This is a genomic window from Achromobacter denitrificans NBRC 15125 (genome assembly GCF_001571365.1).
Classification (GTDB): Bacteria; Pseudomonadota; Gammaproteobacteria; order Burkholderiales; family Burkholderiaceae_B; genus Achromobacter; species Achromobacter denitrificans.
The window spans coordinates 1-227,921 of the sequence record NZ_BCTQ01000002.1 but is presented as its reverse complement, the minus strand read 5'-3'; the positions used below and the strand labels follow the sequence as shown (position 1 = coordinate 227,921).

General features: G+C 68.1%; 189 protein-coding genes, 2 tRNA genes and 2 riboswitches. Of the genes, 100 read left to right on the top strand and 91 right to left on the bottom strand.

Going from position 1 to position 227,921, the window contains the following annotated elements; all coding sequences use genetic code 11:
* Positions 1-18: 18 nt before the first annotated feature.
* The 5 genes from lysM to trmB form a co-directional block, all read right to left on the bottom strand.
* A complete protein-coding gene (gene lysM, locus ADE01S_RS03385) occupies positions 19-465 on the bottom strand; it encodes a peptidoglycan-binding protein LysM (protein ID WP_062680046.1) in 447 nt (148 codons plus the stop codon).
* A gap of 43 nt (positions 466-508) precedes the next feature.
* Positions 509-826, bottom strand: a complete 318-nt coding sequence (locus ADE01S_RS03380) for a hypothetical protein (protein WP_062680045.1) — start codon at positions 824-826, stop codon at positions 509-511.
* A 295-nt stretch (positions 827-1,121) separates the two neighbouring features.
* Positions 1,122-1,322: a sulfur carrier protein ThiS gene (thiS, locus tag ADE01S_RS03375; RefSeq protein ID WP_056559414.1), complete on the bottom strand. Its 201-nt coding sequence runs from the start codon at positions 1,320-1,322 to the stop codon at positions 1,122-1,124.
* 13 nt (positions 1,323-1,335) lie between these two features.
* The gene (gene pip / locus ADE01S_RS03370) at positions 1,336-2,274 is read right to left on the bottom strand and encodes a prolyl aminopeptidase (protein ID WP_062680044.1); all 939 of its coding nucleotides are present in this window, start codon (positions 2,272-2,274) and stop codon (positions 1,336-1,338) included.
* Positions 2,274-3,107, bottom strand: coding sequence for a tRNA (guanosine(46)-N7)-methyltransferase TrmB (gene trmB, locus ADE01S_RS03365; protein ID WP_062680043.1), 834 nt, complete (start codon positions 3,105-3,107; stop codon positions 2,274-2,276). The genes pip and trmB overlap by 1 nt, the downstream gene beginning before the upstream one ends.
* A gap of 171 nt (positions 3,108-3,278) precedes the next feature.
* Between trmB and ADE01S_RS03360 the strand changes: the two genes are divergently transcribed.
* Positions 3,279-3,352, top strand: a tRNA-Gly gene (locus ADE01S_RS03360).
* Positions 3,353-3,615: 263 nt separating this feature from the next.
* Here ADE01S_RS03360 and ADE01S_RS03350 read toward each other — a convergent pair.
* The 7 genes from ADE01S_RS03350 to ADE01S_RS03320 form a co-directional block, all read right to left on the bottom strand.
* A complete protein-coding gene (locus ADE01S_RS03350; RefSeq protein WP_062680041.1) occupies positions 3,616-4,395 on the bottom strand; it encodes a DeoR/GlpR family DNA-binding transcription regulator in 780 nt (259 codons plus the stop codon).
* 68 nt (positions 4,396-4,463) lie between these two features.
* Entirely contained in the window at positions 4,464-5,294 is an 831-nt protein-coding gene (locus tag ADE01S_RS03345) for an ABC transporter ATP-binding protein (protein ID WP_082775678.1), read from the bottom strand.
* Positions 5,284-6,150: an ABC transporter ATP-binding protein gene (locus tag ADE01S_RS03340; protein ID WP_082775677.1), complete on the bottom strand. Its 867-nt coding sequence runs from the start codon at positions 6,148-6,150 to the stop codon at positions 5,284-5,286. The genes ADE01S_RS03345 and ADE01S_RS03340 overlap by 11 nt, the downstream gene beginning before the upstream one ends.
* Positions 6,147-6,965: an ABC transporter permease gene (locus ADE01S_RS03335; protein WP_062680038.1), complete on the bottom strand. Its 819-nt coding sequence runs from the start codon at positions 6,963-6,965 to the stop codon at positions 6,147-6,149. Before ADE01S_RS03335 ends, ADE01S_RS03340 begins: the two co-directional genes overlap by 4 nt.
* Positions 6,962-7,903, bottom strand: a complete 942-nt coding sequence (locus tag ADE01S_RS03330; protein ID WP_062680037.1) for an ABC transporter permease — start codon at positions 7,901-7,903, stop codon at positions 6,962-6,964. Before ADE01S_RS03330 ends, ADE01S_RS03335 begins: the two co-directional genes overlap by 4 nt.
* 54 nt (positions 7,904-7,957) lie before the next feature.
* On the bottom strand, positions 7,958-9,532 hold the full coding sequence (locus ADE01S_RS03325) for an ABC transporter substrate-binding protein (RefSeq protein WP_062680036.1): 1,575 nt from the start codon (positions 9,530-9,532) through the stop codon (positions 7,958-7,960).
* 32 nt (positions 9,533-9,564) lie between these two features.
* The gene (locus ADE01S_RS03320) at positions 9,565-11,013 is read right to left on the bottom strand and encodes an amidase (protein ID WP_062680035.1); all 1,449 of its coding nucleotides are present in this window, start codon (positions 11,011-11,013) and stop codon (positions 9,565-9,567) included.
* Between the two features lie 169 nt (positions 11,014-11,182).
* Between ADE01S_RS03320 and ADE01S_RS32020 the strand changes: the two genes are divergently transcribed.
* The 6 genes from ADE01S_RS32020 to ADE01S_RS03290 all read left to right on the top strand — a co-directional run bounded on the left by ADE01S_RS32020 (position 11,183) and on the right by ADE01S_RS03290 (position 18,708).
* Complete coding sequence (locus ADE01S_RS32020) at positions 11,183-12,583, top strand: NAD(P)/FAD-dependent oxidoreductase (protein WP_062680034.1); 1,401 nt, start codon at positions 11,183-11,185, stop codon at positions 12,581-12,583.
* Positions 12,580-13,812: an NAD(P)/FAD-dependent oxidoreductase gene (locus ADE01S_RS03310; RefSeq protein ID WP_062680033.1), complete on the top strand. Its 1,233-nt coding sequence runs from the start codon at positions 12,580-12,582 to the stop codon at positions 13,810-13,812. Before ADE01S_RS32020 ends, ADE01S_RS03310 begins: the two co-directional genes overlap by 4 nt.
* A gap of 4 nt (positions 13,813-13,816) precedes the next feature.
* Positions 13,817-15,232: an FGGY family carbohydrate kinase gene (locus ADE01S_RS03305; protein WP_062680123.1), complete on the top strand. Its 1,416-nt coding sequence runs from the start codon at positions 13,817-13,819 to the stop codon at positions 15,230-15,232.
* A 245-nt stretch (positions 15,233-15,477) separates the two neighbouring features.
* Positions 15,478-16,497, top strand: a complete 1,020-nt coding sequence (locus ADE01S_RS03300) for a Bug family tripartite tricarboxylate transporter substrate binding protein (RefSeq protein ID WP_165695593.1) — start codon at positions 15,478-15,480, stop codon at positions 16,495-16,497.
* Entirely contained in the window at positions 16,497-17,378 is an 882-nt protein-coding gene (locus ADE01S_RS03295; protein WP_207554408.1) for an MBL fold metallo-hydrolase, read from the top strand. Before ADE01S_RS03300 ends, ADE01S_RS03295 begins: the two co-directional genes overlap by 1 nt.
* Before the next feature lie 274 nt (positions 17,379-17,652).
* Positions 17,653-18,708, top strand: coding sequence for a DUF72 domain-containing protein (locus ADE01S_RS03290; protein ID WP_062680031.1), 1,056 nt, complete (start codon positions 17,653-17,655; stop codon positions 18,706-18,708).
* 42 nt (positions 18,709-18,750) lie between these two features.
* On the opposite strand, the gene ADE01S_RS03285 is transcribed toward ADE01S_RS03290, so the two are convergent.
* From ADE01S_RS03285 to ADE01S_RS03270, 4 genes are all read right to left on the bottom strand, one after another.
* Positions 18,751-19,713, bottom strand: a complete 963-nt coding sequence (locus ADE01S_RS03285) for a bifunctional GNAT family N-acetyltransferase/nucleoside diphosphate kinase regulator (protein WP_062680030.1) — start codon at positions 19,711-19,713, stop codon at positions 18,751-18,753.
* Between the two features lie 147 nt (positions 19,714-19,860).
* Positions 19,861-20,778: an MBL fold metallo-hydrolase gene (locus ADE01S_RS03280; protein ID WP_062680029.1), complete on the bottom strand. Its 918-nt coding sequence runs from the start codon at positions 20,776-20,778 to the stop codon at positions 19,861-19,863.
* Positions 20,779-20,806: 28 nt separating this feature from the next.
* On the bottom strand, positions 20,807-21,640 hold the full coding sequence (locus ADE01S_RS03275) for an alpha/beta fold hydrolase (protein WP_062680028.1): 834 nt from the start codon (positions 21,638-21,640) through the stop codon (positions 20,807-20,809).
* A gap of 177 nt (positions 21,641-21,817) precedes the next feature.
* Positions 21,818-22,903, bottom strand: a complete 1,086-nt coding sequence (locus ADE01S_RS03270; RefSeq protein WP_062680027.1) for a calcium:cation antiporter — start codon at positions 22,901-22,903, stop codon at positions 21,818-21,820.
* A gap of 124 nt (positions 22,904-23,027) precedes the next feature.
* Between ADE01S_RS03270 and ADE01S_RS03265 the strand changes: the two genes are divergently transcribed.
* From ADE01S_RS03265 to ADE01S_RS03245, 5 genes are all read left to right on the top strand, one after another.
* Positions 23,028-24,107, top strand: a complete 1,080-nt coding sequence (locus ADE01S_RS03265) for a flavodoxin family protein (protein WP_062680026.1) — start codon at positions 23,028-23,030, stop codon at positions 24,105-24,107.
* 140 nt (positions 24,108-24,247) lie between these two features.
* Complete coding sequence (locus tag ADE01S_RS03260; RefSeq protein ID WP_062680025.1) at positions 24,248-24,763, top strand: sigma-70 family RNA polymerase sigma factor; 516 nt, start codon at positions 24,248-24,250, stop codon at positions 24,761-24,763.
* Positions 24,760-25,758, top strand: coding sequence for a FecR domain-containing protein (locus ADE01S_RS03255; protein WP_082775674.1), 999 nt, complete (start codon positions 24,760-24,762; stop codon positions 25,756-25,758). Before ADE01S_RS03260 ends, ADE01S_RS03255 begins: the two co-directional genes overlap by 4 nt.
* A gap of 123 nt (positions 25,759-25,881) precedes the next feature.
* Entirely contained in the window at positions 25,882-28,290 is a 2,409-nt protein-coding gene (locus tag ADE01S_RS03250) for a TonB-dependent siderophore receptor (RefSeq protein ID WP_087881314.1), read from the top strand.
* A gap of 37 nt (positions 28,291-28,327) precedes the next feature.
* Entirely contained in the window at positions 28,328-28,846 is a 519-nt protein-coding gene (locus ADE01S_RS03245; RefSeq protein ID WP_062680023.1) for a sigma-70 family RNA polymerase sigma factor, read from the top strand.
* On the opposite strand, the gene ADE01S_RS03240 is transcribed toward ADE01S_RS03245, so the two are convergent.
* Together ADE01S_RS03240 and ADE01S_RS03235 are read right to left on the bottom strand one after the other, a co-directional pair.
* A complete protein-coding gene (locus tag ADE01S_RS03240; RefSeq protein WP_062680022.1) occupies positions 28,847-30,997 on the bottom strand; it encodes a TonB-dependent siderophore receptor in 2,151 nt (716 codons plus the stop codon).
* 240 nt (positions 30,998-31,237) lie between these two features.
* Positions 31,238-32,176: a LysR family transcriptional regulator gene (locus tag ADE01S_RS03235; RefSeq protein ID WP_062680021.1), complete on the bottom strand. Its 939-nt coding sequence runs from the start codon at positions 32,174-32,176 to the stop codon at positions 31,238-31,240.
* 91 nt (positions 32,177-32,267) lie between these two features.
* On the opposite strand from ADE01S_RS03235, the gene ADE01S_RS03230 reads away from it, so the two are divergent.
* Genes ADE01S_RS03230 through ADE01S_RS03220 form a run of 3 tightly spaced genes read left to right on the top strand, consistent with a single transcriptional unit; the run spans position 32,268 to position 35,226 of the window.
* Complete coding sequence (locus ADE01S_RS03230) at positions 32,268-33,038, top strand: enoyl-CoA hydratase-related protein (RefSeq protein ID WP_062680020.1); 771 nt, start codon at positions 32,268-32,270, stop codon at positions 33,036-33,038.
* Positions 33,039-33,064: 26 nt separating this feature from the next.
* The gene (locus ADE01S_RS03225) at positions 33,065-34,042 is read left to right on the top strand and encodes a tripartite tricarboxylate transporter substrate binding protein (protein WP_062680019.1); all 978 of its coding nucleotides are present in this window, start codon (positions 33,065-33,067) and stop codon (positions 34,040-34,042) included.
* Between the two features lie 14 nt (positions 34,043-34,056).
* Positions 34,057-35,226: a CaiB/BaiF CoA transferase family protein gene (locus tag ADE01S_RS03220; RefSeq protein WP_062680018.1), complete on the top strand. Its 1,170-nt coding sequence runs from the start codon at positions 34,057-34,059 to the stop codon at positions 35,224-35,226.
* A 63-nt stretch (positions 35,227-35,289) separates the two neighbouring features.
* Here the strand turns inward: ADE01S_RS03220 and ADE01S_RS03215 are convergent, their stop codons facing one another.
* Entirely contained in the window at positions 35,290-36,072 is a 783-nt protein-coding gene (locus ADE01S_RS03215) for an IclR family transcriptional regulator (protein ID WP_062680120.1), read from the bottom strand.
* A gap of 108 nt (positions 36,073-36,180) precedes the next feature.
* Between ADE01S_RS03215 and ADE01S_RS03210 the strand changes: the two genes are divergently transcribed.
* From ADE01S_RS03210 to ADE01S_RS03195, 4 genes are read left to right on the top strand one after another with little or no spacing between them, the layout of a single operon-like run.
* On the top strand, positions 36,181-37,173 hold the full coding sequence (locus tag ADE01S_RS03210) for a Bug family tripartite tricarboxylate transporter substrate binding protein (RefSeq protein ID WP_062680017.1): 993 nt from the start codon (positions 36,181-36,183) through the stop codon (positions 37,171-37,173).
* A 20-nt stretch (positions 37,174-37,193) separates the two neighbouring features.
* Positions 37,194-38,387, top strand: coding sequence for a CaiB/BaiF CoA transferase family protein (locus tag ADE01S_RS03205; RefSeq protein WP_082775687.1), 1,194 nt, complete (start codon positions 37,194-37,196; stop codon positions 38,385-38,387).
* Between the two features lie 23 nt (positions 38,388-38,410).
* A complete protein-coding gene (locus ADE01S_RS03200; protein WP_062680016.1) occupies positions 38,411-39,163 on the top strand; it encodes an enoyl-CoA hydratase/isomerase family protein in 753 nt (250 codons plus the stop codon).
* A gap of 16 nt (positions 39,164-39,179) precedes the next feature.
* Entirely contained in the window at positions 39,180-40,157 is a 978-nt protein-coding gene (locus ADE01S_RS03195; RefSeq protein ID WP_062680015.1) for a Bug family tripartite tricarboxylate transporter substrate binding protein, read from the top strand.
* A 113-nt stretch (positions 40,158-40,270) separates the two neighbouring features.
* Here the strand turns inward: ADE01S_RS03195 and ADE01S_RS31065 are convergent, their stop codons facing one another.
* The 4 genes from ADE01S_RS31065 to ADE01S_RS03175 all read right to left on the bottom strand — a co-directional run bounded on the left by ADE01S_RS31065 (position 40,271) and on the right by ADE01S_RS03175 (position 44,683).
* Entirely contained in the window at positions 40,271-40,999 is a 729-nt protein-coding gene (locus tag ADE01S_RS31065) for a TetR/AcrR family transcriptional regulator (protein WP_062680014.1), read from the bottom strand.
* Between the two features lie 92 nt (positions 41,000-41,091).
* Positions 41,092-42,699: an acyl-CoA carboxylase subunit beta gene (locus ADE01S_RS03185; RefSeq protein WP_062680013.1), complete on the bottom strand. Its 1,608-nt coding sequence runs from the start codon at positions 42,697-42,699 to the stop codon at positions 41,092-41,094.
* Positions 42,696-43,199: an acyl-CoA carboxylase biotin carboxyl carrier protein subunit gene (locus tag ADE01S_RS03180; RefSeq protein WP_062680012.1), complete on the bottom strand. Its 504-nt coding sequence runs from the start codon at positions 43,197-43,199 to the stop codon at positions 42,696-42,698. The genes ADE01S_RS03185 and ADE01S_RS03180 overlap by 4 nt, the downstream gene beginning before the upstream one ends.
* Positions 43,199-44,683 (bottom strand): acetyl-CoA carboxylase biotin carboxylase subunit, encoded by a 1,485-nt coding sequence (locus tag ADE01S_RS03175; protein ID WP_062680011.1) that lies wholly within the window; start codon positions 44,681-44,683, stop codon positions 43,199-43,201. Before ADE01S_RS03175 ends, ADE01S_RS03180 begins: the two co-directional genes overlap by 1 nt.
* Before the next feature lie 169 nt (positions 44,684-44,852).
* On the opposite strand from ADE01S_RS03175, the gene ADE01S_RS03170 reads away from it, so the two are divergent.
* The 6 genes from ADE01S_RS03170 (at position 44,853) to ADE01S_RS03145 (ending at position 51,876) form a co-directional block, all read left to right on the top strand.
* A complete protein-coding gene (locus ADE01S_RS03170) occupies positions 44,853-46,064 on the top strand; it encodes an acyl-CoA dehydrogenase family protein (protein WP_062680010.1) in 1,212 nt (403 codons plus the stop codon).
* Positions 46,065-46,119: 55 nt separating this feature from the next.
* Positions 46,120-47,724 (top strand): AMP-binding protein, encoded by a 1,605-nt coding sequence (locus tag ADE01S_RS03165; protein ID WP_062680009.1) that lies wholly within the window; start codon positions 46,120-46,122, stop codon positions 47,722-47,724.
* Positions 47,725-47,800: 76 nt separating this feature from the next.
* Positions 47,801-48,691, top strand: a complete 891-nt coding sequence (gene gcvA / locus ADE01S_RS03160; protein ID WP_062680008.1) for a transcriptional regulator GcvA — start codon at positions 47,801-47,803, stop codon at positions 48,689-48,691.
* Between the two features lie 101 nt (positions 48,692-48,792).
* Positions 48,793-49,488 (top strand): RraA family protein, encoded by a 696-nt coding sequence (locus ADE01S_RS03155; protein WP_062680007.1) that lies wholly within the window; start codon positions 48,793-48,795, stop codon positions 49,486-49,488.
* Complete coding sequence (locus tag ADE01S_RS03150; RefSeq protein ID WP_062680006.1) at positions 49,485-50,879, top strand: MmgE/PrpD family protein; 1,395 nt, start codon at positions 49,485-49,487, stop codon at positions 50,877-50,879. The genes ADE01S_RS03155 and ADE01S_RS03150 overlap by 4 nt, the downstream gene beginning before the upstream one ends.
* Positions 50,880-50,895: 16 nt before the next feature.
* Positions 50,896-51,876, top strand: coding sequence for a Bug family tripartite tricarboxylate transporter substrate binding protein (locus ADE01S_RS03145; RefSeq protein WP_062680005.1), 981 nt, complete (start codon positions 50,896-50,898; stop codon positions 51,874-51,876).
* 49 nt (positions 51,877-51,925) lie between these two features.
* Here ADE01S_RS03145 and ADE01S_RS03140 read toward each other — a convergent pair whose 3' ends face one another.
* Positions 51,926-52,837: a LysR family transcriptional regulator gene (locus ADE01S_RS03140; RefSeq protein ID WP_062680004.1), complete on the bottom strand. Its 912-nt coding sequence runs from the start codon at positions 52,835-52,837 to the stop codon at positions 51,926-51,928.
* 151 nt (positions 52,838-52,988) lie between these two features.
* Between ADE01S_RS03140 and ADE01S_RS03135 the strand changes: the two genes are divergently transcribed.
* Together ADE01S_RS03135 and ADE01S_RS03130 are read left to right on the top strand one after the other, a co-directional pair.
* Positions 52,989-54,011, top strand: coding sequence for a Bug family tripartite tricarboxylate transporter substrate binding protein (locus ADE01S_RS03135; RefSeq protein ID WP_062680003.1), 1,023 nt, complete (start codon positions 52,989-52,991; stop codon positions 54,009-54,011).
* Positions 54,012-54,044: 33 nt separating this feature from the next.
* A complete protein-coding gene (locus tag ADE01S_RS03130; RefSeq protein WP_062680002.1) occupies positions 54,045-55,649 on the top strand; it encodes a gamma-glutamyltransferase family protein in 1,605 nt (534 codons plus the stop codon).
* 12 nt (positions 55,650-55,661) lie between these two features.
* Here the strand turns inward: ADE01S_RS03130 and ADE01S_RS03125 are convergent, their stop codons facing one another.
* The 6 genes from ADE01S_RS03125 to ADE01S_RS03100 are packed head-to-tail and all read right to left on the bottom strand — an operon-like array spanning position 55,662 to position 60,596.
* Positions 55,662-56,081 (bottom strand): Lrp/AsnC family transcriptional regulator, encoded by a 420-nt coding sequence (locus ADE01S_RS03125; protein ID WP_062680001.1) that lies wholly within the window; start codon positions 56,079-56,081, stop codon positions 55,662-55,664.
* A gap of 14 nt (positions 56,082-56,095) precedes the next feature.
* Positions 56,096-56,839, bottom strand: a complete 744-nt coding sequence (locus tag ADE01S_RS03120) for a maleate cis-trans isomerase family protein (protein ID WP_062680000.1) — start codon at positions 56,837-56,839, stop codon at positions 56,096-56,098.
* Positions 56,836-57,639 (bottom strand): ABC transporter ATP-binding protein, encoded by an 804-nt coding sequence (locus tag ADE01S_RS03115; protein ID WP_062679999.1) that lies wholly within the window; start codon positions 57,637-57,639, stop codon positions 56,836-56,838. The genes ADE01S_RS03120 and ADE01S_RS03115 overlap by 4 nt, the downstream gene beginning before the upstream one ends.
* A gap of 2 nt (positions 57,640-57,641) precedes the next feature.
* Positions 57,642-58,619 (bottom strand): ABC transporter substrate-binding protein, encoded by a 978-nt coding sequence (locus tag ADE01S_RS03110; protein ID WP_075873183.1) that lies wholly within the window; start codon positions 58,617-58,619, stop codon positions 57,642-57,644.
* 22 nt (positions 58,620-58,641) lie between these two features.
* Complete coding sequence (locus tag ADE01S_RS03105; protein WP_082775671.1) at positions 58,642-59,412, bottom strand: ABC transporter permease; 771 nt, start codon at positions 59,410-59,412, stop codon at positions 58,642-58,644.
* 44 nt (positions 59,413-59,456) lie between these two features.
* A complete protein-coding gene (locus tag ADE01S_RS03100) occupies positions 59,457-60,596 on the bottom strand; it encodes a M24 family metallopeptidase (RefSeq protein WP_062679997.1) in 1,140 nt (379 codons plus the stop codon).
* A gap of 131 nt (positions 60,597-60,727) precedes the next feature.
* Between ADE01S_RS03100 and ADE01S_RS03095 the strand changes: the two genes are divergently transcribed.
* A complete protein-coding gene (locus ADE01S_RS03095) occupies positions 60,728-61,609 on the top strand; it encodes a LysR family transcriptional regulator (RefSeq protein WP_165695594.1) in 882 nt (293 codons plus the stop codon).
* A gap of 37 nt (positions 61,610-61,646) precedes the next feature.
* Here the strand turns inward: ADE01S_RS03095 and ADE01S_RS03090 are convergent.
* Positions 61,647-61,720 (bottom strand) — tRNA-Cys (locus tag ADE01S_RS03090).
* Positions 61,721-61,816: 96 nt separating this feature from the next.
* On the opposite strand from ADE01S_RS03090, the gene ADE01S_RS03085 reads away from it, so the two are divergent.
* On the top strand, positions 61,817-64,081 hold the full coding sequence (locus ADE01S_RS03085; RefSeq protein WP_062679995.1) for an arginine/lysine/ornithine decarboxylase: 2,265 nt from the start codon (positions 61,817-61,819) through the stop codon (positions 64,079-64,081).
* A gap of 99 nt (positions 64,082-64,180) precedes the next feature.
* A complete protein-coding gene (gene ptsJ / locus ADE01S_RS03080; RefSeq protein ID WP_062679994.1) occupies positions 64,181-65,473 on the top strand; it encodes a MocR-like B6 salvage transcription factor PtsJ in 1,293 nt (430 codons plus the stop codon).
* Here ptsJ and asd read toward each other — a convergent pair.
* The gene (gene asd / locus ADE01S_RS03075; RefSeq protein WP_062679993.1) at positions 65,468-66,322 is read right to left on the bottom strand and encodes an archaetidylserine decarboxylase; all 855 of its coding nucleotides are present in this window, start codon (positions 66,320-66,322) and stop codon (positions 65,468-65,470) included. The two genes, ptsJ and asd, sit on opposite strands and share 6 nt — an antisense overlap.
* Before the next feature lie 160 nt (positions 66,323-66,482).
* On the opposite strand from asd, the gene hisC reads away from it, so the two are divergent.
* Entirely contained in the window at positions 66,483-67,592 is a 1,110-nt protein-coding gene (gene hisC, locus ADE01S_RS03070) for a histidinol-phosphate transaminase (protein WP_062679992.1), read from the top strand.
* A gap of 26 nt (positions 67,593-67,618) precedes the next feature.
* On the opposite strand, the gene ADE01S_RS03065 is transcribed toward hisC, so the two are convergent.
* Together ADE01S_RS03065 and ADE01S_RS03060 are read right to left on the bottom strand one after the other, a co-directional pair.
* On the bottom strand, positions 67,619-68,191 hold the full coding sequence (locus tag ADE01S_RS03065; protein WP_062679991.1) for a redoxin domain-containing protein: 573 nt from the start codon (positions 68,189-68,191) through the stop codon (positions 67,619-67,621).
* A gap of 72 nt (positions 68,192-68,263) precedes the next feature.
* Positions 68,264-68,809, bottom strand: a complete 546-nt coding sequence (locus ADE01S_RS03060) for a carboxymuconolactone decarboxylase family protein (RefSeq protein WP_062679990.1) — start codon at positions 68,807-68,809, stop codon at positions 68,264-68,266.
* 122 nt (positions 68,810-68,931) lie between these two features.
* Here ADE01S_RS03060 and ADE01S_RS03055 point away from each other — a divergent pair, with 122 nt between their 5' ends.
* The 4 genes from ADE01S_RS03055 (at position 68,932) to ADE01S_RS03040 (ending at position 71,773) form a co-directional block, all read left to right on the top strand.
* Positions 68,932-69,798 (top strand): AraC family transcriptional regulator, encoded by an 867-nt coding sequence (locus tag ADE01S_RS03055; protein ID WP_062679989.1) that lies wholly within the window; start codon positions 68,932-68,934, stop codon positions 69,796-69,798.
* Positions 69,799-69,920: 122 nt separating this feature from the next.
* Positions 69,921-70,748, top strand: a complete 828-nt coding sequence (locus tag ADE01S_RS03050) for a YggS family pyridoxal phosphate-dependent enzyme (protein WP_062679988.1) — start codon at positions 69,921-69,923, stop codon at positions 70,746-70,748.
* A 45-nt stretch (positions 70,749-70,793) separates the two neighbouring features.
* A complete protein-coding gene (locus ADE01S_RS03045) occupies positions 70,794-71,081 on the top strand; it encodes a hypothetical protein (RefSeq protein WP_062679987.1) in 288 nt (95 codons plus the stop codon).
* Entirely contained in the window at positions 71,078-71,773 is a 696-nt protein-coding gene (locus ADE01S_RS03040) for a glutamine amidotransferase (RefSeq protein WP_062679986.1), read from the top strand. Before ADE01S_RS03045 ends, ADE01S_RS03040 begins: the two co-directional genes overlap by 4 nt.
* A gap of 46 nt (positions 71,774-71,819) precedes the next feature.
* Here the strand turns inward: ADE01S_RS03040 and ADE01S_RS03035 are convergent, their stop codons facing one another.
* The 3 genes from ADE01S_RS03035 to ADE01S_RS03025 all read right to left on the bottom strand — a co-directional run bounded on the left by ADE01S_RS03035 (position 71,820) and on the right by ADE01S_RS03025 (position 74,091).
* A complete protein-coding gene (locus ADE01S_RS03035) occupies positions 71,820-72,563 on the bottom strand; it encodes a GntR family transcriptional regulator (protein WP_062679985.1) in 744 nt (247 codons plus the stop codon).
* A 38-nt stretch (positions 72,564-72,601) separates the two neighbouring features.
* The gene (locus ADE01S_RS03030) at positions 72,602-73,567 is read right to left on the bottom strand and encodes a Bug family tripartite tricarboxylate transporter substrate binding protein (protein WP_062679984.1); all 966 of its coding nucleotides are present in this window, start codon (positions 73,565-73,567) and stop codon (positions 72,602-72,604) included.
* Positions 73,568-73,644: 77 nt separating this feature from the next.
* Positions 73,645-74,091, bottom strand: coding sequence for a cupin domain-containing protein (locus tag ADE01S_RS03025; protein ID WP_062679983.1), 447 nt, complete (start codon positions 74,089-74,091; stop codon positions 73,645-73,647).
* A gap of 174 nt (positions 74,092-74,265) precedes the next feature.
* On the opposite strand from ADE01S_RS03025, the gene ADE01S_RS03020 reads away from it, so the two are divergent.
* Positions 74,266-75,147 carry a dihydrodipicolinate synthase family protein gene (locus ADE01S_RS03020; protein WP_062679982.1) on the top strand — a complete coding sequence of 294 codons (882 nt, stop codon included), beginning with the start codon at positions 74,266-74,268 and terminating at the stop codon, positions 75,145-75,147.
* The gene (locus ADE01S_RS03015; RefSeq protein ID WP_062679981.1) at positions 75,144-76,109 is read left to right on the top strand and encodes a tripartite tricarboxylate transporter substrate binding protein; all 966 of its coding nucleotides are present in this window, start codon (positions 75,144-75,146) and stop codon (positions 76,107-76,109) included. The genes ADE01S_RS03020 and ADE01S_RS03015 overlap by 4 nt, the downstream gene beginning before the upstream one ends.
* Positions 76,110-76,126: 17 nt before the next feature.
* Here ADE01S_RS03015 and ADE01S_RS03010 read toward each other — a convergent pair whose 3' ends face one another.
* Positions 76,127-77,032 (bottom strand): LysR family transcriptional regulator, encoded by a 906-nt coding sequence (locus ADE01S_RS03010; protein WP_062679980.1) that lies wholly within the window; start codon positions 77,030-77,032, stop codon positions 76,127-76,129.
* 51 nt (positions 77,033-77,083) lie between these two features.
* Positions 77,084-78,166, bottom strand: coding sequence for a 3-phosphoserine/phosphohydroxythreonine transaminase (gene serC / locus ADE01S_RS03005; protein WP_062680117.1), 1,083 nt, complete (start codon positions 78,164-78,166; stop codon positions 77,084-77,086).
* Between the two features lie 126 nt (positions 78,167-78,292).
* On the opposite strand from serC, the gene pdxR reads away from it, so the two are divergent.
* Complete coding sequence (gene pdxR / locus ADE01S_RS03000; RefSeq protein WP_062679979.1) at positions 78,293-79,825, top strand: MocR-like pyridoxine biosynthesis transcription factor PdxR; 1,533 nt, start codon at positions 78,293-78,295, stop codon at positions 79,823-79,825.
* On the opposite strand, the gene ADE01S_RS02995 is transcribed toward pdxR, so the two are convergent.
* From ADE01S_RS02995 to ADE01S_RS02985, 3 genes are all read right to left on the bottom strand, one after another.
* The gene (locus ADE01S_RS02995; RefSeq protein WP_062679978.1) at positions 79,819-81,117 is read right to left on the bottom strand and encodes a serine hydroxymethyltransferase; all 1,299 of its coding nucleotides are present in this window, start codon (positions 81,115-81,117) and stop codon (positions 79,819-79,821) included. The genes pdxR and ADE01S_RS02995 overlap by 7 nt on opposite strands.
* Before the next feature lie 37 nt (positions 81,118-81,154).
* The gene (locus ADE01S_RS02990) at positions 81,155-82,363 is read right to left on the bottom strand and encodes a benzoate/H(+) symporter BenE family transporter (RefSeq protein WP_062679977.1); all 1,209 of its coding nucleotides are present in this window, start codon (positions 82,361-82,363) and stop codon (positions 81,155-81,157) included.
* Between the two features lie 158 nt (positions 82,364-82,521).
* Positions 82,522-83,406 carry a LysR family transcriptional regulator gene (locus tag ADE01S_RS02985; RefSeq protein ID WP_062679976.1) on the bottom strand — a complete coding sequence of 295 codons (885 nt, stop codon included), beginning with the start codon at positions 83,404-83,406 and terminating at the stop codon, positions 82,522-82,524.
* A 104-nt stretch (positions 83,407-83,510) separates the two neighbouring features.
* Here ADE01S_RS02985 and ertD point away from each other — a divergent pair, with 104 nt between their 5' ends.
* From ertD to ADE01S_RS02940, 9 genes are all read left to right on the top strand, one after another.
* Positions 83,511-84,884: a hydantoin-5-propionate amidohydrolase gene (ertD, locus tag ADE01S_RS02980; RefSeq protein WP_062679975.1), complete on the top strand. Its 1,374-nt coding sequence runs from the start codon at positions 83,511-83,513 to the stop codon at positions 84,882-84,884.
* Entirely contained in the window at positions 84,881-86,143 is a 1,263-nt protein-coding gene (gene ertE, locus ADE01S_RS02975) for an N-carbamyl-l-glutamate amidohydrolase ErtE (protein ID WP_062679974.1), read from the top strand. The genes ertD and ertE overlap by 4 nt, the downstream gene beginning before the upstream one ends.
* A gap of 29 nt (positions 86,144-86,172) precedes the next feature.
* Positions 86,173-87,813, top strand: coding sequence for an S-methyl thiourocanate hydratase (locus ADE01S_RS02970; protein ID WP_062679973.1), 1,641 nt, complete (start codon positions 86,173-86,175; stop codon positions 87,811-87,813).
* Positions 87,810-88,889 (top strand): S-methyl thiohydantoin desulfurase, encoded by a 1,080-nt coding sequence (locus ADE01S_RS02965; protein WP_062679972.1) that lies wholly within the window; start codon positions 87,810-87,812, stop codon positions 88,887-88,889. The genes ADE01S_RS02970 and ADE01S_RS02965 overlap by 4 nt, the downstream gene beginning before the upstream one ends.
* An 11-nt stretch (positions 88,890-88,900) precedes the next feature.
* The gene (locus ADE01S_RS02960; protein ID WP_062679971.1) at positions 88,901-89,500 is read left to right on the top strand and encodes a glutathione S-transferase family protein; all 600 of its coding nucleotides are present in this window, start codon (positions 88,901-88,903) and stop codon (positions 89,498-89,500) included.
* Positions 89,501-89,541: 41 nt separating this feature from the next.
* Positions 89,542-90,522, top strand: coding sequence for a Bug family tripartite tricarboxylate transporter substrate binding protein (locus ADE01S_RS02955; RefSeq protein ID WP_062679970.1), 981 nt, complete (start codon positions 89,542-89,544; stop codon positions 90,520-90,522).
* 5 nt (positions 90,523-90,527) lie between these two features.
* On the top strand, positions 90,528-91,097 hold the full coding sequence (locus ADE01S_RS02950; protein ID WP_062679969.1) for a cysteine dioxygenase family protein: 570 nt from the start codon (positions 90,528-90,530) through the stop codon (positions 91,095-91,097).
* A gap of 25 nt (positions 91,098-91,122) precedes the next feature.
* Positions 91,123-92,793: an aromatic amino acid ammonia-lyase gene (locus ADE01S_RS02945; protein WP_062679968.1), complete on the top strand. Its 1,671-nt coding sequence runs from the start codon at positions 91,123-91,125 to the stop codon at positions 92,791-92,793.
* Between the two features lie 123 nt (positions 92,794-92,916).
* Positions 92,917-94,443 (top strand): argininosuccinate lyase, encoded by a 1,527-nt coding sequence (locus ADE01S_RS02940; protein ID WP_062679967.1) that lies wholly within the window; start codon positions 92,917-92,919, stop codon positions 94,441-94,443.
* Between the two features lie 39 nt (positions 94,444-94,482).
* Here ADE01S_RS02940 and ADE01S_RS02935 read toward each other — a convergent pair whose 3' ends face one another.
* The 3 genes from ADE01S_RS02935 to ADE01S_RS02930 form a co-directional block, all read right to left on the bottom strand.
* A complete protein-coding gene (locus tag ADE01S_RS02935; protein ID WP_062679966.1) occupies positions 94,483-96,957 on the bottom strand; it encodes a heavy metal translocating P-type ATPase in 2,475 nt (824 codons plus the stop codon).
* A gap of 205 nt (positions 96,958-97,162) precedes the next feature.
* Positions 97,163-97,285, bottom strand: coding sequence for a putative transporter small subunit (locus ADE01S_RS31940; RefSeq protein ID WP_087881315.1), 123 nt, complete (start codon positions 97,283-97,285; stop codon positions 97,163-97,165).
* Positions 97,286-97,314: 29 nt separating this feature from the next.
* The gene (locus ADE01S_RS02930; RefSeq protein WP_062679965.1) at positions 97,315-99,006 is read right to left on the bottom strand and encodes a sodium:solute symporter family protein; all 1,692 of its coding nucleotides are present in this window, start codon (positions 99,004-99,006) and stop codon (positions 97,315-97,317) included.
* Positions 99,007-99,631: 625 nt separating this feature from the next.
* On the opposite strand from ADE01S_RS02930, the gene ADE01S_RS02925 reads away from it, so the two are divergent.
* The gene (locus tag ADE01S_RS02925; protein ID WP_062679964.1) at positions 99,632-100,837 is read left to right on the top strand and encodes an amidohydrolase family protein; all 1,206 of its coding nucleotides are present in this window, start codon (positions 99,632-99,634) and stop codon (positions 100,835-100,837) included.
* Here ADE01S_RS02925 and ADE01S_RS02920 read toward each other — a convergent pair.
* A complete protein-coding gene (locus ADE01S_RS02920) occupies positions 100,821-101,693 on the bottom strand; it encodes a LysR family transcriptional regulator (RefSeq protein ID WP_062679963.1) in 873 nt (290 codons plus the stop codon). The genes ADE01S_RS02925 and ADE01S_RS02920 overlap by 17 nt on opposite strands.
* 116 nt (positions 101,694-101,809) lie before the next feature.
* Here ADE01S_RS02920 and ADE01S_RS02915 point away from each other — a divergent pair, with 116 nt between their 5' ends.
* Entirely contained in the window at positions 101,810-102,481 is a 672-nt protein-coding gene (locus ADE01S_RS02915) for an ankyrin repeat domain-containing protein (protein ID WP_062679962.1), read from the top strand.
* 73 nt (positions 102,482-102,554) lie between these two features.
* Here the strand turns inward: ADE01S_RS02915 and prpF are convergent, their stop codons facing one another.
* The 6 genes from prpF to ADE01S_RS02885 all read right to left on the bottom strand — a co-directional run bounded on the left by prpF (position 102,555) and on the right by ADE01S_RS02885 (position 112,273).
* On the bottom strand, positions 102,555-103,739 hold the full coding sequence (prpF, locus tag ADE01S_RS02910) for a 2-methylaconitate cis-trans isomerase PrpF (protein WP_062679961.1): 1,185 nt from the start codon (positions 103,737-103,739) through the stop codon (positions 102,555-102,557).
* 68 nt (positions 103,740-103,807) lie between these two features.
* Positions 103,808-106,426, bottom strand: coding sequence for a Fe/S-dependent 2-methylisocitrate dehydratase AcnD (gene acnD, locus ADE01S_RS02905; protein WP_062679960.1), 2,619 nt, complete (start codon positions 106,424-106,426; stop codon positions 103,808-103,810).
* Positions 106,423-107,133, bottom strand: a complete 711-nt coding sequence (locus ADE01S_RS02900; protein WP_062679959.1) for a GntR family transcriptional regulator — start codon at positions 107,131-107,133, stop codon at positions 106,423-106,425. The genes acnD and ADE01S_RS02900 overlap by 4 nt, the downstream gene beginning before the upstream one ends.
* 143 nt (positions 107,134-107,276) lie before the next feature.
* Positions 107,277-109,079, bottom strand: a complete 1,803-nt coding sequence (locus ADE01S_RS02895; protein WP_062679958.1) for an NAD(P)/FAD-dependent oxidoreductase — start codon at positions 109,077-109,079, stop codon at positions 107,277-107,279.
* A gap of 262 nt (positions 109,080-109,341) precedes the next feature.
* The gene (locus ADE01S_RS02890) at positions 109,342-111,228 is read right to left on the bottom strand and encodes a sigma-54-dependent Fis family transcriptional regulator (protein WP_062679957.1); all 1,887 of its coding nucleotides are present in this window, start codon (positions 111,226-111,228) and stop codon (positions 109,342-109,344) included.
* Positions 111,229-111,364: 136 nt separating this feature from the next.
* Entirely contained in the window at positions 111,365-112,273 is a 909-nt protein-coding gene (locus ADE01S_RS02885; RefSeq protein ID WP_062679956.1) for a LysR family transcriptional regulator, read from the bottom strand.
* A 101-nt stretch (positions 112,274-112,374) separates the two neighbouring features.
* Between ADE01S_RS02885 and ADE01S_RS02880 the strand changes: the two genes are divergently transcribed.
* From ADE01S_RS02880 to ADE01S_RS02865, 4 genes are all read left to right on the top strand, one after another.
* Positions 112,375-115,917: an indolepyruvate ferredoxin oxidoreductase family protein gene (locus tag ADE01S_RS02880; RefSeq protein ID WP_062679955.1), complete on the top strand. Its 3,543-nt coding sequence runs from the start codon at positions 112,375-112,377 to the stop codon at positions 115,915-115,917.
* 64 nt (positions 115,918-115,981) lie between these two features.
* Entirely contained in the window at positions 115,982-116,884 is a 903-nt protein-coding gene (locus tag ADE01S_RS02875) for a LysR substrate-binding domain-containing protein (protein WP_062679954.1), read from the top strand.
* A 132-nt stretch (positions 116,885-117,016) separates the two neighbouring features.
* On the top strand, positions 117,017-117,994 hold the full coding sequence (locus ADE01S_RS02870; RefSeq protein ID WP_062679953.1) for a Bug family tripartite tricarboxylate transporter substrate binding protein: 978 nt from the start codon (positions 117,017-117,019) through the stop codon (positions 117,992-117,994).
* A gap of 10 nt (positions 117,995-118,004) precedes the next feature.
* Positions 118,005-119,978, top strand: coding sequence for an aconitase family protein (locus ADE01S_RS02865; RefSeq protein WP_062679952.1), 1,974 nt, complete (start codon positions 118,005-118,007; stop codon positions 119,976-119,978).
* A gap of 1 nt (position 119,979) precedes the next feature.
* Here the strand turns inward: ADE01S_RS02865 and rraA are convergent, their stop codons facing one another.
* A complete protein-coding gene (gene rraA, locus ADE01S_RS02860) occupies positions 119,980-120,546 on the bottom strand; it encodes a ribonuclease E activity regulator RraA (protein WP_062679951.1) in 567 nt (188 codons plus the stop codon).
* A 160-nt stretch (positions 120,547-120,706) separates the two neighbouring features.
* The gene (locus ADE01S_RS02855; protein ID WP_062679950.1) at positions 120,707-121,744 is read right to left on the bottom strand and encodes a T6SS phospholipase effector Tle1-like catalytic domain-containing protein; all 1,038 of its coding nucleotides are present in this window, start codon (positions 121,742-121,744) and stop codon (positions 120,707-120,709) included.
* A gap of 408 nt (positions 121,745-122,152) precedes the next feature.
* Here ADE01S_RS02855 and ADE01S_RS02850 point away from each other — a divergent pair, with 408 nt between their 5' ends.
* Positions 122,153-122,893 (top strand): 5'-methylthioadenosine/adenosylhomocysteine nucleosidase, encoded by a 741-nt coding sequence (locus ADE01S_RS02850; protein WP_082775668.1) that lies wholly within the window; start codon positions 122,153-122,155, stop codon positions 122,891-122,893.
* Positions 122,894-122,904: 11 nt separating this feature from the next.
* On the opposite strand, the gene ADE01S_RS31725 is transcribed toward ADE01S_RS02850, so the two are convergent.
* On the bottom strand, positions 122,905-123,069 hold the full coding sequence (locus ADE01S_RS31725) for a hypothetical protein (RefSeq protein ID WP_087881316.1): 165 nt from the start codon (positions 123,067-123,069) through the stop codon (positions 122,905-122,907).
* Positions 123,070-123,246: 177 nt separating this feature from the next.
* Entirely contained in the window at positions 123,247-124,593 is a 1,347-nt protein-coding gene (locus ADE01S_RS02845; protein ID WP_242663350.1) for a hypothetical protein, read from the bottom strand.
* Between the two features lie 266 nt (positions 124,594-124,859).
* Between ADE01S_RS02845 and ADE01S_RS02840 the strand changes: the two genes are divergently transcribed.
* The 6 genes from ADE01S_RS02840 to ADE01S_RS02815 all read left to right on the top strand — a co-directional run bounded on the left by ADE01S_RS02840 (position 124,860) and on the right by ADE01S_RS02815 (position 130,911).
* Positions 124,860-125,558 carry a glutathione S-transferase N-terminal domain-containing protein gene (locus ADE01S_RS02840; RefSeq protein WP_062679948.1) on the top strand — a complete coding sequence of 233 codons (699 nt, stop codon included), beginning with the start codon at positions 124,860-124,862 and terminating at the stop codon, positions 125,556-125,558.
* A gap of 76 nt (positions 125,559-125,634) precedes the next feature.
* Positions 125,635-126,561, top strand: a complete 927-nt coding sequence (locus ADE01S_RS02835) for a LysR family transcriptional regulator (protein ID WP_062679947.1) — start codon at positions 125,635-125,637, stop codon at positions 126,559-126,561.
* Between the two features lie 77 nt (positions 126,562-126,638).
* Entirely contained in the window at positions 126,639-128,054 is a 1,416-nt protein-coding gene (tcuA, locus tag ADE01S_RS02830) for an FAD-dependent tricarballylate dehydrogenase TcuA (RefSeq protein ID WP_062679946.1), read from the top strand.
* On the top strand, positions 128,041-129,258 hold the full coding sequence (gene tcuB, locus ADE01S_RS02825; protein ID WP_062679945.1) for a tricarballylate utilization 4Fe-4S protein TcuB: 1,218 nt from the start codon (positions 128,041-128,043) through the stop codon (positions 129,256-129,258). Before tcuA ends, tcuB begins: the two co-directional genes overlap by 14 nt.
* Before the next feature lie 71 nt (positions 129,259-129,329).
* Positions 129,330-130,307, top strand: a complete 978-nt coding sequence (locus ADE01S_RS02820; RefSeq protein WP_062679944.1) for a Bug family tripartite tricarboxylate transporter substrate binding protein — start codon at positions 129,330-129,332, stop codon at positions 130,305-130,307.
* A gap of 37 nt (positions 130,308-130,344) precedes the next feature.
* Positions 130,345-130,911, top strand: a complete 567-nt coding sequence (locus ADE01S_RS02815) for a WG repeat-containing protein (RefSeq protein WP_062679943.1) — start codon at positions 130,345-130,347, stop codon at positions 130,909-130,911.
* A 14-nt stretch (positions 130,912-130,925) separates the two neighbouring features.
* Here the strand turns inward: ADE01S_RS02815 and ADE01S_RS02810 are convergent, their stop codons facing one another.
* From ADE01S_RS02810 to ADE01S_RS02795, 5 genes are all read right to left on the bottom strand, one after another.
* Complete coding sequence (locus ADE01S_RS02810) at positions 130,926-132,338, bottom strand: aminotransferase-like domain-containing protein (protein WP_062679942.1); 1,413 nt, start codon at positions 132,336-132,338, stop codon at positions 130,926-130,928.
* Between the two features lie 25 nt (positions 132,339-132,363).
* The gene (locus ADE01S_RS31060; RefSeq protein ID WP_075873184.1) at positions 132,364-132,507 is read right to left on the bottom strand and encodes a DUF2474 family protein; all 144 of its coding nucleotides are present in this window, start codon (positions 132,505-132,507) and stop codon (positions 132,364-132,366) included.
* Positions 132,507-133,514, bottom strand: a complete 1,008-nt coding sequence (gene cydB, locus ADE01S_RS02805) for a cytochrome d ubiquinol oxidase subunit II (RefSeq protein WP_062679941.1) — start codon at positions 133,512-133,514, stop codon at positions 132,507-132,509. Before cydB ends, ADE01S_RS31060 begins: the two co-directional genes overlap by 1 nt.
* A 4-nt stretch (positions 133,515-133,518) precedes the next feature.
* Positions 133,519-134,955: a cytochrome ubiquinol oxidase subunit I gene (locus tag ADE01S_RS02800; RefSeq protein ID WP_062679940.1), complete on the bottom strand. Its 1,437-nt coding sequence runs from the start codon at positions 134,953-134,955 to the stop codon at positions 133,519-133,521.
* Between the two features lie 228 nt (positions 134,956-135,183).
* The gene (locus ADE01S_RS02795; protein ID WP_062679939.1) at positions 135,184-136,071 is read right to left on the bottom strand and encodes an EamA family transporter; all 888 of its coding nucleotides are present in this window, start codon (positions 136,069-136,071) and stop codon (positions 135,184-135,186) included.
* Between the two features lie 79 nt (positions 136,072-136,150).
* On the opposite strand from ADE01S_RS02795, the gene ADE01S_RS02790 reads away from it, so the two are divergent.
* A complete protein-coding gene (locus ADE01S_RS02790; protein WP_062679938.1) occupies positions 136,151-137,047 on the top strand; it encodes a LysR family transcriptional regulator in 897 nt (298 codons plus the stop codon).
* 20 nt (positions 137,048-137,067) lie between these two features.
* Here ADE01S_RS02790 and ADE01S_RS02785 read toward each other — a convergent pair whose 3' ends face one another.
* From ADE01S_RS02785 to ADE01S_RS02765, 5 genes are read right to left on the bottom strand one after another with little or no spacing between them, the layout of a single operon-like run.
* Positions 137,068-137,538, bottom strand: a complete 471-nt coding sequence (locus ADE01S_RS02785; protein ID WP_062679937.1) for a hypothetical protein — start codon at positions 137,536-137,538, stop codon at positions 137,068-137,070.
* A gap of 43 nt (positions 137,539-137,581) precedes the next feature.
* Positions 137,582-138,706: an ABC transporter permease gene (locus ADE01S_RS02780; RefSeq protein WP_062679936.1), complete on the bottom strand. Its 1,125-nt coding sequence runs from the start codon at positions 138,704-138,706 to the stop codon at positions 137,582-137,584.
* 1 nt (position 138,707) lies between these two features.
* On the bottom strand, positions 138,708-141,452 hold the full coding sequence (gene rbbA, locus ADE01S_RS02775; protein ID WP_062679935.1) for a ribosome-associated ATPase/putative transporter RbbA: 2,745 nt from the start codon (positions 141,450-141,452) through the stop codon (positions 138,708-138,710).
* Entirely contained in the window at positions 141,452-142,519 is a 1,068-nt protein-coding gene (locus ADE01S_RS02770) for an HlyD family secretion protein (protein ID WP_062679934.1), read from the bottom strand. The genes rbbA and ADE01S_RS02770 overlap by 1 nt, the downstream gene beginning before the upstream one ends.
* A gap of 21 nt (positions 142,520-142,540) precedes the next feature.
* On the bottom strand, positions 142,541-144,019 hold the full coding sequence (locus ADE01S_RS02765; protein ID WP_062679933.1) for an efflux transporter outer membrane subunit: 1,479 nt from the start codon (positions 144,017-144,019) through the stop codon (positions 142,541-142,543).
* A gap of 195 nt (positions 144,020-144,214) precedes the next feature.
* On the opposite strand from ADE01S_RS02765, the gene ADE01S_RS02760 reads away from it, so the two are divergent.
* Entirely contained in the window at positions 144,215-144,868 is a 654-nt protein-coding gene (locus tag ADE01S_RS02760) for a TetR/AcrR family transcriptional regulator (RefSeq protein WP_082775685.1), read from the top strand.
* A 75-nt stretch (positions 144,869-144,943) separates the two neighbouring features.
* Complete coding sequence (locus ADE01S_RS02755) at positions 144,944-146,524, top strand: EAL domain-containing protein (RefSeq protein WP_242663351.1); 1,581 nt, start codon at positions 144,944-144,946, stop codon at positions 146,522-146,524.
* 5 nt (positions 146,525-146,529) lie between these two features.
* Here ADE01S_RS02755 and kch read toward each other — a convergent pair whose 3' ends face one another.
* Together kch and ADE01S_RS02745 are read right to left on the bottom strand one after the other, a co-directional pair.
* A complete protein-coding gene (kch, locus tag ADE01S_RS02750) occupies positions 146,530-147,735 on the bottom strand; it encodes a voltage-gated potassium channel protein (RefSeq protein ID WP_370511522.1) in 1,206 nt (401 codons plus the stop codon).
* Between the two features lie 432 nt (positions 147,736-148,167).
* The gene (locus ADE01S_RS02745; RefSeq protein WP_062679929.1) at positions 148,168-148,977 is read right to left on the bottom strand and encodes a response regulator transcription factor; all 810 of its coding nucleotides are present in this window, start codon (positions 148,975-148,977) and stop codon (positions 148,168-148,170) included.
* Between the two features lie 575 nt (positions 148,978-149,552).
* Here ADE01S_RS02745 and ADE01S_RS02740 point away from each other — a divergent pair.
* Entirely contained in the window at positions 149,553-149,948 is a 396-nt protein-coding gene (locus ADE01S_RS02740; protein ID WP_082775667.1) for a helix-turn-helix domain-containing protein, read from the top strand.
* Here the strand turns inward: ADE01S_RS02740 and ADE01S_RS02735 are convergent.
* A complete protein-coding gene (locus tag ADE01S_RS02735) occupies positions 149,929-151,080 on the bottom strand; it encodes an acyltransferase family protein (protein ID WP_332459834.1) in 1,152 nt (383 codons plus the stop codon). The two genes, ADE01S_RS02740 and ADE01S_RS02735, sit on opposite strands and share 20 nt — an antisense overlap.
* Positions 151,081-151,395: 315 nt before the next feature.
* On the opposite strand from ADE01S_RS02735, the gene ADE01S_RS02730 reads away from it, so the two are divergent.
* The 3 genes from ADE01S_RS02730 (at position 151,396) to ADE01S_RS02720 (ending at position 153,561) form a co-directional block, all read left to right on the top strand.
* Positions 151,396-151,926, top strand: a complete 531-nt coding sequence (locus ADE01S_RS02730) for an META domain-containing protein (protein WP_062679926.1) — start codon at positions 151,396-151,398, stop codon at positions 151,924-151,926.
* Between the two features lie 17 nt (positions 151,927-151,943).
* Positions 151,944-152,741, top strand: coding sequence for an META and DUF4377 domain-containing protein (locus tag ADE01S_RS02725; RefSeq protein WP_062679925.1), 798 nt, complete (start codon positions 151,944-151,946; stop codon positions 152,739-152,741).
* 82 nt (positions 152,742-152,823) lie between these two features.
* The gene (locus tag ADE01S_RS02720; protein ID WP_062679924.1) at positions 152,824-153,561 is read left to right on the top strand and encodes a sulfurtransferase; all 738 of its coding nucleotides are present in this window, start codon (positions 152,824-152,826) and stop codon (positions 153,559-153,561) included.
* An 85-nt stretch (positions 153,562-153,646) separates the two neighbouring features.
* Here ADE01S_RS02720 and metG read toward each other — a convergent pair whose 3' ends face one another.
* Both metG and ADE01S_RS02710 read right to left on the bottom strand, forming a co-directional pair.
* A complete protein-coding gene (gene metG / locus ADE01S_RS02715; RefSeq protein WP_062679923.1) occupies positions 153,647-155,713 on the bottom strand; it encodes a methionine--tRNA ligase in 2,067 nt (688 codons plus the stop codon).
* 236 nt (positions 155,714-155,949) lie between these two features.
* The gene (locus ADE01S_RS02710; RefSeq protein ID WP_062680115.1) at positions 155,950-156,225 is read right to left on the bottom strand and encodes a hypothetical protein; all 276 of its coding nucleotides are present in this window, start codon (positions 156,223-156,225) and stop codon (positions 155,950-155,952) included.
* A 101-nt stretch (positions 156,226-156,326) separates the two neighbouring features.
* Between ADE01S_RS02710 and apbC the strand changes: the two genes are divergently transcribed.
* The 4 genes from apbC to dcd all read left to right on the top strand — a co-directional run bounded on the left by apbC (position 156,327) and on the right by dcd (position 163,745).
* Positions 156,327-157,415: an iron-sulfur cluster carrier protein ApbC gene (gene apbC / locus ADE01S_RS02705; protein ID WP_062679922.1), complete on the top strand. Its 1,089-nt coding sequence runs from the start codon at positions 156,327-156,329 to the stop codon at positions 157,413-157,415.
* Positions 157,416-157,418: 3 nt separating this feature from the next.
* The gene (locus ADE01S_RS02700) at positions 157,419-159,311 is read left to right on the top strand and encodes an autotransporter assembly complex protein TamA (RefSeq protein WP_062679921.1); all 1,893 of its coding nucleotides are present in this window, start codon (positions 157,419-157,421) and stop codon (positions 159,309-159,311) included.
* Positions 159,308-163,084: a translocation/assembly module TamB domain-containing protein gene (locus tag ADE01S_RS02695; RefSeq protein WP_082775666.1), complete on the top strand. Its 3,777-nt coding sequence runs from the start codon at positions 159,308-159,310 to the stop codon at positions 163,082-163,084. The genes ADE01S_RS02700 and ADE01S_RS02695 overlap by 4 nt, the downstream gene beginning before the upstream one ends.
* Positions 163,085-163,181: 97 nt before the next feature.
* Positions 163,182-163,745 (top strand): dCTP deaminase, encoded by a 564-nt coding sequence (gene dcd / locus ADE01S_RS02690; RefSeq protein ID WP_041654363.1) that lies wholly within the window; start codon positions 163,182-163,184, stop codon positions 163,743-163,745.
* A gap of 4 nt (positions 163,746-163,749) precedes the next feature.
* On the opposite strand, the gene ADE01S_RS02685 is transcribed toward dcd, so the two are convergent.
* Positions 163,750-164,601: a GNAT family N-acetyltransferase gene (locus ADE01S_RS02685; RefSeq protein ID WP_062679920.1), complete on the bottom strand. Its 852-nt coding sequence runs from the start codon at positions 164,599-164,601 to the stop codon at positions 163,750-163,752.
* Between the two features lie 156 nt (positions 164,602-164,757).
* Here ADE01S_RS02685 and ADE01S_RS02680 point away from each other — a divergent pair, with 156 nt between their 5' ends.
* Complete coding sequence (locus ADE01S_RS02680) at positions 164,758-166,002, top strand: GGDEF domain-containing protein (protein WP_062679919.1); 1,245 nt, start codon at positions 164,758-164,760, stop codon at positions 166,000-166,002.
* A gap of 9 nt (positions 166,003-166,011) precedes the next feature.
* Here ADE01S_RS02680 and ADE01S_RS02675 read toward each other — a convergent pair whose 3' ends face one another.
* Positions 166,012-166,530, bottom strand: coding sequence for a GNAT family N-acetyltransferase (locus tag ADE01S_RS02675; protein ID WP_062679918.1), 519 nt, complete (start codon positions 166,528-166,530; stop codon positions 166,012-166,014).
* A 114-nt stretch (positions 166,531-166,644) separates the two neighbouring features.
* Between ADE01S_RS02675 and ADE01S_RS02670 the strand changes: the two genes are divergently transcribed.
* The 8 genes from ADE01S_RS02670 (at position 166,645) to gcvP (ending at position 177,448) form a co-directional block, all read left to right on the top strand.
* Positions 166,645-167,097 (top strand): hypothetical protein, encoded by a 453-nt coding sequence (locus tag ADE01S_RS02670; protein ID WP_062679917.1) that lies wholly within the window; start codon positions 166,645-166,647, stop codon positions 167,095-167,097.
* Between the two features lie 220 nt (positions 167,098-167,317).
* Positions 167,318-169,579: an arginine/lysine/ornithine decarboxylase gene (locus ADE01S_RS02665; RefSeq protein ID WP_062679916.1), complete on the top strand. Its 2,262-nt coding sequence runs from the start codon at positions 167,318-167,320 to the stop codon at positions 169,577-169,579.
* An 11-nt stretch (positions 169,580-169,590) separates the two neighbouring features.
* Positions 169,591-170,793, top strand: a complete 1,203-nt coding sequence (locus ADE01S_RS02660; RefSeq protein ID WP_062679915.1) for a BaiN/RdsA family NAD(P)/FAD-dependent oxidoreductase — start codon at positions 169,591-169,593, stop codon at positions 170,791-170,793.
* A 139-nt stretch (positions 170,794-170,932) separates the two neighbouring features.
* Positions 170,933-171,547, top strand: a complete 615-nt coding sequence (locus tag ADE01S_RS02655) for a superoxide dismutase (protein WP_062679914.1) — start codon at positions 170,933-170,935, stop codon at positions 171,545-171,547.
* 30 nt (positions 171,548-171,577) lie between these two features.
* Complete coding sequence (locus ADE01S_RS02650) at positions 171,578-172,471, top strand: ZIP family metal transporter (protein ID WP_062679913.1); 894 nt, start codon at positions 171,578-171,580, stop codon at positions 172,469-172,471.
* 84 nt (positions 172,472-172,555) lie between these two features.
* Positions 172,556-172,651, top strand: a riboswitch (glycine riboswitch).
* 34 nt (positions 172,652-172,685) lie between these two features.
* A riboswitch (glycine riboswitch) is annotated at positions 172,686-172,811 on the top strand.
* An 86-nt stretch (positions 172,812-172,897) separates the two neighbouring features.
* Positions 172,898-173,998, top strand: coding sequence for a glycine cleavage system aminomethyltransferase GcvT (gcvT, locus tag ADE01S_RS02645; RefSeq protein ID WP_062679912.1), 1,101 nt, complete (start codon positions 172,898-172,900; stop codon positions 173,996-173,998).
* A 101-nt stretch (positions 173,999-174,099) separates the two neighbouring features.
* Positions 174,100-174,477, top strand: coding sequence for a glycine cleavage system protein GcvH (gcvH, locus tag ADE01S_RS02640; RefSeq protein WP_042795177.1), 378 nt, complete (start codon positions 174,100-174,102; stop codon positions 174,475-174,477).
* Between the two features lie 97 nt (positions 174,478-174,574).
* Positions 174,575-177,448, top strand: coding sequence for an aminomethyl-transferring glycine dehydrogenase (gene gcvP, locus ADE01S_RS02635; protein WP_062679911.1), 2,874 nt, complete (start codon positions 174,575-174,577; stop codon positions 177,446-177,448).
* A 102-nt stretch (positions 177,449-177,550) separates the two neighbouring features.
* Here gcvP and ADE01S_RS02630 read toward each other — a convergent pair whose 3' ends face one another.
* The 10 genes from ADE01S_RS02630 to aptA all read right to left on the bottom strand — a co-directional run bounded on the left by ADE01S_RS02630 (position 177,551) and on the right by aptA (position 192,386).
* A complete protein-coding gene (locus ADE01S_RS02630; RefSeq protein ID WP_062679910.1) occupies positions 177,551-179,500 on the bottom strand; it encodes a DUF945 family protein in 1,950 nt (649 codons plus the stop codon).
* Between the two features lie 233 nt (positions 179,501-179,733).
* A complete protein-coding gene (locus ADE01S_RS02625; protein WP_062679909.1) occupies positions 179,734-181,209 on the bottom strand; it encodes a M81 family metallopeptidase in 1,476 nt (491 codons plus the stop codon).
* Positions 181,210-181,239: 30 nt separating this feature from the next.
* Positions 181,240-182,649, bottom strand: a complete 1,410-nt coding sequence (locus ADE01S_RS02620) for an amidase (protein WP_062679908.1) — start codon at positions 182,647-182,649, stop codon at positions 181,240-181,242.
* Between the two features lie 27 nt (positions 182,650-182,676).
* Entirely contained in the window at positions 182,677-184,368 is a 1,692-nt protein-coding gene (locus tag ADE01S_RS02615) for an ABC transporter ATP-binding protein (protein WP_062679907.1), read from the bottom strand.
* Positions 184,368-185,258, bottom strand: a complete 891-nt coding sequence (locus ADE01S_RS02610; protein WP_062679906.1) for an ABC transporter permease — start codon at positions 185,256-185,258, stop codon at positions 184,368-184,370. The genes ADE01S_RS02615 and ADE01S_RS02610 overlap by 1 nt, the downstream gene beginning before the upstream one ends.
* Before the next feature lie 9 nt (positions 185,259-185,267).
* Positions 185,268-186,209: an ABC transporter permease gene (locus ADE01S_RS02605; RefSeq protein ID WP_062679905.1), complete on the bottom strand. Its 942-nt coding sequence runs from the start codon at positions 186,207-186,209 to the stop codon at positions 185,268-185,270.
* 26 nt (positions 186,210-186,235) lie between these two features.
* Positions 186,236-187,801, bottom strand: a complete 1,566-nt coding sequence (locus ADE01S_RS02600) for an ABC transporter substrate-binding protein (RefSeq protein ID WP_062679904.1) — start codon at positions 187,799-187,801, stop codon at positions 186,236-186,238.
* An 80-nt stretch (positions 187,802-187,881) separates the two neighbouring features.
* Positions 187,882-189,390, bottom strand: a complete 1,509-nt coding sequence (locus ADE01S_RS02595; RefSeq protein ID WP_062679903.1) for a M81 family metallopeptidase — start codon at positions 189,388-189,390, stop codon at positions 187,882-187,884.
* Positions 189,391-189,570: 180 nt separating this feature from the next.
* Positions 189,571-191,064, bottom strand: coding sequence for a CoA-acylating methylmalonate-semialdehyde dehydrogenase (locus ADE01S_RS02590; protein ID WP_062679902.1), 1,494 nt, complete (start codon positions 191,062-191,064; stop codon positions 189,571-189,573).
* Positions 191,061-192,386, bottom strand: coding sequence for an omega-aminotransferase AptA (gene aptA, locus ADE01S_RS02585; RefSeq protein ID WP_062679901.1), 1,326 nt, complete (start codon positions 192,384-192,386; stop codon positions 191,061-191,063). Before aptA ends, ADE01S_RS02590 begins: the two co-directional genes overlap by 4 nt.
* A gap of 161 nt (positions 192,387-192,547) precedes the next feature.
* Between aptA and ADE01S_RS02580 the strand changes: the two genes are divergently transcribed.
* Positions 192,548-193,963, top strand: a complete 1,416-nt coding sequence (locus ADE01S_RS02580; protein ID WP_062679900.1) for an aminotransferase-like domain-containing protein — start codon at positions 192,548-192,550, stop codon at positions 193,961-193,963.
* Between the two features lie 176 nt (positions 193,964-194,139).
* Here the strand turns inward: ADE01S_RS02580 and ADE01S_RS02575 are convergent, their stop codons facing one another.
* The 4 genes from ADE01S_RS02575 to ADE01S_RS02560 all read right to left on the bottom strand — a co-directional run bounded on the left by ADE01S_RS02575 (position 194,140) and on the right by ADE01S_RS02560 (position 198,735).
* Positions 194,140-194,625 carry a dihydrofolate reductase gene (locus tag ADE01S_RS02575; RefSeq protein WP_062679899.1) on the bottom strand — a complete coding sequence of 162 codons (486 nt, stop codon included), beginning with the start codon at positions 194,623-194,625 and terminating at the stop codon, positions 194,140-194,142.
* A 76-nt stretch (positions 194,626-194,701) separates the two neighbouring features.
* On the bottom strand, positions 194,702-196,765 hold the full coding sequence (locus ADE01S_RS02570) for a putative bifunctional diguanylate cyclase/phosphodiesterase (protein ID WP_062679898.1): 2,064 nt from the start codon (positions 196,763-196,765) through the stop codon (positions 194,702-194,704).
* Positions 196,766-197,205: 440 nt separating this feature from the next.
* Positions 197,206-198,177 (bottom strand): thymidylate synthase, encoded by a 972-nt coding sequence (locus tag ADE01S_RS02565; protein WP_062679897.1) that lies wholly within the window; start codon positions 198,175-198,177, stop codon positions 197,206-197,208.
* A 114-nt stretch (positions 198,178-198,291) separates the two neighbouring features.
* A complete protein-coding gene (locus tag ADE01S_RS02560) occupies positions 198,292-198,735 on the bottom strand; it encodes an OsmC family protein (protein WP_062679896.1) in 444 nt (147 codons plus the stop codon).
* Positions 198,736-198,858: 123 nt separating this feature from the next.
* Between ADE01S_RS02560 and coq7 the strand changes: the two genes are divergently transcribed.
* The 10 genes from coq7 to ADE01S_RS02510 all read left to right on the top strand — a co-directional run bounded on the left by coq7 (position 198,859) and on the right by ADE01S_RS02510 (position 211,703).
* Positions 198,859-199,536 carry a 2-polyprenyl-3-methyl-6-methoxy-1,4-benzoquinone monooxygenase gene (coq7, locus tag ADE01S_RS02555; RefSeq protein WP_062679895.1) on the top strand — a complete coding sequence of 226 codons (678 nt, stop codon included), beginning with the start codon at positions 198,859-198,861 and terminating at the stop codon, positions 199,534-199,536.
* Between the two features lie 778 nt (positions 199,537-200,314).
* On the top strand, positions 200,315-201,421 hold the full coding sequence (locus ADE01S_RS02550) for an MraY family glycosyltransferase (RefSeq protein WP_056325286.1): 1,107 nt from the start codon (positions 200,315-200,317) through the stop codon (positions 201,419-201,421).
* A 95-nt stretch (positions 201,422-201,516) separates the two neighbouring features.
* Positions 201,517-202,794, top strand: a complete 1,278-nt coding sequence (gene tviB / locus ADE01S_RS02545) for a Vi polysaccharide biosynthesis UDP-N-acetylglucosamine C-6 dehydrogenase TviB (protein WP_062679894.1) — start codon at positions 201,517-201,519, stop codon at positions 202,792-202,794.
* 12 nt (positions 202,795-202,806) lie between these two features.
* Positions 202,807-203,832 carry an SDR family oxidoreductase gene (locus tag ADE01S_RS02540; RefSeq protein WP_062679893.1) on the top strand — a complete coding sequence of 342 codons (1,026 nt, stop codon included), beginning with the start codon at positions 202,807-202,809 and terminating at the stop codon, positions 203,830-203,832.
* A 1-nt stretch (position 203,833) separates the two neighbouring features.
* Complete coding sequence (gene murJ / locus ADE01S_RS02535) at positions 203,834-205,183, top strand: murein biosynthesis integral membrane protein MurJ (protein WP_062679892.1); 1,350 nt, start codon at positions 203,834-203,836, stop codon at positions 205,181-205,183.
* On the top strand, positions 205,184-206,326 hold the full coding sequence (locus ADE01S_RS02530) for a glycosyltransferase family 4 protein (protein WP_062679891.1): 1,143 nt from the start codon (positions 205,184-205,186) through the stop codon (positions 206,324-206,326). It abuts the gene before it with no gap.
* Positions 206,327-206,374: 48 nt separating this feature from the next.
* Complete coding sequence (asnB, locus tag ADE01S_RS02525) at positions 206,375-208,306, top strand: asparagine synthase (glutamine-hydrolyzing) (protein WP_062679890.1); 1,932 nt, start codon at positions 206,375-206,377, stop codon at positions 208,304-208,306.
* Positions 208,307-208,309: 3 nt separating this feature from the next.
* On the top strand, positions 208,310-209,422 hold the full coding sequence (locus ADE01S_RS02520) for a glycosyltransferase family 4 protein (RefSeq protein ID WP_062679889.1): 1,113 nt from the start codon (positions 208,310-208,312) through the stop codon (positions 209,420-209,422).
* Positions 209,419-210,576, top strand: a complete 1,158-nt coding sequence (locus ADE01S_RS02515; RefSeq protein WP_062679888.1) for a glycosyltransferase family 4 protein — start codon at positions 209,419-209,421, stop codon at positions 210,574-210,576. Before ADE01S_RS02520 ends, ADE01S_RS02515 begins: the two co-directional genes overlap by 4 nt.
* Positions 210,573-211,703 (top strand): glycosyltransferase family 4 protein, encoded by a 1,131-nt coding sequence (locus ADE01S_RS02510; protein ID WP_062679887.1) that lies wholly within the window; start codon positions 210,573-210,575, stop codon positions 211,701-211,703. The genes ADE01S_RS02515 and ADE01S_RS02510 overlap by 4 nt, the downstream gene beginning before the upstream one ends.
* 54 nt (positions 211,704-211,757) lie before the next feature.
* Here the strand turns inward: ADE01S_RS02510 and pgi are convergent, their stop codons facing one another.
* Positions 211,758-213,311 (bottom strand): glucose-6-phosphate isomerase, encoded by a 1,554-nt coding sequence (pgi, locus tag ADE01S_RS02505; protein WP_062679886.1) that lies wholly within the window; start codon positions 213,309-213,311, stop codon positions 211,758-211,760.
* 7 nt (positions 213,312-213,318) lie between these two features.
* The gene (locus tag ADE01S_RS02500) at positions 213,319-214,710 is read right to left on the bottom strand and encodes a phosphomannomutase/phosphoglucomutase (protein WP_062679885.1); all 1,392 of its coding nucleotides are present in this window, start codon (positions 214,708-214,710) and stop codon (positions 213,319-213,321) included.
* Positions 214,711-215,038: 328 nt separating this feature from the next.
* Between ADE01S_RS02500 and ADE01S_RS02495 the strand changes: the two genes are divergently transcribed.
* The 8 genes from ADE01S_RS02495 (at position 215,039) to yihG (ending at position 224,097) form a co-directional block, all read left to right on the top strand.
* Entirely contained in the window at positions 215,039-215,674 is a 636-nt protein-coding gene (locus tag ADE01S_RS02495; protein WP_062679884.1) for a BPTD_3102 family carboxylase-like protein, read from the top strand.
* Between the two features lie 123 nt (positions 215,675-215,797).
* Positions 215,798-217,213, top strand: a complete 1,416-nt coding sequence (locus ADE01S_RS02490; RefSeq protein WP_062679883.1) for an FAD-binding oxidoreductase — start codon at positions 215,798-215,800, stop codon at positions 217,211-217,213.
* Between the two features lie 25 nt (positions 217,214-217,238).
* Positions 217,239-217,955, top strand: coding sequence for a response regulator transcription factor (locus tag ADE01S_RS02485; protein ID WP_062679882.1), 717 nt, complete (start codon positions 217,239-217,241; stop codon positions 217,953-217,955).
* Complete coding sequence (locus ADE01S_RS02480) at positions 217,952-219,307, top strand: sensor histidine kinase (RefSeq protein WP_062679881.1); 1,356 nt, start codon at positions 217,952-217,954, stop codon at positions 219,305-219,307. Before ADE01S_RS02485 ends, ADE01S_RS02480 begins: the two co-directional genes overlap by 4 nt.
* Positions 219,308-219,370: 63 nt before the next feature.
* Complete coding sequence (locus ADE01S_RS02475; RefSeq protein ID WP_062679880.1) at positions 219,371-220,150, top strand: phosphatase PAP2 family protein; 780 nt, start codon at positions 219,371-219,373, stop codon at positions 220,148-220,150.
* An 88-nt stretch (positions 220,151-220,238) separates the two neighbouring features.
* Complete coding sequence (locus ADE01S_RS02470) at positions 220,239-220,967, top strand: FadR/GntR family transcriptional regulator (RefSeq protein ID WP_062679879.1); 729 nt, start codon at positions 220,239-220,241, stop codon at positions 220,965-220,967.
* A 147-nt stretch (positions 220,968-221,114) separates the two neighbouring features.
* A complete protein-coding gene (locus tag ADE01S_RS02465) occupies positions 221,115-223,010 on the top strand; it encodes an LTA synthase family protein (protein ID WP_062679878.1) in 1,896 nt (631 codons plus the stop codon).
* 184 nt (positions 223,011-223,194) lie between these two features.
* Complete coding sequence (yihG, locus tag ADE01S_RS02460; RefSeq protein WP_062680113.1) at positions 223,195-224,097, top strand: 1-acylglycerol-3-phosphate O-acyltransferase, YihG family; 903 nt, start codon at positions 223,195-223,197, stop codon at positions 224,095-224,097.
* A 25-nt stretch (positions 224,098-224,122) separates the two neighbouring features.
* On the opposite strand, the gene fahA is transcribed toward yihG, so the two are convergent.
* A complete protein-coding gene (fahA, locus tag ADE01S_RS02455) occupies positions 224,123-225,439 on the bottom strand; it encodes a fumarylacetoacetase (protein ID WP_062679877.1) in 1,317 nt (438 codons plus the stop codon).
* Positions 225,440-225,548: 109 nt separating this feature from the next.
* Positions 225,549-226,847, bottom strand: a complete 1,299-nt coding sequence (gene hmgA, locus ADE01S_RS02450; RefSeq protein ID WP_062679876.1) for a homogentisate 1,2-dioxygenase — start codon at positions 226,845-226,847, stop codon at positions 225,549-225,551.
* Positions 226,848-227,013: 166 nt separating this feature from the next.
* Between hmgA and ADE01S_RS02445 the strand changes: the two genes are divergently transcribed.
* The coding region (locus ADE01S_RS02445) for a LysR family transcriptional regulator (RefSeq protein ID WP_062679875.1) at positions 227,014-227,921 on the top strand (908 nt) is incomplete at its 3' end.

Here is a 227,921-nt window from a genome sequence, read left to right as displayed (position 1 = left end):
CTTGTTCCTTTTTGCGCGTCAGGCCACGGGCGGAATGCGCAGCACCTGGCCCGGATAGATCTTGTCGGGGCTGGTCAGCATCGGCTTGTTGGCTTCGAAGATCAGCGTGTTCTTGGCGCCCTGGCCCTTGCCGTATTGCGCCTCCGCGATCTTCCACAGGTTGTCGCCCTTTTGCACGGTGTACATCTTCGCTTCGGGCGTGGCCTGCTTCACCTTCAGTTGGTTGTCCACCTGCGCGACGCCGACGGTGTTGCCCAGCGCCAGGGTGATCTTCTCGGCGGCTTCCGTGCTCAGCGCCTCGCCGGCCACCGTGACCTTGTCGCCGTCGACCGAGATCTGCAAGCCGTCGGCGTTCAGGCCGTGCTTGTCGAGCTCTTTCTTCAATTCGTCCGCCGTCGCGGCCTTGGCCTCGCTGGCGCCGAAGAGTTTTTCCCCGACGTCCTTGATGAAATTGAGCAGACCCATAGTGTTTCCTTTATGTGTGTTGCGGTGAGAAAACAAAGTGCCATCAGGGCTTTTGGCCCATGAACATCTTGCGCACGGCGCCGGCGATCAAGGTCAGCACGGCCCCGCCTACGCCACCGCCGACCAGACTGCCGGCGATCGATGAAAGGTCCAGTCCCGCATTGCCCGCCGCAACCGCTCCGGCTCCCGCGGTGATCATGGGGGCCAGCCAGGAACCGCCCGCCAGGCCGCCGATGGCGCCGGCGATGGTATTGCCCAACGGCCCCAGATTGAACTGCTGAAGCATTTTCGCCAGGCCGTTGCCGCCGGCTGCGCCCGCGACAAGCTGGATGAGTAGGTTGACGATGACTGCAGTGTCCATGATGCCTCCTCTGCCCGCAGGGGCGATGTGCAACGTTAGAACAACAGCAAGACAATAGTGCGAAACCAGCAGGAACGATTATGACTCGCAGATTCCCGGCGCGACGAGGGGTTAACGTGTAACAGGTTGCTAGTCTCTTGGCAGACTACGCAAGAATGCTGGCCACTTTGCACGGAATGCATCCGCATGGACCTAAACCGCATCGGGCAGGCGGCTACATGCGACGAGGGCCGCTGTGTGGGCGGCCCTCGTCTTCGATGCGTGGATGCGCGGCTAGGCGCGCGCGGCGCGGGCTTTAGCCCCCGCCCACCGCCACCACGATTTCGATCTGGTCGCCGTCGGACAGCGCGGTCTGCGCGTGCTGGCTCTTGGGAACGATCTCGCCGTTGCGCTCCACGGCCACGCGCTTGCCGGCATAACCCAGCGTTTCGAGCAGTTCGTTCACGGTCGTGTCCAGGGGAAACTCCCGTGCGTCTCCGTTCAGGGTGATGTGCATGCAGGTCTCCTTGTTATCGCGCGTAGGTATCGGTGGCGGCGATCAGGCGCGCCAGCGTGCCGGGTTCATCAAAAGCGTGGCCCGCGTCGGGGACCAGGTGGAACTCCGCTTCCGGCCAGGCGCGGTGCAGGTCCCAGGCGGTGCGCGCGGGCGTGCAGACGTCGTAGCGGCCCTGGACGATGGTGCCCGTGATGCCGCGCAGCTTGTGCGCGTCGCGGATCAGCTGGCCTTCTTCCATGAAGCCGGCGTTCACGAAATAGTGGTTCTCGATGCGGGCGAAGGCCAGCGCCGCGCGGTCGGCGGCATGGCTCTGCTGGTGCCGCGGGCTGGGCAGCAGCGTGATGGTGCTGTCTTCCCACTTGCTCCAGGCCTTCGCGGCGCGCAGTTGTTCCGCCGGGTCGTCGCCCGTCAGGCGCTTGTGATACGCCGCCACCAGGTCGCCGCGCTCGTTCTCGGGGATGGGCGCCAGGTACTCTTCCCAGCGGTCGGGGAACAACCACGACGCGCCTTCCTGGTAGAACCACTGGATCTCCGCGCGGCGTAGCCCGAAGATCCCGCGCAGCACCAGCTCGCTCACGTGGGTGGCATGCGTCTCCGCGTAGGCCAGCGCCAGCGTCGAACCCCACGAGCCGCCGAACACCAGCCACTGCTCCGCGCCCATCACTTCGGTGCGCAGGCGCTCGATGTCGGACACCAGGTGCCAGGTCGTGTTGTTGTCGAGGCTGGCGTGCGGCAGGGAACGGCCGCAGCCGCGCTGATCGAACAGCAGCACGTTGTAGCGCTGCGGATCGAACAGCTGGCGATGCACGGGCGAGCATCCGCTGCCCGGGCCCCCGTGCAGGAACACCGCGGGCTTGCCCTTGGGGTTGCCGCAGAGTTCCCAGTAGATCTGGTGGCCGTCGCCGGTGTCCAGCGTGCCTTGGCGGTAGGGTTCGATCGGCGGATAGAGCATCAGGCGACTCGCTTGAAGATCAGGTCCCAGACGCCGTGGCCCAGGCGCAGGCCGCGTGTCTCGAATTTGGTCAGGGGGCGGTAATCGGGGCGCGGCGCATAGCCGTCCACGGTATTCGCGAGCAGGGGTTCGTTGCTCAGCACTTCCATCATCTGCACTGCGTAATCTTCCCAGTCCGTCGCGCAGTGGATATAGCCGCCGGGAGCGATGCGGCTGGCCAGCAGCGACACGAAGGGCGGCTGCAGCAGCCGGCGCTTGTGGTGGCGCTTCTTCGGCCACGGATCGGGGAAATAGACATGCACGCCCGCCAGCGAATCGGGCGCGATCATGTCGCGCACCACTTCCACGGCGTCGTGCTGGATGATGCGCAGGTTCGGGATGCCGGAGTCTTCAATGCGGCGCAGCAGCGAGCCCACGCCGGCATTGAACACTTCCACGCCCAGGAAATTGTCGCCGGGACGGGCCAGCGCGATCTTCTCGGTGGTTTCGCCCATGCCGAAGCCAATTTCCAGCACGGTCGGCGCCTGCCGGCCGAAGGCCGCGGCGGGATCCAGCCTGCGGGGAGCGTAGGGGATGGACCACTGGCCCATCAGGCGCTCCAGCGCCGCCAACTGGCCTTGCGTGATGTGGCCGCGGCGATGCACGAAGCTGCGGATATGGGTGGCGCCCGGGCTGTTGGGCGCGTGCGCGGCGCTCGCCAGGGCGGCCTGCGTCTGGGGGGAAACGGCGGCGGGCGCGCCGCGGCCCTCGGGTGTTTCGGGGGGCTGCGCCGAAGCCGGGGCCGCTGCGGGCGCGGGCGTCGCGGGAGGATTTTCGGGGGTGTTCGTATTCATAGCCCGAATTGTAGTGGCAGGCCCGGCGGGCCGGTGTCGCCCAAACGCACTAAATTAGGGACGCATTAAGTCGAGAGGCGGGCCGCCTGCCCGACGCCGCGCCCGGCAAGGAAAAACCCGCGCTATAATCGCCGCCTCTGCTTCGGCTTCGCGCCGGGGCACGACACCCGAGCGGGTGTAGTTCAATGGTAGAACGGCGGCTTCCCAAGCCTCAAGCGTGGGTTCGATTCCCATCACCCGCTCCAATTGCGCTCCATACTCGGTTCGTCACTTTGGGAAGTTGATCCAAGTGATCGACTTTCACTGACGTTCTCTCTTCCCAATGTGGTCGAGATCAGGGAAATCCAATAGGGCGGGCCGGCGTACCGCATGGTTGCTGTCCTCCGCCATCATGAAGCAGCGCCTGCCGGACTTGGCGATAGGCCCGCGCGTCTCCTGCCGGCGGAAACCGCTGCGCGGGCGAAGGGTGATCTGGAAGCCTTTGGCAAGATCGCCGAAGAGGCCGATCTCAGGCCGATGGAAGCGCCGGCGTCGCCACAATGACTTCCACCTTCGCAAGCGCCAGGGCCTCGGCCAGGGCGCCTTGCGGCGGGCGGCTGATGACCAGCCGCGAAATCTGTTCAAGTGCGCAGACTTTGAATAGGGCTTCACGGTCCATCTTGGCGCCGTCGGCCACGACCGTAACCGACTTCGCGCGCTGCACCATCACGCGCGCTACCTCGGCCTCCTCCAGCGAGAAGTCCAGGATACCTTCGGGCGTGATGGCACCCACGGTCAGTACGGCGTGGTGGGCGTTGAAACGGCCGATCTGCTCTATCGTCAGGGCGCCCAGGTTCTCGCTGGCATCGCTGTAGTATTCGCCGCCCAGGATGAATATCTTGTTCTGGCCCTTCCCGCGCGCCATTGCCTGAGCACCGAGGATGGAATTCGTGATGACCGTCAGTCCGGATTTGGCGGCCAAGGCTTCGAGAAAGAACAGGGTCGTGGTTCCGGTGTCGACGAAGAGGGCGTCGCCGCTGCCGAACAATTCGGCCGCCCGCGCGCCTACGCTGCGCTTTTCGGGCGCGGCTTCGTTCATGCGGATGTGGAATGCGCTTTCGCCGCGCAGCTCCGGTAACAGGGCACTGCCATGGACTTTGCGTATCCTGCCTTCCTCGGCCAGGATCGTGAGATCCCGGCGTATCGTTTCCTTGGATGTCCGCAGATGGTCCGCGAGGTCGTCCACGCTGACTTTGGTCAGGTTGCGCACCAGATCGACGATCTTTTCACGACGGTTGACTGGTTTCATTTTTCTATCGATCTTGCGTCATGGGGTTGAGTGCTGAATTTTACCTGTCCATCGCAGTCTGGCAGGCGCTAGAGCTTGAGACGCTGCCCTGGCACGGAATCCAGCAGGCGTTCGGTATAGGCGTGCTTGGGGCGGCTGTATATTTCCCGTGTGCTGCCGGTTTCGACGATGCTGCCCTTGTACATGACGGCGACTTCGTCGCTGATGTGCTGGACCACGGCCAGATCGTGCGAAATGAACAGATATGAGACCTTCATTTGCTCTTGAATCCTGGCCAGCACGTTCAGGATTTGCGCCTGGATGGAGACGTCCAGCGCCGAAACCGCCTCATCGCAGACGATGAGATCGGGGTCTGACGCCAGAGCCCGAGCGATGACGATGCGCTGGCGCTGGCCGCCCGAGAACTCGTGCGGATAACGCGTCAGGGCCGCGGCGCTCAGGCCCACCTGTTCCAACAGCTCCACCACCCGGGCGCGAGCAGCTTCGCCGCGCGCGATGTTGAAGTTGCGCAACGGTTCGCCGATGACCTCGGCCACACGCATGCGGGGATTGATGGACGAGAACGGATCCTGGAACACCAGCTGGATTTTCTGCCGCGCCAGCCGCAGCTCGCGGCGCGGCAGCGCCAGCCAATCCTCGCCGTCGAGCCTGATACTGCCTTGCGTCGGTTCCAGTAGGCGCATCACCATCCGCGCCACCGTCGATTTCCCGCTGCCCGATTCGCCCACGATGCTGAGCGTGCGGCCTTTCTCCAGGGTGAAGGAGACGTCGTCGACGGCGCGCAGGATGCCCCCGCGCCTCATGCCCTGGCGGCGGACCGGGTAGTCCTTGACCAGATGCTGGACCTGCAGCAGCGGCGCGGCTACCGCCACTGCGTCTTGCGGGAGATCACGATGCATGGGGAGATACCTCGATCAGGGGGCCGCGCTCCTTGAGGGCAAGGGCCTGCTCGCCGCGCACCAGTTTGGGGCGGGCGCCGATCAGGGCCCGCGTGTAGTCATGCTGGGGGGTGAGCAGGACGTCCTCGGCGGTTCCGGCCTCCACCGCCCGGCCGCGGTACATCACCATCACACGGTCGGCAACGTCGCCGACGACGCCGAGGTCATGCGAAATGAACACGATGGCGGTCTCGAACTCACGCTGGATATCGCGCAACAGGCCTAGCACCTCGGCCTGGATGGTAACGTCCAGCGCGGTGGTGGGCTCGTCGGCGATCAGCACCTTGGGGTCGCACATCATCGCCATGGCGATCATGACCCGCTGGCGCATTCCGCCGGAGAACTCGTGCGGATAGCTGCCGAGCTTATTGGCCGCGTCCGGAATCCGCACGCGCTCCAACAGCGCGACAGCTTTGTCGCGGGCCTGCGCCTTGCTGACGGGAGCATGGGCGCGCAGTGTTTCGATAAGCTGGCGGCCGATGGTCAGGACCGGATTCAGCGAAGTCATGGGTTCCTGGAAGACCATGGCGATGCGGCTGCCGCGCAGCGCGCGCATCCGGGCTTCGGGTAAGCCAGCGAGGTTGACGCCGTCCAGTAGGATCTCGCCCTTGGTTACGCTCAGCGGCGCCTGCAGCAATCCCATCAGGGCGAGCGAGGTAAGCGTCTTGCCGCTGCCGCTTTCCCCGACGATGCCCAGGGTTTCACCGCGGGCCAGTGCGAACGAAATATCATCGACCAGCACATTGAGCGCGCCCCTCTGGGAGACGGCGACCTCCAGGTGGTTTACGGCTACGACTGGAGTCTGATCCTTGCTCATTTCTTGGCCCTCGGGTCGTAGGCATCGCGGATGGCGTCGCCCAGGATGTTGACCGACAGGATGGTCAGCGCCAGGACGACGCCCGGGTAGAACAGGCTCCAGAAGGCAATCTGGACGGATACCCTGCCGCCGCTCATGATGTTGCCCCAGGTGGGGATTTCTTGCGGCAGGCCGACGCCGAGAAAGCTCAGGTAGGCTTCCAGCAGGATGGCCGAGGCGCATACGAAGGTTGCCTGCACGGCCAGCGGCCCCGCGGCATTGGGCAGCACATGCCGGAACAGCACGCGGCCCAGGGTGGAGCCGGACACCAGGGCGGCCTGGATGAATTCCTGTTCCTTGATCGATTTGACGCTGGAGCGGACCAGGCGGGCGACGCGGGGAATCTCCGGAATCGCGATCGCGATGACCACCGTGAGGATGTCCGCCTTGAACAGCGCCATCAAGGCCACGGCCAGGACCACGCCGGGAATGGACATGATGCCGTCCATGACCCGCATGAGAATCTTGTCCAGCAACGGGAGATAGCCGCTGACCAGGCCGATCAGGGTGCCGGCGACGGTCGCCAGCACGGTGACGCTGATGCCGACCAGCAGCGACACGCGTCCGCCGTAGAGCGTACGCACGAAAACGTCGCGCCCGTAGGAATCCGTGCCGAACCAGTGCGCCGCCGATGGCGGCTTCATGCGTTCGGTTGGCGACATCGAGAGCGGATCCACTGAAGTCAGGAGCGGAGCGAACGCGGCCGCAAGCACCAGCACGGCGAGGAAGGCCAGGCACAGGCAGGCGACGCCGTGGCGTGAGACGAACTGTTTCATGAGCGCACCCGCGGGTCGACCGCCACGTAGATCATGTCGACGACCATGTTCACGACGAAGTAGATAAGGGAGAACAACAGCAGCAGACCCTGGATCACGGGGTAGTCGCGGCGCAGGACCACGTCTATGGTCAGTCGGCCCAATCCGGGAATCGCGAACACGCTTTCCGTGACGACCACGCCGCCCAGCAGCATGGCGACACCCGCGCCTATCGTGGTGACGATGGGCGGCGCGGCATTTTTCAGCGCATGCAGGCCCAGGATGGTGGCGGCGCGCAGGCCCTTGGCGCGGGCCGTCCGCATGTAGTCCTGGCGCAGCACGTCCATCATGGAGGAACGGGTCATCCGGGCCACCAGCGCGGCGTAGACCAGACCGATGGTGATGGCGGGCAGCCACAGATGATGCAAGGCCTTGAGCGGATCCGTCCAGAACGACACATAGCCCTGGACGGGAACCCACCCCAGCTGGATGGCGAAGACCTTGATGAGCCCATAGCCGATCAGGAACACCGGCATGGAGAACCCCAGGACGACGAACACCATGACGCCGCGGTCGATCCAGGAGCCCTGGCGGGTGGCCGCCAGCACGCCCAGCGGCACCGCCAGCGTCACGGAGAACAGCGTGGCGAAGCCCGCCAGCATCAGCGTGGGCTCCAGGCGTTGCGCGATCAGCGCCGTCACGGGCATGTTGGCAAATAGCGAGGTGCCCAGATCGCCCCGCAGCACATTGCCCAGCCATGTGAGAAAACTGAGGAGCAGCGGCTGGTCCAGCCCCAGCTGTATGCGGATGCGTTCCACGTCCTGCGGCGACGCGTTGTCGCCGGCCATGATGAGCGCCGGGTCTCCGGGACTCAGGCGCAGCATCAGGAAAATCAGGAATGCGACGATCAGGACGACTGGTAGTGTGGCCAGCAGGCGCTCGATCAGTTTTCTCAGCATGTCAGCGCCTCCTATCCGTACGCGGGACGGCAGTCGTCCTAGGGGCGAGAGACGTCATTTGGAGATGTTCCAGAACACGGGGATGGAGGACTCGATCACGCCTTTGAGGTTCTTGCGGTAGGCGGCTGGCTGGCTGAATTGGCCCCAGATCACGGCAGGCGTCGTTTCGTAGGCCACCTTCTGCATATCGGCCGCCAGACGTTTCTGCTCGGCGGGGTCCGAGGTCTGGCGGAAGGCCGCCAGGTCCTTGGTGATGCGCGCATCGCAGTTCCAGCCGGCATAGTCCTGGCAGTTGTTCCCGATGTACAGATTGGTCAGCGGCGACATCATGTCGTAGCCCGAAACGTGGACGCCGAAAATATGCCAGGCGTCCTTGCTCGCGCGTTTGGAGATGACGCTGTTCCAGTCCATGCTTTGCAGTTCGACGTTGAAGCCGACTTCGCGCAGGGTCTGTGCCAGCACCTCCGAGGACACACGGGGCGCGTCGATGTCGGTGGCTTGCAGAATGACGATCTTTTCGCCGGCGTAGCGGGTTTTCTTCAGCGCTTCCCTGGCTGCCGCGACGGAGGGCTTGGCGTAGGGTTCGCTGCCGGCGTCAGTCGCCAGCACCGAGCCGCAGATGTAGTACGTCGCGCAGTGCGGCATCGAGAAACGTTCCGGCACGCCCAGCGCGGCAATGGTCTTGGACTGGTCCACCGCCATCGCGACCACGGCGCGGATGGCGGGGTCGTCCATAGGCTTGTTCACCGAGTTCAGGCGATAGAACCCCATGAACATGTTCGGGCCCTTCAGATCCACCAGTTGGACGTTTGAATCCGTCTCCAGGATGGGCAACATGTCGAACGAGGGGTACTGCACGTAATCGACTTCGCCCGCCTGCAATGCCGACAGAGCGGTGTTGCCGTCCGGGATGTACTTCCAGACCACGCGATCCAGTCTTGCGACCTTGCCGCCTGCCATCAGGTCAGCCGGCTCGTCGCGCGGAACATAGTCCTTGAAACGCTCGAACGAGATGGTGCTGCCGGGCTTCCATTCATTCTTCAGGAACACGAACGGCCCGGAGCCGATGATTTCCGGCACCTGCTGGCCCATGGGCGTCTTGGCCAGGCGCGCGGGCATGATGAACGGCACCATGGCGGCAGGCTTGCCCAGCGTCTGCAGGACCGGGCCGAAGGGCTCCTTGAGCTTGAGCGTGACGGTCTTGTCGTCGTCGGCGGTCAGGCTGGCGCTGGCGGCGAGCAGCTGCTTGCCCAAGGCGTCGCGCTGACCCCAGCGCTGCAGCGAGGCCACCACGTCTTCGGCCGTTACCGGTTGGCCGTCATGGAACTTCAATCCCGGGCGCAGGGTGAAGGTGTAGCGCATGCTGTCCGGCGACACGTCGTAGCGGTCCACCATCTGCGGCTTGATTTCGCCCTTGGCGTTCATGCCGAACAGCGTGTCATACACCATGTAGCCGAACGTGCGGGTGATGTAGATAGTGGTGAAGGACGGGTCCAGAATGCGGACGTCCGACTCCAGTACTGCGGTCAAGGTCTTGTCGGCGGGGGCGGCGTGCGCCGCCGGAGCCAGTGCGGCGGCCAGCAGGACGGCGCTGGCGGACAGGGCGAAACGTGCAAGGCTTTTGGTCATGGGAAGATCCGGAGCGGTTCGTTAAGGCGGGTTCAGGTGGCGCAGACGGGAGGACGGCGCTCACTCCAGCGCACCATCTGCTCGAGCGCGGCGGCGACCGCCAGCAGGATGTCTTCGCGGCCTTCTGCCGCCACCATCTGCACCCCGATCGGCAAGCCTGAAGCCGACATAGCGATCGGCACGGAGATGGCGGGCTGGCCCGTTACGTTGGAGGGGCGCACCATTGCGGAGATCTCCGCGCCCTTGCGGAAGGGATCCCAGGGGTCGTCGGTCGGGCGGAACGCGCCGTGGGGCGGAGGCAGGGAGCAGACGGTGGGGGTGATCAGCAGGTCGTAGTCGTTCCACCAGGATTCGACGTCGCGCGACCAGCGATGCAGGTTTTCCAACGCGCGCACGTACTGCACCGCGCTCAGGCCCTTGCCCAGCTTGTAGTACTCCCAATTGATGGGCTCGATGTCGCCTTCGACGATAGGACGGCCGATGCGCTCGCCCCAGGTATCCAGCGCGCTGGCGGTCCAGCTGCGGATGATGACGGCCACGTTGGTCATCATGACATCGCTGTCCAGCGCGGCGGGGTGAGCCTCCTCGATGTGGTAGCCCAGCGATTCGAGCAGACCTGCGCAGGCGATGGTGGCCTGCTTGACCTCGGGGTCTACGGCGAACTGGCCGCCGGGCGTGCTGAGCATCATGCCGACCTTCAGCTTTTGCGGAGTACGCAGAATGGCCTGTTCATAACCGCCGGCGGGGGCCGCCTGCAGCGGGCCGTAGGGATCGCCAGGCATGGCTTTCGCGATGATGTCCAGGACCGCCGCGCTGTCGCGCACGCTGCGTGTCATGACGCCGCGGGCGACGCAGCCCGCCCAGCCCTCGCCCTCGAAGGGGCCCAGCGACACGCGGCCGCGCGAGGGCTTCAGGCCGACGATGCCGCATTCGCTGGCCGGCACCCGCAGGGAGCCGCCGCCGTCGCCGCCGTGGGCAAGAGGCACCATGCGCGCAGCGACGCTCGCCGCCGATCCGCCGCTGGATCCCCCGGTTGAATGGCCCGTCTTATAGGGGTTGTGAGTCGGGCCCATGGCGAGCGGCTCGGTCGTCGTCATGGTGCCGAACTCCGGCGTATTGGTCTTGCCGATGAAAATGAAGCCGGCTTGCTTGAGCAGCGTGAACAACGTCGAGTCTTCGCTTTCCTTCCAGTTCAGCTCCTTCAGAAAGCGGGCGCCGCCGAAGTAGGGATCGCCTGCGGAGACTCCGTCCAGATCCTTGATCAGCATGGGGACGCCATGGAACCGCGCCGTCTGGTGGACACCCGCCTTGGCTTCGACCAGGGCCTTTTCAAAGCGAGGATGGATGACCGCGTTCAATTGACCGTTGACCTGTTCCACGCGAGTGATCGCGGCCTCGACCATCTCCACGGCGCTGACATCGCCGCGTTTGATCAATTCCGCGCAGGCGACTGCGTCCAGCTCTGCCAAATTCGTGCTCATGAAAACTCCGGATGGGTAGCGGGCGCGAACCCCATGGTTCGACCAGTGGGCGAAATGTAGATTTATTCGGGCAATGAATGAATTAGAGAATACCCGTATGGTCAAAATTTATGCCCGAATAGTCAATTTCATATAGAATTTCCGCATCGAACTTTTCTAGGGCACCTGCATGGCCCACTTAGAGGCGCTTTCTGGACACTACGATGTCGTCGTAATCGGCGGCGGAGTGGTCGGCTGCGCGGTAGCGCGCCGCTATGCGCTGGCCGGTCGGCGCACTTTGCTGATCGAAAAGGCTCCCGACATTCTTTCCGGCGCCAGCAAAGGCAACAGCGCGTTGCTGCATACGGGCTTCGATGCGCCCGCGGACAGCCTGGAGCTCTGGTGCATGCAGGCCGGATACCGCGAATTCATGGCAATCAAGGACCGTCTGAACCTGCCCATCCTGCGCACCGGAGCCATGGTCATCGCGTGGAACGGCGATGAGCGGGAACAGCTGGCGGCGATGGCGGACAAGGCGCGCGCCAATGGCGTGGCCGATGTCCGGATCCTGGATGCCGCGGGCGTGCGGGAGCGCGAGCCGGCGCTGGCGCCAGCCCAGGGAGCGCTGCTTGTGCCGGGCGAGCACGTCATCGATCCCTGGAGTTCGCCTCTGGCTTATGCCAGGCAGGCCGTGGCGGCGGGCGCGTGGTTCGCGTTCGATACCGAACTGCTGGGCGGCGAGGCGGGGGGGGAAGGCTGGACGCTGCGCACCAGCCGCGGCGAAGTCAAGGCAGCGCTGACGATCAATTGTGCCGGCCTGTATGGCGACCTCGTCGAACAGCGACTGCTGGGCGGTGCCTCGTTCTCCATCAAGCCGCGCAAGGGGCAGTTCGTGGTGTTCGACAAGCCGTCTTCGCGCCTGATCCAGCACATCATCCTGCCCGTGCCGAATGAACGTACCAAGGGCGTGGTGCTGTCGCGGACGATCTTCGGCAATGTGCTGGTCGGTCCTACGGCGGAGGAACAGGACGATCGGACGCGGGCCACCGTCAATGACGAACAGCTGGCGCAGCTGATCGCGCAGGCGGGGCGGCTGGTGCCGGGCCTGGAGCAGATGCCGGTGTCCGCCGTATACGCCGGGCTGCGCCCGGCCACGGAACGTAAGGAATACCGTGTGCGCTTTGTGCCGGAACAGCGCTATCTGGTCCTGGGCGGCATACGCTCAACCGGATTGACCGCCGCGCTGGGGCTGGCGCAGCATGCCTGGGCCCTGACCGAAGACGGCGCGCCGCCGGTGGAGGCAGACGCCGCCGGGGTTGAATGGCCGCGCGTGCCGAATTTGGCGGAGCATCTGCCGCGCGACTGGTCGCAGCCGGACCACGGCGACATTGTGTGCCATTGCGAGATGGTGACGCGCAGGGAGATCGAGGCGGCGCTGGCAGGGCCGTTGCCGGCGCGGGATTTGGGTGGCCTGAAGCGCCGCACACGCGTCTGCATGGGACGTTGCCAAGGCTTTTATTGCAGTGCAAGCGTGGCCGCGATGAGCGCCGGAAAATTCGATCAACCCATGGCCATCGGAAAGAACTCGTGACCGACGCATTGCAGGCAGACATATTGATCGTGGGCGGCGGACCGGCAGGCCTGGCGGCCGCCATCGCATGCCGCCGGTCCGGCATGGAGCGCGTGACGGTCATTGAACGCGAGGCGCAGGCTGGTGGCGTGCCGCGGCACTGCGGGCATCCGCCGTTCGGCCTGCGGGAGTTCGGCCGCATCCTGTCCGGCCCCGCGTACGCGCACAGGTTGCGCGTAGCGGCCGCCGATGCCGGCGTGCGTATTTGCACGGATCACCATGTAGTGGCGCTGGAGCCTGGCGGCGTGCTGAGGATGACGACACCGGGCGGCCTAGTCGAGGCTGCTGCGACGCGCGTACTGCTGGCGACGGGGGCGCGCGAAGCATCGCGCGCCGCGCGGCTGGTTTCAGGGCAACGGCCCCTGGGCGTGATGAATACCGGCGCGCTGCAGGCCCACCTGTACCTGCACGGCCTGATGCCGTTCCAGGCGCCAGTCATCGTAGGCACGGAACTGGTGGCTTTGTCCGCCATCTGGTCATGTGCCAAAGCGGGGATCCGGCCGGCCGCGATGCTGGAGGCCGGCAGCCGTCCTACTGCATGGCGCTGGCTGGCTAGGTTTTCGGCGCTCAAGGGCGTGCCACTCCACTACGGCACCCGCATCGTCGATATCCATGGCCAAGTCCGCGTGACGCACGTTACCGTTGAAGACGCCGCAGGGCAGCGCCGTGACATCGCATGCGATGGCGTATTGTTCACGGGAAAATTCCTGCCTGAAGCGTCCCTGGTCCGCGCATCGCACCTGCGTCAGGACAGCGGCAGCGGGGGACCCATGGTGGATCAGCATGGACGGACCTCTGACCCCCGCTATTTCGCCGCCGGCAACCTGCTGCGCGCGGTGGAGACCGCGGGCTGGTCGTTCAGGGAAGGACGGGCGATAGGAGAACGTATTGCGCGCTCGCTTGGCAGCGACCCCGGACCGGCATTGGATATCGAAGTGGGGCCTGGTCTCAAGTACGTGGTGCCGTCGATGCTGCGCCTGGACGAGCCGGGGGGGATGACCTCGCTGCAGCTGCGCGTGCCGCGGGCAATCACGGGCGATCTGGTCCTGAGGTTCGATGGTACGCCGGTGTGGCGACGCAGGATGTCGGCTTTGCCCGAGAGGCGCATCGTTGTACCCTTGCCTCCTTTGTCCACGGGCCTGCGGTCCGTCTGGATCGGGTTTGTGGGCGCCGCCGAGGCGCGGGACTGAACGCATGCGTTTCATTAGTGTCGACCAAGGAACCACCAGCACCCGCAGCCTCGTGCTGGAGCCAGGCCAACCTGCCCGGATCGCATTGGCGCTGACGCACGCTGCGCGTTATCCGCAAGCGGGTTGGGTCGAGCACGATCCGTTGGAGCTACTGGCGAATGTGCGCCGCTGCCTGGAGGCGGCGGGGCCTGCCGCCGCGGCCGGCCTGGCAAACCAGGGAGAGAGCTGCCTGGCATGGGACCGTGTTACCGGCGAGCCTCTTTCTCCCGTCATCGTGTGGCAGGATAATCGCACCGCTGACGCCGTGTCGCGCTTACTGGCACAAGGCGCGCAGGCCCTGACGCTGGCCCGCGCGGGGCTGCCGCTGGATTCCTATTTCTCGGCCAGCAAGCTGGCCTGGCTATTGCAGAATGTGCCCGCGGTACAGGCCGCGAGGCGGGCCGGACGCCTGCAGTTGGGCACGACAGATGCGTACTTCCTGCGCAACCTGACGGGCCAGGGCGCTACCGAAGTGACCACCGCCGCCCGGACTTCGCTGATGAATCTCGCCACCGGGCAGTGGGACGAGGTCTTGTGCGAATTGTTCCAGGTGCCCATGGACTGCCTTCCGCCGATCCGGTCCACCTGGGATGCCTTCGGCGAGGTCGGCGGCACGCCTGTAACCGCCTCGATCGTCGATCAGCAGGCCGCCTTGTTTGGGCATGGCTGCCATCGTCCGGGACAGGCTAAGTTCACATTCGGCACGGGGGCATTTGCATTGGTCAACACTGGGCAGCAGAGCTCGCGCGATGCGGATTCCGGCCTGCTGCCGACCGTAGCCTGGAGAATCGGCGATGCCCCCATCCAGTATGCGCTCGATGGCGGCGTCTATAGCGCCGGAGCCGCAATCGAGTGGGCGCGCAGCCTGCGGCTATTCGATGCCGAAGCCGAATTGGACGCGTTCGAGGGACCTTCCGCCCTGTCACGCGGGCTGGTCTTCGTGCCGGCCCTGACCGGCCTGGCCTGTCCGCATTGGGACCGGAGCGCGGGCGCGCTCTGGTTGGGCATGACGCCGGCGACCTCGCGGCGCGACCTGTTGCAATCCATGCTGGAAGGCATCGCCTTGCGCGCGGCGGAGGTCATGGCGGCGATGCAGGCGCACATCGCGCTGGAAGGAACCCTGGCGGTCGACGGTGGATTGGCGAACAACTCCTATTTCTGCCAGTTCCTGTGCGACCAACTGCAACGACCTTTGCGCGTGCCGGCGTTTCGCGACATGACTGCGCTCGGGGCGGCGAGGCTGGCGGCGCGGGATTACGCTGCAGAGGCTAGCCAGGAGGACGGATTGATCTATGCACCCGCGTGCTCGGCAGCGGAGGCCGCAGCGCGCGGCGCGCGCTTCAGCGAAGCTGCCGCGTTTTCGCGCGGCTGGCATAGCTGAACGCCGGCCTGTCGGAGGGCCGTTCTCAACGCCTTCTGCACTTTGACGCTGTTTGCGCCAGATGGATGAGAATTCCCTTGATCAAAAGGTGTGGTTACGGGGTAAACACTTGTATATACAAGATAATACAGGCGTTATTATCATGCGGTCTTATGGTATGCGGCGCGGCTCGATGCCGTCATCGGATTCCCGGTCAGGTCAGCACGGAGCCGATGGCGCCTGATCTAGCGCGCAATGGACGCACGGTGGAAATTCTGAAAGGACACGCGATGATGATAGATATCTCGGGCAAAGCGGCGAGGCGCCGCTTCTGTGGGTTGATTGCAGCCAGCGCGGCAGTTCGGTTGGCGCGGGCCCAGACGCCGGTGCCGCTGCATATCGTGGTGGGCTTTCCGCCGGGCGGCGCGCTGGACATCCTGGCGCGCGTAGTCGGACAGCGCCTGACTGAAATGACTGGGCGTCCTGTGGTGGTGGACAATCAACCGGGCGCGGGCAGCCTGATTGCGGCGCAGGCAGTAGCGCGTGCGCGGCCCGACAATACGACCTTGCTACTGGCCCCCGTGGTCGTGCCGGCCTTCTTTCCCGCGTTGTACCCGAAGATGACCTTCGACCCGATCGCAGATCTGACTCCCGTGGCGGAACTGGGAGATTTCAGCCTGGCGCTGGTGGCCGCTCCAACGGTGCCCGCGTCCAACCTGGCCGAGTTCATCGAATACGTCCGGTCCCGGCCGGGTACCGTCAGCTATGGCTCCATGTCGGCGGGCACGCCATCGCACTTCCTCGGCGTCATGTTGAACCGCGCGGCGGGCCTGGACATGCTCCACATCCCGTACAAGGGGACAGCTCCCGTGCTGATCGCAGTCCAGAGCGGGGAAGTCCAGGCCGCGATCATTACCTCGGGCGAAGCGGTCGAACTGCACAAGCAGGGGCGTATCAAGGTGCTCGGCGTGACGGGCAAGGAGCGGTCGCCCTTGTTGCCTGAAGTCGCCACCATGGCGCAGGCAGTGCCTGGACTGCGCGACATGGAGGACGTGTCGTTGTGGTATGGATTCTTCGCGCCCAGGGGCACAGCCGCAGCACAGGCGGAATCGCTCAACTTGGCGTTGGCCGATGCGCTCAAGGCGCCGGCCGTGCAACGGCAAATCGTGCAGCAGGATCTGCGCACGCGCTATTTGTCCGCCGCGGAATTCGGCGAGCGCGTGCGGCGGGACAGTCAAGTCTGGGGCGACATCATCCGCGAAACTGGATTTACATTGGAGCAATGATGACGATACGGAACGAAATTCCCAGCCTGCCTGTGCGAGTCCAGACTCTGGGGACCGGCGGTCCCCGCCCGGATCCCGAGCGGGCGGGCCCCGCCACCGTGGTGAAGATCGGCGACGAAACGCTGCTTTTCGACGTCGGGCGTGGTGTGGTCGTGCAGATGGTGCGGGCTGGTATCGCGCTCGAATCGTTGAAGGACGTTTTCATCACGCACCACCATTTCGACCATATTGGAGACCTGTTCGACGTGGCGTTGAGCACGTGGCTTCACGGGCGCCGCCATGCGCTATCGTTCCGGGGTCCGCCCGACACGAAGCGCATCATGAACGCGTTGCTGACGCAGGTGTACGACAAGGACATCGAGTGGCGATCGGATGGAGAGCCCACGCATGGCGGCTGGTCCGCGATCGATACCGTGGACGTGGCGCCTGGGTTGGTGGCGGAGACGGAGCGCTGGCGGGTGTTTGCGGAGTCGGTCGTGCATGGACACGGATTGGAGTTCTCGCGCGCTTTCCTGAAGCGTTGGATTTGCTACGGCTATCGCGTGGAGACCCAAGGCAAGGTCGTGGCCATCAGCGGGGACACGGTCGACTGCGCGGGGCTGCGACGCCTGGCCAAGAATGCCGACGTGCTGGTCCAGTGCTGCTACCTGGCCGATGCGGAGATCACGAATGAACACTTCCGCAATCTCGCCAAACACACACTGGCCTGTGGCGACACCGTGGGCAAGATCGCAGCGGCCTGCAATGTCGGCACGCTGGTGTTGACCCATCATCGCCCCAGGAATGAAACCGCCATGATCGAGCGCTTGCGCGAGGAAGTCAGCCGCGATTTCCATGGGCGCCTGATCATCGCTAACGACCTTGAGGAAATCACCCTCTAATGTGCCGTCCGCGGTGTCAGACTGCAATTTCACCCGAAAAATTGTGGTTTGGCACCACAACAGTTCTATGGGTGGCTGCGTGCAGAGGTGGCGCACGCACGGCGCCGGCAATCAGGCGAAACGGGACGAGCGGATGCCAGGGCGTCAGCGGCCGGGACGCCAGGCTGACGCAGCTCGGCGAGGATCTCTTCCTTCTGCCTGCCTTCGATAGTGCGGAAACATGTCCGGCGCTATTCAAGTACCCTTAAGCCTATCCCGTGCCAGTGTGACAAGTATGCAAGACGATCTTTTCGGAGATGCGCTGCTCCAGCCTCCGGTCCATTCCCCGAATCCTGCGGCCTCCGGAGCCGATCCGGACTTTTCCGTCCTCCGCAGCATGGCCAAGGTGCTTCCCGCGCCTGCGGCGCAGGACTGGCGCGCGCTCGCGCAGCAGCTTCCGGCGCAGCTGCGCTTTGGCGTCTCCACCTGGTCATACCCAGGCTGGCAAGGGTTAGTTTGGGATGGCGAATACGATTCGAGCACGCTGTCCAAGCATGGTCTCGGCGCCTACCATCAGCATCCGCTTTTGCGCACGGTCTGCGTGGACCGCACGTTCTGGCGCCCGTTGACGGCAAGCCAGTATGCCGCCTACGCGGGGCAGGTCGATGACGACTTCCGTTTCGTCGTCAAATGTCCCGCCAGCATTACCGACGCTCAGGCGCGTGGCGAAGAAGGCAGGGCGCGCGCGGCCAACCCGGTTTTCCTCGATCCGTCGCTGGCCGTCCAGGAATTCGTGCGGCCGACGCTCGAAGGCCTGGGTGCCAAGCTCGGGGTCCTGGTGTTCCAGCTGAGTCCGCTGCCTTGGGGGTGGCTGAGTCGCCCCGCGGCGCTGTTCGAGAAGCTGGGCCACATGCTGGCGGCGGTCCGGGAGGCTGTGTCCGCGCATGACGCCGTGATCGTCGCGGTGGAAGTGCGGGACCCTGAACTGCTGGGCCAGGCGCTGGTCGATACGCTCAAGGCGCATGGGGCCACTTTCTGCCTGGGCCTGCATGGCAAGATGCCGCCGATCGAAGCGCAACTGCCGATACTGCGCGCACTATGGCCGGGGCCGCTGGTCTGCCGGTGGAACCTGAACCGGATTTTCGGCGCGTATGGCTATGCCGACGCGCAGAAAAAGCACGATCCGTTCAATGCCATTCTCAGTGAGGATCTCCCTACCCGCACGGTGCTGGCGCGCACGATCCGCGGAATCACGGGGGCGGGCCAGCCGGCCTACGTGACGATCAGCAACGATGCCGAGGGCTGCGCGCCACTGTCCATCCAGATGCTGGCCCAGGCCATTGCGGCGTAGGCGTGTCGCGCCTGACGGGCGAAGCCCGGGCCAAGGGCGGACCTACAGGTGGAAGTGGCCCGCGGCTTCCGGCTGGTAGAGCACTTTCCTGATCCCGATCCGGCGGGTCCGATCCGAAATCCGCCAGTCGATGGCGTCCCCCTCCTGGTAGCCCAGGATGGCGGCGCCGATGTCGGAGCACACGGAATGCTTGCCGGCGCTGCTGTCGGCATCCTCCGGGTAGACCAGGGCCACTTCGATTTCGTCGTCGTCCAGCTGCAGCAAGGCCCTGGAGTTCATCGTGACGACATTGCGCGGCACCTGCTCCGGCTTGACGACGATGGCCCGCTCAAGCTCATGTTCGAGCTCGACGACGGCCGGACCTTGTTCGAGCTCGATCAGGCTCTTGAGCCGGGCTTTGTCGATCTCAGTGACGTAGATCTCGGTGGAGTCGCCAACGGTATCTTCGCGCAAGAAGCGGAGGTAGCGCCCCGCCGTCATGGAAAACGACTTCAATGTCGGCGTTTCCGTCTCAAGCAAAAAGCCGCTGCGCAGAAAGGCTTTCAGCGAGCGCTCGTTGTCCGGGTGGATCTTGGCGATGAGCTTCTCGGCCCGCATGTCGAGGAAGGCCAGTTTCATGCCTTCGCGGATCGTGCTGGCGCCGAGGTTTCGGCCCCATTGGTCGCAGTCTCCGATGACCAGGACGATCTCGCAGTTGGGGCCGGTCTTGATGAGACGGACGAAGCCCACCGGGGCATCATGCCGGTCATAGGCCATGAAGAATCGGCCGCCCTGGTTGAACAAATGGGTCAGGATCGGCAATTGCGTCCGATCGATGGCTTGCTCGATGAAGCGGGAGACGTGGCGCGAATCGCTCAGGTAGCAGGTGACGCGCTCGTCTTCCAACCAATCCATCAGCGTCAGCGCGTGTGCCCGCGTAATTTCCGGGCACAGCGAAATGAAAGGCTTGTTCATCTTCACCACACTTATTTGTAAAGGATGAAAGCCCTTCATGGCGATGGCCATGACGGTTCTTTCGGAAAACCGCTCATTTTAGGACGGAATGCGAGCCGATGCAGAACACCCGCCGCGCGCGTTGCCTCCAACTGGCCGGACGGGGTTTTGGGGCAGTTGCCGCGCAACGGCAGCGGGGCGCTCCCGCAAAGCGTGCGATCAGTAGTCCCAGATGACCGGCACCCAGCGGAAGGCGTCGCCGTCGACCGCCACCCGTCCGACCGAAGGAAAGGGCAAGTGGGCGGCCACCAGCAGTCCGCGGTTCTTCGCCAGTTCCTGGAAGAGCGCGATACGGACGCGGGCCGATTCCTCGGGATCGTGTTCGAAGCCGTTGTGCCATTCGGGATGGTCGAAACCGACCGGGAACACGGCGTCGCCGGCGAAAGTCAGCCGTTCGCCTTCCGACACCAGGTCCACGACGCTGTGCCCAGGGGGGTGCCCGCCGGTGAGGCGGACGATCACGCCCGGCGCAACCTCGTGCCGGTCCTGGAAGATCCGCAGCCGGTCGCGGTACTCCTCGTAGAAGCGGGTGGCCGTGGAGCGGAGCACGGCGGGCACGGGCTTGGGCATGACGGTGTGGGAGAAGTCGGGCGACGTCCAGAACTCGACTTCCGTCTCCGACACGTGGACGCGCACGTCGGGGCTCAGGCGTTCCTTCACGCCGGGCACGAGCAGGCCGCCCACGTGGTCCATGTGCATGTGGGTGATGATGATGTCCGTCACGGACTCCAGCGCGATACCGGCTGCCTCCAGCCGCTGAGGGAACTGCCCCGCCCGCGGGAAGCCGGCGAACTGCCCGCCCAACCCGGCGTCGATAAGAATGGTCTGGTTGCCGCTGCGGGCCACCATCACGTTCAGCGGCCAGTCGAAGGCGTCGGGCGGCATGAACATGTGTTCCAGCCAATTCGCCAGGTCGGCCGGATCCGCGTTCGTGGCCATCGTGGCGGTTGGCAGCGGCAGCACGCCGTCGCTGACCACCAGCGCATCGATCTCTCCGATCTGCACGGCGTAGCGGGATGGAACCAAGTCGATGGGGGTTTCGACGTTGATGGGCAAGGTGTGGTCTATGGCAAGCATGACGAAATCTCCGGGAAGGCGCGGCCGCTCAGGCGGACGCGCGAAGGAAGGCGAGCAGATCGGCGTTGATGCGGTCCTGCATGGTGGCGGTGAGGCCGTGGGGCGCGCCGGGGTAATAGATCTCCTTGGCGGTCTTCACCAGCCGCGCGGCCTTCTTCGCGGAATCGTGCACGGGCACGATCTGGTCGTCTTCGCCGTGCATGAACAAAGTGGGCACGTCGATCTTCTTCAGGTCTTCGGTGAAGTCCGTCTCGGAGAAGGCCTTGACGCACTCGTACGCGTTCTTCTGGCCGCTCTGCATGCCCCACAGCCAGAACTGGTCCAGCAGGCCCTGGGAGACCTTGGCGCCGGGTCGGTTGGCGCCGTAGAAGGGGATGGCCAGGTCCTTGTAGAACTGCGAGCGGTCGCCTTCGACGCCCGCGCGGATGCCGTCGAAGACGTCGATGGGCAATCCTTCGGGGTTCGCGGCCGACTTCAGCATGACGGGCGGCACCGCGCCGATGAGCACCGCGCGGGCGACGCGCTTGGTGCCGTGCCGTCCGATGTAGCGCGCCACCTCGCCGCCGCCGGTGGAGTGGCCGACCATCGTGATGTCTTTCAGGTCTAGCGCGTCGATCAGCTGCGCCAGGTCGTCGGCATAGCCGTTCATGTCATTGCCGGACGAGGGCTGCGACGAGCGCCCATGTCCGCGTCGGTCGTGCGCGATGACGCGAAAACCATTGCGCGCCAGGAAGTGCATCTGTCCGTCCCAGGCGTCCGCGTTCAGCGGCCAGCCGTGGGAAAAGGTGACGACCGGGCCTTCGCCCCAGTCTTTGTAGTAGATCTGCGTGCCGTCCGTGGTGGTGAGGATGTTGGCGTTCATGAGTGTGCTCCGATAGGGCGTGGGGGGCTGCGAGAGGGGACAGGGATGAATGCATCGTAGGTCGGGCGTCCGGCACGCGGTAGGCCTGCCGCCGGAAGCACTCTGTTGTGCCGCGCGCACCAATATGCGAAGCGTGGCAAGCGTGTCGTCGCGGGGCTGGCAGGCGCGGTCGCGCCGCTACAGCCCCAGCCCGAGCAGCATCAGGAACGCGCCGAACAGGATGAAGTGCGTCATGCCTTCGATTGCGTTGGTCTGGCCGTCGTTGAGGTTGATGGCCGCCACCAGCAGCGTCACCAGCATCATCAGCGTCTGCAGCGGCGTCATGGCCATATCGATGCGCTGCCCGGAGATCAACGCCATGGCCTCCATGGCGGGCACGGTCAGGATGACCGTGGATAGCGAGGCGCCCAGGGCGATGTTGACCACCGATTGCATGCGATTGGCGAGCGCCGCGCGCAGGGCGGTCAGCATTTCCGGCGCGGCCGAAATGCCGGCCACGATCAGCGCGACCAGGCCGACCGGCACCTTCATGCCCGCGAGGCTGCGGTTCAGCGAATGCGACATCAGTTCGGCCAGCGCGCCGACCGCGATGATGCCGGCCGCCATCACGGCGACCGATTGCCGCCGGTTCGGGTAGCCGGAGGCGGGCGAGGGCTGGCGGGTCTTCTTGTCCGGATAGCTGTAGCTGAAGAAGTAACTGTGCGGACCGGTTTGCATGCGGAGGAACACGCTGTAGAGCAGCAGCATCGCCACGATGGTGAAGCCGCTGTACGCGCGCCAGCTCGGCTGCGGCACGAATTCGGGCACGATCATCGAGACCGTCACCGCGGTCAGGATCATGACGCTGTAGGTGCGCGCGGAGTCGTCGTTGTAGGCTTGCTCGCCATGCTTGAAGCCGCCGATCAGCGCGGCCACCCCGAGGATGCCGTTGATGTCCAGCATCACGGCCGAATAGATGCTGTCGCGCACCAGGGTGGGCGAGCCGGCCCGGGAGGATACGATCGCCAGAACGATGACTTCCACCAGGACGGCCGACAGCGTCAGGATCATGCTGCCGTAGGGGTCTCCCAATTTCTGGGCGATGCGTTCGGCGTGGCGCGCCACGCTCAGCGAAGCGGCCAGGATGGCGGCGATCAGGACGGCGGTTTCGAGGAGGCCGGCAAACCGGCCGTAGCTGCTCAAGCGGGTGTCGGCGGCGTACCCGGCGATCGCGATCGCACAGGCCAGGAGCAGGAATTTCTCGGACTGCAGAATGGATTTCATCTGGACTCCGCGCGCCGCAATAGTGCGAGGCTAGCACGCGCAGGCGCCGCCTTGGAGCGGCCGGCGCGGGCATGAAACTTGCTGCCGGATGCATCCGGCACGCCTGCCATTTCGGAGAACCGCCATGACCGACGCCAAACCGATGGTGCGCAAGGGGCAATACGCCGGCGAGTTGGCCCGCGAGACTTTCCGCGAGCGCTTCATGCGGCGTTTCTACGACCCGGCCTTCCAGGCCGAGCACGCGGCGCTGGAACGCCTGGAGGAGATCGCGTGGGAGGCCTACGAGCAGGGCCGCAAGTCGCCCCGCACCGTCAAGGCCGGCCCCGGCTTCGCCGATCCCGATTACGAGTTGTCGGTGGAGTGGAAGGAAACGCGTGACCGGCTGGCCCGCGCCGAGCAAGCGCAGCAAGACCCGCGCACGCCGTCGCGCGTGCTGGTGGTGGCGGGCGCGGCGCGCAATGACGGCACCTGTCCGGGCGAGGTCTCCAAGAGCTGGCGGCTGGCGCGCATCGTCCTGGAAGAACTGCAGTCGGGCGGCGCGCGGACCGATCTGCTGGACCTCAGCCGTCTGACGTCGGAATACCAGTGCCTGATCCATCCCTGCAAGGGCTGCGTGTCGACCGCGATGCCGCTGTGCCATTGGCCTTGCAGCTGCTACCCCAACCATTCGCTGGGCCAGGACAACGACGCCATGGCGGAGATCTACGAGCAATGGGTGTCGGCCCATGGCGTGATCCTGGTGGCGCCCACGTACTGGTACCAATCGCCCAGCCCCTTGAAGCTGATGATAGACCGGCTGGTGTGCGCCGACGGCGGCAATCCCGACCCGACGCTGACCGGCGGCAAGGATCCGCTCAAGGCCAAGCAGGTCGAACTGGCGGGCTGGTCGTATCCCAAGCATCTGGCCGGGCGAGCCTACGGGCTGGTGGTGCACGGCGACGTGGCCGGCATCGAGGGGCAGCGGCGAGCGTTGAGCGACTGGCTGGACTGGATGGGCCTGATCGACGCGGGCGCGGCCTCGCGGCTGGAACGCTACATCGGCTATTACCGCCCCTATGCCACCAGCCATGATGACCTGGACCGGGATACGGCGGTGCAGCAGGAGGTGCGCAATGTGGCGCGCGCGATGCTGAATTGCCTGCCCCGGTTGCGGCGGGGCGAGCTGACGCCGGACCCGGGCATCCGCGACCCTCGGCCGAAGTGATGGCGGGGCGGGAGTTTGGGGGCGCACAGCGCGGCCCCTAAGGCCGGCAGGAGCGGCGACTACTAATCTCAATAGATAATAGTTATCATTGCTATTATTGAGGGTAAAGTCCGGCAGCAGCAACTTTGGAGGTCCATCCCATGTCCAGCAGCGACGCGGTCTTGCACCGTCGAGCAGAGACGCTCTACGCCGAGCATCATTCGTGGCTGGCAGGATGGCTGCGCCATCGAATGGGCGGCGAGGATGTGGCCGCCGATCTGGCGCAGGATACGTTCCTGCGGGTGCTGACGTCCCGGGAGTTGCCGTTGTTGCTGGAGCCGCGGGCGTTCCTGGCGACCATTGCGCGGCGCCTGATGGCCAACCATTATCGGCGCGAGGCGATCGAACGCGCCTACCTGGAAATACTGGCGACCCTGCCCGAGGCGAGGATGCCCAGCCCCGAAGACCGCAGGCTGGTGCTGGAAGCGCTGTGCGCGATCGATCGCGCGCTGGACGCTTTGCCAGCCAAGGCGCGCGAGGCCTTTCTGCTGGCCCAGTTGGAGGGCATGAAATACGAGGACATCGCCGCCCGCCTGGGCGTGACCACGCGAACCGTGGGCAACTACATGGTGCGCGCGGTGCAGGCATGCTTCTTTGCCCAGGAGCATTCCGCTTGACTCGGAAGGCGGAAGGCGCGGCCATGTACGCGGGCGGCTTGCCGCTGGCGCCGCGCGTGGCGGAAGAGGCGTCGCGCTGGTACGTGCTGTTCATGTCGGGCGCCGCCACCGACGAAGACAGGCGCGCGTGGCGCGATTGGTGCGCGGCGGACCCGGACCACGAGCGGGCCTGGGACCATCTGGCGCGCGCCGACGCCCGGATGCGGGAGCTGGCGGGAAAGCCGGCCTACGAGGCCTTGTCCCGCGAACGCCGGCAGCAGGGCAGGCGCCGCGCGCTGCTCTCGGCTGGATTCTTGGCCGCCTGTATCGGGCCCGCGATCTGGGCTGCCGATCGAAACCGCTGGTTGCGCCTGTCGCCGGATTTCACGACGGCTGTCGGCGAGCGGCGCGACGTCGACCTGCCGGACGGCACGCGTATCACGCTGAACACGGATACCGGCATCGACGTGCGCTTCGAGGGCGGTGAACGGCTGATCCGGCTGCGCCGCGGCGAAATCCTGGTTGCGACGGGCCACGCGGCGCAGTACGCCTCCATGCCGTTGCGGGTCGAGACCGAGTTCGGGCGCGTGCATGCGCTGGGCACGCGTTTTTCGGTGCGCCAGGGGAAGGAAGCCACGCATGTCGCGCTGTTCGACGGGGCCGTGGAGATCAAGCCCGTGGGCCAAGGCGCCGCCGGGCTGGTGCTGGCCAAGGGGCAGACCGCGAAGGTTTCCGAAGGGCGGGCCCAGGCAACCGGGCCGGCCGGCGAGGCCGACATGGCATGGCTGCGGGGCGAACTGGCGGCAGACAACATGCCGCTGGCGGAATTCCTGGCCGAACTCAGCCGTTATCGGCCGGGTGTCATCTCGTGCGACGAGCGCGCGGGCCGGCTGCGGATATCGGGCCTGTTTCCTCTGGCCGACACCGACCGTGTGTTGGCCGCGGTGGGCCGGCTGCTCGACGTCCGGATCGTCCGGCGGACGCCTTACTGGGTCGTGGTTTCGGCGCCGGGATGATCGCTGGCCGCGGCGGCCGCCGCGATGCACCCAGAAATATTTCGAGCAAACCTTTCCGGTTCTGGTTTTTCGCGTGTCCTCTTTATTGAACAGGACCGAAATCCAAGGCGACGAAACGGCATCATGGCCAGGCACACAGGCGGCGACACGGGCATTGCCCTGTCCCATCCAGGGGCAGGCGGGCGCGCATTCGTCGCCATATTGCTGTTGGCGTTCGCCGCGCTGATCGGCCAGGCGGCCCGCGCGCAGGACGGCCCGGCGCCGCGCGACAGCGCCAGTCTGCGCTACGACGTGCCCGCGGGGCCGCTGGTGACGGTCTTGCAGCGGATTGCCAGCCAGGCGGGCGTCATGCTGGTGTTCGAGCCCACGCTGACGCGCGGCCTGGAAAGCGACGGTCTGAATGGCCGGTACACGGTGGAGCAGGCGTTCGCGCAGGTGCTGGGCGGCTATGGGCTGGAGGCCTATCAGGATTCTCCGGCCAGCTTCCGGGTCAGAAGCGCGGGCGCGACGCCGACGGCCTTGTGGATGTCTCCGACGCTGGTGTGGGGGGCGGCCACTGGCGGGGAAGGTTTCGTGGCGCTGTCCGCCGTGGCCGGGACCAAGACCGCCACGCCCCTTGTGCGAGTGCCGCAATCCGTGTCGGTCGTGACCAACCAGGAAATGCAGGCGCGCTATGCGCGCACCGTTCCGCAGGCGCTGCAGTACACGCCTGGCGTGCAGATCAATAATTTCGGCAGCAACGAAATCCGCAACGACTGGCTGGTGCTGCGCGGCTTCGATGCCAAGCTGACGGGGGACTATCGCGATGGCCTGAGCCAGATGCCGTATGACCAGATCCGCGCGCACATGCCGGCCTATGCCCTGGAAAGCGTCGAGGCCGTGCGCGGCCCTTCGTCGGCGCTGTACGGGCAGGTGGCGCCTGGCGGCATCGTCAACCGCGTGACCAAGCGCCCCACCGGGACCGTGCTGCGCGAGGCGGCCATTCAAGCCGGATCCTTCGACAGCCGGCAAGCGTTCATGGACCTGGGCGGCCCGGCCAACGAGGCCGCCAGCATCAGCTATCGCCTGACCGCGACGGCTCGCGAAGCCGGTACGCAGGATCGATACGACGGCGACCACCGCTACCGCGACGACCTGGCCTACGTGGCGCCGGCTTTCCGGTGGCGCGACGCCGACACCTCGTTCACGCTGCTGACGCACTACCAACGCGATCGCAACGATGGCGAATCGCGCGCGTACTATCCCGCGCGCACGCTGGTGGGCGACTATTCCTACGACCGCAATGACCGCGATTTCTACAGCGTCGGGTATCTGCTGGAGCATCGATTTAGCGACGCATGGTCGTTGCGGCAGAACGCGCGCTACCAGCAAGGCCGCATGACGCTGCGCAATCTGTATCCGCTGGCGCTGGCCGCCGACGGCCGCAGCTTGTCGCGCCTGCAATTGCAGGCCGGCGAACGCGCCCACGGCGCTGCCGTGGACACGCAGATGGAAGGCGTGCTGGAGGGCGCAGGCCTGAAACACAGGCTGCTGGCCGGCCTGGATTTCCGGCGCCTGTCGGGCACTCAGGACTATCGCCAGGCAATGGCGCCTTCGCTGGATATCCACGATCCCGTGTACGGGCAGCCCATCGCGGCGCTGGGCCCGGACAAGACGACGTTGGACGTCCGGCAGGTCAGCACGCAGTGGGGGCTGTATGCGCAGGACCAGATCCAGGCGGGGCCGTTGACGCTGACGTTGGGCGCTCGTCATGACCGCTACACCGATAAGACCGACGACCGCCTCGCGGGCACCGATAGCCGCGGACAGGACCGGGCCACCACCTGGCGCGCGGGCCTGTCGTATGCGTTTGCCCCGGGCGTGGCGCCGTATGCCAGCTATGCCACCGCATTCGTGCCGCAAGCGGGCACGGCCTTCGACGGGTCGCCGTTCACGCCTGCCGAGTCCGACCAGGTCGAGGTGGGCGTCAAGTATCAGCCGCCGGAATCCAACAGCCTCTACACCATTGCGCTATTCAACCTGAACCAGCGCAATGCGCTGACGGCGGACCCGGACCCCGCGCACGCGGGCTTTAGCGTGCAGTCGGGCCGCCTGCGTTCGCGCGGGCTGGAAATCGAGGCCAAGCTCAGCCAGGGCGATGGCTGGGACCTCGTGGCCGCCTACACCTACAACGCGGTGACCAACGTGTCCGGCAATGATGGCGCAGCGGGCAAGACGCCGATCGTCACGCCGCGGCACATGGCGGCCGTCTGGCTTGGCCATCGCTTCTCGCAAGGCCCGCTGTCCGGGTGGAACGCCGGCGTGGGCGTGCGCTATATCGGCCCGACGTATGTCGACGTGGCCAACACGATGAAGAATCGCGGCGCCGCCGTGGCGGATGCCTCCCTGGCCTACGAGACCGGCGCGTGGCGCTTTTCGGTCGACGCCATGAACCTGCTGAATAAAGAAACCGTGGTCTGCCGCAACGACCGCGTCAATTGCCGATATGGCGTCGAACGCACGGTGCTCGCCGCCGTCGCGTACCGCTATTGATCCCCGCCGGGCGGCGGCGTGCGAGAGGAGTCACATCATGTCGAGCCCCCCTGCCATCAGGGACGAGCTGGCGGCCCTGTACCTGGCCCACCGGCGCAAGCTGCTGCACACGGCGACGCGCATACTCGGGTGCCGCGACCAGGCTGATGACGTGGTGCAGGACACGTATCTGAAGCTGCTGGAAGGCCCGCCGCCGCGGGACGTGCGCGAACCGGTGGCGTACCTGTTCCAGACCGTGCGCCATCTCTCGATCGACTACCACCGCCGCCGCGTGCTGGAGTCCCGACTGTTCGCGGGACAAGAGGACGGCCAGCATGCCGTCTCCGCGTCGCTGGCCGAAGAGGCGGCCGTCAGCCATCAGGCGATGGCCCTGGCCGCGGACGCGCTGCAGAACATGTCGGCGCGCACGCGCCGCGCCTTCGAATTGCACCGTCTAGAAGGATGCACGCAGCGCGATGTGGCGCGCGAGCTCGGGGTGTCGGCCACGCTCGTCAATTTCATGATCCGCGATGCCGACGTGGCGCTGAGCTCGTGCCGCGAGTATCTGCTGCCCTAGTTACCAGCGGTAGGCCGCCGTGGCCATGACGGTCCGTTCCAGGCCATAGCGGCAGTTCACGGTGTTGTTGCGGCACACGATGGTCTCCTTGTTGAACAGGTTCGTCGCGTCGACCGCAAAGCGCCAGTTGCGCAGTTGGTAGTGCAGACTGGCATCCACCATGAACGACGAGCCGTTTTCAATGGTGTTGGCGATGTTCGCGTACGTTTTGCCCACGTAGCGCACGCCCACTCCCATGCCCATGCCTTGCAGTACGGTGTCCGGCAGCGTGTAGTTCACCCACGCGGACGCCATGTGGCGCGGCGTGACGATGGGGGTGTTGCCTTCTTCGGCCGGGTTGTTGCTCTGGTTCACCTTGACGTCGTTCAACGTATAGGAGGCGATCAGGTCCAGGCCGCGCATGACGTTGGCCTTGCCTTCCAGTTCGATCCCGCGCGAACCGATCTCGCCGGTCTGTACGCTGAAATTGGTGTTGCGCAGGTCGGGCGTCAGCGCATTGCGCTGGGTCAGGTCGAACACCGAGAGCGCCACCATGCTGTTGGAGCCGGGCGGCTGGTACTTGATGCCGAACTCGTATTGTTCGCCCTTGGTGGGCTTGAACGGCGTGCTGTCCAGGCCGGCTCCGATTTGCGGCAGGAACGACGTGGAATAGCTGACATACGGCGTGATGCCCGAATCGAACAGATAGGCCAGGCCCAGCCGGCCCGTGAACGCCGTGTCCTGTTGCCGGGTCGTGACGCTGGTCAAGCGGTTGTCGCTGCTGCTGCGCGCCCAGTCCTGGCGCGCGCCCAGCGTCACGACGACATTGTCCACCTTGATCTGATCCTGCAGATAGACGCCCAGCTGGCGGCTCACGTCCTTCTGGTCGATGATGGTATTGGCCGCGGGCGGATATGGAATGTCCTGGTCGTAGACGGGATTGTCCAGGTCCAGATTGGGCGCCAGGCCTTGGCGATACCACTGCTGGCCATCCTGGAACCGGTAATCCAGCCCGGCCAGCAGCGTGTGCGACACGCGGCCCAGATTGAAGCGGTATTCGGCCTGATTGTCGATCGCCACGCCGTCCATGCTTTCCTTGGACACCAGCGTGTACCGGCTGATGGTGTGGCCGTCGGCCAGCAGGCGCAGGTTGTACAGGTCGCGTTGATCCAGCTTGCCATGCTGGTAGCGGGCGTTCTGGCGCAGCGTAAACGCATTGTTGACGCGGTGCTCAAGCAGGTAGCCGATGGCGTATTGCTTGCGGTCGTACTTGTTGAAGCCGTAGTCGCCCACCGGCACGTGGGTGGGGAACACGGGGCGGGATTCTCCGTCGGTCTGGTCGTGTTGGTAGCTCGTCAGCAGCGTGAACGAGGTGTCGGCGTTGGGCCGCCACGTGAAGGCGGGCGCGATGTAGCCGAGATCGTCCGGGTAACGATGGTCGCTGTCGTATTCGGCCTGCGTGCCCGCGTCGCGCAGGATGCCGGTCAGGCGGTACAGGTACTTGCCGTCATTGTCGATGGGGCCGCCCAAGTCGAAGGCTGCCTGGCGGCGATCGAAATTTCCGCCTTGCAGCACGATTTCGCCGAAGGCGTCGGCGGTGGGGCGCTTGGTCACGCGATTGACCAGCCCGCCCGGCGCCACTTGGCCATACAGCACCGACGACGGTCCGCGAATGACCTCCACGCGTTCCAGCGCGTAGGGATCGGTGCGCGCGCGGATCTGGTCGTATGGCAGTTGGCTCAGGCCATCGCGGTAATCCCCGGTGATCTTGGCGTCGAAGCCGCGCAAAACGATCCAGTCGTTGCGGACTTCGGCGCCGCCGAAGTTGCTGATCTGCACGCCAGGCACGTACTGGATCGCCTGCGACACCGTCTGCACGCCGCGGTCCTGCATTTCCTGCGCGCCGACCACCGAGACCGATTGCGGAATCTCCAGGAGGCTGGTCGGGGTCTTGCTGCCCGTCAGGGTCTCGCGGGCCACGTAGCCGTTGACCGGTCCGGTGGCGGCGTCCGTTTGGTCGCCCAGGACGTCGATGGATGGCAGCGTGGGCACGGCGGCGCCACCGGCCGATTGCTGGGCGTGGACGGGCGCGGCAATGGCCAGGCCCACGATCAGCGGATAGCAAAGAGGGCGGCGCGCGAGCGCGCGCGGGGTATTGCGAGGAGTCTTCATGGTTTGTGCGCGTAGACGGGGCTGGAAGAAGCCCCTTGTTATTGGCGTGACGACGCCACGCCGCGACGGCGATGATTGGACGCAAGGCGCTTGCCTTGCGATTCATGCTCATATTTCTAGACGAACGAGCGTCGGCGCCGTTTAACCCCGCGCCTTAAGTTTCTGTGTTCTGCGGGGTGGGCGCCGGCTGGCCGGGCATCAGTTGCAGGCCGGCCGATACGTCGAACCGTTCAGGGCTGGTCAGCCAGGTCTCGTCGTACGCGAGAGCGTTGTCCTCGCGGCGCCCCGCTGCGCCAGCCTCGTCAGGAGCACGTCCAGGAAATGCCGCGTGGACACCGACGGACGGGCCTGGCTGCGCTGGATCAGCGAGATCTGGTGCACCGTGGGCGAGACGCCGCGGAGGGCCAGTGTGCGCATGCCCCATTGCTCGGCGATAGTTGCCGCGTAGCCCGGTACGATCAGCACGCCGGCGCCGCGGCGCACCAGGCCCAGCGCCGCGGTCAGCGTGCCGGCCTCGATCGCGCTGGGCAGCGTGACGCCCTGGGTGGCCAGAATGAGGTCCAGGCTGCGGCGCACGCTATAGAAATTGCGCAGCGAGATATGGTTCCACGCCGCCAGTTCCTTCAGCGCCACCGAGGCGCGGCGGTTCAGGGGATGGGCGGCGTCGATCACCACGCGCATGCCGTCTTCCAACACCACTTCCGATTGGATGCCCGGGATGCGCATGTCGATCGCGCCCAGGCCGAAATCGACGGTGCCCGCCCGGACGCTTTCGACCGTCTGGTCCGTGGAAAGCTCGTGCAGCTCGAATTGGATGCCGGGGTAGCGGGTCCGGTAATCGGAGATCACGTCGGCGAGCAGGCCATAGATCATCAGCGGCGACGCCGCGATGCTGACCTTGCCGCGCTCAAGCGAGATCAGCTCTTCGACGCTGCGCGTGGCCGTCTGCATGGTCGCCACGACGTCTACCGCGAAGGCGTGAAACTCCCGAGCCGCGTCGTTCGGCGTGACGCGGCGGGTGCTGCGGTCGAACAGCACCAGATTCAACTGCGATTCCAGCTCGGCGATCATTTTGCTGGCGGCCGACTGGGTGACGTGCAGCCTCGCCGCGGCCGCCGTGAAGCTGCCGGTCTCGAACAGTTCCAGGAAGATGCGGAGTTGGCGGAAGGTGATATTCATTCCACGATGGACTTAGTAAAGTCTAAGAATTCCATTGTCTCATTAATGTGGCCAAACCTATGATGCCTCGCATCTACCCAGCGAGGCATGCATGCAGACCCAGACTCCCCAGTGCCATATCGACCGCCGCGCCGACGGCGTGGTCGCCATCACCTTTGACAACGGCCGGCTCAATTTGCTGACCTCCGAAGCCGCGGCGGTCTACACCCAGACGCTGCGCGCCCTGGCGCGGGACGAAAGCATCCACCTGCTGATCGTGCAGGGCGGGGCGGCCGCGTTTCTCGGCGGCGCGGACATCAAGTTCCTGAAGGACGCGGGCAAGGCCGACATCGACTCGTACATTCGCGGCGTGCACGCGTTGTGCGAGCAATTGCGCGACCTGCCGTTCCCGACGATGTCGGTGATCTCCGGTTATTGCCTGGGCGCGGGCATGGAGGTGGCGGCGGTATGCGACATCAAGGTGGCTGGCGCGGACGCGAAGTTCGGCATGCCGGAGGTCAAGCTGGGAGTGCCGTCCGTGATCCATGGTGCGATGCTGCCAGGCATGATCGGCTGGACCCGCACCCGCGATCTGCTGCTCAGCGGGCGGATGATACCCGCCCGGCAGGCCTGCGACTGGGGCCTGATCACGGACGTTGCGGCCGAGGGCGAACTGGCGCTGCGCGCGGCGGCCTGGCAGAAGGAATTGCTTGAAGGCGGGCCACAGGCCATGCGGATCCAGAAGAAGCTGATCCGCGATTGGGAGCGCATGCCGCTGGCCGAAGCCATCTCGATCGGGATCGACGCGCTGGTGTCGGCCTACGACACCGATGAACCCAAGCGGTATATGGAAGCCTTCCTGCTGCATCGCAAGCGCGCCTGAGAGCGCCGCCATCGAGGAGACAGACAATGAAACAGAAATCACGCATCAAGAATTGGCTGACGGGCGCGTGCGCGCTGTTGGCCGCGGCCGCGGCGGCGGCGTCGGCCGCGCCCTATCCGAGCCAGCCGGTCACGCTGGTGGTGCCGTTCGCGGCGGGCGGCATGACCGACGTGCTGGCGCGGCAGTTGGCCAAGACGATGCAAAGTCAGCTCAAGCAACCGGTGGTGGTGGACAACCGCACGGGCGCGGGCGGTGTCATCGGCGGAGAAAAAGTGGCGCGCGCGTCCGCCGACGGCTACACCCTGCTGGTCACGACCACCGCGCACGTGGTCAATCCCGCGATCACCAAGCAGTTGCCCTACGATACCGAGAAGGACTTCGCGCCGATCGCGATGCTGGCGCGCACCCCCAACGTGCTGGTGGTGAACCCCGCCGTGCCCGCGAAGACCTTGCAGGAACTGCTGGCCTACGCCAAGCGTTCCGGCAGCCTGAGCTACGGTTCGGCGGGAGTGGGCGGCACGACTCACTTGTCCGGTGAACTGCTGGCCAGCCGCAGCGGCGCTCCGTTGCTGCATGTGCCCTACAAGGGCACCGCGCTGGCGCTGAACGATCTGCTGGGCGGGCAGATCCAGGCCTCGTTCGTCGATGCGCTGACCGCCATCAAATATGTGCAGAGCGGCAAGCTGCGCGCCATTGCCGTGTCCACGCGAGAGCGCAATCCGATGCTGCCTGAGGTGCCCACCATCGCCGAGCAGGGCGTGCCCGGCTACGAGACCGAAATCTGGATCGGCTTCTATGCGCCCGCCGGCACGCCGCCGGCGCTGATCGAGCGCCTGAACGCGCTGGCGCGCGAATCCATGAGCGAACCGGCCTTCATCAAGCTCTTGGCGGAGCAGGGCACCACGCCGGGCGACATGGACGCGGCCGCGTTCCGCGAGTACGTGAGCGCCGAGATCCGCAAATGGGGCGATATCGTGCGCGACGCGCATATCGTGGTGCAGTGAGCGGAGACGCGGACATGGGAAAGCTTCCGTTGGACGGCGTGCGGGTGCTGGACCTGACCAGCGTCATCATGGGGCCTTACGCCACGCAGATGCTGGCCGAGTACGGCGCCGACGTGATCAAGCTGGAGTCGCCCGAGGGCGACATCATGCGCGAAATGGGACCGGCGCGCGAGCCGGGCATGGGGCCGGTGTTCCTGAACCTGAACCGGGGCAAGCGCAGCCTGTGCCTGGACCTGAAGGCGCCAGAGTCGGCCGCGATTCTGCGCCAGGCGGTGGAATCGGCGGACGTGTTCATCACCAATATGCGGGCCAGGGCGTTGAAGAAGCTGGGCCTGGATTGGGCCGCGCTCAGTGGCTGCAACCCTGGGTTGGTGTACGTATTCCTGTCCGGCTTCGCCGAGGACGGGCCGGATGCGGGGCGGCCGGCCTACGACGATTTGATCCAGGGCATGGTAGCGCTGCCCGATCTGGTGGCGCGCGCCGGCGGCGGCCCGCCCAGTTACCTGCCGCTGAATCTGGCCGACAAGACCATGGGCCTGTTCGCCGCGCAGGCCGTGCTGGCCGCGATGCTGCAACGCGAACGCGGCGGGACGGGGCAGTACATCGAAATTCCCATGTACGAGACCATGGCGTCGTTCGTGCTCGCGGACCATCTGGGCGCGGCCTCGTTCGAGCCGCCGCTCGGGTCGGCGGGCAATCCGCGCCTGTTGTCGCGCTACCGCCGGCCGTATAAGACGCTGGACGGCTGGATCAGCACCATCGTCTATACCGACCGCCATTGGGAGGCCTTTCTGAGGCTGGCGGGGGCGGGCCGCCTGTGGGAAGAGGACCCGCGCTTTCGCAGCATGGCCAGCCGCACGCGCCATATCGACGAGGTGTATGCCTTCGTCGACGAGCAGATGGTCTTGCGGACCACCGATGCCTGGCTGGCGTTGCTCAAGGATGCGGACATTCCCGCGGCGCAGTCGCCGGACCTGGACACGCTGATCTCGCGGTTGGAGGTGTCCGGGCAAGGCGTGGTGCGCCGCTACCGGGACCAGGACGGCAACGAGTATCGCGGCTTGGCGCCGGCCGCGCGCTGGTCCGAGACGCAGCCACAGGCAGGTGCGGCCGCGCCGCGGCTGGGCCAGCATACCGAAGAGATCCTGCGCGAATTGGCCCAACGGGCCGGACAGATGCGATAGCCGGATTCGGGGCCTTTAGCGGAATACGGCCTATCTTGCTCCGCCCCAGCGCGATAGCCGCTCTCAATCCAGAAAGCTCTTCAGGCTGTCCAGTTCGCGCCGCAGCAGGCGCGCGGTTTCCGCCTGACGCGCGATGGGCATGCGATCCGTGATGGCGCTCACGCTCATGGCCAGCACCGGCGTGCCGTCGGCGCGCGTCAGCGCGCAGCCGACTCCCAAGGCGCCGCTCACCGCGTAGTTCTGCATGACCGCGTAGCCGCGCTGGCGGGTATTGAGGCGCAGGCGGTCGATCATTTCGGCGCTGATGCCTCCGTACTCTTCCAGCCGCGGCGAATTGGCCTTCACGACCGCGCGGGCCTCGGCATCGGGCAGGGCGGACAGCAGCGCCATCCCCGCCGAGCCCACGCCCAGCGGATGCCGCTTGCCCGCATGGCTGGCCAGGATCTGCATCGGATAGTCGCCGATCTCGCGGTGTATGCCGACGGACTCGGTGCCGTCGCGGCCGATGAGGAATACCGCGTCGCCCAGTTGCCGGGCCAGCCTGCGCATGCCTTCGATGGCGGCGACGATCAGGTCCTGGCTTACGTCGGGCGGCGTCCACAGGCTGGCTTGCATTCGGTCGGCGTCGTCGCCGGCGAAGAAGCGCTTGCCGGCCTTGTTCCGGCGCACCCAGCCGCTGGCCTCAAGCGCCAGGAACAGGCGCTGCACATTGACCCGGTCCAGGCCTGTGCGGGCCGCAACCTCGGTCGCGCCCAGCCCGGCCGGCGCCGATGCCCGCAGCAGGCTGAGCACGTTTAGACCCTTGAGCAAAGTGCGGGGAGCGGAAGAGGGCGGGTCGGTTTGCATGTCTTGGGGCCAGTGGGTTTTGGTGTGCAATATGTGTACAGATTCTATATGAATATTGTGCATTTTCCGTACTATCCGGTTCCACCTGATCGGACAACGGAGACAACCATGCAGGGATCGTGGAGGCACTGGCTGCGGCCAGCATTGAACACCGGACTGGCGATGGCGCTGGGCGTTTGCGGATTCGCCGGCCACGCCCGCGCGGCCTATCCCGAGCGCGCCGTGACGTTGCAAGTGGGCTTCGCCGCCGGCGGCCCTACCGACGCCATGGCGCGCATGATCGCCACGGAGATCGGCGCGGAATTGAAGCAATCGGTCGTAGTGGAAAACAAGCCGGGCGCAGGCAGCAATATCGCAGCCTCGCAGGTCGCCCGTGCCAAGCCGGACGGCTACACCCTGCTGATGGTCGCCGTCACCAGCGCCATCAACCAGACCCTTTACGACAAGCCGGGCTTCAATCTCGCCACCGACTTCGCGCCCGTGGGCCTGGTCGGGAAAATCCCCAGCGTGCTGGTGGTGAACCCGAAACTGCCGGTGCACAGCGTGCAGGAGCTGGTGGCTTATGCAAAAGCCCATCCCGACACGCTGACTTTCGGCTCGTCGGGCAACGGCACCTCCATCCATATCGCCGGCGAGATGTTCAAGCGCGCCGCCGGCATTGACGTCACCCACGTGCCGTACCGCGGCAGCGCGCCAGCGGGCGTAGCGGTCATGGCGGGCCAGGTCTCTTATATGTTCGACAACGTGCCGACCGTGTGGCCCTTCGTGCAGACCGATCGCATGCGCGCGCTGGCGGTGACGACCAAGGAACGCATCGCCTCGGCGCCCCAGTTGCCCACCATGGCCGAGTCGGGCTTTCCGGATTTCGACGTGTCGTCCTGGTACGGATTGATCGCGCCCGCCCAGACACCGCCGGAGGTGATTCGCGTGCTGGACCAGGCCTTGCAGAAGGTGCTGGCGCGCCCCGACTTCCAGGAGCGCATGAAGGGCCTGGGCGTCATCCTGCAGCCGGGCACGCCCGAATCCTTCGGCTCGTTCATGAAGTCGGAAGTCGAGCGGTGGGCCCCCATCGTCAAGGCGTCCGGCGCCAGCAACGAATGAACGGCGAGGTCGCAAAGAAGATGTCCTGCGCAATCAGCAAGTCGGCCCTGAGCGGGGTCGTGGTCCTGGATGTGTCGCGCGTGCTGGCCGGCCCCTTCGCCGCTCAGATGCTCGGCGATCACGGCGCCGAAGTCATCAAGCTGGAGTCCTACGACGGCGACGACACGCGGGGATACGGACCTCCGTTCGTCGATGGCGACGCGCCTTACTACGTCGGCCTGAACCGCAACAAGCAGGACCTGGCCGTGGATCTCTCGGCGCCGGCCGGGCGCGAAGTCCTGTTCAAGCTGCTTGAGCGGGTCGACGTGTTGGTGGAGAACTTCAAGCTCAGCACCTGGCGCAAATGGGGCGTCGACGATCCGGCCGCATTGACGCGCCGCTTTCCGCGGCTGATCCACTGCCGGGTTTCGGGCTTTGGCGAAACCGGGCAGTGGGGCGGCTTGCCGGGCTACGACGCCGCCGTGCAGGCACTGTCCGGCCTGATGTCGATCAACGGCGATCCGGCGCTGGATCCCGTCCGCATCGGTATTCCGCTGGTCGATACGTCCACCGGCATGAACGCCGTCATCGGCGTGCTGCTGGCGCTGTACGAGCGCGAGAAATCCGGCCTGGGGCAGTCGATAGAGGTCACCCTGTTCGATACCGCGCTGGGCATGCTGCACCCGCATACCTCCAACGCGCTCAACGGCGGCAAGTCGGCGCGCACCGGCAACGGGCATCCCAACATCGTGCCCTATGACCTGTTTCCGACCCGCAGCGGAAAACTGTTCGTGGCCGTGGGCAACGATCGGCAGTTCGCGCGCCTGTGCGAAACGATAGGCAAGCCGGAGCTCGCCACCGATGAACGTTTTCGCAGGAATAGCGACCGCGTGGTGAACCGGGATGCCTTGCGCGAGGAATTGAGCGGGCAGTTGGCCGGGCTCGACGGTCAGCAGCTGTTCCGGCAGTTGATGGCCTTGGGCGTGCCTTGCGCGCCCATGCTGAGCGTGGAGCAGGCGCTGGCCATGGAGCACACCGCCACCCGGCAGATGTCGGCGTCCATCGGCCAATACCGCGTCACGGGTATCCCGATCAAGCTGGAGCGCACGCCCGGGGCCCTGCGCCTGCCGCCGCCGGCCATCGGCGAGCACAGCCAGGAAGTCATGCGGCGCTTCGGCTTCAGCGACGCGGCGATCCATGCCGCAATCGAGGCTGGCGCGGTGCACCAGGCTTGAGAAAAATAGACAAGGAGACTGCAATGATCAAGATAGAAGAGTCCGACTGCCTGGCGGTGGTCACGTATGACCGCGGCGAACGCCGCAACGCATTGTCCCTGCAGGCCATGAATGAACTCATCGACGTGGCGCACCGCTATGCGTCGCGCGTCGACATTACGGCCGTTGTGCTGGCGGGAAGCGCACAGGGCTTCTCCGCGGGCGTCGACCTGAAAGACCCGCAGCGCTGGGCCATCGAGGAGAAGTCGCTGGACGAGCGCCGCTACCTGGCCTCGACCGGCGCCCGCATGTGCAAGGCCTGGGAGAGCCTGCCGCAGCTCACCGTCGCCGCCATCGAGGGGTTCAACGTCGGCGGCGGCATTGCGCTGACGCTGGCTTGCGACTGGCGCGTCATGGCGGACGACGCCTTTCTCTTCGTGCCGGAAGTGCAGATCGGCATTCCGCTGGTTTGGCATACGGTGCCGCGCCTGGTGAACATGGTGGGCGCTTCGCGCGCCAAGCAGATCATGCTGTTGGGCGAGCGGATGCCGGCCGCCACGGCCCTGGAATGGGGGTTGGCCGACTGGCTGGCGCCGGCGGGGACGGCCGTCGAGCGCGCCACGGCGCTGGCCGGCCAGGTGGCGAAATCGCCGTCGCATGTGGTCAAGATGAGCAAGGAAAGCGTCAACGCCCATGCCCATGCCCTGAATTTCGTCAGCACCTATATGGACGTGGACCAGGCGCTCTTATGCGGCCAGAGCGCGGAAGCGCGCCAGGCGCGCGAAAAACTCATGTGACGCCGGGGAGACAGCCATGTTCAAGAAAAGCCTGATGGCGCTGCTTCCGGTCGCGCTGCTCTGCCATGCCGGCGCGGCGCGCGCGCAATGGCCCGAGCGGCCCATTACCTGGATCGTGCCTTTTTCCGCGGGCGGGCCGATGGATATCGTGTCCCGGCCGGTCGCCAAGAAAATGGGAGATATCCTGGGCCAGACGGTCATCGTCGAGAACCGCACGGGCGCCGGCGGCGCCTTGGGCGCCGACTACGTCGCGCGCGCCAAGCCGGACGGTTACGTCATCGGTATCGGCAGCGTGGGCACGCAGACCATCGTGCCCAATGTCGCCAAGTCGGCCAAGTACGACCCGATAGACTCCTTCTCCAACATCGGCCTGCTGGGCCGCTACACCAATGTCCTGCTGGTCGGCTCGCAATCGTCCATCGTCTCCGTCTCGGACCTGGTCTCGCAGGCGCGGCAGCCCGGCGCCAACGTCACCTTCGGCTCGGCCGGCTACGGTTCGTCCAACCATCTTTCCGGCGAACTGTTGCGCGCGCTGACCGGCGCGGCGATGACGCATATTCCCTATCGCGGCAGCGCGCCCGCGCTGACGGATCTGCTGGCGGGCAATACCACCTTCATGTTCGACACGTTCAACACCGCGATGTCGCGCATCCAGGCGGGCAGCCTGCGGCCCTTGGCCGTCACCAGTCCCAGGCGTTCGCCCTTCCTGCCCGACGTGCCGACCATGGACGAGGCCGGCATCGGCGGCTATGCGGCCGCCGGCGGCGAGTTGTGGTGGGGCGTGGTCGGCCCTGCCGGCATTCCCCAGCCCGTCATGGACCGTTTGAACGCCGCCCTGCGCGAAGCGCTGGCCGCGCCGGACGTGCAGCGCCAGCTCAAGGATCAGTATGTCGAGATCTGGAGCAGCACGCCGCAGGAATTCAGCGCGGTGGTCCGTTCAAGCTACCAAAGCTGGAACAAGCTGGTGAAGGACGCGAAGATCGAGGCGGAATAAGGCCGCGGATCCAGCGCCGCGAGTGGGGCTGGATCCGGTCGTTGTCCGTGCGTCATGGCGAGCGCCCACATGCATGGGATTCGGGCATGCAGGCGGCTTTCATGCGGCGAGAATTACGCGGTTTTTCCTCTCTCCGCCGCCGCGAACAGGGACTCCAGCCGCGACAAGCGCGCTTCGACTCCCGTTTCCGGCGAAGTGGCTTGAAGGCCGTGCAGCATCAGGTTCGTATAGCTTTCGGTCACGGCATCGACGTTGACGCTCTGATTGCCGAAAAGTACCGGCCACATCAGATGCTCAAGCCCGCCATACAGCATGGCCCGGGCAGCCTCGGTGTCCACGCCGGCGGCAAGCTCTCCGTCTTTCACGGCGTCCGCGAGCGCCAATTGGGCGAATTGGGTGTAGCGCACGTGAAGCGCATGCAGGCCCGAGCCGGCATAGTCAGGCCCCGTGCGCACTTCGTGCAAGACAAGGCGGGCAAGGCCAGGCTTCTCCACATACACGCGCACGTGCCGCCAGATGATGAAGCGCAGCCGCGCGCGCAAGCCTTGAAGGCGCGAGAAACCATCTTCGACGTCGCGGATCAAGGGTTCATACATTTCGCTCAGCACTTCGTGCAGGAGATCGCGCTTGGTCGGGAAGTAGCGGAAGATCAGCCCTTCGGCAATTCCGGCGCGCTGCGCGATTTCGCTTACGGCTGCTTTTTGGAAGCCTTTTTCTATGAAAACCTGCCGCGCCGCCGCGAGGATCTCGCCGGCGCGCCTTTGGCGCTTTTCCGAAAGAGGCGCCGGAGCATGGTTGCCGGTTGTCTTCGTGTCGGCGGAGGTGCTGGAGCTGGTTTTCATGATGGCTGATGCGTGGGCTTGCCGTTTCCGTATGTCTTCTGAGCGCAGCCGGCGCAGGACCTCCCGACATCGACTGCGGCGGGCTCGGCCGCTCAGATGCGGAACACGCCGTAGCTTGGGGGGGCTATAGGTTGATTGAGCGCGGCGCTCAAGGCGATGCCCAGGGCGTTGCGTGTATCTGTCGGGTCGATTATGCCATCGTCCCATAGGCGCGACGTCGAATACAGCGCGCTCGATTGGCGGCGGTAGTCCTCCAGCACGGGATCGCGGATGGCTGCCAGTTGTTCCGGCGAGAGTTTTTCCCCATTGCGCGCGAGTTGCCGCAGCTTCACGTCGGCGAGCACGTTGGCCGCCTGCTCCGCGCCCATGACCGAGATCTGGCTCTGCGGCCACATGAAGAGGAAGCGGGGGTCGAAGGCGCGTCCCGACATGCCGTAGTTGCCCGCCCCGAACGAGCCGTTGCAGACGACGGTGAACTTGGGCACCTCGGAACCCGCCACGGCCATGATCATCTTGGCCCCGTCCTTGGTGATTCCGCGCCGTTCATAGTCGCGCCCGACCATGAAGCCGGTGATGTTCTGCAGGAAGATCAGCGGCGTGCGGTTCTGGTTGCACAGCGCGATGAAGTGGCACCCCTTTTGGGCGCTCTCGTTGAAAAGCACGCCATTATTGGCCAGGATGCCGACCTTGTAGCCCCATAGGTGGGCGAAGCCGCACAGCAGCGTCGGGCCGTAGGCGGGCTGGTACTCATGGAAACGGCTGGCGTCCACCATGCGCGCGATGACTTCGCGCATATCGAACTGCACCTTGATGTCCCGCGGCACGATGCCATACAGTTCCCGGGGGTCGTAGTAGGGCGCTTCGGGCTCCTGCCATTCCACTTGCGCCTTCTGCGGCCGCTGCCATTGCGCCACGACGTCCCGGGCGATGGCGATGGCCTCGTACTCGTTGCCGGCGGGGTAGTCGGCCGTCCCCGACAGGCGCGTATGCACGTCGCATCCGCCCAGATCCTCGGCGCTCACCTCTTCGCCGGTGGCGGCCTTCACCAATGGCGGCCCGCCGAGGAAGATGGCGCCGTTCCCCCGCACAATCACGCTGTAGTCCGACAGCGCGGGCACGTACGCGCCGCCGGCGGTGCAATGCCCGAGCACGATGGCGACTTGGGGAACCCCCATCTTCGAGAGGATCGACTGGTTTCGGAAGATGCGCCCGGCGAAGTGGCGGTCGGCAAACAGTTCGGCCTGCAGGGGCAGAAAGCCTCCGGCGCTGTCGCACAGGTGGACCATGGGCAGGCGGTTTTCGACGGCAATATCGGTCGCGCGCACGATCTTCTTGACCGATAGCGGGTACCAGGCCCCGCCTTTCACGCTTGCATCGGAAGCATTGACCATTACCTCGCGCCCGCTGACGATTCCGATGCCGGTGACTACGCCGGCGCCGGGCACTTCTCCGTCATACTCCATGTTGCCTGCCAAGGTGGACAGTTCAAGGAACGGCGTGCCTGGATCCAGCAATTGCCTGAGGCGATCTCGCACGAACAGCTTGTTCTGGCGGGCCAGGCGCTGCATGTCGCGGTCGGGGCGCTGGTGGCGAACGGCATCCTGCTGTTGCCGCAGCGCCGCGGCCAGCGCCAGATTGTGTGCACGGTTGGCCAGAAAATCTGCCGAACGCGTGTTCAGCGCGGATTCAATGCGGTTCATTCCGAGGCGCTCCTGTCCAGCGTGATAAGCAAGGCGTCTTTGTCGATGAGCTGTCCGACGTCGACGTGCAGGCACTGCACTGCGCCATCGCAGGCGGCATTGATGGTGGTTTCCATCTTCATGCTCTCTATCACCATCAGCGCGTCGCCCCGGCGCACCCGCTGGCCGACTTCCACGGAAACGGCGATGATCGACCCCGGCATGGGGGCCCGCGTCACGGCGTCTCCCTCGTCCGTGGGATCGCCGGAAAAACGTTGGAGGTTATCGACGTAGCGCAGGAGGTGGCTTTCTCCATTCAGGTGCACATGCACTTCATCGCCCCGCCTTGCGATGAGGACGTGGTAACTGTCGCCATCGATGATCAGTTCGTGAGTGTGTCCGCCGCGCTCCAGTAGCTCCACGGGAATTCGCCGGCCGCCGGCATGCAGGCAATAGCCCTCGCGAGAGCGGCCGAGCCAGAGTTCGTGTGCCTCGCCGTCCAGAAGAAATGCGTGCAACATCAGTTTCTCCAGTCGCCCATGTCGGCATGCAACGCCGGCACGGCGTCGGCGGCATCGCGCACCGGGCGCGTCGCCAGCGCCGCGGCGGCCAGCAGCCGGTGCAGGGTTTCGTCGGATAGCGGCGGCTGCGCGGCGACCTCGGGGTGCGCATCCAGAAAACCCGTGTGGATCTCGCCCGCCAAAAAGGCCGGGTGGGACAGCAGCCGCCGCAGGAAGCCTGTGTTGGTCTTGCATCCCAGCAGCGCATAGTCGTCCAGGGCGCTCCGGGCCAGCGCAATGGCTTCGCCACGCGTGGCGGCGCTGACGATCAGCTTGGCCAGCATGGGGTCGAAGGCGGCGGTGATCTCTTGTCCGGCGGCGATGCCTGAATCGATCCGGATGCCCGCGGCGCGCGGCTCGCGCAGGGCCAGCACCGGCCCGGTGGTGGGGAGGTAGCCGCGCGACGGATCCTCGGCATAGATGCGGAACTCGAATGCGTGGCCGCGAGGCCGCAGCGTTTCCTGCGAGAAGGCCAGCTTTTCGCCTGCCGCCACGCGCAACTGGTGTTCCACCAGGTCGATGCCCAGTGTCTCCTCCGTGACGGGATGCTCGACCTGAAGCCGCGTATTCATCTCCAGGAAGTAGAACTCGCCATTGCCATAGATGAACTCGACCGTCCCCGCGTTGCAGTAGCCCGCGCGCCGGGCGATGCCCGCGGCAGTGGCGCAGATGTCATCGCGCACCTGTGGCGACAGAGCCGGTGACGGCGACTCTTCCACGATCTTCTGGAAGCGCCGCTGCACCGAGCATTCGCGCTCGAACAGATGGACGACAGTGCCATATTCGTCGCCGAACACCTGGACTTCGATATGCCGGGGGTTTTCGATGAAGCGCTCGACGTACAGGCGGCCATCGCCAAAGTAACGTTGCCCCTCGCTGCGCGCGCGGTCCAGTTCGGTGCGCAGCGCCGCCGCTTCGCGCACGATGCGCATGCCTTTTCCTCCCCCGCCGGCGGCCGGTTTGATGAGCAGCGGGAAGCCGACGGCCGCCGCGCGTTCGACAAAGCTGTCAGGATCGTCGTCCTCGATCGCGGAAGGCGCGACGGGAAAGCCGCCCTGGGCGACGAATGCGCGGGCGCGCACCTTGTCCCCCATCAGTTCGATCGCCTCGGCGGAGGGGCCCACGAACACCAGGCCCGCCTGTCGGCACTGGCGCGCGAACGACGGATTTTCCGAGAGAAAGCCGTAGCCCGGATGGATGGCGCCAGATCCGGTGCGGCGCGCCGCCTCCAGTATCTGCGTGCCGTCGAGGTAGGCCGCCACCGGAGTCGCTCCGGTGATCTCGATGGCGGTGTCCGCCAGGCGCACCGCGGGAGTGTCCGCATCGACGGCGTGATGCACCACAACGGCCCGCAGGCCAAGGCGTTGCACCGTGCGCACGATGCGTGCAGCGATCTCGCCTCGATTCGCGATCAGCACCGATTGGAAAGGCCAGTTGGTTTGCACCTGCGCTCCAGTTCATGTTGACGATCATGCAGATTATTGAGCGTCACTCACTTTTCTTTAAGCCAGTGTTTTCCCTACGTGGAAAAATCCTGGCGTGAAGATAATATGAGCGTCACTCAAATTGTAGGTACGGTCAATCTAGGTCGTGTTGCCTAAAGGTGGAGTGACCATGTCCGAAAGTGGCTTGCATATCGAGCAACGTTCCACGCCTCAGCTATTCGCCGGTCTGTCGGACGATGAAATGGAGGTGCTCGCGCAGGCGGATCGCTTCGCGCGCGTCGAGCTTTATCCCCTGGCGCAACGGATGGATGACGAAGAATGGTGGCCGGCCGGCATCTTCGAGCGGATCGGCGCCAACGGCTATTTCGGCATAACGGCGCCGGAGGCGCTGGGGGGGACGGGCCTGAACCTCTTCACCAGCGGCCTGGTGCTCCAGGCCTTCGCCCGTTGGAATCATGCCTTGGCGCTGGCATGGGTTGCGCACGAAAACCTGTGCCTGCATAACATTCTGCGCAACGCGAACGATGAGCAGAAAGCACGGTTCGTGCCCGGCTTGTCGAGCGGGAAGCTGGTGGGCGCATTGGGCTTGACGGAACCGGGCGCGGGGTCGGACGCGTTGGGCTCCATGCGCACCACCGCGCGTCGGGTGGGCGACCACTATGTGCTGGACGGGACAAAGATCTTCATCACCAATGGCCCCGTGGCGGATGTCTTGCTGGTCTATGCCAAGACCGATCGCGATCTTGGGGCGCAGGGCATCTCCGCGTTTCTTGTGGAGACGGGCATGCCAGGCTTCCGCGTCGCGCAAAAGCTCGTGAAGATGGGGTTTCGCGGAAGCCAGACCGGCGAGCTCGTGTTCGACGGTTGCCGTGTGCCCGTGGCGAATCTGATGGGCCAGGAGAATGCGGGGGTCAAGGTGGTCATGAGCGGTCTGGACTTCGAGCGGGCGATGATCGCTCCGCTGTGCCTGGGCATTGCCGAGCGGGCGCTTGAACTGAGCATCGACTACGCGCGGGCGCGCCAGCAATTCGGCAAGCCGATAGCCAGTTTTCAGATGGTGCAGGACAAGATCGCCACTATGTATACCCAAGTGGAGGCCATGCGGGTGTTCACTTATCAGACCTTGCGCGCGGCCAGCGCGCTGGAAAATGGGGATGCCGGGCGCGGCGAAATCCACAAGCTGACCGCCGCCGCGGTGATGTTCGCGGCCAACGGCATGCATGGCGTACTGGACGAGGCGGTTCAGGTGCACGGAGGCACAGGCTACATCTGGGAGTCGGAAATCAACCGTCTCTACCGCGCCATCAAGCTGCTGGAAATAGGTGCGGGCACGACCGAAGTGCGCAAGCTCATTATCAGCGGCGAACTGCTCAAAGGGTGACCAGGCCCCGGAACTGAGTCCTGGAACGGATATTCCCACGGAAAGGGAGGCGGGCATGACACAACACGCGGACGGGGATTTTGTAAGGCGCATCAACGTAGGGGACCTGCTCACGCGCAGCGCGGCCAGGGCGCCTGGGAGCGACGCGGTGATCGACGGCGAGCGCCGCTACAGCTATGCCTTGTTGGAGGCATGGAGCAACCAGCTTGCGCATGGCTTGCTTGCCCGCGGCTACAAGGTGGGCGATGCGCTGGCGCTCATGTCGGGAAACAGCGCCGAGTTTCTGGCGACCTATTTCGCGTGCGCCAAGATCGGCGTCGTGTGCGTGCCTATCAACCTGTTGTGGCGACACGGCGAGTTGGCCTATGTATTGCAGCATGCCGGCGTGCGCGGCGCGGTCGTCACCGCGCGAATGCTGGAGCAGTTCCTTACGGGCTTGACGCCCGGTCAGGCGTTGCGCGACGTGTTCGTGATCGATGAGGGCGAGGACGCGCAAGCCGATCTGCCCCAACCGCTGGCGCGCATCTCCTTCGCGCAGCTATCGGCTGGCCAGGTGTCGGACGTCCCATCGGCCGCCGTTCCCGATCGCGCGTCGTTGTCCTATCTGTATACCAGCGGCACCACCTCCGCGCCAAAGGGAGTGGTCGGCAGCCATCTGGCGATTTATCTGGAATCGTTGGGCACGGCCATCGACACCGAGCTGAGCCGCCGCGACCGGGTGCTGGCCTTGATGCCCATGTTCCACACCGCGCAGTTGAACGCCATCTGCACGCCGGCCGTTGCGGTGGGGGCGTGCATCGTGATCATGCAGGGTTTCGAGGCGCAATCGTTGCTGGATCTGGTTGTGCGGGAGCGGCTGACGGTATTGTTTGCCCTTCCCATGATGTACCGCGCGCTGGTGGAGGCCCAGCAGGCCCGCGCGCGCGATGTCGGCAGCCTGCGACTGGCCGTCTATGCCATGGCGCCGATGCCGGACCATGAGCTGCGCGCCGCCATCGACACGTTCGGCTGCGGCTTCTCGCTCATGTTTGGCCAGACGGAAATGAGTCCCGTGGCCACCTTCTTCCGGCCCGAGCACCAGCTCAGCCATCCCGGCGCGGTGGGAACGCCGGGCATCAATGTCCAGGTCGGCATCATCGACGAAGCGGGAAGGCTCCTGCCGCAGGGCGAGGCCGGCGAAATCGTCTACCGGAGTCCCCAGGCGCTGAGCGGCTATCTGCATGACCAGGACGCCACCGATACCGTTTTCCGGCATGGCTGGTTCCATTCGGGCGATGCCGGCTACTTCGATGCGGATGGCGTGCTCTGGTTCAAGGACCGCTTCAAGGACGTCATCAAGAGCGGGGGCGAGAACATCGCTTCCATCGAAGTGGAGAAGGCTTTGTATGCGAGCGATCCGGATATCGCGGAAGTGGTCGTGGTTGGCCTGCCCCATGAGCGCTGGACCGAGGCCGTGACGGCGATCGTGCTGCTGCGCCCGGGCAAGCGTCTCGACGAGGCCGCGCTGATGCAGCAGCTGCGCGAGCGCCTGAGCCCCTTCAAATGTCCCAAGTCGTTCATCGTGGTCGACGCCATGCCCAAGACGGCGACGGGGAAGATCCAGAAGGCCGTTCTCCGCCGCGCCTACGCGGACCACTACGCATCCGAAAGCGGGCATTAGTCCGTCCCTCGCGGCCAGTCCCTGATCGGTTATCCTCGCCCGACCGGCACTATCATCCCCCGCACCCGCCTTCGCGATGAACCGCAACCGCCTGCCTTCCACCGCCACCCTGACCGCCTTCGAGTCCGCGGCGCGCCATCTGAATTTCCGGCGCGCGGCGCAAGAACTGCATTTGACGCAAGGCGCGGTGAGCCAGCAGGTCCGGCAACTGGAAGCGCAGCTGGGCGTGGCGCTGTTTGCTCGGGTGCGGCAGCGGGTGTTGCTGACCAGCGCGGGCGAACGTTATCTGGCGGAGGTGCGCCGGATCCTGCTGGCGCTGGGAGAGGCCACCCACCAGGCCATGGCCAGCGGCGACAAGGAAATCCTGAACCTGGCGGTGGTGCCGGCCTTCGCGGTGAAGTGGCTGGTGCCCAGGCTGGAAACATTCTTCGAAGCGCATGCGGACGTGAACCTGAACCTGGTGTCGCGCAATGCGCCTTTCGATTTTTCGGTGGAGCCGTTCGACGCGGCCATCCACTATGGGGAGGCGTCGTGGTCGGGAGCGGTATGCGCGCACCTGATGGACGAGGACATGCTGCCGGTGTGCAGCGCGCAGTACCAGGCGCAGCTGGGGCTGCATGAACCGGCGGGTCTGGCGGGGGCTGTCCTGCTGCAGCAGTTCACTCGGCCTTCGGCGTGGCGGGATTGGTTCGCGCACGTGGGGATAGAGCCGGCGAATGCGTTCCAGGGGCCGCGCTTCGACAGTTTCCTGATGATTCTGGAGGCGACCCAGGCGCACCTGGGCGCGGCGCTGCTGCCGCGTTTCCTGGTGGCCGACGACCTGGCCCGGGGCAGCCTGGTGCAATTGTCTACGCAGGCCCTGCCGAGTTCCCGCGGCTATTACCTGGTCTGCCCCGAAGCCAAGCAGGACGCGCGGGCGGTGTCGGCGTTTCGCGGCTGGCTCCTGGCCCGGATTGCCGGTGATTAGATTTTCTATCTAACTGATCACAAAGCATCGCTTTCTATACAGGGATCGAGCCGGGACAATTCGGACTGAATTGCAGGAAAACTGTTCAGGAGCCGAAGCCGATGTCCTCTTTCCACACCGACCGCCGCTGGAAAAAGCCGCTGCCGCCGTTCGTCGTCAATCCGCTCGTCGACCGGCCGGCGCCGTCCGATGTGGCGGTGCTGGCGCAAGCCGACGTGACGCGGGTGAGCGACCTGGTGGGCCGCATGTATACCTGCCAGCCGCCCCTGCGTTCGCTGGTGGCGCCTGCCGTTCCGCTTTGCGGGCCGGCGTTCACGGTCAAGTGCCCGCCGGGCGACAACCTGGGCGTGATGGCGGCCATCCGCCGGGTGGAAGCGGGAGACGTGCTGGTGGTGGACGGGCAGGGCTTCACGCAGTGGTGCATGGGCGGCTTCGAATTGCTGAAGTACGCCTGCGAGCAGCGCGGCATGGCCGGGCTGGTGGTGCACGGCGCGTGGCGCGACGTGGCGGAGGCGCAGGCGGCGGGCTTGCCGGTGTATGGGCTGGCCGTGTCGCCGCACTCGGGGCCCAAGTTTGGGCCGGCCGAGGTGAATGTGCCGGTGGCGTGCGCCGGGGTGATCGTGCAGCCGGGGGACGTGGTGTGCGCCAGCGCCGAGGGCGTGGCCGTCGTGCCGCGCGGCAGCGTGGAGGCCGTGGCCCGGGCGCTGCGGGCAGGCGGGGGCGGGCATGGCATCGAACACTTCCTCGACGAAATGGACGAGCATGTCGCCGGCTGGCTCGATGGAGGCCGGCAATGAGCGCGCCGGCCGCGCCGGCGGCAGGACTGACGCAGGCCTTCGCGGCGTTCGTGGCGAACCTGCGCGGGCCGGAGGTCCCGGCCGCGGTGCGGGCAGAGGCGCGGCGCGCCATCGCCGACTGTCTGGGCGGCGGCCTGGCCGGCTCGGTGGACGAGGTGACCGGCGCCGCGGCGGGGACCCTGGGCCAGGCGCGCGGCGACTGCACGCTATGGGCGCGCGCGCAGCGGGCGTCCGCCGGCGATGCAGCGCTGATCAACGGTTGCGCGGCGCATGCGCACGCGCTGGACGATACGCACGAATCCATGCGCGGCCACCCGTCCGCGCCCATTGTTCCGGCGATTCTGGCGCTGGGGGAAAAGCTGGATTCTGATGGCGAGGCTTTGCTGACGGCCTACGTAGCCGGGGTCGAGGTCGCGGGGCGGCTGGGGCGCAGCGTGAACGACCGGCATTCGCAGCTGGGCTGGCACACGACGTGCACGCTGGGGACGGTGGGCGCGGCGGCGGCCTGCGCCTCGCTGCTGCGGCTGGATGTGGAACGCGCCCGGCACGCCCTGGGCATCGCCAGCTCCATGGCGGGTGGGCTTAGAGTGAACTTCGGCACCATGACCAAGGCCCTGCATGCGGGGCTGGCCGCCCGCAACGGCGTGCTGGCCGCGCAATTGGCGGCAGGCGGCATGACGGCCAGCCCGGCGGCGCTGGAAGGACGCGAAGGATTCCTGCAGCTATTCTGCGACGACGGCAGCCAGGACCCCGGCCGCGCGCTGCAAGCGCTGGGCGACTCCTACGAGATCGCGAGCCCCGGCATCGTCTACAAGCAGTACCCGACCTGCTCCCTGATGCACGCGCTCGTCGATATGGTGCTGCGGGCGCGCGAGGCGGGCTGGATGGAGCCCGGCGGCGATCTGGAACTGCGCTGCGGCATCAGCCGGCGGCTGGACGCGGCGCGCACCAAGGGCTGGCCCGTCTCGGGCCTGGCGGCAAAGTTCCATGTGGAGTATTGCGTCGCGGTCGCGGCCTGCCGGGGCACGCAGGATGTGGGCGATTTCACGGACGAGGCGCTGGCGCATCCGCAAGCGCGGGACTGGGCCGACAAGGTCCGCCTGTCGGTGGGGGAAGACTTTCCCGCTGGCAACGGTGACTACGCCTCGCTCGCGGTGCTGCGCAACGGGGTGGAGGTGTTCCGCCAGACGCAGGCCAAGCCGCTGGGCCATCCCAGCCTGCCGCTGCCGCCGGCCGGGCACGAGGCGAAATTCATGCGCCACGCCACGGCGGCGGTCCCGGCCGAACGGGCCGCGCGCCTGTGGCGGCTGCTGTGCGCGCCGCAACCCGGTTCCGCGCGTGAACTGGCCGCTGCGTTGTCCGCGGACGGCCAGAAAGATTCGACAATCTGATCCAAGGAAGCTAGATATGCCTGCCATCACTCGCCGCCAATTGCTGATCGGCGCCGCCGCGTCCCTGGCGGCCCATGCCGGCCTGGTCCGCGCCCAATCCCGGGACATGAGCATTATCGTGGCGTACCCGCCGGGCGGTTCGCTGGACGCCATGGCGCGCATGATCGCGCAGCACCTGGCGGAAAGGCGCGGCCACGCCGTCGTGGTGGACAACAAGCCGGGCTTCTCGGGCAACATCGGCGCGCAGTACGTCGCCAAGGCGGCTCCCAACGGCAACGCGCTGCTGATGACGGCACTGACCTCGTACGCGATCAACGCCCGCCTGATGGGCAGCACCATGGGGTACGACGTGCTCAAGAGCTTCGAGCACGTCGCCATCGTCGGCTACCTGCCCAACGTGTTGATCGTGCCCGCCAGCCTGCAAGTCAATGACGTGCCGTCGTTCGTGCAAGCCGCCAAGGCCAGGCCGGGCGCCTTCTCGTACGCCACCACGGGCAACGGCTCGCTGGAACACATCGCCGGCGAGATGTTCAAGCGCGCCACGGGCATCGAGATCGAGCCCGTGCCGTACAAGGGGTCCACCCCCGGCATGGCGGACCTGATCGGTGATCGCATACAGGCGATGTTCGTGAACACCTCCACCGCCATCTCCAATCTGCAGACGGGGCGCATCAAGGTGATCGGCGTTGCCGGCCCCGACCGCGTGGCGGCCTTGCCCGGCGTGCCGACGCTGCGCGAGTCCGGCGTGAACATGAGCAATGATGTGGTGTCGATCTTCGGCATCGCCGCGCCCGCGGGCACGCCGCGCGCCGTGGTCGATCAATTGAACGCCGACCTTAACGCCGTGCTGGGCAGGGCGGACGTGCAGGAGCGCTTCGGCGGCCTGGGCATCGAGATCGTGACGGAAAACGCGGCCTACGCGACCCGGCGCATCGAGGACGAAGTGGCGGTGTGGGACCGGGTCATCCAGGAAACGGGGATTTCCCTGCACGGCTGACGAACGGCGGGTCTTCCGGCGACGCCCCCCGGATGGGTGCGCCGCGCGCTCAAGGCGTCGCGGCACCCCCGGCCGACAGCGCCTGGATCAAATGCCGCACGAAGCGCTCGGTGGCATCGGGCAGCGTGGCGTGGCTGGCGGTCTGTATCTGCAGCGTGCGTTCGGCGAACCCGGGCTGCTGCAATGCCACGGCGACCAGTGCGCCGCTGGCCAGCGGCTGCGCCAGGGTGATTTCGCCGGCCATGGTGATGGCGTGCCCGGCTTCGACGATGGCGCGGATCACCGACGAGGAGTTGCTGGAGTACGCCACGTCGAAGGGCGGCCCGTCGCCGCGGGCGGCGGAGTTGTCGAACAGCAGGCGCACGGTGGTGCCGGAGTCGGTCAAGGCGATCGGGTAGGGGCGCAGGTCGTCGAGCGAGACGCTGCCGCGCGCGGCCAGGGGATGGCCGGGCACCATGATGGCGCGCACGGGCGAGACGATGTCGTAGCGCACGTCGATTCCGCTGCCGGGGTTGAGGCTGAAGGCCAGGCCGACGTCGATGGCGCCGTCGCGCAGGCGCTGCGTGACCACGCCGGGCGAGGCGATGTGCACCTGGAATGCCACCTCGGGATGGCGGTCGCGATAGGCGCCGAGGATGCGCGGCAGCACGTTGCGCGCCACGGCTTCGTTCGAGCCGATGCGAATGGTGGTGAGTTCCGCGTGCCGCAGGCTGCGGATGTCGCGCAGCACGTGTTCGGAATCCATGGCGGCGCGCCGCGCGTAGTCGGCCAGCAGTTCGCCGGCCCGCGTCAGCACCATGCCGTGGGGGCGGCGTTCGAACAGCGCCGCGCCGCAATCGTGCTCCAGCTTGGCGATCTGCCGGCTGATGGCCGAAGGCGCCACGTGCAGGGCCGCGGCGGCGTCCTTGATGCTGCCGCCCCGGACCACTTCAAGGAAATAGCGATGAGCGGTGCTGAGCATGGCGTTGGTTCTAAAAAAAGCAATTGGTGTGCGAATTATTGATCTTGATTGCCTAAACAGCAATTCCTAGAATGGACCGGCCTATCGGCGGCCGGCATCAGCGGACACAGAGCCGCGGCCGGCCGCGTATTCACGGACCAAGGGGAATCGCATGGCCATCGCTGTCTGCACGTCGAATTTCACCGGATCGCGCCCGCGGGGGCGCGGTTTCCTGAAGCGGGCCGTCGCCGCGCTTGCGTTGTCCGCGGCCGCGGCCGGTGCGGGCGCCGCGGATTTCCCGCAACGTTCGCTGCAACTGATCCTGTCGTTTCCGCCGGGCGGCGCCACGGACGTGCTGGCGCGCGAACTCAGCCAGAAGCTGGGCGACACGCTGGGGCAATCGGTGGTGGTGCTGAACCGCCCGGGCGCCGGCGGCCTGATCGGCATGCAGGCGGCCGCAAGGTCGGAGGCCGACGGCTATACGCTGTACATCTCGTCGGTGATGTCCAATTCCATCTACGAAGCCCTCAACGGCAAGCAACAGGTGTCGCTGGACGGCGACTTCGAGGCGGTGGGCGCGATCGCGAGCGCGCCGCACATCCTGGTGACGCCGTCCACGCTGGGCATCAAGGATTACGCCAGCCTCGTGTCCTACCTGAAGGCGGCGCCGGGCAAGTACAACTACGCCTCCATGGGGGCGGGCACGCTGTCCAATCTGGAAGGCGAGATATTCAAGGAACAGGCGGGCGTGGACGCGCTGCAGATTCCCTACAAGGGCAGCAGCCAGGCGCTGCCCGAAGTGATCTCGGGCGCCTCGGTCTTCATGTTCGACAGTGTCACCAGTTCGCTGCCGCACAAGCAGGGCGGCCGCATCGAGGTGCTGGGCGTGGCGTCCGCCAAGCGGCTGCCGGTCATGCCGGAAGTGCCCACATTGAAGGAACTGGGCGTGCAGGGCCTGGAGGCCGAGAACCTGTTCGCGCTGATGGCGCCCAAGGGCACGCCCCGAGACCGGCTGGACATCGTGGCCCGCGCGCTGGCCAAGGCGCAGGACGACGCGGGCTTTCGCAAGGCGATCGAAGCACAGGGGTTCCAGGTCAGCGAGATCCCTGGCGCGTCCCTGCCGCGTTTCATCCTGGATCAGCAGGCCTTCTGGCGCGACAAGGTCAAGGCCCTGAACATCACCGCCGGCAAGTAACGGCGGCGCTTCCGAACTTCCGAACCGATACCCATGCCCATTTCCAACAATCCCTTCTGGCAGCTTCCCTATCCGTCGCAGCGCATGCCGGTGCTGGCGGACAACGTGGTCAGCACCTCGCAGCCGCTGGCCAGCGCCGCCGGCCTGCAAATGTACGCGCGCGGCGGCAACGCCATCGATGCGGCGCTGGCGACCGCCATCACCCTCACCGTGGTCGAGCCCTGCATGAACGGCATCGGCGGCGACATGTTCGCCATCGTCTGGCACGAGGGGCGGCTGCACGGGCTGAACGCCTCCGGCCGCGCGCCGGCGGCGTGGGAGACGGCGCGCTTCGCGCACCTGGACGGCATGGATCCCATCGGCTGGGGCAGCGTGACCGTGCCCGGCGTGGTGTCCGGATGGCGCGCGATCTGGGAGAAATTCGGGTCGCTGCCCTTCGAGGACCTGTTCGAGCCAGCCATCCGCTACGCGCGCGACGGCTACCTGGTGTCGCCCACGGTGCATCGGCAATGGCAAAAGCAGGTGCCGCGCCTGAGCGGGCAGCCCGGCTTCGCCGAATCGTTCGCGCCCGGCGGGCGGGCGCCGCTGCCGGGCGAACGCTTCCGCTGCCCGGGCCAGGCGGCGACGCTGGAGAGCATCGCCCGCAGCAAGGGCGACAGCTTCTACCGAGGCGAACTGGCGGCGGCCATCGCGGCCCATGCGCGCAATACGGGCGGCTACATCACGGAAGCGGACCTGGCGCGCCACCAGGCGGATTGGGTGGAACCCATCGGCATGCGCTACCGCGACCTGGAACTGTTCGAGATCGGCCCGAACGGCCAGGGCATCGGCGCCTTGATGGGGCTGGGCATGCTGGAACATTTCGACCTGGGCGAAAGCGGGCGCGATACCGGACGCACGCTGCACCTGCAGATCGAGGCCATGCGCCTGGCGTTCGCGGACCTGTACGCGCACGTGGGGGATCCGGATCACATGGACGTGTCCAGCGCGCAATTGCTGGACCCGGCCTACCTGGCCGAACGCGCCAGGCTGATCGATCCGGCTCGGGCGGGCCAGCCGCGGCCGGGCAATCCGCACAGCGGCGGAACGGTCTACCTCACCGCCGCCGACCGGCACGGCACCATGGTGTCGTTCATCCAGTCCAACTTCAAGGGCTTCGGCTCGGGCGTGGTGGTGCCGGGCACGGGGATCGCCCTGCAGAACCGGGGCTGGGGCTTTTCCACGAGGGCGGGGCATCCCAACGTGGTCGCGCCGGGCAAGCGGCCGTTCCACACCATCATCCCGGGTTTCCTGATGAAGCGGGGGCGGCCCCTGATGAGCTTCGGCGTGATGGGCGGCTCGATGCAGGCCCAGGGGCATCTGCAGGTCACGAGCCGGCTGGCCGATTTCGGCCAGAATCCGCAGGCGGCCAGCGATGCGCCGCGCTGGCGCATCAAGGACGACAACGTCGGCGTGGCGGTGGAATGGAATTGTCCGCCCGAGGCGGTCGAGCAGTTGCGCGCCTTCGGCCATCAGGTCGAGGTGGCGCCGCGCTTCGACCTGGAGTTCGGCAGCGCCCAGATGGCGATGCGGCTGGAGCAGGGCGGCTATCTGGCGGCGTCGGACCATCGCAAGGACGGTCACCCGATAGGCTATTGAGGCCGGGGGCCGCTAGCGGTAGGTGGCGAGCAGGATGCTGGTCTCGGTGGCGGCGATGCCCTTGATCAACCGCACCCGCTCCAGCACCTTGGACAGGTCGGCCGTGGAGTCCGCGCGGATCTCCGCCAGCAGGTCCCAGCGGCCGTTGGTGTCGTGCAGCTGTTCGACGCTGGGCTCGCCCAGCAGGCTGGCCAGCACCGCGCGGGTCTGGTTGCCGTCGACGGTGATGCCCATCCAGGCGCGCAGGCCATCCTGCTCGGCGTCGGGCCGCAGCTTCAGCGTGTAGCCGGCGATGACGCCGTCGTCCTCCAGCTTGCGCAGGCGGTTGGAAACCGTGCCGCGCGAAACGCCCGCCTTGCTGGCCAGCACGGACAGCGGCGTGCGCGCGTCGCGCCGCAGCAGGCCGATCAGCCGGGTATCGATTTCGTCCATGGGCGGCCTCGGGATCAATGTTGCCGGAAGAGCGTGCCGTAGCCGGCGATCCGGTCCTGGACGCCGGCCAGCCTCAGGCAATGCCACAGGCTGGCCTGGTTGCTGCCGATCACGGGCTTGCCCAGGCGCGCTTCCAGTTCCTCGATGATGGCGGTGGAGCGCAGGGCGCCGCAGCTGATGAAGACGGCGTCGGCCTCGGGGCGGTCGACGGCGGCGGCGTACTCGGCCAGGAACCGCGGCGAGACGCGATTCATGGTTTCGTCGTCGGGCAGGGCCAGGCCTTGCAGGGCCACGACTTCATGGCCCGCGCTTTCGAAGTACCGGCGCTCCAGTTCGTTGACCTCGGCATCGTAGGCGGTGGCGATGGCCACGCGCCGGGCGCCGAGCGCGGCCAGGGCCGCGGTGACGCCGTCGAGCAGCGTGGTGGCCGCCACGTCGGGCCGGGTCCGCGCGATCAGGCCGCGCACGGCATCGTTGCCGATCACGAAGCTGCCCGCCGTGCAGTTGTAGCAGATGACGTCCACGTCGCGGCGGCCCGGAAGCAGGCTGTCGAGCGCGTCGCGCAGCCCGCCCTCCATGCCGGCCAGGTTCTCGCGCGTGCAGGCCGTTCCCATGGGCACGCGGCCGAAGCTCAGGCCCACGCCCGCGGGCGCCATGGCGTGCATCTCGCCCTCCGTGAGGCCGGCATTGGCCACGCAGAGGAAGGCGATGCGCGCCCGCGGGTAGGGGCCGTCGTCGTAGCGGATGGCGGCGTTCATTCGGTCATGCCCGCGGCGTCGAAGCATTCGCGGATCGCCGTGGCCGCCTTGACGAAATCGGGGTGTCCCACCATGGTGTAGTCGCGCGGGCGCGGCAGGTCCACGTCGATGGTCAGGGCCACCCGGCCGGGGCGCTTGCTCATCACCACCACGCGGTCGGACAGGAACACCGCTTCGGAAATGCTGTGGGTGATGAACATGACCGTCTTGCGGCTCTCCAGCCAGACGCGCTGCAGTTCCAGGTTCATGGCCTCGCGGGTCATGGCGTCCAGGGCCCCGAAGGGTTCGTCCATCAGCAGGATGTCGGGATCGTGGATCAGCGCGCGGCAGAGCGCCACGCGCTGCTGCATGCCGCCGGACAGCTCGTGCGGCAGGCAATGCTCGAATCCTTCGAGGCCGCTGAGCTTGATCAGTTCGCGCAGACGCGTTTCGTAGCGCGCCGCCGGCAGCTTGCGCATTTCCAGCTGCAGGGAAATGTTCTGCACGACGTTGCGCCAGGGCAGCAGCGCCGCCCGCTGGAAGACGATGCCCACGCCGGCGGAAGGCTCCTTGACGCGCTGGCCCAGCACGTCGATTTCACCGGAGGTGGGCGGCACCAGCCCCGCCACCGCCCGCATCAGCGTGCTCTTGCCGCAGCCGGACGGCCCCAGCACGGAAAGGAATTGGCCCTCGGGAATGGACAGGTCGACGCCGTCGACGGCGACGTAGGAGCCGAACCGCTGGACCATGCCGCGGATGTCGATGGCGGTGTCGGGGGCGGCCGCGTCGCGCGCGAGCGCCAGGGCTGCGTGATGCGCCATGGTCAATCCCCGTTGTAGTCGTTGGTGTAGAGGGTGCCGATCGGAATCGGGCGCTCGATCTGGTTCGATTGCACGAACTGGTCGACCATGGCCTGCCAGTCCTTCTCCGACGAGACGCCGAAAGGCAGGCCCTTCGTATTGGGCGTGCCCGACGCCTGCAGTGACAGTTGCAGCTGCCGCAGCAGCAGTTCGCGGTTGCGCGCCTGCTCCGGACGCTGGCGCACCAGCGCGTCGACCGAGGCGGCCGGGTCGGCCTGCGCCGCCTCGTAGGCCTTGCGCGTGGCGCGCACGAAGCGGCGCGCGGTTTCGGGATTGGCCGCCAGCCACTGGGTGTTGGCGGCGAGCCCGCCTTCCAGCGCATTGACGCCGAAGTCTGCATACGAGAAGTAATGCACCTTGGCGCCCTGCGCCTCCAGCGGCGGAATGTGGAAGTAGGTGACGCCGGTGATGGCGTCGGCGCGCCGTTGCAGGAACAGGGCGGTCTTGGTGCCGACCGCCGGCGCGATGACATTGATCTTCTTCTGGTCCACGCCGTTCAGCGCGGCCAGCACCGGGAACATCTGCGCCGTCGATTCGGAGGCGCTCATGCCCAGGACCTTGCCTTCCAGGTCCTTGGGCGAGCGAACCGGCGCATCCGCATGGCTGATGATGACCATGGGCGAGCGCTGGTGCACGGCGAAGATGGCCTTCAGCGGCATGCCGGCGGCCACGCCCTTGAGCATGGTGCCGTAGTCCATGAAGCCGATCGGGTCGATGTTCTGCGCCACCAGCTTGGCGGTGTTGCTGGAGCCGCTGCCTTCGCCGATGCGCAGGTCGATGCCTTCGGCCTTGTAAAGGCCTTTGTCCACGCCGTAGTAGAGCGGCGCGTGGGTGCCGTAGATGCTGTAGTCCAGGCGCAGGCTGAGCTTTTCCTGGGCGCCGGCGGCGCTGGCGGCCAGCATCAGGGACAGCGCGCAGGCGAGTCGGGTCGTGCGTTTCATGATGGAGTCTCCGGGGTCGGGATCAAACAGAGGGCAGGGCGTCGCTGCGCACGCTGATGTGCCAGGGAATGAGGAAGCGCTCGGAGAACTCGACCAGGTAGTAGAAGACCAGGCCGATCAGCATGAGCGCGACCAGGACGGCGAACAGCAGCGTGGTGTCCAGGTTGGCGTTGGCCGACAGCAGCACGTAGCCCAGCCCGCTCTCCGCGCCGACCCACTCGCCCACCACCGCGCCCACGGTGGCGAAGGCGATGGCGACCTTCAGGCCGGAGAAGATCTGCGGCAGGGCATAGGGCAGCCGGATGCGCAGGAACGTGCGCAGGGCGCCGGCCCGCATCGATCGGGCCAGGTCGTTGAGGTCCGCGTCCACCGAGCGCATGCCGGCCACGGTGCTGACCACGATGGGGAAGAAAGCCACCGAGAACGCGATCAGGATCTTCGGAAACAGGCCCAGGCCGAACCAGATGATGATGAGCGGCGCCACCGCCACCTTGGGGAAGGCCTGCGACACGACCAGCAGCGGCATGATGGCCCGCTCCAGCGGACGCGACCACACCAGCAGGATGCCCAGCGGGATGCCGACGGCGATGCTGAGCAGGAAGCCGCCCAGCGTTTCGACGGAGGTCACCCAGCTGTGGTGGCCCAGGAACGCCGAGTCCGTCCACAGGCGTTCGATCACGCTCAGCGGCTGCGGCAACAGGTAGGGCGGCAGCCCGAAAAGCGGTATCGAAACGTGCCAGAGCGCCAGCACGCCGATGACCGCGATGGTCGGATACATCCAGTTCTTCAACACGGCAATTCCCCTTGTATGGTGTTTTGTGCGCCGTCGAGACGGCGTCAGGCGTCGATTTCGAGCAGCTCCCGCGGGTAGTGGGTGAGGACTTCGCAGCCGTCCTCCGAGACCGCCACGCTTTCGCTGGCCATGAACCCGCCTTCGGGCATGAACAGCGAAGGCACGAGGTGGAAGGTCATGCCGGGCTGCAGCACGGTGGGATCGTCCGGCCGCAGCGCCAGGAAGCGGCCCTCGGCCCAGTTCGGCGGGAAGCCGATGCCGATGCCGTAGGCGGTGCGGTGGTCGAAGTAGCGGCCGAGGCCGGCGCGCTCGAACACGGCGCGGCAGGCCTGGTCCACCTGGGCCGAGGTCACGCCGGGCCGGATGGCTTCGATGGCGCTGTCCAGCGCGGCGATGACGGTGCCGGCCAGGTGGCGCTGGCGGTCGGTGGCGCGCCCGACCACGCAGTTGCGCGAGATCATGGCGTGGTAGCGGTTGATGTTGGCGGCGGCCTCCAGGAACACCAGGTCGCCGCGCTTGAGTTCGCGGCGCTGCCAGGTGGTGAAGCACACCCCGCTGGCGCGGCCGGCGGCCACCAGCGGCACGCGCGTGTATTCGCTGCCGGCCTTGGTGGCGCCATGCAGCATGGCGGCGGCCAGGTCGTTCTCGGTGGCGCCCACGGCCACCGCCCGCACGGCCGCGTCGATGCCGGCGACGGCGGCGTCGGCGGCCTGGCGCATGAAGGCCAGCTGCTCCGGCGTCTTGATGGTGCGGGCTTGTTCTATCGGCCCCTGCCAGTCGGCCAGGCGCGCGCCCAGCCGGGCGTGCAGTTGCTTGTAGCCGGCGACGCTGAGGTAGCCGGAGGACGTCTCCAGCCCGATGCCGCCCGACGGCAGGCTGTCTTGCAGGAAGCGCGCCAGCACTTCGATCGGATCGCTGACGTCATCGACGGCCACGAAGCGGCCGATGTTGCGGTTGCCGGTCGCGACGGCATGGTTCACCTGGCGCGAGACCATCGTGATGCCGCCCTCCGCGGTGACCGCCAGGCACTGGAACGTGAAGTAGCCGATCGAGCGGTAGCCGGTCAGCCAGTAGATGTTCTCGGGATCGAACAGAATCGCCGCCGACAGGCCCTGGGCCTGGATGTCGCGGGCCAGCAGCGCCAGGTTGGCGGCATAGGCGTCCGGCCCGAACGGCAATTCCATGGGAGCGTAGTTTTCCGACACGATGGGTCCTGGATGAAAGTCGAGTGAGCATCCTAGGAACAATCTGCATAACTGCCTAATACCAATAATTGCCATGTCTATATCTGAATAGTTATAGTCAGGGCATGAACGTGCGAGAGATAGAAATCTTCAGGGCGGTGATGCGCGAAGGCTCGGTATCCCGGGCCGCGCAGCTATTGCTGATTTCCCAGCCGGCCGCCAGCAAGTACATCGCGCAGCTGGAGCGGCGGGTCGGCGTGCCGCTGTTCGTGCGCAAGGGCGGCCGGCTGATGCCGACTCCGGAGGGCAGGGCGCTCTACGGGCAGGTGGACCGGTTGTTCTCGGGGCTGACGCAGCTGGAAAGCTTCATGAAAGACCTGGGCAGCGAGAAACAGGGCCACCTTACGGTGGCGTCGCTGCCCCTGCTGTCACTGACCGCGATGCCCGACGTGCTGGCCGCGTTCATGGCGGACCGGCCCAATATCTCCGTGGCCTTGCAGACCCGCAGTTCGGCCCGCATCGTCGAATGGGTGGCGGCCCGCCAGGTGGACCTGGGGGTGTGCTTCTGCGCCGCCAACCATCCCGGCATCGTGGCGGAACCGCTGGCCAGCCTGCAGCTGTACTGCGCGATTCCTCCCGGCGACCCGCTGGAGCGGTTCGACACCGTACGGGTGGATCAATTGGCCGGGCGCGACCTCATCATCTACGACAACCTGGATCACACCCGCTTCTGGCTGGAAGCCATGCTGGAACAGCAAAAGGTTTACGCGCGCCGACGCGTGCAGGTGTTCTGGACCTCGGTGGCGATGGAGCTGGTGATGCGCGGGGTGGGCATCGCGCTGGTGGACCGCTTGACCGCGGCGCGCGTGCCCGGCGGCCTGGCCCAGCTGCGGCCGCTGGAGCCGAGCGTGTCGTTCGACCTCAGCCTGGTGTGGCCCGAACATTGGCCGGCCTCGGTGATCGCGCTGTCGTTCGCCGACGCGCTGCGCGAGCACTTGCGCGGCCACGCCTAGCGGCCGCCGCCCGCGACGGGCCCGCCCTGGGGGAAACTGGAGGCGCGGGCTGGAATCGAACCAACCTCTGCGGATTTGCAATCTGCTGCATAGCCACTCTGCCACCGCGCCGTTTGTTTTGTCCTAAGACATATATAATTATTATCCAGGACAAAGCAATTTGCAAGCGCCGGCCGCGGGGCGGCGGCATACCGATAGAGGACAGCCATGCAGTTTCAGTTTCCCATCGTCATCATCGACGAGGACTTCCGCTCGGAGAACACGTCGGGCCTGAGCATCCGGGTGCTGGCGGAAGCCATCCGGGCGGAGGGCTTCGACGTGCTTGGCACCACCAGCTACGGCGACCTCAGCCTGTTCGCGCAGCAGCAGAGCCGGGCCAGCGCGTTCATCCTGTCCATCGACGACGAGGAGCTGGCGCACGGCGACGGCGTGGCGCCGGCGCTGCTGGCGCTGCGGGCCTTCATCAGCGAGGTCAGGCGCCGCAACGCGGATGTGCCGATCTACGTCTACGGCGAAACCAAGACCGCGCGCCACATTCCGAACGACATCCTGCGCGAGCTCCAGGGCGTGATCCACATGTTCGAGGACACGCCGGAGTTCGTGGCCCGCCACCTGATCCGCGAGGCCAAGGCCTACCTGGAAGGCGTCAAGCCGCCGTTCCTCAAGGCCTTGCTGGACTACGCCGAGGACGGCTCCTATTCCTGGCATTGCCCGGGCCATTCGGGCGGCGTGGCCTTCCTGAAGAGCCCGGTGGGCCAGATGTTCCATCAGTTCTTCGGCGAGAACATGTTGCGCGCCGACGTCTGCAACGCGGTCGAGGAACTGGGCCAGCTGCTGGACCACAACGGCGCCATCGGCGCGAGCGAGCGCAATGCGGCGCGGATCTTCAACGCGGACCACTGCTATTTCGTGACCAACGGAACCAGCACCAGCAACAAGATCGTCTGGCACCACACGGTGGCGCCCGGCGACGTGGTCGTGGTCGACAGGAACTGCCACAAGTCCATCCTGCACAGCATCGTGATGACGGGCGCGATTCCTGTGTTCCTGCGGCCCACGCGCAATCACTTCGGCATCATCGGCCCGATTCCGCGCAGCGAGTTCGACGTGGAGACCATCCAGGAAAAGATCCGCGCGCATCCCTTGCTGCGGAACCTGGATGCCGCGGAGGTGCGCCCGCGCGTGATGGCGCTGACCCAGTCCACCTACGACGGCATCATCTACCAGACCGAGACGATCAAGGAAGCGCTGGATGGCTACGTCGAGGTGCTGCACTTCGACGAGGCCTGGATGCCGCACGCGGTATTCCATCCGTTCTATGGCGCCTACCACTGCATGGGCCGGCGGCGCGCGCGGCCGAAGGAGTCGCTGGTGTTTTCAACGCAGTCGACGCACAAGCTGCTCGCGGGGATCAGCCAGGCCAGCCACGTGCTGGTGCAGGATTCGATGACGCGCCGGCTGGACCGCCACCTGTTCAACGAGGCGTACCTGATGCACACCAGCACCAGCCCGCAATACGCCATCATCGCCAGCTGCGACGTGGCGGCGTCCATGATGGAGCCGCCGGGCGGCACGGTGCTGGTGGAGGAAAGCATCGCCGAGGCGCTGGACTTCCGCCGCGCAATGCGCGAGGTGGGATCGCATTTCGCGCCGGGCGACTGGTGGTTCACGGTGTGGGGGCCGGAAACGCTGGCCCCCGAAGGCATCGGGTCCGCGGAGGACTGGATCATCCGGGACGGCGGCGACGAGGCGTCGTGGCACGGTTTCGGCGCGCTGGCCGACGGCTTCAACATGCTGGATCCGATCAAGTCCACCATCGTTACGCCGGGCCTGGACCTGAACGGCGATTTCGCCGCCAGCGGCATTCCAGCATCCATCGTTACGAAATTCCTGGCCGAGCACGGCGTGATCGTCGAAAAGACCGGGCTCTACAGCTTCTTCATCATGTTCACCATCGGCATCACCAAGGGCCGCTGGAGTTCCCTGCTGACCGCGTTGCAGCAGTTCAAGGAGGATTACGAGCGCAACCAGCCCATGTGGCGGATCCTGCCCGAGTTCTGCAAGAAGCACCCCCGGTACGAGAGCCTGGGGCTGCGCGACCTGTGCCAGCATGTGCACGAAACCTATGCCCGCCACGATATCGCCCGGTTGACCACCGACATGTACCTGACGGACGTGGCGCCGGCCATGAAGCCCAGCGACGCGTACGCCTGCATCGCCCATCGCCGGACCGAGAGGGTGGAGATCGACCATCTCGAAGGCCGCATTACCACCAGCCTGATCACGCCCTATCCGCCCGGCATTCCGCTCCTGATTCCGGGGGAGGTCTTCAATCGCACCATCGTGGATTACCTCAAGTTCTCGCGCGAGCTGAACCGGCAATGTCCGGGCTTCGGCACCGATATCCATGGGTTCGTGGAATTGCGGGATGACGAGGGAAACCTGCGCTATTACGTGGATTGCGTGCGGTGAGCGCGCTTTATTCGGCGATCCAATCGTGTCAAACTTGCGCATTGACTGGGCGCGGCCTCGGGGCTGTCACCGCCCGGAACGGCATTGTCTCGGGACGATATGAAAATACAAGGAAAGACCGCAGCGGAAATCTTCGATTGCGTGCGCGCGCTGCTGCAGTCGGGGCAGTTGCGTCCCGGCCAGGCCCTGCCTCCGGTGCGCGACCTCGCGGTCGAGCTGGATATCAACCGCAATACGGTCGCGGCGGCGTATAAGCGGCTGTCCGCGGCCGGCATCGCCGTGACGCAGGGGCGGCTGGGAACGATCATCCGGGAGCCCTCCGGCCCCGGCGAGCAGGAGGGCGCGCTGACCAATACGCCTCTCGTGGACCTGGCCAGCGGCAATCCGAACCTGGACTGGCTGCCGGACGTCTCCGCCGCCTTCTCGCTGCGCCCCTATCGGCCGCGGCTCTACGGCGCGCCCACCGTCAACCCGGGCCTGGAAGACTATGCGCGGGCCTGGTTCGCGCCGGATTGCCCGGCGCCGTTCGAGGTCAACCTGACCCACGGCGCGGTGGACGCCATCGAGCGGCTGCTGGGTTCGCACCTGGTCGCCGGCGACAAGGTGGCGGTCGAGAATCCCTGCTTTCTCAGCAGCGTGAACATGCTGCGCATCGCCGGCCTGCAGGCGATCGGCGTGCCCGTCGACGCAGAGGGCATGCAGGCCCAGGCCCTGGAGGGCGCGCTGGCCAAGGGCGCGCAGGCGGTGATCCTGACGCCGCGCGCGCACAATCCCACCGGCTGCAGCCTGAGCGCCCGGCGCGCCCGGGCGCTGGCGCGCGTCCTGGCGAAGTACCCGCACGCCATGGTCATCGTGGACGACCACTTCGCGCTGCTGTCCAACGCCGAGTATCACTCGGTGCTGGCGGCCGGCGCGCAGCGCTGGGCGCTGGTCCGGTCGCTGAGCAAGACGCTGGGGCCCGACGTGCGCGTCGCCATGGTGGCCAGCGATCCCGCGACGTCGCGGCAGCTGCGGCTGCGTTTGGCGTCCGGCACCAGCTGGGTCAGCCACCTGCTGCAGGATATGGTCGAAGTCACGCTCGGCCGGCCCGAGGTCGCCAAGCTGATGGCGCGCGCCCGCGAAGACTACGTCCGGCGCCGCCAAACCCTGGAAGACGCGCTGCGGGAGCAGGGCGTGCCGTGCGCCGAGCAGGGCGACGGCCTCAATCTCTGGATTCCCGTGGAAGGCGACGACCAGGCCGTCGCCCTGGCGCTGGCTCATCGCGGCTGGCTGGTGCGCCATGGCGATGCCTTCGGCGTCCAGGATCCCGTGAGGGGGCTGCGAGTCACCATTTCCGACATCAATGTCGCGCAGAGCCGGGAGTTGGCCCGAGACATCCGGGACAGCCTATAGGGCCTGTTCCCGGCACCGGGTCAGGGCCTGCCCCATCCGGACGGCGCCGCCGGCCGTCCAGTCCGGGTGGAAGCGCCAGGCGCCGGGCGACATCAGCATCACCACGGTCGATCCCAGCTCGAAGTGCCCCATCTCCGCGCCTTGCGGCAGGGTGGGGGCCGATGCCTCGTCCGGGTACGTCCAGAGCCGGATCGGGCCGCCCGCCGGCGCGATCCGGCCATGCCAGGCGGCCGCGATGCCGCCCACGATGGCGGCGCCCACCAGCACCATCGCATAGACCCCGTGGCGGGGATGTTCGAACCAGCACACCAGCCGCTGGTTGCGGGCCAGCAGCCCGTCGATGCCTTGCACGATCTCCGGCCGCACCGAGTACAGCGTGCCCGGCACGTAACGCATGCCCAGCAGGCGGCCCGCGCACGGCATGTGAACGCGGTGGTAGTCGCGCGGGCTGAGGTAGATCGTGGTGAACAGCCCGCCTTCCAGTTGCCGCGCCAGCGCCGCGTCGCCCAGCAGCGCGGCCGCGCTGTAGGGCCGTTGCTTGGCTTGTATCAGCCGGCCCCGGTGCAGGCGTCCCAGCTGGCTGACAGTCCCGTCGGCGGGGCTGGTCCAGTCGGCATTGGCCAGCGGGCGGGAGCCGGGGCGCAAGGCGCGGGCGAAGAAGGCGTTGAAACTCTCATAGGCGCGCGGGTTGGCCAGCGCAGCCTCGGCCAGGTCCACGCCATACCGCCGCGCATACGTCTGGATCAGCGGCTGGGCGATCCAGGCGCGGCGGCTGGCGGCCAGGCGGCCCGCGCAGCGGGTGAGCCAATGCAGGGGAAGAAGGCGTTGCAGCAGCAGGGAAGGGGTCATGGGTGCAAGGCCCGCGCAAGACTTGCGCGGGATTGCGGGCGCGGGTCGGGTCGGAAGATGATTTATTTGTCCTGCATCATAGTATATTATGACCTATGACAAATAGGCGATGAGCGGAATGGTCCCGTCATCGTTTACGGAGGGCGCTTGCCGCAGCAATATGGATTCCATACACAGTCCCCGGGTCGATGGGCTGATGCCCTACGTGCCCGGAGAGCAGGCGCCCGGCGACGGCTGGGTCAAGCTCAATACCAATGAGAACCCCTACCCGCCGTCGCCCGCCGCGATAGCGGCGATCGCGGCGGCGGCGGCCCAGGGCCTGGAGCGCTACCCCGATCCGCAGGCGCGGCGGCTGCGCGAGCGCATCGCCGCGCACCACGGCGTGCCGACGGAACAGGTGTTCGTGGGCAACGGATCCGACGAAGTGCTGGCGCTGGCCTTTTGCGCCTTCTTCCAGCATGGGCAGCAGCCCTTGCTGATGGCCGACGTGACCTACGGTTTTTATGAGGTGTATTGCCGGCTGTATGGCATCCGGTGCGCGCCGGTCCCGGTGGACGATCACCTGAGGCTGGACCTGGACGGGTTCGCGGCGCGCGCGGCGTCGGACATCGCGGGCATCGTTATCGCCAATCCGAACGCGCCGACCGGCGAGGGACTGCCGCCCGGCCGCGTGCAGCGGCTGCTGGATCTGCGGCCGGACCGGCTGGTGCTCGTGGACGAAGCGTACGTGGACTTCGGGGGGCAGACCGCGATCGAACTGGTGGACCGGTATGCGAATCTGCTGGTGGTGCAGACCCTGTCGAAGTCGCGCGCCCTGGCCGGCCTGCGCGTGGGATTCGCGATCGGGCAGGCGCCGCTGATCGAGGCGCTGGAGCGGGTGAAGAACAGCTTCAACTCCTATCCGCTCGGCCGCCTGGCCCAGGCGGGCGCGGCGGCGGCCATCGACGACCGCGCGCACTTCGAGGCCACGCGCCAGGCCATCATGCGGTCGCGGACCAAGCTCATGATGCAGCTGAAATTGCTTGGCTTCGATGTGCTGCCGTCCCAGGCGAACTTCCTGTTCGTCCGCCATCCCCGCGAGGACGCGCGGGAGCTGGCGGCGCGCCTGCGGGACGCGAGAATCCTCGTGCGGCATTTCCGGAAGCCCAGGGTGGAGCAGTATCTGCGCATCACCGTGGGCACCGAAGAGCAGATGGCATACCTGGTGCGCACCTTCCGCGCCCTGTTGCCGGAGGCGGGCGCGGGCATGCGGGCCGCGGCCATGCCCTGACGCAGGCAGGCGGCCCGCTGATCGCGTCAGCGCCGCTGGCGGTCGTCCGGCGCCGGGCAGCCGGTGGCGTCGCAGGTTTCCCGGGCATCGTCGGCGGCCGCCTGGCCGGCGACGGCGGCAAGGCCGCGTGGCGCCTCCTCGGACAGCAGGCGGCCGATGGCGGCGCCGAGCGCCAGATCGTCCAGGCTGCCGAAGTGTTGCAGGCGCACGCGGCCGCCGCGGTCCAGCAGGACGAGGCTGGGAGTGCCGCGCAGGTCGTAGGCCTGCATGGTCAAGGGAATGGCGCCGCGCGCCGCGGGCCGGTCGATCCCGATGGGGAAGGACCACTGGTATTCATGGTTGAACGCCCGCAGGGCTTCGGGGCCCATTACGGCGTGGTGTTCGAACACGGTATGCAGGCCGATGACCACGACGCCGTCCTTGCCGAACAGCCGGTGCGCGCGCTCGGCCTGGGGCAGGCCGTGCATCAGACATCCGGGGCACAGCATCTGGAAGGCGTGCAGCAGGACCACCTTGCCGCGCAGAGAGGCAAGATCGAGCGGGCCGGTCGTGTTCAGCCATTCGTCCACCTGCAGGGGCGGCGCATCATGGGAAGACATGGAAGACTCCTGGAACAGAGCGGACGGGGCGGCGGGCCGTCCCGTCCGGAGGGAGGCGCTATCGGCCGGGAGTTACGCGGCGCGGCGCAGTTTCACGGCGGGGAAGTCGACCGGAACCGCGAACGCCACGTTGACGTAGTTCGTGAACAGATTGAGCGCGACGTGCGCCAGGATTTCCACGATCTCCTGATCGCCGAAACCGGCGGCCCGCACGGCCTGCACGTCGGCATCGCCGACCTGGCCGCGGGCTTCGACCAGCTTCAGCGCGAAGCGCAGCGCCGCGGCGGTCTTGGGATCGGCGGCGTTGCCGCCCTGGGCGGCGGACATTTCCTCGGCGCTGGCGCCGGCCTTGCGGCCCAGCGCGGTATGGGCCGCGAGGCAGTATTCGCATCCGTTGCGGTCGGCCACGGCCACCGCGATCTGTTCGCCCAGCTTGGCGGGGATCACGCCCTCGCCCAGCGCGCCGAAGGCGCCCCACATGCTCTTGAGCGCGGCGGGCGAGTTGGCGACGGCCCGGAACATATTGGGCGTCGCGCCGAAAGCGCCGTGGATCTGCTCCAGCAGGGCCTTGCGGTCGGGGGTGGTGATGTTGGCATCGATAAGGGGAACTCGGGACATGACGGTAACTCCTGGAAATGAAAAAGAGGCCATCCCTGTCGGGTGGTTACTGGGAATCGTACGTAGAATGTCTGGACGCATGGTGCTCTCATGTCCACGAAAATTGTCCATACGTCCAAGTCATGAATGATGTCGCCTTTCCCCAGGTAGACCGGCTCTCGGCGCTGCTGGACCGCTTCAGGGTGCGGGCCACGCTGTTCCACACCGGCGCGCTCTGCGGCACCCAGGCGTTCGAGGCGGTGCCGGGGCGCGGTTTCCTGCACGTCTTGCGGCGCGGCCAGATGGAACTGCGGCATCGTCCGGGCGAAACCGCCACGCCGCGCATACACCTGGACGAGCCCACGCTGCTCTTCTACCCCCGCGCGCTGCGGCACGAGTTCGTGAACCCGCCCGTGGACGGGTCGGACTTCACCTGCGCGGCGCTCGATTTCGACGGCGGGGACCGCAATCCCCTGGTGCGGTCGCTGCCGCCGCTGATCCGCGTGCCCCTGGCCGCCGTCGAGGGGCTGGCCCCGGCGCTGGACCTGCTGTTCGCCGAAGCCGACCACGTGCGCTGCGGCTCGCGGCTGTTGGCCGACCGGCTGTTCGAGGTGGTGCTGATCCAGCTGCTCCGGTGGATCCTCGACCATCCGGGAGAAGCCGGCGTCACGCGCGGCCTGGTCATGGGCCTGTCGGACCCGCGCCTGGCCCGGGCGCTGGTGGCCGTGCACCGCGCGCCTTGCGACGAGTGGCCGCTGGCGAAAATGGCCGAGGTCGCCGGCATGTCGCGCAGCGCCTTCGCGGCGGCCTTCAAGGAGGCCACCGGCGCCACGCCGGCGGCCTATCTGACGGACTGGCGCCTGAGCCTCGCGGCCTCCATGGTGCGCGCCGGCCGGCCCGTGAAACTGGTGGCGGCGGAGCTGGGCTTCGCCAGCGCCTCGTCGTTGTCCAAGGCGTTCCGGCAGCGGATGGGCGCGTCGCCGCGTTCCTGGCTGGCCGCCGGCGGCTGAGTCGTCGGCGCATCGCTTGCGTAACGCTTTATAGGTCATGATAATATTTGACCTATGACAAAAAACCGCGCGTGCGGAAGCTGGCTTCCGCCGCGCGTTGCGCACCTACGCGAGGTACAGGCATGAACCAAGACACCCAGGGTCCGGGCAGCGATACCCAGACGCAGCACGACCAGCACGGCCGATGGCCGAAGGCGGAATCGGTGGAAGACTTCCGCCGCAACCTGGCTACCGTGCACGGCCGGATCGCGGCGGCCTGCGAGCGCGCCGGGCGCGATCCCGCCAGCGTGCGCCTGTTGCCCGTGAGCAAGACCGTGGAAGAGGCGCGCATCCGGCTGGCCTATGCCGCGGGCTGCCGCTATCTCGGCGAGAACAAGCTGCAAGAAGTGTCGCGCAAGTGGGATGCCATGGCCGACCTGACCGATCTGAAATGGTCGGTCATCGGCCATCTGCAGACCAACAAGGCCAAGCTGGTCGCGCGCTACGCCGCCGAGTTCCAGGCGCTCGACAGCTTGAGAGTGGCCGAGGCGCTGGACCGGCGCCTGCAGGCCGAAGGCCGCGCGCTGGACGTGTTCGTGCAGGTCAACACGTCGGGCGAGGCCAGCAAGTACGGCCTGCATCCGGACGAGACCGCGGCCTTCCTGCGGCAGATGCCGTCCTTTCCGGCGCTGCGCGTGCGCGGGCTGATGACGCTGGCGGTATTTTCGGCCGAGGCCGCGCGGGTGCGGGAATGCTTCATCCTGCTGCGTTCGCTGCGGGACCGGCTGCGCCAGGACTGTCCTGCCGGGATCGGCCTGGACGACCTGTCGATGGGCATGTCCGGCGACTACGAAATCGCCATCGAGGAAGGCGCGACGGTGGTGCGGGTCGGGCAGGCCATCTTCGGCGCCCGCAATACGCCGGATTCCTATTACTGGCCGACCGATCCCGGCGCCGATTCCGCGGCCTGACGCCGCCATCTTCCCACCGTTCTACCGTCCTACAGGATCCGCCCCATGCCGGTTCACCGACTCGTCATCATGCGCCACGGCCGCCTCATCGGCCATTTCGAATCGACCCTCGCCTCGACGCAGGATGACTGCCGGGAGATCGCGTCGCGCCTGCCGTCCGAGGATGGCTACCAGGTCAGCCTGCAGATCGCCGACGGCGAGCGGCGGCTGCTCGAAAGCACCCCGGCCGGCATTCGCGTGCTGGCCTCGGAAACCCTGTTCAAGTCCGTTCCGGAAGGCCTGGCGGGCGCGGCGGGGCGCCGCGCGTGCCGCCGCCAGGAGTCGCTGTCATGAGCCGCCTCGCCCTTGCGATCCGCCATGTTCCTTTCGAAGACCTGGGAGTCCTGGCGCCGGCCCTGGCGGACCGGGGTTATGCCGTGCGCTACCTGGAGGCGGGCGTGGACGCGATAGACCCCGACGTCCTGGCGCAGGCCGATCTCGTCGTGATCCTGGGCGGGCCCATCGGGGTCTACGAAACCGACCGCTATCCCTTCCTGGAAGCCGAGCTGCGGGCCATTGGCGAGCGGCTGCGCCGCGACAGGCCGACCCTGGGCATCTGCCTGGGCGCGCAACTCATGGCGGCGGCCCTGGGGGCGGAGGTGGCGTCGACCGGACGCGTCGAAATCGGCTATGCGCCCTTGACGCTGACCGGGGAAGGCCGCGAATCGCCGTTGCGGGCGGTCGAGTCCGTGCCAGTGCTGCATTGGCACGGCGACCAGTTCGGCATTCCGGCTGGAGCGCGGCGCCTTGCCGAAACGCCGGGCTTTCCCAACCAGGCGTTTGCGCTGGGACCGCGGATACTGGGCCTGCAATTCCACCTGGAAGCCGACGCGGCGAAGATCGAGCAGTGGCTGATCGGCCATGCCTGCGAATTGAGCCTGCGCGGCATCGATCCCGCCGCCGTCCGCCGCGACGCCGCGCAGCATGGCCCGTCGCTGGCGCGCCACGCGCGCCAGGCGCTCGATCTATGGCTGGACGCCTTCTGAGCCGCGGCCAGGCGGGTTCGTGCCCGCGGCCGCCGGCGACGGGCGTTCAGCGGCGGGACGGGCGCGCCGGCGGGCGCTTCTGAAGCCATTCCACGACGAACTCGCCGGACTCGTGGATATGGGCGCGCATGGCCGCGCGCGAGGCCGCGGCGTCGCGCGTCGTGAGGGCCGCGACGATGGCCGCGTGATGCTCGATATTCTTCTTCATGCGGGTTTCGTACATGCCGAGCACCGTCATGTTGAGGATGTTCTTCGTGTAATCGGTATGCAGGTCCTTGATGATGCGCTCCAGCGACGGGTTGCCGGCGGCGCGGAAGATCAGGGCGTGGAATTCCTGGTTGCGGGCCACCCAGTGCCGCATGGCTTCGGCGGCCGGACGGGAGGCGGGCGCCGCCCCGGCGTTGACCTCCGCGTACAAGGCCGAGACCGCGGCGGCGCATTCGGCATGGGCGCATTGCAGGCGTTGCAGGTCGGCATCCGAAATCCAGCGCGCCGCCAGTTCGGCCGCCATGCCCTCCAGCTCGCCCCGCAGCCAGTAGTTGGCGCCGATGTCCTTGATGGTGGGCGCGACCACCGTGGCGCCGTAGCGCGGCTGCTGGACGATCAGGCCCTTGATCTCCAGCTGTCGGAATGCTTCGCGCACGGGCGTGCGGCTGACGTCGTATTCCTCGGCCATCGACTCCTGCCGCAGCTTCTGTCCGGGCGGGTACGTGCCGTCGAAAATCTTCCGGGAGATCGAGTCCACCAGATGCTGCACCAGATCTTCCGTGTAATCGCGTCCATGGTCCATCGACCGTCTCCTTTGCCTGAACCCGCCCGGGCCGCCGCCTATTTTGCGGGATCGCCGGCGAACACCCGTCGCCATTTTGCTTCTTCCTGGCGCATCCGTTCCTGGAAGACCCGCGATCCCGTCGGCATGGGCTGGCTGCCTTGCGCATACAGCTGCGCCATGCCGTCGCTCTGCGCCACGACCTGCATGGCGCGCTCCAGGGCGGCCAGGATCGAGGCGGGCGTGGCTGCCGGGGCGACGAGCCCCGAGATCGAGCCCACGTCGAACTCGGCGCCCAGGCCGGCGCTGGCCACGGGGACCTCGGGCAGGTTGGGCACCGGCTTGCTCGACGTGACGCCCAGGGCGCGCATCTTGCCCGACTGCACGAAAGGACCCACCACCACGGTTTCCACGGCGGTCACGTCGACGACGCCGGACAGGAGCGCGGTGGCCGCTTCGGCGCCGCTTTTGTACGGCACGTGCATGAGCGAGGTGCCGGTCTCTTTCTGCAGCAGCGCGAACACCTGGTGGATCGACGTGCCCTGCCCGGAACTGGCGAAGGAGACGGCCTCGGGCCGGGTCCGGGCGCGGCCGATCAGCGACGGCAGGTCCTTCACGGGCGAGCTTTCGGGCACGACCAGCACCAGCGGCGTGCTGGCGATCATGGAAACGTAGGCGAAATCGCGGAAGGCGTCGTAGCCGAGCTGACGATGGATCAGCGGGTTCACGGCGACCATGCCGTTGGTGATGATCATCAGCGTATAGCCGTCGGGCTTGGCCCTGGCCACGATGTCGGCGGCGATGTTGCCGCCGGCGCCGGGCTTGTTCTCGACGATGACGGGCTTGCCCAGTTCGGCCTGCAACTGCCTGGCCACGGTTCTGGCCGTCAGATCGGTGATGCCGCCCGCGCCGAACGGGACGACGAGCGTGATGGGCTGTTCGGGCCAGGCCTGGGCGGCCTGCGCCGCGCCGGCCAGGCAGAGCGCCAACGCGGCGGCGCACCAGCGCAAGGGGAATGCGGTCATGATGTCTGTCTCCTTGGATCGTTGTGGTTGTGCTCGGGAGAGGGCGGCTGGTGCCGCCGCTCCCGGCCGGCCCCGCCTCAATGTTCGAGGTCTTGGTCCGTGATGTCGGGCAGGGGGCCCTTGATGTTCATGCGGCCTTCGTACACCGGCCGCGCGCCCGTGGTGGGGCCCTGGTACTGGACGAAGAACAGCGTGCCGCCGGTCTCGGTGCTGAGCGCTTCCTCGATGTGGGGATCGGGATGGAACACGACGGTGCCCGGCCCGAAGCGCTTGCCGCCCATGTCGAATTCGCCGTCGATCACGTACCAGACCTGGGCGAAATCATGCTTGTGCAGCCGGAAGCCCGCGCCGGGCTCGTAGTGCAGGAAGCCGGCGTTCGGCTCGGTCGGGCGCTCCTGCCGGGTATGGAAAAGGAACTTCGTCTTGTTCTTGAAGCGGCCCATCTCCCAGTCCATGTCCTCCGGCCGGCGGTACTCGGGCAGGTGGTGGACGGGCGGCCGTTCGAGGGTGTCGTTGCTGCTCATGGCGTGCTCCTTTGTGAGTTGGCCGGGAAAGTCTATCGGCCCCGCGGGAGAAATACTGGATACAAGAATGGGGCCGCGAGCCGCCATGGCGAGAAGTATCAGGCGCCCAGGAATTCGGTATTGGACCGGGGGCGGCCGCCTCCCCAGACTCCGGGGCATCAAGGAGAGCGAGCAATGCGGCTGAAGGGCATCATCGGATATCTACTGACCCCGTTCGACGACAGCGGCGGGGTCGATCACGGCATGTTGGAACGGCACGTCGAGCGGCTGATCGGCGACGGCGTGCACGCACTGGCGCCGCTGGGCAGCGTCGGCTGCCTGCCCTACCTGGACGACGCGGAGCGCGAAGCCGTCATCCGCACGGCGGTCGCGGCAGCGGCAGGGCGCGTGCCCGTGCTGGCGGGCGTGTCCAGCCTGGGCACGGCGAGCACCGCGCGCCATGCGCGCTATGCCGAGCGCGCCGGCGCGGCGGCCGTGCAGGTGCTGCCGAGCACCTATTGGAAGCTGACCGAAGCGGAGATACTCGCGTACTACCGCGAGGTCTGCCAGGCGGTTTCCATTCCGGTGATGGTCTACAACAATCCCTTCACCACGGGCATCGACCTGCCGGTTCCGTTCCTGGCGAGCCTGGCCGAACTGCCCAACGTCACCATGATCAAGGAAAGCAGCCCGGATCCGTCCAAGATCGCGCGGCTGCGCGAGGCTTGCGGCGACCGGGCCGCGGTCTACATCGGCCTGAATTGCATGGCGCGCACCGGTTTCGCGGACGGCGCGGCGGGCTGGTGCACGGCCTCGCCCAACGTCAGCCCCCAATTCGCGCTGAACTTGTACCGTTGCGCGGTGGCCGGCGATACGGCCGGCGCGGATGACTGGTTCGGCCGGCAGATCGACCTGCTGAATTTCCTCATGGACCACGGCCTGCCCCGGACGGTCGCCGCCGGCCTGCGGCTGCGCGGCTTCGACAGCGGACGCCTGCGCGCGCCGCTGGCGCCGCTGGCCGCCGATCTCGAACACAGATTGCTTGGAATCCTCAGAAAAATGGAGATAGTCGAATGAAGCACGGACTGCGCCGCTGCGCCGCGGCATTGTTGAGCCTGGCCCTTCCCGCCGCGGCGGCATGGGCGGACGCCTACCCGACGCAACCCATCCGCCTGATCGTGCCGTTCGGCGCGGGCGGTGTAACCGACACGACGGCGCGAGTATTCGCCGAAGGGCTCACCCGCGAGCTGGGCCAGCCGGTGGTGGTGGAGAACCGCGGCGGAGCGGGAGGCTCGATCGCCGCGGGCGCGGTGGCGAAGTCGCGGGCCGACGGCTACACCCTGCTGGTGATCACCAACGGCATGGTCGCGGTCAACCCGCTCATCTACAAGACGCTGCCGTACGATCCGAACAAGGACTTCACCTATATCGCCATGCTGGCCAACACGCCCACGGTGCTGGCGGTGGGGGCGGACAGCCCCTATCAATCGCTGCAGGACGTGATCAGGGCGGCCTCCGCCCAAGCCGACAAGATCGCGTTCTCCACCGCGGGCGAAGGGTCGGACAACTACCAGGTCATGGAGCTGCTGCAGCAGGCCACCGGCGTGAAGATGCTGCACGTGCCCTACAAGAGCGGATCGGAATCCCTGACGGCCGTGATGAGCCGCAACACCGATGTCACGGCGGTCTCGGCCGTGACCGCGGTGGGGTTCATCGACGCGGGCCAGATCCGGCCCTTCGCCGTGACCTCGTCTCGTCGCGTCGCCAACCTGCCGACGATTCCCACCGTGAAGGAGGTGCTGGGCAAGGACGTCGAGGGCGGATCGCTGTCCGGCGTCGCCGCGCCGGCGGGCACGCCGGACGCGGTGGTCGCCCGCCTGAACGCTGCGATCGCCGCGGTGGCCAAGGGCGCGCTGGTGCAGGAAAAGATCTACGCGCGCGGCAGCGAACCCGTGGACCCTTCGCAAGAAGCCTTCAAGCGCCGGGTCGTGGCGGAGCAGGAGAAGTGGGCGGCCCTGCTGGCGCGCCCCGCCCGGTAGCGCCGGCGGCGGGCCGGCTAGGCCGGCCGCGCCTGCAGAACCTCGCGCGCGGTGTCCATGAACCAGCGCACCGCGGGGTTCATGGAGCCGGCATGCGCCGCCAGCGCCATGGCGTAGGTCAGCGGCTCGCCCGAGACGTCCAGCAGGTCCACGTAGGCGACGTTGTCGATCGCGATCCGGCGCAGCGCCTCGGGCACGATGGCCACGCCCAGCCCCGCGGCGATGAGCGGCAGGCTGATCAGGGCATGCGAGGATTCCTGCATCACTTTCGGATGGAAGCCGGCGCGCTGGCAGGCGGCGACGATTTCGCTGGCGAAGCCCGGGCTGTCGGAGTGCGCCAGCGCAACCAGCGCGTCCTCCGCCAGGTCCGACAGCATGGCGGTGCGCTGGCTGGCGATGCGGTGGCCCGAAGGAACCGCCAGCGCCAGCCGCTGCCTGCCCACGCCGGTGATCTCGATGCCGGGCACGCCCGATGCCGGCGGCACGAGGAGCGCGGCGTCCAGTTCGCCGCGTTGCAGTTCGCCCAGGATGCCGACCGTGCTGCCGCTGGAAAGGCGCAGGCGGATATGCGGAAACCGCCGCGTGAATTCAGGGAGGATGCGAGGCAGCAGGGCGAGCGACGCGCTCGGCACCGCGCATACCCGCAGCGTGCCGACGCGGCCCTGCGCGGCGTCCCGCGCCACTTCCAGCGCGGCGTCGGCGCCTTCCAGCAGGCGCCGGGCTTCGCCCAGGAAGGCGCCGCCCGCCACCGTGAGGCGCACGCCCAGGCGGTCCCGCTCGAACAGGGCGGCCCCGACCTCGGCCTCCAGCCGCTTGATGGCGACGCTCAGCGGCGGCTGGGTCATGTGCAGCCGTTCGGCGGCCCTGCGATAGTTCAATTCCGCGGCCAGCACCACGAATTGCCTCAGTTGCCTAAAATCCATGTTTATCTCCGCCGGTCCGGGTCTGGCGCGCGCCCGCGGCGGGCAGGCGCCTCAGCCATGGACGCGCCGGAATTCTTTCATGAAATCGGCCAGCGCCGCCACGGCGTCGGGCCCGACCGCGTTGTAGAGGCTGGCGCGGATGCCGCCCGCGGACGCATGGCCCTTGAGCCCGCGCATCCCGGCGGCTTCGGCCGCGCGCAGGAAGGCCGGCTCCAGCGTCGGGTCGGCCAGGAAGAACGGCACATTGTTGATGGAGCGGAACGCCGGTTGCACGGCGTTGATGTAGAAGCCGCCGCTGGCGTCGATCTCGCGGTACAGCAGCCCCGCCTTGGCCTGGTTGGCCCGGTGGATGGCGGCGACGCCGCCCGACTTGCGTATCCACTTGAGGGTCAGGCCGGTCAGGTACCAGGAATAGGTCGCGGGCGTGTTCAGCATGGAGTCCGCCCGCGCCTGGCTGGCATAGTCCAGGACGTCCGGGGTCAGCGGCAGCGCGCCGCCGAGCAGGGCTTCGTCGACGAGCACGATGGTGATGCCGGCCGGGCCGATGTTCTTCTGCGCGGCGGCGTAGACCAGGCCATGCCGGGAGATATCGATGGGCTTGGACAGCAGGCTGGAGCAGGCGTCGCACACCAGCGGCACGGCCGCCTCTGGCGCGGCGGCGAACTGCACGCCATGCACGGTTTCGTTCTCGGTGTAGTGCAGGTAGGCGGCATCCGGATCGAGTCGCCACTCGCTCGCCGGAGGAACGCGGTCGAAGCCCGAGGCCTCGCTGCTGGCGGCGACGCGCGGCGCGCAATAGCGCCTGGCCGCCATGATGGCCTTGCCGGACCAGAGCCCCGTGTGCAGGTAGTCCGCGGAGGCCTTACCGCGCAGCAGGTTCATGGGAACCTGCGAAAACTGCATCGAGGCTCCGCCCTGCAGGAACAGCACTTTGTAGCGGGCGGGCACGTCCAGCAGTTCGCGCAGGTCGCGCTCGGCCTGCCGGGCCAGGGCGATGAAGGTGTCCGAGCGGTGGCTGATTTCCATGACGGACATGCCGGTGCCCGCGAAATCGAAGAATTCCTCGTGCGCCTCCTGGAGCACCTCCAGGGGCAGCGCGGCCGGGCCCGCGCTGAAGTTGTGTGACCTTGCCATGTCCATCCGATCCTGTTGCGCGCCGCGGACTCGCGGCGGCGCCTGCGTTTGCCGTGGCGACTCCCGGAGTCTACGGATAGAATGGCCGGTCCCGGCAGGCCAGTTTTCTTTCATTGGGCAGACCGCATGGCAAAGACATTCGAGCTAGAGACGCTGAAGATGCGCCTGAACGACGCGGACTTCCAGCGCCTGGATCTGCACCAGCGCATCCAGCGGGCGCTGCGCGCGCTGATCCTGGATGCCGCGCTGGGCCCGGGCGTGAAGCTGCCCGCGACCCGCGTCCTGGCCAAGTCGCTGGGCGTGGCCCGCGACACCGTCGAGAATGCCTACGTGCAACTGCACCGCGACGGCTACATCGTCCGCCGCGAGGGATCGGGCAGCTATGTGTCCGACTCGGTGGGCACCCAGTTGCGCGGGGCGGCTCGGCGGCGCGCGCGGCCGGATCCCGCGGGCGGCATCGAGGCGCCGGGCGCGGGCCTGAGCCGGCGCGGCCGGATGATCCTGGATAGCGGCGGGGTGGCCGACCAGCAGGCGGTCAAGGCGTTCGCGACCGGCCTGCCCGAAACCCGGAACTTCCCCACCGACGTCTGGGAGCGGTTGCAACGCCAGGTGCTCAAGGACTACCGCGCCAGCGTCCTGCTGCATGGCGATCCCCAGGGCGCGGAGCCGCTGCGCAAGGCGATCGCCGCCTACCTGAACCTGGAGCGCGGGGCCAAGGTATCGGCCGACCAGATCCTGGTCCTGAGCAGCACGCGCCAGGCCCTGTTCCTGTGCGCGCAATTGCTGGTGGACGCGGGCAAGCCCATCCTGATGGAGAATCCCGGCTACTTCGGCGCGCGGAAGGCATTCGAATCCGCCGAGACCCGCATCGTGCCCATCGACGTCGACGCGGACGGCATCCGCACCGATTTGCTGCGGGCGGACCGCAGCGGCGCCAATTGCGTCTACGTGACGCCCTCGCACCAGTACCCCACGGGCGCCACGCTGTCGCCGGCGCGCCGGCTGGAGCTGACCGGCTGGGCGGCCGAGCACGGCAAGTGGATCATCGAAGACGACTACGACAGCGAGTTCCACTACGATGGCCTGCCGACAGCCTGCGTGCAGGGCCTGGACCGCCACCGGCGGACCCTCTATCTCGGCACCTTCAGCAAGACGCTGTATCCCGGCCTCAGGATGGGTTACATGGCGCTGCCGCGGGAACTGGTCGGCGCGTTCGCCTGCGCGCGCAGCATCATGGACGGCCACACGCCGCAGATCCTCCAGCTGACGCTGGCGCGCTTCATGGAGGACGGCCACTACAACTCCCACGTCCGGGCCATGCGCAAGCTCTATGCGGGGCGGCGGGAGGCGCTGCTCGATGCGATCGGCCGGCATCTCGGGGGAATCGCGACGGCCGTGCGGCCGCCGGGCGGGCTGCAGATTCCCTGCCTGCTGGAAGCGGGATGGGGGGAGGAGGAAACCATCCGCCTGGGGGCGGCCGCCGGCCTGCGGCTGCCCGGGCTCAGCCGGCTGTACGCCGGCGGCGAGGCGAGGCAGGGCTGGCTGCTGGGCTACGCCTCGCTGACCACCTACGAGATCGAGGCCGCCATGCTGCGCCTGGCCAATGCGCTGGGCAGGAAGCCGTCGGGCCGCGGCTCCCGCCCGGCGCGGCCTCAGTAGGGCAGCGGAAAGCGCCGCGCCAGCGCGGCGACGCCTTGGCGGATGGCGTCCTCGCCGCGGCGGTCCACCGTGCCGGCGCGCACGCTGCCCAGCAGCGCCAGGATCATGTCGCCGATCTCCTGGAACTCATCCGGCCCCATGCCCCGCGAGGTGCAGGCCGCGCTGCCGACGCGGATGCCCGAAGTTACCGTGGGCTTGGCCTCGTCCTGGGGAACCGCGTTCTTGTTCAGCGTGATGCCGACCCGCTCCAGCGCCTGCTCCGCCACGTTGCCCGCCAGCCCCCAGGGCCGCAGGTCGACCACGCCCAGGTGGCAGTCGGTGCCGCCCGAGACGATGGACAAGCCGCCTTCCGACAGCCGGCGGCACAGCGCCTGCGCATTCTCGACGACGGCGCGGGCGTAGGCGCGGAACGACGGTTGCAGCGCCTCGCCCAGCGCCACGGCCTTGGCCGCCACGATATGCATCAGCGGTCCGCCCTGCAGGCCGGGGAACACGGCCGAGTCGATCTTGCGGGCGATGTCGTCGTCGTTGGTCAGGATCATGCCGCCGCGCGGGCCGCGCAGCGTCTTGTGCGTGGTGGTCGTGGTGACGTGGGCGTAGGGGATGGGCGAGGGGTAGGCGCCGCCCGCGACCAGCCCGGCGAAGTGCGCCATGTCGGCCATGAAGATCGCGCCCACGTCGTCGGCGATGGCGCGGAATCGCGCGAAATCGTAGGTGCGCGCATAGGCCGAGCCGCCCGCGACGATGAGGCGGGGGCGCTCCTGCCGGGCGATCCGCTCGACCTCGTCCATGTCCACGCGATGGGTGCGCGGGTCGACCCCGTAGCTCAGGGCCTGGAACCAGCGGCCGGACAGGTTGACCTTCGCGCCGTGGGTCAGGTGTCCGCCGGCCTTCAGGTCCAGGCCGAGGATCTTGTCCCCCGGCGCCAGCAGCGCGAGATAGACGCCCTGGTTCGCCTGGCTGCCGGAATGGGGCTGCACGTTGGCGTGCCGGGCGCCGAACAGGCGTTGCGCGCGCTCGATGGCGATGCGCTCGGCTACGTCCACGTTCAGGCAGCCGCCGTAGTAGCGGCGGCCCGGATAGCCTTCCGCATACTTGTTCGTCAGCACCGAGCCCTGGACCTCCAGCACGGCGCGGCTGACGAAGTTCTCGGAGGCGATCAGTTCGATCGAGCGCATCTGGCGATGCCGTTCGGCGTCGACGGCGGCCCAGATGTCGGGATCCGCCTGTTGCAGGGGAAAGGGGCTGACGACGGGCAGCGCGAGCCCGTCGGGGAGGTCGAGTTCGGTCACGATGGTTCCTGTGTCGGGAAGAAATGGAAAGGGGGCGCTAGGGCTTGGCGGGGTTGCCGGCCAGCCGGGGCTGGCCGCCGTGGATCAGCAGGTGCGCGGTCAGGCCCGCCACCAGGCCCCAGAAGGCGCCGCCCACGCCCAGCAGGGTGACGTTGGCGGCGGTGGCCAGGAAGGTGATGAGGGCGGTTTCCCGGGTGCGCGCGTCGGCCATGGCGTTCGCCAGGCTGCCGCCGATGGCGCCCAGCAGCGCCAGGCCCGCCAGCGTCGTGATGAACGCCTTGGGCAGCACCATGAACAGCGTGGCCAGCGTGACGCCGAACGTGCCCACCAGGATGTAGAACAGCCCGCAGGCCAGCCCCGCCACGTAGCGCTTGGCGGGATCTTCATGGGCATCCTTGCCCGTGCAGATCGCGGCGGTGATGGCGGCCACGTTGAAGGCGTGCGCGCCGAACGGCGCCATCAGCAGCGATCCCAGGCCGGTCACGGCAAGGATGGGATTCGCGCTGGTCTGGTAGCCGTCGTTGCGCAGCACCAGCATGCCCGGCATGTATTGCCCGGTCAGGGTGATGATGAACAGCGGCAGCGCCACGCCCAGCAGGGCCTGCAGCGAGAAGCGGGGCGTCTCGAAGACCGGCGCGGCCAGGCTGAGGTGGATGGCGGAGAAATCGATCCGGCCCTGCGCGATCAGCAGGCCCACGCCGATCGCGAGGATGCCCACGACCGCGAAGCGCGAGGTGTAGCGCTTGAGCAGCGCATAGGAGATCACCAGCACGATGACCAGCACCGGATCGGCGCTGGCGCCGCCGAAGGCATTGACGCCGAATTGCAGCAGGATGCCGGCCAGCAGGCCCGCGGCGATGCCGCCCGGGATCATGCGGACCAGCTTGTCGAAGGCGCCGGACAGGCCCAGCGCGATGAAGCCCACCGCCGAGATCATGTACGCCCCGATCACTTCGCCATAGGGAGTAAAGGGCATCACCGTGGCGAGGAAGGCCACGCCGGGCGTGGACCACGCGGTGATGATGGGCGCGCGGTAGCGCCAGCTCAGCAGCGCGCCCGTGACGCCGACGCCGATGGACACCGCCCATACCCAGGACGCGGTCTGCGCGGGAGAGAGCCGGGCAAGCTCGGCGGCCTGGAAAACCAGGACGAAGGTTCCTCCGTAGTTCACCAGCACCGAGATCAGGGCGGCGACGGTGGGAGAAAAGAAGTCGGCGGGTCGAAGGCCGGCCGGCGATGCGCTCATGGATCACTCCGCGTTCGTACAGGAAAGCCGGCGGACGGATCGGCCGGCGCGAACGGGAAGTCTAGGATTGTCGTGGCCGGTTGGTTCATGCCACATTCGAGGGGATGGGCAGACCGCTTCGATCGGCCGGGCCGCCGGCCGCGGCGCGGCCCGCCGGGTCAGGGCGTGAGCGTCTTCAAGGTCTTGAGGAAGTCTTTCGCCGGGCGGCCCAGCGGCTCGTACAGGAGGTGGAAGGCGTCCACGTTCACCCGCACGTCGGTGGCGAGGGGCTTGACCACCACGTCGGGGTGGGCCAGCCGCGACGCGGTGAGCGTATCCACCAGCGCGATGCCGGTCTGTTCCTCGGCCAGGGCCCAGGCGACGTGGGCCTGCTGCACCTCGATGCTGAAACGCAGCAGGCTGCCGGCGCGTTCGGCCACGTCGCGCAGCGATTGCGCGAACGGGATGTCTGAGGCGTAGCCGATCAGCTTCTGCCCTTCGAGGTCCTGGACCTGGATCTTGCGGCGCCGGGCCAGCGGATGCGACCGCGGGATCGCCACCGACCAGCCCGTTTCGCACAGCGGATGCACGCGCAGGTTGGGGTGGCCGATGGGCATGTGGGCCACGCCGATCTCGAATTGCCGTTCCAGCAAGGCTTGCAGCAAGGCGCCGGGGCTCATCGTCCGCAGGACCACCTGCACGTCGGGGTGCGCTCGCGCGAAGGCGCTGATGGCGCGCGGCATCAAGGACTGGCTCAGGTTGGCGCTGCAGGCCACGCGCAGGTACGCGGTGCGCTGGTGGATCAGGTCTTCGGCCACCTCGTTGACGCGCGTGACGTATTGATAGAGCGAATCGACTTCCATGAAAAGCCGGTTGGCCTCGGGCGTGGGATAGATACGCCCCTTGATGCGCTCGAACAATTGAATGCCCAGGCGCTGCTCGGTGTAGGCGACCAGCCGGCTGACGGCCGGCTGGGACACGTTGAGCACCTTGGCCGCGCCGCTGATGGAGCGCGCCAGCATGATGGCGCGGAAGACTTCGATCTGACGCAGGTTTATTTTCATTTTTGATCGATAACACGAGATTATGAAAACAGCATAAATAAGCATAAGCCATTGTGGCTTGTCCTCCCTATACTGCCTGCTCCCCTGTCTTGAGGATGGCTGACGTGAGTGACTTTGACTTGGTGGTGCGCGGCAATATCGTGGATGCCGACGCCGTCGTGCAGGACGGCTGGATCGGCATCCGGGACGGGCGGGTGGCTGCCCGCGGGCAATGCCTGGGCGGGGCGGTTGCCCCCATGGCGCGGGACCGCGTCGATGCGCGCGGCCTGTGGATCGTGCCCGGCGTGGTCGATGGGCAGGTCCACGCGGCCAGCCAGGCCAACCAGGAGGGCCTGGGCCATGCGTCGCGGGCGGCGGCCGCCGGCGGCGTGACCACCATGGTCGACATGCCCTACGACGATCCCGAGCCCGTCGCGTGCCGGGCCAGCCTGGACGCCAAGATCGCCGAGGTCGAGCGCGACTGCCACGTGGACGTGGCGCTGTACGGCACGCTCAACGATATCCACGGGCTGGGCGCGGCCGGCGGCCTGATCGAAGGCGGCGTGTGCGCGTTCAAGTTCTCGACCTTCGAGGCCAGCCCAGGCCGTTTCCCGCGCGTCGAGGAAGACCTGCTGTACGAGGCTTTCCGGCTGATCGCGCCCTCGGGCCTGGCTTGCGGCGTGCACAACCAGAACCAGGAACTGACCCGCAAGAACATCGCCCGCATGGTCGAGGCGGGCGACACCGGCTGGGATGCCTTCATGCGCGCCCACACGCCGCTGATCGAAAACCTGGCGACGGCGGGCATCTACGAGATCGGCGCGGAGACCGGGGCGCGCGCGCACGTGGTGCACGTCTCCACCGCGCGCGGCTTCGAGATCCACGATATGTACCGCCGCAGCGGGCACGCCGTCTCGATCGAGACCTGCGTGCAGTACCTGATGCTCAACCATGAAGAGCATACCCGGCGCTTCGGCGCCAAGACCAAGCATTACCCGCCGATCCGGCCCAAGGAAGAAGTCGAGCTGCTGTGGACCCATATCGCCCGGGGCGACTGCACCTTCGTGTCGTCGGACCACGTGAGCTGGGGCCTGGAGCGCAAGCAGAATCCCAACGTTTTCAAGAATTCCTCCGGCGGGCCGGGCCTGGAGACGCTGCTGCCGGCCTTCTGGACGGGCTGCGAAGACCGCGGCATTTCGCCCACGATGGTCACACGGCAGCTGAGCGCCAATCCGGCGCGTCATTTCCTGCTGCATGACCGCAAGGGCGGGCTGGCCGTGGGGCAGGACGCCGACCTGGCGCTGCTCAAGCCGGAGCGCTACGCATTCGACCCCGCCGGCAGTCTGTCCGCCGTGCAGTGGAGCTCGTTCGAGGGCATGGAATTCAGCGTGCGCGTCAGCGCCACCTATTGCCGCGGGCGCCTGGCCTACGACGGCGCGATCCGCAACGAGGCCGGCTTCGGCCGCTTCCTGCGTCCCGCCACGGGAGCTTCGCGTTGACCGCCGCTCCCCGCATCGACGCGGACCGGCTATGGCAGCGGGTGCAGCGGCTGGCCGAGTTCACGCGCCCGGGGGCGCCCTGGACGCGCCGCGCCTTCGGCCCGGAGTTCACCGCCGCGCGCGCCTGGCTGGCGGACTCGTTCCGCGAAGCCGGGCTGGAGACGCGGGTGGACGCGGCGGGCAATCTGATCGGCCGCCGTCCCGGGCGTCGCGACGGCCTGGCGCCGCTGGCGACGGGATCGCACTGCGATACGGTGGTCGACGGCGGCCGGTTCGACGGCATCGCCGGCGTGCTGGCCGGCCTGGAAATCGCCCATTGCATGCAGGAAGACGACCTGCGTTTCGAGCATCCGCTGGAGATCATCGATTTCCTGTCCGAGGAGCCCAGCGACTACGGCGTGTCCTGCGTGGGCAGCCGCGCGCTCGCCGGGGCGTTGACACCGGACCTGCTGGCGCAGGCGGACCCCGCCGGCGAGACGCTGGCGCAAGGCATCGCCCGCATCGGCGGCGACGTGGCGGCCATCGGCTCGGTGGACCGCCGCGGCGTGCCGAACGCCGCCTTCGTGGAACTGCACATTGAGCAGGGGCCGGTGCTTGAAAGCCGCGGCCTGCCGATAGGCGTGGTCAGCAGCATCGTCGGCATCCGTCGCGTCGCGATCGAGGTGCTGGGGCGCCCGGATCACGCGGGCACGACGCCCATGGACATCCGGCGCGACGCGCTGGCCGGCGCGGCCGAGATCGTCCTCGAAGCGCGCGACCGGGCGAATGGCTATCTGGGCGGCCCGGCCTATGTGGTGGCGACGGTGGGCCGGCTGGAATTGACGCCGAACGTGGCCAACGCGGTGCCCGGCGCGGTGCGGATGACGCTGGAGGTGCGCAGCGGCGACAGCGCCGTGCTGCGCGCGTTTCCGGAACGCGTGCTGGAGGCGGTGGCGCCCCGGCTGGAAGCCGCCGGGCTGCGGGCATCGATGCGCCCGCTCACCGACGCGCAGCCCACCGACTGCACGCCCGAGGTCATGCGGACGATCGGCGAGGCCGCGCAGGAACTGGGGCTTGCGAGCATGGTGCTGCCCAGCGGAGCGGGTCATGATGCCGCCTACATGGCCGCGGTCGGCCCGATGGGCATGATCTTCGTGCCCTGCCTGAACGGGCGCAGCCATTGCCCGGAAGAGTGGCTGGAGCCCGGGCAGCTGGCGGACGGCACGCGCGTCCTTTATCGCACATTGCACAAACTCGACCGCGCGTTGGCGCGGTCCTGAACGACGGGGAATGCCCCGGAGGGGAAAAAATGGAACCACGACGCATTCGGGCACAACGCGGCACCGCGCTGCGCTGCAAGGGCTGGCACCAGGAAGTGATCCTGCGCATGCTGGAGAACAACCTGGAGAACGGCGAGCGCCCGGAAGACCTGGTGATCTACATGTCGGCGGCGAAGGCCGCGCGCGACTGGGACAGCTTCGACCGCATCGTCCAGGCGCTGAAGACGCTGGACAACGACGAGACGCTGATCGTGCAGTCCGGCAAGCCGGTGGCGCGCTTCCGCACGCACGAGCGGGCGCCGCGGGTGCTGCTGGCCAATGGCAACGTGCTGGGCCGATGGGCGGGCGACGACGCCATGTTCCAGCTGGAACAGCGCGGCCTGACCATCCTGCCGGGCATGACGGCGGCCTGCTGGCAGTACATCGGCAGCCAGGGCATCGTGCAGGGCACCTACCAATCCTTCGTCGGGGCCGCGCACCAGTATTTCGGCGGTTCGCTGGCGGGGCGCGTCATCCTGACGGCCGGCTGCGGCGGCATGGGCGGCGCCCAGCCGCTGGCCGGCAAGATGGCGGGCGCGGCCACGCTGGTGGTGGACGCCAATCCCGACGCCTTGCAGCGTCGCGCCGACACCGGCTACCTGGACACGATCGCGGCCTCGCTGGACGATGCCCTGGCGCGCATCCAGGCGCTGGCCGGCGCGGGCGAGGGCGGCTCGGTGGGCCTGGCCGGCAACGCGGCCGACCTCTACGAGGCCATGCTGGCGCGCGGATTCCAGCCGGACATCGTCACCGACCAATGCATGGTCGATCCCTATCGCGGCTATGTGCCGTCGGGCTCGACGCCCGCGCAGGCGGCCCGGTGGATACAGGAAGATCCGGCCGCGGCGCTGGCCGCCGCCGCCGCGACGCTGCTGCGCCACGCCGGCGCCATCCTGGAGTTCCAGCGCCGCGGCGCGCTGGCGTTCGAATACGGCAACACCTTGCGCGCCCGCGCCGTCGAGGCGGGGCTGCCGCAGGCCGCGGAGCTGGAGTCCTTCGTGACGCTGTTCATCCGGCCATTGTTCTGCCAGGGCATCGGGCCGTTCCGCTGGGTCGCGGCCTCGGGCGATCCGAAGGATATCGAGGCCGTCGACGCCATCATCGACGAAACCTTCGACGCGGATCATCCGATCCGCCACTGGATCGGCATGGCGCGCAGGCATATCCAGTTCCAGGGCCTGCCGGCGCGCATCGGCTGGCTGGGCCACGGCGAGCGCAGCCGCCTGGCGCTGCGCGTGAACGAGGCGGTGGCCAGCGGACGCATCAGCGCGCCCATCGCGTTCACGCGCGACCATCTGGACGCGGGCTCGGTCGCGTCGCCGTATCGCGAAACGGAAAAAATGCGGGACGGCAGCGACGCCATCGCCGATTGGCCCCTGCTCAACGCCATGCTGGCCTGCAGCGGCGGCGCCACGCTGGTGGCCATCCATTCCAATGGCAACAAATCCCAGAGCGCGGGCCATACGGTGATCGCCGACGGCACGCCGCTGGCCGCCGAGCGGCTGGCGGCGGTGCTGGATGGGGACACGGGGATCGGCGTGACGCGGTATGCCGAGGCAGGCTATGAACAGGCGCTGGGCGTCGCCGAGGCCGCCGGCCTGGGCGTGGCGGGCGCGGGGAGGCAGGCATGAGCCAGGACACCTTGGGCTTGGACGATATCGACGCCGCCATCGCGGGCGGATTGCTGCTGTCGGCCGGCGGCAGCGGCCGCGCCCGCGTGGCGCAGAGCCGCCGCTTCGCCGAGCTGGCCTGTGCCCGCGGACCGCTGGCGCTGCGCCCGCTGGCCAACCTGCCGGCGGACGCGCAGATCCTGGTTTCGACAGCGGTGGGCGCGCCGGGCGCGGGCAAGCACCTGGCGGACCCCGACCATGCGCTGCGCGCCGCGCGCAATCTGGTGCAGGCCAGCGGCGCGCGCATCGACGCCGTGATGCCGGGCCACGTTCCGGGCTTCTACGCGTGGCTGCTGGCGGCCGAACTGGGCGTGCCGCTGCTGGACGCGGCGTGCAACGGGCGCGGGCATCCCACCGTGCGGATGGGCAGCCTGGGCCTGTCGTCGCGACCGGACGCGCTGCTGTATCAATGCGGCGTGGGCACGGGACTGGAGATCACCCTGCACGGCAATATGCTGACGACCGCCGCCCTGCTGCGCGCGGCCGCCGTCCAGGCGGGCGGGCTGATCATGGCGTGCCGCGGCCCGTTGGCCGCCGGCATGGTGTCGGACGCCGCCGCGCATGGCGCCATCGGCTACCAGCTCAGCGTCGGGCGCGCCATGCTGGCCGCGCCGGCGCAGGGCGAGGCCCGCCTGGCCGCCCTGGTGGCGGCCTCCGGCGCCCGGGTGCTGGCGCGCGGCGAGATCGCGGGCGTGACGGTGGCCTATCGCGAAGGCTTCGACGTGGGCGAGGTGGCCGTCACCGACGCCGCCACCGGGGCCCGCGTCGCGCTGGGCGTATGCAACGAGTTCATGACGGCCGACGCCGACGGCCGGCGCGTGTCCACGTTCCCGGACCTGCAGGCCATGCTCGACGAGGAGACCGGCGAGGTCCTGGCCATCTCGGAACTGGAGGCCGGGCGCCGCGTGGCGGTCCTGGTCGTGCCGAAGGGACGCCTGCCCATGGGCGCGGGCATCTTCGATCCGGCCGTCTATCCCGACGTCGAGGCGCGCATGAACCTGTCGCTCGCCGAATACGCCCTGGACCCGGACGCCTGAGGAGACGCGGCATGACCATTCTTTACGACAGCCGCAATTCAGGCAACGGATGGAAGATCAGGCAGCTGCTCAGCCTGCTCGGCCTGCCTTACGAACGGCGCATCCTGAACCTGGCGGCGGGCGAGTCGCGCACGCCGGAATTCCTGGCCATCAACCCCCAGGCCCGCGTGCCGGTGCTGCGCGAGGCCGACGGCCTGGTGCTGCGCGAATCCAACGCCATCCTGGCGCACCTGGCGCAGGGCACCCCCTACCTGCCGGACGCCCGGGCGGCGCGCGCCGAGGTGATGCAGTGGCTGTTCTTCGAACAGTTCGACCACCTGCGCAATTTCGCCCGGCCGCGCTTCCTGGTGAGCATCGCGCGCAGCGCCGCGGCGGACTCGCCGGAGGTGCTGGCCTTGCGCGAGCAGGGCGTCAAGGCGCTGGCCGTCATGGAGGCGCATCTGGCCGGGCGCGACTACCTGGCGGGCGGCGCCTACACCATCGCCGACATCGCGCTGTATCCCTACACCCGCCTCTCCCCGATGGGAGGGTACGACTTGCAGCCTTATCCGCAGGTCCGGCGCTGGCTGGAACATATTGCCGCCCGCCCGGACACGATCGCCTTGCCCTGATTTTCCGTTCAACCCGTCCGATCCGGACGCCGGAGCCTCTCATGTCCTCTCGTCACCGCATTGCCGCCGTCCTCGGCTGCCTGAGCTTGTCCTTCGCGGGCGCCGCGCCGGCGGCCGCCGCCGACGCGTATCCCAGCAAGCCGATCCGGCTGATCGTGCCGTATCCCGCCGGGGGAGGATTCGACACGGTCGCGCGCCGCCTGGCCGACGGCCTGCGCGAGCGGCTGGCGACCCCCGTCATCGTCGAGAACAAGCCGGGCGGCAACACCATCATCGCGACCGATACGGTCGTGCGCGCGCAGCCCGACGGCTACACGCTGCTGATGAACGCGCCCGCCGGCATCGTGCAGGGGCCCTGGCTCCAGAAGCTGCCCTACGATCCCATCCAGGCGCTGCAACCGCTCTACATGGTGGCGCAGGTGCCCACGGCGCTCATCGTGCCCACGTCGCTGGGCGTGTCCACCTTCGACCAGTTCAAGGCCTATGCCGGCGCCCACAAGGGCGAGATGGCCTATGCCAGCCTGGGCAGCGGCAGCACCTTCCACATCTTCGGCGCGATGCTCAACGAGCGCCTGGGGGCGCAAGCCACCCACGTGCCCTATAAGGGCGACGCGCCGGCCATGAGCGATCTGGTCCCCGGCCGGGTGCAGTTCATGTTCAACAACCCGGTGTCGGCCATCAACTTCGCCAAGCAGGACAAGGTGCGCATCCTGGCCATCAGCGGCGCCACGCGGTTGCCGGCGATCAAGGACATCCCGACCCTGGGCGAACTGGGCATGCCGGAGTTCAACATCACCGGCTGGTACGGCCTGTTCGCGCCGGCGGGAACGCCGCGTCCCGTCGCGGACAAGCTGGCCGACGCGGTCAAGGCCGTCATGCAGACGCCCGCGTTGCGCGAATACCTGGAAACCGTCGGCGTGGTGGGCGGGGATTCCGGCGTGGACGCATTCACCCGCCAGGTCGCCGAGGAATACCAGGCGTGGGGCGAGCTCATCAAGAAGAACGACATCCGCTTCGAGTAACGGCCATGAGCATCCCGCGTATCGCGCGTTTCGCCAGCGAGCTGGACGCCGCGCTGGCCGGGCCGGCGGCCGACGAGGCGGCCCTGCTGGCGCGAGTCCGGCCGCTGATGGCGGCGCTCGTGGAAGACGACGGCTGGCTGCCGCGCAGCCATGCCGAACCGCACCCCGTCCACTATCAGCAGTATCTGCTGCATCGGGATCCCGGGGCGAGATACAGCCTGGTCAGCTTCGTCTGGGGGCCGGGCCAGCGCACGCCGGTCCACGACCACACGGTCTGGGGCGTGATCGGCATGCTGCGCGGCGGCGAGTGCGACCAGCGCTACCGCCGGCGGGACGGGCGGCTGGAGCCCGACGGGCCGGAGCACACGCTGTTGCCCGGAATGACCGCGATGGTGTCGCCGCGCCTGGGCGATATCCATCGCGTGCGCAACCTCCATCAGGACCGGGTATCGGTCAGCATCCATCTCTATGGCGGCGACATCGGCGCGATCGAACGCAGCGTGTTCGATCCGGCCGACGGCCGCAGCAAGGTTTTTATTTCCGGGTATGCCGCGCCCCGCGCGGATTTGAACTGACGCCGAGTCAGGAAGGAACTAGAACATGAAGAACGCGATGAAGCCGCGCGGGCTGCGCCTGCCGCGGGCGCTGGCGCTATGCTGCGCCGTCATGCCGGCCTGGGCGTTGGCGCAGCAGACCGTCCGCCTGGACGGCGCCAGCCTGACCTACGAACAGGTCGGGCTGGTGGCCCGATCCGGCGCCAAGGTCGAGATCGCGCCCGAGGCCCGCCGCCGCGTGGCCCGAGGCCACGATGTGGTGCTGGCCGCCGCGCAGGCCGACATGCCGATCTACGGCCTGAATCGCGGCGTCGGCGCGGCCAGGCAGGTTGCCGTGCTGGAGGGGCAGCGCGAGAATGCCGCCGACGTGCGCAAATCGTCCGAGGCGTTCAACCGCAACCTGCTGATTTCGCACAGCCGGGCAACCGGCCCCGCCACCGACGCGGCCATCGTGCGCGCCGCGCTGACGGCGCGCCTGAATACCGCCCTGACGGGCGCGTCCGGCATGCAGGCCGAGATCGCCGACATGTACGCGGCGCTGCTCAATGCGGGCATCACGCCGGTCGTGCCGCGCGATGCGTCGGTGGGCGAGGCCGACATCTTCCTGCTGTCCTACACCGGACTGGCGATGATGGGCCTGGGAGAGGTGCTGGTGGACGGCCGCCGCGTGCCCGCCGCGCAGGCGCTGCGCGCCGCGGGCATCGCGCCGGTTCGCCCGTTCGCCAAGGACGCCCTGGCCATCATGAGTTCGAATGCCTACTCGGCCGGCCACGCGGCGCTGGTCGCCTACGACCTGGGCCGCCTGCTCGACCGGGCGGACCTGGTATTCGCCGCCAGCCTGGAAGCGCTGAACGGCAACGTGGCGCCGCTGCTGCCGGACAGCGTGGCCGCGCGTCCCTTCCCGGGGCATCGCGAAGCGGCCGGGCGGATCGCGGCGTTGCTGGACGGCAGCTATCTGTGGAAAAAGGACCCCGCGCGCTTCAGCCAGGATCCGCTGAGCTTTCGCACGACACCGCAGCTGCATGGCGCCCTGCGTCAGCAGTTTCAGACGCTGACTGCGCACTTGCGCACGCAGCTGAACGCCTCCGACGACAACCCCGTCATCCTGCTGGACGTCACGCCGGCGGAAGGCGCTCGCGAGCAGGAGGCGCGGTACTACGTCAAAGGAACGGTCGACGGCCGCCCGGTGACCGGTGCCGTCGTGCCGACCGCGCACTTCGAACCCGTGGGCTGGGCCCTCGACGCGCAGGCGATGGCGGTGGGCCTGAGCCATCTGTCCAACCATTCCATGCAGCGGGCCAACCGGCTGGCGACCAAGGACTTCACGGGCATCGACCTGCTCGACGGCCAGCCGCCGGGCAGCCTGGCCGGCTTCTGGAAGACCGCCAACGTCCTGCAGACCCGCATCTATGCGGAGACGGTGCCGGTGTCGTCGCTGGTGCAGCCCTCGGCCCGGGACATCGAGGACGTGGGCACGCAGGCGCCGCTGGTCGTGGAGCGGCTGGACCACGCGGCCGAGCTGGCCTACCGGATGCTGGCCGTCGAACTGGCGGTCGCCGCGCAGGTCGTGGAGCAGCGCCAGCGGCAGCATCCGGACCTGGCGCTGGGCCGCGCCACCGCCGCGCTGCTGGGCGACACGCGCAAGGCCATGGCGGCGCAACCGGCGCCGCGCCTGCCGGGAGGAGATATCGACGCCGCCTACCTGAAATTACGCTGACAGGGCGGCGCGGCGACCGCGCCAACAGAGGGGATGCCGCGCCCGGCTCCGTGAAATCCGGTATTTTCCACGAGCGGTCGCGTCGATACACTAGGTCCCCCATCCCCCTACGACGAGAACGCCATGAGACATTTCCTTCCCCTTCTGGGCGCCGCCCTGGCCCTGTCGCTCGGCGCCCAGACCGCGTCGGCCCAGCAGGCGCAAGGCGCGACGCCGGCGCCGCGCGATCCGTTCTTCTGGCTGGGCGAGATCAACAAGGCCACGGCGGTGATCAACACGGACGAGGGGCTGCTGGACAAGTCCATGGCGCCGCGTTTGGCGGCGGGCGTGGCCAAGGTGATCAGCGACGGCAACCAGCCGGGCGCCAAGCGGCCGGCCAGCGTCATCACGTTCGAGCCGCTGCTGATCAAGGCGGCGGGTGAGGACGTGACGCTGCTGCACGCCGGGCGCTCCAGCCAGGACATGCACGCCACCTACCGCAGCGCGATCCTGCGCGACAAGCTGCTGGAACTGGCCGACCAGCTCAATGCCACGTCCACCACCCTGGTGGAACTGGCCGCTCGCCATGCCGGCACCATCGTGCCGAACTACACCAACGGCGTGGCGGCGCAGCCGAACAGCTATGGGCACTACCTGCTGGGGCAGGCGGCCGGCCTGGCGCGCGACGCCCAGCGCATCCGCGAGGCCTATGCGCGCATCGATCGCTCGCCGATGGGCACCACGGTGCTCAACGGCACCAGCTGGCCGCTGGACCGCAAGCGCATGGCGCAGTACCTGGGCTTCACCGCGCTGGTGGACAACGCCTACGACGCCTCGCAGATCTCGTCCATGGACCAGCCCGTCGAAGTGGGCTCCATCGTCACCAGCATCGCGCTGCGCGCGGGAAATTTCGTGGAAGACGTGATGACCCAGTACGCGCAGCCGCGCCCCTGGATCCTGCTCGAAGAAGGCGGCGGCAATACCTACGTGTCCAGCGCCATGCCGCAAAAGCGCAATCCCGGCCTGCTGAACGACACCCGCAGCGACGCGTCCACCGCCGTGACGCTTGCCATGGGGCCGGTGATCCAGACGCACAACATCACGCCGGGCATGAGCGATCCCAAGGACGTGAAGCAGAACTCGGCCATGGTGGATGCGGGCATTTCGACGCTCAAGCGCTGGAACCGGGTGCTGAAGGCCATGGTGATCAGCCCCGATCGCGCCCTGGAAGAGCTCAACAGCGACTGGACGGCCTCGCAGGAACTGGCCGACGTGCTGATGCGCAAGTACAAGTTGCCGTTCCGCGACGGGCACCATTTCGCGTCCGAAGTCGTGACCTACGCCAAGGCCAACAACATCAAGCCGCTGGACTTCCCGTACGAGCAGGCGCGCCGCATCTACGCGGATGCCATGAAGGATTCGAAGTACGGCGCCGAGCTGCCGATGAGCGAGGCGGAATTCCGCTCGACCCTGGATCCGGTGGCCATCGTGAAGAACCGCGCGACCTCGGGCGGTCCGCAGCCGGCCGAGATGGAGCGCATGATCAAGGAGGCGCGCGAACAGCTGAAGTCGCAGGATGCCTGGATCAAGGCGCGTCGCGATCACATCCGCGATTCGCTGGCCGAGCTGGACAAGCAGTTCGACGCGCTGGTGGCCAGCGCGTCGAAGTAAAGGGGCCGGGCGGGGGAGCCGGGGCCGCCGGCCCCGGCCTCAGGCCGCGAAGGGCGGCGCGAAGCGGCGCAGCCGCAGCGCGTTGGTCAGGACGAACACGCTGGACAGGGCCATCGCGCCCGCCGCGAACACCGGCGAGAGCAGGCTGCCGTTGACCGGATACAGCAGGCCGGCGGCCACCGGGATCAGCGCGACGTTGTAGGCGAACGCCCAGAACAGGTTCTGCTTGATGTTGCGCAGCGTGGCCTTGGACAGGGCGATGGCGTTGGGAACGCCGCCAAGGTCGCCCGACATCAGCACCACGTCGGCGGCCTCGATGGCGATGTCCGTGCCGGTGCCGATGGCCAGGCCCACGTCGGCCTCGGCCAGCGCCGGCGCGTCGTTGATGCCGTCGCCCACGTACGCGACCGGGCCGTACTGCCGCTTCAGCCGCTGCACGGCTTCGACCTTGCCGTCGGGCAGCACTTCGGCCACGACTTCATCGATGCCGAGCTGGCGGGCGATGGCCTGGCCGGTGCGGCGGTTGTCGCCGGTGATCATCGCGACCTTCAGGCCCAGGTCGTGCAGGGCGCGGATGGCGGCGGCCGTGGTTTCCTTGATGGGGTCGGCCACGGCGATCATGGCGGCGAGCTGGCCGTTGATCGCGGCGTACAGCGGGGTCTTGCCTTCGTCGCCCAGGCGCGCGGCGTCGGAGCCGAAGGTCTCGACGTTCAGGCCGAGTTCGCGCATGTAGCGGTCGGCGCCGATTTCCACCAGGTCGCCGTCCACGCGGGCGCTCACGCCGAAGCCGGGGATCGACTCGAACTGCGAGATGGCGCCCAGGGCGATGTCCTGCGCCCGGGCCGCGTCCACGATGGCCTGCGCGATGGGGTGTTCGGACTTGGCTTCGACGGTCGCCACCTTGCCCAGCACGGCATTGCGCTCGAAGCCCGGCGCCACGATCAGGTCGGTCAGTTCGGGCCGGCCCTTGGTCAGCGTGCCGGTCTTGTCCACGGCCACGACCTTGGCGTCCTTGAGCGATTGCAGCGCTTCGCCCTTGCGGAACAGCACGCCCATCTGCGCGGCGCGGCCCGTGCCCACCATGATGGAGGTCGGCGTGGCCAGGCCCATGGCGCAGGGGCAGGCGATGATCAGCACCGCGACGGCGTTGACCAGCGCGAAGGTCAGCGCGGGTTCCGGGCCGAACGTCAGCCAGATGATGAAAGTCAGGACGGCGGCGGCCATGACGGCGGGAACGAACCACATCGTGATGCGGTCCACCAGCGCCTGGATCGGCAGCTTGGAGCCTTGCGCCTGCTCGACCATGCGGATGATCTGGGCCAGGAGCGTGTCGCCGCCGACCTTGGTGGCGCGGAACGTCAGCGCGCCGTTCTGGTTGACGGTGCCGCCGACGACCTCCGAGCCAGGCGCCTTCTTGACCGGCACGGGTTCGCCGCTGATCATGGACTCGTCGATGAAGCTGGTGCCTTCCACGACTTCGCCGTCCACCGGAATGCGTTCGCCCGGACGGACCTCGATCAGGTCGCCCGCGACCACTTCCTCGATGGCAAGTTCCATCGTCGCGCCGTCGCGAACGACGCGCGCGGTCTTGGCCTGCAGGCCGAGCAGGCGCTTGATGGCTTCAGAGGTATTGCCCTTGGCGCGGGCTTCCATGTAGCGGCCCAGCAGGATCAGCGCCACGATGACCGCGGCGGCCTCGTAGTAGACGTTGACCGTGCCGGCGGGCAGCAGCCCGGCCGCGAAGGTGGCCACCACCGAATAGGCATAGGCGGCCGAGGTGCCGACCGCCACCAGGGAGTTCATGTCGGGCGCGCCGCGCAGCAGCGCCGGAATGCCCTTCTTGAAGAAGCGCAGGCCCGGGCCGAACAGCACGATGGTGGCGAGCACGAATTGCAGGTACCAGCTGTTCTGCGTGCCGATGGTTTCGGCGATGACGTGGTGGAACGCCGGCACGATGTGGGCGCCCATTTCCAGGATGAACACGGGCAGCGCGAAGATCGCGGCGACGGTCAGGGCGCGCGTGAGGGACTTCAGCTCGGCGGCCTGGCGTTCGGCCACGGCGTCGGTGTCGCTGGTTTCGGCCGACAGGGTCCGCGCTTCGTAGCCTGCCTTGGCCACGGCCTGGATCAGCGCGCTGGCGGAAACGCCGCCGGCCGCGGTGATGCTGGCTCGCTCGGTAGCCAGGTTGACGGTGGCGCTGCTGACGCCGGGCACGGCCTTCAGGGCTTTCTCGACGCGACCCACGCAGGACGCGCAGGTCATGCCGGCGACGGACAGTTCCATGGTGGTTTCGGCGACGGCGTATCCGGCCTTCTGCACCGCCTGCACGGCGGCGGCGACGTCCGGTTTGCCTTCAAACGTGATGTCGGCGCGTTCGGTCGCCAGGTTGACGCTGGCCTTGTTCACGCCCGGCACGGCCTTCAAGGCCTTTTCGACCCGGCCCACGCACGAGGCGCAGGTCATGCCTTCGATGGGAAGGCTGACCGCGACGCTGTCTGCTGGGATGGCACTCATATCCGCTCCTTGAAAACTTGTAATCTCCACTGATGGACACCACTATAAAGATTCCAATGATGTCAAGGTCAAGCGTTTTACCGGCCGGGGGGGCACGCCGGTCAGGATCCGCAAGATCCCGCCTGCGCGCTTCAGGCCCTGCATGCGGCGCAGGAAGGGACTCATAAGGTGAAGCACAGGCGGCGGGCGCCGCCCGGAATGGGAGTCAGATCATGGACTTCCCGCTGCGCCTGGCGGCGCGGATGTCCTGCCACAGCGTCACGCACAGCAGCGCCAGGATGAGGGCGGAGATGGCCGGCCAGACCAGGAAATACAACGTCAACCACATATCGGTCTCCTTGTTCGTGTGTGTGGGGATCAGCCCTTGGCGGGCTGGATGGCGGCGCCCTGCGCGGGGGCGGCGGCCTGCGCGTCCTGCTCGCGATGGAACGAGGTCACGCGGTCGGCCAGCACGCTGAAATCGAACCGCCGGGTGTTGCGCAGGCTCAGGCCCGCGCAGACCGCCGCGCTGACGCCGTAGGCGGTCAGGGAACCCATCAGCACGATGTATTCGCGCAGCGTTCCGACGAAGGCCGGCAGCATCACCGCCATGCCCGCGGCGCCCACGGCGAGCGCGGCCTTGCGGCCGAAGAAGCCGAACGTCATGAGGCCCAGCACCACGCCGCCGCCGATGGCCGCGCAGATTTCGAAAAAGACCGCGACCGCGCCCTGGATGGGGATGAGTTCGAAGCGCGCGACGGCGAACAGCGCCACGGCGCTGAGCACGGACCACACGAAGGCGCGGTTGTCGACGCGGTCCCAGTAGAAGCTGGCGATCACGGGGAAGACGATGGCGCCCCACAGCGCGCCGACGAAGACGAGCATCACCAGGATGTCCAGCCGCAGGCTGGCGAAGATCACGCCGACCATCGTCGCGACGATCATGGTGACGCGGCCCCACCAGAGCATGCGGCGCGGATCGGGGCGGCCGCGCGACAGGTTCTTGGCGTAGATGTCCGTCATGACGATGGCGGAGAGCGCGGCCAGGTCGGAGTCGGCGGTCGAGGACAGCGAGCCCACCACCAGGAGGAAGAACAGCGCGATGCCGAAGGGCGGCAGGTAGGTCGACGCCATCTGCGGGATGATGTTGTTCATGTCGCCGTTGGCCGGTTCCAGGCCGACGAAAAGCGCCAGCAGGCCCAGCATGCCCAGCCCGATCACGACGGCGCCGTAGCCGGCCGTGGCAGTGAGGAAAGTGGGCTTGATCAGGTCTTCGCGCACGGCGAACAGGCGTTGCGCGATCGTCTGGTTGCCGATGGCGTAGGCCAGCACCGCGACGAAGTAGGGCGCGCCCTGTTCCAGGATCGCCTTGGTGGAATAGAAGTCGGCCTGCTCGGGATCCAGGCGCCACATATTGGCCTGCAGCACGTCGGGGCCGCCGGCGTTGAAGAAGATCAGCGGAATGATGATGACCGCCGCGATGATCATCGCGGCGAGCTGCGCGAAGTCGGTCATCACGGAGGTGCGGAAACCCGACCACAGCGTGTACGACAGCACGCCCAGTCCGGCGATCAGCACGCCCTGGATGAAGCTGAGCGGGCTCAGGATGGAGACCAGGGCGCCGGCCGCGGTGAAGTTCACCATCAGGCTGATACAGCTGCCCACGATGTTGGACACGGCCATGATCATCTGGCTGGACGTGCCGTGCCGCGCGTGGATGACCTCGGCCAGCGTGTGGGCCTTGGGCGCCAGCTTGCGGAAGCGCTTGCCGAAGGGATAAATGAAGAGAATCATCAGCGCGCCCCAGAAGCCATAATGCAGGGGGCCGGACAGCCCGTACTTATAGCCCGAGGTGGCGCTGGCGTAGAACGAGGCGGCCCAGATCCAGGTGGCGATCATGCTGGCCGTGGACAGCCCGAAACCCACCGCGTTGTTCGACACCATGTAGCCGTCGACGTTCTCGTTCTTTTCGCCGATGAGCAGCGACATGAGGAATGTCGCGCCGTAGAAGCCTGCGAGCAGCAGGATGGCGGTTGTCGCCGATAGCTGAAAGAATTCTGTCTCTTGCATCGTCTTCGTCCTTTCTCCTTGACAGCGTGTTCATGACGGACAGTCATGGCTGCATGAAGGCCGTTTCCGCGGGATGCGATGGGCGGCAAACCCCGATGACGCAGCCGAAACACCAGGCGAGCGGCCGTAGGCGCGATCGCGGGCCTGCCCGGCGAGCGCGCGCGGCAAGCGACGCCCTCGGCGGGACAGCGACAAGGCACACCGTGTAGGTGTCTTGCTCCCGCATAGCGCCGAACGTTTGTTGCTTTGGACGTTGCCCTATGCGGTGAGCGAGGGTCCTGCCTGGTAAGCAGGAGAGTGGTTCCGCAGCCGGTCAAGGCTGGGCATGGGTGTTTCGGCGTTACACGCCGGGCCGCTGCGCGCGGCCTTGTGACGGATGCCTCCGGCGACGTGCGTCTGCCGGCGGGCATGCGTGGTGAACTACAGCAAGACGCGAGTATAGGACCATACCCGGATCGAGTCCAGCCCGCGCCTGGAATGCTCCGGACGCGGTATCGCGATTCCGATTGGCAGGCATCGCAACACTTAATTGGCCGCCCGCGGCGCCCTCCGATAAGGTACGAGGCTTTGACGGCCCGGTGGCGGCGCACGCGCCGCCACGCCGTCCGCAAGACGAAGGCGAACCATGACAGACCGCGTATTCATCAATGCCGTCGACATCGACGGCACCCCGCTATCCCTGACCGTCCGCGACGGACGCATTCTTGCGATCGGCGCGCAGCCGCCCGCGCTCGGGGAGGCCGAGGTCACGGACCTGCGCGGCCACCTGGTGCTGCCGGGCTTCGTGGACGGGCACATTCACCTGGACAAGAGTTTCGTCGGCGACCGCTGGCATCCGCACCAGCCGGCGGCCACGCTGCGCGAGCGGCTGGCCATCGAGAAGCGCGAGCTGGCCGCCGCGCCGCCGATGGAAGGGCGCGCCGATGCGCTCATCGCGCAGGCGGCGGCCTTCGGCACCGTGGCGATGCGCAGCCACGTGGACGTGGACGCCACCACTGGGCTGGCCAACCTGCATGCCGTGATGGCAGCGCGCGAGAAATGGCGCGGCATCGTCGATATCCAGCTGGTGGCGTTTCCGCAGGCCGGCGTGATGTCCTGTCCGGGCACCGCGGACCTGCTGGAGGCGGCCGTGCGCGAAGGCGCCGACGTCGTGGGCGGGATCGACCCCTCCACGCTGGACGGCGACGCCGAAGGGCAGCTGGACCGCGTATTCGGCATCGCGGACCGCCTGGGCGCGAAGATCGACATCCATCTGCACGAGCCGGACATGCCGGGCATCGAGCAGCTGGCCCGCATCGCCGCGCGGACCAAGGCGCTGGGCCTGGCCGGCCGCGTCGCCGTGAGCCACGCCTACGCGCTGGGCGACGTCGAACCGAGGGCGGTGGACGAGGTGGCGCGCAGGCTGGCCGACGCCGGCGTGGCCATCATGACCAACGCGCCGGGCGACCGCGCCTTCCCGCCCGTGCTGCGCCTGCGCGACGCGGGCGTGGCGGTGTTCGCGGGCAACGACAACATCCAGGACACCTGGTGGCCCTACGGCAACGGCGACATGCTGCAGCGGGCGATGCTGATCGGCTACCGCTCGGGCTTCTACACCGACGCGGAACTGCGGGTGGCGCTGGACATGGCGTCCCACGCCGGCGCGGCGGTGCTGGGCCTGGACGGCTACGGCCTGCGGGTGGGCAACGAGGCCACCTTCGTCGCGCTGCCCGCGCCCAACGGCGCGGCGGCGGTGGCCGCGGCGCCGGCGCCGCGCTTCCTGTTCCGCAAGGGCGAGCCGCAGGGCGAGGCCTCGGCCTTTACCGCCGGCGCCGCTACCCGCCCGGCGTGACCTGGACGGCGCGCCGCTCGCAATAGGTTTCCAGCGCGCCGCGCAGGGCATGGCCGGCATCGCTGAGGCGCGAGCGCGCATACAGCGCCAGGCGCAGGCCGCCGGGCGCGGGAAACCCCTCTTCGGCGGACAGCACGCGGTGCTCCGCCGTCACGCAGGCGGCCGGCAGCAGGCTGACGCCCAGTCCCGACGCCACCGCCGCGACCAGGCTGGGCAGGCTGGGGCTGGAGAAGCGCACCTGCCACGGCTTGCCGCCGGTCTCCAGCATGGCGGTCATTTCCTGGCGATACAGCGCGCCCGCCGGAAACGCGACCAGCGGCACGGCCGTGTCGGGCGCGGGCGGCGGCGCATCGCGGGCGGTGATCCAGCACAGAGGTTCGGGCCACTGCGCGTGGCAGTCCGCGTCGACTTCCCATTGCTTGACGAGCATCAGGTCCAACTCGCCTTCGCGGTAGCGCCGCAGCAGCTCATGGCTGAGCCCCCCGTCCACTTCCACGCGCAGGAGCGGATAGGCGGCCTGCACGGCCGCGATGGTGGGCATCAGCGCGGACCCCATGAATTCCTCGGGCGCGCCCAGTCGCACCACCGCGCTCGCCTGCGCGGCGGACACGCTTTCGCGCGCTTCCTCGGACAGCCGCAGGATGCTGCGGGCATAGCCGAGCAGGCGCTCGCCTTCCTCGGTCGGCAGGATGTGGCGCTGCGCGCGATCCAGCAGGCGACAATCGAGCTGGTCTTCCAGGCGGATCACGTGCTGGCTGACGGTGGATTGCGTCAGATGCAGGTATTCGGCCGCGCGCGTGAAATTGCCCGTGTCCACCACGGTAACGAAGCTGCGCAGCAGGACGGGATCAAGCATTTGAACTTCCACTGAAAGCCATTAAGCCAATTAATTTCATAATACTCCGCCGACTCGCCATACTAGGTCTCGTGCCCGGGACGGTCCGGAGACGCGTTATCAAGGGAGATTTCGATATGCCTATCTTTGGCGTGTGCCGTATCTGGGTGGCGGCGTTCCTGCTGAGCATCGGCGGCGGAGCCGGCGCCGCGGGCCAGGACGCGGCGCTGCTCGCGGCTGCGGGCGACGGCGATGCGGGCCGGGTCAAGACTCTGCTGGGCCAAGGGGCCGCGATCGAGGCGCGCGACGGCAGCGGCAATACGCCGCTGCTGCGCGCCACGCAGGGCAACCACGTCGAGGCCGCGCGCGCGCTGATCGACGCGGGCGCCGACGTCAATGCGAAGAACGCCATCCACGACAGCGCCTACCTGCTCGCGGGGGCCCGGGGCTACCGCGACATCCTGGCGCTGACGCTCGCGCACGGCGCGGATTTGAAAAGCACCAACCGCTACGGCGGCACCGCCCTGATACCCGCCTGCGAGCGCGGCCACGTCGAGGTGGTGGACATGCTGCTGCGCGCGGGCGCGGACCCCGACCACGTGAACAACCTGGGATGGACCGGCCTGCTGGAAGCGGTGATCCTGGGCGACGGCGGCCCGCGTCACCAGGCCATCGTCAAGCGGCTCATCGAAGCCGGCGCCGACGTCGACCTGGCCGACGGCAAGGGCGTGACGCCGCTCAAGCATGCCCGCGAGCGCGGGCAGTCGGAAGTGGCGCGGCTGCTGGAGGCGGCGGGGGCCAAGGGCTGAGGTGCCGGCGTCAGGCCGAAAAAAAAACGGGGCGCCTGGCCCCGTTTTTCATGCGCGCAAGCGTGAGCCTGGTTTAGAACCCTTCGCGCGGCACGTGCACGCGGCCTTCCATCAGGATGCGCGCGCTGCGGCTCATGATGGCCTTGGTGACCTTCCATTCGCCGTCCACGAGCTTGGCCTCGGCGCCGACGCGCAGCGTGCCCGACGGATGGCCGAAGCACACGTTGTCGCGTTCGTTGCCGCCGGCGGCCAGGTTCACCAGGGTGCCGGGCACCGCCGCCGCCGTGGCGATGGCGACGGACGCCGTGCCCATCATGGCGTGGTGCAGCTTGCCCATGGACAGGGCGCGCACCAGCACGTCGATGTCGCCGGCGCCGATCTTCTTGCCGCTGGAGGACACGTATTCCTTGGGGCGGGCGACGAAGGCGACCTTGGGCGTGTGCTGGCGGCCGGCGGCTTCTTCCAGCGTCTTGATCAGCCCCATGCGCAGCGCGCCGTGGGCGCGGATGGTTTCGAAACGCGCCAGCGCGGCGGCGTCGCCGTTGATGTCGTCCTGCAACTCCGTGCCCTTGTAGCCCAGCGCCTCGGCGTCGAGGAAGATGGTGGGGATGCCCGAGTTGATCATGGTGGCCTTGAAGGTGCCCACGCCGGGCACTTCCAGGTCGTCCACCAGGTTGCCGGTGGGGAACATGGAGCCGCCATCCCCTTCTTCGGCCGGATCCATGAATTCCAGGCGCAGTTCGGCGGCGGGGAAAGTCACGCCGTCGAGCTCGAAGTCGCCGGTTTCCTGCACCGCGCCATCGGTGATCGGCACGTGCGCGATGATGGTCTTGCCGATGTTGGCCTGCCAGATGCGCACGACGGCGGTGCCGTTGGCGGGCACGCGCGCCGGGTCCACCAGGCCGTTGGCGATGGCGAAGGGGCCCACCGCGGCCGACAGGTTGCCGCAGTTGCCGCTCCAGTCGACGAAGGGCTGGTCGATGGAGACCTGGCCGAACAGGTAGTCGACGTCGTGATCGGGACGGGTGCTCTTGCCGACGATGACGGTCTTGCTGGTGCTGGACGTGGCGGCGCCCATGCCGTCGATCTGCTTGCCGTAGGGATCCGGGCTGCCGATCACGCGCATCAGCAGCGCGTCGCGCGCTGCGCCCGCGACGCGCGCCGATTCGGGCAGGTCGTCGAGCTTGAAGAACACGCCTTTGCTGGTGCCGCCGCGCATGTAGGTGGCGGCAATCTTGGTCTGGGGAGCATGGGCCATGGGGCAGTCCTGATGTCTCGTGTGGGGAGGGGGCGAGCGCCTCGGGCGCTCGCTTTGCTGAGGGCGGATCAGCCGGCTTTCTTCTCGGCGCCGGCCGCGGATGAGGCTTCCAGGAAGTCCTGCGCGAAGCGTTGCAGTACGCCGCCGGCCTCGTAGATCGACACCTCCTCGGCGGTATCCAGGCGGCAGGTCACCGGCACCTCGACGGTCTGGCCGTCGCGGCGGTGGATCACCAGCGTGAGGTCGGCGCGCGGCTTGCGCTCGCCGATCACGTCGTAGCTCTCGGTGCCGTCCAGGCCCAGCGTCTTGCGGTTGACGCCCGGCTTGAACTCCAGCGGCAGCACGCCCATGCCGATCAGGTTGGTGCGGTGGATGCGCTCGAAGCCTTCGGCCACGATGGCTTCCACGCCGGCCAGGCGCACGCCCTTGGCGGCCCAGTCGCGCGAGGAACCCTGGCCGTAGTCGGCGCCGGCCACGATGATGAGCGGCTGCTTGCGGTTCATGTAGGTTTCGATGGCTTCCCACATGCGCATGACCTTGCCTTCCGGCTCCACGCGCGCCAGCGAGCCCTGCTTCACCGTGCCGTCGTCGTTCTTCACCATTTCGTTGAAGAGCTTGGGGTTCGCGAAGGTGGCGCGCTGGGCGGTGAGGTGGTCGCCGCGGTGGGTGGCGTAGGAGTTGAAGTCCTCTTCGGGCAAGCCCATCTTGTGCAGGTATTCGCCGGCGGCGCTGTCCATCAGGATGGCGTTGGACGGCGAGAGGTGGTCGGTCGTGATGTTGTCGCCCAGCACGGCCAGCGGCAGCATGCCGCGCAGAGTGCGTTCGCCCGCCAGCGCGCCTTCCCAGTACGGCGGGCGGCGGATGTAGGTGCTCATGGGGCGCCAGTCGTACAGCGGGCTGACGGCGGCGCCGCGCTCGTCCTGGATGCCGAACATGGGCGCGTAGACCTTGCGGAACTGCTCGGGCTTGACGGCGGACTTGACCATGGCGTCGATCTCTTCGTCGCTGGGCCAGATGTCCTTCAGGCGGATGTCGCGGCCGCTGGCGTCCTGCCCCAGCACGTCGCGCTCGATGTCGAAGCGGATGGTGCCGGCGATCGCGTAGGCGACCACCAGCGGCGGCGAGGCCAGGAAGGCCTGCTTGGCGTAGGGGTGGATGCGCCCGTCGAAGTTGCGGTTGCCCGAGAGCACGGCGGTGGCGTAGAGATCGCGGTCGATGATTTCCTGCTGGATCTTCGGGTCCAGCGCGCCCGACATGCCGTTGCAGGTGGTACAGGCGAAAGCCACCACGCCGAAGCCGAGTTTTTCCAGGTCTTCGGTCAGGCCGGCTTCGTCCAGGTACAGCGAGACCGCCTTGGATCCGGGCGCCAGCGAGCTCTTCACCCAGGGCTTGCGGGTCAGGCCCGCGCGGTTGGCGTTGCGCGCCAGCAGGCCGGCGGCGATGACGTTGCGCGGGTTGCTGGTGTTGGTGCAGCTGGTGATGGCCGCGATGATGACGGCGCCGTCGGGCATGCGGCCGGGTTCGTTTTCCACCGCCCCGGCGATGCCGCGCTCGGCCAGGTCGGAAACCGGCAGGCGGCGGTGCGGGTTGGACGGGCCGGCCAGCGTGCGCACCACGCTGGACAGGTCGAAGCGCAGCACGCGTTCGTATTCAGCGTTCTTCAGGCTGTCGGACCACAGGCCCGCGGTCTTGGCGTAGGTTTCCACCAGCGCGATCTGCTCGTCCTCGCGGCCGGTCAGGCGCAGGTAGTCGATGGTCTGCTGGTCGATGGAGAACATCGCGGCCGTGGCGCCGTATTCGGGCGCCATGTTCGAGATGGTGGCGCGGTCGCCCAGCGTCAGGCTGGAGGCGCCTTCGCCGTAGAACTCCAGGTAGGCGCCCACCACTTTTTCCTTGCGCAGGAATTCGGTCAGCGTCAGCACGATGTCGGTGGCGGTGATGCCGGGCTGGGCGCGGCCGGTCAGTTCCACGCCGACGATGTCGGGCAGGCGCATCCAGGATGCGCGGCCCAGCATGACGTTCTCGGCCTCCAGGCCGCCCACGCCGATGGCGATCACGCCCAGCGCGTCCACGTGCGGGGTGTGGCTGTCGGTGCCGACCAGCGTGTCGGGGAAGGCCACGCCGTCCTGCGTATAGATGACGGGGGACATCCGCTCCAGGTTGATCTGGTGCATGATGCCGTTGCCCGGCGGCACGACTTCGATGTTGCGGAAGGCCTGCTTCGTCCAGTCGATGAAATGGAAGCGGTCTTCGTTGCGGCGGTCTTCGACGGCGCGGTTCTTGGCGAAGGCGTCGGGATCGTCGCCGCCGTATTCCACGGCAAGCGAATGGTCCACGATGAGCTGCACCGGCACCACCGGATTGACCTTGGCGGGGTCTCCGCCCTTCTCGGCGATGGCGTCGCGCAGGCCGGCCAGGTCCACCAGCGCGGTCTGGCCCAGGATGTCGTGACAGACCACGCGGGCCGGGTACCAGGGGAAGTCCAGGTCGCGGCGGCGTTCGATCAGCTGCTTCAGCGAATCCGTCAGCGTGGCCGGGTCGCAGCGGCGCACCAGGTTCTCGGCCAGCACCCGCGAGGTGTAGGGCAGGCGGTCGTAGGCCCCGGGCGAAATCGCCTCGACGGCGGCGCGGGTGTCGAAGTAGTCCAGGCGGGTGCCGGGCAGGGGCTTGCGGTAGTTTTGGTTCATGCCTCGGTGCGCTGCAGGTTGCCCTGCGCGATCTGCTGTTCGATGTTGAGACGGGATGCGCGGATGTGGCGGCGCATCAGGATTTCAGCCAACTCGCCATCGCGGTCGGCGATGGCGTCAAGAATGCGGTGATGTTCGGCGTAGGCCTGCCGGGGGCGGTTGGGCGTGGTCGAATACTGGATGCGGTACATGCGCGCCAGCTGGTAGAGCTCGTCGCACAGCATGCGGAACAGCATCTGGTTGCCGCTGCCCTTGACGATACGGTAGTGGAAATCGTAATCGCCCTCCTGCTGGTAGTAGCCCAGGCCGGCCTGGAAGGCCTCGTCGCGCTCGTGCGCTTCGAGCACGCCGCGCAGCTCCGCGATCTCGGCGGGCGGCATGCGCTCGGCGGCCAGGCGGCAGGCGGTGCCTTCCAGCGATTCGCGGATTTCGTAGAGTTCGGAGAGCTCCTGGCGGGTCAGCGACACCACCCGGGCGCCGGCATGGGGCACGCGCACCAGCAGCCGCTGGCCTTCCAGCCGGTGCAGGGCCTCGCGCAACGGACCGCGGCTGACGCCGTGGATGCGCGCCAGCTCGGGCTCGGAAATCTTGCTGCCGGGGGCGATCTCCCCCTTGACGATGGCGGACTGGATCTTGCGGAAGATGTGTTCCGAAAGCGTCTCGCTATCGCCCGGGGCGGCGCCTGGCAGCGTCAGCACTTTGCTCATGGTGTCGACAATTTTTCCGTATTTCGGCAAAAAAATCGGAATAACGCGCGGTGAGGCGCAAGATTGTCAACAATTTACCCCGACACCCCGCCAGGCGCAAGCGGCCGGGCCCGCCTCGGGGCCGCGGCCGCCGGGCAGGGCGCCTACTGCTTGTGGTGCACCTCCTGCAGGCCGTAGACCTGCACCGGGATCCCCACCTGCCGCGCCTTCAACTGCAGGGACAGGTACTGCGAGTAATGCCGCGACTGGTGCAGGTTGCCGCCATGGAACCAGAGCGCCTCCTGCTGCGTGGGCTTCCACATATTGCGCTGCTCGCCCTCCCAGGGGCCGGGGTCCTTGGTGGTGTCCGAGCCCAGCCCCCAGCACTTGCCGACCTTGTCCGCGACGTCGCGGCTGATCAGGTCCGCGGCCCAGCCGTTCATGGAGCCGTAACCGGTGGCGTAGACCACCAGGTCGGCGGGCAGGGTCACGCCGTTCTTCAGCACGACGGCGTCGCGGGTCAGGTGGCTGACGTCGGTGCGGGATTGCAGCTTGATGCTGCCGTCGATGATCAGGTCGCACGCGCCCACGTCGATGTAGTAGCCGGATCCGCGCCGCAGGTACTTCATGAACAGGCCGGAGCCGTCGTCGCCCCAGTCCAGCATGAAACCGGCGGCTTCGAGCTTGCCGTAGAACTCCGCGTCGCGCTCGCGCATCCGGTCGTACAGCGGGATCTGGAACTGCGCCATGATCTTGTAGGGCAGAGAGGCGAAGGTGAGGTCGGCCTTGCGGGTGGTCATGCCGTCGGCCAGCGCCTGCTCGGAATACAGGCCGCCCAGGCCGATGTCCATCAGCGTGTCGGAACGCACGATGTGGGTGGACGAGCGCTGCACCATGGTGACGTTGGCGCCGGCCTCCCACAGCGCGGCGCTGATGTCGTGCGCGGAGTTGTTGGCGCCGACGACCACGACGTTCTTGCCGCGGTAGGCGTCGGGGCCGGGATGGCGCGAGGAGTGCTGCTGTTCGCCCTGGAACTCGTCCTGTCCGGGAAAGCTCGGCAGGTTGGGCTTGCCGGACATGCCCGTGGCCAGCACCAGCTGCCTGGGCCGCAGCACCACCGGCTTGCCCTCGCGCAGCACGGTGACTTCCCATTCCTGTTTCTGCTCGTCGTAGCGCGCCGATTGGCAGACGGTGGAGGTCCAGTAGTTGAGCTCCATGATCTTGGTGTACATCTCCAGCCAGTCGCCGATCTTGTCCTTGGGCGCGAAGATCGGCCAGTTCTCGGGAAAGGGGATGTAGGGCAGGTGGTCGTACCAGACCGGGTCGTGCAGGCACAGCGACTTGTAGCGCTTTCTCCAGCTGTCGCCGGCGCGTTCGTTCTTTTCGATGATGAGGGTGGGCACGTCCAGCTGGCGCAGGCGCGCGCCCAGCGCGATGCCGCCCTGGCCGCCGCCGATGATGAGCACGTAGGGCTGGGTCTGGTAGCCGAGTTCGGCGGCCTCCTGCTCGCGCTTTTCCAGCCAGGTCTGGCGGTCGCGGCTGCTGGCGTGCTCGGCGCCCTTGGGCCGGCGCACGCCGCTGGGCTCTTCGTGTCCCTTGAGCTCGGACATGGTGGTCAGCAGCGTCCAGATCTTGCCGTCCTTCACGCGGACGTGGCCGTAGCCGCGGGCGAGGCGGGTCTCGATCTCGATCCAGCCCTGCAACAGGCCGCCGTCTTCGGACACGGCCTCCTTGGCGTCGCGCCCGAAGCGCACCGGCTCCACCTGCGCCAGCTGGCGCGCCAGCATGTCGCGGATCTGGTCCTGCCCCTCCAGCGTGCGCAGGTTCCAGGTGAACAGCACCAGGTCGCGCCAATAGCATTCGTCCAGGAACAGCGCCGCGACGGCGTCGATGTCCTTGTTGCCCAGCGCGGCGTTCAGCCGGTCGAGCACCGCGTCCAGCGCGGCGCCGGCATGATCGGTCTGCATGTCTTGTCTCCTTGCCCGTGACGGGCGGTCGTGGTCGTGGCGGGCCGAAGCGCGGCCCGTGGACGGCCCCGGCCTGTGCCGGCCGGTGGGCGTCGACAACGATCAAGCAATCGCCGTGCCAGCGCCGCCGCGCCGGGCGCGGGAGAGGGACGCTTCGGCCGACCGTGGCGGCGCGCCACAGCTGTGGCGCGCGGGGTGTGGCGTGGCACGCCGGTCGGCAGGCGTGGGGAGGGGAACGGGCGTGGAACGTTCCGCGATGACGTCAGGAGCGCGAAGACAGACCGTAGCGCCGCAGCTGGCGGTGCACGGTGGAGCGGTCCACGCCCAGGCGGCGAGCGGCTTCGGATACGTTGCCCGCGCAACGCGCCAGCATGGCGCGCAAGGCGGCTTCGCCCGGACTGGCGGCCGTGGCCGTGGCCGCCAGCGCGTCGGGCAGGTCGCCGGGTTCGATCACGCCGTCCTCGCACAGCGCCGCGGCCACCGCGATGGCGTTGGCGAGCTCGCGGATGTTGCCGGGCCAGGAATGGGCTTTCAGCGCCAGGAGGGCGGCCGGCGCCAGCACCGGAGCGCCGGTTTCGTCCTGGTGGCGCGCCAGCAGGCGGGCGATCAGCCATTCCAGGTCGTCGCGCTCGCGCAGCGGCGGCACCGTGAGGGTGGCGGCGTTGATGCGGTAGTACAGGTCTTCGCGGAAGTGGCCGTCGCGCACCCGCGCCGCCAGGTCGCGGTGCGAGGCCGACACCAGGCTCAAGCGCACGGCGCGCGGGGTATTGGCGCCGATGGGCGTGACCTCGGATTCGGCCAGGACCCGCAGCAGCCGGCTTTGCAGCGCGAGCGGCATGTCGCCGATCTCGTCCAGGAACAGGGTGCCGCCGTCGGACTCCTCGATCAGGCCCTTGCGGCCCTTGGCCGCCGCGCCGGTATAGGCGCCGGGCAGGTAGCCGAACAGCTCGCTTTCGATCAGGGATTCCGGGATCGCCGCGCAGTTGACCGCAACGAAGCGCCCGGCGCGCTGGCTGCCGTCATGGATGGCGCGGGCCAGGTATTCCTTGCCGACCCCGGTTTCGCCCTGCAACAGAATGGGCAGCCCCTGCCTGGCCAGCTTGGCGGCGCGCCCCAGCAAGGCGGCCATTCCGGCGTCGCCGCCGTCCAGGCCGCGCAGCGCGGCGGGCGCGCCCCGCACGGCGACGCTGGCGCCGCGGGCCTGCCGGTTGGGTTCGATGGCGTGGGCGAACAGGGCGTTGCCGTCGCGCGCGGCGATCAGGCGCTGCTGCGGCGCATGCGCGCGGGTGTAGCGGGGCAGGTCGTCCAGCCGCAGGTCGAAGAAACGGGTGACGGGTTGGCCGATCAGGTTGGCGGGATTGCGCCAGTCCAGGCCGGCGGCGCGGGCCAGCAGCTTGGCTCCCGTATGGGTCATGCCGAGGATGCGGCCGGCGCCGTCGAGCGAGATGGCGGCTTCGGGATCCACGTCCAGGAACTCGGGCGAGCGCGCGAAGCGCAGCACCCATTCGTTGCTGGTGCGCGCCATCAGGTTGGCCATTTCGATGCGCCGCGTAGTGCTGGTGACCAGGTGCAGCGCCAGATTCTGGCTGGCTTTCAGAATGGGAGAGCTGAGCAGCGAGATATCGAGCACGGCGGCCAGCTCGCCGTCGGCGCTGTAGATGGGCGCCGCCGTGCAGGACAGCGGCGTGTGGGTGTTGTCGAAGTGGTCGCTCTGGTGGATGGTGAGCGCTTCGCCGCTTTCCAGGCAGGCGCCCACGGCGCAGGTGCCGGCGCGCCGCTCCGACCATTCCGATCCCAGGTAGAGGCCCGCCTTGCGCAGTTGGGCGGTCTGCTGGGCGTCGCCCAGGAATTCCACGGTGACGCCTTGCCGGTCGGCCAGCAGCAGCACGTAGTTCTGCCCGGCCACCTGCCGGAACAGGTGGTCCAGGCCCGACCGCGCGATCGAGATCAGCGCTTCGGATTGCTGCCGGTGTTCGCGCAGGCGGCCATCGGGCACGATATAGGCTTCGCACGCGTGCGCGGGATCGAGCCGGTACTGGTCCAGGCAGCGCAGCCAGCTGCTCACCACGTGGGCGTCGCGCTGGGTGGGGCGGCCCAGGCCGACCTGTTCGATCTCGCGGATATGGGCGGAGTGCAGGGAATTCGGCATGTCGTCTCCATTTTTCATGGGGCACCCGATCTGCGCCGAGTCGCAAAGCAGCATGCACAGAGGACGACACGCCTGTAAATGGTGGTTATCCAGCAGATCGGGGGAGCCGGAAACGGGGGGCGAAAGCCGGGCGTTTTCAGACCCCGCAGGCGTACATCATGAACTGGCGGAACGCTTCGGCCGGCTTGGCCACGGCCGCGCGCGGATGCCACAGCAGGCCCACTTCCATCGGCGGCACGGGGTCCAGGATGGGCACGGCTTCGATCTTCCGGCCTTCCAGCGACCAGGGGCGGTAGACCATGTCCGACAGCATGGTGACGCCGAAGCCGTGCGCCACCAGCCCGCGCAGCGCTTCCATCGAGCGCGTCCGGAACGCGATGTCGGGCTGCAGTCCGCGGGCCTGCCAGTAGGCCCGCGCGGACCGCTCGCCTTCGTCCATCTCCAACAGGATGTAGGGATGGCGCGCGATATCGGCCAGCGCGGGCGGCGAGGACGCGCGCAGCAGCGGGTGGCCGGATGCCGCCCACAGCTGCCGCCGCGACCGCACCAGCACTTGATGGCCGAAGCGCTCGCGCCGGTCCACGTTGGAGAGCAGCGCCACCCCCAGCTCGACCTCGCCGCTGGCCACGGCCGATTCGATCTCGGGGCGGTCCAGGTCGAACAGGTCCAGCACCACGTCCGGATAACGCCGCCGGAAACGGGCCAGCAGGTCCGGCAGGAAATAGCCCAGCACCGTGTAGGACGCCGCGATCCGCACCGACCCGCGCAACGCATAGCGCTGGAAGCCGGGCTCGCGCAGGGCGTCATCCAGGGAATCGAGCACGTCGCGGGTGCGCTGGTGGAAGTTGTGCCCTTCGGGCGTCAGCGTGACGCCGTGCGGGTGGCGATCGAAGAGGCGCACGCCCAGCTGGGCTTCCAGGGCCAGGACGGCGTTGGTGACGGCCGATTGCGAGACGTGCTCGTCGGCCGCCGCCATCGAGAACCGGCCGGTGCGCGCCGCCGCCGCGAAGTAGCGCAGCTGGCGCAGGGTGACATCGTTAGCCATCTGTTTATCGCATATCAGGTACCTGAATATATGAATATACGATAGCCAGCGCCATTCCTACACTGCGGAAAACATCAAAACCCGGAACGCAGGAGACAAGCGTGAACGCCTCACTTCCCACTGGCGCGGCCGATACCCATGGCCTGTCGCTGGACGACAAGTACACCCGCACCCAGGGGCGCATCTACCTGAGCGGCACGCAGGCCCTAGTGCGGCTGCCCCTGATGCAGAAACAGCGCGACCGCGAGGCGGGCCTGAACACCGGCGGCTATGTCTCGGGCTACCGGGGTTCGCCGCTGGGCGGGCTGGACCAGGCGCTGTGGAAGGCCAAGCGTCACCTGCAATCGCACGACGTGGTGTTCCAGCCGGGGGTGAACGAAGACCTGGCGGCCACCGCCGTCTGGGGATCGCAGCAGCTGAACCTGTTTCCGGGGGCGACGCGCGACGGCGTGTTCGGCATGTGGTACGGCAAGGGGCCGGGCGTGGACCGCTCGGTGGACGTGCTCAAGCACGCCAATTCCGCCGGCACCTCGGCGCGCGGCGGCGTGCTGATGCTGGCCGGCGACGACCACGCCGCGAAGTCCTCGTCGGTGGCGCACCAGTCCGAACACGTGCTGATCGCCAGCGGCATCCCGGTGCTGTATCCCTCCAACGTGCAGGAGTACCTGGACTACGGGCTGCACGGCTGGGCCATGAGCCGCTACACCGGGCTGTGGGTGGCGATGAAGTGCGTGACCGACGTGGTCGAATCCAGCGCCTCGGTGGACGTGGATTCCGGGCGGGTGCGCATCGTGCTGCCGCCGGACGCGCTGCCGGAGGGCGGCCTCAATATCCGCTGGCCGGATTCGCCGCTGGCCCAGGAGGCGCGGCTGCTGGACCACAAGTGGTATGCGGCGCTGGCCTACGTGCGCGCCAACAAGCTGAACCGCATCGTGCTGGATTCGCCGCGCGCGCACTTCGGCATCATGACGGCCGGGAAGGCCTACCTCGACGTGCGCCAGGCCTTGAACGACCTGGGGCTGGACGAGGCCGCCTGCCGCGAGGCGGGCATACGCGTGCTGAAGGTGGGCTGCATCTGGCCGCTGGATGCGCAGGGCGCCCGCGAATTCGCCACCGGCCTGAAGGAAATCCTGGTGGTCGAGGAGAAGCGCCAGATCCTGGAATACGCGCTGAAGGAAGAGCTCTACAACTGGCGCGACGACGTGCGGCCGCGGGTGTACGGCAAGTTCGACGAGCGCGAGCACGGCGGCGGGGAATGGTCCACGCCGCGCGGCGGCTGGCTGCTGCCGGCGCGCCACGAGCTGTCGCCGGCGCTGATCGCGCGGGCGATCGCCGCGCGGCTGGACAAGGCCGGGCTGTCCGACGCGCTGCGCGCGCGCATCGCGGCGCGGCTCGCGGTCATCGACGCCAAGGAGCGCGAGGCCGCCCGGCCCACGCTGGTGGAAGAGCGCAAGCCCTGGTTCTGTTCGGGCTGTCCGCACAATACGTCTACCCGCGTGCCGGAAGGCTCGCGCGCGGTGGCCGGCATCGGCTGCCACTACATGGCGATGTGGATGGACCGCAAGACCGACACCTTCAGCCAGATGGGCGGGGAGGGCGTCGCCTGGCTGGGCCAGAAGGACTTCACGTCCGAACGCCACATCTTCGCCAACCTGGGCGACGGCACCTATTTCCATTCGGGGCTCTTGGCGATCCGGGCCGCGGTCGCGGCGCGCGCGTCCATCACCTACAAGATCCTCTACAACGATGCGGTCGCCATGACCGGCGGGCAGCCGGTGGACGGCGTGCTGACCGTGCCGCAGATCGCCGCGCAGATGCAGGCCGAAGGCGTGGCGAAGACCGTGGTGGTGACCGACGAACCGGAAAAATACGCCGCCGCGGACGCCTTGCCGCAAGCGGTGGAAGTGCATCACCGCGCGGCGCTCGACGACGTGCAGCGCGCGCTGCGCGATATCGCCGGCACGACGGTGCTGATCTACGACCAGACCTGCGCCACCGAGAAGCGCCGGCGTCGCAAGCGCGGCGACTATCCCGATCCGGCCCGCCGCGCCTTCATCAACGAGGCCGTCTGCGAAGGCTGCGGCGACTGCTCCGCGCAGTCCAACTGCCTGTCCGTCGAGCCGCTGGAAACGCCGCTGGGCACCAAGCGCCGCATCAACCAGTCGTCCTGCAACAAGGACTTCTCCTGCGTGGAAGGCTTCTGTCCCAGCTTCGTGACGGCCGAAGGCGCCGCCCTGCGCAAGCCCGGCGCGGCTGCGGGGGCGCCCACGTTGCCGGCGGCGCCGCTGCCCGGCCGCGTGGACATCGCCGCGGGCGCGGCCTATCGCGTGGTGATCGCCGGCGTGGGCGGCACGGGCGTGGTGACCATCGGCGCGCTGCTGGGCGCGGCCGCGCATATCGAAGGCAAGGGCGTGACCGTGCTGGACATGGCGGGTCTGGCGCAGAAGGGCGGCGCCGTGCTCAGCCACGTGCAGCTGGCCAACCGCCCCGACGATCTGCACGCCACGCGCGTGGCGCTGGGCGAGGCGGACCTGGTCATCGGCTGCGACGCCCTGGTGTCGGCCTCGCCGGAAGTGCTGTCGCGCTTGCGGCCGGATCATGGGCGCGCAGTGGTGAACAGCACGGCCGCGCCGACGGCGGCATTCCTGGCGCAGCCGGACTGGCGCTTTCCCGGCGAACAGGCCGAGGCGGCGCTGGCGCGCAGCACCGGCGGCAACTGCGATTTCATCGAAGCGGGGCCGCTGGCCGAGGCGCTGCTGGGCGACGGTATCTACGCCAACCCCTTGTTGCTCGGCTATGCCTGGCAACAGGGCGGCTTGCCGCTATCGCTCGACAGCCTGCGGCGCGCGATCGAATTGAACGGCGTGGCGGTGGAGAAGAACCTGGCCGCGTTCGAACTGGGCCGCCAGGCCGCGCACCTCGGCGCGGCGGCGCTCAAGCCCGCGCCGCGGGCCCAGACGGCGGCGTTGCCCGAATCCCTGGACGGGCGGATCGGACGCCTGGCCGCGCACCTGCGCGCCTACCAGGACGAGGCCTACGCGGCGCGGTTCCTGGCCGCCGTGGAGGCCGTGCGCGCCCGCGAGGCGCTGCTGGCCGACCCGGGACATTTCGAGGTGACGCGCTCCGTCGCCCGCAACCTGGCTAAACTCATGGCCTACAAAGACGAGTACGAGGTGGCCCGGCTGTACGTCGATCCGGCGTTCAAGGCCCGGCTCCGCGAGCAATTCGAAGGCGAGCCGGGCAAGGACTACCGCTTGCGCTATCACCTGGCGCCGCCCGCGACCGCGAAGCGCGATGCGCGCGGCCGGCTGCGCAAGCGCGCCTACGGCCCCTGGATGGAGACCGTGTTTCGCGCGCTCGCCACGATGAAGGGGCTGCGGGGAACCTGGCTGGACGTGTTCGGCAAGACCGCCGAGCGCCGCATGGAGCGGCAGCTGGTCGCCGATTACTTCGCCCTGGCGGAAGAGTTCGCCCGGACGCTGGACGCCGGCAATCGCGAGGCGGCGCTCGCGCTGGCGGCGCTGCCGGACGAGATCCGCGGCTACGGCCACGTCAAGGAACAGGGTGTCGAGCGGGCGCGCTCGCGCGAGGCCGCGCTCTGGGAACGCTACCGCGGGCGGGCGCGGAAGCCCGTGGCGGCCTGAGGCGCGGGCGTGGTGTACGATCCCCGACGTTACGGGACGCCGCCCCGCCCCAGCCAGCCCGACCATGGAAAACCTCCTACGCAAACTCGACCTGACTTCGCTGCGGCTGTTCGTCGCGGTGTGCCAGGAGAACAGCATCGCGCGGGCCGCCGAGCGCGAGTTCATCGCGCCCTCGGCGGTCAGCCGGCGGATCGCCGAGATGGAGGCGCTGGTGGGCCTGGCGCTGATCGAGCGCCATACGCGCGGCGTGAGCGTGACGCCGGCGGGGCAGACCGTGCTGCGCCATGCGCGGCGCATCATCGGCGATGTCGAGGCCATGGGGGCGGAGCTCTCGCGCCTGTATGCCGGGGTGAAGGGCCACGTGCGGCTGGTGGCGAACCTGTCGGCCATCGTGCAGTTTCTGCCCGAGGACGTGGCGGCGTTCCAGCGTCTGTTTCCCGAAGTGGACATCGACCTGGAAGAGCAGCATAGCCCCGACGTGTTGCGGCTGGTGCGCGAGCGCGCCGCCGATTTCGGGATCTGCAACCGCATCCCCGGCGCGCAGGGCGTGGAGCAGCTGCCCTACCGCCGCGACCGGCTGGCGGTGATGCTGCCGGCCGGGCATCCCAAGGCCGCGGCGCGGCAGCTGAGCCTGCGTGACATCGCGGGCGAAACCTTTGTGGGCCTGCGCGAGAACAGCGCGCTGACGCAGCTGCTCGCGGCGCAGGCGGCCGCGCTGGGCGCCACGCTTGCCGTCAAGATCCGCGTGGCGAGCCTGGACGCCCTATGCCGCATGACCCACGCGGGCCTGGGCGTCGCGGTCATGCCGCAGCAGGTGGCCGAGCTGTACCTGCAGTCGCTGGACGTGGTGGTGCGGCCCTTGTCCGACGAGTGGGCGCAGCGCCAACTCTGCATCGTCCTGCTGGACCAGGGCCAGTTGTCGGCCACCGCGGCCACGCTGGTCAAGTTCCTGGCGCAGCAGGGCTGACGCCATCTCGGTTCGCGATGGCCGTCGTGCCCAGAGGGCACTTCGGCGATCGGCGCCATCTCCTTATAGTCGAAGCGCGTCATGCGACGGGACGGGGCAACGAGACCCCGCTGCGCTTCACCAGGAGACAATATGACCCCCCCCATCCGATTCCTCGCGAGCTGTATGCTCGCGCTCGGCGTGCTGGCCCCCGGCGCACAGGCGCTTGCGGCCGACTACCCCGAACGTCCGATCCGGCTGATCGTGCCCACCTCGCCCGGCTCCACCGCGGACGTGGTGGCGCGCGTGGTGGCCGAGACCCTGGGCAAGACGCTGGCCCAGCCCCTGATCGTGGAGAACCTGGCCGGGGCGGCCGGCATTCCGGGCACCCGCCAGCTGGTGGCGGCCAAGCCCGACGGCTACACGCTGGCCATCGTGTCGTCCAATCACGCCATCAATCCCAGCCTGTACAAGAGCATGCCGTACGACTCGGTGAAGGACGTCACGCCCATTTCGGTCATCGGCACGACGCCCCTGGTAATGGTGACGGCCGAGAACTCGCCGTACCGCGACATCGGCGCGCTGCTGGCGGCCGCGAAGGCGCAGCCGGGCAAGATCAACTACGGCTCGTCGGGCAGCGGCAGCGTGCTGCACCTGGCGGGCGAGCTGCTGAAGTCCCGCGCCGGCGTCGACATGATGCACATCCCCTATCGCGGCGGCAACGCCTTGATCACGGACGTCATGTCCGGCCAGATCCAGGTGGCGTTCCTGGCGGTGCCTTCCGTGCTGGCGCAGGTGCAGGCGGGCAAGCTGCGCGCGCTGGCCGTCAGCACGCCGGAGCGTCTTGCCGCGCTGCCCGGCGTGCCGACCCTGGACGAGTCCGGAGTGAAGGGCTATTCCTACGACGCCTGGATCGCGCTGATCGGGCCGGCCGGGCTGCCGGCTGACATCGTCCGGCGCCTGCAGGCCGCCACCGAACAGACCATGCGGGACCCGGCCGTCCTGAAGACGCTGGCCCCGCAAGGCTTCGTGGCGCAAGGCAGCAGCACCGAGGCCGCGGCCCGGACGCTGACCGAGGAAATCTCCAAGAGCCAGGCGCTGGTCAAGGCCGCGGCCGTCACCCCTGAATAGCACCGGCAATATGGCTACCTACGTACTCGATGCGCCCGCGCGGCTGCTTTTCCTGTCCTGTGATCCCGAGAAAGTGGCGGCGCAGCTGGCGGGCACCGTGCTGGCGCGCCGACAGGCGGAGCCGCTGCGAGACGACGTCTCCACCGACGAGATCACGCCTGTCCCGATCCTGACCCATTTCGACGAGGCGCTGGGCCGCTATCCCTACACCGGCCTGCGGGCCGGCGATGCCCTGCCGGTCGGGCCGGACGCGATCCGGCGGGCGGGCGTGAACGTGGTGGTGGGCGGCAAGCGCTACGGCAAGGGCTCGTCGCGCGAGCACAGCCCCATGGCGGAGAAGTCCGCGGGGGTGCGCCTGGTGATCGCCGAGAGTTTCGAGCGCATCTATCGGCAGAACGCCGACAACATCGGCCTCTACACCAGCACCGACATGAGCCTGGCGGAGCGCCTGCGGCAAGGCGAGGCCGTCACGGTGGACGAAATCGTCGCGGATCGCGACGACCTGGCCGCCGCCATCGTCAGGGCAGGGGGGCTGCTGGCCTTCGGCCAGGCCAGGCTGGGCGACGTTGAGCCGCAGCCCGTCGCCGGCGATTGTGCGCCCCGCACCCTGTTCGAGAAAATCATCCTGCGCCACCTGTTGCGCACCGCCGTGACGCCGGCCTCGTCCGAGCCGGGCGGCGGCGTGTTCGTCCGGGCCGACTGGCGCTTCATCCACGAGTACTACACCGGCATGGCGGCCCATATGCTGCATGCCCGTTTCGGCAAGCCGCTGCGCCTGGTCGACCGCGAGCGCATCGTGGTGTTCGAGGACCACACGTCCTACGTGGACGAGAGCCCCAACCATGTGCGGGCCGGCATCGTTCCCAACGTGCGCGTCATGTGCCAGGCGCAGCGTGATTTCGTCGACGCCTACGGCCTGCGCCAGCACCGCACGCTGACCGAGGCCGAAGCCGCGCGCGATACGGGCGGCAACGTCGCCGGCATTTCCCACGCCATGATGGCGGAACGCTATGCACTGCCGGGCCAGGTGGTGGTGGGCACGGATTCGCACACGCCGCACAGCGGGGCGCTGGGCTGCGTGGCCTTCGGCGTGGGCACGACCGACATGGCCAACGCCTTCGTCACCGGCGCCGTGCGGCTGACGATGCCGGCGTCGTTGCGGGTCGAGCTCGCGGGCACGCTGCCGCCGGGCGTGACGGCCAAGGACATCGTGCTGCACCTGCTGGCCCTGCCGGCGATCCGCGCCGGCGCGGGCGTGGGCAAGGTGTTCGAGTTCACGGGCGAGGCGGTGGCGGCCCTGTCCATCGACGAACGCGCGACGCTGACCAACATGACCGCCGAGCTGGGCGGCCTGACCGGGATCGTGGCGCCGGATGCCGAGACCGTGCGCTTCCTGCGCGAGCGGCGCGGCGTGGACGTGGCGTTGGAACCGTGGATGCGCAGCGATCCCGGCGCCGCCTACGCCGCGACGTTGCGGGTGGACTGCGGCGCCTTGTCCGCGCTGGTGGCGGCTCCGGGCGATCCGGGCAACGGCGTGCCGCTGTCGTCGTTGCGGGACCGTCCCCGCGTCGACATCGCCTATGGCGGCTCCTGCACCGCCGGCAAGCGCGAAGACTTCGATCGCTATCACGAGGTGCTGGCCTGGGCGGTGGCGCGCGGCTTGCGCATCCCGTCAGGCGTCACGCTGTATCTGCAATACGGCACCACCGCGGTGCGCGACTACTGCGTGGCGCGCGGCTACGACCGGACGTTCGCGGCGGTGGGCGCGCGCATCCTGCAGCCGTCCTGTGGCGCTTGCGCCAATTGCGGCCCGGGGTCGTCCACCGACGCGGGGCAGGTGACGGTCAGCGCCATCAACCGCAATTTCCCCGGGCGCTCGGGCCCCGGCAGCGTCTGGCTGGCCAGTCCGCCCACCGTCATGGCCAGCGCCCTGGCGGGCGAGCTGGCCTCGTTCGCGGAATTGCAGGCGCGGCACGCGCCCTGAGTCAGTCCTGCGGCCGCGCCGGCCCGTCGGTATGGCGGCGCGACAGCAGCACGACGCCATCGGTGTCGGCGTACAGCCAGTCCCCGCTGTGGATGTCGACGCCTTGCAGCTGCACGCGCGTTCCGGCGACTGCCCGCGGCATGTCGCGCGGCCGGTTCGGCAGCGTGCCCAGGGCGTGGATGCCCAGCGGCATGCGCGCCAGCGCCTGCGTGTCGCGCGCATAGCCATTGAGCAGCACGCCGCTCCAGCCGTTCTGCACGCCCATGGCGGCCATGCGGTCGCCCAGCACGGCGTGCGCGGCATGGCCCTGTCCGTCCACCGCCAGCACCCGACCCAGCCCTGGTTCCGCCAGCAGGCCGGCCAGCGACAGGGCGCCGTCCGCGCCGGGCGAGGGCACCGCCACCACCTGGCCGAAGTACCAGGGCCGGCCGCCGTAGGAGCGGAACACGGGCGGGAGCACGCGCAGCCCCCAGGCGGGATCGTCCATGCAGTTGTCGCACAGGTCAGCCGTGCTCCAGGTGACGTCGGGCGCGTTGCGGTAGCTGGGCGGGGTGAAAGGCTGGGTCATCGTCGGGCGGCCCGTCGCGGGCAGGGAAAGGGGATGCCCATATTGCCACGCTCGGCATGCCATTAGGGATTCCCGCCACTTTGCGCCGGACGAAACCCAGGTTACGCCTGGGGCCGCGATTCGCGCGAGGATAAGCCGGGCCCGCGCCGCCGGCCCAGGTTCAGCGCGAGACCGGCAGCTGTTCCAGCGCGCGCTTGAAGTCCGGGTATTCCTTCAAGAACTCCTGGCTGTGCGCGCAGCGTTTCATCAGGCGGTCGTCCACCGTCAGGTTCAGCACGGTCGCGCCGTCCCACTGGCGGGGACGCTTGCGCACGTGGATCAGCACCTTTTGCGTGAACTCCTGGTAGGAGTCATGCGGGTTGCATTGCTCGTAGTCGGTGGAAATCCGCTGGGCGATGCCGGCTTCCAGGCCCGCCTGCCGGGCCTTTTCCTGCAGCCACGAGGCGGGCAGGGTCTGCAGGCTGCCGTCGCGGTAGCCGCCGCCGATGTCCGAATGGGCGCCGATGAACCAGCGCTGCTCCACGGGCCGGTCGGGCGGACGGGGATCGGAATCGGCCAGCCGCGTCCACAGGGTGGGGAAGTACGGCTCGCGGTACTCGTTGGTGGCAATCGCGTGATAGGCGTTGCGGACGTGGTTGCTCAGTTCGGTGTCGTGGAAGTTGTAGAACGTGGAGAAGCCGGGGAAAGGGATGCCGCCCACGGGGATGCCCAGGCTGCCCACCGTGTCCCAGACGCCGACGAAATGCAGGTCGGTCTCGCGCGAGAAGCGGGCGCGGAACTCGATGGCTTCGAGCGATACGGGTTTGCAGTCGTCGCGGTACAGGGCATAGGCCTCGGCGACGTTGGCGTCGGTGGGCTCGTTCAGCAGCCCGCATTTCCGCACCATGCCGGCCAGGCTGCGGGCGGAGTAGGCGCCGCGGCTGAAACCGAACAGGAAGATGCGGTCGCGCGGCGCGTGCCGCTGGCACAGCCACCGATAGCCGGCGCGGATATTGGCCGACAGCCCCGCACCGAAGGCGCCGCCCATGAACTTGTCGATGGCGGCCCACAGGCCCTGTCCTTGCGTGCCGACCCCTTCGATGTACAGCGTTTCCTGGGTGCTGGTCTCGGGCGCCGCCTTGTAGAGTTCGTAGACGTTGGTGCGGTCGTTGGGCTCGTTCCAGGTCCCGTCGAAGAACACGGCAAGATTCTTCACCATGATGGTCTCCCCACAGATCGGTTCTTTCGATGCGTCTGTTGCTGGCAGGGGTCCGCTCCCGCGCGAGCTACGCTAGCACGCGCCGCGTGCGACGCCGGGCGCGGGGTTTCCCTGCTGGGAGGATGTACACCGCCCTTGTGACTATGCAGCCGGGAGCAATCTCGCGGGCCGGCGCGGGCCCTCCGTCCGGGACGGGCGCGGCCGCCCCGGGCGCGGCCAGGACGGCTACGGCGTCAGGAGCAATCCGTGGCGGCGCGGATGGTATCCGAACCGCGCGCCTTCAGGCGATCCTGCATGCAACCGCCGGCCCGCCGGCTACGTCGCGGGAGATGGCGGTCGGGCCATTTCGGAAAAGCGCCGCAATCGGGTATGTTGCGCCTTCCTAGCCATTCAATGAGAAAAAACACGATGGAACGCCTGGCCATCCTGGGTGCGTTGCACGAAGAAATCGCCGACCTGCTGGCGGCGATGGATCCCGGCGCGGCCGTCCACCGCATCGCGATGCGCGATTTCCACGTAGGCACCTTATGGGGCACGCCCTGCGTGATCGCGCTGAGCCGGATCGGCAAGGTGGCGGCCGCCGCGACCGCGTCCATCGTGATCCGGGAATTCCAAGTTTCCCGGGTGATCTTCACCGGCCTGGCCGGCGGGCTGCATCCGGACGTGGAGGTGGGCGACGTGGTGGTCGCCCATAGCCTGATGCAGCACGATATGGACGCGCGGCCCCTGTTCGGCCAGCACGAGATCCCGCTGCTGGGCCGGGTGCGTTTCGAATCGGATGCCGAACTGAGCAAACGCTTGCTCGACAGCGCGGGCGATTTCGTCCGCGGCCGCGCCATCGAAGGCGCGGCGCGCGCGCAAGCCCGCGTCCATGGCGGGCTGATCGCCACCGGCGACGTGTTCGTCAGCCACGCCGAGGAGGCCCTGGCGTTGCGCGCGCGCTTGCCGGATGCGCTGTGCGTGGAAATGGAGGGCGCGGCGATGGCGCAGGTCTGCTACGAATCCGGCATTCCTTTCGCCGTGCTGCGGGTGATCTCCGACCGCGCCGACCACGCCGCGAAGACCGACTTCACCGCGTTCCTGGAAAATGTGGCGCGGGTGTACACGGCAGGCATCCTGGCGCCCTTGCTGAAGGCGCGGGCCCTGTAGCGCGGTCGGGTCTAGCGGCCCGTATCCGGGTAGTTCGGCCCGGGGTCGCTGAAGCCGCCGCTGCTGTAGGGATTGACCGCGCCGGGGTGGGGCGGGCCGCCTTCGCCCGGGGCGCAGCCGGCCAGCAGCAGCGCGGCCGCCAGCGCGGTGATCAGGTGCTTCAGGGGGGATGTCATGGTGATCTCCTGCGGCTGCCCCTCGACAGGCGCCTCGTGTGCAGCGTATACGGATGATTATAGGACCGCATCCTGGCTATCCAGCGCCAGCATGCCGCAACGGCGGGGACGCAGACTTTCACGCCGCGGTTGTCGGCCATCCTTCGACGCCTATCCTGGCGCGCGTCGGCCCGCCGGCTAGGCCGCGGTCTTGGGTTTGATGCGCGGCCGGGCGCAGCCCTCCTGGTAGGCCTGCACCGCGCGGGAGCCGGCGGGCTGGAAGTAGGGATGGGGATAGCCGGCCTCCCGCAGGGCCGTGTGCAGGCGCTGGCCCCACACGCATTGCGCCCGCGCTTCGTCCCACAGCCGCGTCGCCAAGTCGCGCTGGCCGTCGCGCCAAAGCGCCAGCCCATAGTCGGCCACCATTTCCTCGTCGCGCGGGATGTCGCGGTAAGACTGTTTCATCAGGGCCAGGCCGCCCTGGGCGTCGCCGCGCAGCGCCAGGATCCAGCCCAGGGTCGCCTGGTTGTACGGTTTGGGGCCGACGCGGCGGACCGACTCGCGCGCCTGCGCCTCGGCTTCGGCCAGGTACTCGGGGAAATCGGCCAGGTAGTAGGCGATGCTGTTGGCCCAGTCCGGCCCGCCCCGCGTCCTGGCGGCGCCGCGTTGCAGCGCGCGGGCGTCGGCCAGCGCGAATGCCGGCCTGCCCAGCAGCTTTTCCAGCGCGTAGCGGTCGCGCAGCACCGCCGGGTCCAGGGGCTTGAGCGATTCCGGAAAACGCCACTGCCGCGCGCGGTCCGCCCAGGCCCGCGCCTCGTCGCCGCGCCCCGCCGACAACAGCAGGCGCGCCAGGTTCAGCTGTTGCCGGGGCTGCGCGGCGCAGCGCATGGCATCGATCAGTTGCCGCGCGCCGTCGGCGTCGCCCTGGCTGAACTTGCGGTTCACGGCGTCCAGCTCGCCGAAGCACCGGCTGTCCCCGGTCATGTCGCTGTCGATGGACAGCGACAGCGTGCCCGCGGGCGTCGCGTGGCTGAAGTAGGCGGTGTTGCCCTCGCGGCTGGTGTAGCCCAGGTCCACCCATTGCTCGCCCCAGCGCATGCGCATGGTGGTGATGTAGGGCCAGCCCGCGACCGGCTCCTTGTCCTTCCCGCTCGAATGCAGATGGAAAAAATGACCCCAGGGGCCGTCGCCGATGCGCCGGATGAGCGTGAAGTCGTCGGGGGAATGCGCTTCCCGCGTCCAGACCCAGGCCGTGCGGCCCTGCGCGTCCGTCACGCCGTGCAGGATGCCGTCCTGGGTGGGCGTGCCGGCGATGTCCTCGCCCTTGTCCGTGAGGAACAGGCGGTAGGGCGTGCCGGCGGCGAGGGCGCTGCCCTGGCGTTGCTCCAGGGTCAGCGTGAAATAGCGGCCGTGCGGGCCGGTGCCGTACTGGGGCAGGTCGTCGGGCGGCGTGGCGGCCAGGGGGGCGGGAGGGGAGGCCAGGACCTGGCCGAACAGCAGGGCGCCGGCGAGCAGCGCGAGGTATCGGTGTAGCGTGTGCGTCATGGGAACGGCGTGTGGGACTCGCGCCTGGGCGGCCGCCGCGGTGGCGGCGCCCATCGGAACGGGCGGGCACGGATGATGCCCAGGCGGCATGATGCGCGCCCGACCAGGATGTGGCAAGAATCGCGGCCCGGGAGCGGCTGGAGAGCGCCGGTCGCGCGATGCGTTTTTCGCCCGGATGGTCCTGCCGCGGTCGCGCGAGGGTGGGGTTTTGAGCTAGGATTAGCCGCAGAATTTCTCCCCCTCCGCCCTCTCTGGAGACCTCCCGCATGGCCGACCTCAGTTCCTTCGCCATCACCAAGAAATGGCCCGCGCTGCACCCCGATCGCATCCAGCTGTACTCGCTGCCCACGCCCAACGGCGTGAAGGTGTCCATCATGCTGGAAGAGACCGGGCTGCCCTACGAGGCGCATCGCGTCAGCTTCGATTCCCGGGACCAGTTCTCGCCGGAATTCCTGTCGCTCAGCCCGAACAACAAGATCCCGGCCATCCTGGATCCCGACGGCCCCGACGGCAAGCCCCTGGGCCTGTTCGAGTCGGGCGCCATCCTGATCTACCTGGCCTCGAAGTCCGGCCAGTTCATCCCGGCGGACACGGCGGGACGCTACGAGACCCTGCAATGGGTGATGTTCCAGATGGGCGGCATCGGCCCGATGTTCGGCCAGCTGGGCTTTTTCCACAAATTCGCCGGCAAGGACTACGAGGACAAGCGCCCGCGCGACCGCTACGTGGCGGAATCCCGGCGCCTGCTGGCCGTGCTGGACGAGCGGCTGGCCGGTCGCGACTGGGTGATGGGCGACCAGTACACCATCGCCGACATCGCCATCCTGCCGTGGGTGCGCAACCTGGTGGGCTTCTACGGCGCGGGCGAGCTGGTGGAATTCGCCCAGTTCAAGAACGTCGCGCGCGTGCTCGACGCCTTCGTCGCCCGCCCGGCCGTGGCGAGGGGATTGACGATACCGGCCTGAAGCCTGCCCCGGGGGCGGCGGGCCGCGGCGCCGTCCTACAATGGCCCGGACCCGAATCCCGACCCCAAGGCCCCTCATGGAACTCCGCCAGCTCCGCTATTTCGTCCGCGTCGTCGAGGCGGGCAGCATCGGGCGCGCGGCGCAGTCCATCGGCATGGTGACTTCCGCCCTCAGCCAGCAGATCAGCCGGCTGGAGGGCGAGCTCTCCACCCGGCTCCTGCAGCGCAGCGCCAGCGGGGTGCAGCCCACCGACGCGGGCCTGGCGTTCTTCCGGCAGGCGCAGTTGGCGTTGCGCCACGCGGACGACGCCATCCAGGCCGCGCAGCAGGCCCGCCTGGCCGGCCACGTCAGCGTGGGCCTGCCGTCCACCACGGCGGCCATCCTGGGCGCGCCGTTCGTGCAGGCCATGAACGAACGCTATCCGGACATCCGCCTGCATCTGGTGGAGGCGCTGTCGGGCCACCTGAGCGACATGCTCAACGGCCGCCAGCTGGACCTGGCCATCGTGTTCCAGGCCGAGTCGGCCCGCCGCTGGAGCGTCATGCCCCTGCTGGACGAGCCGCTGTTCCTGCTGGCTCGCCCGGACATGCCGGAGCTGCCCGCCGGCGACACGACGCGGATCGACGCCATCGCGCACCTGCCCCTGGTCCTGCCCAGCGGACGGCACGGCCTGCGGGCGTTGGTGAACAATGCCTTCCTGCAGCGGGGGCGCGCGCCCCAGGTCGCGGTGGAGGTGGACGGCCTGCCCATGCTCATGGACGTGGTCCAGGCCGGACTGGGCGCCACCATCCAGCCCAGTTCCGCCATGGCGCGCATCGCGCCGGGCCAACTGCACATGGCGCGCATCGACGACGCGCACCTGTTCCGTCCCAACCTGCTGGCCAGCCTGTCCGAGGACGAGCTGTCGCCCGCCGCGCTGGCGGCCCGCCTGGTGCTGGCCGACGTGTCGCGCGCGCTGGCGCGCGCGGGGAAATGGGCGGTGGTGGCTCTTCACGATTCATGAAGACCTGTTGACGCCTGGCTGATATCGGCGGATCGCCGCGCCCGATACAGTCCCTTTCTTGAATGAGGGACAAGGGCATGGTCGACGTCTTGGTGATAGGAGGGGGCAACGCGGCGCTGTGCGCGGCCCTGATGGCGCGCGAAGCCGGCGCCAGCGTGCTGCTGCTGGAAGCGGCGCCGCGCGAGTGGCGCGGGGGCAATTCGCAGCACACGCGCAATCTGCGCTGCATGCACGACGCGCCTCAGGACGTGCTGGTCGAGGCCTACCCCGAAGAGGAATACTGGCAGGACCTGCTGAAGGTGACGGGCGGGCAGACCAACGAGCACCTGGCCCGCCTGGTCATCCGCGAATCGTCCACCTGTCGCGACTGGATGCGCCGCCATGGCGTGAACTTCCAGCCGCCGCTGTCCGGCGCCCTGCACGTGGCCCGCACCAATGCCTTCTTCATGGGCGGCGGCAAGGCGCTGGTGAACGCCTATTACCGCAGCGCCGAGGCGCTCGGCGTCCAGATCCGCTACAACGCCCCGGTCGATTCGCTGGAACTCGACGGCGGCCGCTTCGTGGCGGCGCGCATCGGCGACGAACGCATCGAGGCGCGGGCCTGCGTGCTGGCCGCGGGCGGTTTCGAATCCAACCGCGAATGGCTGCGCGAGGCCTGGGGCCAGAACGAGCGCGGCGAATGGCCGGCCGACAACTTCCTGATCCGGGGCACCCGCTACAACATGGGCGTCCTGCTGAAATTCATGCTGGATGCCGGCGCCGACGGCATCGGCGATCCCTCGCAATCCCATTGCGTGGCCATCGACGCCCGCGCGCCCCTGTATGACGGCGGCATCTGCACGCGCATCGATTGCGTGTCGCTCGGGGTGGTGGTGAACCGCGACGCCCAGCGCTTCTACGACGAAGGCGAGGATTTCTGGCCCAAGCGCTACGCCATCTGGGGGCGCCTGACCGCCATGCAGCCGGGCCAGATCGCCTACTCCATCATCGACGCCAAGGCGATCGGCCGGTTCATGCCGCCGGTGTTCCCCGGCGTGCAGGCCGATACCCTGCCGGAGCTGGCGCGCAAGCTGGGCCTGGATCCGGCCGCCTTCGAGCAGACCGTGGGCGACTACAACGCCGCCTGTCGCGTGGGCAAGTTCGACCACACCGCGCTGGACGATTGCCACACCGAAGGGCTGACGCCCGCGAAGACGCACTGGGCGCGTCCCATCGACACCGCGCCGTTCTACGGCTACGCCCTGCGGCCGGGAATCACCTTCACCTATCTGGGCCTGAAGGTCGACGATACCGCCGCGGTCCGGTTCAACGACGTGCCCAGCGACAACCTGTTCGTCGCTGGCGAAATGATGGCCGGCAATGTGCTGGGCAAGGGCTATACCGCCGGCGTGGGCATGTCCATCGGCACTGCCTTCGGCCGCATCGCCGGCACCCGCGCCGCCGCCGCCGCGCGCCACCCGAACTCCGCCGGAGCACTCCATGAAGCAGCTTGAAGCCCTGGCCCGCGAGGCGCAGTCTTTTTCCGAAGCGAAGCCGGCCATGGCCGAGCAGACCATCCATTGGCACGGCGGCGGCGCGAAGCCGCAGGTCGGCGCGCTGACGGACGACGAAACCGAAGTCGCGCGCGTCATGCAGATCTGCAATGCCTGCCGCTACTGCGAGGGGTTCTGCGCGGTCTTCCCCGCCATGACCCGCCGCCTGGAATTCGGCAAGGCCGACATCAACTACCTGGCCAATCTGTGCCACAACTGCGGCGCCTGTCTGCACGCCTGCCAGTACGCGCCGCCGCATGAATTCGCGGTGAACGTGCCGCAGGCCATGGCCCGCGTCCGGGTGCAGACCTACACCGACTACGCCTGGCCGGCCGCGCTGGGCTCGCTCTACAAGCGCAACGGCCTGGCCTTGTCCCTGGCCACGGCGGCGGGGCTGGCGCTGTTCCTGGCCCTGGCGGCGTTGATGGCCGGCGGGCTGTTCCATGAGCCGCTGGCCGGCAATTTCTACGCCGTGTTCCCGCACAACACGCTGGCGCTGATGTTCGGCGTGGTGTTCGGCTTCGCGGTGCTGGCCCTGGGCATCGGCGTGGCGCGCTTCTGGCGCAACGTCAGTCCGGGCGCGGCAACGGGCGCGGCGGTGGCCGAGGCCGCCCACGACGCCCTGCGCCTGCGCTACCTGGACGGCGGCCACGGCAAGGGCTGCAACAACGCGGACGACGCCTTCACGCTCTGGCGGCGGCGCTTCCACCACTTCACGTTCTACGGCTTCATGCTGTGCTTCGCGGCCACCAGCGTGGCCACGCTGTACCACTACCTGCTGGGACAGCCGGCGCCGTATCCCTTCTTCAGCGCGCCGGTGCTGCTGGGCACCGCGGGCGGGATCGGGCTGCTGATCGGCCCGGCCGGGCTGCTGTGGCTGAACGTCAAGCGCCATCCGCTGCAGGGCGATGCCGCCCAAAAGCCGATGGACCGCGGCTTCATCGCGCTGCTGTTCCTGACCAGCGCCACCGGCCTGGCCTTGCTGGCCGGCCGCGACACCGGCGCCATGGCGCTCCTGCTGGCCATCCACCTGGGCGTGGTCATGGCGCTGTTCCTGACCCTGCCCTACGGCAAGTTCGCGCACGGCATCTACCGGTCCGCCGCGCTCTTGAAGTGGTCGATCGAAAAGCGCCAGCCCAACAAGTTGCAGCTGGGCTCGGATTGAAGGGCCGAGCGGCCTGAAGCGGACGCCGCCGCGGGGCGGCGCCGCCATTCATAACAAACCAGGAGACTTCAATGTTCCGCACCCCCACGTTGGCGCGCCTCGCGCTGGCCGCCTGTCTGCTGCCGGCGCTGCCGGCGGCCCAGGCGCAGTCCTTTCCCTCGAAGCCGATCACGCTGGTCGTGCCGCATTCGGCCGGCGGCACGTCGGACATCCTCGCGCGCACGGTCGCGGCCGAAGCCGCCAAGACCCTGGGCCAGACCATCGTCATCGACAACAAGGGCGGCGCCAACGGCACCATCGCGGCCAAGCAGGTGGCCACGTCCGCGCCCGACGGCTACACGCTGCTGCTGGCCACCGCCAGCACGCACGGCATCAACCCCTCGCTGTACTCGCGCATTTCGTACGACGCGGTGAAGGACTTCACGCCCGTCACGCTGCTGGCCACGGTGCCCAACGTGCTGGTGGTGGGCAAGCCGGTGCAGGCCGCGAACGTGCAGGAGCTGATCGCGTACGTCCGCTCGCAGGGCGACCGGACCAACATGGGCTCGGCGGGCGCGGGCACGCCCGGCCACCTGGCCGGCGAGATGTTCAAGAGCGCGGCCAAGCTGGAATTCACGCACGTGCCCTACAAGGGCGGCAGCCCGGCCATCACCGACCTGATCGGCGGCCAGATCGACTTCATGTTCACCACGATTCCCGGCGTGCTGCCGCACGTGAAGGCAGGCACGCTGCGCGCGCTGGCCGTGACGTCGCCGCAACGTTCGCCCGCCATGCCCGATATCCCCACCATGGCGGAATCGGGCCTGCCGGGCTTCCAGGCGGTGTCGTGGCACGGCATCGTCGCGCCCGCGGGCACGCCGGACGCCGTGATCGCCAAACTGAACGAAGCCCTGAGCGGCGCGCTGGCGGCGCCGGCCGTCAAACAGCGGCTGATGGAAGAGGGCGCGCAGGCCTCCAGCCTGAACACCGCCGCGTTCGGCGCCTTCATCCAAAGCGAGATCGCGGCCTGGGCCAAGGCCGTCAAGGACTCGGGCGCCACCGCGAACTGAGGCCGGCGTCATGCAGGGCGGTGTCTTAGAATGGCGCATGCTGATTACTGCCCTGCTCACCATGCTGGCCCTGGCGTCAGGTAAGGCCGCCGCCTTCGATCTTTCCTGCGTCTACCCGGACAAGACCGACCAAGGAGTGTTCGACAACGCGGAACATTGCGCCCGCGAGGAAAGCGGCGGCATCGTCTTCAATCCCGAGTACCTGCGCAGGATGCAATTCGGCGACGACCGCCTGGCGCCCGCGAGCGTCGCCGGCAACTGGCGCTGGGTGCGGCCGGATGGCCATTCGGTGCCTGTGATCACGTACGACAATGGCCCGGACGACTTCGAGGAAGGGCTTGCGCGCGGACGCCGGCCCGACGGCATGGCGTACTACGACAGGCAATTGAACCTGGCGCTGGCCACGCCGTATGCCTGGGCCGAACCCTTCAGCGGCGGCCTGGCCGCCGTTTGCAGCCGCTGTGTCATCGTACCGGAGGGCGAGCATTCCAGGGTGGTGGGCGGCGATTGGGGCGCGATTGACCGCAAGGGCGCGCTGGTGCTGCCGTTGCGGCCAGACCCGGCCTCCTTGCGCAGCGAACTCGAAGCCGCCAGAAAGCGCTGAACGTTGCCCGCCGGTCAGCCGCCCGCCAGCAGCTTGCCCAGCGTCGCCATGCCTTGCTCCATTTCCGGGTTCCAGGGATGTCCGCCGTTCAGGCGGAGGAAATTGCCGAACGCGCCGGAGGCCGAGAACAGCGGGCCCGGCGCGATGCTGATGCCGTGGCCGAGCGCGGCGCGGTGCAGCTTCAGCGTGTCGATGTGCGGCGGCAGTTCCACCCATACGAAGTAGCCGCCCGCGGGCCGCGTGGCCCGCGTGCCCTTGGGGAAGTACCGCGCGATGGCCTGCAGCAGTTCGCCCTGCTGCTGGGCCAGCGCCTGGCGGAACTGCCGCAGGTGCCGGTCGAAGCCGCCTTTCTCCAGGTACGCGGCGATGGCCGCCTGCGTGGGCGCCGCGGTGGCCAGGCTGGTGGTGAGCTTGTTGCGCATGATCTGGCGCGTGTAGCGGCCCGCGGCCACCCAGCCCACGCGGTAGCCCGGCGCCAGCGTCTTGGAGAACGACGAGCAGTGCATCACGATGCCGTCGCGGTCGAATGCCTTGGCGGGTCGGGGCCGGTTTTCGCCGAAGTACAGCTCCCCGTAGACGTCGTCCTCGATCAGCGCCACGTCGTGCTGCGCCAGCAGCCGCACGAGCGCTTCTTTCTTGTCGTCCGGCATCAGGCTGCCCAGGGGATTCTGGAAGGTGGTCATGAGCCAGCAGGCGCGCGGCCGGTGCCGCAGGATGGCCGCTTCCAGCGCCTGCAGGTCGATGCCTTCGCGCGGGTGCGTGGCCACCTCGATGGCGTGCAGGTGGTTGCGTTCCAGCGATTGCAGCGCCGCGTAGAAGGTGGGCGATTCGACGATGACCGCGTCGCCGGGCTGGGTCACGGCCGCCAGGCTCAGGTTCAGCGCGTCCAGGGCGCCGTTGGTGATGATGATGTCGTCGACCGGCACCGACAGCCCGTCGGCGAGGTAGCGCAGCGCGATGGCCCGACGCAGCGCGGCGTCGCCCGGGCTCAGGTCGTCGATCGATCCCCAGGGATCCAGGCGCTGGACGGTGGCCGCCATGAACTTCGCCAGCCGGCCGTAGGGCAGCAGCGAAGGGCTGGGGAAGGCCGATCCAAAAGGCAGCATGTCGCGGCGCAAGGTGGCGTTGAGCACCTGCAGCACGTTGTCGCTGACGTCCACCGGATGGCGGCCGGCGCTGGCGCTGGACAGGCCGTCCGGTTCGGGCAGCGTGGCGTGCGGCGCGCGCAGCACGTAGTAGCCGGAGCGGTCGCGCGCGCGGATCAGGCCGCGCGCCTCCAGCAGGTAATAGGCCTTGAACACCGTCGACGGGCTTACGCCGCGGCTGGCGCTGGTCTGCCGGACCGAGGGCAGGCGGTCGCCCGCCTGCAGCAGGCCCGATCGGATCGAGGCGGTGATTTCTTCTGTCAGCCGTTCATAGCGCTTCATGGCGGGTCCGTGGGTGAGGGCGGGTTCAGGTCGACATGCCGATGGATCTCATGACCAGGCGCAGCGCATAGGCGGCCGCGCCCAGCGCGGCGACGCTGCATGCCCAGATTATCGCCAGCCAGAGCAGGCGGCTGTGCCACGAAGGCAGGGGGCGTTCGGAGGCGTGCATCAGTGGAACTCCTCGCCGGTGCGGACCTTGCCCCGGAACACGTAGTACGACCAGGCGGTGTACATCAGGATCACCGGGATGATGGCCAGGGCGCCCACGAGCGCGAAGCCCAGGCTTTGCGGCGGCGCGGCCGCGGTCCAGATGGACACGTCGGGCGGAATGATGGCGGGCCAGATGCTGATCCCCAGGCCGCTGTAGCCCAGGAATACCAGGGCCAGCGACAGGACGAAGGGGCCCGCGCCCGGCGCGCCCCGGACCCGGCGGACCAGGTCGAACGCGGCGGCGGCGACCAGCACGGGCACGGGCAGGAACCAGAACATGTTCGGCAGGCTGAACCAGCGCTGCGCGATCTGCGGTTGCGCGAGCGGCGTCCAGGCGCTGAGCGCCGCGATCACCGCCAGCAACGCCAGCGTCAGCGGGCGGGCGATGGCGCACATCTGCCGGTACAGCCGGCCCTCGGTCTTCATGATCAGCCAGGTGCATCCCAGGAGCGCGTAGGCCACGACCAGGCCCACGCCCGTGAACAGCGAGAAGGGGCTGATCCAGTCCCAGGGGCCGCCCTGGTAGACGCGGTCCACGACCGGGATGCCTTCGATGTAGGCACCCAGCGTGACGCCCTGGAAGAAGGTGGCGCAGACCGAGCCGAGCACGAAGGCGCGGTCCCAGAAGGGGCGGTGGTGCTCGTCCGCCTTGAAGCGGAATTCGAAGGCCACGCCGCGGAAGATCAGGCCCAGCAGCATAAAGACCAGCGGCAGGTGCAGGGCGTGCAGGATCACCGAGTAGGCCAGCGGGAAGGCCGCCAGCAGCCCGGCGCCGCCCAGCACCAGCCAGGTTTCGTTGCCGTCCCACACGGGGGCCACCGTGTTGACCATCACGTCGCGTTCGGCGCGGTCCGAAATCAGCGGGAAGAGGATGCCGATGCCCAGATCGAAGCCATCCATGATTACGTACATCATCACGCCGAACAGGATGATGACGGCCCATACCAGTGCAAGGTCGATGCCCATGGCGTCAGACTCCCGAATGCTTGCGTTGCGCGGGCTCGACGCCCGCCAGGGTGGAGGCGGCCGACAGCGGCCGCGACGGCTGGCGCGGTTCGCCCGGGCCGCCCGACAGCGGCGAATGGCCGGGGGCGGGGCTCGGTCCCATGCGGATCAGCCGCAGCATGTACGACACGCCGGCGCCGAACACCAGCAGGTACACCACCACGAACAGCGCCAGGGTCAGCGTGAGTTCGCCCAGCCCGTGCGGCGTGGCCGCGTCGGCGGTGCGCATCACGCCGTACACCACCCACGGCTGGCGGCCGATCTCGGTCACGTACCAGCCCGCCAGGATGGCGATCAGCCCCGACGGCCCCATCCACAGGGCGAACCGCTGCAGCCAGCGCGACTCGAACATGCGGCCGCGCCAGCGCGCCCACAGGGCCCAGCCGGCCAGTGCGATCATCAGCATGCCCAGCCCGGCCATGACGCGGAACGACCAGAACACGGCCGTGGCGTTGGGCCGGTCTTCCGGCGGATACGACTTGAGGCCGGGGAACTGGCCGTCCCAGCTGTGCGTGAGGATCAGGCTGCCCAGGCGCGGAACGTTCAGCGCGTAGCGCGTTTCCTCGCGTTCCATGTCGGGGATGCCGAACAGCGTCAGCGGCACGCCGGCGCCGGGCTCGTTTTCCCAATGGCCTTCGATGGCCGCGATCTTGGCCGGCTGGTGCTTGAGCGTGTTGAGCCCGTGGAAGTCGCCCACCACGGCCTGCAGCGGCGCCGCCAGCAGCAGCATGCCCATCGCCATCGAAAACATCTTCTTGACGGCGGGGCTGCGGTCGCCGCGCAGCAGGTGCCAAGCGCCGGACGCGCCCACCATGAGGGCGGTGGCGAGGAAGGCGGCGATGCCCATGTGCGCCAGGCGGTAGGGGAAGGAGGGGTTGAAGATCACCGCCAGCCAGTCGGTGGGCACCACGCGTCCGTCCAGGATCTCGTAGCCGGCGGGCGTCTGCATCCAGCTGTTGGAGGCGAGGATCCAGGTGGCGGACACCAGCGTGCCCAGCGCCACCATCACGGTCGAGAAGAAATGCAGCCCCGGCCCCACGCGCGACCAGCCGAACAGCATCACGCCCAGGAAGCCGGCTTCCAGGAAGAAGGCGGTCAGCACTTCATAGGCCAGCAGGGGCCCCGTCACGCTGCCGGCGAAATCGGAGAAGAAGCTCCAGTTGGTGCCGAACTGATAGGCCATCACCAGGCCGGACACGACGCCCATGCCGAAGTTGACGGCGAAGATCTTGGTCCAGAAATGGTAGAGGTCCCGGTAGACGGTATTCCGGGTGCGCAGCCACAGGCCTTCCAGCACCGCGAGATAGCTGGCCAGTCCGATGGTGATGGCGGGGAAGATGATGTGAAACGAGATGGTGAAGCCGAACTGTATTCGGGCAAGCAATAGCGCGTCGCTATCCATGGCGGTATTCCTGACGGATGTTTGTCCTACGCCATGAAAGTAGGACTTCCGCCATTAACAGTACAGATTCAGAAATAACTAAAAAAAGCGGATCAGTTTGACGAAACACTCCCCGGAACACTGATTTCTCATAGGGGAAAACCGCTGTTATCTGAAACTTGGGGACGCAACGGAGTTACAAAAAAATCAGCACAGCGGGCCGGCTGAGCCGTCTGCTCCGGTCTCCGGCTACAGCGTGCGGGCGGCGGCGGGCAAGGGGGCGGGACGCTGAGCGCGCTGGCTCAGCCACACGCTGGCCACCACCACCGCCATGCCCGCGAGTTGCGCCGGGCTCAGGCTCTGGCCGAGCAGCCCCCAACCCAGCAAGACGGCGGTCACCGGGCTGAGAAAGCCCAGGGACGACACCACCGACGGCTCCAGCCGGGCCAGGCCGCGGAACCAGATGACGTAGGTCAGCGCCGCGCCGATGAGGCCCAGGTAGGCGATGCCGAGCACGTTCGGGGCGGTGAGGGCCGGCAGGGCGGGCTCCGCCAGCCAGGCGACGGGCAGCAGCAGCAGCCCGCCCGCCGTCAGTTGCCAGGACGTGAACGCCAGCGCCGAGACCGGCGGCTGCCAGCGGCGGCTGAGCACGGTGCCCAGCGCCATCGAGGCCGCGCTCGCCAGCCCGGCGGCGATGCCGGTGGCGTCCAGGGCCGCCCTGGGCGTCAGCACCAGCAGCGCGACGCCGACGATGCCGGCCAGCGCCGCCGCCACGGACAGGCTGCGGACGGGCGTGCCGAGCAGGGCGCGCGCGAGGAGGATCACCACCAGGGGCTGGATGGCGCCCAGCGTGGCCGCGACCCCGCCGGGCAGGCGGTAGGCGGCCACGAACAGCAGGGCCCAGAACACCGAGAAGTTCAGCGCGCCCAGGATCAAGGCGCGCAGCCACCAGATGCCTTGCGGCAGGACGCGCACCGCCGCCAGCAGCAGCAGGCCGGCGGGCAGGGCGCGCAACATCGCCACCGTGAGCGGATAGCCCTGGGGCAGGAGTTCGGTGGTCACCACGTAGGTGCTGCCCCAGATGGCGGGCGCGAGGGCGGTGAGGAGCAGGTCGGCGCTGCGGTGCTTGGCGGTCATGCAGACAGCTTAATTGAGTCCCCGCCAGACGATAATATGCATTCCAATGGCAATATCATTCGCTGGCAGTAAATAATCCATGGACCATCTCACGGCGCTCAAGGTATTCCGGCAGGTCGTCGAGCAGGGCGGTTTCGCGGCCGCCTCGCGGCACATGGGGCTGTCGCCCGCCGCGGTCAGCAAGAACGTCGCCGAGCTGGAGGCGCACCTGGCCGCGCGACTGCTCAATCGCACCACGCGACGCATGAGCCTGACCGAAGCGGGCACGCGCTATTACGAACAGGTCTGCCGCATCCTGGACGACCTGCGCGAGGCCGAGATGTCGCTGGGGCCGATGCAGCAGGCGCCGACCGGAACGCTGCGCGTGAGCGCGCCGATGTCGCTCAGCCTGACCCGGCTCTCGGCGGCGGTTCCGCGCTTCCTCGAACGCTATCCCGGGCTGTCGCTGGACCTGAACCTGGAGGATCGCCGCGTCGATATCGTCAAGGAAGGCTACGACCTGGCGATCCGCGGCAGCGACAAGCTGGAGGATTCCAGCCTGGTGGCGCGGCGCCTCATGACGCTGGAGCACGTGCTGTGCGCGGCGCCCGCCTATTTCCGGCGCCATGGCGTGCCGGCCGAGCCGGCGGCGCTGCGCGGCATGGAATGCGTGCGCTTCACGCTGTCCGGGCATGCGGACGAATGGATTCTCCAGCGCGAGGGCCAGGTCCAGCGCGTGCCGGCGCGGGGGCGCTACAAGGTGAGTTCGAGCCTGGCGGTGTGCGATGCGCTGCGGGCTGGATTCGGCGTCAGCCTGGTGCCGCGGGCCTACGTGCAGCGCGACCTGGACAGCGGGGCGCTGCAAGCGGCGCTGTCCGACTGGACACCGGTGGAGACCTATGTGTACGCGGTCTATCCCTCGCGCCGCCACATGGTGGCGAAGGTGCGCGCTTTCGTGGATTTCCTGCTGGAGGAGCTGGGCCCGCCGCGGGCCTGAACCCGCGGCGGCCGGCCGGATCAGCCTTCGCGGCGCCCGCCGGGCTGGCTGGCTTCGCGCATGGCCGAGCAGGCCGATGCCATCTGGTTGGAGAGGGTGGTCCAGATCTGGGCCATGGGAGAGGCGTCCAGGCCGACGCCGCCGCCCGCGGCCTGCTTCAGCCAGCCGGTCATGGCTTCGCTGATGCCCGCGGCCAGCGCTGCCTGCTCTTCCAGCAGCGCGTGCGTAAGGGCCTGGCTGGCTTCGAGCTGGCTTTGCCACTGCTTGCGGGTGGCTTCGCCCAGCGCCGGGGCGATGTCCTGCCAGTTGCCGGACTGTTTCAGCGGCGCCAGCGTGGACAGGTAGCGAGCCGCGCCGTCGTCGGCCAGACGACGGCCCAGTTCCAGCCAGCGCTGCTGGCTTTCCTGCGCAAGCTCGGCCATGCGCTGGCAATAGGCGGCGTTGGCGCCGGCGAGGCCCTGGGGCATGGAGGCAGTTGCTTTCTTCATCATCCGTCCTTTTAAAAGAGTGGTAAGGGGCAACGAATACACGGCCTCATGCCATCTGGCTGAGGGTCTTGCGAAAACGGGCCAGCGAGAACGCGAACAGGATCGAGCCTATCAGGGCCAGGGCCAGGAACGGCTGCCAGACGACGCCGATTCCCGCGCCCCGGTACAGGATGGCCTGGCCGAGCTCCACGAAATGCGTGGTGGGGGCGGCCAGCATGATGTCCTGCACGAACTGCGGCATGCTTTCGCGCGGCGTGGTGCCGCCCGACAGCATCTGCAGGGGCAGCAGCACGAGCACCAGCAGCATGCCGAACTGCGGCATGCTGCGCGCGAGCGTGGCCATGAAAATTCCCATGGAGGTCGTTGCGAACAGGTGCAACGCCGCCCCGGCGAGGAAAAGCGCCACCGATCCCTCGATCGGGACGTGCAACAGGCCGCGCACCACGAACGTCAACGATAGCCCGGCGGACGCCAGGACCACCAGTCCCATCGACCAGACTTTGGCGACCATGATCTCGGTTGGCGTCACCGGCATGACCAGCAGGTGTTCGATGGTGCCGTGCTCGCGCTCGCGGATGAGGGCGGCGCCCGTCAGGATGATGGACAGCATCGTGACGTTGTTGATGATTTCCATCAGCGCGCCGAACCAGGCCTGCGTGAGGTTGGGGTTGAAGCGCATGCGCACGGCCAGGTCCACCGGCAGTTCGGTCGGCGCGCGGTAGCGTTTGACGAATTCGTTGATCTCGTCGTTGATGATCTGCTGGATGTAGCTGCTGCCGGTGAAGGCCTGGCTCATCCGCGTCGCGTCCACGTTCAGCTGGATCTCGGCCGGCCGGCCCGCCAGCACGTCGCGCTGGAAGTTGGGCGGGATGCCGACGGAAAAGGTGTAGCGCCCCGCGTCCATGCCGGCGTCGGCCTCGGCCGACGTGATCAGCTCCGGCGGCGTGAAGTGGGGCGGATAGAACGCCGAGACGATGCGCGCCGACAGGGGCGAGACGTCCTCGTCCACCACGGCGATGGGGGCGTTGTGCAGCGTCTCGGGCACGGCGGTGGCCGCCGTGTAGATCATCAGCGTGAACGACACGAAGATCAGGATCAGCATCATCGGGTCGCGCGCCAGGCTCCACAGTTCCTTCACGCCCAGGCGGTAGATGTTGGCCAGGTGCCTCATGTCAGGTCTCCTGTTTCTTCAGCAGGAGCGCCGAGGCGCCGAGGACGATCGGAATCGCGGCCAGCAGGGGCCAGAACGAGCCCTGCAGGTTCGAGAAGTCCAGGGCCTTGCTGAACACGCCCCGGCTGATCGTGAGCATGTGCGTGGCGGGATAGATCTGGCCGATCAGCCGCCCCGCGCCTTCCAGCGACGAGACCGGGTTGAGCAGCCCCGCGAACTGCACCGCCGGCACCAGCGTGCCGATCATGGTGAAAAACAGCGCCGCGATCTGGCTGCGGGTGAAGGTGGAGGCCAGCAGGCCGATGGCGGTGGCCACCACGTTGTAGATCAGCGCCGCCAGCAGCAGCGTGGGGAAGCTGCCAGTGATGGGCACGCCGAACAGCGTGACGGCCAGCAGGGTCATCAGCAGGAAGTTCAGCATGGCCAGCGCCACGTAGGGCGCCTGCTTGCCCAGCAGGAACTCCAGCCGCGTCACCGGCGTGACGTACAGATTGATGATGGAGCCCAGCTCCTTCTCGCGCACCACCGCCAGCGCGGTCAGCATCGCCGGCATCATCAGCAGCAGCAGGGGAATCACGGCCGGAACCATGGCGGGCAGGCTGCGCACGTCGGGGTTGTATCGGAAGCGCGTTTCGACGCTGACGGGCAGCGTGGCGTCGGCGCCCAGGCGCTCGCGCGCCTGTTGCATCAGCCAGCCCTGGTGCATGCCCTGGACGTAGCCGCGGATGGTCTCGGCGCGCTGCGGCATCGCGCCGTCGATCCAGACGCCGATCTGCGCGCTGGCGCCGCGCTGCACGTCGCGGGCGAACCCCTGCGGGATTTCGATCGCCAGCGACAACTCTCCGCTGCGCATGCGCGCGTCCATGTCGGCGTAATCCTTGATGGGGGGATGCTCGATGAAGTAGCGGGAGCCGGCCAGGTTCAGGCTGTAGTTCTGGCTCAGCCCGGTCTGGTCGCGGTCCATGACCGCGTAGCGCAAGTCCTCCACGTCCATGCTGATGCCGAAGCCCATCACGAACATCAGCAGCAGCGATCCCGCCAGGGCCAGCGTCGCGCGCACCGGGTCGCGGCGCAGTTCCAGCGACTCGCGCCACATATAGCTCAGCATGCGCTGCAGGCTGAAGCCCCGGCGCTCCGGCGCGGCGGCGGGCTCGGGCTCGGCGGGGCCGGCGGCGTCGGGCGCCGCGTCTTCCGCCTTGGTGCCGGCGCCGGCGTCGATCAGGTAGGCGATGAAGGCCTCTTCCAGCGTCTTCGCGCCGCGCATCCGGGTGATCTCGTCGGGCGAGGCGCTCACCAGCACCTTGCCCGCGTGCATCAGCGACATGCGGTCGCACCGCTGCGCTTCGTTCATGAAGTGCGTGGAGATGAAGATGGTGACCTGGTCCTGGCGCGCCAACTCGATCAGCAGCCGCCAGAACCCGTCGCGCGCGACGGGGTCCACGCCCGAGGTCGGTTCGTCCAGGATCAGCAGTTCGGGCCGGTGCACCATGGCCACCGCCAGCGACAGCCGCTGGCGCACGCCCATGGGCAGGTTCTCGGGCAGCGCGTCCAGCACGTCGCCCAGGTCGAAGCGCTCCACCATCTCGTCCACGCGGCCCGGGATATCGGCCTCGGGCACGTGGAACAGGCGGGCGTGCAGCACCAGGTTCTGCCTGACGGTCAGTTCGCCGTACAGGGAGAAGGCCTGCGACATATAGCCCACGCGGCGGCGCGTATCGATGTTCCTGGGATCGACTTCCTCGCCGAACAGCCAGGCCTGCCCTTCGCTGGCGGGCAGCAGGCCCGTCAGCATCTTCATGGTGGTGGACTTGCCGCAGCCGTTGGAGCCCAGGAACCCGAAGATCTCTCCTTTGCGGATGCGGAAGTTGACGTGGTCCACGGCGACGAAATCGCCGAATTTCATGGTGAGGTCGCGCGCTTCGATGGCGATCTCGGCATCGTCGCCGACTTCCAGCGGCACGATCTCCACGGGCTTGTGGCCGCGGCGCTTCGCCTCGGGCAGCAGCGCGATGAAGGCCGCTTCCAGGGAGTCCGCGCCGGTGCGCTGTTCCAGTTCGGCGGGCGTGCCGGTGGCGAGCACCCGCCCTTCGTCCATGGCGATCAGCCAGTCGAAGCGCTCGGCCTCGTCCATGTAGGCCGTGGCCACGATCACGCTCATGCCGCTGCGCTCGGCGCGGATCTGGTTGATCAGGTCCCAGAACTGCGCGCGCGCCAGCGGGTCCACGCCGGTGGTGGGCTCGTCCAGGATCAGCAGGTCGGGGTCATGGATCAGCGCGCAGCACAGGCCGAGCTTCTGTTTCATGCCGCCGGAAAGCTTGCCGGCGGGCCGCGACAGGAAGGCCGACATGCCGGTGCTGCGGGTCAGGCTGTCGATGCGCCGGCGGCGCTCGGCCTCGTCATGGCCGAACAGCCGGCCGAAGAACTGCAGGTTCTCCTCGACCGACAAGGTGGGATACAGGTTCTTGCCCAGGCCCTGCGGCATGTAGGCGATGCGCGGGCACACGGCGTCGCGGTGCCGCCTGCCGGCCATGTCGCCGCCCAGCACCTCGACCTTGCCTTCCTGCACCTTGCGCGCCCCGGCCACCAGGGCCAGCAGGCTGGACTTGCCCACGCCGTCGGGGCCGATCAGCCCCACCATGCGGCCGGCGGGAATGTCGAGCGTGATGCCGTCCAGCGCGACCGTGCTGCCGTAGCGCAGGCTGACGTCGGACAGCGTGACGACGGGGGCGGTCTCGGCGGGGGCCATCACGGCACCTTGACTTCCAGATTGGCGGGCCATTGGGCGTCCGCGTCAAGCTTGAGCCAGGCCACGCCGGGCAGGCCGGTCTTGACCTGCTTGAGGTGGCGCTGCAGCAGCTCGGGGCTGATCTGGGCCTTGACGCGGAACATCAGTTTCTGGCGCTCGCTGGCGGTTTCCACGGTCTTGGGCGTGAACTGGGCCGTGCTCGCCACGAAGGAGACCTTGGCGGGAATGACGTATTCGGGCGCGGCGTCCAGGATGATGCGCACGTCCTGGCCCATGGCCACGCGGCCCGCCGCCTGCTCGGGCAGGAAGAAGGTCATGTACACGTCGGACAGGTCCACCATGTTCAGCACCTTGCCGCCCGCGCCCAGCACTTCGCCGGGCTGCGCGACGCGGTATTGCACGCGGCCGTCGCGCGGCGCGCGCAGTTCGCTGTCGGCGATGTCGGCTTCGATGCGGGCGATGGTGGCCTGGGCCGCCGTGACCGCCGACTCCGCGCCGATCTGGGCGGCGCGCGCGGCCTCGATGGCGGCCTGGGCCGCGTTCACCTGCGCGCGCGAGGCATGCACGGCAGCCTGGGCGCTGCGCACGCGGGCGCGGTCGTCGTCCAGCTCCTGGATGGACGATGCGCCTTCCTTGGACAGGGCTTCCGAACGGGCCAGACGGCGCCGGGCCGCGTCCAGCTCGCTTTCGCGCTGGACCACCACGGCCTCGGCCGCGAGTTTGTCGCTTTCCCGCTGCGCCACCTGGGCGCGGGCGCTGGCGGCCGCATTGATCGCCTGCTGGTGCTGGGCTTGGGCTTCTTCGCGCTGCGCCTGCAGCGTATCGATCTGCATGCGCGCCAGCGGCTGGCCCGCGGTGACGAAATCGCCTTCGACCGCCAGCACCTCCTGCACGCGGCCCGCCAGCTTGGCGGCAACGTCGATCTCGGTGGCCTCGATGCGTCCGTTGCCGCTGATGAAGCCATCGCCCGGCCCGGTATCGGAGAGCATGCGCCAGCCGTAGTAACCGGCGGCGGCAACGGCCAGGGCAACCAGGACGGGGATCAGTTTTCGGGTGGGCAGGCGCATCGGAGGATCCTAGGTTCTTGGTTATCGGGGGCTGGCTTCGGTCGTGCCGGCGGCGGCCTGGGCCGGAAGGGAGGCTTGCGTGCCGCCGCCCAGCGCCGCGTACAGCCTGACGCGGCTGGACAGCAGCGCGCGGCGCGTCTGTGCGAGCTTCTGCTGGGCCGCGAGCAGGTCGCGCTGGGCGTCCAGCACTTCCAGGTACGGGGAGGCGCCGTGGTCGTAGCGCAGCTGGGCCAGGCGGGCGCGCTCGCTCTGCGCCGCCACGGTGGCGCGCAACACCTCCACCTGTTCCGCCAGCCAGCGCCGGGCGGACAGGGCGTCGGAGACGTCCTTGAACGCCACCTGTATGGTCTGTTCATAGCTGGACACGGCCTGGTCGCGGCGCGCTTCGGCCAGGTCCACGGTCGCGCTGCGGCGGCCGGCGTCGAAGATCGGCAGGCTGATGCTGGGCGCGAAGTTCCAGGCGCGGCTGCCGCCCGAGAACAGCCCGTCGAGCTCGGCGCTGGCGGTGCCGAACGCGCCGGTCAGGGTGATGCTGGGCAGGAAGGCCGCGCGGGCCGCGCCGATATTGGCGTTCGAGGCCTTCAGCCGGTGTTCCGCGGCGACGATGTCCGGGCGGTTGACCAGCAGTTCCGAAGGCAGGCCGGGCGGCAGGTCGCGCATGACGGCGTCGTCGTCCAGGCGGGGCGGCAGGCGGGGCAGGTCCAGCGGCGCGCCCACCAGCAGCTCCAGCGCGTGGGCCTGTTCGGCGCGGGCCTGTTCCAGGTCGGCGCCCAGGGCCTTGGCCTGCTGCCACAGGGTTTCGACCTGCGTGAGGTCTAGCTTCGAGATGGAGCCCACTTCATAGCGGCGGCGGAAGATGCGCAGCGATTCCTCGCGCGAGGCGATGGTCTCGCGGGTCAGCGCCAGGCGTTCGTCCAGCTCGCGCAGCGACAGGTAGCTGTCCGCCACTTCCGCGATCAGGCTCAGCGTGGTGGCCCGGGCGGCCGCGTCCGAGGCCAGGTAGTTCTGCAGGGCGGCATCCTTCAGGTTGCGCACGCGGCCCCAGAAATCCAGTTCCCAGCTGGCCATGCCGACGCCGACCTGGTATTGGCTGGAGACCTGCGGCTGTCCGGTGAAGTTCAGGTCGCCCGGCACGCGGGCGCGGGAGCCGTCGGCCTGCACGCCGATGGTGGGGAACTGGTCCGCCCGCTGGATGCCGTACAGCGCGCGGGCCTCTTCGACGCGCAGCAGCGCGTTGCGCAGGTCGCGGTTGTTGTCCAGGGCGGTGGAAATGAGGCCTTGCAGCACCGGGTCCGGGAAGTAGGAGCGCCAGGCGATTTCGGCAGCCGCCGTGGCCGGGGCCGCGGCGCCCGCGTCTTCGGGCGCGTACGTGGCGGGCACGGGGAGGGCGGGGCGGTCGTAATCGGGCGCCAGCGAAACGCAGCCGCTGACCAGCAGCGCCAGCAGGGCTGCGGGGGCAAAGCGCGCGGCGATCGTGGCCGGAAACGGGCGGCGTGTCATGCGAAGTCTCTCCAGCGCGTGGCGCCGGGGGCCGATCCGGGGCAGGCAGGCTAGATGGCACGCCTCGGGACGGACCCGACACCGAAGTCATGTCCGTATTGTGCCTATGCCTGCCTGCATATTCATTGACCAGGATCAAGTTAGCGACTGACCGGTCGGTTTTTAATGAGCCGTATGCAAGAAGGGAGCAGCAGCATGAACACACAGCGTCGTCGTCTTCCGCAGGCCGTGCGGGTCGGGCAGATCCTCGACGCCGCGCTGCAGGAGTTCGCCCACGCCGGCTATGCCGGCGCCAGGATGGACGACATTGCGTTGCGCGCGGGCCTGTCCAAGGGCGGGCTGTACGCCCATTTCGACAGCAAGGAAGCCGTGTTCGAGGCCCTGCTGGCGCGCCACCTGAGCCCGTCCCGGCTGGACGTGGACGCCGTCGTGGACGGCGCGGCGACCCCGCGCCATCTGGCCGAGCGCATCGTCAACCACCTGTACGTCAGCCTGGGCAACCCCGCCATGGTCAGCACCCTGCGCCTGCTGCTGGCCGAAAGCGGCCGTGTGCCGCACCTGGCCGCGCGCTGGCGCAACGACACCGCCGCGGCCCACCAGGCCGACATCGCCCGGCTGCTGGAACGCGCCCGGGCCCGCGGCCTTTGCGGCGACTGCGTGGCGCGGGACCACCCCTGGCTGTTGCTGTCGCCCATCGTCCACACCCTCGTCATGTCCGCGCTGCTCGGGCCCGGCGAGCGCCTCGACCTGCCGGAGCGCCGCCAGGCGCACGTGGCGCTGATCTGCGAGTTGCTGAAGGCGCCAGCGGCGCCCGGGCAACCTGGTCCTGGAAGCGGCCCCGCTTCTTGACGTTGCCAGCGCCTTGGTGTCCTATCCAGGCTGAGCTTGCGGCAGCCATGGACGACCTATGCGGCGAGAGGCGATATGCCTATAACGGGAATGACGGCCGGAACGCCGTCCTGGCGTTACCTGCCGGTGGCGCTGGCCCTGGTGCTGCCCGTCCTCGTCTGCGTGGGATGGACCTGGCTGCACGCGAACCAGGCGCAGCGCCTGGAGGCCGGAACCGCGGCCCGCATCGTGCGCGTGCAGGCCGAAAGAATCCTCTCCCAGTCCCGCGACATGCTGGAGCGGGTGGCGGCGCTGGCCTCCGGCCCGTGCCTCGAACTGCTGCCGGACCTGCAGCGCTGGGGCGCCCTGAATCCCTATTTCCGCTCCCTGATACTTGCCCGCGACGGCCGCGTCTATTGCTCGTCGGCCCTGGGCGGGGTGGACGCCTCGGTCGACGATTTCAGCCGCTGGCCCGTCCGCATTTCGGCCGACGGCTGGCCGCGGACCGTGGCCGGCACGCCGCTGGCGCCCGACCGCCCCGCCGTCCTGTTCGGCAAATCCCGCGAGGACGGCTACAGCGGCATCGTTGAGGTCGACGGCCGCTACGTGCAGGATCTGCTGGATGCCGTTGCCACCATGGGCGATCTGCAACTCGAACTCATCGTCGGCCAGGGCGCTCCGATCCGCAGCGAATCCTGGGGGCGCGGGCCTCGGGACGCCATGCCGCTGTACCACGACACCCTGACCGAACCGGGCGGCGCGACCCTCACCGTCAACATCCGGGGGCCGTCGGAAGCAGTGGTGCAGGCCTGGTCGCGGTCCATGCTGACCTACCTGCCGGTCGCGTTGCTGGTCGGCGCGGGCCTGGCGTTGGGCGCCTACCGCCTGCAAGCCGTTCGCCGGTCGTTCCGCGAGCAGTTGCGCCGGGCCATGCGCGGCAATGAATTCCACGTGCATTACCAGCCGATCTACGGCCTGGCCACGGGCCGCTGCGAAGGCGTCGAGGCCCTGATGCGCTGGGAGCGGCCCAGGGTGGGCCCCGTGCGCCCCGACGTCTTCATCGCGGCGGCCGAGGCCGACGGCATGATCATCGCGCTGACCCGCCACCTGCTGGCCCTGATCGAGCGCGATGTGCGCGCCTGGCCGACGCCGCCGGACTTCCATATCGGCGTGAACATCGCGGCGGAGCACCTGTCCAGCGCCGCGCTCGTGTCCGACATCCAGGCCTTCGCGGCGGGCGTCGCCGCGCGCCGCCCGCTGATCGTGCTGGAGATCACGGAACGCAGCCTGATCGAAGACGACGGCCAGGCCCGGCGCAATATCGACATCCTGCGCGCCCAGGGGCTGCGCGTGGCCATCGACGATTTCGGCACCGGCCACTGTTCGCTGTCATACCTGCAGAAGTTCCCGGTGGATTACCTGAAGATCGACCAGGGGTTCGTGCAGGCCATCGAAACGACGGGGGAAGAGGCGCCGGTCCTGGACGCGATCATCACGCTGGCGGGCCGGCTGGGGCTGGCGGTGGTGGCGGAGGGGGTGGAAACCCAGCACCAGTTCGACTACCTGCAGGCGCGCGGCGTCGCCTTCGTCCAGGGATACTTTTTTGCGCGGCCGATGTCCTCGGCCGAGTTCGCGCGGTGGTACGCGGGCGGCACGGCGCCCGGCGCCGCGGCCTAGCGCCCTCAGGCCGCCTTGCCGCCGGGCGCGGCCTTGGTGAAGAAGAGGTCGGTGATGGTCTGGCTGTCCATGGGTTCGCCGCTGATGGCGCGCGCCAGCAATTCCGCGCCCAGCAGCTGAACCGAGAACACGAGGTCGGGCTGCACGCGGCGGATCTTTTCCAGGTGCTTGCTGGTATTGACCAGCGCCACCGTCTTGGCGCCCGCATCGCCCGTGGCTTCCTTCGCGGCCAGCACGATGAACGCGTTCTCGGCGTCGTCGTCGCGCAGGGCCAGCACGTAGCGGGCGCGGGCCACGCCCGCGTTGTGCAGCACGTCGACGCTGGACGCGTCGCCCTCGATCAGGTCGGCCGCCGCCGGGTATTCGGACGCGCTGCCGGGGGGCACGATGACGGTGACTTCGTCGCCCCGGCGGCGCAGGCCGTCGTAGACGCTCAGCGCCAGGGGCGTCGCGCCCGCGATGATGATGTGATTCTTGCGCATGGCGGTGGAGAACCTGCCTTTGACCAGCCGTTTCAGATTGCCGCCGATCACCGGCCCGGCGATCGCGCTGATGGAGGTGGCGAAAATGGTGATGCCCAGGATGATAATCGACGCGGTGAACAGCCGGGCGGTGCCGCTGTGCGGCGTGATGTCGCCATAGCCCACCGTGGACATGGACACGATGGAGAAGTAGAAGGCCGTGCCGGCGTCCAGGATCGGCGGGTTGAATTCATTGCCCAGGTAGAGCGCGCCGAACACCGCGTAGATCAGCAGCGACAGCATGCTGACCACCGCGAACAGCGAGCCGGCGGTGACGCTGGCCCGGTCGAACCGCCGCCAATAGGCGATCAGGGCGATGACGAGGACCAGGGTGTAGATGCCCAGGCCGGCGCGGCCGTGGTCGTCCAGGATGGCGAAGGTGCCGATCCCGATCAGCAGCACCAGCGAGAACGCCCAGGCGATGCGGGCCTTGAGGATCAGGCCCAGCGCGATGACCTGCAACCCCATCCCCAGGACCAGGCGCGGGATCTCCAGCAGGCCGACGACCCGCATGACCTCGTGCCAGTTGTCGATGGCGAGCCAGAACGAGTATTCCCGCGCGCGCACTTCGCGCAGCACCGGGTGCATGAAGGCGTATCCGTCGAGCGCCACCAGGATGGCCAGGCACCAGTTGGGCGGGAACAGCGCCAGCACCTTGCGGACGCGGTGCATGAGGGGAACGGGCATCATCGGCATTGGGGGGATCCTTTGGCGCCCATTTTAGGATGTGCTTGCCGCGGGGTCTCCTATACCTGATATGTATAGAAGACTATCAACAAAGAATTACTGGAAACCTGCCCGAAGTCCTAAACTTCGTTCATCACGCGGCTATCCGCAAGGATCGCCGCTGATAAGGGCGATGCGCCCGCCGGTTTGCGTAGGCGGACGAATCGTCCGGCGTTGATCACGTTGCAGCTTGCGCGGGGACTAGAGACCCCGCTCGGGTTCACGGCCTGGCCGTGCGTGAGCAGTATGAGGCACGAATGTTGGAATCGCGTGGGCCAGGTAGTAGGCATCAGTGCCGGCTGATGACTCCAGGTTCACGTGTTGTTTTAGCGCGGCGTCTTAACCTTTCGAGGCAGCGCCGCGTTTTTTTCGTCCGGTCGCCGCCCGCCCGGCGCGTCACGAGGACGCGTCCGCCGTCTCCCGGCGCCAGTCGTCCGGCGCATCCGGCCGGCCCTCTTCTCCCATCCCCCGAATGTCCAGGTCGAACGCGATGTCCGCGGCGAACATGTAGCCCCAGCCGTGCACGGCGCGGATCGGCAGGGCCATCTGCTTGGCGGCCGCCTTGCGCCGCAGGCGGCTGATCATGACGTCCACGAAGCGGCGGCGCGTCATGCCGTCTTCGGCGCCGTCCGCGCCGTCGGCGTGGAAGGCATCGCGGCTGACCTTGCGGTCGGGGGAATTCACCAGGCGCGACAGGAAGTCGCGCTCGCCGGTGGTCAGGCCCAGGGTCTGGCCGCCGGGGCTGATCAGCGTCCATCCCTTGTTGGCCAGGCGCCAGGTTTCCTGCGCGGACTCTCCCGGCGCGGGCGCCTCGGGCGCGGCGTCGGCGTTTTCGTGGGCCGCGCCCCGGCGCACCAGCGCCTGCAGCGCCGCGGCCAGCTCCAGCCCGGAGACGTCGGGGGGCAGGCAGGCGTCCGCGCCGCACAGCAAGGTGCGGATCCGGCTTTCGGCGTCGGGAAACGCGGAGATGGCGACGATGCCCAGGCCGCGGTCCGCCGCCCGCAGCCGCACGGCCGCGTTGTGGATGTCGGGTTGCGGCGCTTCCAGGATGATCAGGGGACAGGGGCGGCGGAAATACTGTTCGTACACCTTGGCCAGGTCGTGGCAGAGGCGGACGTTGAAACCCAGGTGCGACAGGGCCTCGGCAAGTCTGGCATGTCTGGCGTCGTCGTAGCCAAGAAATATGACATCCAGCGTGTTGTTCATTGATGCTTCCAGGACGGGGTCGTCCGGCGGTGTTGTTCGAATGGGCGCGTGGCCAGCCTGGTGCCCAGGTCGTTGCGGCCGGCTCGCGGCGTTTCCCGCGTCGATGCCGCTTGGAAGTCACGCCCGTGTTTTATTTAAACACGGGCGTGTTTTTTTGTGAAGATACGTTTCTGTAGTTTCCGATGGTAACTTAGGTGCGCCATCAATTGGCGGGGAAATGCTTGAAATACTGTTTGTTTTGAAATTAGGGACAACAACGTATTAAGTATCGCCGATACATTATTTTCTACTTCAGATACATCAAGGGCCTAAACTTGCGCAGCTTTTTACCTCCCGCGCTGGCCGGCGCGCGCGGCCGCGGCCGGCCTCCGGCGTAGGCGCAGCCATCTAAGTCAATGATAGATATGGGTTTTGCGGGGCGTCTGCGGCCCGCGCCCCGGCAGGCGCGCGGGCGCAAAGGCCCTGCGGCCGCCCGCTGCCGCGATTTGCGGATTAGCCCGGCAATTGGGGCGCAATCCGTTTATTTGGCGTCAGTATCGGGATGCTTTAATCAAAAACATAAATCCATATTAATAATGTCTCAGGTCGATCGATTGGACACGTTTAGCCATCGTCTGCGCAACGCAAGAATGCTTCAGGGATGGACACAAAAGGACTTGGCGGTCGCAAGCAACCTGTCGCAAAGCGCTATCGGCAACTACGAGAGCGGGCAGCGCCAGCAGCCGTCCAGCGACGCCCTGATCAAGCTGACCCGCGCCCTGCGCGTCAATCCCATGTGGCTCAGCATCGGCGAAGGCCCGATGCTGAATCCGGACCCGGAAGGCGGCGCGGCCGGCCCGGGCGAGATGCCCACGCCGGCGGCCTGGCCCTTCGAAACCGTCTCCTACGCGACCTACTGCCGCTTGAGCTCCCAGGAAAAGCGGCAGATCGAGCTGGTGCTGGCCGCCTACATCAAGGCACGCGGCGAATAGACCCCAGGGGCTGGGCTGGCGTCGTCGGGCGCAGCCTTGCCCCGGCGCCGGCCGCTGGCGCCTGCGCGCCGTCGTCCGCCGCCCCGCCGGTGTCCGTGCGCAGCCGATTGCGCAGGCGCTCCACCGGGTCGGCGATCAGGCCGTTGAGCAGCGCCGAGAAACCGATACAGCCCGTGATGACCAGGGCCGCGAACAGCATGGGCTGATGCACGTTGATCTCGTCGAGCAGCCAGGTGAAGAACATGATCACCAGCGCATGGCAGATGTAGATGGGGTAGCTCAGTTCGCCGATCACCCGGTCCAGCCGGTGGCGGGACTGGAACAGGAAGGCCAGCGGCAGCAGCGCGGCGAAGAACATCACCGCCAGGCCGTCGCGCACGGTCGGATTGATGCCGATCGAGAAGTGCAGCAGACAGTAGCCGACCAGCGCGGCGACGCCCAGTTCGGGCAGGCGCTTCACCTTCAGCGTCCAGGCCTTGTAGCGCGGCAGCAGGACCTGGTGCGACAGCGAGCCGATCAGGAACAGCGCCAATTCGGTCGGGAAGAAGCGGTAGGTCCAGGGGTCGCTCAGGCCGACGCCGGTGGCGATCAAGATCCCGCGCAGGGCGAGCGACGCCGCGAGCAGGGCCAGCAGCCGGCGCGGCGATCCCAGCACGAAGGGCGCCACCAGGTAGAAGCTCATTTCCACGCCCAGCGTCCAGGCCTGGGGCACCAGCAGTCCCTGGTACAACGGCACCTCGCTGCGGGCGAAGCTGCCCGTGAACACCAGCGCGGAATGCTCGATGCCGAAGAACATCAGCCAGTCCTGGCCCATGATGAAAATGTTGGACAGCACCAGGAACAGTTCGGCGCTGAAGGGCAGGGCGTCGTAGATGCGGAAGAACGCGCCGCCGCTCACGATATGCGCAAGCAGCGTCATGGCCGCGACGGCCAGATAGATCGGGAACAGGCGCAGGAAGCGGTTCGCGTAGAACTTGCCCACGGCGCCCTGGTAGTGGTCGGTGGCGGTCAGGACGTAGGAAATCAGGAAGCCGGAGATGACGTAGAACAGTTGCACCGCCAGCCTGCCGCCGACCAGTTGGTCGGCATAGCCACCGCCCAGATGGTCGAGCACCACGGATAATGCCAACAAGGTTCTCAAGAAGCCCATCGCCGTGTCTCCAGGAATATTTTTTTGAGGCCCCGCGGGGAGCCGGACACCTGCGGTACTTGCGGCCGACTCCCCGTTCCTGGAGCTGCCAGGTCCTGCCGGAGGGGGACCCGTACTGATTCTGCGCGTCGGTCGCCACCCCCGCCATGCGGCTTACGATGCAGCAAGCCCCTGCCATCGGAGCGAGGCGGCCCGCGGCCCCGTGCTGCTTTTGGATACGGCTGTTGGGCGGAGAAGACAGTCGTCCTAGTCCAAGGCGGTTACAGTGGGGGGACGCAATTCTTTGGAGTCCCGTTCATGCCTATCCTGATGTCTACGCGTTATCGGCTGCTATGCCTGGGCCTTCTGACCGCGGCATTGGCGGGATGCGCCGGATCGCCCGGCGGCGCGCGGCCGCAAGGCGCGGCCGCGGCCAATGCCGCCAGCAGCGCCGATTCGCTGGCCCAGACCAGCTGGGAACTGCTGCGCTGGACCGAACCCGGCGGCGCGCTGCGCGATATTCCCCATGGGGATAACGGCGAGCCCGTGCGCCTGACGTTCCTGGCCCAGGGCAAGCAATACCGCGTCAACGGCTTCTCCGGCTGCAACCGCTACATGGGCTCGTACAAGCTGGAAGGCGGCAAGCTCTACATCGACGCGCCCGCCACCACGCGCATGGCCTGCGCCTCGCCCGAGCGCGCCCGCCTGGAAGCCGATTACCTGCGCGGCCTCTCCTCCATCGACACCTTCACGCTGGACAACGGCGGCGCCCCGCGGCACCTCACTTTCAACCTGCGCGGCGGCGACGTGCTGGAATTCGCGCGGCGCCAGGATCCGCCGACGCCGTAGGCTTCCGGGAGCCCCCCATGACCGTTTTCGCGCTTTCGCGCCGGCTGGCGCCCTGCCTGCTGGCCGTCGGCCTGGCCGCCTGCTCGTCCCAGCCCCATCAGGCCGGGGCCGGGCAGGATCCCCGCTACCAGCCCGCCGCGGCCTCGGATTTCCTGGCGCAGACCGGCTGGGACCTGGCGCGATGGACGAAACCGGGCGGCGCCCTGCGGCCCGTGCCGCATCCGTCCACCGGTTCGCGGCCGCTCACCGTCAGCTTCATCCATGAGCGCGGCGCGCCGCGCATCGCGGGCTATTCGGGCTGCAACCAGTACACCGCTTCCTACACGGTCGCCAACGGCCTGCTGATCGTGCGCGACCGCCCCGTGTCCACGATGATGGCCTGCGCGCCCGGCAACATGGGGCTGGAGCGGGATTTCCTGGCGTCCATGGCCCGCATCACCGCCAGCTCGGTGGACAACGCCAACAATCCCCAGCGCATGACCTGGGTGCTGGATACCGGCGACAGGCTGGATTTCGGCCGCCGGACCGATCCCATCGCGGGCGGCCAGCAGGGGCCGACCAAGCTGGTGTACGTGAACGCCGAGAAGGTGCCGTGCAGCACCAGCGCGGGCCGCGCCATGTGCTACCAGGTGCGAGACAGCGCCGCGCAGCCCTGGCAGCCTTGGCAGGGGGAAATCACCGGCTTCCAGTTCCAGCCGGGCATCCGCTATCGGCTGCGCGTGGTCGAGCTCCCGGATCCGGATCCGGGGGCGGACCCGTCGTCCGTCCGCTGGGTGCTGGACGCCGTGGTCGAGCAGGAAATCGTCTCTCGTTGAGCGCCGTCAAGGCGGGGCGGGGGCGGCGCAGGGGGCAGCGATTACTATTACGGGTTTCCCGCCCGCTTTACGCCGTTTTTCCATGACTTCCGTCGTCAATATCGCCGCCTACAAATTCGTTTCCCTGGACAGCCTGCCGGCGTTGCGCCTGCGCCTGCTGGAGGAGGCCGGCCTGGCCGCGCTCAAGGGCACGATCCTGCTGGCAGAAGAGGGCATCAACCTGTTCCTGGCGGGGGCGGCCGAAGGCATCGACGCCTTCCTGAAGGCCCTGCGCGCCGACGCGCGCTTCGCGGACCTGGAAGTGAAGTTCAGCCATAGCGCGGCCGTGCCGTTTCGCAAGCTGCTGGTGAAGATCAAGCGCGAGATCATCCGTATGGACCACCCGGCCATCCGCCCCGAGGCGGGGCGCGCGCCCGGCGTGGACGCGCAGACGCTGGCGCGCTGGCTGGAGCAGGGGGTGGACGACGCGGGCCGGCCGGTGGTCATGCTGGATACCCGCAATGCCTTCGAAGTGGACGAGGGCACGTTCAGGAACGCCATCGATTGGCGCATCGAACGCTTCACGCAGTTTCCGGCCGCGGTGCAGGCGCACCGCGCCGAGCTCGAAGGCAAGACCGTGGTCAGCTTCTGCACTGGCGGCATCCGCTGCGAGAAGGCCGCCATCTACATGAACGAAGCCGGCATCGAGAACGTCTACCAGCTCGACGGCGGCATCCTCAAGTATTTCGAGGAAACCGGCGGCCCGGGCTACGACGGCAAGTGCTTCGTCTTCGACGAACGCATTTCGCTGGATCCGGCGCTGGCGCCCAGCAGGGCGTAGCGGCAGAGGACGCCGCCGCAGGAGCCACAATGACGAAGAGCCCGCCTATCGGCGGGCTCTTCGCATGCGGCGCGGCCTTGCGGGCTTAGCGCACGCGCATGCCCGGCTTGGCGCCGGGGAACGGCTCCAGCACGTAGATGCCGGCGTCGACCGCCTCATCGGCATGGCTGGCAGCCAGCACCATGCCTTCGGACACGCCGAACTTCATCTTGCGCGGGGCCAGGTTGGCCACCATGACGGTCAGCTTGCCGATCAGGTCTTCGGGTTGGTAGGCCGACTTGATGCCGGAGAACACATTGCGGTGGCGGCCTTCGCCCACGTCCAGCGTCAGGCGCAGCAGCTTGGTCGAACCTTCCACCTGCTCGCAGTTGACGATCTGCGCGATGCGCAGATCGACGCGGGCGAAGTCGTCGATGGAGATGGTGTCGGCCAGCGGTTCGCCGCCAGGCACCACCACGGGAGCGGCGGGCGGCTCGAACAGGTCTTCCAGCATTTGCGGTTCGACGCGCTGCATCAGGTGCTTGAACGGCGCCACGCGTTGCGGCAGCACCGCGGCGTCCGCCCAAGTGAACGGCGCCTGGGCGCCGAAGAGCTCCAGGGCCACGCGTTCGGAGAGGGCGGGCAGCACCGGCGCCAGCATGACGGACAGGGCCTTGAAGCCGGCCAGCGAGCGCGAGCAGATATCTTGCAGCTTGGCCTTTTGCTCGTCGCTGGCCTCTCCGATGCCCTTGGCCAGGACCCACGGCTGCGCGGTGTCGAAAGCCTGGTTGATGCGGTCGGCGTAGGCCATGATCTCGCGGATCGCGCGGTTGTACTCGCGGGCCTCGAACGCGGCGCGGATGGACTCGGCCTGTTCGGCGTATTCCGCGGCCAGCGCGGCGGTGTCGCCGGAGTAGCCCAGCACGCCGTCGAAATGCTTGGTGATGAAGCTGGCGGCGCGGCTGGCGATGTTGACGTACTTGCCGACCAGGTCGCTATTGACGCGGGCGATGAAGTCCTCGGGGTTGAAGTCCATGTCTTCGACCCGGGCGTTCAGCTTCGCCGCGATGTAGTAGCGCATCCACTCGGCGTTCATGCCGATCTGCAGGTAGCGTAGGGGCGAGATGCCGGTGCCGCGGCTCTTGGACATCTTTTCGCCGCTGACGGTGATGAAGCCATGCACGTTCACGGCGTCCGGCGTCTTGCGGCCGGCGAATTTCAGCATCGCGGGCCAGAACAGCGCGTGGAAGTACACGATGTCCTTGCCGATGAAGTGGACCTGCTCGGTGCTGCCGGCGGGGTCGAGCAGCGCGTCGAAATCCAGGCCCTTGAGCGCGCAATACGACTTCAGCGAAGCCAGGTAGCCGACCGGCGCGTCCAGCCACACGTAGAAGTACTTGCCCGGCGCGTCGGGGATCTCGATGCCGAAGTAGGGCGCGTCGCGGGAAATGTCCCAGTCGCCCAGCTTGGCTTCGCCGTCGTCGGCGCCCAGCCATTCGCGCGTCTTGGCCAGCATTTCGGGCTGCAGGTGCTTGCCGCCGGCGGCATTCGAGCCGGTGGTCCATTGCTGCAGGAATTCCACGCAGCGCGGATCGGACAACTTGAAGAAGAAGTGGTCCGAGGATTTCAGCACGGGCGTGGCGCCGGTCAGGGCCGAGTACGGGTTGATCAGCTCGGTGGGCGCGTAGACCGCGCCGCAGACTTCGCAGGAATCGCCGTACTGGTCCTTGGCGTGGCACTTGGGGCATTCGCCCTTGATGTAGCGGTCGGCCAGGAACATGCCCTTGACCGGATCGTAGAACTGCTCGATGGAGCGGGTTTCGATCAGGCCCTGGGCCTTCAGCGCGCGATAGATGTCGTGCGACAGCGCGACGTTCTCGGCGGAGTCCGTGGAGTGCCAGTGGTCGAAACGGATGTGGAAGCCGTCCAGGTACTGCGGGCGCTCCGCGGCATAGCGGGCCACCAGCGCCTGGGGCGTGATGCCTTCCTTCTCGGCCTTCAGCATGATCGGCGCGCCGTGCGCGTCATCCGCACCCACGAAGTGCACCGTGTGGCCCGCCATTCGCATCGAACGAACCCAGATATCGGCCTGGATGTACTCCATGATGTGGCCGATGTGGAAAGATCCGTTGGCGTAGGGCAGCGCAGTGGTGACAAAAAGGGTGCGAGACATGGTTGTCGATGGAGGGTTGAGGGAAAAGGGGGTTGGCCGGCCATTTTAGGGCAACGGCGGGGACGTGCCGGATGGGGCGTCCGGAGGCGGCCCATCGATGGCCGATCCGCCTGTCGCGGCGCGCGGATCAGGCGGGAATCAGGGGCGGGAGGGATAGGCGGGAATGCCGGCGTCGCGGCCCTGCGGACGCGTGCCGCCGCGGCCCGCTTGCGCCGCGGGCATCGGGGAAGCCGCCGTCAGCGGATTTCGCGGGCTTCGACGTCGATCACGTCGCCGCGCGGCTGCGTGGCGAACGGGGCGGCGCCGGACTGGAACGGCCCCGGGCGGGCGCCTTGGCGCTGGCTCCAATAGGCGCGAACGCCGAAAGGCTTGCCGCGCACCTTGGCGACCACGTACAGGATCGCCACGGCGATCGCCGTGGAAAGCATGAAGACCAGCGCCATCGCCATGCCGATCAAGGCCAGGGCGGCGAATAGGACGGCACGAAAGAAGCGGATAAGTGTGTTGGTCATGAAGATCGGATGCAAAACGCAGCGAAAGGTTCCCGGGTATCCGCTATCCTTTAGGGGATGGCGGCCCGCAGAAGCCGCGCTGCCTACGGAACCACAGTGATATGAGTATAACGATAGAACACATCCGCGCCGCGCTGCGCGCCGCGCAAGACCCGAATACCGGTTTGGATTTGGGTGTTTCTGTAAAAGATCGTGACATTCAGCTGGACGGCAACCGCGTCGCGGTGGCCCTGGAGCTGGGCTATCCCGCCGACGGCGTCAAGGACCAGGTGCGCGGCATCGCCGAGGCGGCGCTGGCCGGCGCCGGCGCGCCGGGCGCCCAGGTCTCGGTGAGCTGGAAGGTGGCCGCGCACGCGGTGCAGAAGGGGCTGAAGCCCCTGCCCAACGTGCGCAACATTATTGCAGTGGCCTCCGGCAAGGGCGGCGTGGGCAAGAGCACCACGGCGGTGAACCTGGCCCTGGCCCTGGCGGCCGAGGGCGCCAAGGTCGGCCTGCTGGACGCGGACATCTACGGCCCCAGCGTGCCGACCATGCTGGGCATCTCCGGCCGTCCCGAGAGCCGGGACAACAAAAGCATGGAGCCGCTCACCGGCCATGGCCTGCAGGCCAATTCCATCGGCTTCCTGATCGACGCCGATTCGCCCGCCATCTGGCGCGGCCCCATGGTCACGCAGGCCCTGGAGCAGCTGCTGCGCCAGACCAACTGGCGCGACCTCGACTACCTGATCGTCGACATGCCCCCGGGCACCGGCGACGTGGCCCTGACGCTGGCGCAGAAGGTGCCGGTCGTGGGCGCGGTCATCGTCACCACGCCGCAGGACGTGGCCCTGCTGGACGCGCGCAAGGGCTTGCGCATGTTCCAGAAGGTCGAGGTGCCGATCCTGGGCGTGGTCGAGAACATGGCCATTCACATTTGCTCGCAGTGCGGGCACGCGGAACACATCTTCGGCGAGGGCGGCGGCCGGCGCATGGCCGAGCAGTACCACACGCCGTGGCTGGGCAGCCTGCCGCTGACGCTCGCCATCCGCGAGCAGACGGACGCCGGCACGCCGACCGTGGTGTCGGACGCCGGCAGCGAAGCCGCGGCGCTGTACCGCGGCATTGCCCGGAAGCTGGCGGCCAGCGTCGCCGCGCTTCCGCGCGACATGGCGGGCAAGTTCCCGTCCATCGTTGTGCAGCAACCGACCTGAAGCATGCGGTGGGCAGCCCGCGCCTTCTTGGCTGGATGTTGTGCGATGGCGGGCGAGGCGGCGGCCAAGCGCCCGGAAATCATCGTGGATCCGGGCGGCGTGCCGCCGGCCGCGCTCCAGGCCATCACCGAGGCGGTCGATGCGATCGCCCGGCTGGCCGAGGACCAGGACGGCGGTGAAATCAACCGCCTGCGGCGTCGCGCGCGCGACGCGACGCTGGCGGCCCTGGCCACCCAGGGGTATTTCTCGCCCACGGTGACGCTCGAAGCCGGCACCGACATCGGCGGAGAAACCTGGGACATCGGCATCGTCGCCGGCAAGCGCACGACCGTCTCGTCCGTGGACCTGAACTTCACCGGCCGCATCACCCGGCCGGAGTTCGCCTCGCGGGTGCAGAAGCTGCGCGACGACTGGCAGCTCAAGGCGGGCCAGCCCTTCATCAACAGCGACTGGAACAAGGCCAAGTCGACCCTGCTGGACGCGGTCTCCTCGCGCGATTTCATGCTGGCGCGCATGACCGCGTCTCAAGCCGAGATCGAGGCCGACAAGGCCTCGGCCGCCTTGCGCGTCACCATAGACAGCGGCCCCCAGGTCCGCATGGGCGAGCTCACCACCGAAGGCCTGAAGCGCGTGCCCGAGAAGCTGGTCGAGCGCTATGTGCGCTATTCGCCGGGCACCGCCTACGACCAGAACAAGCTGGACACCTGGCAGCAGGATCTCCAATCCACGGCCTTTTTTCGCGGCGCGTTCGTGTCGCTGGAACAGCCGGGCCAGGCGCAGCAAACCCCCGCGCCCAACGCCGACCGCGCGCGCGCGCCGGGTTCGACCGACCTGGCCGCCAACACGCCGGCGGGGGATCCCTCCGTGTCCGGCGCCATGCCCGCGCCGCCGCCTGCCTACGATTCGAACGGCGAAGTGACCTTGCCCGTGCAGGTGCGGGTGGTGGAAGCGCCGCCCAAGCGTTTCACGGGTTCGATCGGCGTGGACGACGAGGCCGGCCTGCGCGTGGAATCGCTGTACCGGCAGAACGTGGTGTTCGGCCAGCCGCTCACCCTGGAAACGGGCTTCAGCGTTGACCGGCTGCAGCAGCGCGTCTACTCGGATTTCCTGTTGCCCCCGAACGAGCGCGGCTACAAGGATTCCATCGGCCTGCTGTACGACCACTCCGACATCCAGGGGCTGGACGTGACGCGTTACGCCCTGGGGGCGACGCGCCTGCAGGAACGCAAGGGCGCGGGCGACAGCCGGGTCGAATACGAAACCCGCTGGGGCCTGCTGCTGGCGCAGGATCACGTGAAGATCGACGGCGGCGACCGCTACACCTTGCCCACCCTGACTGCCACGGCCGAGTGGCTGCGCCGCGACGTGGACAACAAGTACGACCCGCGCGAAGGCAACCTGATCGCGGTGGGCGGCGGCGTGGGCGTGACGCTGGACACCGGCGAGCCCTATACCCGCGCCCGGCTGCGGGCCCAGAAATGGTGGCCCATCGGCAAGCTGGACGTGCTGACCGTGCGCGGCGAGGTCGGCCGGGTGTGGTCCAACAGCAAAGTGCGGGTGCCGGACGATTTCGGTTTCCGCACGGGCGGCGCGCGCTCGATCCGGGGCTACAAGTACCAGAGCATCGGGGTCGAGCGCGATGACGCCGTGGTGGGCGCGCCTGCGCTGCTGGTCGGCAGTATCGAGTACGACCACTATTTCAACGAGCGCTGGGGCATGGGCGTGTTCGTGGACGCGGGCGACGCCGCGGAATCGTTCGGCGACATGTCGATGGCGGTGGGTTACGGCGTCGGCGCGCGCGTGCGCACGCCGGCCGGGCCCTTGTTCCTGGACGTCGCCTACGGCCAGCGCGACCGCGACCTGCGCCTGCATTTCTCCCTGGGGATCGCGTTTTGAAGGGCTTGCGCAAATTCCTGCGCCACGTGCTGGTGTGGTGGTTGCCGGGCTTGGCCATGCTGACGGTGCTGGCGGGCGGGTTCCTGTTCTGGCTGGCTGGCTCGCAGAGCGGCACGCGGCTGCTGCTGACCACGGCCGCCCAGCAATTGAACGGCCAGGCGCTGGACGTGAACGGGTCGCTGCTGCGCGGCGTCTCGGTGGGCAAGCTGGACCTGGACGCGGGCGGAACCCGCATCGATATCACCGACCTGCGCCTGAACGTGCACTGGCGCGCCCTGGGCGACCGCCTGCTGCACGTGCGCGAGGTCTCGGCGGGCTCGGTGCGCGTCGCGCTGGTCCCGTCGTCCGACACGCCGCCCGCGGAAGACGACGGCGAGCCGTTCTCGCTGCCCGCGCTGCCGGTGGACATCGCCGTGGACCGGCTGGCGCTGGGCGACTTCCAGCTGGAACAGGACGGACAGCCCCTGCCCGTGACCCTGGGCCGGCTGGAGGCCACCTTCGCCGCGGGCAAGCAGGGCGCGCAGTTGCGTATCGCCAGCCTGCGCGTGGGCCACGAAGCGGGGCAGGCGGACATCACCGGCCAGGCCGAACTGCAAGGCATGGCCGATCCCTGGCCGTTCGCCGCGCGGCTGGACGTGACCGCGCGCGGCGCCGGTCCCGATTCCCCGCTGTGCGAAGCCGACAAGCTGAGCGGCGTGTTCGACCGCGCGCAGGGCGCGGACCGGAAACCTGATTCCAAGGGCGACGCCAAGGTCGAGCCCAAGAGCGACGCCAAGGCGGGCGCCGGCAAGCGCGATCCCAAGACCGCGGACCCCAAGGCCGCGAATGCCAAGGCAGCCGCCGCCAAGGCGGCAGACGCCAAGGCGGCGGACGCCAACGCCGCGGCCCCCAAGGCGGCGGACGCCGCGCCCGCCTCGCCGTCCGAGGCCCCCCGGCCCGCCTGCGAGGTGGTGCTGCGCGCGGACGCCGCCGGCTCCCTGGATGGTATCCAGGCCAAGCTGGACGGCGAAGGCTCCGGCCTGCTGCTGGACGTGACCGCCGACCTGGCGCCGCGCACGGCGCTGGTGCTGCGCAGCGCCCGGGCGCGGGCGCAATTGCCCGACAAATCGACCCTGGCCGCCCAGCTCGACCTGCAATCGGACGCCGTCCAGGGCGAGGGCCGCGAGCGCATCGCGGGCACGATCAGCGCCCAGCGCCTGGATCTGTCGCCGTGGCTGGGCAAGGACATACCGCCCGCCGTGCTGACCGTGCGCGGCGATGTGCGCGCCGAGATCGAGAACCTGAGCCAGCTGCGCCACGCCGCGGTAGACCTGCGTTTCGAAGAAGGCACGCGCTGGAACAGGCAGCCCCTGAGCGGAGGGCTCAAGGCTCAGGTGGACATCGCGGCGGCCGGCGCCGAGCCCGCCGCGCCCGAGGGCGACCCGCTGGCCGGGCTGCGCATCCACGGCCTGGACGTAGACCTGAAACTGGGCCGCAACCAGATCCAGGCCGCCGGCGAGCTGGACGCCCGCGACGGCGCGCTGTCGCTGGACGCCAAGGCGCCGCAGCTGGACGCGTTCTGGCCCGGCATCCCGGGCGGCGCAGAGCTCAAGGGCAAGCTGACGGGCACGCTGGCCGCGCATCGCGGCGAGCTCGCGGCGGGCTACACGCCGCCCAGGCCGCGCTCGGGCGTGCTGGGCGAGGCGCCCGCCAAGGCCGTCATCGCCTTCGCCGGCGCCTGGGGCAAGGGCCCGGCGGGCGCGCCCGACGCGGCCCTGACGGGATGGCGCGGCACGTTCTCCCGCCTGACGGCCGAGACCGCCGGCTTCACCGTCGCGGCGGACCGGCAGGTCACGCTGGCCTACCTGCCGTCCGCGGTGGAGCCGCAGTGGCAATGGCAGGTGGGGCAGACGGCGCTGAGCCTGACCCTGCCCGGCAAGGAACGCATCGTGCTGGCGCACCAGGGATCGCGCGGCGGTGGCAAGCGCTGGGAAACCGCCGGCCAGGCCGACAATCTGGTGATCACGGCCGCCATGGCGCGCCAGGTGATCGGCGCGGTCGATCCCGAGGCCGCGGCCAAGCTGGGCAAGCGGCCCAACCGCGTGAACGCGATGATTCCGGAAGGCCAGCGCCGCATCGGGCTGGACGTGCTGTGGGACCTGAAGTTCGACGGACGGCTGGGCGGCAAGGCGCGCATCACGCGCCGCGAAGGCGACCTGCTGATCCCGGGCGACCCTCCCATCCCGCTGGGCCTGAAGGCGCTGGTGCTCGACGTGACCGCCACGCCGACTTCCGCCAATGCCAGCCGGCTGGATGCCAGGATCAATCTGGCGACCGACAAGATGGGCGTCGTCAACGGCACCGGCACCGCCGTGCTGGCGGTGGACGCCAAGGGCGGCATGGCCCTGGATCCGCGGCAGCCGCTACGCGCCAAGCTGGATGCCGACATCGCCGACCTGGCCTGGGTCGGCCTGTTCGTGGGCGACTCCATGGAAGTGGGCGGCGCGGTGAAGGCCAATCTGGAAGCCCAGGGCACCCTCGCGGGCAAATGGTCGGCCAGCGGCAACATCCGCGGCGACAAGCTGCGCGTGGTGCGCATCGACGATGGCGTGCGGCTGATCGACGGCACCTTGTCCGCGCGCCTGGACGGCGACCGGGTGATCCTGGAGAGCCTGCGTTTCCCGGCTTCCCTGCGGGTGATGCCTGCCGAATGGCGCACCAAGGAATGGATCACCACCAACCCCGAGGCCAAGGGCGGCTACGCCGAGGCCAAGGGGCAGTGGAATTTCATCGACGGCGGCGGCGACATCCGCCTGACCCTGTACCGCTTCCCGGCCCTGCAGCGCTCGGACCGGTACGCCATGGTGTCCGGCGTCATCGACGTGAAGGCGGCCATGCCGCGCATCGACATCGTGGGCGACCTGAAGGCGGACGCGGGCTGGTTCAGCCTGGAGATCCTTCAGGGCGTGCCGTCGCTGGACGACGACGTCAAGGTGCGACGGCCGGGCGACGACCCCGGCACGGTCTCCACGCCGTTGCAGACCACCATGAACCTGAAGTTCGACATGGGACCGCGCTTCTACATCACGGGCATGGGGCTGGACGCCGGCCTGCTGGGATCCATCCAGATCCTGCTGCAGGACGGGCGCCTGACCGGCGTGGGCGCGCTGCGCACCCGGGGCGGCGGCATCGAGGCCTACGGCCAGAAGCTGCGGCTCAGCCGCGGCACGCTGACCTTCCAGGGCCGCCTGGACAACCCGCTGCTGGACATCGAGGCGCTGCGCACGGGCGAACAGGTCGAGGCGGGCGTCAAGGTGGTGGGCACCGCGCAGCGCCCGCGCATCGACCTGGTGTCCTATCCGGACGTGAGCGACGTGGAAAAGCTGTCCTGGCTGCTGCTGGGCCGCGGCCCCGACGAAAGCGGCGGCGACGCCGCGCTGCTGATGTCCGTGGGCACGGCGCTGCTCGGGGGCGGCCAGCCGTTCTACAAGCAGTTCGGGCTGGACGACGTCAGCATCAAGACGGGCAACATCGGCAGTTCCGGCAGCATCCTCCCCGACCGCACGGTGGCCGGCGACGTAAACCGGGACAGCGACAGCCAGCTCGCCACGCAATTCCTGGTGGCCAGCAAGTCCTTCGCCAACGGGATCACGCTCAGCGTGGAGCAGGCGCTGGCGGGCAGCGACACCGTGGGCCGGGCCAGTTACCGCCTGGCGCGCGGCCTTTCGGTGGACCTGAAGGGCGGGGCGGTCAACGGCATCGCGCTGGTTTACCGCACTTTCTGGGGCAATTGAGGCGCGGCGGGACGATACCGTCCCGCCCGGCTGCCGGCGGCGCGCCCGCTCTCGGGATAAAATGGCCTCCATTCCATTCCCTAGCACCATTCCCACCATGAGCATCAAAAGCGACCGCTGGATCCGCCGCCAGGCCGAAGCCGGCATGATCGAACCCTTCGAAGCAGGGCAGGTCCGCACGGCCAATGGCGGGCGCATCGTCAGCTACGGCACCAGCAGCTACGGCTACGACGTGCGCTGCGCCGACGAATTCAAGATCTTCACCAACATCAACTCCACCATCGTCGATCCCAAGAATTTCGACGAAGGTTCGTTCGTGGATTTCAAGGGCGACGTCTGCATCATCCCGCCCAATTCCTTCGCGCTGGCCCGCACGGTCGAGTATTTCCGCATCCCGCGCAGCGTCCTGACGGTCTGCCTGGGCAAGAGCACCTACGCGCGCTGCGGCATCATCGTCAACGTCACACCGCTGGAACCCGAATGGGAAGGCCACGTGACGCTGGAATTCTCGAACACCACGCCGCTGCCGGCCAAGATCTACGCCGGCGAAGGCTGCGCGCAGATGCTGTTCCTGGAAAGCGACGAAGTCTGCGAGACGTCCTACCGCGACCGCGGCGGCAAGTACCAGGGCCAGCGCGGCGTCACGTTGCCGCGCACCTGATCCCTCAGCCGGCCGGCGCGGGCGCCGGCCGCAGGTAATCGATATCCCATTCGCTTTCGGCGGTCTGGACGAATCCATGCTGCCGATAGAAGCGGTTGGAGTCGCTGCCGCGCAGCGCGCCCACGCGCACCGGCAGCCCGAGGCCGTCGGCCTCGTCCAGGATCCGCCGCAGCACCCGGCCGCCCAGGCCTTCACCCTGGGCGCCGGGCCGCAGGTACAGGTGATCCAGGCGCAAGCCGTCGCCGTCCGGGCGCAGCGCATAGAACCCCAGCCGTTGGCCGTCCAGCTCGATGGACCAGGTGTGCTCCGGCCGGAACGTGGCCCGCAGGCGCGAGCGCGCGCGCTCGGGGTCGAAGCGCCCCAGGCGCTCCAGGCTTTCGCGCATGGCCTCGATGCGCAGCGCCAGCAGGGTTTCGAAATCCGCCTCCGTGACGGGCGCGTACCGGATGTCGGGCGCGGCCAGCTCGTCGTAGCCCCGTCCCAGGAACTGCAGAATGCAGATGCCGTGCCCGTAGGGATCGCTCAGGTGCGCGATGCGGCCCCACGCGTGCGAGACGGCCGGATCTTCCAGCCGCGCGCCCGCCGCCACCGCCTGTTCGACCGCGCGGTCCGCGTCCTCCACGACCATGTCCAGGTGCACCGGAGTCCAGTGCCGCGCGTAGTCGCGCGGTTGCCGCGTGGCGCCCGCGGCGGGCGTGCCGGCCGCTTTTTCCAGCAGGTAGATGGGCGCGTCGGCGCCGCGCATCTCCGCGGCCTTTGGTCCCAGGCGGCGCTGCAGCCTCAGCCCGAAGGCGCGGCGATAGAAATCGATGGCATGTTCGAGATCGGGCACGTCGATGTTGACGAGGAGGCGCATGGGAATCTTCCGGGAGGGCAGGCGGAAAACATAGCACGCGCGCGGCGCGATGTGCCCCGAGTGCTAAAGAACCCCTCGCCGCGTCCGTAAATGACACTATATGTGTTTGCCGATTTGGCGACGTCATTTCCGCAAGCGTGAGCAAGGCCCCGACCCGTGCGTTACCCCCATGTTCCCTGGCTGCCCCTGTTGTTCTATCCCGCGCTGCCGGTGGCCGCGGCGGTGGCGCTGCTGTTGTGGCGGGAGTGGCCGCCGGCACTGACGCTGATCGTGCCGTTCGTGCCTTGGGCCATGGCCCTGATCGGCGCGGCGACCTGCTTCATGTACCAGCGTTCGCAGACGCTGGCATTGATGCTGTGCGTGCTCGCCGCCACCGCGGCCTGGCCGACGCTGGCGGCGGAAGCGCCCTGGGCGCTGGGCCCCGCCATGGCGTGGTGGTCCCTGGCCTATGCGATCAATGCGCTGTGGTCGGAGCGGTCCAGCATGCTGATGGACATGGCGGCGCGCGTGGGCCTCATGGGGCTGGGCGCGGCGGCGATCGCGCTGGCGGGCAAGGACGGCGTCGCGGGCGCCCTGGGCGTGCTGTCGGTGCAGGGCAAGCTCGGCCACCTGAACGTGCCGATCGAGGGATTGATCGCCTTGCTGGCCACGGGCCTGGCCCTGACGCTGCTGCTCCTGCGCTATGGCCGGCCGCAGCAGGCCGGGCAGTGGCTCGGCTTCGTGTGCATGGCCTGGGCCCTGCCGCGCGGGGGCCAGCATCCCATCGAACTGGCGCTGATGTCCGCCGCCGCGCTGACGGCCCTGTGCGTCTCGCTGGCGCATGAAGGCTTCCACATGGCGTTCCTCGACGAACTGACCGGCCTGCCCGGCCGGCGCGCGCTGAACGAGCGGCTGCAGCGCATGGGCGGGCGGGTCTACGCGCTGGCGATGGCCGACGTGGATCATTTCAAGGTTTTCAACGACACCCATGGCCACGACGTGGGCGACCAGGTCCTGCGCATGGTGGCGGCCCAGCTGCGCCGCGTGCCGGGCGGCGGGCATGCCTACCGTTTCGGCGGCGAAGAGTTCACGCTGGTCTTTCCCGGCAAGACCGCCGCCGAGTGCAAGCCGCACCTGGAAAACGTCAGGCGCGCCATCGAGGCCTACCAGATGCGATTGCGCGACAAGCCGGCGCGCCCCAAGGCCGACCAGCTCGGCATGCGCCGGCGCGGCGGCCGCGACGGGCGCAGTGCGCGGCCCCTGCGGGTCACCGTCAGCATGGGTGTGGCCGAACGCAGCGACAGCCTGCGCGGACCCGAGGCGGTGATCAAGGCGGCCGACCAGGCGCTCTACCGCGCCAAGGACGGCGGCCGCAACCAGATCTGCATGTACGGCGCGCGGCGCCGGCCCGGCGCGGCCTGAGCGGCCGCGCTACTTGCCGGACAGGGCCAGCGCCATCAGGGTTTCGTCGTAGTACCGGCCATTGACGCACAACGCTTCGCGCTCGCGTCCATATTCGGCGAAGCCCAGGCTGAGGTAGAGGGCGGCGGCCGCGGTATTGTTCGAGGCCACGCTCAATTGCACGTGGCGGATGCCGCGCATGGCCCCGGCATGCGCGATGGCCGCCTGCATCAGCAGCCTGGCCAGCCCCTGGCCGCGCCGGGCGGGCGCCACGTACATGCTCCAGATGTGCGCCTTGTGGCGCATCTTCAGCTTGCGCTGCCGCCCCACGCCGACCATGCCGGCCAGCGCTTCCTCGTCGAAGACGCCGAACATGGCGCTATCGTCCGCCGGCGCGATCCAGGCGCGGATGTCCTCCAATGTCAGGGTATGTTCCTCTTCGTAACTCGATCCGAACGATTCCGGCGTCTCGACGAGCGCATCCAGGCGCAATTGGCGCAGGGCGGCGGCGTCCGCGGGGACGAGGCGTCGAACCAGGGGGGAGGGCATGGGAGGCAAGTGTTGGGAATAGGTAACGTTTTGACCGCGCTTTGACCAGTATAGAGGGGCGGCTTGCCTATAATGGTTTCTACGCCGCTTGCGGTTTTCACAAAGGAGACGCTGATGTTCGGTTTCCTCAAGATAAACCAGGACGCCAAGCGCGACGAAGTCCAGGAAGAGTTCGTGGCGCGCGTGGCGGATGCCGCGCAGGATTTTGTCCAGGCGGCCGGCCAGACCGGCGCCGTGCTGGACTACTCGCCCTCCAGCGTTCATGCGCTGGACGAAGCGCTGGAGGCCGCCCACCTCGGGACCTTGCCTCTGACCCCCATGCAGACCGTCGGCGCCGCCGCCTACCTCTACGAGGTGGGGCGCCGCGCGCATGGCGGCCTGTATGAAGTCTGCGACGACGAGGACCCGGTGGTGCTGGTCTGCGGCGAACCCGGCAACGAAGTCTGCTTCGGCGCGATCGCCAAGGTCGAACGCCGGATCCGTTACGGGGCCGCGGAGGCGATTCCGCCTTATTTCGAGCTGTTCATCACGGCCTTGCAGGCCGGCGAGGCGCGCACCATCCGCTAGGCTGCCGGGCGCCGAAAGCCCGCGTTTTGGCGCGATGACAACGGCCGTGCCTCCGTTCTGGGGATTTCCCTTAGGACTGTAAGAAAAACAGCCCTACAATTCCGCCATTCCCGCCACCCTGGCGGGTGCTCGCGCCGTCTGTCATCAGGCGGATTCTTACTAGCTGTACACTCGCGCCGCGATACGCGTCCGATTCCGCCTTGCCCCCAGGAGCGCCCGCATGAAATTCCGCTTCCCCATTTTCATCATCGACGAGGACTACCGTTCCGAGAACGCGTCCGGCCTGGGCATCCGCGCCCTTTCCGCGGCGATAGAGGCCGAGGGCGTCGAGGTGATCGGGGTGACCAGTTATGGCGACCTGAGTTCGTTTGCCCAGCAGCAAAGCCGCGCCAGCGCCTTCATCCTGTCGATCGACGATGAAGAGTTCGACGTGGACTCGCCCGAGGACGTGGCCAGCGCGATCAAGAACCTGCGCGCCTTCATCGGCGAGCTGCGCTTCCGCAACGCCGACATCCCGATCTACCTGTACGGCGAGACGCGCACCTCGGAACACATTCCGAACGACATCCTGCGCGAATTGCACGGTTTCATCCACATGTTCGAGGACACCCCCGAATTCGTGGCGCGCCACATCATCCGCGAAGCGCGCAGCTACGTGGACAGCCTGCCGCCGCCGTTCTTCCGCGAGCTGGTCAAGTACGCGCAGGACGGTTCCTACTCCTGGCACTGCCCCGGCCACTCCGGCGGCGTGGCGTTCCTGAAGAGCCCGGTGGGCCAGATGTTCCACCAGTTCTTCGGCGAGAACATGCTGCGCGCCGACGTCTGCAACGCCGTGGACGAACTGGGCCAGCTGCTGGACCACACCGGCCCGGTGGCCGAGTCCGAACTGAACGCGGCGCGCATCTTCCACGCCGACCACTGCTACTTCGTCACCAACGGCACCTCCACCTCCAACAAGGTGGTGTGGCACGCGAACGTCGCCGCGGGCGACGTGGTCGTGGTGGATCGCAACTGCCACAAGTCGATCCTGCACGCCATCACGATGACGGGCGCGATCCCGGTGTTCCTGCGCCCGACGCGCAACCACTTGGGCATCATCGGCCCGATCCCGCTGGAAGAGTTCAAGCCGGAGAACATCCGCAAGAAGATCGAGGCCAACCCGTTCGCGCGCGAAGCCGTGAACAAGAACCCGCGCATCCTGACGCTGACGCAGAGCACCTACGACGGCGTGATCTACAACGTCGAGATGATCAAGCAGGAACTGGGCAGCTACGTCGACACGCTGCACTTCGACGAAGCCTGGCTGCCGCACGCGTCGTTCCACGAGTTCTACCAGGATATGCACGCCATCGGCCAGGACCGCCCGCGCAGCAAGGACGCGATGGTGTTCGCCACGCACTCCACGCACAAGCTGCTGGCCGGCATCTCGCAGGCCTCGCAGATCATCGTGCAGGAATCCGAGACCCGCAAGCTGGACCGCAACGTCTTCAACGAAGCCTACCTGATGCACACGTCCACCTCGCCGCAGTACGCGATCATCGCGTCCTGCGACGTGGCCGCGGCCATGATGGAGCCCCCGGGCGGCACCGCGCTGGTCGAGGAGAGCATCCGCGAAGCCATGGACTTCCGCCGCGCCATGCGCAAGGTGGAGTCGGAGTTCGGCAAGAACGACTGGTGGTTCAAGGTCTGGGGCCCGAACCGCCTGGTGTCCGAAGGCATCGGCAACCGCGACGAGTGGATCCTGGAGTCGAACGACCACTGGCACGGCTTCGGCGATCTGGCCGAAGGCTTCAACATGCTGGACCCGATCAAGGCCACGGTCATCACCCCGGGGCTGGACATGTCGGGCAGCTTCGGCGAAACCGGCATCCCCGCCGCGCTGGTCTCCAAGTACCTGACCGAGCATGGCGTGGTGGTCGAGAAGACGGGCCTGTACTCCTTCTTCATCCTGTTCACCATCGGTATCACCAAAGGCCGCTGGAACACGCTCCTGACCGCCTTGCAGCAGTTCAAGGACGACTACGACCGCAACCAGCCGCTGTGGCGCATCCTGCCGGATTTCTGCCGCGGCCATCGCCGTTACGAGCGCATGGGCCTGCGCGATCTGTGCCAACAGATCCACGAGGCCTACCGCGAGCGCGACGTGGCGCGTCTGACCACCGAGATGTACCTGAGCGACATGGTCCCGGCCCTGAAGCCGTCCGACGCGTTTGCCCGCATGGCGCACCGCGAAGTCGAGCGCGTCGATATCGACAAGCTGGAAGGCCGCGTCACCGGCGTGCTGCTGACCCCGTATCCGCCGGGCATTCCCCTGCTGATTCCGGGCGAGCGCTTTAACCGCACCATCGTCCAGTACCTGCAGTTCGCGCGCGAGTTCAACGAGCGCTTCCCCGGTTTCGAAACCTATATCCACGGCCTGGCCGATGAAGTGGGTCCGGACGGCGAGAAGCGTTACTACGTCGACTGCCTGATCGAAGACTGACCCGGATCCTGATGTTCGATGTAGCCGTACTCGGCGCCGGCGCCGCTGGCATGATGTGTGCAGCGGTTGCCGGCCAGCGCGGCCTGCGCGTGGTGCTGGTCGACCATGCCAGCCGCCTGGCGGAGAAAATCCGCATTTCCGGCGGCGGCCGTTGCAATTTCACCAACATCGGCGCCGGGCCCGCCAACTTTCTCTCCGACAATCCGCATTTCTGCCGCTCGGCCCTGGCGGGCTATACGCCGCAGGATTTCCTCGCGCTGCTCAAGCGCCACGGCATCGCCTGGCACGAGAAGCACCGCGGGCAGCTATTCTGCGACGATTCCAGCGAATCCATCATCGAGATGCTGCGCGCCGAATGCGACGCGGGCGGCGTGCAGTGGCGCATGGGCTGCCCGGTGGCCGAGATCGCGCATGGCGAACACGGTTTCGAGCTGCGCACCGGCCAGGGGCCGATCCGCGCCGCCAAGCTGGTGGTGGCCACGGGCGGCATGGCGATTCCGCAGCTGGGCGCCACCGACTTCGGCCTGAAGATCGCGCGGCAGTTCGGCCTGAAGGTGGTGGAGCCCAGGCCCGCCCTGGTGCCCCTGACCTTCGATCCCGTCGCGTGGCAGTCCCTTTCGGAACTGTCCGGCGTGGCGCTGGAAGTCGGCCTGAGCACGGGGCAGGGCAAGGCCCGCGGCGAATTCCTGGAAGACCTGCTCTTCACCCACCGCGGCCTGTCGGGGCCAGCCATCCTGCAGATATCCAGCTACTGGAAGCCGGGCGAACCCATCGTGGTGGACCTGGCGCCGGGCCGCGACCTGGCGGCGGAACTGCTGGCGTCGAAGTCCGGCAACCGGCAGCAGCTGCACACGGTGCTGGGCGGCCTCTGGCCCAAGCGCCTGGCCGACCGTTGGCTGCACCTGGCCGAGCAGCAGGGCAAGCCCGGACTGGCGGCGCTGCGCCTGGCCGATGCCCCGGACAAGACCTTGCGCGCGCTGGCGCAGGACATCCACCAGTGGACGCTGGTGCCCAGCGGCACCGCCGGCTACAAGAAGGCCGAGGTGATGCGCGGCGGCGTGGATACGCGCGGCCTGGACCAGAAGTCCATGCAGGCCAAGACCACCCCCGGCCTGTATTTCATCGGCGAGGCGGTGGACGTCACCGGTTGGCTCGGCGGTTACAACTTCCAGTGGGCCTGGGCCTCGGGCGTGGCTTGCGGCAAGGCGCTGTAGGGCGGCGGGGGCGATAGCGCCTCGCCATCGCCGCCCGGATCGCGCCTCTGCCATTGTGATATTAAATAAAAATAAATATCATTTATGTTTTCGATATTGATTCAGCCCCAATCCGGGGGCGGATCCGACGGAGACACGCATGGCCTATACCCTTCCTCCCCTGCCGTACGCCTACGACGCCCTGGAGCCCCACATCGACGCGATGACGATGGAGATCCATTACAGCAAGCACCACCAGACCTACGTCAACGGCCTGAATGCGGCGCTGGAAGGCGCGGGCCTGTCGGCCGACGAGCCCGTCGAGTCCCTGGTGGCGCGCGTGGAGCAGCTGCCCGAGGCCGTCCGCGGCGCGGTGCGCAACCACGGCGGCGGCCATGCCAACCACAGCCTGTTCTGGGCGGTCATGTCGCCCGCAGGCGGCGGCGAGCCGGAGGGCGCCCTGGCCGCGGCCATCGAGTCGGACCTGGGCGGCATGGCCGCCTTCCGCGAAGCCTTCACCAAGGCCGCGCTGACCCGCTTCGGCAGCGGCTGGGCGTGGCTCAGCGTCACCCCTGCCGGCAAGCTGGTCGTGGAAAGCAGCGCCAACCAGGACAGCCCGCTGATGCAGGGCAATACGCCCATCCTGGGGCTGGACGTCTGGGAGCATGCCTATTACCTGAAGTACCAGAATCGGCGGCCGGAATACATCGCCGCCTTCTACAATGTCGTGAACTGGCCTGAAGTGGCGCGCCGCTACGCCGCGGCGAAGCGCTGAGCGCCTCTCTCCCAAGGAGGGCAGCGGCATATGAATACCTTCAGCCGTCATCGCGTGCGGCCGGCGGCCACCAGCATCAGCGTCTGGACCCTGGCCGTGCTGGTGTCCTGCCTGGGGCTGCATCAGCTCTGGGCCTACCTGGACGTGCGCGCGCCGCACGTGGCGGATGCCCTGCTGGGCGGCCTGGTCGCCGCCGGCGCGACCGCGCTGGGGACCGTGCCCATTCTGTTCGCCCGCAGCATCCCGCAGAAGATGCAGGACAGCATGTTCGGCTTCGGCGCCGGGGTCATGCTGGCGGCCAGCGCCTTTTCGCTGGTCGCGCCGGGCATCGCCGCAGGCCGCGACCTGGGCTACGGCCCCTGGGGCGCGGGCCTGACGGTGGGCGCCGCCGTGCTGCTGGGGGCGGCCGTGCTGCTACTCATGGACCGCACGCTGCCGCACGAGCACTTCATCAAGGGCAGGGAAGGCATAGAGGCGCATCGGCTGCGTCGCACCTGGCTGTTCGTTTTCGCCATCACCCTGCACAACCTGCCGGAAGGCCTGGCCATCGGCGTGGGCTACGCGGGCAACGATCCCGTGCGCGGCACCGCGCTGGCGACCGGCATCGCGATCCAGGACATCCCCGAGGGCCTGGTCGTGGCGGTCGCGCTGCTGGCCGCCGGCTACCAGCGCGCGTTCGCGGTGGCGCTGGGCATGCTGTCCGGCCTGGTCGAGCCGCTGGGCGCCGTGCTGGGCGCGGCGGTGGTCGGCTGGTCGGAACCGCTGCTGCCGTGGGGCCTGGGCTTCGCCGCGGGCGCGATGCTGTTCGTGATCAGCCACGAGATCATCCCCGAATCGCACCGCAAGGGGCACGAGGTCTACGCCACCTGCGGGCTGATGCTGGGCTTCGTGCTGATGATGCTGCTGGACACCGCGCTGGGCTGACGGCAGCCCCCCGTGAAGGGCCCCGGAACCGGCCGCCAGGCATTCCCTGGCGGCGGCTTTTCGTTGTATGCTTTCGCCGCTGTCACGCATGTTGCGGGAGAGAGCGGCCTGTCTTCACGGCCGCCGCCGAAGGCGCAATTCGCCCGGAATCGCTCAGGTAACCCATACCGCCCATGCTTGCCCTGTCCCGGTTTTTCACCGAGCGGACGCGGCAAAACAGTACTCTGGAGAGACCTGGCGCCGCCCCTGGAACAAGGGACATAGCGAGCAGCCCAGGCGCCGAAGGTGCAAACCCGCCCTGCGCGGGGCAACTCTCAGGCAAAAGGACAGAGGGGCGGAAGATTCAGCCGTTGAGCAGGCGCAGCCCGCCTGGCATCAACGGCATTCCGTAACCCTGGCAACACTGCCGTCCCGGAGTTCCCGCGCATGTCCGCATCCCTCAAACGCACCCCGCTGGCCGAAGAACATATCGCCTCTGGCGCCCGAATGGTCGACTTCGGCGGCTGGGACATGCCGCTGGCCTACGGTTCGCAGCTGGAAGAGCACCATGCCGTGCGCCAGGACGCGGGCATGTTCGACGTCTCGCACATGCTGAACGTCGACGTCGCCGGCCCGGACGCGTTCGCGTTCCTGCAGCGCCTGGTCGCCAACGACGTGTCCAAGCTGACCGTGCCCGGCAAGGCGCTGTACAGCTGCATGCTGAATCCCCAGGGCGGCGTGATCGACGACCTGATCATCTATTTCTTCGCCGCTGACGAATGGCGCGTGGTGGTCAACGCCGGCACGGCCGACAAGGACATCGCCTGGATGCAGCGCGTGAAGCAGGCGGACGGTTTCGACGTCGCCATCACGCCGCGCCGCGACCTGGCCATGGTGGCCGTGCAGGGCCCCAATGCCCGCGCCAAGGTCTGGGCCGCGCGCCCGGCCTGGCAGGCCGCCACCGAGCCGCTGACGCCCTTTGTGGCGGCCGTGGTCGGCGACGACACGCTGGTGGCCCGCACCGGCTACACCGGCGAGGACGGCTTCGAGATCGTGCTGCCCGCGACCGAGGTCGTGCAGCTGTGGCGCGACCTGGTGGCCCAGGGCGTGCGTCCTTGCGGCCTGGGCGCGCGCGACACGCTGCGCCTGGAAGCCGGCATGAATCTCTACGGCCAGGACATGGACGAGCTGGTGCAGCCCGGCCAGGCCGGCCTGACCTGGACGGTGTCCCTGAAGGACGCCGAGCGTCGTTTCATCGGCCGCGAGGCGCTGGAGCAGTTCGCCACGCCGGCGGCCTTCCTCGGCCTGAAGCTGCAGGAGCGCGGCGTCATGCGCGCCCACATGGCCGTGCGCACCAAGGAAGGCATGGGCGAGCTCACCAGCGGCACCATGTCCCCCACGCTGGGCGTGTCGATCGGCTTTGCCCGCCTGCCGCAAGGCGTGCGTCCGGGCGACGCGGTCGAGGTCGATATCCGCGGCAAGTGGGTGCCCGCCCAGGTCTGCAAATTGCCGTTCGTCCGTAACGGCAAAGCCGTCGAACACTCGTAAACTCGAAGCTTCGCGCGGGCGCCGGCCCCCCAGGGGCGCCAGGGCCGCCCGCGCGAGGCGCGCAACACCATTCATCTACCCGCATTCCCTCAGGAGTTCCCATGAGTCTGCCCACCGATCGCAAGTACACCGAGTCCCATGAATGGGTCAAAGCCGAAGGCGACGTGTTCGTCGTCGGCATCACCGATACCGCCCAGGACCAGTTGGGCGACCTGGTCTTCGTCGGCGACGTGAAGGTCGGCGCCAAGCTGAACGCCGGCGAGACCGCGGGCGTGGTCGAGTCGGTCAAGGCCGCCTCCGACATCTACGCGCCGGTGGCCGGCGAGATCGTCGCTTTCAACGAAGAGCTGGAAAACAATCCCAACCTGATCAACGAATCGGCCTTCACCGCCTGGATCTTCAAGATCAAGCCGGTCAACGCGGCCGATGCCGACAAGCTGCTGGACGCCGCCGGCTACGAAGCCGTCGCCAACGGCTAAGCCGGTCGGGGCGCGCGCGGCCATTGCGGCCGCGCCCGCTCCGCCAGATGCAATACCGACCGTCCTCCGACGGCATCCGCTACCCCGAGATCTCCCCATGTCGCGCGCCCTAGACACCCATACCGACTTCATCCCCCGCCACATCGGCCCTTCCGACGCCGACCAGGCCGCCATGCTCGCCGTCATCGGCAGCGCCAGCCTGGACGCCCTGATCGAGGAAGTCGTGCCGCCCAAGATCCGCAGCCAGGCCCCGCTGGCGCTGCCGCAATCGCGCAGCGAAACCGACGTGCTGGCCGAACTGAAGCAGATCGCGGGCCGCAACCAGGTCTACCGCAGCTACATCGGCCAGGGGTACTACGGCACGCAAACGCCCAACGTGGTGTTGCGCAACATTCTTGAGAACCCCGCCTGGTACACGGCCTACACGCCGTACCAGCCGGAGATCTCGCAGGGCCGCCTCGAAGCCCTGCTGAACTACCAGACCATGGTCGCCGACCTGACCGGGCTGGACATCTCCAACGCCTCGCTGCTGGACGAAGGCACCGCCGCGGCCGAAGCCATGACGCTGGCGCGCCGCAGCGCCAAGTCCAAGAGCCCGGTGTTCTTCATCTCGCGGCACGTGCATCCCCAGACCCTCGAAGTCGTGCGCACGCGCGCCGAAGGCCTGGACATCGAGATCGCGGTGGGCGACGAGGCCGAAGGCCTGCCCGAGTGCTTCGGCGTGCTGCTCCAGTACCCGCACAGCACCGGCTCCGTGTCCGACTACCGCAAGCTGGCCGACGCCGCGCACGCGCAAGGCGCGATCGTGGCCGTCGCCACCGACCTGCTGGCGCTGGCCCTCCTGGCCGCCCCGGGCGAGTGGGGCGCGGACATCGCCATCGGCTCGGCCCAGCGCTTCGGCGTGCCGTTCGGTTTCGGCGGCCCGCACGCGGGCTTCATGGCCTGCAAGGACGCGTTCAAGCGCAACATGGCCGGCCGCCTGGTCGGCGTCTCCAAGGACGCCCAGGGCAACCCGGCGATGCGCCTGGCGCTGCAGACGCGCGAACAACACATCCGCCGCGAGAAGGCAACTTCCAACATCTGCACCGCGCAAGTGCTGCTGGCCGTGATGGCCGGCATGTACGCCGTGTGGCATGGCCCGGCGGGCATCCGCCGCATCGCCCAGCGCGTGCAGCGCGGCACCGCCATCCTGCGCGCCGAGCTGATCAAGCTGGGCGTGAAGGTCGCCAACGACACCTTCTTCGACACGCTGCTGCTGGAAACCGGCGCGGCCACCCCCGCCATCCTGGCGGCAGCCGACTGCGCCCGCATCAACCTGCGCCGCGTCGACGGCGCCCGCCTGGCGGTCTCGCTGGACGAAACCGTGACCGCGGCGGACCTGCAGGCCCTGGTCAACGTCTTCGCCGCCGGCCTGGAGCGCGATGACGTCGAACTCGACCTCGACGCGCTGGACGCGGCCGCCGCGGGCGGCATCCCCGCCGGCCTGGCGCGCGAAAGCGCGATCCTGACGCACCCCGTGTTCTCCAGCGTGCAGTCCGAAACCGACATGCTGCGCTACCTGCGCAAGCTGGCCGACAAGGACCTGGCGCTGGACCGCACGATGATCCCGCTGGGTTCGTGCACCATGAAGCTCAACGCGACCGCCGAGATGATCCCCATCACCTGGCCCGAATTCGCGCTGATCCATCCGTTCGCGCCCGCCTCGCAAAGCCAGGGCTACAACGAGCTGATCGACCGCCTGTCGGCCGCGCTGTGCGAGATCACCGGCTACGACAACATCAGCCTGCAGCCCAACTCGGGCGCGCAGGGCGAGTACGCCGGCCTGCTGGCGATCCGTGGCTACCACCAGGCCAACGGCCAGCACCAGCGCAACATCTGCCTGATCCCATCGTCGGCGCACGGCACCAACCCCGCCTCGGCGCAACTGGCCGGCATGGACGTGGTGGTGGTGGCTTCCGACGCCAACGGCAACGTGGACCTGCCGGACCTGCGCGCCAAGATCGAACAGGTCGGCGACAAGCTGGCCGCCCTGATGATCACGTATCCCTCCACGCACGGCGTGTTCGAGGAAGCCGTGACCGAGATCTGCGATCTGGTTCACAAGGCCGGCGGCCAGGTCTACCTGGACGGCGCCAACATGAACGCCATGGTCGGCGTGGCGCAGCCGGGCAAGTTCGGTTCGGACGTCTCCCACCTGAACCTGCACAAGACCTTCTGCATCCCGCACGGCGGCGGCGGCCCCGGCGTGGGCCCCGTGGCGGTGCGCGCGCACCTGGCGCCCTACCTGCCGGGCGTGGTGAACGAGCAGGGCAAGCTGCCCGGCGACGCCAAGATCGGCCCGGTCTCGGCCGCGCCCTTCGGCTCCGCCGGCATCCTGCCGATCCCGTACGTGTACATCGCCCTGATGGGCGCCGACGGCCTGCGCCGCGCGACCGAAGTGGCCATCCTGAACGCCAACTACATCGCGACGCGCCTGCGCGACCACTATCCGGTGCTGTATGCCGGCCGTCACGGCCGCGTGGCGCACGAGTGCATCCTGGACGTGCGTCCGCTGAAGGAAACCAGCGGCATCAGCGCCGAGGACATCGCCAAGCGCCTGATGGACTACGGCTTCCACGCGCCCACCATGAGCTTCCCGGTCGCGGGCACGCTGATGGTCGAGCCGACCGAATCGGAAGGCGTGGCCGAACTGGACCGCTTCATCGACGCCATGATCTCGATCCGCGAGGAAATCGCCCAGGTCGAGCGCGGCGAGCGCGATCGCGAGGACAACGTCCTGAAGAACGCGCCGCATACGGCGCAGATGCTGCTGGCCGAAGAATGGCTGCACGACTACCCGCGCCAGCAGGCGGCCTATCCGGTCGCGTCCCTGCGCGACGCCAAGTACTGGCCGCCGGTGGCGCGCGTGGACAACGCCTACGGCGACCGCAACCTCGTGTGCGCCTGCCTGCCGGTCGAAGCCTACGCGTAAAGCCGGGCGTAGGGCGGCCGTCCCTCCAGGGGCGGCGGCCTCCCCAAAAAAAATCCCTCATCGCAAGATGAGGGATTTTTTTCGTCCTGGACTGCCGGGGGCTTACTTGGCCGCCTTTCCGGCGGCGGAGAAGTCTTCGGCGATGCTGAAGAACGTGTTGAGCAGGATCTGCAGGTTTTCCTTGCCGATTCCGCCTTCGGAATTCATGTCCATCTGCAGCACGGCCTGGCTTTTGTCGTCCAGGTAGGCGCGCGTCCAGCGGTATTCCTGGTTCCAGGAATTGATGGCCTTGAGCGACATCGGCTTTTTGCTGCTGTAGGTCGCGGTCACGACGAGGTCGTGGCACTTTTCCGTGAAGTCGTTGCACAGGAACTCGACGCGCAGGTCGCTGGCGCCGGTATTGTTGGGCTGCAGGACCAGCACCGGGCCTTCCTCGCCGTCTTCCTTGCGGGGCGAGTACGACATGTCGCTCAGCATGGCGTTGACGGTGTCGAGGTCGAAATCCTGCATCAGGTCGGACGGCACCGCGGCGGCCGCGGGTTCTTCCGGATCCATGTCCAGGCCCTCGGGCTCGCCTTCTTCGTCCATGCCGTCCATGCCGGCCGCGCCGAGCAGGCCGGCGAACAGTTCTTCAGCCGGGATCTTCGTGCCGTTCAGGTCGCCCATGCCGTCGGCGAAGTGGAACTTGCCGACGATGTTGTCGCCGTCGTTCTTGCCGACGTTGAGCATTTCGGCCATGCCGGAGACCGAGCGCATCTGCTCGTCGGCCTGGACTCCGGCCTTTTCGGCGTCCATCCCTTCCTTCTTCATGGCGTATTGCACGATCAGGTCGCGCACCATGGGCTTGGAGATGACGAGCGTGGCGTCGATCTGCTTGATGGCCTTGACCACGATCTCCTGGGGAGTCAGGTCCTTCACGTTGGGCGGGTTGGCCAGGTCGAGCGCGAAGGTCAGCTTGCTTTCGCCCTTGGCGGTCTTCCAGCTGATCGGATCGATGCTGAACGACGGGTTGCCGTTGAGCAGCTTGCCGGCGTTGTCCAGCAGCACGTCGAACTGTTCGTCCTTGAGGCCCTCGTCGCTGGCGCCCATCATGTACTGGCGCACGATCTGGTTGTAGGTGTCCGACAGCTGCTTGACGGCGGCGCCGTCGAGCTTGGCCACCTTGAGGACGGCCTGGCCGTTGCCCAGCGCCACGTCGTTCAGGGTGATGTCGCCGGTCCGGTAGGTCGCCTCGGCGTTGATGGTCTTGTCGTCCTCGGCCAGCTTGACGCCGTAGCCCAGGTTGTCCAGCGAGACCTTGACGTCGACGTCCGGCTTGAGGACGTCGATGCGCTTGATCTTGATGTTCGAGTCGCCGATGGACAGGCCGAACTTGCCCATGCGGCTGTCGACGTCCATCGTCAGGCCGGACATGGTCATCTTGATGGGATCGTTCGACTTCTCGCCGTTCACCGAGAGCGTTTCCATCAGGGCATGCGCCGTGACGGCCTGCAGCGAGCGGTCGAACGTGCCGTTGATCGTCATGCCGCTGAAGTCGACCGCGTTGCCCTCGTGGGCGATCTTCACCGGGGCGATCCGGGCGGTCGACGTGGCGAAGCCGCCGAAGCTGACGATGGCGTCGCCAGTCAGCGGCGAGACGTTATTGGTCAGCTCGAACAGCTCCTTGATATTGTCCGTCTTGGCGATTTCGCTGTGGACGAAGGCCAGCTTGGGGGCGATCGCGCCGCGCGCCAGGGCGCTCTTGGGGAAGGGGCCGTGCTCGATGGAGGCGTCGAATTCGACCATGCCGGCGGGCATGCCGTCGGGGGTGTTGTCGCTCTTGACGAACGACAGGCCATAACGCGCCTGCGTCGAGAACAGGCCGCGCTCGTACTTCAACTGATCGATGCGCAGGCCGAACAGCGGCGTGATCTTGGCCAGCTTCTCGTTGGCCTCGGCCAGGTGGCGCTGCGAGCTTTCCTCGATGCGCTTGCCGGTGTACCACGTGGCGCCTACCCAGCTTCCTGCTCCCACTATGACCACGCCAAGGGTGATCGCTACGCTCTTTTTCATCGTTCTGCTTATGTCGTTGATTGTCGAGTCATACCCGGTGGCCGCGGCGGCTTCGGTGCCGCGGGACGCCCTTGCGGGCGGCCGTCATCGGAATACGCGCATTCATCGGCCTGTAAGGCCCGCGGCGAGTATACCGAGGCGGCAGGTCGCTTGAGCGCGCTCCCAGTTACAGAAGTTTTCAAAATGAAAGCCGGCGCTGTCGCGCCGGCCGGGTCATGGGGAGCGGAGGGGGATTAAAGCGGATCCAGCGGGTAGATCGGGCGGCGCACCTTCTGGAAGTCGAGCTGGCCGTAATCGGAGGTGGTGACCCCCACGCCCGTGCATTCGATGACCGCCGTGGCCATGTCGGAGAAGCCCGCGCGCCAGTGCACACGGCTCTTCAGGACCACATAGCGCTTTTGCAGCGGATCGATGCCGGCCGACAGCAGGCAATTGACGTCGAAGGGCTCCTGGTGGCGCGAGACCACCACGATTTCCACGCGGCCCGTGTCGATCACCACGGTCAGGCCGGTATCGTTGCGCACGCCGCGGTACATGGGGCCGCGGTTGAGGTAGACGCCGTCGAACACCAGCTTGACGCGGCCGGTGACTTCCAGCGGCTCGCTCGCTTCCTTGATGGCGGGCATGGCCATCTTGCCGCCCAGCTTGAGCGTGATGGTCCGGCCCACGCCGGCCGCGGCCGCCTCCAGCGCGGCCTGCGGGTCGCAGATGGCGTAGAAGACGACGTTGTCCAGCTCCTGGCGCAGCACTTCGGCCAGGACGGCCGTGGTGTCCATCGTGCCGCCCGATCCCGTGTTGTCGTAGTGGTCCAGCAGCACCACCGGCCCCTGCTCGATGGCCTTGGCGCGCGCGATGGTGGGCGCCAGGGGTTCCGGATGGAACACCCAGTCGGCGCGGTCCGTCCAGGCCCGTTCCAGCAGCTCGTCGCGGTACTGCTCGGCCTCGGCCAGCTTGCCGTCCGTACAGACCACGGCGCTCAGGCCGGCCTCGTGGATGTCGGCGTGAGGAAAGCCCACGAAGACCGAGGCGGCCAGCACGCCGCCGGCCTCCAGTTCCTTGCAGCGTTCCTGCAAGGGCTTGTTGGGCGCGGCGTGGGTGCCCTGGCACATGATGTGGGGCAGCATGGGCTTGTTGGCCCAGGCCATCACGGGCTTGATCTCTCCCTTCAGCGTGCGAACGATCACGTTGGCCGCGCGCACGCCCGATTCGCGGATGTCCACGTGGGGATAGGTGTGGAAGCCGCTGATGACGGTGGCGTTCTTGACGATGTCGTCATAGATGTTGGCATGCATGTCGAGCGTGACCGCCACCGGCGTCGCGGGATCGATTTCGCGCAGGCGGCGCAGCAGGTCGCCTTCGGCGTCGTCCACGCCCTCGGCCACCATGGCGCCGTGCAGGTCCAGCAGGATGGCGTCGAAGCCGCCGCGCTTGACCTCGTCCAGGATCAGTTTGCACAGCCGTTCATGGGTTTCGGCGCTGGCCGGGCCGCTGGGCCAGGACTCCGCCGCCACGGGCACCACCATCTCGGCGCCTGCGAGGCGCGCCACCTCGATGTAGCCGCCCAGGCCGCTGTCGGTGTTCTCGTAGGCCTTGATGGCGCGCTCGCCAGCCAGGATCTCGGGATTGCCGCGGAAGAAACGTTCCAGCGGGGTCGGCACGGGCGAAAACGTGTTCGTCTCGTGCTTGATCATTGCCAAAAGCCAACGCATGGGGATTCCTGTGGGGTGCTTGTGGAAGGGTCAGGCCGCCTCGGGAGGCTGGGGCCAGGGATGTTGCGCGGGGCGCAGCCGTTCCCAGGCGCGCGCGATCCGCAGCACGCCCAGGTCGTCGAAGCGCGGGCCGGCGATCTGCAGCCCGATGGGCAGCCCGGCCTTGGTGTAGCCGCAATTGACGGAGGCGGCGGGCTGCTCGCTCATATTGAAGGGCAGGGTGAAGCCGATGTGGTGCATCGTCGTGGCGACCTCGTTGGTGGGCGAGGGCCATTCGGCGTTGTACGCCACCACCGGCGCCACCGGCGAAAGCACGTAGTCGTAGGGCGCGCAGGCCGCGACGGTCCGCGCGCGGACGTTGAGGGTCTCGTAGTAGCTGCGGAACACGTCCTCGCCGGACTGGCCCCCGCCGCTTTCGGCCCAGGCGCGGATGAAAGGCAGGATCTTGGCGCGGCGCGCTTCGGGCAGGGCGGCCAGGTCGAGCGCCGAGCGGGTGCGCCAGAAGCGGTCCACGCCGTCCAGCATGTCCGGGGTCATCCAGGGCTGCATGGGGGTCACGATGGCCCCCGCGGCCTCGAAGGCGCGCGCGGCGGCTTCCACCGCCTCGCGGATTTCGGGGTCTACCGGCAGGCCGCAGCCCGCGTCCATCAGCAGGCCGATGCGCAGGCCGCGCACGTCGCGCTCCAGGTTCAGCCAGTCGAACTCCTGGAAGGGCAGGCTCATGTGGTCGCGCGCGTCGGGCTGCGACAGCACGCCCATCATGAGCGCGGCGTCGGCGACCGTGCGGGTCATAGGGCCGGCGCAGCGGCCCATGAAGGGCGGGTCGATGGGAATGCGGCCCAGGCTGGGCTTGAGCGTGGCGATGCCGCACCAGGCCGCCGGCAGCCGCACCGAACCGCCGATGTCGGTGCCGATGTGCAGGGGCCCGTAACCCGCCGCGGCGGCGGCGCCCGCGCCGGCGCTGGAGCCGCCCGGGTTCTTGGACAGATCCCAGGGATTGCGCGTCAACTCATGGAAGCTGGACAGCCCGGAGGACAGCATGCCGTAGTCGGGCATGGTGGTCTTGCCCAGCAGCACCGCGCCGGCTTCGCGCATGCGGGCCGCGGGCGGCGCGTCGGCCGCGGCCGGCGTCAGGTCGGTGGCGGCCGTGCCCAGCGGCACCGGCACGCCGCGAGTGGCAATGTTTTCCTTGATGGTGGACGGCACGCCGTCCAGCGAGTAGCCGCCGGTGGATTGGGGTTCGCCCTTCATCCAGCGGGCCTCGGAGGCCCGCGCCATCGCCATCGCGCCTTCGGGGTCCAGCGCATAGGTGGCCTTGAGCCGCGGCTCCCAGCGCGCGATGTGCTCCAGCACGGAACGGGTGACTTCGACGGGCGACAGCGTCCTGGCGCGGTATGCCTGGAGCAGTTCCACGGCGGACAGTTCATGCGGTTGCGGCATTTCGGTTCCTGTAGGCGGATCGGTGCGTCAGGGCGCGGGGGCCGACGCCAGGCCGGCCGAGATCGGCCGGAAATTGCGGAAGTCCCAGTCCCGCCCGGGCGCGGCATCGATCAGGGCCCGGGTGTATTCATGGCGCGGCTCGGTCAGCACGGTCTCGGCGGAGCCGGTCTCGACGACCTTGCCGCGCTGCATGACCATGATGGTGTCGCAGATTTGCGCCGCCACGCGCAGGTCATGGGTGATGAACAGCACGCCCACGCCGGTGCGCTGGCGCACCTGCTCCAGCAGTTCCAGCACCTGGGCCTGCACCGAGACGTCCAGCGCCGACACGGCTTCGTCGGCGACCAGGATCTCCGGGTCCATGACCAGGGCGCGCGCGATGCAGATGCGCTGGCGCTGGCCGCCGGAGAACTGGTGCGGGTAGCGGCGCATCGCGTCCGGGCTCAGGCCCACCACCGTCAGGGTTTCGCCGGCGCGCTTCAAGGCCTGGTCGCGGGGCACGCCGAAGTTGAGCAGGCCCTCGATGATGGATTCGCCGACGGTGCGGCGCGGGTTCAGCGAGCGATAGGGATCCTGGAACACGATCTGGATCCGCCGGCGCACGGGGCGCAGCGCCGAGCCGGACAGGGTGCTGAGGTCTTCGCCGCCCATCATCATGTGGCCGGCGGTGGGCTCGATCAGGCGCACGATGCAGCGCGCCACCGTGGATTTGCCCGAGCCGGATTCGCCCACGATGCCGAGGATCTCGCCCTTGCGCAGGGTCAGGTTCACGTCGGAGGCCGCGACGATATTGTGCGCGGCCTTGCGCGACAGCACCGAACGCTTGCCGCCGTAGGTGCGGCCCAGCCCCTTGACGTGCAGCACCGGCATGCCGTCGGGCGCCTCGCGGCGCGAGGGCACCAGGCTGGGAACCGACGACACCAGGCGCCGGGTGTAGGATTGCTTGGGTTCGGCCAGGATCTCGTGGCGGGAGCCGCTTTCGACCAGGTCTCCGCGGTTCATCACGACGATGCGGTCGGAGATCTCCGCCACGACGCCGAAATCATGGGTGATGAACAGCACGGCGGTCTGGTGCTTGACCTGCAGTTCCTTGATCAGCGCCAGGATCTGCTTCTGCGTGGTGACGTCCAGCGCCGTGGTGGGCTCGTCGGCGATGAGCAGCTTGGGTTCCAGGATCAGCGCCATGGCGATGACGATGCGCTGGCGCTGGCCGCCGGAAAGCTGGTGCGGATAGGAGTCGAAGATGCGTTCGACGTCGGGCAGGTGCACCGACCGGAACATCTCCAGCACCTTCTCGCGGCGTTGCGCCGCCGACATCTTCTTGCGGTGCAGGCGCAGCACTTCGTCGACCTGCTTGCCCACCGTGTGCACGGGGTTCAGCGCGGTCATGGGCTCCTGGAACACCATCGCCATGCGGGTGGCGCGCATTTCGCGCAGGCGCCGCTGCGTGGCGGTGACCACGTCCTCGCCTTCCACGCGGATCGAGCCGGCGTTGACCGACAGCACGCCCGGCGGCAGCAGGCCCATGACGGCCAGGGACGTGACGGACTTGCCCGAGCCCGATTCGCCGACGACGCAGACCGTTTCGCCGGCGTGCACGTCCAGGCTGAGGTTGCGCACGACGCGGTTGCCCGCGCCCGCGACTTCCACCGACAGGTTGCGGATGGCCAGGATGGCGGACGAGGTGTCGCCCGCGGGGGGAGTGGGGGTGTAGGGCATCAGATCCTCCGCACCATTTTCGGGTCCAGCGCATCGCGCAGGGCATCGCCCAGGATGTTCACGCTGAGAACGGTCAGCGACAGGAACAGGCCCGGGAAGAGAATCAGCCCGGGCAGCATGCGGAAGTACATGCGGCCTTCGGACATGATGTTGCCCCAGGAGGCGATCTCGGGCGGGATGCCCGCGCCCAGGAAGCTGAGGATGGCCTCGGTCAGCATCGCGGACGCGAAGACGTAAGTGCCTTGCACCGTCAGCGGCGCGATCGTGCTGGGCACCATGTGCCGCCACAGCAACAGCGGCAGCGGCGTGCCCAGGGCCAGCGCCGCCTCGACGTAGGGCTCGCCGCGCACCGTCAGGATCTGGCCGCGGACCAGCCGCACCACCCGGGGGATTTCCGGAATGGTGATGGCCACGAGCACGGTGGTGAGGCTGGCGCCGGTCACGGACACCAGGGCGATCGCCAGCAGGATGCCGGGAATGGCCATGATGGCGTCCATGGTGCGCATGATCAGTCCGTCCAGCGAGCGGAACCAGCCCGCGATCACGCCGACGACCAACCCGATGGCGACGCTGACGACCGCCGCGCCCAGGCCCGCGATGAGCGAGACGCGGGCGCCGTAGGCCACGCGCGACCAGACGTCGCGGCCGAAGGCATCGGTGCCGAAGAGGTAGTCGGAGAAGGGCTGTTTCAGGCGGGCGCCGGGATCGATGAACGTGGGATCGACGGTGCCCAGCAGGGGCGCGAACAGCGCGATGGCGACGATCGTCGCCAGCACCACCAGCGCCAGCATGACGGGCCAGCTCTTGAGCCCCTGGCGGACTTGCCGCCAGGCCGTGACTTGGGGATTGCCGCCGCCAGGCAGATCGGCGGCGTCGGTTGGCGTTTGCATGGTGGGCCCCTAGTACCTGATCCGCGGGTCGAACACCGTGTAGGCGCAATCGACAACCAGATTGATGAACACGTAGACGAACGCGAAGAAGAGCGTCAGGCCCTGGATGACCGGGTAGTCGCGGGCCAGCACGGCTTCCACCACCAGCCGGCCCAGGCCGGGGATGTTGAATACCGATTCGGTCACGACCACGCCGCTGATCAGCAGCGCGATGCCCAGGCCCACGACGGTGGCGATGGGCACGGCGGCGTTGCGCAGGGCATGCCCCAGCAGGACGCCGGTTTCGCCCAGGCCCTTGGAGCGGGCCGTCCGGATGAAATCCTCTCCCATGACTTCGATCACGCTGGTGCGCGTGATGCGCGCGATCAGCGCGACGTAGACCGTGGACAGGGCCAGCGACGGCAGGATGAGGCGGTGCAGGTAGGGCCAGAAGCCCTTGTCCAGCGGCACGTAGCCCTGCACGTTGAACCAGCCCAGCTTGATGGCGAAGAGCCAGATGAGCAGGTAGCCGGTGACGAACACGGGCACCGAGAAGCCCAGCACCGAAAAGCCCATCACCGCGCGGTCCAGCAGCTTGCCCTGGCGCCATGCCGCGAGTATGCCCAGCGGGATGGCGACGATCAGCGTGAAGGCCAGGGTCAGCACCGCCAGGCTGAGCGACGGTTCAAGGCGCTGCCCAATGAGCTTGGTGACCGGCACGCCCGACATGAGCGAAGTGCCCAGGTCGCCTTGCAGGAGCTTGCCGCCCCAGATGAAGAACTGCTTGATGACCGGTTGGTCCAGGCCCATCGTCTGGCGTATCTGGACGATGCGCTCGGGCGTGGCGCCGTCGCCCGCCATGATGATGGCCGGATCGCCCGGGCTGAAACGCAATATCGCGAAGACCACCACCGCGACCATCACCAGAACGGGGATGGTCGCGAGGAGCCGGCGTGAGACAAATGCCAGCATGTAATTCCCCCTGTACTACGCGCCCGTCAAGGGGCTTTCTTGACGTTCCAGAATGCGAAGACCGGCGCATGCACCAGGCCCGACAGCTTGGTCGAATACACCGTGGGCACGGACATCTGGCCCAGCGGCACGTACAGGCCTTCATCGATGCCGATGCGCTGCACTTCCTCGGCGATCTTCTTCTGTTCCGCGGGGTCGGAGGTCAGCGCCATCTTCGTGCGCAATTCCTCGATCTGCGGGAAGTCGGGCCAGCCGAACCACGCGTTGTCGCCATTGGCGGCAGCCGGGGCCGAACGGACCGGATCCATCACGTCGGTGGCGTACCAGTTGGTGTTGTGGATGTTCCAGCCGCCTTCGGCCGGCGCGGCCTTGGAGGCGCGGCGGGTGGCCACGCTCTGCCAGTCCATCGCGGCCAGGTTGACGTTGAAGCCGGCCTTGCGCAGCGCCTGGGCCATCACGACCGGCTGGGCCGAGAGCGTGCCCACGTCGGTGGCGTGCATCACCAGGATGGGGGTGTTGTCGTAGCCCGCTTCCTTCAGCAGCGCCTTGGCCTTCTCGATGTTGGACGGCACGACCATGTCCTTGCCGATGTCGCTTTCCAGCGGCGTGCCGCAGCCCCACAGCGATGCGCAGGTCTTCCAGTACTTGGGATTGCCGACCAGCGCCTTCATCACGTCTTCCTGGCCGATGGCGTACATTGCGGCCTGGCGGACCTTCTTGTTGTTGAAGGGCGGGTACTTGAAGTTGAAGCGGTACATCGTGAAGTAGCCGACCGGGCTGAGCGACTCTTCCTTCAGGTCCTTGTTGCCTTCGATCATCGGCAGCAGGTCGTACGGGAACTGCTCGACGAAGTCGATCTCGCCGCCCAGCAGCGCGTTGGCGGTGGTCAGCGCGTCCGGCATCACATCCCATTCGACCTTGTCCACGTTGACGACCTTGCCGCCGGCCAGGCCGCTGGCGGGTTCCTTGCGCGGCACGTAGTCGGCATTCTTGGCGTAGACCGTCTTCACGCCGGGCTTGAACTCGATGACCTTGAACGGGCCCGAGCCGGTCATGTCGGTGATGGGCTGGCCGATGGCCTGGTCCGCGATGCGCTTGGGCATCATGAAGGGGGCGGTGCCGGTGGGCTTGGACAGGGCGCGCAGCGCCAGGTCGGTGGGCTCCTTCATGACGATGCGGAAGTTCTTGTCGTCGATGACTTCGATCTTGTCGGTGAACTTCAGCAGCGTGCGGCCCATGCCGTCGCCGGCGGCCCAGCGCTTGATCGAGGCCACGCAGTCTTCCGAGGTGACAGGCTTGCCGTCATGCCATTTCTGGCCGTCGCGCAGCGTCATGGTGTAGGTCTTGCCGTCGGGCGAGACTTCCCATTTCTCCAGCATCTGCGGCTGGATCTTGTTGTCGGCGTCGGTGGCCAGCAGGGTGTCGTAGATCATGTAGCCGTGCCACGTCGTGATGTACGCGGTGGTGGCATGCGGATCGGTCAGGCGCAGAGGCGAGTGCATCACCGTCTTGATGACGGTCTCGGCATAGGCGCCGTGAGCCATCATCAGGGTTGCGCCCGCCAACGCGGCGGCTCGGACGAACTTCAGCATGAATCTTCCCCTTGATGCGTAATGAGCGGCGTATTGCGCCGCTGCGTCGTTAACCCGCCGCGCGTGGCGGCGTGCGAGGTTCAGGCAGTAGCCGACCGGCCGGAAAAGACCGGTCCGCAAGGCGCCATTCTGATGCCCGGACGCAACCGTGTCCATGGTTGTTTTGCCGCATCCATCAGCATGGAGCCGGGGGCCGCGCATACCAGGATCGTTTGCGCGATGGCCGTGAAATCCGCGCGGAAATGCGCCGAGCTCTTGACCACCAGGATCGCCGCGCGGCGCGGCTCCACGCCCGCGAAACGGAACATCTCCTGGTCGGCCATCTGCACCTTGTTGGAGGCGACGATGATGCGCACGCCGCCGATGCGCAGGCAGGCGCTGGGGCCCAGGTCCATGTGGAATCCGCGGTAGAACGCGCCGTGCGTATCGAAACGCCCATCCGAAGTTTTCTCGACAATGAATTCGGTGTCCAGGGGTTCGTCGTCGGGAATACCCGAATGTCCACCCAGTGCAATCCTGACCTTCTTGCCGACGCCGGCGCGGTGGGCGGCCAACGCGGCCTGCGGGTCGACGATCAAGCCGATGGCGGCGTCGCGCGCATCGTGGCGGATCAGGGCGCGCAGCACCCCGGTGGTGTCCGAGCTGCCGCCCGCGCCGGGGTTGTCCTGCGCGTCGGCGATGACCACCGGCTTGCTGGCGTCCCGCGCCAGCCTCAAGGCTTCCTGCACGGCTTCGTCGGGCGTGTAGAGCCGGCCGCCGAAGTCGCGTTCCGCATCGAGCACGGCGCGGGTCATTTCGTCGGCCGCGGCGTCGGCTTCGGCCTGGGGGGCGCCGTAGGCCCACACCGTGGGCGCGCATTCGGGGAAGTCCGCCGCGGGAAAACCCGTGGCGAAAGACAGGCTGAGGACGCCCCGCGCTTCGATCTCGCCCACCAGCCGGTACAGGCTGCGCGAGGGTTCGATGTCGGTGGACTGCCAGCACAGGGAAATCAGGTAGGGCAGGGAACGCAGCGCCACGCTGGGCCGCGGCATGCCCGCCAGCCGTTTGTGCAGCAGCTCCGCGGCGCGCTGGCCGGTCTCGGCCATATCGATGTGCGGATAGGTCCGATAACAGACCAGGGCGTCGGCATGGCGGACCATGGCGCGCGTGACATTGGCGTGGAGGTCCAGGCTGGCCACCACGGGCACGTCCGGCCCCACCAGTTCGCGCACGCGCCTGAGCAATTCGCCTTCGCCGTCGTCCAGGTGTTCGGTCACCATCGCGCCATGCAGGTCCAGGTAGACGCCGTCCAGCGGCGCGGCCTGGGCCAGGCCTTGCAGGATCATGGCGCTGATGCGTTCGAAGGCGTCCCGGGTGACGGGGCCCGAGGGGCTGGCCGCCGCCCACGTGGTGGGCAGCAGCGTGTGCTGTTCCATCGCCTCGATGAACCCGGCCACCGGGATGTTGGCGCCCGCGACCGCCTGGAACATCGCGGGCCCGCTGACCAGCCTGGGCCAGCCCCCGCCCTTGTCGGCGAAGTCCTCCCAAGCGGCGCGCGACGGCGCGAACGTATTGGTTTCGTGCTGAAAACCGCCTATCCCGATGCGCATCGGATTTCCCCCTGTCGTTCCAATGTAAAAGGGCGCGGGAATCACCCCGCGCCCATCACACTACTCGCCTTCCCCAAACTGGCAACATCTCCCCCAAGCCGGGTCGCGCGGATCCGGCTCCGCCGGTCCGCAGCGACGCCCCCCTGGGGGGGAAGCGCGCCGCGCTTCGGGGGGGGACCCTCACTTAGCCACAGGCATCGTGAATTCCGCGCCCTTGGCGATGCTGTCCGGCCAGCGCTGCATCACGCTCTTGTAGCGCGAATAGAAGCGGATGCCTTCCTCGCCGTAGGCGTGGTGGTCGCCGAACAGCGAACGCTTCCAGCCGCCGAAGGAATGCCAGGCCATGGGCACGGGGATCGGCACGTTGATGCCGACCATGCCGACCTTGATCTGGCGGGCGAAAGCGCGCGCCACGCCGCCGTCGGACGTGAAGCAGGCCACGCCGTTGCCGAATTCATGCGCGTTGATCAGGTCCACCGCGGTGGCGAAGTCCGGCACGCGCACGATGCACAGCACCGGCCCGAAGATTTCTTCACGGTAGATGTTCATCGACGGCTTCACGTTGTCGAACAAGGTGCCGCCCAGGAAGAAGCCGCGCTCGTTGCCGGCAACCTTCAGGCCGCGTCCGTCCACCACCATGTCGGCGCCGGCGGCGATGCCGTCTTCGATGTAGCCCATGACCTTGGCGCGATGCTGCGAGGTCACCAGCGGACCCATTTCCGCGTCCGATTGCATGCCGTCCTTGACGATCAGGGACTGCACCCGCGGAGTCAGGCGCTTGATCAGCTCGTCGGCCACATCGCCCACCGCCACGGCCACCGAAATGGCCATGCAGCGTTCGCCGGCCGAGCCGTAGGCCGCGCCCATCAGCGCGTCGGTGACCTGGTCCAGGTCGGCGTCGGGCATCACGACCAGATGGTTCTTGGCGCCGCCCAGCGCCTGCACGCGCTTGCCGCGGCGGGTGCCTTCGGAATAGATGTATTCGGCGATGGGGGTCGATCCGACGAAGGACAGGGCCTCGACGTCAGGATGAGCGATCAACGCGTCGACCGCCTGCTTGTCGCCCTGCACGACGTTGAAAACGCCCGGGGGCAGGCCGGCTTCGGTCAGCAGTTCGGCCAGGCGCAGCGAGGCCGAGGGATCGCGTTCCGAGGGCTTGAGCACGAAGGTGTTGCCGCAGGCGATCGCCACCGGGAACATCCAGCACGGCACCATCATGGGGAAGTTGAAGGGCGTGATGCCGGCCACCACGCCGAGCGCCTGGCGCATGCTCCAGTTGTCGATGCCGCCGCCGATCTGGTCGGAATACTGACCTTTGAGCAGATGGGGAATGCCGCAGGCGAATTCGACGATCTCGATGCCGCGGGTGACTTCACCCTTGGCGTCGGAGAAGACCTTGCCGTGTTCGCGCGTGATCAGCTCGGCCAGTTCGTCCTGGTGCTCGTCGAGCAGCGCCTTGAAGTTGAACAGGATGCGGGCGCGCTTGAGCGCGGGGGTTTCCGACCAGGCCGGGAAGGCGGCCTTGGCCGAGGCCACGGCCAGCGCCACGTCCTCGTTGGAGGCCAGCGGGATGGAGGAAGTGACTTCGCCGGTGGCCGGATTGAAGCCGTCGGCGTAGCGGCTGCTGCTGCCGTCGTAACGCTGGCCGTTGATGAAATGCGGGATCGTCTTCATGCCACTTCCTTCAGGATCTTGCCGATTTGTTCGAAGATCTGCCCGATCTGGGCTTCCTCGATGATCAGCGGGGGCGAGATGGCGATGATGTCGCCGGTGTAGCGCACCATCAGGCCGCTGTCGAAGCACTTCTGGAAGACTTCGGCGGCGCGGGCGCCCGGCGCGCCCGCGCGCGGGGCCAGTTCGATGCCGCTGACCAGGCCCAGGTTGCGCACGTCGATGACGTGAGGCGCGCCCTTGAGCGAGTGGGCGGCTTCCTGGAAGGCGCCGGACAGCTTGCGGGCGCGGCCGAAGAGGTCCTCGCGGCGGTAGATGTCCAGCGTGGCCAGGATGGCGGCGGCCGCGAGCGGGTGCGCCGAATAGGTGTAGCCGTGGAAGAACTCGATGCCGCCGGCGGGGCCGTTCACGATGGCGTCATGCACCTCGCGCTTGACGGCGACCGCGCCCGCGGGCACGGCCGCGTTGCTGACGCCCTTGGCCATGGCGATGATGTCCGGCGTCACGCCGAAGAACTCGGAGGCGGTGGCGGCGCCCAGGCGGCCGTAGGCGGTGATGACTTCGTCGAAAATCAGCAGGATGCCGTGCTTGGAGGTGATCTCGCGCAGCTTCTCCAGGTAGCCCTTGGGCGGGATCAGCACGCCGGTGGAGCCGGCCATGGGCTCGACGATCACCGCGGCGATGGTGGACGCGTCGTGCAGGGCGATGATGCGCTCCAGCTCGTCGGCCAGTTGGGCGCCCCAGGCGGGCTGGCCCTTGGAGTAGGCATTCTGCTCCAGGTTGTGCGTGTGGGGCAGGTGATCGACGGCCGGCAGCAGCGCGCCGGAGAACGTCTTGCGGTTGGTCGAGATGCCGCCGACCGAGATGCCGCCGAAGCCCACGCCGTGGTAGCCGCGCTCGCGGCCGATCAGGCGGGTGCGCTGGCCTTCCCCGCGGGCGCGGTGATAGGCCAGGGCGATTTTCAGGGAGGTATCGACGGACTCGGAACCCGAATTCGTGAAGAAGACGCGGTCCAGGCCCTGCGGCATCAGGCTGGCGACGGCCGTGGCGGCTTCGAAGGCCAGCGGATGGCCCAGCTGGAAGCCCGGGGCGTAATCCATGACGCCCGCCTGCTTGGCGATGGCGGCGACGATTTCTTCGCGGCCGTGGCCGGCGTTGACGCACCACAGGCCGGCGGTGCCGTCCAGCACCTGGCGCCCGTCGGCCGAGGTGTAGTACATGCCTTTGGCCGTGGCCAGCATGCGCGGATGGGCCTTGAACTGCTTGTTGGCAGTGAAGGGCATCCAGAGATGGGACAGGTCGGGCAAGGCGGCGGGGGCGTTCATGGCGGCTCCAGGGGTAGGACAGGGGCCGGGCCGGCGCGACAATCGCGCAGCCAGCGGCATGCAGACGATTCTGGTGTGTCCGGGGGGGAATGCAAATATACGATCCGCGCAAATGCCGCTAACTGTATAGTTGTAAACGACACAACTGTACAGATATCTCCGTGATCGACTTCCAGCCCAACCGCGCCCGCGGCCAGGCCCCGACCCTGGTCGAGCAACTGGTCGCCGCCATCCTGCAGGCCATCGAGGCGCAGACGCTCCGCCCGGGCATGTCCCTGCCCTCGGTGCGCGAGTTCGCGCGCCTGCACGATGTCAGCACGTTCACCGTGGCCAGCGCCTACAGCCGGCTCGTGTCGCTGGGCTGGCTGGCGGCCCGGCCGGGCGCGGGCTACCGGGTCGCCACGCCCGACGCGCCGGCGCGCCCGCGCCAGCCGCTGTCGTGGGAGCCGCCCCGCCTGAACGCGGGGTGGCTGCTGTCGGACATCTTCGCGGACCACTCCATCCCCATCAAATCGGGCTGCGGATGGCTGCCGGGCGAATGGCTGAACGAAGAAGGTCTGCACATGGCGCTGCGCCACATGGGGCGGGTGCCGGCCATGCGCATCGCCAACTACGGCCATCCCTACGGTTACGCGCCGCTGCGCGAGACCATCGCGGCCAGCCTCGGCGCGCAGGGCATGGAGGTGGAGGCGTCGCAGGTCCTGCTGACCCAGGGCGTCACGCATGGCCTGGACATGGTGATCCGCACGCTGCTGCGGCCCGGCGATACCGTGGTGGTGGAACAGCCGGCCTACGCCAACCTGTTGCAGATGCTGCGGTTGGCGGGCTTGCGGGCGGTGGCCGTGCCGCGCACGGTGGACGGGCTGGATTGCGACGCGCTGGACGCCGCGGCGGCCCGGCACCGGCCTCGCGCCCTGTTCGTCAATACCGCCTTGCAGAATCCGTCGGGCGCCAGCATCGGCATGGCCAACGCGTTCCGCATCCTGCAGGCGGCCGAGCGCCATGGGCTGTGGGTGATCGAGGACGACATCTCGCGCGAACTGGCGCCCGGGGTGACGCCGATGCTCGCCGCCCTGGACGGCACCCGGCGGGTGGTCTACCTGGGCGGCTATTCCAAGGTCATCAGTCCGTCGGTGCGGGTGGGCTACGTGGTCGCCCACCGGGACCTCACCCGCGACATCGCGCGCACCAAGATGGCGGTGGGCCTGACCTCGCCGGAGATCATGGAGCGCATCGTGCACCAGGTGATCCGCGAAGGGCGCTACCGCGCCCACATCGCCCGCACCCGCGAGCGGCTGGCCGAGGCTCATGCCGGGGTAGCCCGGCAGATGGAGCAGCACGGCTTCGAGATCTACGGACGGCCGCAGGGCGGCCTGTTCCTGTGGGCCAAGGTGGGCGGGCAATGGCGCGAACGCGGCGCCAACGGCCTGGCCGAGCTGGCGCTCAAGGACGGCATCTGGCTGGCGCCGGGTTCCTATTTCGAGGCGGACGAGGCCGACACGCCCTGGGTGCGTTTCAACGTGGCCTATTCGGAGGCGCCGGCGCTCTGGCGCTTCATGCGCAACGCGGGGGCGTAGGATGGGTGGAGCGCGAGAGTTCTTAAGCTAGAACACAACTCTCCAACGCGCGAAACCCATGCGGCTGCAATCGATTGTTTTCCGGCCGATGCCGAACACAATCTGCCCACGGCCGCATGGGTTTCGCGCGCTGGAGAACGGGGTTCTCGTGGAGAGGATCTCGCGCTCCACCCATCCTACGCGCGTTCATACGTGACGAAGTCGTAGTCATAGCCGTTTTCGGCCGGTTGCGGCGCGCGCGCCGTTTCCTTCCACTGGAAAGCGGGCAGCAGCGGAAAGAAGGCGTCGCCCTCGACCTCGGCGTGGACTTCGGTGGCCAGCACGCGCTGCGCCAGGGGTAGGGCCTGCGCGTAGATCTGCGCGCCGCCGATCACGTAGGCGTCGGCCACGTCGCCGCAGGCGCCGATGGCGGCTTCCAGCGAGGGCACCAGGATGGCGCCTTCCGCGCTGAAGGCCGGATTGCGGCTGATCACGATATTGCTGCGGCCGGGCAGGGGGCGGCCCAGGGAATCCCAGGTCTTGCGGCCCATGATGATGGGGCTGCCCAGCGTGCTGCGCTTGAAATGGGCCAGGTCGCCCGGCAGCTTCCAGGGCAGGGCGTTGTCGCGGCCGATGGCGCGGTTGGTGGAGTAGGCGACGATCAGGGTGAGGCGGGCGGACATGCGGATGGGCGGCGTTGGAGTTTCGATGGGACGCGCCTAGCGTAGCAAATTTGCGCGGCCTGGCGCCGCGCGGGCCTCAGTCCGTGGCGTGTTCCAGGAATTCGGTGGCCGGCATGGGCTTGCCCAGCAGGAATCCCTGCAGCGAATCGCAGCCCAGGCCGGTCAGGAATTTCTGCTGCGCCGTGGTTTCCACGCCTTCGGCCACGATGCGCAGATTGAGCTGCTGCGCCAGGGCGACGATGGCCGAAACGATGGCGGCGTCCTCATTGTCGTTTTCCAGCTGGTTCACGAAGCCGCGGTCGATCTTCAGTTCTGTGGCGGGCAGCCGTTTCAGGTACAGCAGGCTGGAATAGCCGGTGCCGAAGTCGTCGATGGAGATCGTCACGCCCAGCGTCGACAGGCGCTTGAGCACGGCCAGGCTGGCCTCGGCGTCGCGCATCGCCGTGGATTCGGTCACTTCCAGGGTCAGGCAGGCCGGCGGCACGTCGTGGCGCAGCAGCGCGGAGCGTACCGTTTCCACCAGGCTGGCGTGGGCGAACTGCAGCGCCGAGATGTTGACGGCGATGGTCCAGTGGCCTTGCCCGGCGTCGATCCATTCGCGCATCTGGCGGCAGGCTTCGTTGATGACCCATTCGCCGATGGACAGGATCAGGCCGGTCTTTTCCGCCGTGGGGATGAACTGGTCGGGGCCGACCAGCCCGCGCGTCGGATGGTTCCAGCGCAGCAGCGCCTCGGCGCCGACGATGGGGCCCGCGGGCGCCTCGTACTTGGGCTGGTAGTGCAGGACGAACTGGTCGCGCTCCTGGGCCAGGCGCAGGTCGTGCAGCAGTTCGATCTGCTCGTGCGCGTCCGCGTTCATGGACGGCTCGAAGAAGCTGTAGCCGGTGCCGCCCAGGCGCTTGGCGTGGTACATGGCGGCGTCGGCGTTGGTCAGCAGCGTATGGGTGTCCTCGCCGTCGTTCGGGTAGATGGCGATGCCCACGCTGGAGGTCACCAGCACTTCGTGCCCGTAGACCATCACCGGGCGGGCGATGGCGTCGATCAGGCGGTCGGCCACGTTGGCGGCGTCGGTGGGTTCGACCACCTCGCTCAGCACGATGAATTCGTCGCCGCCCAGGCGCGCCACCGTGTCCTGGGTGCGCAGCGCCTGGCGGATGCGCTGGGCCAGGTCGATCAGCAGGGCATCGCCGGTGTGGTGGCCGTAGGCGTCGTTGACCGCCTTGAACCCGTCCAGGTCAAAGAACAGGACCGCGAAATAGCCCTTGCGGCGGCTGGCGCTTTCGATGGCCTGCTCCATCCGGTCTTCGAGCAGGATGCGGTTGGGCAGCTTGGTCAGGGTGTCGTGCAGCGCCAGCTGCACCAGCTCTTCGTTGGCCTCGGCCAGCGAGGAGGCCAGGGCGGAGGTGCGCGCCTCCAGCCGGTTGTCCAGCACCGCGACCAGCAAGGCGATGGCGAGCACGCTCAAGGTCACCGCGGTCACGGCGATGGCCAGCCAACCGGCGGAGATGCCGGCGTCGGCGGCCATGCAGATGCTGCCGTTCGGGAAGCCCGCGGCTTCCATGCCGGTGTAGTGCATGCCGACGATGGCGAGGCCCATCACCACGGCGGCCAGCGGGCGCGACAAGGCCACGCGGGGGCCGTCATGGCGCAGCCGGTAGGTGATCCAGAGGGCGGCGCCCGAAGCGGCCACCGCGATGAGGATGGACAGCGCGAACCACTTCGGGTCGTAGTCGATGCCCGGCGCCATGCGCATGGCGGCCATGCCGACGTAGTGCATCGTGGCGATGCCGGCGCCCATCAGCAGGGCGCCCACCGCCAGCCGCCGGGCGGGCAGTTCGTCCTTGCTCACGGTCCACAGCGCGAAGGCGGAGCAGCCGATGGCGATCCCCAGCGACAGCACGGTCAGGGGCAGGTCGTAGCCCATGGGAATGGGCAGGCTGAACGCCAGCATGCCGACGAAATGCATGGACCAGATGCCGACGCCCATGGCGAAGGCCCCGCCGGCCAGCCAGTAGCGCGCGGCCGGCAGCCCGTTCGCCGCCCGGACGCGGTTGGCCATGCCCAACGCTGTATACGACGCCAGGATGGCGACCCCTAGGGATACGAGGACGAGCGAAGGGTTATAAGTTCCAACGAGCATTTGTGGGGTCCTGTCCTTAGCGCATACAGCCGCCGCGCGGGCTTCAACTCAAATCAATTGGTAGTTAACAGTTGCAATTCGATCGCAGGCCATATCCTGCTGCCGAGTTTGGCGATGCGCGTACTCTCTGGTCGGGAAGGGGAAGGCGGCTGGGCAATGCCGGTGGTCGGCGCAGCCAGGCGGTTTGCCCGGTTTCGCGGCGAGCGACGGGCATGGCGCGGCATGAGCCGGTCGGAAGCACCGGGGCGCGACTCATGCTGGACGCGCGTCCGAGGCTAAGGGATGGGTTATACCGAAATCGCGCTTCCAGATGCTCACCAATCTTCACTTGCCGCCGGGCGCGGGCGCGCCAGGGGGGGCTGCCCCCGGGGGGGGCAGCGCCCCGGGGCAGGGGCCGACGAATCCGATCGAAGGCCGCGCCAGCGCGGCCCGGGCAGGTGCTACACGGCCATGGCCGCGGTGAGCGGGGCGTGATGCTGGTAGCCGGACAGCGAGAAGTCTCCCGGTTCCACCTTTTCCAGCCATTCGGGTTCGTAGCGCCCGGTGGCCGCGAAGTCGGGGATGCGGTCGGACAGGACGAGGCGGGGCGCCTCGTACGGTTCGCGCTTCAGCTGTTCGCGCAGCATCGGCAGGTGGTTCTCATAGATGTGGGCGTCGCCGATGAAGTAGGAGAACCAGCGCGGCGTGTAGCCCGTCAGCCGGCCCACCAGGTGCAGCAGGGCGGCGCCTTCGGTCAGGTTGAACGGCGTGCCCAGGCCGACATCGTTGGAGCGGATGTACAGGCACAACGAGATTTCGCGGGTCGTGGCGTTCGGCAGGAACTGATAGAGCAGGTGGCAGGGAGGCAGCGCCATTTCCTCGATCTGCGCCCAGTTCCAGCCGTGGAAGAGGATGCGGCGATCGCCGGGCCGTTCGTGGATGGTGTCCAGGCATTGCCGCAACTGGTCCACCGCCTTGTACAGCAGCACCTTGGGCCGGCCGGCTTCTTCCAGGTCGGCCACCTTGGCGTACCCGCGCCCGAGGGCGTCGGCGATCTGGGCGCCGCGGTCGGCGTCCAGCAGCTTGTAGGCGGGCCACTGGCGCCATTGCACGCCGTACACCGGGCCGAGGTCGTCGGCCCCTTCCCGGTAGGGGTTGGCCAGCCACTGGCTGTTCTCGTTGGCGTTCTGGTCCCAGACCTTGCAGCCCAGTTCGCGGAATTCCGCGGCGCTGCGCGAGGCGCGCAGGAAGCCCACCATTTCGCCAATGGCGGACTTGAACGCCAGCTTCTTGGTGGTCACCGCGGGGAAGCCCTTTTGCAGGTCGAAGCGCAGCGAGGCGCCCGGCATGCTCAGGGTGCGAATTCCGGTGCGGTTCTCCTGCCACGCGCCGGTGTCCAGGATGGTTTGAACGAGGTCCAGGTATTGTTTCATGGTGGTCCTTCTGTTCGCCCGCCCCGCGGGTGACGCAGACAGGCCGCCGCGAACGGATCGCGGCGGCGCTCAGGTAATTGAATTAATGGTGGAATTACACCACGGCGGCGCGACTCAGGCGGCGGCGGGGGCTTCCTGGGTGTCCACGATCTCGACCGAGAAGGTCAGCGCGGCGGTTTTCTCCAGCATGGCCGAGGCGGAGCAATACTTTTCGTGCGACAGCTGCACCGCGCGCTCGACCGCGGCGCGCGGCAGGTTGCGGCCGGTGACGGTGAACGCGAAATGGATGCGGGTGAACACCTTGGGGTCGCTGTCGGCGCGCTCGGCCTGCAGCTTGACGCTGCAGCCGCTGACGGCGTGGCGTCCGCGCTTGAGGATCAGCACGACGTCGTACGCCGTGCAGCCGCCGGTGCCGGCCAGCAGCATTTCCATCGGGCGGGGGGCCAGATTGTGGCCGCCGCCGTCCACGGCGCCGTCCATGACGGCCACGTGGCCGCTGCCGGTGCTGGCGGTAAAGAGCATGCCGTTCGGGCCGCCCCAGTCGATCGTGCATTCCATGTTGTCGCGTCCTTCTGCTTGAGCGCAGTCAATGGTTGATGATACCTGTTGCGTACAATTCCGGGCATGAGAGCCCCGCCCCGCATCAGGGGCGTCGGCGCCTGCCTTGCCGAGGAGTCGTTTATGTCCACCGCCCTGTCTAGATCCGGCCCTGTTTCTTTCCTGCGTCGCACCAATCCCCTGGACGCCTTGCTGGCCGAAGCGGACCGCGCGTTGCGGGTGCTGAGCGGCAGCGCCACCGCCGGGCGGCCGTACCCGGCCACCGCCGAAGAGGCGCCGCAGGCCCTGTCGGCCCAGGAAAAACGCCACGCGGCCGGGCTGATGCGGGTGAATCATGTCGGGGAAGTCTGCGCCCAGGCGTTGTACCGCGGGCAGGCCTCCGTGTGCCGCGACCCCGCGCCCCGCGCGCTGCTGCTGAACGCCGCCTCCGAGGAGGTGGACCACCTGGTCTGGTGCAATCAGCGCCTGACCGAACTCGGCAGCCGCGCCAGCCTGCTGAATCCGGTCTGGTACGCCGGCTCATTCGCGCTGGGGGTGCTGGCCAGCTACGCGGGCGTGCCCCGCAACCTGGGTTTCATGGCCGAAACGGAAAAGCAGGTCGAGGCCCACCTCGAAAGCCATCTGCGCACCTTGCCGGTGCAGGACGAGCGTTCCCGCCAGATCGTCCAGAAGATGAAGGAAGACGAGGCGCAGCATCGCGCCAGCGCCGAAGCCGCCGGCGGCGTGCCCCTGTCCCTCCCCGTCAGGACGGCCATGAAGGCAATGTCTAAGGTCATGACGACCACCGCCTACTGGATCTGAGGCCACCGGCATCGAAATGTTGCGATGCGCAAAAAAGCTGCAAGACGGTGCCTGCCGCACCGCTTTGGTGCAAAAGATAGAGCGGGATTACCCGGGGCGATCTAGGGTTAATCCGAAACGGGTTTACCCATTCGGCAAAAACCCTTTTTTTGGAAAGGCCACGGATTGGCGCGGGTTTCCAGGGGGAGGGTGCCGGGGGTGAGGCAAAAATGCAACGGAAAAAAAAGCCTGGCGGGCAGATCAAAAAAAATCTTGCATCGCACAAAAAACCTCGGTACTATTCACTCATCGGATGTTGAAACGCAGTCGGCGCGGTGCAAAACCCCGAAAGCGTAGCGAGCGGAAAGCCAGCTCCCAACATGCCACGGTTGTCTCCTCCACCCTCCTCCTTTGGTGGATTTAGCCCGAGATCTCACGATCTCGGGCTTTTTTTTGTTTGGATTTGATTTGTCCCCGTTTTCTCGGGGAGGCCGGCGGCAGCGGCATGCGGGGCGGCCGTTACGCCATAGGGCGGAGTTCGCGTTTTCCCTTGGATATTTCGGTTGCGCCCGGGCGGAAAGCTCTACAATCGCTCTATGAAACCCGTATTTCCGCGCGTCAGCGGTTCTGCCTCGACGGCGCCTTCCGGCCGGAGGGCGGAGGTCGGGTCGACGGCCTGGCGCAGGGCGTTACGTTCTGTGCCGGGGAATTGCACTTCCTTATTCCTCCCATATATGGGCGTTACACCTGCCTCCGATAATGGCGGGCCTGTCTCGATAGACCAACCAGAGGTGATTCTGTGACCTGGCTGTACATCTGCGTGGTCGCATTCATGGTGGGGGGACTCATCGTGGCGTCGGAGCGCTGGCATGGCGCTTTTACTGGCGACAGCGACCTCAATAAGCCCCAAGCCAACCATTCCCGGGCCACGCCCCGGGTGGGCGGGCTGGCGGTCCTCGCCGGCACGCTTGCCGGCCTGCTGGTGCTCGGCCCCAGCAACATGACCCTGACCTGGCTGTGGCCCGCGCTGTTCGTCGCGGCGCTGCCCGTGTTCGTGGCCGGCCTGCTCGAAGACATCACCAAGGACATCGGCGCCAGCAAGCGTCTGCTGGCCGCGTTCCTGTCGGCCGCGATCGCCTGGTGGCTGTTGGGCGGCGTGAGCCGCGTGGGCATGGCGCCGGTGGACTACGTGCTGTCGTTCTGGCCAGTGTCGCTGCTGTTCACCATGTTCGCGGTGGGCGGCTGTACGCATGCGCTGAACATCGTGGACGGCATGAACGGCCTGGCCGGCATGGTGGCCACGTTGATGGCGGTGTCGATCAGCCTGGTCGCGCTGCAGGTGGGCGACGTGCCGATCTTCCTGGTCGCCGCGGCCCTGGCCTCGGCCACGCTGGGCTTCCTGGTCTGGAACTTCCCGTTCGGGCGCGTGTTCCTGGGCGATGGCGGCGCGTACTTCCTGGGCTTCATGCTGGCCGAGCTGGCGGTGCTGCTGGTGGTGCGCAATCCGTCGGTGTCGCCGTTCTACGCCCTGGCCGTGCTGTTCTACCCCGTGTTCGAAACCGGCTTCTCGATCTGGCGCCGCCGCTTCAAGCGCGGCGTGCCGGTGGATCAGCCCGACGCCCTGCATTTGCACCAGCTGGTGTTCCGCCGCCTGGTCCGCGTGACGTTCAGCCGCGGCCGCCGCCACGCCGTGCCGGCGCTGTGCAATGCCCTGGCGTCGCCCTACATGTGGGTGCTGGCCTTGATCGGCCTGGTGCCGGCCACCATCTGGTGGGACAACGCCTGGGCGCTCAGCGCCAGCCTGGTGGTGTTCGCCAGCGTCTACATCTGGCTCTACGCGCGCCTCGTGTCCTGGCGCCGCCCAGGCTGGCTGCTGCTGCCCTCCGTCCTTCGGACCACCGATTAGTGTTGAGCGCCCCGGCGATCACCGCCGGGGGCTCGGTTATCCATCATCAGACTAAATTTAAAATGCCGTAATCGTTCTACGGTAAAGGGAGAGTTATGTTGCGAATCCAGGATGTGAAACTCGCAGTCGTCGGCCTGGGCTATGTCGGCTTGCCGCTGGCCGTGGAATTCGGCAAGAAGCGTCCGGTCATCGGTTTCGATATCAATACGCGCCGCATCGAGGCCCTGAAGGCAGGCCACGACCAGACGCTGGAAGTCAGCGACGCCGAGCTGGCCGAGGCCAAGCAGCTGAGCTACACCGCCGACCGCGCCGAGCTGGGCAAGGCCAACGTGTTCATCGTGACCGTGCCGACCCCGATCGACGAGTACAAGCAGCCGGACCTGACGCCGCTGGTCAAGGCCAGCGAAACCATCGGCGCGGTGCTCAAGCGCGGCGACATCGTCATCTACGAATCCACCGTCTATCCCGGCGCCACCGAAGAAGACTGCGTGCCGGTGCTGGAGCGCGTGTCGGGCCTGAAGTTCAACGTGGACTTCTACGCCGGCTACAGCCCCGAGCGCATCAACCCGGGCGACAAGGAACACCGCGTCAGCACGATCAAGAAGGTCACCTCCGGCTCCACGCCCGAAGTCGCCGAGCTGGTCGACCAGCTGTACCAGCAGATCATCACCGCCGGCACGCACAAGGCGTCCAGCATCCGCGTGGCCGAGGCCGCCAAGGTGATCGAGAATACGCAGCGCGACGTGAACATCGCGTTGATCAACGAACTGGCCCTGATCTTCAACAAGATGGGCATCGACACCGAGGCCGTGCTGCAGGCCGCCGGCACCAAGTGGAACTTCCTGCCGTTCCGTCCGGGCCTGGTGGGCGGCCACTGCATCGGCGTGGATCCGTACTACCTGACCCACAAGGCGCAGTCCATCGGCTACCACCCCGAGATCATTCTGGCGGGCCGTCGCCTGAACGACTCGATGGGCGGCTACGTGGTGTCGCAGCTGGTCAAGGCGATGACCAAGCGCCGCATCCATGTGCAGGGCGCGCGCGTGCTGGTGATGGGCCTGACCTTCAAGGAAAACTGCCCCGACCTGCGCAATACGCGCATCGTGGACATCGTGAAGGAACTGGGCGACTACAACGTGGACGTGGACGTCTACGACCCGTGGGTCGACCCTGCGGAGGCCGTGCACGAATACGGCATCACGCCTGTGGCCGAACTCGAGGAAGGCACATACGATGCCGTGATCCTGGGCGTGGCGCATCATCAATTCACAGAAATGGGTGCGGCCGGAATACGCAAATTGGGCAAGCCGGAACACATTCTTTATGACTTGAAGTACGTGTTGTCGCCTGCTGAATCCGATCTGCGCTTGTAAGGAGGGTGCTGCATGACCACACGCTTTGACACCGTCAAGAACGAACTGTCGTCGTCGCCCCGCAAGTGGCTGGTGACCGGCTGCGCCGGCTTCATCGGCTCGAACCTGCTGGAATCCCTGCTGAAGCTGGGCCAGACCGTCGTCGGCCTGGACAACTTCGCCACGGGCTACCAGCGCAACCTGGATGAAGTCCGCGGCTCGGTCACGCCCGAGCAGTGGGCCCGCTTCACCTTCATCGAAGGCGACATCCGCGACCTGGAAGCCTGCCGCCGCGCGGTGCAGGGCGTCGACTTCGTGCTGCACCAGGCCGCCCTGGGTTCGGTCCCGCGTTCGCTGAACGACCCGATCACCACCAACGAGGTGAACATCGGCGGTTTCCTGAACATGCTGGTGGCGGCGCGCGACGCCGAAGTGAAATCCTTCGTCTACGCGGCGTCCAGCTCCACCTACGGCGACCATCCGGCGCTGCCCAAGGTCGAAGAGAACATCGGCAATCCGCTGTCGCCGTACGCGGTGACCAAGTACGTCAACGAGCTCTACGCCGACGTGTTCGCGCGCTCCTATGGCTTCGAGGCCGTGGGCCTGCGCTACTTCAACGTGTTCGGCAAGCGCCAGGACCCGGACGGCGCGTATGCCGCGGTGATCCCCAAGTGGACGGCCGCGATGATCCAGGGCAAGGACGTCACCATCAACGGCGACGGCGAGACCAGCCGCGACTTCTGCTTCGTGGACAACGCGGTGCAGGCCAACATCCTGGCCGCCATGGCGCCGGCCGAAGGCCGCAACCAGGTCTACAACGTGGCGGTCAGCGGCCGCAGCACGCTGAACCAGCTGTTCGACTTCCTGGCGCAGGCCCTGGGCAATCAAGGCGTGGCCTACGCCAAGAAGCCGGTCTACGGCGAGTTCCGCGCGGGGGACGTGCGCCATTCGCAGGCCGACGTCAGCAAGGCGGGCCGCCTGCTGGGCTACGCGCCCACGCACACCGTGCTGCAGGGCCTGGAAGTGGCCATGCCCTGGTACACGCAATTCCTGCGTTGATTTGAAAGCACTCGTCAGAAAACTCGGCAACATCCACCCGGACCACCAGCGCATTTTCAAGGGCGCGTTCCGGGTGGCGGTGTTTCTGCTGCTGGGCAAGGCCGCCGGCGCCATCAAGGAGATGGCGGTGGCGTACCGCTACGGCGTCAGCGATGCCGTGGACGCCTACCAATTCACGATGACGATGGCCACCTGGCTGCCCGTGACGATCGTGGGCGTGCTGTCGGTGGTCCTGATTCCGGTGCTGGTGCGGCTTCGCCGCGCGGACCAGGCCGAAAAACACGTATTCATCAGCGAGCTGCAGGGCTGGGTGGCCGCGGCCGGCATCGCGCTGGCCCTCTTGACCTGGTTCGCCTGGCCGCAAGTGCTGGGCATGCTCGGGCAGGGCCTGTCGGCCCGCGTCGGCGACATGACCGGGCAGCTTCTGGTGGCGTTCGCGCCCGTGTCGGCCCTGTTGCTCATCGCCGGCATCAGCGCCGCGCGGCTGCGCGCGCAGGAACGGCACGTCAATACCCTGCTCGATAGCGTGCCCGCCGTGGCGACGCTGGCGTGGGTCATGCTGGCGGCCAGCGCCGACGGCGTGGGGCCGCTGCTGTGGGGCACGCTGGTGGGCTATGCCATCCAGACCGTCTGGCTCGCCTGGCTGGCGGCGCGCGCCGACGGCGGATTCTGGGGCGCGCCGCGTCTGTCGCTGCGCTCTCCGCACTGGCCCGAACTCATGAGCGCGGCCGGCGTGATGCTGATCGGCCAGGTGGCCATGAGCTTCGTCGGGCCGCTGGACCAATACACCGCCGCCAACCTGGGCGCCAACGCCAACGCCACGCTGGGCTACGCCAGCCGGCTGCTGTCCTTGCTGCTGGGCATCGGCGCCGTGTCGGTGGGCCGGGCGGCGCTGCCCGTGCTGGCGGACGTGCAGGCCCGCGGCGATACCGGCCGCGCGCGCTCCATGGCGCTGAAATGGTCCGTGCTGATGGTGGGTGCGGGAAGCGCCGCCGTGGCGCTGGGCTGGGTGCTGGCGCCCTGGGGCGTGTCGGTGCTGTTCCAGCGCGGCGCCTTCACCGCGGAAAACACCGAGGCCGTCGCGCACGTGCTGCGCTGGGGCCTGCTGCAACTGCCGTTCTACTTCGGCGTGCTGATCCTGGTGCAGTTGCTGGCGAGCCAGAACCGCTACCGCATCATGGCCGCCATCGCCGTCGCCAACTTCGCGCTGAAGGCGGTGCTGAACACCGTGCTGGCGCCTCGCATGGGAGCGGCCGGCATCATGCTGGCGACCAGCCTCATGTATTTGCTGTCCTTCGCCTGCTACCTGGCGGTGGCATTGCGCAAGGCCGAACCCAGGGAGACCGATTGAATGACGCAGACCGACGCTGGCCGGCCCTTGCGCGTCCTGTTGTTCATCCATTCGCTGCATGGCGGGGGCGCTGAACGGGTGGCCGCCGACCTGAGCGCGCATTGGGCCGGGATGGGCCGCGACGTCATGGTCGTGACGCAGGCGGGCGTCGAGGGCGACGTCTACGCCCTGCATCCCAAGGTGCGCCGCGAGGTGCTGCACACGGCGGGAGAGGGCGGCGGCCTGCGCGGCATCTGGAGCAACGTGCAGCGCGTGCGCGCGCTGCGCCGCGTGGTCCGCGCGTTCCGGCCGGACATCGTGCTGGGCATGATGACGACGGCGTCCGTGCTGTCGGTCCTGGCCTGCGCGGGCCTGTCCTGCCGGGTGATCGCGACGGAACACACCCATCCGCCCTCGCAGACCCTGTCGGGCTTCTGGCAGCGCCTGCGGCGCATGACCTACCCGCGAGCGGCCGGCGTGGTCGCCCTGACCCGCGGCACGGCGGACTGGCTGGACCGGCACGTGCCCGGCTGCCGCCTGGCCGTCATCCCCAATCCGGTGCACTTTCCCCTGCCGCGCGCCGAACCCATCCTGACCCCGATTACGGGCGACGGCCGCAAGCGCCTGCTGGCGGTGGGCCGGCTGCATGCCGACAAGGGTTTCGATCTGCTGATCCAGGCCTTTTCGCAATTGGCGGCATCGCATCCCGACTGGGACTTGGTTATCCTGGGCGAGGGCGAGGAACGGCGCGCCCTTGAGGCGCGGTTGCGGGAAGCCGGGCTGGCGTCGCGCGTCTTCATGCCCGGACGCGCGGGCAACGTCGGCGACTGGTACGACAGCGCCGACCTGTACGTGCTGACTTCGCGCTTCGAAGGCCTGTCCAACACGCTGCTCGAATCCATGGCCAGCGGACTCGCCGCGGTTTCTTTCGATTGCGATACCGGCCCGCGCGAAATCGTGCGGGACGGGGTGGACGGCGTGCTGGTGCGGCCCAACGGCGACGTGCCCGCGCTGGCGAAGGCGCTGGACGCAGCCATGGGCGACGCCGCCGAACGCAGCCGCATGGCGCAGGCGGCCATAGACGTGCGCGACCGCTTTTCGGCCGCGCGCGTGCTGCAGAAATGGCAAGAACTTTTTGACGGCGTGCGCGGACCGGGCCGCTAGGCCTTTCCCGCGTCGCGCCGTTGCTACGGTGACCACGAGAACAACATCATGTGCGGAATAGTCGGTATCTGGGGCCCCATCGGGAACAAGGCGCAAGTGCTGGCGGAAAGCTGCCGCCGCATCCGCCACCGCGGGCCGGACAGCAATGGCTTCTGGGAAGACCCCGGCGCCGAGCTGGCGCTGGCGCACGTCCGCCTGGCGATCCTGGACCTGACCGAAGCGGGCCACCAGCCCATGACCTCCGCCTGCGGCCGCTATGTCATGGTGTTCAACGGCGAAATCTACAACCACCTGGACATCCGCAAGCAGCTCGAACAATCGGCGCTGGCGCCGTCCTGGCGCGGCCATTCCGATACCGAGACGCTGCTGGCCGGGTTCACCTCGCTGGGCATCGAGGCCACCCTGCAGGCCGCGGTGGGCATGTTCGCCATCGCGCTGTGGGACCGCGCCTCGCGCAAGCTGGTGCTGGCGCGCGACCGCATGGGCGAGAAGCCGCTGTACTACGGCTATTCGGGCGCCGAGCTCGTCTTCGCCTCGGAACTCAAGGGGTTGATGCCCATTCCCGGTTTCGGCCGCGAACTGAACCGCAACGCCCTGGCGTCGTTCATGCGGCACAACTACATTCCGGCGCCGCAATCGATCTACGCCGGCATCGCGAAACTGCCGCCGGGCACCTGGGTCGAATTCACGGCCGACGACACCCGCAGCCGCCGCATGCCGGAGCCGCGCGTGTACTGGTCGGCCCGCGAAGCCGCCGACACGGCCGCGAAGTCGCCGCTGTCCTTCGATACGGACGCGCAGGCCGCGGACGCGCTGGAGGGCGTGCTGTCCAAGGCGGTGGGGGGCCAGATGCTGGCCGACGTGAGCCTGGGCGCGTTCCTGTCCGGCGGCATCGATTCGTCCACCATCGTCGCCCTGATGCAGGCGCAGAGTTCGCAGCCCGTGCGCACCTTCGCCATCGGCTTCCATGAAAAAGGCTACGACGAGGCGCAGCACGCCAAGGCCGTGGCTACGCACCTGGGCACCGACCACACCGAGCTGTACGTGACGGCCGACGACGCGCTGGCCGTCGTGCCCTCGCTGGCCGACATGTATGACGAGCCGTTCGCGGATTCGTCGCAGATCCCCACGTCCCTGGTCACGCGCATGGCGCGCCAGCACGTCACGGTGGCGTTGTCCGGCGACGGCGGCGACGAGCTCTTCGGCGGCTATTCGCGCTATTTCCGCGTGAACAAGTGGTGGCAACAGTGCGAACGCATCCCCGCGGTGGTGCGCAAGCCGGGCGGCGCCCTGCTCAGCGCCTCGGCCCTGCTGCCCGGGCGCGGCGCCTGGCGCGGCAAGGTCGGCAAGCTGGGAGAGCTGCTGCGCGCCGATACGCGCGGCGAGTTCTACCGCCACTTCGTGTCGTACTGGGCCGACCCGTCCAGCGTGGTGAAGGGCGGCGTCGAGCCCGTTTCGGAATTCGCGCGCGCCATGCAGGGCTCCACCTTCGAATCCATGATGAAGCTGGACACGGTGACCTACCTGCCGGACGACATCCTGGTCAAGGTGGACCGCGCGGCCATGGCGGTCAGCCTGGAGACCCGCGTGCCGCTGATCGACCACCGCGTGTACGAGTTCGCCTGGAGCCTGCCGCACCGCTACAAGGTGCGCGGCGCCACGGGCAAGTGGCTGCTGCGCCAGGTGCTGTACCGGCATGTGCCGCAGTCGCTGGTGGACCGGCCCAAGCGTGGTTTCGCCGTGCCGCTGGCCGCGTGGCTGCGCGGCCCGCTGCGCGAATGGGCCGACGCGCTGCTGGACCCCTCGCGCTTGCGCCAGGAAGGCTGGTTCGAACCCGAACCGATCCTGCGCAAATGGCGCGAACACACCTCCGGGCACCGCAATTGGGACAGCCACCTCTGGGGCGTGCTGATGATGCAGGCCTGGCTGGACCGCTATCGCAACGGCAAGGATCAGGGAGGAACGGTTGGGAGTCGCTGACGAATGAAAATACTGATGCTGGTCAGTTCCATGCATGCGGGCGGCGCCGAGCGCGTCGCCGCGACGCTGGTGAACGCATGGGCCGAACGCGGAGACGCGGTCACCCTGACGCCGACCTACTCGTCCAAGGGCACCTGCTTCTATCCGCTTTCGGACAAGGTGGAGCTGGCGTGGCTGGCGGATCTGTCGGGCACGCGCGCCTCGGGCGCCATGGCCGCGTTCAAGCGCCTGCTGACGCTGCGCAGGCACATCCGCGACACCCGGCCCGACGTCATCGTGTCGTTCCTGACCAACGTTAACGTGGCCGCCATCCTGGCCACGCGGGGCCTGGGCATACCCCTCATCGTCTGCGAGCGCACCAATCCGGTGGCCGAGACCACCACGGGCACGGTGTGGCGCAAGCTGCGTCGCCTCCTGTACCCGCGCGCCGACATGGTGACGGTGCAGGCTGAGGACACCGCGGGCCCGTTCTCGCGCCAGGTGCCGGGCATCAAGCGCCTGGCCGTCATCCCCAATCCCTTGCCCGCGCCCTTGCTGGACGCGCCGCGCGTGCGGCAGCGCGAGGACGGCCCCCACGAACTGCTGGCGATGGGGCGCCTGGTGACCGACAAGCAATTCGACCTGCTGATCGACGTGTTCGCGCGGCTGGCTGCCGATTTTCCCGACTGGAACCTGCGCATCTGGGGCGAGGGGCCGGAGCGCGCCGCGCTGGAGCAGCAGGTGGCGCGCCTGGGCCTGCAGTCGCGGGTCAGCCTGCCGGGCCGCACGGAAGCGCCCTGGGACGAGCTGGCGCGCGGCCAGGCCTTCGTGCTGAGTTCGCTGGTGGAAGGGTTTCCGAACGTGCTGCTGGAGGCCATGTCCCTGGGCCTGCCTTGCGTGGCATTCGACTGCCCCAGCGGCCCGCGTGAAATGACGCGCGACGGCGAAGACGCGCTGCTGGTGCCCGCCGGCAACCGCGACGCCTTGCGCGACGCGCTGGCCCGCTTGATGGGCGACGTCGCCCTGCGCGAGCAACTGGGCTTGCGCGGCGCCGCCGCCGTCCGGCAGCGCTATGCGCTGGCCAGCGTGCTGGCCGAATGGGACGAACTGTTCGAAGCCGTGAGGGAAGGGCGATGAGCACCCGGACCCTGCGCGTGCTGCATGTCATCACCGGCCTGGGGCAGGGCGGCGCGGAATCCGTGCTGTTCCGCCTGGCCACCTATCCGGAAGCGGGCGTGGAGCACACGGTCATTTCTCTGACCGACGAAGGCATCTACGGCGAGCGCCTGCGCGCCGCCGGCGTGGCCGTGCGGGCGTTGGGCATGAAACGCGGGCGCGTCACCCTGGGCGGCTTCATGGAATTGCGCCGGCTGATCGCCGACGCGCGCCCGGACGCGGTGCAGACCTGGATGTACCACGCCGACCTGATCGGCGGCCTGGCGGCGCGCCTGGCGGGCGTGCGCGCCATCGCCTGGGGCATCCGCAATTCGGGCGAGCATCTCGAACGCAGCAGCCGTTCGGCGCGCCTGGTGCTGCGCGCCTGCGCGTTGCTGTCGGGCCGCGTGCCCAAGGCCATCGTCTGCGCCGCGCAGAAGGCGGCGCAGCGGCATGCGGACAAGGGCTATCGGCGCGACCGGCTGGTGGTGATCTCCAACGGCTACGACCTCTCGCGCTACACGCCTGACGCCGCGGCGCGCGCCCGCGCGCGCGCCGAGTGGGGCGTGGTGGGCGACGCGCCGGTGATCGGCTGCGTGGCCCGCTGGGATCCGCTCAAGGATCACGCCAATCTGCTGCGAGCGGTTGCCGCGCTGGTGCGCGACGGTCGCGACGCCGGGCTGCGCTGCGTGCTAATCGGCCGCGGCATGACGGCCGACAACCCCGAGCTGGGCGCCTTGATCGACCGGCTGGGCCTGCGCGAGCGGCTGGTGCTGGCCGGTCCCAGCGACGACGTGCCGGCCGCCATGAACGGCCTGGACTTGCACGTTCTGTCCAGCTGCGCGGAAGGCTTTCCCAACGTGGTCGCCGAGGCTATGGCCTGCGGCGTCTATTGCGTCGTGACGGATGTCGGCGACGCGGCCTACATCGTGGGCGATACCGGCGTGGTGGTTCCGGCCGAGCAGGCGGAGGCGCTGGCGCGCGGCATCGAGACCGCGCTGCGCGAAGTGGCCGCCCGCGGCCGCGAGCGCGCGGGAGAACCCGCGCGCGCCCGGGTGCTCGAACACTTCGACCTTGCCCGCATGGTGCAAAGCTATATCGCCGTTTGGCGCCGGATTTCAGGAGTCCAGGCATGAGCGCCGGCCGCCTGCTGTTCGTCGTCAACAACCCCGCATTCTTCATGTCGCACCGCGTGCCGGTGGCGCTGGCGGCGCAGCGGGCCGGCTACGAGGTCCACGTCGCCACCATGGACGGGCCCGCCGTGGCCGATATCCAGGCGTTGGGCATGACGCACCACGCCATCCCCATGACGCGCAGCGGCAAGCATCCCTTGCAGGAGCTGGGCACGCTGCTCGCCCTGATACGGCTGTTTCGCCGCGTGCGGCCCCGGATCGTGCACCTGGTCACGATCAAGCCCGTGCTCTACGGCGGCATCGCGGCCCGCCTGACCCGCGTGCCGGGCATGGTGGCGGCGATCTCCGGGCTGGGTTTCGTGTTCCTGTCCAATTCGCTCAAGATGCGGCTGGTGCGGGCGGTGGTGGCGCGCCTGTACCGGCTGGCGCTGGGCCATCCCAACAGCCGCGTGATCTTCCAGAACGCCAGCGACCGCGACCTGCTCGAATCGCTGGGCGCGCTGCGCGCGGGCCAGGCCGTGCTGATCCGCGGCGCCGGCGTGGACCTGGACGCGTACCGCGCCTCGCCCGAGCCGCCGGCCCCGCCCGTGGTCGTCACCATGGTCGCGCGCCTGCTGCGCGACAAAGGCGTGCAGGAGTTCGTGCAGGCCGCCAGGCTGCTGCGCGAGCGCGGCGTGCCGGTGACGATGCAGCTGGTGGGGGGCGTGGACGCGGGCAACCCGGCGTCGGCCACGCAGGAAGACGTGGAGGCGTGGCAGCGCGAAGGCGGCGTCCGCGCCCTGGGCGAGCGCTCGGACGTGGCGGATCTGTACGCGGGCTCGCATATCGCCGTGCTGCCGTCCTACCGGGAAGGGCTGCCCAAGTCCCTGATCGAGGCAGCGGCCTGCGCGCGGGCGGTCGTGACGACCGACGTGCCGGGCTGCCGCGATGCCATCGAACCCGGCGAGACCGGCCTGCTGGTGCCCGTGCGCGACGCGCAGGCGCTGGCGGACGCCATCGCCCGCCTGGCCGAGGACGCGTCCTTGCGCCAGGCCATGGGCGCGGCGGGCAGGGCTCTGGCGGAGAAAGAGTTCGATATCGCGCGCGTCGCCCGCATCCACGTCGAACTCTACGACAAGCTCGGCGCCTGAAGCGTTCCGGCCCGGCGGCCGCCGGGCCTGGCCGCCGCGCTCGGCGGCGAGCGGTCAGTGGCGACGCGCGATCGCGTCGATCCAGTAGCGGGTGGACGGATCCTGTTCGATCGCCTGCGACGAATCCAGATCGTGCATGATGCCCTTGGCCAGGGCCTTGCCGAACTCCACTCCCCATTGATCGAAGGGGTTGATGCCCCAGATCACTCCCTGCGTGAACACCTTGTGCTCGTAAAGGGCCAGCAGCGCGCCCAGCGTATAGGCTTCCAGGCGCGGCAGGACGATGAGCGTGGACGGGCGTCCGCCCGGGTGCACCCGGTGCCGTGCCAGCAGGCGCGCGCGCTCCGGATCGCTTTCGTTGGCCGAGGTCTCGGCCAGCGCTTCCTCGTAGGTCTTGCCTCGCAGCAGCGCCGAGCGCTGCGCCAGGCAGTTCGCGATCAGCAGTTCGTGGTGCCGCGCGTAGGCGTGGTCGGGCTGCTCGCACAGGATGAAGTCCACCGGGGCGCCCCTCGTGTCCTGGTGCAGCCATTGGAAAAACGTGTGCTGGCAGTCCGTGCCCGACATGCCCCACACGGCGGGGCCGGTGGGCACGCCGGCCGGGCTGCCGTCCTGGGTGGCGGTCTTGCCCAGCGATTCCATTTCCAGCTGCTGGGCCCAGGGCACGATGTGGTAGAGCCGCGAGTCGTAGGGGGCGATCACCAGCGAGTCGTAGCCCAGCGCGCTGCGGTTGACCACGCCGGCCAGCGCCATCTGCACCGGCGCGTTGGCATCGATGGGCGCGTGGCGGAAATGCTCGTCCATGGCGGCGGCGCCGGCCAGCAGCTGGTCGAAGGCATCGTTGCCCAGCGCCAGCGCTATCGGCAGACCGATGGCCGACCACAGCGAATAGCGCCCGCCCACCCAGTCCCAGATCTGGAAGATGTGGTCGGGAAGGATCCCGAGGTTGAGCGCGGCTTCGACGTTCGCCGTGACGGCCACGACCTGCTTGATCGGGTCGGCCACGCCGGCGTCGCGCAGCCAGTTCATCGCCACTTCGGCATTGGCCAGCGGCTCGGTGGTGGTGAACGATTTGGAGGCGACGATGACCAGGGTGTCGTGCGGGTCCAGCCGGCTCATCGCGTCGGCGACGGAATGCGAGTCCACGTTCGAGGCGAAGCGCACCTCGCGGCGCGCGCCGCCGTGGCGCAGGGCGCGCGTGACCAGCCTCGGGCCCCAGTCGCTGCCGCCGACGCCCAGGTGCAGCACGCAGCCGTAGCGGCCCGCGGCGTCGGCATTCCGGACGAATTCACGCAGGCGTTCGCGTTCCGCCAGCACGGCCTTGGCCACGCTGGCCGGCGGTTCGGATGCGCGCAGGGCGGTATGCCAGGCAGCGCGTTCTTCGGTCCAGTTTGCGGTGCCGCCATCGAACAGGCGCGCCCGCGCGGCGTCGAAGCCCTGCTGCGCCAGTAGGGCTTCCTCGGCTTCCCGCAGGGCGGGCGAATCGGCCTGCGCGCTCAAGTCCAGGCGCAGCCCCGGAGCGCTGATGAGGCGCAATTGCTCGCCCCGTTTCGGGGCGGAACGCGTCGCGGCGATGAATTGTTGCCACGCGGGGCTGTTCGATAAGGACATGGGCGGTCTAGAAAGGCAGATGGGCTTGCGGGGCGAGTTTGCTCAGTTCACGACGGAAGTCGGCCTGGATGCGCTCCAGCGCGGCGGCCGTCTGCGCTTCGAATCGCAGCACCACCACGGGAGTGGTGTTGGAGGCGCGGGCCAGGCCGAAACCGTCCGGATATTCCGCGCGCACGCCGTCGATGGTGATGACGCGATGCGCGTCGGGGAACTGGCCCTGGTCCTGCAGGGCCTGCACCAGGGTGAAGGGCTGGCCTTCTTCCATTTCGAGCTTGAGTTCGGGCGTGGAGACGTCCTGCGGCAGGGCTTCCAGCATGGCGCAGGGATCGGCCGCGCGCGAGACGATCTCCAGCAGGCGGGCGCCGGTGTAGAGCCCGTCGTCGAATCCGTACCAGCGTTCCTTGAAGAAGATGTGGCCGCTCATTTCGCCGGCCAGCGGCGCGCCGGTTTCGGCCAGCTTGGCCTTGACCAGCGAATGGCCGGTCTTCCACATGAGCGGAACGCCGCCGGCCGCCTCGACCGACAGGCCGACGTGGCGGCTGCATTTCACGTCGTAGATGATGGTGGCGCCGGCGTTGCGTTCCAGCACGTCGCGGGCGAACAGCACCAGCTGGCGGTCCGGCCAGATAATCTGCCCGGACTTCGTGACCACGCCCAGGCGGTCGCCGTCGCCGTCGAACGCCAGGCCCAGTTCGCAGTCGGTCTCGGCCACGCACTTGATCAGGTCCTGCAGGTTCTTGGGTTCGGCGGGGTCCGGGTGGTGGTTGGGGAAGGTGCCGTCCACGTCGCAGAACAGTTCCGTGACGTCGCAGCCCAGGGCGCGGAAAAGCGCCGGCGCGACGGCGCCGGCCACGCCGTTGCCGCAATCGATGGCGATCTTCATGGGACGCGCCAGCTTGATGCCGGAGGCCACGCGGGCGACGTAGGCCGCCACCAAGTCCAACTGGCGGCGCGTGCCGGCGCGCGGGGCCGCGGCCGGGGCGGCGGCGTTCATGGTCGCGGCGAGGGACTGCACGTCGTCGCCGTACAGGGCGCGTCCGCCCATCATCATCTTGAAGCCGTTGTACTTGGGCGGGTTGTGGCTGCCCGTGATGGCCACGCCCGAGCCCGTCTGCATGACGTTGGCGGCGAAATAGACCAGCGGGGTGGGCACCATGCCGATGTCCAGCGTATCCACGCCGCCTTCCAGCATGCCTTCCTGCAGCGCCACCGACAGCATTTCGCTGCTCAGGCGGCCGTCGCGGCCCACGACCAGCGTTTGTATCCCTTGTTCGAGCGCGCGAGCGGCCAGCGCCGCGCCCAGCGAGCGGGCGAAGCGGGCGTCGATCAGGTCCGGCACGGTGCCGCGGATGTCATAGGCCTTGAAGACTGCGGCGGGAAATTGCGTGTTGTTGCCCACGGATATTCCTTCGATAAGGGGTTACAGCGCGGGTCCTGGCTAGGTTTTTAATGGTAAACCCGGATATCGAGACGCGCCTGGCAAAGGGCCAAGGCGGAATTATCCCCCATTGGAGGTCGGCCTTCATCCGACGGATGGCTTAGGGCATATGCCACGGCGTCGGATTTGCCCTGGTTTGGTGCGCCCGCGGGGGCGATTGCGCCTTGTTCCGGTGCCGCCCCGGAGCCCCCGCGCCGGGGTGTCGCAGGAGGGGCGCGCATGGCATGGAACTTGCTCGACACCCGAAGGTGATACGCTTGCTATGCAAGCAGAAAGACCGGGAGGGGCCATGGGTGCCAAAGTTTCTACTGTCATGTCATCGAGGGGCGCCACCAGCCGGCGGGGGCCTCCCACGGACCATGCCGGGCCGGCACCGGGCCGCGAGCGCCGGCTCGACATCCATGTATTCGTCGCCGAATCCGGCGGATTGGCCACCGGCCGCGCCTGGGAGCGCTGCGTCTGGCGCGAGGCCCGCGTGCTGATCGCCGAATGCCCGGCGCCGCACCTGCCGTCTTCCGTCGAGAACGCCCTGCGCGCCGTCGCCGCCGACGTGGCGCGGGACCGCGGCTGGCAGGGCATGGGCACGGTCGCCTTCGCGCTGGACGACCGCAGCGGCGTATTCCGAGTGATCGACGCGCAGGCGCAGGCGCAGGCGCATTCGGGCTCGGCCACGGCCGACTTCGAACCCGTCGCCGGCCACGCGCTGGAGGTGCGCATCGACGGCTGCGTGGATCGCCGCCTGCCGTGCACCCGCTTGCTGGTTTGCGGGGCGACCCGCGGCGAGGCCTTGCGCCGCGCCTACCGGGCCCTGTCCGAAATGCCCGGGCCGGCCGGCATCGACCGCGCCTTCCTGATGAACCGCATCGCGTCGCGGGCCTTTTGCTCCGGCCTCACGGGCACGCGCCTGGACCAGGCGGTGGGCTAGGGCTCGGCCCGGCCCCTGGTTTCCCCCCGCTGCGGCCGCGCGCGGCGCTTCAGCCCCTACAATAGCCCGCACCTACCCCGATCCCGCGCCTGGGCGCGACCAGGCTTTTCCAGTGCGGCCCATATGACTTTGCTCAGCGATCTACAGTCCCTCCTGGGTTCCTCCCACGTGCTGACCGGCGCCGACGCCGAGTCCTACGTGCTGGACTGGCGCCGCCGCTATCGCGGCGCGGCGCTGGCGGTGATCCGCCCCGGTTCCACCGAGGAAGTGGCGGCGGCGGTGAAACTGTGCGCCAGGCACGGCGCGCCGGTGGTGCCGCAAGGCGGCAATACCGGGCTGTGCGGGGGCGCGACGCCAGACGCTTCCGGCACGGCGATCGTCCTGTCCACCTCCCGGCTGACCGCGGTGCGCGGCCTGGATACCGACAACGACACCATCACCGTGGAAGCGGGCTGCGTCCTGCAGGCCGTGCAGGAAGCGGCCGCGGCCGCGGATCGCCTGTTTCCCCTGAGCCTGGCCGCGGAAGGCAGCTGCACCATCGGCGGCAACCTGGCGACCAACGCCGGCGGCACGCAGGTGCTGCGCTACGGCAACACGCGCGACCTGACCCTGGGCCTGGAGGTCGTGACGGCGGACGGCGAGATCTGGAACGGCTTGCGCGGCCTGCGCAAGGACAACACCGGCTACGACCTGCGCGACCTGTACATCGGCAGCGAGGGCACGCTGGGCATCATCACGGCCGCCACGCTGAAGCTGTTCCCGCGGCCCGTGGCCTCCTGCACCGCCTTGCTGACGCTGGACAGCATCGACGACGCCGTGGAGATGCTGTCGCGCGCCCGCGCCGGGTTCGGCGCCGCCCTGACCGGCTTCGAACTCATGAGCGGCGCCTGCCTGCAAGCGGTCGTGCGCCTGTTTCCGCAGCAGCGCCTGCCGTTCGAAGGCGCGTCCGCGGCCTCGCCCTGGTTCGCGCTGCTCGAACTGTCCGACAGCGAAAGCGAGGCGCACGCGCGCGAGCGCTTCGAGGCCGTGCTGGGCGCCGCCATCGAGGGCGGCCTGGTCAACGACGCGGCCATCGCCGCCAATGTGGCGCAAAGCAAGGCCCTGTGGCACTTGCGCGAGAGCATTCCGCTGGCCGAGGCCGAGCTGGGCAAATCGGTCAAGCACGACGTGTCCATCCCCATTTCCGCCATCGCGGGCTTCGTGCACAAGACCAACGCCCTGCTGCAGGCGCGCTTCCCCGGCGTGCGCCACGTGATCTTCGGCCACCTGGGCGACGGCAACCTGCATTACAACGTGGCCCATGCGCCGGGGCAGACCGAATCGGAACTGCTGGCGCTGCAAGGCGACATCTATGGCGTGGTGCACGACAGCGTGCACGCGCATGCCGGCTCCATCAGCGCCGAGCACGGCGTGGGCCAGCTAAAGCGCGACGAACTCCCCCGCTACAAGAGCCCGGTGGAACTGGCGCTGATGCGCAAGATCAAGGACGCGCTGGACCCGCGGGGAACGATGAATCCCGGCAAGGTCCTGCAGGCCTAGGGCGCGGAACGGGGGAACCGAGACCATGGCACCGAGTCCCGCGGCAGGCGCGAATTGCAGAGTCCTCATCGTCGAGGATGACCCCATCATCGCCGGCAATCTGTATACCTTCCTGGAGACCCGCGGCTTCCTGCCCGACACGGCCTATTCCGGGCCGGCGGCGTTGCAGCGCCTGGCGGAGCAGCGCTTCGACGCCATGATCCTGGACATCGGCCTGCCCGGGATGGACGGCAATGCCGTGCTGCACACGCTGCGCAGCGAAAGGCGGCTGGACCTGCCGGTGCTGATGCTGACGGCGCGCGACAGCCTGGAGGACAAGCTGGCCGGCTTCTCCCACGGCGCCGACGACTATCTCACCAAGCCTTTCGCGCTGCTGGAAGTGGAAGCGCGCCTGCTCGCGCTGATCCAGCGCGCCAAGGGATCGACCGTGGATTCGGTGCGGGCCTTCGGCCCGCTGCAGTACGACACCCGCAGCCGCGCCGTGTCGGTCAACGGCGCTCCCGTCCACCTGACGCGCAAGGCCGGTCTCATCATCGAGGCGCTGCTGCGCGATCCCGGCAGGGTGGTGTCGCGCGAGGAACTGGAATCGGTGCTGTGGGGCAATGAGCCGCCTTCCTCGGACGCCTTGCGCAGCCAGGTGCACCTGTTGCGGCGCGCGCTCGCCGACGCCGGTTTCGATGGCATCGAAACCATCCACGGCACCGGCTGGCGCCTGTCGCTGGACGGCGAGACGGCGCAATGAAAACCACCTCGGGCGGCACCCTGACCCAGCGCGTCGTGTGGGCGCTGACGGGGACGGTCGCGCTGTTCGTCACGGCGCTCGCCCTGCTGGCCTACCTGACCTTCGACCAGATGGAAGACGATCTGGTCAACGACATCCTGAACACCGAAATGGACCGGCTCGTCCAGCATGCGCGCGTCAGCGACGGTTTCCTGCCGCGCGAAGGCGTGCGCGAACTGGGAGGCTCCATGCGCGCCTGGGTCAGCGTGGGCGGAAACCGGCCCGCCGGCATCCCGGAAGAGATCCTGTCCCTGGACAACGGTCTGCACCTGATCGAGCCGGGCGCATACACCTGGCACGTCATGGTGGCCGAAACGGGCCGCGGCAAGGTGTATCTGCTGTACGACGCGACCGACAACGAAGAGCGGGTCCATGACTTCGGCCTGATCGTGCTGGGCGTGGGCGCCATCTGCGTGGTGGGCGCCTATGCCCTGTCGCGGCGCGTCGCGGCCGTGGCGGTCGGCCCGCTGCTGGACCTGACCGACCGGCTGGCGACCTGGGCGCCCGGCTCGCCCGACATGGCCGTAACGCGCGACGACGAAGCGGGGCGGCTGATCGAGGCCTTCAACCGGGTGCAGAACCAGGTCGACCGCTCCATCGCCCGCGAGCGCGAATTCGCGGGCAACCTGAGCCATGAGGTGCGCACGCCCCTGGCCGCGATCCGTTCGGACAGCGAACTGATGCTGCTGACCCAGGCGCTCACGCCGGACCAGCGGCAGCGCCTGACCCGCGTGGTGGACAACGTGGACGACGTCATCGTCAGCCTGGAGAGCGCCCGCGCCATGGCGCGCGACGAGCTGCGTCCGCCGGAGCCGGTGGATCTGTCGGCCTGCATGGAAGATGCCTGGCGCGGCTACGAGGCCCAGGCGGAGCTGGCCGGGCTGCGTTTCGACAACCGGATCACCGCCGGGCAGGTCCGCACCCTGGACCGCTACGCCTTGCTGACGGTGCTGCGCAACCTGGTCCGCAATGCCGTGGAACACGCGGCGCCGGCGACGCTGACGGCCCGCTTGGCCGACGGCGGAATGGAACTGGGCGACGACGGCAAGGGCATCGCCGCCGACGACCTGCCGTTCCTGTTCCGCCGCTACTACAGCGGCCGCATGCGGGATTCCGGCAGGGCGACGGCCGACGAGACGGCCCGCGGCCTGGGGCTGGCGATCGCCAAGCGGGTCTGCGACATGCAGGGCTGGTCCCTGACGGTGGAGTCCTCGCGGGAGGGCGAATCGAGAGGAACCCGCTTCACCCTGCGTTTCGAAGGTGGAATCGAGCAACAGTCGACCGCGGCGGCGGGCGCGCAAACGGGAATTTGACGAATTTTCGACTGTGGGCGGCTTACGCTTTCCGTTTGCCCGACGCGCCTTCCGTCCCCCACCATGCCGCCCTTATCTCTGCCCGCGCTACGCAAGCCGACGGCCGCCTCGTACCTGTTCAGCCACGTCATCGCGGTTACGCTCGTCCTGGCCTGCCTGGCCTGGTGGGCCAACGCTTCCGGGCTGGACCTGCGCATCGCGCGGGCGCTGTTCGATGCGGCCCTGGACGATTTCCCCCTGCATTCCAACCGTTGGCTCGACCTGATCGGCCATCGCATGGTGCTGGCCCTGCCGATAGGCATCGCGCTGGCGGCGGTGGGGGTGGCGGCGGCCAGCTACCGCATCCCGGCCTGGCGGCCCTGGCGCGGGCCGGCGCTGGCCGTGGCGGCAACCTGCCTGGCCGGCCAACTGCTGGTGAACCAGCTGAAGCATCACACCACGCTGCCCCGTCCCTATGACCTGGATACGCTGGGCGGCTACACCCCCTATCCCCTGCACTGGTGGACCTGGGCGCGCGCGAAGGCCGGGGGCGCCTTGCCCAGCGGCCACGCCGGCGCGGGCTATTCGATGCTGGCCCTGTATTTCGCGGGGTGGGCGCTGGGGCGGCCCGCCTGGCGCTGGTGGGGGCTGGCCATAGGCATCCTCGCGGGCGCGGGCTTTTCCGTGGTCCGCATCCTGCAGGGCGCCCATTTCCTGAGCCAGACGCTCTGGTCGGCCGCGCTACTGTGGTTCCTGGCGGCCGTCTTCTTCTCTCCCCTGATCGCGGCTCGTCGGGGCGGCCTGTCCGCCGGCCTGCGCGGGCCGGGCAGCGTCGGCGACGCCAAGGGCGGCAAGCGGGCCTGAGGGGAGCGCGGCGGTACCCCCCACGTATAATCGACAAGCGCGAGGATTCAGCGTCTCGCTTTGTGCAACCGCTTTCGGATCCTCCCTGATGAACGCTCCCGCCGATTCTCCCGTCCTGCCGCGGCGCCGTCCCCGAAGCCTGGCCCAGGGCCTGGTCGAAAGCATCTCGGAGCGTATCCGCGGCGGCGAGATCCGGCCTGGCGACAAGCTGCCGACCGAATCCGAAATCATGCGCCAGTTCGGCGTCAGCCGGACCGTCGTGCGCGAGGCGCTGTCCCGGCTCCAGGCGTCGGGCCTGGTCGAAACCCATCACGGCGTGGGCACCTATGCCCTGGAACCCAGCGGCGGCACCGATTTCCGGGTGGATCCGGCCGACATCGCCACCGTGCGCGACGTGCTGGTGCTGCTGGAGCTGCGCATCTGCCTGGAAAGCGAAGCCGCGAGCCTGGCCGCCGGCCGGCGCACCGACGCGCAATTGCACGATATGCGGCGCGCGCTGGACGCGTTCAAGGGCGCGCTGGAAAGCGGCGGCGATACCGTCACGCCGGACTTCCAGTTCCACCTGCTGATCGCGCAATCCACCGACAACCGCTATTTCGCGGATCTCATGTCGCACCTGGGATCGGCCATCATTCCGCGCACCCGCATCAATTCGGCGAAGTTCGCGCACGAGGACCGCTCCGCCTACCTGGCGCGCGTGAACCTTGAGCACGAAGACATCTACGGCGCCATCCTGCGCCAGGATGCCGAGGCCGCGCGCGCGGCCATGCGCACGCACCTGAGCAACAGCCGCGAACGCCTGCGGCGCGCGCAATAGGACGGGCCGGCGGGTAAGCCGCGCCAAACCGCGTTAATCTTGCCCGTTTTCTTTTTTTCGACGACGAGGCGGCATGGTTCTGCTCGGCATACAAAGCAGCGTTTTTTTCACTGAGCAGGCTATCCACGGCCGGCGGGGGGCCGATTCATGCGCCGGCTGACACTACGCTTCATCATTGCCATCCTGGCGCTGCTGACCCTGTCGCGCCTGGGGCTGGCCTTCTGGATGTGGGACCGCGTGCAGGCGGCGGGCGGGCTGGCGCCGCTGCTGTGGGGCGGATTGCGCATCGACGTCTGCCTGATGTCGATGGTGATCGCGCTGCCCGCGGTCTTTTCCCCCTGGTTCGGACACCGGCCGCTGGCCGCCCGCATCACCGCGTGGTGGTTCCGCGTCTGGTGGATGCTTTACGTGCTGCTGGAAGTCTCCACGCCCCAGTTCATCGCCGAATACGATACGCGGCCGAACCGCCTGTATTTCATCTACCTGCTCAACCCGAAGGAAGTCGGGTCCATGCTGTGGCAGGGCTACAAGGGCGTGCTGCTGGCGGCCTTCGTGGTGCTGGTGATCGCCGCGTGGATGGCGGTCAGGCTGTTCCCGACCCGGGCGCGCGATCCCTTCATGGCCTGGTGGAAGCGGCCGGTGGCTTCGTTCGTGATCCTGGCGCTGGTGTTCCTGGGCGCTCGCGGCACGCTGGAGCACCGGCCGATCAATCCCGCCAAGGTTGCGTTCAGTTCCGACGCGATGGTCAACGCCCTGGCGCTCAATTCCCTGTACAGCGTGTTCGACGCGGCCTATCGCATGCGCGACGAGCGTTCCTCCGCCGCGATGTATCCCAGGATGGCGGTGGACGAGATGAACGCCATCGTGCGCGAGAAGGCCGGCATGGCGGGCGCGCCGCTGGACCCGCGCTATCCCAGCCTGCATGAGCAGAAGGCCACGGTGCGCCGGGACAAGCCGCTGAACGTGGTGATCATCCTGCAGGAAAGCCTGGGGGCGCAGTACGTGGGCAGCCTGGGCGGGCGCGACCTGACGCCCAATATCGACCGGCTGGGCAAGGAAGGCTGGATGTTCCACCGCGCCTACGCCACGGGCACGCGCTCGGTGCGGGGCATCGAGGCGGTCACGGCGGGCTTTCTGCCCAGCGTGGCCGACGCCGTGGTGAAGCTGCCGCGTTCGCAGACCGGCTTCTTCACGCTGGCGCAGCTGCTGGGCAAGCACGGCTACCATTCGCGCTTCGTGTACGGCGGCGAATCGCATTTCGACAACATGCGCGCCTTCTTCCTGGGCAACGGCTTCGACGAAATCGTGGATCGTCCCAAGTTCGTGAACCCCGTGTTCGAGGGATCCTGGGGCGCTTCGGACGAAGACATGTTCAACCAGGTGGACCGCCTGCTGCGCGCCGACGGCGACAAGCCGGTGTTCACGCTGGCGTTCTCGGTCACCAACCATTCGCCCTGGGAGTATCCGGCGGGGCGCATCACGCCCGTCGGCGATCCCGCCACCGTGGACAACACGGTGCGCTACGCGGATTGGGCGCTGGGCCAATTCTTCGAGAAGGCGAAGCAGGCGCCGTACTGGAACAATACGGTGTTCCTGGTGATCGCGGACCATGATTCGCGGGTCTACGGCTCGATTCCGGTGCCGGTGCGGCACTTCCAGATCCCGGCGCTGATCCTCGGCGCCGGCATCGCGCCCCGCCAGGACGAGCGCCTGGTCAGCCAGATCGACATGGCGCCCACGCTGCTGTCGCTGATCGGCCTGGACAACGTGAACCCCATGCTGGGCGTGGACCTGACGCAGCGCGACCCGAACCGCGCCCTGATGCAGTACGCCGACAACTTCGGCTACCTGCGGGGCGACAAGTTGTTGGTGCTGGAGCCGTCCAGGACGCCGCGGGAGTTCCGCTACGTGGCCGCGCCGGTGGGCCGGGACGAGACCTACGAGCCGGTGGAGCCCGCGGATCCGCAACTCACGGAAGAAGCGCTGGCGCATGCGCTATGGGCGAGCTGGGCCTATCGCGAGGAGAAATACCGCCTGCCTTGACGCGGGGAGGGCGGTGCGCGCCATGCGCGCGCTTGATCCTGCGCAAAGCGATGTTGGAGCGCGGAGCGGCACACTGGCGCCCATGACTTTTCCAGACCAGACCCCGGAAGCGGACCCTGCGGCCGCCGCGCGCCGCGGCGCGGACGATCCCGTCGCCACCCCGCGGCGGCGCCGCGCGTTCCCCGTGCCGCGCGGGCGGTTCGCATGGATCACGGGCGCCTTCAGCGTGCTGCTGCTGGCCGTCAGCACGCTGTTCTGGTGCCTGCTGCTGTTCCCCGTGGCCCTGCTCAAGCTGATTCTGCCCTTCGCCGCGGTCAGGCGGCGCGTCGACCCGCTGCTCAACGCCATTGCGACGGCCTGGGTGTCCAGCAACGCCGGCTGGTTCGCCCGCATCCAGCAGGCGCAATGGGACGTCCAGGGCAACGCCGGCCTGCGCTACGCGGACTGGTACCTGGTCAATTGCAATCACCAGTCGTGGGTGGACATCTTCGTCCTGCAGCACACGCTGAACCGGCGCATTCCGCTCTTGAAGTTCTTCCTGAAGCACCAGCTGATCTACGTGCCGGTGATCGGCCTGGCCTGGTGGGCGCTGGACTTCCCGTTCATGAAGCGCCATGGCAAGGCCGAGCTGCGGCGCAACCCGGCCCTGGGGCGCGAGGACCAGGAGGCCGCGCGGCGCGCCTGCGCCAAGTTCTCACTGGTGCCGACCAGCGTGATGGTGTTCGCCGAAGGCACGCGCTTCACCGAGGCCAAGCGCGCGGCGCAGGCGTCGCCCTACCGCCACCTGCTGAAGCCCAAGGCGGGCGGACTGGCGGTGGCGCTGAACGCGATGGGCGCGCGCTTTCGTTCGATGATAGACGCCACTATCGCGTATCCGGAAGGCATACCCAGCTTCTGGGACCTGGCTTGCGGCCGCGCCGGCCCGGTGGCCGTGCGCATGCGTCAGCTGCCGGTGCCGCCCGAATTCTGCGACGCCGACTACACGCGGGACAAGGCCTTCCGCACGGAATTCCACCATTGGCTGGGCCAGCAGTGGCAGGCCAAGGACGATGAGGTCGAGCGGCTGACGGCGCGCCGCGCCGCCTGAGCGCGGGCGCCGCCAGCCTGGCGCATCAGGCGCGCGCCGGCAGCACCGTGCCCGCGCTTTCGCCGAAGCCGATCCGCGGGTAGCCCGCCTTCACGCATTCGGCCCGCATGATGATCTGGTCGCCGTCCTGCAGGAAGGTGCGCTTTTCGCCCCACGGCAGGTCGATCGGCGACTTGCCGCCGTTGGTCAGTTCGAGGAGCGAGCCGGCTTCGGAGGCCTGCGGGCCGGACAGCGTGCCCGTGCCCAGCATGTCGCCCGGCTGCAGGTTGCAGCCGTTGACCGTGTGGTGCGTGATCAGCTGGGCCACGTTCCAGTAGGCGTCGCGGAAGTTGCTGCGCGACAGCGCGGCGGGCGCGAGCTTCTCGGCGCGCGATTTCTCGGTGGTCATCAGCACCTGCATCTGCACGTCGAAGGCGCCCTTGGCGCGGTTGGCGTCGGACGCCAGGTAGGGCATCGGCTGGGGCTCGGACGGGCCGCGGTTCCACTGCGTGCGGAACGGCTCCAGCGCTTCCATGGTGACGATCCAGGGCGAAATCGTGGAGGCGAAGTTCTTGGCCAGGAAGGGGCCGAGGGGCTGGTATTCCCAGGCCTGGATGTCGCGGGCCGACCAGTCGTTCAGGATGCACAGGCCGAACACGTGCGATTCGGCGTCCGCCAGGACGATGCGGTCGCCCTGGGTGTTGCCGGTGCCCACGAAGATGCCCAGTTCCAGTTCGTAGTCCAGACGGGCGCAGGGGCCGAATTGCGGCGCTTCGCCTTCGTTGGCGGGGCGGGTCTGGCCGACGGGGCGGGGGAATTTCTGGTCCACGCCGATGCTGGAGGCGCGGCCGTGGTAGCCGATGGGCACCCACTTGTAGTTCGGCAGCAGGGGGTTGTCGGGACGGAACTGCTTGCCCACCGCCGTGGCGTGGTGCACCGAGATGTAGAAGTCGGTGTAGTCGCCGATGCGCGCCGGCGTGGCGTATTCCGCGTCGGCCTGGGCCACCAGCAGCGGCGCGACGGTGTCTCGCAGGGCGGCGCCTTCGCGCAGCGCGCGCGACAGGGCCAGGCGCAGCGCGCTCCAGTGGGCCTGGCCCAGCGCCATCAATCCGTTCAGGCTGTCGGCCGAGCAGGCCGCCAGGGCTTCGGCGGCCTGGCCTTCGAAGGGCTGCTTGGCGGCCAGCGCGGCCAGGTCCAGGATCTGGTCGCCGATGGCGACGCCCACCCGGAACGGCTCGGACGAGCCCTTGCGGCGGAACGCGGCGTAGGGCAGGTTCTGCACCGGGAAATCCGACGCGTTCGAATTGGCGCTGGCAACCCAGCTCTTCAGGGACGGGTCGTGGGTTTCATTGATGGTGGTCATGGCTGCGTGTCTCGTTGAGTGTAGTGATGCCGATGTCGAAAAAGCCAAATGCCAAACGGCGATGCGCTTGCGCGCATCGCCGCGGGCGTGGAAAGCCGGGGCTTTCGCGTCACGCCTTGCCGGGGTCGAAATGCTTGGCCAGGCCCTGCCAGCACCGGTAATAGTCGCCCTGCAATTCTACCGAGGCAAGCGCCTGTTCCGTCGGGCGGATGACGCGCCGGGTTTCGAACATGAACGCCATCGTGTCGCGGATGTAGTGGGCCGTGCTGGTATCGGCGTGCGAAGCCTTTTCGAAGGTCTCCGCGTCGGGGCCGTGGCCGCTCATGCAATTGTGCAGGCTGGCGCCGCCGGGGGCGAAGCCGTCGGCCTTGGCGTCGTAGACGCCCTGGATCAGGCCCATGAATTCGCTGGCGATGTTGCGGTGGAACCAGGGCGGACGGAAGGTGTTCTCCATGGCCAGGATGCGCGGCGGGAAGATCGCGAAGTCCATGTTGGCCGTTCCCGGGGTGTCGGACGGCGCCGTCAGCACGGTGAAGATCGAGGGGTCCGGATGGTCGTAGCTGATCGAGCCGACGGTGTTGAAGTTGCGCAGGTCGTACTTGTACGGCGCATGCGTGCCATGCCAGGCCACCACGTTAAGCGGGGAATGGTCGATGGAGGCGCGCCAGAAGCCGCCCGTGAACTTGGCGATCAGTTCGAAATCGCCATCCAGGTCCTCGTACCAGGCCACCGGCGTCTTGAAGTCGCGCACGTTGGCCAGGCAGTTCGAGCCGATCGGGCCCAGTTCGGGCAGACGCAGCGCCGCGCCGAAGTTCTCCAGCATGTAGCCGCGGGCGGAACCGTCGAGCAGTTCCACGCGGAAACGCACGCCGCGCGGGATGACGGCGATTTCGAGGGGCTCCAGGTCGATCAGGCCGAGCTCGGTGGCCAGGCGCAGGCGGCCCTGCTGGGGAACCAGCAGCAGTTCGCCGTCGGCGTTGTAGAAGTAACGGCCCTCCATCGAACGGTTGGCCGCGTACAGGTGGATGCCCACGCCGCCCTGTTCGTCGGGGCCGCCGTTGCCGCCCCAGGTTTTCATCCCTTCCAGGAAGTCCGTGGGGACGGTCGGGATCGGCATCGGGCTCCAGCGCAGCTGGTTCGGCGTCACCGGCCCGTGGCCGAACGTGCTGAGCCAGCCGGAGATGCCCTCGAACGGTTCGAAGGGCTTGTGCTGGGCGCCCGGGCGGATGCGGTAGAGCCAGGAGCGGCGGTTTTCGCTGCGCGGCGCCGTGAAGGCGGTGCCGGACAACTGCTCGGCATACAGGCCATACGGGCATTGCTGCGGCGAATTGCGGCCCAGCGGCAGCGCGCCGGGCAGGGCTTCGGTGGCGCAATCGTTGCCGAAGCCGGTTTGGTATTGCAGTTCCATGGAATCCTCCTGGGCGGCGGCGCGGTGCTTGGCCGCGCGGCCTGGTTCAGATGGCCCGTCCGGATGGGGTCCGCAGGGCGATATGCCATTGTCGGAAAAAAACCCCGTTGCGGCTACGGGAATGCAAAAATAGAGACTATAAATTTTGTGAATAGTGGAGGGCCGCATGGCCGAGCTGCGCGACGTCGACCTGAATCTGCTGCTGCTGTTCCAGCACCTGCTGGAAGACCGAAACCTGTCCGCCGTGGCTCGCCGCATGGACCTGTCGCAGCCGGCCGTCAGCAACGGCCTGCGCCGCCTGCGCGAGGCGTTCGGCGACGACCTGTTCGTGCGCACGGGGCAGGGCATGCTGCCCACCCCCCGCGCGCAGCGCCTGGCCGGGCCCGTCAGCGAAGCGCTGACCATGCTGTCGCAGGCGCTGCGGGACCAGGACGTCTTCGATGCCGCGACCAGCACCCGGCGGTTCCGGGTTGCGATGACGGACGTGGGCGAAATCCATTTCATGCCCCGGCTGATGGAAGTCTGCGTGCAGGTCGCGCCGCAGGTGCGCATCGATTCCGTGCGCGTGCAGGGCCCGGACCTGCCCCGCGAAATGGAGGCCGGCCGGGTCGACCTCGCCATCGGGGCCTTCGATGAAATGGGGGCGGGGACCTTGCAGCGCATGCTGTTTCGCCAGGGCTACGCAACCCTGTTCCGGCAGGCGCACCCGACGGCGCACGCGGGCATGGGAATCAAGGCCTTTCGCGCCGAACGCCATCTGATCGTGTCGCGGGCCGCGCCCTACGGGCAGGTCAATCAATCCATGGAGCGGGCGGGCGTGGACCTGGCCGAGCACTTCAGCGTGCCGCATTTCTCGGCCGTGCCCTACATCGTGAGCGCCACCGACCTGCTGGCGACCGTGCCCGAGAAACTGGCCGCCAGCGCCGCGCCGCCGTTCGGCCTGCGCTACATGACCCCGCCGGTAAAAGTGCCCGCCCTGCAGACCAACATGTACTGGCAGCGCAGGATGGACCGCGATGGCGGCAACCAGTGGCTGCGCGCGCTGATCGTCAATACGTTCGCGGTGGGTGGTGC

Bases quoted from the DNA above. Each gene is read 5' to 3' on its own strand.
- lysM (WP_062680046.1), bottom strand. From the start codon at position 465: ATGGGTCTGCTCAATTTCATCAAGGACGTCGGGGAAAAACTCTTCGGC.
- ADE01S_RS03380 (WP_062680045.1), bottom strand. From the start codon at position 826: ATGGACACTGCAGTCATCGTCAACCTACTCATCCAGCTTGTCGCGGGC.
- thiS (WP_056559414.1), bottom strand. From the start codon at position 1,322: ATGCACATCACCCTGAACGGAGACGCACGGGAGTTTCCCCTGGACACG.
- pip (WP_062680044.1), bottom strand. From the start codon at position 2,274: ATGCTCTATCCGCCGATCGAACCCTACCGCCAAGGCACGCTGGACACC.
- trmB (WP_062680043.1), bottom strand. From the start codon at position 3,107: ATGAATACGAACACCCCCGAAAATCCTCCCGCGACGCCCGCGCCCGCA.
- ADE01S_RS03350 (WP_062680041.1), bottom strand. From the start codon at position 4,395: ATGAAACCAGTCAACCGTCGTGAAAAGATCGTCGATCTGGTGCGCAAC.
- ADE01S_RS03345 (WP_082775678.1), bottom strand. From the start codon at position 5,294: ATGCATCGTGATCTCCCGCAAGACGCAGTGGCGGTAGCCGCGCCGCTG.
- ADE01S_RS03340 (WP_082775677.1), bottom strand. From the start codon at position 6,150: ATGAGCAAGGATCAGACTCCAGTCGTAGCCGTAAACCACCTGGAGGTC.
- ADE01S_RS03335 (WP_062680038.1), bottom strand. From the start codon at position 6,965: ATGAAACAGTTCGTCTCACGCCACGGCGTCGCCTGCCTGTGCCTGGCC.
- ADE01S_RS03330 (WP_062680037.1), bottom strand. From the start codon at position 7,903: ATGCTGAGAAAACTGATCGAGCGCCTGCTGGCCACACTACCAGTCGTC.
- ADE01S_RS03325 (WP_062680036.1), bottom strand. From the start codon at position 9,532: ATGACCAAAAGCCTTGCACGTTTCGCCCTGTCCGCCAGCGCCGTCCTG.
- ADE01S_RS03320 (WP_062680035.1), bottom strand. From the start codon at position 11,013: ATGAGCACGAATTTGGCAGAGCTGGACGCAGTCGCCTGCGCGGAATTG.
- ADE01S_RS32020 (WP_062680034.1), top strand. From the start codon at position 11,183: ATGGCCCACTTAGAGGCGCTTTCTGGACACTACGATGTCGTCGTAATC.
- ADE01S_RS03305 (WP_062680123.1), top strand. From the start codon at position 13,817: ATGCGTTTCATTAGTGTCGACCAAGGAACCACCAGCACCCGCAGCCTC.
- ADE01S_RS03295 (WP_207554408.1), top strand. From the start codon at position 16,497: ATGACGATACGGAACGAAATTCCCAGCCTGCCTGTGCGAGTCCAGACT.
- ADE01S_RS03290 (WP_062680031.1), top strand. From the start codon at position 17,653: ATGCAAGACGATCTTTTCGGAGATGCGCTGCTCCAGCCTCCGGTCCAT.
- ADE01S_RS03285 (WP_062680030.1), bottom strand. From the start codon at position 19,713: ATGGCCATCGCCATGAAGGGCTTTCATCCTTTACAAATAAGTGTGGTG.
- ADE01S_RS03280 (WP_062680029.1), bottom strand. From the start codon at position 20,778: ATGCTTGCCATAGACCACACCTTGCCCATCAACGTCGAAACCCCCATC.
- ADE01S_RS03275 (WP_062680028.1), bottom strand. From the start codon at position 21,640: ATGAACGCCAACATCCTCACCACCACGGACGGCACGCAGATCTACTAC.
- ADE01S_RS03270 (WP_062680027.1), bottom strand. From the start codon at position 22,903: ATGAAATCCATTCTGCAGTCCGAGAAATTCCTGCTCCTGGCCTGTGCG.
- ADE01S_RS03265 (WP_062680026.1), top strand. From the start codon at position 23,028: ATGACCGACGCCAAACCGATGGTGCGCAAGGGGCAATACGCCGGCGAG.
- ADE01S_RS03260 (WP_062680025.1), top strand. From the start codon at position 24,248: ATGTCCAGCAGCGACGCGGTCTTGCACCGTCGAGCAGAGACGCTCTAC.
- ADE01S_RS03250 (WP_087881314.1), top strand. From the start codon at position 25,882: ATGGCCAGGCACACAGGCGGCGACACGGGCATTGCCCTGTCCCATCCA.
- ADE01S_RS03245 (WP_062680023.1), top strand. From the start codon at position 28,328: ATGTCGAGCCCCCCTGCCATCAGGGACGAGCTGGCGGCCCTGTACCTG.
- ADE01S_RS03240 (WP_062680022.1), bottom strand. From the start codon at position 30,997: ATGAAGACTCCTCGCAATACCCCGCGCGCGCTCGCGCGCCGCCCTCTT.
- ADE01S_RS03235 (WP_062680021.1), bottom strand. From the start codon at position 32,176: ATGAATATCACCTTCCGCCAACTCCGCATCTTCCTGGAACTGTTCGAG.
- ADE01S_RS03230 (WP_062680020.1), top strand. From the start codon at position 32,268: ATGCAGACCCAGACTCCCCAGTGCCATATCGACCGCCGCGCCGACGGC.
- ADE01S_RS03225 (WP_062680019.1), top strand. From the start codon at position 33,065: ATGAAACAGAAATCACGCATCAAGAATTGGCTGACGGGCGCGTGCGCG.
- ADE01S_RS03220 (WP_062680018.1), top strand. From the start codon at position 34,057: ATGGGAAAGCTTCCGTTGGACGGCGTGCGGGTGCTGGACCTGACCAGC.
- ADE01S_RS03215 (WP_062680120.1), bottom strand. From the start codon at position 36,072: ATGCAAACCGACCCGCCCTCTTCCGCTCCCCGCACTTTGCTCAAGGGT.
- ADE01S_RS03210 (WP_062680017.1), top strand. From the start codon at position 36,181: ATGCAGGGATCGTGGAGGCACTGGCTGCGGCCAGCATTGAACACCGGA.
- ADE01S_RS03205 (WP_082775687.1), top strand. From the start codon at position 37,194: ATGTCCTGCGCAATCAGCAAGTCGGCCCTGAGCGGGGTCGTGGTCCTG.
- ADE01S_RS03200 (WP_062680016.1), top strand. From the start codon at position 38,411: ATGATCAAGATAGAAGAGTCCGACTGCCTGGCGGTGGTCACGTATGAC.
- ADE01S_RS03195 (WP_062680015.1), top strand. From the start codon at position 39,180: ATGTTCAAGAAAAGCCTGATGGCGCTGCTTCCGGTCGCGCTGCTCTGC.
- ADE01S_RS31065 (WP_062680014.1), bottom strand. From the start codon at position 40,999: ATGAAAACCAGCTCCAGCACCTCCGCCGACACGAAGACAACCGGCAAC.
- ADE01S_RS03185 (WP_062680013.1), bottom strand. From the start codon at position 42,699: ATGAACCGCATTGAATCCGCGCTGAACACGCGTTCGGCAGATTTTCTG.
- ADE01S_RS03180 (WP_062680012.1), bottom strand. From the start codon at position 43,199: ATGTTGCACGCATTTCTTCTGGACGGCGAGGCACACGAACTCTGGCTC.
- ADE01S_RS03170 (WP_062680010.1), top strand. From the start codon at position 44,853: ATGTCCGAAAGTGGCTTGCATATCGAGCAACGTTCCACGCCTCAGCTA.
- ADE01S_RS03165 (WP_062680009.1), top strand. From the start codon at position 46,120: ATGACACAACACGCGGACGGGGATTTTGTAAGGCGCATCAACGTAGGG.
- gcvA (WP_062680008.1), top strand. From the start codon at position 47,801: ATGAACCGCAACCGCCTGCCTTCCACCGCCACCCTGACCGCCTTCGAG.
- ADE01S_RS03155 (WP_062680007.1), top strand. From the start codon at position 48,793: ATGTCCTCTTTCCACACCGACCGCCGCTGGAAAAAGCCGCTGCCGCCG.
- ADE01S_RS03150 (WP_062680006.1), top strand. From the start codon at position 49,485: ATGAGCGCGCCGGCCGCGCCGGCGGCAGGACTGACGCAGGCCTTCGCG.
- ADE01S_RS03145 (WP_062680005.1), top strand. From the start codon at position 50,896: ATGCCTGCCATCACTCGCCGCCAATTGCTGATCGGCGCCGCCGCGTCC.
- ADE01S_RS03140 (WP_062680004.1), bottom strand. From the start codon at position 52,837: ATGCTCAGCACCGCTCATCGCTATTTCCTTGAAGTGGTCCGGGGCGGC.
- ADE01S_RS03135 (WP_062680003.1), top strand. From the start codon at position 52,989: ATGGCCATCGCTGTCTGCACGTCGAATTTCACCGGATCGCGCCCGCGG.
- ADE01S_RS03130 (WP_062680002.1), top strand. From the start codon at position 54,045: ATGCCCATTTCCAACAATCCCTTCTGGCAGCTTCCCTATCCGTCGCAG.
- ADE01S_RS03125 (WP_062680001.1), bottom strand. From the start codon at position 56,081: ATGGACGAAATCGATACCCGGCTGATCGGCCTGCTGCGGCGCGACGCG.
- ADE01S_RS03120 (WP_062680000.1), bottom strand. From the start codon at position 56,839: ATGAACGCCGCCATCCGCTACGACGACGGCCCCTACCCGCGGGCGCGC.
- ADE01S_RS03115 (WP_062679999.1), bottom strand. From the start codon at position 57,639: ATGGCGCATCACGCAGCCCTGGCGCTCGCGCGCGACGCGGCCGCCCCC.
- ADE01S_RS03110 (WP_075873183.1), bottom strand. From the start codon at position 58,619: ATGAAACGCACGACCCGACTCGCCTGCGCGCTGTCCCTGATGCTGGCC.
- ADE01S_RS03100 (WP_062679997.1), bottom strand. From the start codon at position 60,596: ATGGAATTGCCGTTCGGGCCGGACGCCTATGCCGCCAACCTGGCGCTG.
- ADE01S_RS03085 (WP_062679995.1), top strand. From the start codon at position 61,817: ATGCAGTTTCAGTTTCCCATCGTCATCATCGACGAGGACTTCCGCTCG.
- ptsJ (WP_062679994.1), top strand. From the start codon at position 64,181: ATGAAAATACAAGGAAAGACCGCAGCGGAAATCTTCGATTGCGTGCGC.
- asd (WP_062679993.1), bottom strand. From the start codon at position 66,322: ATGACCCCTTCCCTGCTGCTGCAACGCCTTCTTCCCCTGCATTGGCTC.
- hisC (WP_062679992.1), top strand. From the start codon at position 66,483: ATGGATTCCATACACAGTCCCCGGGTCGATGGGCTGATGCCCTACGTG.
- ADE01S_RS03065 (WP_062679991.1), bottom strand. From the start codon at position 68,191: ATGTCTTCCCATGATGCGCCGCCCCTGCAGGTGGACGAATGGCTGAAC.
- ADE01S_RS03060 (WP_062679990.1), bottom strand. From the start codon at position 68,809: ATGTCCCGAGTTCCCCTTATCGATGCCAACATCACCACCCCCGACCGC.
- ADE01S_RS03055 (WP_062679989.1), top strand. From the start codon at position 68,932: ATGAATGATGTCGCCTTTCCCCAGGTAGACCGGCTCTCGGCGCTGCTG.
- ADE01S_RS03050 (WP_062679988.1), top strand. From the start codon at position 69,921: ATGAACCAAGACACCCAGGGTCCGGGCAGCGATACCCAGACGCAGCAC.
- ADE01S_RS03045 (WP_062679987.1), top strand. From the start codon at position 70,794: ATGCCGGTTCACCGACTCGTCATCATGCGCCACGGCCGCCTCATCGGC.
- ADE01S_RS03040 (WP_062679986.1), top strand. From the start codon at position 71,078: ATGAGCCGCCTCGCCCTTGCGATCCGCCATGTTCCTTTCGAAGACCTG.
- ADE01S_RS03035 (WP_062679985.1), bottom strand. From the start codon at position 72,563: ATGGACCATGGACGCGATTACACGGAAGATCTGGTGCAGCATCTGGTG.
- ADE01S_RS03030 (WP_062679984.1), bottom strand. From the start codon at position 73,567: ATGACCGCATTCCCCTTGCGCTGGTGCGCCGCCGCGTTGGCGCTCTGC.
- ADE01S_RS03025 (WP_062679983.1), bottom strand. From the start codon at position 74,091: ATGAGCAGCAACGACACCCTCGAACGGCCGCCCGTCCACCACCTGCCC.
- ADE01S_RS03020 (WP_062679982.1), top strand. From the start codon at position 74,266: ATGCGGCTGAAGGGCATCATCGGATATCTACTGACCCCGTTCGACGAC.
- ADE01S_RS03015 (WP_062679981.1), top strand. From the start codon at position 75,144: ATGAAGCACGGACTGCGCCGCTGCGCCGCGGCATTGTTGAGCCTGGCC.
- ADE01S_RS03010 (WP_062679980.1), bottom strand. From the start codon at position 77,032: ATGGATTTTAGGCAACTGAGGCAATTCGTGGTGCTGGCCGCGGAATTG.
- serC (WP_062680117.1), bottom strand. From the start codon at position 78,166: ATGGCAAGGTCACACAACTTCAGCGCGGGCCCGGCCGCGCTGCCCCTG.
- pdxR (WP_062679979.1), top strand. From the start codon at position 78,293: ATGGCAAAGACATTCGAGCTAGAGACGCTGAAGATGCGCCTGAACGAC.
- ADE01S_RS02990 (WP_062679977.1), bottom strand. From the start codon at position 82,363: ATGAGCGCATCGCCGGCCGGCCTTCGACCCGCCGACTTCTTTTCTCCC.
- ADE01S_RS02985 (WP_062679976.1), bottom strand. From the start codon at position 83,406: ATGAAAATAAACCTGCGTCAGATCGAAGTCTTCCGCGCCATCATGCTG.
- ADE01S_RS02970 (WP_062679973.1), top strand. From the start codon at position 86,173: ATGGAACCACGACGCATTCGGGCACAACGCGGCACCGCGCTGCGCTGC.
- ADE01S_RS02965 (WP_062679972.1), top strand. From the start codon at position 87,810: ATGAGCCAGGACACCTTGGGCTTGGACGATATCGACGCCGCCATCGCG.
- ADE01S_RS02960 (WP_062679971.1), top strand. From the start codon at position 88,901: ATGACCATTCTTTACGACAGCCGCAATTCAGGCAACGGATGGAAGATC.
- ADE01S_RS02955 (WP_062679970.1), top strand. From the start codon at position 89,542: ATGTCCTCTCGTCACCGCATTGCCGCCGTCCTCGGCTGCCTGAGCTTG.
- ADE01S_RS02950 (WP_062679969.1), top strand. From the start codon at position 90,528: ATGAGCATCCCGCGTATCGCGCGTTTCGCCAGCGAGCTGGACGCCGCG.
- ADE01S_RS02945 (WP_062679968.1), top strand. From the start codon at position 91,123: ATGAAGAACGCGATGAAGCCGCGCGGGCTGCGCCTGCCGCGGGCGCTG.
- ADE01S_RS02940 (WP_062679967.1), top strand. From the start codon at position 92,917: ATGAGACATTTCCTTCCCCTTCTGGGCGCCGCCCTGGCCCTGTCGCTC.
- ADE01S_RS02935 (WP_062679966.1), bottom strand. From the start codon at position 96,957: ATGAGTGCCATCCCAGCAGACAGCGTCGCGGTCAGCCTTCCCATCGAA.
- ADE01S_RS31940 (WP_087881315.1), bottom strand. From the start codon at position 97,285: ATGTGGTTGACGTTGTATTTCCTGGTCTGGCCGGCCATCTCCGCCCTC.
- ADE01S_RS02930 (WP_062679965.1), bottom strand. From the start codon at position 99,006: ATGCAAGAGACAGAATTCTTTCAGCTATCGGCGACAACCGCCATCCTG.
- ADE01S_RS02925 (WP_062679964.1), top strand. From the start codon at position 99,632: ATGACAGACCGCGTATTCATCAATGCCGTCGACATCGACGGCACCCCG.
- ADE01S_RS02920 (WP_062679963.1), bottom strand. From the start codon at position 101,693: ATGCTTGATCCCGTCCTGCTGCGCAGCTTCGTTACCGTGGTGGACACG.
- ADE01S_RS02915 (WP_062679962.1), top strand. From the start codon at position 101,810: ATGCCTATCTTTGGCGTGTGCCGTATCTGGGTGGCGGCGTTCCTGCTG.
- prpF (WP_062679961.1), bottom strand. From the start codon at position 103,739: ATGGCCCATGCTCCCCAGACCAAGATTGCCGCCACCTACATGCGCGGC.
- acnD (WP_062679960.1), bottom strand. From the start codon at position 106,426: ATGAACCAAAACTACCGCAAGCCCCTGCCCGGCACCCGCCTGGACTAC.
- ADE01S_RS02900 (WP_062679959.1), bottom strand. From the start codon at position 107,133: ATGAGCAAAGTGCTGACGCTGCCAGGCGCCGCCCCGGGCGATAGCGAG.
- ADE01S_RS02895 (WP_062679958.1), bottom strand. From the start codon at position 109,079: ATGCAGACCGATCATGCCGGCGCCGCGCTGGACGCGGTGCTCGACCGG.
- ADE01S_RS02890 (WP_062679957.1), bottom strand. From the start codon at position 111,228: ATGCCGAATTCCCTGCACTCCGCCCATATCCGCGAGATCGAACAGGTC.
- ADE01S_RS02885 (WP_062679956.1), bottom strand. From the start codon at position 112,273: ATGGCTAACGATGTCACCCTGCGCCAGCTGCGCTACTTCGCGGCGGCG.
- ADE01S_RS02875 (WP_062679954.1), top strand. From the start codon at position 115,982: ATGGAAAACCTCCTACGCAAACTCGACCTGACTTCGCTGCGGCTGTTC.
- ADE01S_RS02870 (WP_062679953.1), top strand. From the start codon at position 117,017: ATGACCCCCCCCATCCGATTCCTCGCGAGCTGTATGCTCGCGCTCGGC.
- ADE01S_RS02865 (WP_062679952.1), top strand. From the start codon at position 118,005: ATGGCTACCTACGTACTCGATGCGCCCGCGCGGCTGCTTTTCCTGTCC.
- rraA (WP_062679951.1), bottom strand. From the start codon at position 120,546: ATGACCCAGCCTTTCACCCCGCCCAGCTACCGCAACGCGCCCGACGTC.
- ADE01S_RS02855 (WP_062679950.1), bottom strand. From the start codon at position 121,744: ATGGTGAAGAATCTTGCCGTGTTCTTCGACGGGACCTGGAACGAGCCC.
- ADE01S_RS02850 (WP_082775668.1), top strand. From the start codon at position 122,153: ATGGAACGCCTGGCCATCCTGGGTGCGTTGCACGAAGAAATCGCCGAC.
- ADE01S_RS31725 (WP_087881316.1), bottom strand. From the start codon at position 123,069: ATGACATCCCCCCTGAAGCACCTGATCACCGCGCTGGCGGCCGCGCTG.
- ADE01S_RS02845 (WP_242663350.1), bottom strand. From the start codon at position 124,593: ATGACGCACACGCTACACCGATACCTCGCGCTGCTCGCCGGCGCCCTG.
- ADE01S_RS02840 (WP_062679948.1), top strand. From the start codon at position 124,860: ATGGCCGACCTCAGTTCCTTCGCCATCACCAAGAAATGGCCCGCGCTG.
- ADE01S_RS02835 (WP_062679947.1), top strand. From the start codon at position 125,635: ATGGAACTCCGCCAGCTCCGCTATTTCGTCCGCGTCGTCGAGGCGGGC.
- tcuA (WP_062679946.1), top strand. From the start codon at position 126,639: ATGGTCGACGTCTTGGTGATAGGAGGGGGCAACGCGGCGCTGTGCGCG.
- tcuB (WP_062679945.1), top strand. From the start codon at position 128,041: ATGAAGCAGCTTGAAGCCCTGGCCCGCGAGGCGCAGTCTTTTTCCGAA.
- ADE01S_RS02820 (WP_062679944.1), top strand. From the start codon at position 129,330: ATGTTCCGCACCCCCACGTTGGCGCGCCTCGCGCTGGCCGCCTGTCTG.
- ADE01S_RS02815 (WP_062679943.1), top strand. From the start codon at position 130,345: ATGCTGATTACTGCCCTGCTCACCATGCTGGCCCTGGCGTCAGGTAAG.
- ADE01S_RS02810 (WP_062679942.1), bottom strand. From the start codon at position 132,338: ATGAAGCGCTATGAACGGCTGACAGAAGAAATCACCGCCTCGATCCGA.
- ADE01S_RS31060 (WP_075873184.1), bottom strand. From the start codon at position 132,507: ATGCACGCCTCCGAACGCCCCCTGCCTTCGTGGCACAGCCGCCTGCTC.
- cydB (WP_062679941.1), bottom strand. From the start codon at position 133,514: ATGGGCATCGACCTTGCACTGGTATGGGCCGTCATCATCCTGTTCGGC.
- ADE01S_RS02800 (WP_062679940.1), bottom strand. From the start codon at position 134,955: ATGGATAGCGACGCGCTATTGCTTGCCCGAATACAGTTCGGCTTCACC.
- ADE01S_RS02795 (WP_062679939.1), bottom strand. From the start codon at position 136,071: ATGACCGCCAAGCACCGCAGCGCCGACCTGCTCCTCACCGCCCTCGCG.
- ADE01S_RS02790 (WP_062679938.1), top strand. From the start codon at position 136,151: ATGGACCATCTCACGGCGCTCAAGGTATTCCGGCAGGTCGTCGAGCAG.
- ADE01S_RS02785 (WP_062679937.1), bottom strand. From the start codon at position 137,538: ATGATGAAGAAAGCAACTGCCTCCATGCCCCAGGGCCTCGCCGGCGCC.
- ADE01S_RS02780 (WP_062679936.1), bottom strand. From the start codon at position 138,706: ATGAGGCACCTGGCCAACATCTACCGCCTGGGCGTGAAGGAACTGTGG.
- rbbA (WP_062679935.1), bottom strand. From the start codon at position 141,452: ATGGCCCCCGCCGAGACCGCCCCCGTCGTCACGCTGTCCGACGTCAGC.
- ADE01S_RS02770 (WP_062679934.1), bottom strand. From the start codon at position 142,519: ATGCGCCTGCCCACCCGAAAACTGATCCCCGTCCTGGTTGCCCTGGCC.
- ADE01S_RS02765 (WP_062679933.1), bottom strand. From the start codon at position 144,019: ATGACACGCCGCCCGTTTCCGGCCACGATCGCCGCGCGCTTTGCCCCC.
- ADE01S_RS02760 (WP_082775685.1), top strand. From the start codon at position 144,215: ATGAACACACAGCGTCGTCGTCTTCCGCAGGCCGTGCGGGTCGGGCAG.
- ADE01S_RS02755 (WP_242663351.1), top strand. From the start codon at position 144,944: ATGCCTATAACGGGAATGACGGCCGGAACGCCGTCCTGGCGTTACCTG.
- kch (WP_370511522.1), bottom strand. From the start codon at position 147,735: ATGATGCCCGTTCCCCTCATGCACCGCGTCCGCAAGGTGCTGGCGCTG.
- ADE01S_RS02745 (WP_062679929.1), bottom strand. From the start codon at position 148,977: ATGAACAACACGCTGGATGTCATATTTCTTGGCTACGACGACGCCAGA.
- ADE01S_RS02740 (WP_082775667.1), top strand. From the start codon at position 149,553: ATGTCTCAGGTCGATCGATTGGACACGTTTAGCCATCGTCTGCGCAAC.
- ADE01S_RS02730 (WP_062679926.1), top strand. From the start codon at position 151,396: ATGCCTATCCTGATGTCTACGCGTTATCGGCTGCTATGCCTGGGCCTT.
- ADE01S_RS02725 (WP_062679925.1), top strand. From the start codon at position 151,944: ATGACCGTTTTCGCGCTTTCGCGCCGGCTGGCGCCCTGCCTGCTGGCC.
- ADE01S_RS02720 (WP_062679924.1), top strand. From the start codon at position 152,824: ATGACTTCCGTCGTCAATATCGCCGCCTACAAATTCGTTTCCCTGGAC.
- metG (WP_062679923.1), bottom strand. From the start codon at position 155,713: ATGTCTCGCACCCTTTTTGTCACCACTGCGCTGCCCTACGCCAACGGA.
- ADE01S_RS02710 (WP_062680115.1), bottom strand. From the start codon at position 156,225: ATGACCAACACACTTATCCGCTTCTTTCGTGCCGTCCTATTCGCCGCC.
- apbC (WP_062679922.1), top strand. From the start codon at position 156,327: ATGAGTATAACGATAGAACACATCCGCGCCGCGCTGCGCGCCGCGCAA.
- ADE01S_RS02700 (WP_062679921.1), top strand. From the start codon at position 157,419: ATGCGGTGGGCAGCCCGCGCCTTCTTGGCTGGATGTTGTGCGATGGCG.
- dcd (WP_041654363.1), top strand. From the start codon at position 163,182: ATGAGCATCAAAAGCGACCGCTGGATCCGCCGCCAGGCCGAAGCCGGC.
- ADE01S_RS02685 (WP_062679920.1), bottom strand. From the start codon at position 164,601: ATGCGCCTCCTCGTCAACATCGACGTGCCCGATCTCGAACATGCCATC.
- ADE01S_RS02675 (WP_062679918.1), bottom strand. From the start codon at position 166,530: ATGCCCTCCCCCCTGGTTCGACGCCTCGTCCCCGCGGACGCCGCCGCC.
- ADE01S_RS02670 (WP_062679917.1), top strand. From the start codon at position 166,645: ATGTTCGGTTTCCTCAAGATAAACCAGGACGCCAAGCGCGACGAAGTC.
- ADE01S_RS02665 (WP_062679916.1), top strand. From the start codon at position 167,318: ATGAAATTCCGCTTCCCCATTTTCATCATCGACGAGGACTACCGTTCC.
- ADE01S_RS02660 (WP_062679915.1), top strand. From the start codon at position 169,591: ATGTTCGATGTAGCCGTACTCGGCGCCGGCGCCGCTGGCATGATGTGT.
- ADE01S_RS02655 (WP_062679914.1), top strand. From the start codon at position 170,933: ATGGCCTATACCCTTCCTCCCCTGCCGTACGCCTACGACGCCCTGGAG.
- ADE01S_RS02650 (WP_062679913.1), top strand. From the start codon at position 171,578: ATGAATACCTTCAGCCGTCATCGCGTGCGGCCGGCGGCCACCAGCATC.
- gcvT (WP_062679912.1), top strand. From the start codon at position 172,898: ATGTCCGCATCCCTCAAACGCACCCCGCTGGCCGAAGAACATATCGCC.
- gcvH (WP_042795177.1), top strand. From the start codon at position 174,100: ATGAGTCTGCCCACCGATCGCAAGTACACCGAGTCCCATGAATGGGTC.
- gcvP (WP_062679911.1), top strand. From the start codon at position 174,575: ATGTCGCGCGCCCTAGACACCCATACCGACTTCATCCCCCGCCACATC.
- ADE01S_RS02630 (WP_062679910.1), bottom strand. From the start codon at position 179,500: ATGAAAAAGAGCGTAGCGATCACCCTTGGCGTGGTCATAGTGGGAGCA.
- ADE01S_RS02625 (WP_062679909.1), bottom strand. From the start codon at position 181,209: ATGCGTTGGCTTTTGGCAATGATCAAGCACGAGACGAACACGTTTTCG.
- ADE01S_RS02620 (WP_062679908.1), bottom strand. From the start codon at position 182,649: ATGCCGCAACCGCATGAACTGTCCGCCGTGGAACTGCTCCAGGCATAC.
- ADE01S_RS02615 (WP_062679907.1), bottom strand. From the start codon at position 184,368: ATGCCCTACACCCCCACTCCCCCCGCGGGCGACACCTCGTCCGCCATC.
- ADE01S_RS02610 (WP_062679906.1), bottom strand. From the start codon at position 185,258: ATGCAAACGCCAACCGACGCCGCCGATCTGCCTGGCGGCGGCAATCCC.
- ADE01S_RS02605 (WP_062679905.1), bottom strand. From the start codon at position 186,209: ATGCTGGCATTTGTCTCACGCCGGCTCCTCGCGACCATCCCCGTTCTG.
- ADE01S_RS02600 (WP_062679904.1), bottom strand. From the start codon at position 187,801: ATGCTGAAGTTCGTCCGAGCCGCCGCGTTGGCGGGCGCAACCCTGATG.
- ADE01S_RS02595 (WP_062679903.1), bottom strand. From the start codon at position 189,390: ATGCGCATCGGGATAGGCGGTTTTCAGCACGAAACCAATACGTTCGCG.
- ADE01S_RS02590 (WP_062679902.1), bottom strand. From the start codon at position 191,064: ATGAAGACGATCCCGCATTTCATCAACGGCCAGCGTTACGACGGCAGC.
- aptA (WP_062679901.1), bottom strand. From the start codon at position 192,386: ATGAACGCCCCCGCCGCCTTGCCCGACCTGTCCCATCTCTGGATGCCC.
- ADE01S_RS02575 (WP_062679899.1), bottom strand. From the start codon at position 194,625: ATGTCCGCCCGCCTCACCCTGATCGTCGCCTACTCCACCAACCGCGCC.
- ADE01S_RS02570 (WP_062679898.1), bottom strand. From the start codon at position 196,765: ATGCTCGTTGGAACTTATAACCCTTCGCTCGTCCTCGTATCCCTAGGG.
- ADE01S_RS02565 (WP_062679897.1), bottom strand. From the start codon at position 198,177: ATGAAACAATACCTGGACCTCGTTCAAACCATCCTGGACACCGGCGCG.
- ADE01S_RS02560 (WP_062679896.1), bottom strand. From the start codon at position 198,735: ATGGAATGCACGATCGACTGGGGCGGCCCGAACGGCATGCTCTTTACC.
- coq7 (WP_062679895.1), top strand. From the start codon at position 198,859: ATGTCCACCGCCCTGTCTAGATCCGGCCCTGTTTCTTTCCTGCGTCGC.
- tviB (WP_062679894.1), top strand. From the start codon at position 201,517: ATGTTGCGAATCCAGGATGTGAAACTCGCAGTCGTCGGCCTGGGCTAT.
- ADE01S_RS02540 (WP_062679893.1), top strand. From the start codon at position 202,807: ATGACCACACGCTTTGACACCGTCAAGAACGAACTGTCGTCGTCGCCC.
- ADE01S_RS02530 (WP_062679891.1), top strand. From the start codon at position 205,184: ATGACGCAGACCGACGCTGGCCGGCCCTTGCGCGTCCTGTTGTTCATC.
- asnB (WP_062679890.1), top strand. From the start codon at position 206,375: ATGTGCGGAATAGTCGGTATCTGGGGCCCCATCGGGAACAAGGCGCAA.
- ADE01S_RS02520 (WP_062679889.1), top strand. From the start codon at position 208,310: ATGAAAATACTGATGCTGGTCAGTTCCATGCATGCGGGCGGCGCCGAG.
- ADE01S_RS02515 (WP_062679888.1), top strand. From the start codon at position 209,419: ATGAGCACCCGGACCCTGCGCGTGCTGCATGTCATCACCGGCCTGGGG.
- ADE01S_RS02510 (WP_062679887.1), top strand. From the start codon at position 210,573: ATGAGCGCCGGCCGCCTGCTGTTCGTCGTCAACAACCCCGCATTCTTC.
- pgi (WP_062679886.1), bottom strand. From the start codon at position 213,311: ATGTCCTTATCGAACAGCCCCGCGTGGCAACAATTCATCGCCGCGACG.
- ADE01S_RS02495 (WP_062679884.1), top strand. From the start codon at position 215,039: ATGGGTGCCAAAGTTTCTACTGTCATGTCATCGAGGGGCGCCACCAGC.
- ADE01S_RS02490 (WP_062679883.1), top strand. From the start codon at position 215,798: ATGACTTTGCTCAGCGATCTACAGTCCCTCCTGGGTTCCTCCCACGTG.
- ADE01S_RS02485 (WP_062679882.1), top strand. From the start codon at position 217,239: ATGGCACCGAGTCCCGCGGCAGGCGCGAATTGCAGAGTCCTCATCGTC.
- ADE01S_RS02480 (WP_062679881.1), top strand. From the start codon at position 217,952: ATGAAAACCACCTCGGGCGGCACCCTGACCCAGCGCGTCGTGTGGGCG.
- ADE01S_RS02475 (WP_062679880.1), top strand. From the start codon at position 219,371: ATGCCGCCCTTATCTCTGCCCGCGCTACGCAAGCCGACGGCCGCCTCG.
- ADE01S_RS02470 (WP_062679879.1), top strand. From the start codon at position 220,239: ATGAACGCTCCCGCCGATTCTCCCGTCCTGCCGCGGCGCCGTCCCCGA.
- ADE01S_RS02465 (WP_062679878.1), top strand. From the start codon at position 221,115: ATGCGCCGGCTGACACTACGCTTCATCATTGCCATCCTGGCGCTGCTG.
- fahA (WP_062679877.1), bottom strand. From the start codon at position 225,439: ATGACCACCATCAATGAAACCCACGACCCGTCCCTGAAGAGCTGGGTT.
- hmgA (WP_062679876.1), bottom strand. From the start codon at position 226,847: ATGGAACTGCAATACCAAACCGGCTTCGGCAACGATTGCGCCACCGAA.